Annotated in this window: 207 protein-coding genes, 1 tRNA gene and 3 pseudogenes (2 of these 211 cut by a window edge); 107 read left to right on the top strand and 104 right to left on the bottom strand. The window is 66.9% G+C overall.

Annotation, left to right across the window (positions count from 1 at the left end):
• A protein-coding gene (locus tag AC5P7R_RS01560; RefSeq protein ID WP_227853947.1) for a glycoside hydrolase family 97 protein crosses the window boundary here: on the bottom strand, nt 1-734 show its start. The gene continues 1321 nt to the left of window position 1, outside the view; the window shows 734 of its 2055 coding nt (coding positions 1-734); it begins with the start codon at nt 732-734; its stop codon lies off the left edge, out of view.
• Nucleotides 735-971: 237 nt separating this feature from the next.
• On the opposite strand from AC5P7R_RS01560, the gene AC5P7R_RS01555 reads away from it, so the two are divergent.
• The 6 genes from AC5P7R_RS01555 (at nt 972) to AC5P7R_RS01530 (ending at nt 7771) form a co-directional block, all read left to right on the top strand.
• The gene (locus tag AC5P7R_RS01555; protein WP_227853946.1) at nt 972-3164 is read left to right on the top strand and encodes an MGH1-like glycoside hydrolase domain-containing protein; all 2193 of its coding nucleotides are present in this window, start codon (nt 972-974) and stop codon (nt 3162-3164) included.
• Complete coding sequence (locus AC5P7R_RS01550; protein WP_171952356.1) at nt 3161-4648, top strand: MFS transporter; 1488 nt, start codon at nt 3161-3163, stop codon at nt 4646-4648. The genes AC5P7R_RS01555 and AC5P7R_RS01550 overlap by 4 nt, the downstream gene beginning before the upstream one ends.
• On the top strand, nt 4648-6363 hold the full coding sequence (locus AC5P7R_RS01545; RefSeq protein ID WP_227853945.1) for an alpha-amylase family glycosyl hydrolase: 1716 nt from the start codon (nt 4648-4650) through the stop codon (nt 6361-6363). The genes AC5P7R_RS01550 and AC5P7R_RS01545 overlap by 1 nt, the downstream gene beginning before the upstream one ends.
• A 126-nt stretch (nt 6364-6489) precedes the next feature.
• Entirely contained in the window at nt 6490-6876 is a 387-nt protein-coding gene (locus AC5P7R_RS01540) for an SseB family protein (protein WP_021203054.1), read from the top strand.
• A 140-nt stretch (nt 6877-7016) separates the two neighbouring features.
• On the top strand, nt 7017-7481 hold the full coding sequence (locus AC5P7R_RS01535) for a GNAT family N-acetyltransferase (RefSeq protein WP_021203055.1): 465 nt from the start codon (nt 7017-7019) through the stop codon (nt 7479-7481).
• Nucleotides 7478-7771 (top strand): hypothetical protein, encoded by a 294-nt coding sequence (locus tag AC5P7R_RS01530; RefSeq protein ID WP_227853944.1) that lies wholly within the window; start codon nt 7478-7480, stop codon nt 7769-7771. Before AC5P7R_RS01535 ends, AC5P7R_RS01530 begins: the two co-directional genes overlap by 4 nt.
• Before the next feature lie 133 nt (nt 7772-7904).
• Here the strand turns inward: AC5P7R_RS01530 and AC5P7R_RS01525 are convergent, their stop codons facing one another.
• From AC5P7R_RS01525 to AC5P7R_RS01515, 3 genes are all read right to left on the bottom strand, one after another.
• Complete coding sequence (locus tag AC5P7R_RS01525) at nt 7905-11489, bottom strand: ABC transporter permease/M1 family aminopeptidase (protein WP_495213709.1); 3585 nt, start codon at nt 11487-11489, stop codon at nt 7905-7907.
• A 12-nt stretch (nt 11490-11501) separates the two neighbouring features.
• A complete protein-coding gene (locus AC5P7R_RS01520; RefSeq protein ID WP_171952350.1) occupies nt 11502-12404 on the bottom strand; it encodes an ABC transporter ATP-binding protein in 903 nt (300 codons plus the stop codon).
• A gap of 131 nt (nt 12405-12535) precedes the next feature.
• Nucleotides 12536-13567 (bottom strand): LacI family DNA-binding transcriptional regulator, encoded by a 1032-nt coding sequence (locus AC5P7R_RS01515; RefSeq protein ID WP_019659374.1) that lies wholly within the window; start codon nt 13565-13567, stop codon nt 12536-12538.
• Nucleotides 13568-13706: 139 nt separating this feature from the next.
• On the opposite strand from AC5P7R_RS01515, the gene AC5P7R_RS01510 reads away from it, so the two are divergent.
• From AC5P7R_RS01510 to AC5P7R_RS01485, 6 genes are all read left to right on the top strand, one after another.
• Nucleotides 13707-14096 carry a hypothetical protein gene (locus AC5P7R_RS01510; RefSeq protein ID WP_021203059.1) on the top strand — a complete coding sequence of 130 codons (390 nt, stop codon included), beginning with the start codon at nt 13707-13709 and terminating at the stop codon, nt 14094-14096.
• A 171-nt stretch (nt 14097-14267) separates the two neighbouring features.
• Nucleotides 14268-14810: a single-stranded DNA-binding protein gene (locus AC5P7R_RS01505; RefSeq protein ID WP_495213707.1), complete on the top strand. Its 543-nt coding sequence runs from the start codon at nt 14268-14270 to the stop codon at nt 14808-14810.
• A 202-nt stretch (nt 14811-15012) separates the two neighbouring features.
• Entirely contained in the window at nt 15013-15909 is an 897-nt protein-coding gene (locus AC5P7R_RS01500; protein WP_021203061.1) for a hydroxypyruvate isomerase family protein, read from the top strand.
• A 27-nt stretch (nt 15910-15936) separates the two neighbouring features.
• Nucleotides 15937-17622 (top strand): GMC oxidoreductase, encoded by a 1686-nt coding sequence (locus tag AC5P7R_RS01495; RefSeq protein WP_134735498.1) that lies wholly within the window; start codon nt 15937-15939, stop codon nt 17620-17622.
• Complete coding sequence (locus AC5P7R_RS01490) at nt 17622-18197, top strand: gluconate 2-dehydrogenase subunit 3 family protein (protein ID WP_019659369.1); 576 nt, start codon at nt 17622-17624, stop codon at nt 18195-18197. The genes AC5P7R_RS01495 and AC5P7R_RS01490 overlap by 1 nt, the downstream gene beginning before the upstream one ends.
• Complete coding sequence (locus tag AC5P7R_RS01485) at nt 18182-18955, top strand: 3-keto-disaccharide hydrolase (protein WP_021203064.1); 774 nt, start codon at nt 18182-18184, stop codon at nt 18953-18955. The genes AC5P7R_RS01490 and AC5P7R_RS01485 overlap by 16 nt, the downstream gene beginning before the upstream one ends.
• A 30-nt stretch (nt 18956-18985) precedes the next feature.
• Here AC5P7R_RS01485 and AC5P7R_RS01480 read toward each other — a convergent pair whose 3' ends face one another.
• The 5 genes from AC5P7R_RS01480 to AC5P7R_RS01460 are packed head-to-tail and all read right to left on the bottom strand — an operon-like array spanning nt 18986 to nt 23618.
• The gene (locus AC5P7R_RS01480) at nt 18986-19282 is read right to left on the bottom strand and encodes a c-type cytochrome (protein WP_019659367.1); all 297 of its coding nucleotides are present in this window, start codon (nt 19280-19282) and stop codon (nt 18986-18988) included.
• An 18-nt stretch (nt 19283-19300) separates the two neighbouring features.
• Nucleotides 19301-20164, bottom strand: coding sequence for a sugar phosphate isomerase/epimerase family protein (locus tag AC5P7R_RS01475; protein WP_227853941.1), 864 nt, complete (start codon nt 20162-20164; stop codon nt 19301-19303).
• A gap of 19 nt (nt 20165-20183) precedes the next feature.
• Nucleotides 20184-21308, bottom strand: a complete 1125-nt coding sequence (locus tag AC5P7R_RS01470; RefSeq protein ID WP_227853940.1) for a Gfo/Idh/MocA family protein — start codon at nt 21306-21308, stop codon at nt 20184-20186.
• 12 nt (nt 21309-21320) lie between these two features.
• Nucleotides 21321-22538 carry a nucleoside permease gene (locus AC5P7R_RS01465; protein ID WP_019659364.1) on the bottom strand — a complete coding sequence of 406 codons (1218 nt, stop codon included), beginning with the start codon at nt 22536-22538 and terminating at the stop codon, nt 21321-21323.
• Nucleotides 22539-22565: 27 nt separating this feature from the next.
• Nucleotides 22566-23618, bottom strand: a complete 1053-nt coding sequence (locus tag AC5P7R_RS01460; protein ID WP_021203068.1) for a sugar phosphate isomerase/epimerase family protein — start codon at nt 23616-23618, stop codon at nt 22566-22568.
• Nucleotides 23619-23713: 95 nt separating this feature from the next.
• Between AC5P7R_RS01460 and AC5P7R_RS01455 the strand changes: the two genes are divergently transcribed.
• The 3 genes from AC5P7R_RS01455 (at nt 23714) to AC5P7R_RS01445 (ending at nt 27030) form a co-directional block, all read left to right on the top strand.
• Complete coding sequence (locus AC5P7R_RS01455; RefSeq protein WP_197575778.1) at nt 23714-24721, top strand: LacI family DNA-binding transcriptional regulator; 1008 nt, start codon at nt 23714-23716, stop codon at nt 24719-24721.
• A 114-nt stretch (nt 24722-24835) separates the two neighbouring features.
• Complete coding sequence (locus AC5P7R_RS01450) at nt 24836-25888, top strand: sensor domain-containing diguanylate cyclase (RefSeq protein WP_019659361.1); 1053 nt, start codon at nt 24836-24838, stop codon at nt 25886-25888.
• A 116-nt stretch (nt 25889-26004) separates the two neighbouring features.
• Nucleotides 26005-27030 carry an AI-2E family transporter gene (locus tag AC5P7R_RS01445; protein ID WP_227853938.1) on the top strand — a complete coding sequence of 342 codons (1026 nt, stop codon included), beginning with the start codon at nt 26005-26007 and terminating at the stop codon, nt 27028-27030.
• Between the two features lie 74 nt (nt 27031-27104).
• Here the strand turns inward: AC5P7R_RS01445 and AC5P7R_RS01440 are convergent, their stop codons facing one another.
• A complete protein-coding gene (locus AC5P7R_RS01440) occupies nt 27105-27284 on the bottom strand; it encodes a hypothetical protein (RefSeq protein WP_227844117.1) in 180 nt (59 codons plus the stop codon).
• Here AC5P7R_RS01440 and AC5P7R_RS01435 point away from each other — a divergent pair.
• The 7 genes from AC5P7R_RS01435 to AC5P7R_RS01405 all read left to right on the top strand — a co-directional run bounded on the left by AC5P7R_RS01435 (nt 27277) and on the right by AC5P7R_RS01405 (nt 33995).
• Nucleotides 27277-28935, top strand: coding sequence for a GGDEF domain-containing protein (locus AC5P7R_RS01435; protein ID WP_227853937.1), 1659 nt, complete (start codon nt 27277-27279; stop codon nt 28933-28935). The two genes, AC5P7R_RS01440 and AC5P7R_RS01435, sit on opposite strands and share 8 nt — an antisense overlap.
• Before the next feature lie 229 nt (nt 28936-29164).
• Nucleotides 29165-29596 carry a pyridoxamine 5'-phosphate oxidase family protein gene (locus AC5P7R_RS01430; RefSeq protein ID WP_026346954.1) on the top strand — a complete coding sequence of 144 codons (432 nt, stop codon included), beginning with the start codon at nt 29165-29167 and terminating at the stop codon, nt 29594-29596.
• A 94-nt stretch (nt 29597-29690) separates the two neighbouring features.
• Complete coding sequence (locus AC5P7R_RS01425; protein WP_021203074.1) at nt 29691-30275, top strand: NMCC_0638 family (lipo)protein; 585 nt, start codon at nt 29691-29693, stop codon at nt 30273-30275.
• Between the two features lie 184 nt (nt 30276-30459).
• The gene (locus AC5P7R_RS01420) at nt 30460-30927 is read left to right on the top strand and encodes a DUF2975 domain-containing protein (RefSeq protein ID WP_031270018.1); all 468 of its coding nucleotides are present in this window, start codon (nt 30460-30462) and stop codon (nt 30925-30927) included.
• Nucleotides 30927-31151 carry a helix-turn-helix domain-containing protein gene (locus AC5P7R_RS01415; RefSeq protein WP_005408494.1) on the top strand — a complete coding sequence of 75 codons (225 nt, stop codon included), beginning with the start codon at nt 30927-30929 and terminating at the stop codon, nt 31149-31151. The genes AC5P7R_RS01420 and AC5P7R_RS01415 overlap by 1 nt, the downstream gene beginning before the upstream one ends.
• Nucleotides 31152-31194: 43 nt before the next feature.
• Nucleotides 31195-32736 carry a TerC family protein gene (locus AC5P7R_RS01410; RefSeq protein ID WP_227851993.1) on the top strand — a complete coding sequence of 514 codons (1542 nt, stop codon included), beginning with the start codon at nt 31195-31197 and terminating at the stop codon, nt 32734-32736.
• 122 nt (nt 32737-32858) lie between these two features.
• The gene (locus AC5P7R_RS01405; RefSeq protein ID WP_495213705.1) at nt 32859-33995 is read left to right on the top strand and encodes a metallophosphoesterase; all 1137 of its coding nucleotides are present in this window, start codon (nt 32859-32861) and stop codon (nt 33993-33995) included.
• 135 nt (nt 33996-34130) lie between these two features.
• Here the strand turns inward: AC5P7R_RS01405 and AC5P7R_RS01400 are convergent, their stop codons facing one another.
• The 5 genes from AC5P7R_RS01400 to AC5P7R_RS01380 all read right to left on the bottom strand — a co-directional run bounded on the left by AC5P7R_RS01400 (nt 34131) and on the right by AC5P7R_RS01380 (nt 37663).
• Nucleotides 34131-34769, bottom strand: a complete 639-nt coding sequence (locus tag AC5P7R_RS01400; RefSeq protein ID WP_478436248.1) for a ferric reductase-like transmembrane domain-containing protein — start codon at nt 34767-34769, stop codon at nt 34131-34133.
• 14 nt (nt 34770-34783) lie between these two features.
• Nucleotides 34784-35554: an HvfC family RiPP maturation protein gene (locus AC5P7R_RS01395; RefSeq protein ID WP_227853935.1), complete on the bottom strand. Its 771-nt coding sequence runs from the start codon at nt 35552-35554 to the stop codon at nt 34784-34786.
• On the bottom strand, nt 35547-36392 hold the full coding sequence (locus AC5P7R_RS01390) for an HvfB family MNIO-type RiPP peptide maturase (RefSeq protein ID WP_111101835.1): 846 nt from the start codon (nt 36390-36392) through the stop codon (nt 35547-35549). The genes AC5P7R_RS01395 and AC5P7R_RS01390 overlap by 8 nt, the downstream gene beginning before the upstream one ends.
• Before the next feature lie 54 nt (nt 36393-36446).
• The gene (locus AC5P7R_RS01385; RefSeq protein ID WP_014646322.1) at nt 36447-36923 is read right to left on the bottom strand and encodes an HvfA family oxazolone/thioamide-modified RiPP metallophore; all 477 of its coding nucleotides are present in this window, start codon (nt 36921-36923) and stop codon (nt 36447-36449) included.
• 95 nt (nt 36924-37018) lie between these two features.
• A complete protein-coding gene (locus AC5P7R_RS01380; protein WP_019659348.1) occupies nt 37019-37663 on the bottom strand; it encodes an HvfX family Cu-binding RiPP maturation protein in 645 nt (214 codons plus the stop codon).
• Between the two features lie 341 nt (nt 37664-38004).
• Between AC5P7R_RS01380 and AC5P7R_RS01375 the strand changes: the two genes are divergently transcribed.
• The 5 genes from AC5P7R_RS01375 to AC5P7R_RS01355 all read left to right on the top strand — a co-directional run bounded on the left by AC5P7R_RS01375 (nt 38005) and on the right by AC5P7R_RS01355 (nt 42894).
• Nucleotides 38005-38793: an alpha/beta fold hydrolase gene (locus AC5P7R_RS01375; protein ID WP_021203081.1), complete on the top strand. Its 789-nt coding sequence runs from the start codon at nt 38005-38007 to the stop codon at nt 38791-38793.
• Nucleotides 38794-38796: 3 nt separating this feature from the next.
• Nucleotides 38797-39342: a redoxin family protein gene (locus tag AC5P7R_RS01370; RefSeq protein ID WP_227853934.1), complete on the top strand. Its 546-nt coding sequence runs from the start codon at nt 38797-38799 to the stop codon at nt 39340-39342.
• 57 nt (nt 39343-39399) lie between these two features.
• Nucleotides 39400-40140 carry a response regulator gene (locus tag AC5P7R_RS01365; protein WP_019659345.1) on the top strand — a complete coding sequence of 247 codons (741 nt, stop codon included), beginning with the start codon at nt 39400-39402 and terminating at the stop codon, nt 40138-40140.
• Complete coding sequence (locus AC5P7R_RS01360) at nt 40137-41450, top strand: sensor histidine kinase (protein ID WP_478436250.1); 1314 nt, start codon at nt 40137-40139, stop codon at nt 41448-41450. The genes AC5P7R_RS01365 and AC5P7R_RS01360 overlap by 4 nt, the downstream gene beginning before the upstream one ends.
• A gap of 184 nt (nt 41451-41634) precedes the next feature.
• Nucleotides 41635-42894 carry an MFS transporter gene (locus AC5P7R_RS01355; protein WP_227853932.1) on the top strand — a complete coding sequence of 420 codons (1260 nt, stop codon included), beginning with the start codon at nt 41635-41637 and terminating at the stop codon, nt 42892-42894.
• A gap of 4 nt (nt 42895-42898) precedes the next feature.
• On the opposite strand, the gene AC5P7R_RS01350 is transcribed toward AC5P7R_RS01355, so the two are convergent.
• Nucleotides 42899-43846, bottom strand: coding sequence for a nucleoside hydrolase (locus AC5P7R_RS01350; protein ID WP_134730395.1), 948 nt, complete (start codon nt 43844-43846; stop codon nt 42899-42901).
• 152 nt (nt 43847-43998) lie between these two features.
• Here AC5P7R_RS01350 and AC5P7R_RS01345 point away from each other — a divergent pair, with 152 nt between their 5' ends.
• Entirely contained in the window at nt 43999-44331 is a 333-nt protein-coding gene (locus tag AC5P7R_RS01345) for a hypothetical protein (RefSeq protein ID WP_134730393.1), read from the top strand.
• A 70-nt stretch (nt 44332-44401) separates the two neighbouring features.
• Here AC5P7R_RS01345 and AC5P7R_RS01340 read toward each other — a convergent pair whose 3' ends face one another.
• The 15 genes from AC5P7R_RS01340 to AC5P7R_RS01270 all read right to left on the bottom strand — a co-directional run bounded on the left by AC5P7R_RS01340 (nt 44402) and on the right by AC5P7R_RS01270 (nt 60306).
• Complete coding sequence (locus tag AC5P7R_RS01340; RefSeq protein ID WP_021203087.1) at nt 44402-45121, bottom strand: GntR family transcriptional regulator; 720 nt, start codon at nt 45119-45121, stop codon at nt 44402-44404.
• A gap of 224 nt (nt 45122-45345) precedes the next feature.
• Nucleotides 45346-46713, bottom strand: coding sequence for an SLC13 family permease (locus AC5P7R_RS01335; protein WP_495213703.1), 1368 nt, complete (start codon nt 46711-46713; stop codon nt 45346-45348).
• A 105-nt stretch (nt 46714-46818) separates the two neighbouring features.
• Nucleotides 46819-47739, bottom strand: coding sequence for a malonate decarboxylase subunit epsilon (mdcH, locus tag AC5P7R_RS01330; RefSeq protein ID WP_171952337.1), 921 nt, complete (start codon nt 47737-47739; stop codon nt 46819-46821).
• Nucleotides 47736-48593 (bottom strand): triphosphoribosyl-dephospho-CoA synthase MdcB, encoded by an 858-nt coding sequence (gene mdcB / locus AC5P7R_RS01325; protein ID WP_164143884.1) that lies wholly within the window; start codon nt 48591-48593, stop codon nt 47736-47738. Before mdcB ends, mdcH begins: the two co-directional genes overlap by 4 nt.
• Nucleotides 48590-49231, bottom strand: coding sequence for a malonate decarboxylase holo-[acyl-carrier-protein] synthase (mdcG, locus tag AC5P7R_RS01320; RefSeq protein WP_111098258.1), 642 nt, complete (start codon nt 49229-49231; stop codon nt 48590-48592). The genes mdcB and mdcG overlap by 4 nt, the downstream gene beginning before the upstream one ends.
• Nucleotides 49224-49934, bottom strand: a complete 711-nt coding sequence (mdcE, locus tag AC5P7R_RS01315) for a biotin-independent malonate decarboxylase subunit gamma (RefSeq protein ID WP_021203092.1) — start codon at nt 49932-49934, stop codon at nt 49224-49226. Before mdcE ends, mdcG begins: the two co-directional genes overlap by 8 nt.
• Complete coding sequence (locus AC5P7R_RS01310; RefSeq protein ID WP_019659334.1) at nt 49931-50839, bottom strand: biotin-independent malonate decarboxylase subunit beta; 909 nt, start codon at nt 50837-50839, stop codon at nt 49931-49933. Before AC5P7R_RS01310 ends, mdcE begins: the two co-directional genes overlap by 4 nt.
• A complete protein-coding gene (gene mdcC / locus AC5P7R_RS01305) occupies nt 50836-51156 on the bottom strand; it encodes a malonate decarboxylase acyl carrier protein (protein ID WP_021203094.1) in 321 nt (106 codons plus the stop codon). The genes AC5P7R_RS01310 and mdcC overlap by 4 nt, the downstream gene beginning before the upstream one ends.
• Nucleotides 51157-51165: 9 nt before the next feature.
• Entirely contained in the window at nt 51166-52809 is a 1644-nt protein-coding gene (mdcA, locus tag AC5P7R_RS01300) for a malonate decarboxylase subunit alpha (RefSeq protein WP_021203095.1), read from the bottom strand.
• Nucleotides 52810-52998: 189 nt separating this feature from the next.
• A complete protein-coding gene (locus AC5P7R_RS01295; protein ID WP_227853930.1) occupies nt 52999-55191 on the bottom strand; it encodes a TonB-dependent siderophore receptor in 2193 nt (730 codons plus the stop codon).
• Between the two features lie 322 nt (nt 55192-55513).
• Nucleotides 55514-57202 carry a malate dehydrogenase (quinone) gene (gene mqo / locus AC5P7R_RS01290; protein ID WP_111098261.1) on the bottom strand — a complete coding sequence of 563 codons (1689 nt, stop codon included), beginning with the start codon at nt 57200-57202 and terminating at the stop codon, nt 55514-55516.
• A gap of 191 nt (nt 57203-57393) precedes the next feature.
• Complete coding sequence (locus AC5P7R_RS01285) at nt 57394-57840, bottom strand: GNAT family N-acetyltransferase (protein ID WP_495213702.1); 447 nt, start codon at nt 57838-57840, stop codon at nt 57394-57396.
• Between the two features lie 184 nt (nt 57841-58024).
• The gene (locus tag AC5P7R_RS01280) at nt 58025-58609 is read right to left on the bottom strand and encodes a hypothetical protein (RefSeq protein WP_021203099.1); all 585 of its coding nucleotides are present in this window, start codon (nt 58607-58609) and stop codon (nt 58025-58027) included.
• 198 nt (nt 58610-58807) lie between these two features.
• On the bottom strand, nt 58808-59242 hold the full coding sequence (locus tag AC5P7R_RS01275) for a tetratricopeptide repeat protein (RefSeq protein ID WP_111098263.1): 435 nt from the start codon (nt 59240-59242) through the stop codon (nt 58808-58810).
• Between the two features lie 158 nt (nt 59243-59400).
• A complete protein-coding gene (locus tag AC5P7R_RS01270; protein WP_019659327.1) occupies nt 59401-60306 on the bottom strand; it encodes a LysR family transcriptional regulator ArgP in 906 nt (301 codons plus the stop codon).
• A 138-nt stretch (nt 60307-60444) separates the two neighbouring features.
• Between AC5P7R_RS01270 and AC5P7R_RS01265 the strand changes: the two genes are divergently transcribed.
• Nucleotides 60445-61080, top strand: a complete 636-nt coding sequence (locus AC5P7R_RS01265) for a LysE/ArgO family amino acid transporter (RefSeq protein WP_019659326.1) — start codon at nt 60445-60447, stop codon at nt 61078-61080.
• Nucleotides 61081-61247: 167 nt separating this feature from the next.
• Nucleotides 61248-63230 carry an alpha/beta hydrolase family protein gene (locus AC5P7R_RS01260; protein ID WP_111101826.1) on the top strand — a complete coding sequence of 661 codons (1983 nt, stop codon included), beginning with the start codon at nt 61248-61250 and terminating at the stop codon, nt 63228-63230.
• A gap of 57 nt (nt 63231-63287) precedes the next feature.
• Here the strand turns inward: AC5P7R_RS01260 and AC5P7R_RS01255 are convergent, their stop codons facing one another.
• The 3 genes from AC5P7R_RS01255 to AC5P7R_RS01245 all read right to left on the bottom strand — a co-directional run bounded on the left by AC5P7R_RS01255 (nt 63288) and on the right by AC5P7R_RS01245 (nt 66842).
• The gene (locus tag AC5P7R_RS01255) at nt 63288-65042 is read right to left on the bottom strand and encodes a peptide MFS transporter (RefSeq protein WP_478436252.1); all 1755 of its coding nucleotides are present in this window, start codon (nt 65040-65042) and stop codon (nt 63288-63290) included.
• 79 nt (nt 65043-65121) lie between these two features.
• Nucleotides 65122-66270 (bottom strand): acetyltransferase domain-containing protein, encoded by a 1149-nt coding sequence (locus AC5P7R_RS01250; RefSeq protein ID WP_227853928.1) that lies wholly within the window; start codon nt 66268-66270, stop codon nt 65122-65124.
• Nucleotides 66271-66326: 56 nt separating this feature from the next.
• Nucleotides 66327-66842 carry a hypothetical protein gene (locus tag AC5P7R_RS01245; RefSeq protein ID WP_021203104.1) on the bottom strand — a complete coding sequence of 172 codons (516 nt, stop codon included), beginning with the start codon at nt 66840-66842 and terminating at the stop codon, nt 66327-66329.
• A gap of 328 nt (nt 66843-67170) precedes the next feature.
• Between AC5P7R_RS01245 and AC5P7R_RS01240 the strand changes: the two genes are divergently transcribed.
• The 3 genes from AC5P7R_RS01240 (at nt 67171) to AC5P7R_RS01230 (ending at nt 72802) form a co-directional block, all read left to right on the top strand.
• A complete protein-coding gene (locus tag AC5P7R_RS01240) occupies nt 67171-69135 on the top strand; it encodes an OPT family oligopeptide transporter (protein ID WP_021203105.1) in 1965 nt (654 codons plus the stop codon).
• Nucleotides 69136-69342: 207 nt separating this feature from the next.
• A complete protein-coding gene (locus AC5P7R_RS01235; RefSeq protein ID WP_134735530.1) occupies nt 69343-71421 on the top strand; it encodes a S9 family peptidase in 2079 nt (692 codons plus the stop codon).
• A 136-nt stretch (nt 71422-71557) separates the two neighbouring features.
• Nucleotides 71558-72802 carry a DUF819 family protein gene (locus tag AC5P7R_RS01230; protein ID WP_021203107.1) on the top strand — a complete coding sequence of 415 codons (1245 nt, stop codon included), beginning with the start codon at nt 71558-71560 and terminating at the stop codon, nt 72800-72802.
• An 86-nt stretch (nt 72803-72888) separates the two neighbouring features.
• Here AC5P7R_RS01230 and AC5P7R_RS01225 read toward each other — a convergent pair whose 3' ends face one another.
• The 5 genes from AC5P7R_RS01225 to AC5P7R_RS01205 are packed head-to-tail and all read right to left on the bottom strand — an operon-like array spanning nt 72889 to nt 75906.
• Nucleotides 72889-73368, bottom strand: a complete 480-nt coding sequence (locus AC5P7R_RS01225) for a hypothetical protein (protein ID WP_019659319.1) — start codon at nt 73366-73368, stop codon at nt 72889-72891.
• A gap of 46 nt (nt 73369-73414) precedes the next feature.
• Nucleotides 73415-73675 (bottom strand): cell division topological specificity factor MinE, encoded by a 261-nt coding sequence (minE, locus tag AC5P7R_RS01220; protein ID WP_005408532.1) that lies wholly within the window; start codon nt 73673-73675, stop codon nt 73415-73417.
• 2 nt (nt 73676-73677) lie between these two features.
• Entirely contained in the window at nt 73678-74487 is an 810-nt protein-coding gene (gene minD / locus AC5P7R_RS01215) for a septum site-determining protein MinD (protein WP_019659318.1), read from the bottom strand.
• Nucleotides 74488-74524: 37 nt separating this feature from the next.
• The gene (minC, locus tag AC5P7R_RS01210) at nt 74525-75364 is read right to left on the bottom strand and encodes a septum site-determining protein MinC (RefSeq protein ID WP_111098266.1); all 840 of its coding nucleotides are present in this window, start codon (nt 75362-75364) and stop codon (nt 74525-74527) included.
• Nucleotides 75310-75906: a GNAT family N-acetyltransferase gene (locus tag AC5P7R_RS01205; protein ID WP_019659316.1), complete on the bottom strand. Its 597-nt coding sequence runs from the start codon at nt 75904-75906 to the stop codon at nt 75310-75312. The genes minC and AC5P7R_RS01205 overlap by 55 nt, the downstream gene beginning before the upstream one ends.
• A gap of 151 nt (nt 75907-76057) precedes the next feature.
• Between AC5P7R_RS01205 and AC5P7R_RS01200 the strand changes: the two genes are divergently transcribed.
• The 4 genes from AC5P7R_RS01200 (at nt 76058) to AC5P7R_RS01185 (ending at nt 79685) form a co-directional block, all read left to right on the top strand.
• Nucleotides 76058-77260, top strand: coding sequence for a sensor histidine kinase (locus AC5P7R_RS01200; protein WP_019659315.1), 1203 nt, complete (start codon nt 76058-76060; stop codon nt 77258-77260).
• On the top strand, nt 77260-77901 hold the full coding sequence (locus tag AC5P7R_RS01195; protein ID WP_021203109.1) for a response regulator: 642 nt from the start codon (nt 77260-77262) through the stop codon (nt 77899-77901). Before AC5P7R_RS01200 ends, AC5P7R_RS01195 begins: the two co-directional genes overlap by 1 nt.
• Nucleotides 77902-78135: 234 nt before the next feature.
• A complete protein-coding gene (locus AC5P7R_RS01190; RefSeq protein ID WP_021203110.1) occupies nt 78136-79209 on the top strand; it encodes a polyketide cyclase in 1074 nt (357 codons plus the stop codon).
• A gap of 104 nt (nt 79210-79313) precedes the next feature.
• A complete protein-coding gene (locus AC5P7R_RS01185) occupies nt 79314-79685 on the top strand; it encodes a DUF423 domain-containing protein (protein WP_019659313.1) in 372 nt (123 codons plus the stop codon).
• A gap of 160 nt (nt 79686-79845) precedes the next feature.
• On the opposite strand, the gene AC5P7R_RS01180 is transcribed toward AC5P7R_RS01185, so the two are convergent.
• Genes AC5P7R_RS01180 through AC5P7R_RS01160 form a run of 5 tightly spaced genes read right to left on the bottom strand, consistent with a single transcriptional unit; the run spans nt 79846 to nt 82544 of the window.
• A complete protein-coding gene (locus AC5P7R_RS01180) occupies nt 79846-80655 on the bottom strand; it encodes a M15 family metallopeptidase (RefSeq protein WP_227853925.1) in 810 nt (269 codons plus the stop codon).
• A gap of 9 nt (nt 80656-80664) precedes the next feature.
• Nucleotides 80665-81258 carry a PH domain-containing protein gene (locus AC5P7R_RS01175; RefSeq protein ID WP_019659311.1) on the bottom strand — a complete coding sequence of 198 codons (594 nt, stop codon included), beginning with the start codon at nt 81256-81258 and terminating at the stop codon, nt 80665-80667.
• 3 nt (nt 81259-81261) lie between these two features.
• The gene (locus AC5P7R_RS01170; protein ID WP_019659310.1) at nt 81262-81441 is read right to left on the bottom strand and encodes a DUF4177 domain-containing protein; all 180 of its coding nucleotides are present in this window, start codon (nt 81439-81441) and stop codon (nt 81262-81264) included.
• Entirely contained in the window at nt 81438-81617 is a 180-nt protein-coding gene (locus tag AC5P7R_RS01165; protein ID WP_019659309.1) for a type II toxin-antitoxin system antitoxin, read from the bottom strand. The genes AC5P7R_RS01170 and AC5P7R_RS01165 overlap by 4 nt, the downstream gene beginning before the upstream one ends.
• A gap of 45 nt (nt 81618-81662) precedes the next feature.
• The gene (locus AC5P7R_RS01160) at nt 81663-82544 is read right to left on the bottom strand and encodes an SPFH domain-containing protein (RefSeq protein ID WP_495213700.1); all 882 of its coding nucleotides are present in this window, start codon (nt 82542-82544) and stop codon (nt 81663-81665) included.
• A gap of 137 nt (nt 82545-82681) precedes the next feature.
• Between AC5P7R_RS01160 and purT the strand changes: the two genes are divergently transcribed.
• Nucleotides 82682-83869 (top strand): formate-dependent phosphoribosylglycinamide formyltransferase, encoded by a 1188-nt coding sequence (gene purT, locus AC5P7R_RS01155; protein ID WP_155029135.1) that lies wholly within the window; start codon nt 82682-82684, stop codon nt 83867-83869.
• 120 nt (nt 83870-83989) lie between these two features.
• On the opposite strand, the gene AC5P7R_RS01150 is transcribed toward purT, so the two are convergent.
• Nucleotides 83990-85204 carry an endonuclease/exonuclease/phosphatase family protein gene (locus AC5P7R_RS01150; RefSeq protein ID WP_478436253.1) on the bottom strand — a complete coding sequence of 405 codons (1215 nt, stop codon included), beginning with the start codon at nt 85202-85204 and terminating at the stop codon, nt 83990-83992.
• 38 nt (nt 85205-85242) lie between these two features.
• Nucleotides 85243-85998, bottom strand: a complete 756-nt coding sequence (locus AC5P7R_RS01145; protein WP_021203116.1) for an arginyltransferase — start codon at nt 85996-85998, stop codon at nt 85243-85245.
• Nucleotides 85999-86154: 156 nt separating this feature from the next.
• On the opposite strand from AC5P7R_RS01145, the gene AC5P7R_RS01140 reads away from it, so the two are divergent.
• A complete protein-coding gene (locus AC5P7R_RS01140; protein ID WP_021203117.1) occupies nt 86155-86715 on the top strand; it encodes an EF-hand domain-containing protein in 561 nt (186 codons plus the stop codon).
• Between the two features lie 51 nt (nt 86716-86766).
• Here the strand turns inward: AC5P7R_RS01140 and AC5P7R_RS01135 are convergent, their stop codons facing one another.
• The 4 genes from AC5P7R_RS01135 to AC5P7R_RS01120 all read right to left on the bottom strand — a co-directional run bounded on the left by AC5P7R_RS01135 (nt 86767) and on the right by AC5P7R_RS01120 (nt 90551).
• On the bottom strand, nt 86767-87984 hold the full coding sequence (locus AC5P7R_RS01135) for an RNA polymerase sigma factor (RefSeq protein ID WP_019659303.1): 1218 nt from the start codon (nt 87982-87984) through the stop codon (nt 86767-86769).
• A gap of 225 nt (nt 87985-88209) precedes the next feature.
• Nucleotides 88210-88719, bottom strand: a complete 510-nt coding sequence (locus AC5P7R_RS01130) for a pathogenicity-like protein (protein ID WP_019659302.1) — start codon at nt 88717-88719, stop codon at nt 88210-88212.
• Nucleotides 88720-88723: 4 nt separating this feature from the next.
• On the bottom strand, nt 88724-89623 hold the full coding sequence (gene tesB / locus AC5P7R_RS01125) for an acyl-CoA thioesterase II (protein ID WP_032953622.1): 900 nt from the start codon (nt 89621-89623) through the stop codon (nt 88724-88726).
• A gap of 151 nt (nt 89624-89774) precedes the next feature.
• Nucleotides 89775-90551, bottom strand: coding sequence for an enoyl-CoA hydratase/isomerase family protein (locus tag AC5P7R_RS01120; protein WP_019659300.1), 777 nt, complete (start codon nt 90549-90551; stop codon nt 89775-89777).
• A gap of 34 nt (nt 90552-90585) precedes the next feature.
• On the opposite strand from AC5P7R_RS01120, the gene AC5P7R_RS01115 reads away from it, so the two are divergent.
• Nucleotides 90586-91032, top strand: coding sequence for a copper chaperone PCu(A)C (locus AC5P7R_RS01115; RefSeq protein WP_227853923.1), 447 nt, complete (start codon nt 90586-90588; stop codon nt 91030-91032).
• A gap of 72 nt (nt 91033-91104) precedes the next feature.
• Here the strand turns inward: AC5P7R_RS01115 and AC5P7R_RS01110 are convergent, their stop codons facing one another.
• The 3 genes from AC5P7R_RS01110 to uvrA all read right to left on the bottom strand — a co-directional run bounded on the left by AC5P7R_RS01110 (nt 91105) and on the right by uvrA (nt 95318).
• A complete protein-coding gene (locus AC5P7R_RS01110; RefSeq protein WP_227851981.1) occupies nt 91105-91830 on the bottom strand; it encodes an enolase in 726 nt (241 codons plus the stop codon).
• A gap of 90 nt (nt 91831-91920) precedes the next feature.
• The gene (locus AC5P7R_RS01105; RefSeq protein ID WP_019659297.1) at nt 91921-92328 is read right to left on the bottom strand and encodes an acyl-CoA thioesterase; all 408 of its coding nucleotides are present in this window, start codon (nt 92326-92328) and stop codon (nt 91921-91923) included.
• The gene (uvrA, locus tag AC5P7R_RS01100; RefSeq protein WP_478436254.1) at nt 92328-95318 is read right to left on the bottom strand and encodes an excinuclease ABC subunit UvrA; all 2991 of its coding nucleotides are present in this window, start codon (nt 95316-95318) and stop codon (nt 92328-92330) included. Before uvrA ends, AC5P7R_RS01105 begins: the two co-directional genes overlap by 1 nt.
• Before the next feature lie 338 nt (nt 95319-95656).
• Between uvrA and rplU the strand changes: the two genes are divergently transcribed.
• The 3 genes from rplU to cgtA all read left to right on the top strand — a co-directional run bounded on the left by rplU (nt 95657) and on the right by cgtA (nt 97477).
• Nucleotides 95657-95965, top strand: coding sequence for a 50S ribosomal protein L21 (gene rplU / locus AC5P7R_RS01095; RefSeq protein WP_005408557.1), 309 nt, complete (start codon nt 95657-95659; stop codon nt 95963-95965).
• Nucleotides 95966-95983: 18 nt separating this feature from the next.
• Nucleotides 95984-96247: a 50S ribosomal protein L27 gene (gene rpmA, locus AC5P7R_RS01090; protein WP_005408558.1), complete on the top strand. Its 264-nt coding sequence runs from the start codon at nt 95984-95986 to the stop codon at nt 96245-96247.
• A 177-nt stretch (nt 96248-96424) separates the two neighbouring features.
• Nucleotides 96425-97477 carry an Obg family GTPase CgtA gene (gene cgtA, locus AC5P7R_RS01085; protein ID WP_021202450.1) on the top strand — a complete coding sequence of 351 codons (1053 nt, stop codon included), beginning with the start codon at nt 96425-96427 and terminating at the stop codon, nt 97475-97477.
• 167 nt (nt 97478-97644) lie between these two features.
• On the opposite strand, the gene rpsT is transcribed toward cgtA, so the two are convergent.
• Entirely contained in the window at nt 97645-97914 is a 270-nt protein-coding gene (rpsT, locus tag AC5P7R_RS01080; RefSeq protein WP_005408560.1) for a 30S ribosomal protein S20, read from the bottom strand.
• A gap of 116 nt (nt 97915-98030) precedes the next feature.
• Between rpsT and murJ the strand changes: the two genes are divergently transcribed.
• From murJ to AC5P7R_RS01040, 8 genes are all read left to right on the top strand, one after another.
• On the top strand, nt 98031-99635 hold the full coding sequence (murJ, locus tag AC5P7R_RS01075; protein ID WP_032955127.1) for a murein biosynthesis integral membrane protein MurJ: 1605 nt from the start codon (nt 98031-98033) through the stop codon (nt 99633-99635).
• A gap of 75 nt (nt 99636-99710) precedes the next feature.
• Nucleotides 99711-100658, top strand: coding sequence for a bifunctional riboflavin kinase/FAD synthetase (locus AC5P7R_RS01070; protein ID WP_019659293.1), 948 nt, complete (start codon nt 99711-99713; stop codon nt 100656-100658).
• The gene (ileS, locus tag AC5P7R_RS01065) at nt 100655-103486 is read left to right on the top strand and encodes an isoleucine--tRNA ligase (RefSeq protein ID WP_021202452.1); all 2832 of its coding nucleotides are present in this window, start codon (nt 100655-100657) and stop codon (nt 103484-103486) included. Before AC5P7R_RS01070 ends, ileS begins: the two co-directional genes overlap by 4 nt.
• Nucleotides 103486-104010 carry a signal peptidase II gene (lspA, locus tag AC5P7R_RS01060; protein ID WP_014646377.1) on the top strand — a complete coding sequence of 175 codons (525 nt, stop codon included), beginning with the start codon at nt 103486-103488 and terminating at the stop codon, nt 104008-104010. Before ileS ends, lspA begins: the two co-directional genes overlap by 1 nt.
• Before the next feature lie 27 nt (nt 104011-104037).
• Nucleotides 104038-104988, top strand: a complete 951-nt coding sequence (gene ispH / locus AC5P7R_RS01055) for a 4-hydroxy-3-methylbut-2-enyl diphosphate reductase (protein WP_019659291.1) — start codon at nt 104038-104040, stop codon at nt 104986-104988.
• A 116-nt stretch (nt 104989-105104) separates the two neighbouring features.
• Nucleotides 105105-106988, top strand: coding sequence for a M61 family metallopeptidase (locus AC5P7R_RS01050; RefSeq protein ID WP_478436255.1), 1884 nt, complete (start codon nt 105105-105107; stop codon nt 106986-106988).
• Nucleotides 106985-107662, top strand: a complete 678-nt coding sequence (locus AC5P7R_RS01045) for a lysoplasmalogenase (protein WP_021202454.1) — start codon at nt 106985-106987, stop codon at nt 107660-107662. Before AC5P7R_RS01050 ends, AC5P7R_RS01045 begins: the two co-directional genes overlap by 4 nt.
• Nucleotides 107663-107685: 23 nt before the next feature.
• Nucleotides 107686-108192, top strand: coding sequence for a hypothetical protein (locus tag AC5P7R_RS01040; protein WP_019337508.1), 507 nt, complete (start codon nt 107686-107688; stop codon nt 108190-108192).
• 116 nt (nt 108193-108308) lie between these two features.
• Here AC5P7R_RS01040 and AC5P7R_RS01035 read toward each other — a convergent pair whose 3' ends face one another.
• The 5 genes from AC5P7R_RS01035 to AC5P7R_RS01015 are packed head-to-tail and all read right to left on the bottom strand — an operon-like array spanning nt 108309 to nt 114343.
• Nucleotides 108309-109016, bottom strand: coding sequence for a hypothetical protein (locus AC5P7R_RS01035; protein ID WP_021202455.1), 708 nt, complete (start codon nt 109014-109016; stop codon nt 108309-108311).
• Entirely contained in the window at nt 109013-109969 is a 957-nt protein-coding gene (locus AC5P7R_RS01030; RefSeq protein ID WP_021202456.1) for a hypothetical protein, read from the bottom strand. The genes AC5P7R_RS01035 and AC5P7R_RS01030 overlap by 4 nt, the downstream gene beginning before the upstream one ends.
• 47 nt (nt 109970-110016) lie before the next feature.
• On the bottom strand, nt 110017-112812 hold the full coding sequence (locus AC5P7R_RS01025) for a TonB-dependent receptor plug domain-containing protein (protein WP_021202457.1): 2796 nt from the start codon (nt 112810-112812) through the stop codon (nt 110017-110019).
• Nucleotides 112813-112823: 11 nt separating this feature from the next.
• The gene (locus AC5P7R_RS01020) at nt 112824-113792 is read right to left on the bottom strand and encodes a FecR family protein (protein ID WP_021202458.1); all 969 of its coding nucleotides are present in this window, start codon (nt 113790-113792) and stop codon (nt 112824-112826) included.
• Nucleotides 113789-114343 carry an RNA polymerase sigma factor gene (locus tag AC5P7R_RS01015; RefSeq protein ID WP_167692761.1) on the bottom strand — a complete coding sequence of 185 codons (555 nt, stop codon included), beginning with the start codon at nt 114341-114343 and terminating at the stop codon, nt 113789-113791. The genes AC5P7R_RS01020 and AC5P7R_RS01015 overlap by 4 nt, the downstream gene beginning before the upstream one ends.
• Nucleotides 114344-114552: 209 nt before the next feature.
• Here AC5P7R_RS01015 and AC5P7R_RS01010 point away from each other — a divergent pair.
• From AC5P7R_RS01010 to AC5P7R_RS00985, 6 genes and pseudogenes are all read left to right on the top strand, one after another.
• A pseudogene (locus AC5P7R_RS01010) lies at nt 114553-116188 on the top strand (autotransporter domain-containing protein).
• 97 nt (nt 116189-116285) lie between these two features.
• Complete coding sequence (locus tag AC5P7R_RS01005) at nt 116286-117281, top strand: 2-hydroxyacid dehydrogenase (RefSeq protein WP_021202459.1); 996 nt, start codon at nt 116286-116288, stop codon at nt 117279-117281.
• A 58-nt stretch (nt 117282-117339) separates the two neighbouring features.
• Nucleotides 117340-117415 (top strand) — tRNA-Thr (locus AC5P7R_RS01000).
• A 351-nt stretch (nt 117416-117766) separates the two neighbouring features.
• The gene (locus AC5P7R_RS00995; RefSeq protein ID WP_276577080.1) at nt 117767-118618 is read left to right on the top strand and encodes an RHS repeat-associated core domain-containing protein; all 852 of its coding nucleotides are present in this window, start codon (nt 117767-117769) and stop codon (nt 118616-118618) included.
• An 18-nt stretch (nt 118619-118636) separates the two neighbouring features.
• Nucleotides 118637-118999 carry a hypothetical protein gene (locus AC5P7R_RS00990; protein WP_021202461.1) on the top strand — a complete coding sequence of 121 codons (363 nt, stop codon included), beginning with the start codon at nt 118637-118639 and terminating at the stop codon, nt 118997-118999.
• The gene (locus tag AC5P7R_RS00985; protein WP_329859032.1) at nt 118996-119166 is read left to right on the top strand and encodes a hypothetical protein; all 171 of its coding nucleotides are present in this window, start codon (nt 118996-118998) and stop codon (nt 119164-119166) included. Before AC5P7R_RS00990 ends, AC5P7R_RS00985 begins: the two co-directional genes overlap by 4 nt.
• A 680-nt stretch (nt 119167-119846) precedes the next feature.
• On the opposite strand, the gene AC5P7R_RS00980 is transcribed toward AC5P7R_RS00985, so the two are convergent.
• Both AC5P7R_RS00980 and AC5P7R_RS00975 read right to left on the bottom strand, forming a co-directional pair.
• Complete coding sequence (locus AC5P7R_RS00980) at nt 119847-120179, bottom strand: hypothetical protein (protein WP_058979897.1); 333 nt, start codon at nt 120177-120179, stop codon at nt 119847-119849.
• Nucleotides 120180-120192: 13 nt separating this feature from the next.
• Nucleotides 120193-120828 carry a GyrI-like domain-containing protein gene (locus tag AC5P7R_RS00975; RefSeq protein WP_021202464.1) on the bottom strand — a complete coding sequence of 212 codons (636 nt, stop codon included), beginning with the start codon at nt 120826-120828 and terminating at the stop codon, nt 120193-120195.
• A gap of 316 nt (nt 120829-121144) precedes the next feature.
• Here AC5P7R_RS00975 and cyoA point away from each other — a divergent pair, with 316 nt between their 5' ends.
• From cyoA to cyoD, 4 genes are read left to right on the top strand one after another with little or no spacing between them, the layout of a single operon-like run.
• Nucleotides 121145-122185, top strand: coding sequence for a ubiquinol oxidase subunit II (gene cyoA, locus AC5P7R_RS00970; protein ID WP_014646391.1), 1041 nt, complete (start codon nt 121145-121147; stop codon nt 122183-122185).
• 2 nt (nt 122186-122187) lie between these two features.
• Nucleotides 122188-124185 (top strand): cytochrome o ubiquinol oxidase subunit I, encoded by a 1998-nt coding sequence (gene cyoB / locus AC5P7R_RS00965; protein WP_019659275.1) that lies wholly within the window; start codon nt 122188-122190, stop codon nt 124183-124185.
• Complete coding sequence (gene cyoC, locus AC5P7R_RS00960; RefSeq protein WP_019659274.1) at nt 124182-124820, top strand: cytochrome o ubiquinol oxidase subunit III; 639 nt, start codon at nt 124182-124184, stop codon at nt 124818-124820. Before cyoB ends, cyoC begins: the two co-directional genes overlap by 4 nt.
• On the top strand, nt 124820-125161 hold the full coding sequence (gene cyoD, locus AC5P7R_RS00955) for a cytochrome o ubiquinol oxidase subunit IV (RefSeq protein WP_005415725.1): 342 nt from the start codon (nt 124820-124822) through the stop codon (nt 125159-125161). The genes cyoC and cyoD overlap by 1 nt, the downstream gene beginning before the upstream one ends.
• Before the next feature lie 117 nt (nt 125162-125278).
• Here the strand turns inward: cyoD and AC5P7R_RS00950 are convergent, their stop codons facing one another.
• Nucleotides 125279-127339: a putative bifunctional diguanylate cyclase/phosphodiesterase gene (locus tag AC5P7R_RS00950; RefSeq protein ID WP_478436256.1), complete on the bottom strand. Its 2061-nt coding sequence runs from the start codon at nt 127337-127339 to the stop codon at nt 125279-125281.
• A 149-nt stretch (nt 127340-127488) separates the two neighbouring features.
• Here AC5P7R_RS00950 and radA point away from each other — a divergent pair, with 149 nt between their 5' ends.
• The 4 genes and pseudogenes from radA to AC5P7R_RS00930 all read left to right on the top strand — a co-directional run bounded on the left by radA (nt 127489) and on the right by AC5P7R_RS00930 (nt 133828).
• Nucleotides 127489-128865 (top strand): DNA repair protein RadA, encoded by a 1377-nt coding sequence (gene radA / locus AC5P7R_RS00945; protein WP_019659272.1) that lies wholly within the window; start codon nt 127489-127491, stop codon nt 128863-128865.
• Nucleotides 128866-129067: 202 nt separating this feature from the next.
• A complete protein-coding gene (locus AC5P7R_RS00940; protein ID WP_111101811.1) occupies nt 129068-130924 on the top strand; it encodes an ATP-binding protein in 1857 nt (618 codons plus the stop codon).
• 49 nt (nt 130925-130973) lie between these two features.
• Complete coding sequence (locus AC5P7R_RS00935; protein ID WP_227853918.1) at nt 130974-133280, top strand: tetratricopeptide repeat protein; 2307 nt, start codon at nt 130974-130976, stop codon at nt 133278-133280.
• A gap of 94 nt (nt 133281-133374) precedes the next feature.
• Nucleotides 133375-133828, top strand: a pseudogene (locus tag AC5P7R_RS00930) (YqhG/Tai3 family protein).
• A gap of 155 nt (nt 133829-133983) precedes the next feature.
• Here the strand turns inward: AC5P7R_RS00930 and AC5P7R_RS00925 are convergent.
• A complete protein-coding gene (locus AC5P7R_RS00925; protein WP_019659268.1) occupies nt 133984-134778 on the bottom strand; it encodes a cytochrome C assembly family protein in 795 nt (264 codons plus the stop codon).
• A gap of 122 nt (nt 134779-134900) precedes the next feature.
• Between AC5P7R_RS00925 and ffh the strand changes: the two genes are divergently transcribed.
• The 11 genes from ffh to AC5P7R_RS00870 all read left to right on the top strand — a co-directional run bounded on the left by ffh (nt 134901) and on the right by AC5P7R_RS00870 (nt 142766).
• A complete protein-coding gene (gene ffh, locus AC5P7R_RS00920; RefSeq protein WP_010483267.1) occupies nt 134901-136277 on the top strand; it encodes a signal recognition particle protein in 1377 nt (458 codons plus the stop codon).
• A 148-nt stretch (nt 136278-136425) separates the two neighbouring features.
• Nucleotides 136426-137502, top strand: coding sequence for an NAD(P)H-dependent flavin oxidoreductase (locus AC5P7R_RS00915; protein WP_188250108.1), 1077 nt, complete (start codon nt 136426-136428; stop codon nt 137500-137502).
• Nucleotides 137499-138281 carry an aminotransferase class IV family protein gene (locus AC5P7R_RS00910; RefSeq protein ID WP_227854120.1) on the top strand — a complete coding sequence of 261 codons (783 nt, stop codon included), beginning with the start codon at nt 137499-137501 and terminating at the stop codon, nt 138279-138281. Before AC5P7R_RS00915 ends, AC5P7R_RS00910 begins: the two co-directional genes overlap by 4 nt.
• Nucleotides 138282-138409: 128 nt before the next feature.
• Nucleotides 138410-139012, top strand: coding sequence for a suppressor of fused domain protein (locus AC5P7R_RS00905; protein WP_021202470.1), 603 nt, complete (start codon nt 138410-138412; stop codon nt 139010-139012).
• Nucleotides 139013-139200: 188 nt separating this feature from the next.
• Nucleotides 139201-139461, top strand: coding sequence for a 30S ribosomal protein S16 (gene rpsP / locus AC5P7R_RS00900; RefSeq protein WP_005415733.1), 261 nt, complete (start codon nt 139201-139203; stop codon nt 139459-139461).
• Between the two features lie 44 nt (nt 139462-139505).
• Complete coding sequence (gene rimM / locus AC5P7R_RS00895; RefSeq protein ID WP_019659264.1) at nt 139506-140018, top strand: ribosome maturation factor RimM; 513 nt, start codon at nt 139506-139508, stop codon at nt 140016-140018.
• A gap of 8 nt (nt 140019-140026) precedes the next feature.
• Nucleotides 140027-140785, top strand: a complete 759-nt coding sequence (trmD, locus tag AC5P7R_RS00890) for a tRNA (guanosine(37)-N1)-methyltransferase TrmD (RefSeq protein WP_021202471.1) — start codon at nt 140027-140029, stop codon at nt 140783-140785.
• Between the two features lie 154 nt (nt 140786-140939).
• A complete protein-coding gene (rplS, locus tag AC5P7R_RS00885) occupies nt 140940-141341 on the top strand; it encodes a 50S ribosomal protein L19 (RefSeq protein ID WP_005408597.1) in 402 nt (133 codons plus the stop codon).
• 82 nt (nt 141342-141423) lie between these two features.
• A complete protein-coding gene (locus AC5P7R_RS00880) occupies nt 141424-141804 on the top strand; it encodes a DUF6404 family protein (RefSeq protein WP_111102355.1) in 381 nt (126 codons plus the stop codon).
• Between the two features lie 78 nt (nt 141805-141882).
• Nucleotides 141883-142317, top strand: a complete 435-nt coding sequence (locus tag AC5P7R_RS00875) for a DUF1801 domain-containing protein (RefSeq protein ID WP_478436257.1) — start codon at nt 141883-141885, stop codon at nt 142315-142317.
• A 38-nt stretch (nt 142318-142355) separates the two neighbouring features.
• A complete protein-coding gene (locus tag AC5P7R_RS00870) occupies nt 142356-142766 on the top strand; it encodes a DUF1801 domain-containing protein (protein WP_019659260.1) in 411 nt (136 codons plus the stop codon).
• 91 nt (nt 142767-142857) lie between these two features.
• Here the strand turns inward: AC5P7R_RS00870 and AC5P7R_RS00865 are convergent.
• Nucleotides 142858-144306 (bottom strand): annotated as a pseudogene (locus AC5P7R_RS00865) (MATE family efflux transporter); the annotation flags it as partial.
• Nucleotides 144307-144368: 62 nt separating this feature from the next.
• Between AC5P7R_RS00865 and AC5P7R_RS00860 the strand changes: the two are divergent.
• Together AC5P7R_RS00860 and AC5P7R_RS00855 are read left to right on the top strand one after the other, a co-directional pair.
• Complete coding sequence (locus AC5P7R_RS00860; protein ID WP_111099003.1) at nt 144369-144608, top strand: hypothetical protein; 240 nt, start codon at nt 144369-144371, stop codon at nt 144606-144608.
• A 9-nt stretch (nt 144609-144617) separates the two neighbouring features.
• The gene (locus AC5P7R_RS00855) at nt 144618-145025 is read left to right on the top strand and encodes an RNA-binding S4 domain-containing protein (RefSeq protein ID WP_021202477.1); all 408 of its coding nucleotides are present in this window, start codon (nt 144618-144620) and stop codon (nt 145023-145025) included.
• A gap of 35 nt (nt 145026-145060) precedes the next feature.
• On the opposite strand, the gene AC5P7R_RS00850 is transcribed toward AC5P7R_RS00855, so the two are convergent.
• The 4 genes from AC5P7R_RS00850 to AC5P7R_RS00835 form a co-directional block, all read right to left on the bottom strand.
• Nucleotides 145061-145663 carry a DUF937 domain-containing protein gene (locus tag AC5P7R_RS00850; protein WP_058983293.1) on the bottom strand — a complete coding sequence of 201 codons (603 nt, stop codon included), beginning with the start codon at nt 145661-145663 and terminating at the stop codon, nt 145061-145063.
• A 108-nt stretch (nt 145664-145771) separates the two neighbouring features.
• Complete coding sequence (locus AC5P7R_RS00845; protein WP_021202479.1) at nt 145772-147415, bottom strand: catalase; 1644 nt, start codon at nt 147413-147415, stop codon at nt 145772-145774.
• Nucleotides 147416-147606: 191 nt separating this feature from the next.
• Nucleotides 147607-150198, bottom strand: a complete 2592-nt coding sequence (gene mutS, locus AC5P7R_RS00840) for a DNA mismatch repair protein MutS (RefSeq protein ID WP_021202480.1) — start codon at nt 150196-150198, stop codon at nt 147607-147609.
• A gap of 134 nt (nt 150199-150332) precedes the next feature.
• A complete protein-coding gene (locus AC5P7R_RS00835; protein WP_111099002.1) occupies nt 150333-150725 on the bottom strand; it encodes a barstar family protein in 393 nt (130 codons plus the stop codon).
• Nucleotides 150726-151352: 627 nt separating this feature from the next.
• On the opposite strand from AC5P7R_RS00835, the gene AC5P7R_RS00830 reads away from it, so the two are divergent.
• The 3 genes from AC5P7R_RS00830 (at nt 151353) to AC5P7R_RS00820 (ending at nt 155628) form a co-directional block, all read left to right on the top strand.
• Nucleotides 151353-153575 carry a methyl-accepting chemotaxis protein gene (locus AC5P7R_RS00830; protein ID WP_478436548.1) on the top strand — a complete coding sequence of 741 codons (2223 nt, stop codon included), beginning with the start codon at nt 151353-151355 and terminating at the stop codon, nt 153573-153575.
• A 166-nt stretch (nt 153576-153741) separates the two neighbouring features.
• Nucleotides 153742-154110 carry a glycine zipper 2TM domain-containing protein gene (locus tag AC5P7R_RS00825; RefSeq protein ID WP_014646414.1) on the top strand — a complete coding sequence of 123 codons (369 nt, stop codon included), beginning with the start codon at nt 153742-153744 and terminating at the stop codon, nt 154108-154110.
• Between the two features lie 141 nt (nt 154111-154251).
• On the top strand, nt 154252-155628 hold the full coding sequence (locus AC5P7R_RS00820) for a hypothetical protein (RefSeq protein WP_204323388.1): 1377 nt from the start codon (nt 154252-154254) through the stop codon (nt 155626-155628).
• 51 nt (nt 155629-155679) lie between these two features.
• Here the strand turns inward: AC5P7R_RS00820 and AC5P7R_RS00815 are convergent, their stop codons facing one another.
• The 5 genes from AC5P7R_RS00815 to AC5P7R_RS00795 all read right to left on the bottom strand — a co-directional run bounded on the left by AC5P7R_RS00815 (nt 155680) and on the right by AC5P7R_RS00795 (nt 161354).
• Nucleotides 155680-156801 (bottom strand): ABC transporter permease, encoded by a 1122-nt coding sequence (locus AC5P7R_RS00815; protein ID WP_031269555.1) that lies wholly within the window; start codon nt 156799-156801, stop codon nt 155680-155682.
• Nucleotides 156798-157985 (bottom strand): ABC transporter permease, encoded by a 1188-nt coding sequence (locus tag AC5P7R_RS00810; protein ID WP_021202483.1) that lies wholly within the window; start codon nt 157983-157985, stop codon nt 156798-156800. The genes AC5P7R_RS00815 and AC5P7R_RS00810 overlap by 4 nt, the downstream gene beginning before the upstream one ends.
• Nucleotides 157970-158983 carry an HlyD family secretion protein gene (locus AC5P7R_RS00805; protein WP_019659205.1) on the bottom strand — a complete coding sequence of 338 codons (1014 nt, stop codon included), beginning with the start codon at nt 158981-158983 and terminating at the stop codon, nt 157970-157972. Before AC5P7R_RS00805 ends, AC5P7R_RS00810 begins: the two co-directional genes overlap by 16 nt.
• The gene (locus AC5P7R_RS00800; protein WP_457894540.1) at nt 158976-160382 is read right to left on the bottom strand and encodes a TolC family protein; all 1407 of its coding nucleotides are present in this window, start codon (nt 160380-160382) and stop codon (nt 158976-158978) included. The genes AC5P7R_RS00805 and AC5P7R_RS00800 overlap by 8 nt, the downstream gene beginning before the upstream one ends.
• A 78-nt stretch (nt 160383-160460) precedes the next feature.
• Nucleotides 160461-161354 (bottom strand): LysR family transcriptional regulator ArgP, encoded by an 894-nt coding sequence (locus tag AC5P7R_RS00795; protein WP_021202486.1) that lies wholly within the window; start codon nt 161352-161354, stop codon nt 160461-160463.
• A 106-nt stretch (nt 161355-161460) separates the two neighbouring features.
• Between AC5P7R_RS00795 and AC5P7R_RS00790 the strand changes: the two genes are divergently transcribed.
• A complete protein-coding gene (locus tag AC5P7R_RS00790) occupies nt 161461-162075 on the top strand; it encodes a LysE/ArgO family amino acid transporter (protein ID WP_111098998.1) in 615 nt (204 codons plus the stop codon).
• Here AC5P7R_RS00790 and map read toward each other — a convergent pair.
• The 15 genes from map to AC5P7R_RS00715 form a co-directional block, all read right to left on the bottom strand.
• A complete protein-coding gene (gene map, locus AC5P7R_RS00785; protein ID WP_031269556.1) occupies nt 162072-162854 on the bottom strand; it encodes a type I methionyl aminopeptidase in 783 nt (260 codons plus the stop codon). The two genes, AC5P7R_RS00790 and map, sit on opposite strands and share 4 nt — an antisense overlap.
• Before the next feature lie 10 nt (nt 162855-162864).
• Nucleotides 162865-163077: a ParD-like family protein gene (locus AC5P7R_RS00780; RefSeq protein WP_019659200.1), complete on the bottom strand. Its 213-nt coding sequence runs from the start codon at nt 163075-163077 to the stop codon at nt 162865-162867.
• A gap of 68 nt (nt 163078-163145) precedes the next feature.
• Entirely contained in the window at nt 163146-163505 is a 360-nt protein-coding gene (locus AC5P7R_RS00775) for a bleomycin resistance protein (protein WP_021202489.1), read from the bottom strand.
• Nucleotides 163506-163646: 141 nt separating this feature from the next.
• Nucleotides 163647-164531, bottom strand: coding sequence for an arginase family protein (locus tag AC5P7R_RS00770; protein WP_021202490.1), 885 nt, complete (start codon nt 164529-164531; stop codon nt 163647-163649).
• Between the two features lie 3 nt (nt 164532-164534).
• Nucleotides 164535-165599, bottom strand: coding sequence for a GNAT family N-acetyltransferase (locus AC5P7R_RS00765; protein WP_111102347.1), 1065 nt, complete (start codon nt 165597-165599; stop codon nt 164535-164537).
• A gap of 29 nt (nt 165600-165628) precedes the next feature.
• Nucleotides 165629-167029 (bottom strand): aspartate aminotransferase family protein, encoded by a 1401-nt coding sequence (locus AC5P7R_RS00760; RefSeq protein WP_021202492.1) that lies wholly within the window; start codon nt 167027-167029, stop codon nt 165629-165631.
• Between the two features lie 48 nt (nt 167030-167077).
• The gene (locus AC5P7R_RS00755; RefSeq protein ID WP_021202493.1) at nt 167078-167794 is read right to left on the bottom strand and encodes an MtnX-like HAD-IB family phosphatase; all 717 of its coding nucleotides are present in this window, start codon (nt 167792-167794) and stop codon (nt 167078-167080) included.
• 174 nt (nt 167795-167968) lie between these two features.
• Nucleotides 167969-169171, bottom strand: coding sequence for a DegT/DnrJ/EryC1/StrS family aminotransferase (locus AC5P7R_RS00750; RefSeq protein ID WP_111098993.1), 1203 nt, complete (start codon nt 169169-169171; stop codon nt 167969-167971).
• Between the two features lie 10 nt (nt 169172-169181).
• Complete coding sequence (locus AC5P7R_RS00745; RefSeq protein WP_019659193.1) at nt 169182-169580, bottom strand: DMT family transporter; 399 nt, start codon at nt 169578-169580, stop codon at nt 169182-169184.
• On the bottom strand, nt 169577-169936 hold the full coding sequence (locus AC5P7R_RS00740; protein WP_033834507.1) for an EamA family transporter: 360 nt from the start codon (nt 169934-169936) through the stop codon (nt 169577-169579). The genes AC5P7R_RS00745 and AC5P7R_RS00740 overlap by 4 nt, the downstream gene beginning before the upstream one ends.
• Nucleotide 169937: 1 nt before the next feature.
• A complete protein-coding gene (locus tag AC5P7R_RS00735; protein WP_478436288.1) occupies nt 169938-170774 on the bottom strand; it encodes an alpha/beta hydrolase in 837 nt (278 codons plus the stop codon).
• Nucleotides 170775-170853: 79 nt separating this feature from the next.
• The gene (locus AC5P7R_RS00730; RefSeq protein WP_227851941.1) at nt 170854-172233 is read right to left on the bottom strand and encodes a sensor histidine kinase; all 1380 of its coding nucleotides are present in this window, start codon (nt 172231-172233) and stop codon (nt 170854-170856) included.
• Nucleotides 172230-172913, bottom strand: a complete 684-nt coding sequence (locus tag AC5P7R_RS00725) for a response regulator (protein ID WP_019659189.1) — start codon at nt 172911-172913, stop codon at nt 172230-172232. Before AC5P7R_RS00725 ends, AC5P7R_RS00730 begins: the two co-directional genes overlap by 4 nt.
• 132 nt (nt 172914-173045) lie before the next feature.
• Nucleotides 173046-174173 carry a metallophosphoesterase gene (locus tag AC5P7R_RS00720; RefSeq protein WP_021202498.1) on the bottom strand — a complete coding sequence of 376 codons (1128 nt, stop codon included), beginning with the start codon at nt 174171-174173 and terminating at the stop codon, nt 173046-173048.
• Between the two features lie 73 nt (nt 174174-174246).
• The gene (locus tag AC5P7R_RS00715) at nt 174247-174696 is read right to left on the bottom strand and encodes a winged helix-turn-helix transcriptional regulator (protein ID WP_019659187.1); all 450 of its coding nucleotides are present in this window, start codon (nt 174694-174696) and stop codon (nt 174247-174249) included.
• Nucleotides 174697-174785: 89 nt separating this feature from the next.
• Here AC5P7R_RS00715 and AC5P7R_RS00710 point away from each other — a divergent pair, with 89 nt between their 5' ends.
• Complete coding sequence (locus AC5P7R_RS00710) at nt 174786-175988, top strand: MFS transporter (protein WP_495213695.1); 1203 nt, start codon at nt 174786-174788, stop codon at nt 175986-175988.
• Between the two features lie 95 nt (nt 175989-176083).
• On the opposite strand, the gene AC5P7R_RS00705 is transcribed toward AC5P7R_RS00710, so the two are convergent.
• Nucleotides 176084-177499, bottom strand: coding sequence for a GGDEF domain-containing protein (locus AC5P7R_RS00705; protein WP_021202500.1), 1416 nt, complete (start codon nt 177497-177499; stop codon nt 176084-176086).
• A gap of 286 nt (nt 177500-177785) precedes the next feature.
• Between AC5P7R_RS00705 and AC5P7R_RS00700 the strand changes: the two genes are divergently transcribed.
• Together AC5P7R_RS00700 and AC5P7R_RS00695 are read left to right on the top strand one after the other, a co-directional pair.
• A complete protein-coding gene (locus AC5P7R_RS00700) occupies nt 177786-180035 on the top strand; it encodes a TonB-dependent siderophore receptor (RefSeq protein ID WP_031269560.1) in 2250 nt (749 codons plus the stop codon).
• A gap of 140 nt (nt 180036-180175) precedes the next feature.
• The gene (locus tag AC5P7R_RS00695) at nt 180176-181156 is read left to right on the top strand and encodes a cation diffusion facilitator family transporter (protein WP_021202502.1); all 981 of its coding nucleotides are present in this window, start codon (nt 180176-180178) and stop codon (nt 181154-181156) included.
• Nucleotides 181157-181194: 38 nt separating this feature from the next.
• On the opposite strand, the gene nfi is transcribed toward AC5P7R_RS00695, so the two are convergent.
• A complete protein-coding gene (gene nfi / locus AC5P7R_RS00690; protein WP_495213694.1) occupies nt 181195-181869 on the bottom strand; it encodes a deoxyribonuclease V in 675 nt (224 codons plus the stop codon).
• Nucleotides 181870-181962: 93 nt separating this feature from the next.
• Here nfi and gpmA point away from each other — a divergent pair, with 93 nt between their 5' ends.
• The gene (gene gpmA / locus AC5P7R_RS00685) at nt 181963-182712 is read left to right on the top strand and encodes a 2,3-diphosphoglycerate-dependent phosphoglycerate mutase (RefSeq protein WP_019659181.1); all 750 of its coding nucleotides are present in this window, start codon (nt 181963-181965) and stop codon (nt 182710-182712) included.
• A gap of 209 nt (nt 182713-182921) precedes the next feature.
• Complete coding sequence (locus tag AC5P7R_RS00680; protein ID WP_227854125.1) at nt 182922-185015, top strand: M13 family metallopeptidase; 2094 nt, start codon at nt 182922-182924, stop codon at nt 185013-185015.
• 199 nt (nt 185016-185214) lie between these two features.
• Here the strand turns inward: AC5P7R_RS00680 and AC5P7R_RS00675 are convergent, their stop codons facing one another.
• The 4 genes from AC5P7R_RS00675 to AC5P7R_RS00660 all read right to left on the bottom strand — a co-directional run bounded on the left by AC5P7R_RS00675 (nt 185215) and on the right by AC5P7R_RS00660 (nt 190969).
• The gene (locus AC5P7R_RS00675; RefSeq protein WP_058983344.1) at nt 185215-185832 is read right to left on the bottom strand and encodes an HD-GYP domain-containing protein; all 618 of its coding nucleotides are present in this window, start codon (nt 185830-185832) and stop codon (nt 185215-185217) included.
• 46 nt (nt 185833-185878) lie between these two features.
• Nucleotides 185879-189343, bottom strand: a complete 3465-nt coding sequence (mfd, locus tag AC5P7R_RS00670; RefSeq protein ID WP_021202506.1) for a transcription-repair coupling factor — start codon at nt 189341-189343, stop codon at nt 185879-185881.
• A 127-nt stretch (nt 189344-189470) separates the two neighbouring features.
• Nucleotides 189471-190016: a GNAT family N-acetyltransferase gene (locus AC5P7R_RS00665; protein WP_019659177.1), complete on the bottom strand. Its 546-nt coding sequence runs from the start codon at nt 190014-190016 to the stop codon at nt 189471-189473.
• A 95-nt stretch (nt 190017-190111) separates the two neighbouring features.
• Nucleotides 190112-190969, bottom strand: a complete 858-nt coding sequence (locus AC5P7R_RS00660) for a 23S rRNA (adenine(2030)-N(6))-methyltransferase RlmJ (protein WP_021202507.1) — start codon at nt 190967-190969, stop codon at nt 190112-190114.
• Nucleotides 190970-191004: 35 nt separating this feature from the next.
• Here AC5P7R_RS00660 and creB point away from each other — a divergent pair, with 35 nt between their 5' ends.
• From creB to AC5P7R_RS00625, 7 genes are all read left to right on the top strand, one after another.
• Entirely contained in the window at nt 191005-191730 is a 726-nt protein-coding gene (gene creB, locus AC5P7R_RS00655; RefSeq protein WP_019659175.1) for a two-component system response regulator CreB, read from the top strand.
• A gap of 3 nt (nt 191731-191733) precedes the next feature.
• Entirely contained in the window at nt 191734-193194 is a 1461-nt protein-coding gene (creC, locus tag AC5P7R_RS00650) for a two-component system sensor histidine kinase CreC (protein ID WP_021202508.1), read from the top strand.
• Between the two features lie 81 nt (nt 193195-193275).
• The gene (gene creD / locus AC5P7R_RS00645; RefSeq protein ID WP_021202509.1) at nt 193276-194595 is read left to right on the top strand and encodes a cell envelope integrity protein CreD; all 1320 of its coding nucleotides are present in this window, start codon (nt 193276-193278) and stop codon (nt 194593-194595) included.
• Nucleotides 194596-194605: 10 nt separating this feature from the next.
• A complete protein-coding gene (locus tag AC5P7R_RS00640) occupies nt 194606-195016 on the top strand; it encodes a hypothetical protein (RefSeq protein ID WP_021202510.1) in 411 nt (136 codons plus the stop codon).
• A gap of 124 nt (nt 195017-195140) precedes the next feature.
• Nucleotides 195141-196733, top strand: a complete 1593-nt coding sequence (locus tag AC5P7R_RS00635; protein ID WP_021202511.1) for a M20/M25/M40 family metallo-hydrolase — start codon at nt 195141-195143, stop codon at nt 196731-196733.
• Nucleotides 196734-196887: 154 nt separating this feature from the next.
• Nucleotides 196888-198291, top strand: a complete 1404-nt coding sequence (gltX, locus tag AC5P7R_RS00630) for a glutamate--tRNA ligase (RefSeq protein ID WP_111098983.1) — start codon at nt 196888-196890, stop codon at nt 198289-198291.
• Nucleotides 198292-198325: 34 nt separating this feature from the next.
• Nucleotides 198326-198817, top strand: a complete 492-nt coding sequence (locus AC5P7R_RS00625; protein WP_021202513.1) for a Fur family transcriptional regulator — start codon at nt 198326-198328, stop codon at nt 198815-198817.
• 155 nt (nt 198818-198972) lie between these two features.
• On the opposite strand, the gene AC5P7R_RS00620 is transcribed toward AC5P7R_RS00625, so the two are convergent.
• The 4 genes from AC5P7R_RS00620 to AC5P7R_RS00605 all read right to left on the bottom strand — a co-directional run bounded on the left by AC5P7R_RS00620 (nt 198973) and on the right by AC5P7R_RS00605 (nt 204837).
• Nucleotides 198973-200127, bottom strand: a complete 1155-nt coding sequence (locus tag AC5P7R_RS00620; protein WP_111101990.1) for an HlyD family secretion protein — start codon at nt 200125-200127, stop codon at nt 198973-198975.
• 8 nt (nt 200128-200135) lie between these two features.
• Nucleotides 200136-201809, bottom strand: coding sequence for an MFS transporter (locus tag AC5P7R_RS00615; RefSeq protein WP_227854126.1), 1674 nt, complete (start codon nt 201807-201809; stop codon nt 200136-200138).
• The gene (locus AC5P7R_RS00610) at nt 201809-202375 is read right to left on the bottom strand and encodes a TetR/AcrR family transcriptional regulator (protein ID WP_019659167.1); all 567 of its coding nucleotides are present in this window, start codon (nt 202373-202375) and stop codon (nt 201809-201811) included. The genes AC5P7R_RS00615 and AC5P7R_RS00610 overlap by 1 nt, the downstream gene beginning before the upstream one ends.
• 254 nt (nt 202376-202629) lie before the next feature.
• Nucleotides 202630-204837, bottom strand: a complete 2208-nt coding sequence (locus tag AC5P7R_RS00605) for a TonB-dependent receptor (protein WP_021202516.1) — start codon at nt 204835-204837, stop codon at nt 202630-202632.
• Between the two features lie 136 nt (nt 204838-204973).
• Between AC5P7R_RS00605 and AC5P7R_RS00600 the strand changes: the two genes are divergently transcribed.
• Both AC5P7R_RS00600 and AC5P7R_RS00595 read left to right on the top strand, forming a co-directional pair.
• A complete protein-coding gene (locus AC5P7R_RS00600; RefSeq protein ID WP_008264835.1) occupies nt 204974-205387 on the top strand; it encodes a MerC domain-containing protein in 414 nt (137 codons plus the stop codon).
• Nucleotides 205388-205497: 110 nt separating this feature from the next.
• Nucleotides 205498-205677, top strand: coding sequence for a 30S ribosomal protein THX (locus tag AC5P7R_RS00595; protein ID WP_004150462.1), 180 nt, complete (start codon nt 205498-205500; stop codon nt 205675-205677).
• Between the two features lie 129 nt (nt 205678-205806).
• On the opposite strand, the gene AC5P7R_RS00590 is transcribed toward AC5P7R_RS00595, so the two are convergent.
• The 3 genes from AC5P7R_RS00590 to AC5P7R_RS00580 form a co-directional block, all read right to left on the bottom strand.
• Nucleotides 205807-207057: an alkaline phosphatase family protein gene (locus tag AC5P7R_RS00590; protein ID WP_227854127.1), complete on the bottom strand. Its 1251-nt coding sequence runs from the start codon at nt 207055-207057 to the stop codon at nt 205807-205809.
• A gap of 489 nt (nt 207058-207546) precedes the next feature.
• Nucleotides 207547-208038 carry a methylated-DNA--[protein]-cysteine S-methyltransferase gene (locus tag AC5P7R_RS00585; protein WP_021202265.1) on the bottom strand — a complete coding sequence of 164 codons (492 nt, stop codon included), beginning with the start codon at nt 208036-208038 and terminating at the stop codon, nt 207547-207549.
• Nucleotides 208035-209513: a DNA-3-methyladenine glycosylase 2 gene (locus AC5P7R_RS00580; RefSeq protein ID WP_227854128.1), complete on the bottom strand. Its 1479-nt coding sequence runs from the start codon at nt 209511-209513 to the stop codon at nt 208035-208037. Before AC5P7R_RS00580 ends, AC5P7R_RS00585 begins: the two co-directional genes overlap by 4 nt.
• Nucleotides 209514-209957: 444 nt before the next feature.
• Here AC5P7R_RS00580 and AC5P7R_RS00575 point away from each other — a divergent pair, with 444 nt between their 5' ends.
• The 4 genes from AC5P7R_RS00575 (at nt 209958) to ubiM (ending at nt 213383) form a co-directional block, all read left to right on the top strand.
• Entirely contained in the window at nt 209958-211118 is a 1161-nt protein-coding gene (locus AC5P7R_RS00575; RefSeq protein WP_111098978.1) for a COG3904 family protein, read from the top strand.
• Between the two features lie 59 nt (nt 211119-211177).
• On the top strand, nt 211178-211723 hold the full coding sequence (locus AC5P7R_RS00570) for a DUF4019 domain-containing protein (protein ID WP_019659159.1): 546 nt from the start codon (nt 211178-211180) through the stop codon (nt 211721-211723).
• A gap of 11 nt (nt 211724-211734) precedes the next feature.
• Nucleotides 211735-212124, top strand: coding sequence for an MAPEG family protein (locus AC5P7R_RS00565; protein WP_021203642.1), 390 nt, complete (start codon nt 211735-211737; stop codon nt 212122-212124).
• A gap of 80 nt (nt 212125-212204) precedes the next feature.
• A complete protein-coding gene (gene ubiM, locus AC5P7R_RS00560; protein ID WP_180832693.1) occupies nt 212205-213383 on the top strand; it encodes a 5-demethoxyubiquinol-8 5-hydroxylase UbiM in 1179 nt (392 codons plus the stop codon).
• 11 nt (nt 213384-213394) lie between these two features.
• Here ubiM and AC5P7R_RS00555 read toward each other — a convergent pair whose 3' ends face one another.
• The gene (locus AC5P7R_RS00555; RefSeq protein WP_019659156.1) at nt 213395-213616 is read right to left on the bottom strand and encodes an RNA-binding S4 domain-containing protein; all 222 of its coding nucleotides are present in this window, start codon (nt 213614-213616) and stop codon (nt 213395-213397) included.
• 264 nt (nt 213617-213880) lie between these two features.
• Between AC5P7R_RS00555 and AC5P7R_RS00550 the strand changes: the two genes are divergently transcribed.
• From AC5P7R_RS00550 to AC5P7R_RS00525, 6 genes are all read left to right on the top strand, one after another.
• The gene (locus AC5P7R_RS00550) at nt 213881-215827 is read left to right on the top strand and encodes a DEAD/DEAH box helicase (RefSeq protein ID WP_049413970.1); all 1947 of its coding nucleotides are present in this window, start codon (nt 213881-213883) and stop codon (nt 215825-215827) included.
• 218 nt (nt 215828-216045) lie between these two features.
• Entirely contained in the window at nt 216046-218469 is a 2424-nt protein-coding gene (locus AC5P7R_RS00545) for a putative bifunctional diguanylate cyclase/phosphodiesterase (RefSeq protein WP_111101996.1), read from the top strand.
• Between the two features lie 109 nt (nt 218470-218578).
• Nucleotides 218579-220243, top strand: coding sequence for a sensor domain-containing diguanylate cyclase (locus AC5P7R_RS00540; protein WP_021203646.1), 1665 nt, complete (start codon nt 218579-218581; stop codon nt 220241-220243).
• 34 nt (nt 220244-220277) lie between these two features.
• Entirely contained in the window at nt 220278-221000 is a 723-nt protein-coding gene (locus tag AC5P7R_RS00535) for a pseudouridine synthase (protein WP_019659152.1), read from the top strand.
• Nucleotides 221001-221143: 143 nt separating this feature from the next.
• The gene (locus tag AC5P7R_RS00530) at nt 221144-222214 is read left to right on the top strand and encodes a sensor domain-containing diguanylate cyclase (RefSeq protein WP_021203647.1); all 1071 of its coding nucleotides are present in this window, start codon (nt 221144-221146) and stop codon (nt 222212-222214) included.
• A gap of 162 nt (nt 222215-222376) precedes the next feature.
• Complete coding sequence (locus tag AC5P7R_RS00525; protein WP_111101998.1) at nt 222377-223537, top strand: AAA family ATPase; 1161 nt, start codon at nt 222377-222379, stop codon at nt 223535-223537.
• 30 nt (nt 223538-223567) lie between these two features.
• On the opposite strand, the gene AC5P7R_RS00520 is transcribed toward AC5P7R_RS00525, so the two are convergent.
• Nucleotides 223568-224515: a DMT family transporter gene (locus tag AC5P7R_RS00520; RefSeq protein ID WP_010486385.1), complete on the bottom strand. Its 948-nt coding sequence runs from the start codon at nt 224513-224515 to the stop codon at nt 223568-223570.
• Nucleotides 224516-224593: 78 nt separating this feature from the next.
• Between AC5P7R_RS00520 and AC5P7R_RS00515 the strand changes: the two genes are divergently transcribed.
• On the top strand, nt 224594-225208 hold the full coding sequence (locus AC5P7R_RS00515; RefSeq protein WP_180832690.1) for a Pr6Pr family membrane protein: 615 nt from the start codon (nt 224594-224596) through the stop codon (nt 225206-225208).
• On the opposite strand, the gene AC5P7R_RS00510 is transcribed toward AC5P7R_RS00515, so the two are convergent.
• Nucleotides 225129-225742, bottom strand: the 3' portion of a protein-coding gene (locus AC5P7R_RS00510; RefSeq protein ID WP_021203650.1) for a DUF72 domain-containing protein. Its footprint extends 262 nt past the window's final position; 614 of the gene's 876 nt are visible here — the last part of the coding sequence; its start codon lies beyond the right edge, outside the window — the gene reads right to left on this strand; the stop codon is at nt 225129-225131. The genes AC5P7R_RS00515 and AC5P7R_RS00510 overlap by 80 nt on opposite strands.

Below are 225742 nucleotides of genomic sequence, written 5' to 3'. Positions count from 1 at the left end.
CCTTCGGCCGAGGGCGAGAGCTGCGCGCGCAGGCGCTGCCCCTCGGTGCGCCGCAGCCACATGCCGGCATAGTCCACCAGCGCCGCCTCGTGGATCGCCAGATGCAGGCCATCGCGGCTGCGCAGGGTCATCGGCGTATGCACCAGCGGTACTTCGCGTAGCGGCGTGCGCTGGTAGAGGTATTCGTAGTGGATCGGTTCGCCGGCGGGGATCCACCAAGCGGTGGATTCAGGCGCGATGGCAAACTCGGTCAGTTCGTCATCGATGATCGCCTCGCGCAGGTTCGGTTGCTCAGGGAACACATAGCGGAAGCCGAGACCATCGTCGTAGACGCGGAACACCACATCCAGCCGTCGCTTGCTGCCGGTGGTTTCGGCCAGCTGCACGGTCAGCTCGTTGAAGTGGTTGCGGGTGAGCCGGCGCTCGCCCCACGGCTGCTCCCAGCTGTCGTCGACGCTGCGCTGCTGCTGGCCAAGCAGGGCGAAATCGCGGTCCAGGCGGCCGTCGCGCAGGGCAAAGCCAAGCTTCGAATCCTCCACCACGGGTTCGCCGAAACGCTCGACGCGGTAGCGCGCGGTGCCGCCGTCCAGCACCAGGCTGACCTTCAGCACCTTGCCCGGCGATTCGACGCTGGCCACCTGGGGCGTGGCGTGTACCAGCGTGGCCCATCCCATCAGGGCCAGGCCGAGCATGTGCGCGAATAGCGCGCGTACAGCAGTGGATGACATCGGCAATTCCCCTCCCAAGGCGCCGTTGGCAGACCCGGACCATAAGCCAGCGCGGCGGGCGCGCTACCGCGTGACGCCATGAATACGTATGCAACTGGACGCAGTCGACAGCCCCGCGTCTACCATGGGGCCCAGGCACCTTGAGGGAGGGGCCGCGCCCGCCCGCCTGCAACGACGGTGCGGACCTACAACGCGTGCAGAGAGGGAGGGAGGCCGACGGGCGCAAGCCGGTCCGCCGCTTCGATGCTGAAGATCATTTGCCTGACCGCTGCCCTGGGGGCAGCGCTGGGGACGACCGCGCAGGCGGTCGACCTGCAATTCGACGGCCGCCATGCGCGCGCCGAAGCCGCTGCCAATGGCAGCTTCGTGCTGCATGCGCCGAAGGGCGCAGTGCAGATCGCAGCCGCACCGATGCGCAGCCAGACCGGCAGCGTGATGTTCGATGCACTGTTCGCGCTGGCCCAGCAGGAGATGGACCAGGACCGCGTGGATGCGATCCGCGATCCGGCCTTCGACGAGGGCCGGCCGGTGCCGTGCGAGTGCTTCCAGACCGGCGCGCGCTGGCCCTATGTGTGGACCCGCGATGTCAGCTTCGCCGCCGATCTGGCGCTGGCGCGGCTGGACCCGCAACGCACCCGGCAGTCGCTGCAGTTCAAGCTGTCGGCGGCGCGCGACGGGCACACGCCCGGCCTGTTCGTGGCGCAGGACACCGGTTCCGGCGGCAGCTGGCCGATCAGCAGCGACCGCGTGGTGTGGTTCCTGGCGGCACGCCACCTGCTGGAGGACCGAGCGTTTGCCGATCAGGTCTGGCAGGCGCTGCAGGGCACGCTGGCGCAGGACCGCGCGATGGTGTTCGACGCGCAGATGGGCCTGTACCGCGGCGAGACCTCGTTCCTGGACTGGCGCGAGCAGACCTATCCGGACTGGACCCGCGAGGACGTGCGCTTCATCGGTGATTCCTACGCACTGTCCACCAACGTGCTGCACTACCAGGCACTGCGCCTGGCCGAACGCCTGGCCGGGCAGCACGGCGATGCCCGCGCGGCCGAGTACAAGGCGTGGGCCGATGCGTTGGCGCAGCAGATCGATACGCGCTTCTGGCGCGAAGACATCGGCCAGTACATGAGTTACATCGGTGAAGCCGCGCACCCGGTGCCGTACGCCAAGGTGGATCTGCTCGGCCTTTCGCTGGGCATCCTGGCCGGGGTGCTGCCGCCGGAGCGCGCGCGGCGTGCGCTGGCGGCGTATCCGATGGGCCCGGCCGGCAGCCCGGTGGTGTGGCCGCAGGAGGCGCAGCAGCCGATCTACCACAATCGCGCGATCTGGCCGTTCGTCAGTGCGTACTCGCTGCGCGCGGCGCGGCAGCTGGATGATGCGCCGCGCATCGCCGCCGAAATCCGCTCGTTGATGCAGGGCGCCGCGCTGGCCGGCTCCAACATGGAAAACTACGAGCTGGTCAGCCAGGCCGTGCATGTCGAGGAAGGCGCACTGAGCGGCCCGGTGGTCAATTCCGAACGCCAGCTGTGGTCGGTGGCCGGCTATCTGTCGATGGTGGTCGAAGGCGTATTCGGCGTGCAGGACGATGGCCGCGTGCAGCCCAAGCTGCCGGCCGTGCTGGTGCCCGAACTGTTCGGCACGCAACGCCGCATCTCCCTGGAGGCCAACGGTAAGCGTTATGTGCTGGAGCGGCCGAAGCAGCTGGCCGATGGATTGCTGGTAGCGGGCAAGGTGAAGATGCGTGGTGCCACCACCACCGTGCAGCTGGTCCCCGCAGCAGCGGCGCCGCGCAGCGTAGCAATGACGGCCGACGCCAATGCGCGCGCACCGGCCACGCCGGCCGCACCGCAGGCGCGGCGCAAGGGCAGGGGCTGGAACGTCGAGGTCGCTGCCGGCCAGGTGCTGTGGCAGGACGGTCGCGCGCTCACCGCCAGCAACGGCCAGGCGCACATCAGTGACGATGGCCTGCAGCATTGCCTCAGCCTGACCCGGCGCGACAACGCATTGGAATCGCTGCACAGCCCGACGGTCTGCGTCGGTCCGCAGCAGGTGCTGAAGGGCGAGGATCGCTGGCAGTTCACCTCGGCCAAGGCCGGGCAGGTGCGTCTTCGCCTGCAGTACCGCAACCCGAACGGGCCGATCAACACCGGCGTCACCGCTGCGGTGAAGCAGCTGGTGCTGCAGTGCCCGGGCCAGCCGTTGCAGCGGCACACGGTTACGCTGCCGCACAGCGTGGCGGTGCAGGACTCGACTTCGGCAACGTTCGTTGTGGCCAAGGGGCAGTGCACCGTCGCGCTCGAAGAAGGCTTCAACATGAGCGCGCTTGAACATTTCGCGCACTACACCGGGGGCAAGGGTGGCCGCGAAGGCGTGCTCAACCAGGCCCAGGTGCAGGCGCTGACGGTGGCGCCGGTGGCGATGGAAGAGGGTGCACGATGAATCGCACGGCAAAACCGCAGCTATCGTTCTGGCAGATCTGGAACATGTGTTTCGGCTTCCTCGGCATCCAGTTCGGATTCGCCCTGCAGAACGCCAATGCCAGCCGCATCTTCGAGACGCTGGGCGCGGATATCGACGCGGTACCAGGGCTGTGGATTGCCGCGCCGCTGACCGGCCTGCTGGTGCAGCCGGTAATCGGCTACCTGTCCGACCGCACCTGGACGCGCTGGGGGCGCCGTCGTCCGTACTTCATGATCGGTGCGGTGTTGACCACGCTGGCGCTGCTGGTGATGCCGAACTCGCCGACGCTGTGGATCGCGGCCGGCACGCTGTGGGTACTGGATGCCTCGATCAACGTATCGATGGAGCCGTTCCGTGCCTTCGTCGGTGACCAGCTGGCGCCACGCCAGCGTCCGGCCGGCTATGCCATGCAGAGCTTCTTCATCGGCGTGGGTGCCATCGTCGCCAGCTTTCTGCCGTTCATCCTGGCCCACTTCGGCGTTGCCAACACCGCGTCCGCCGGGGAAGTGCCCGACACTGTGCGCTATGCGTTCTACTTCGGCGCGGTGGTGCTGCTGGCGGCGATCACCTGGACGGTGGTCAGCACCCGCGAATATTCACCGGCGGAGCTGGCCGGGTTCGATGATGCCGAGCCACCGGAACATCACGCGGCGGCCGCGATCAACGGCCCGGCTTCATGGACGCGGGTGACCCTGTGGCTTGGGCTGGGTGTGCTGTTGGCGCTGCTGATCGCCTGGCGGCAAGGCGACCGGATGCTGTACGTGCTGGCCGGCCTGTGCGCCGGCTACGGCCTGCTGCTGGCGGCCGCGCGCGCGCTGCCGGCCACGCATATGCTGGCCGCCATCGTCGGCGACCTGCGCGCGATGCCGGTCACCATGCGCCGCCTGGCGTGGGTGCAGTTCTTCTCGTGGTTCGCGCTGTTCGCCATGTGGATCTACACCACCGCTGCGGTGGCCGGTACCCACTTCGGTTCGACCGATCCACAGTCGGCCGCCTACAACGAAGGTGCCAACTGGGTGGGCGTGCTGTTTGGCGCCTACAACGGCTTCGCTGCGCTGGCGGCGGTGCTGATTCCGCCGATGGTGCGTGCGATCGGCCTGCGCTGGAGCCACCTGGTCAACCTGTGGCTGGGCGGCGCCGGCTTGGTCTCGCTGATGTTCATCCGCGACCCGCACTGGCTGCTGCTGTCGATGGTCGGCGTCGGCTTTGCCTGGGCCTCGATCCTGTCGTTGCCGTATGCACTGCTGTCCGACAGCGTGCCGGCGTCGAAGATGGGCGTGTACATGGGCATCTTCAATTTCTTCATCGTGATCCCGCAGCTGGTGGCGGCCAGTGCGCTCGGCTTTGCCCTGCGCGCATGGCTGGGTGGCCAGCCGATGCATGTGCTGGTGCTGGGCGGCTGCAGCCTGTTCCTGGCCGGCCTGTGCGTGCTGCGGGTTCCGTCCCGTCCGGAGGTGGTGTGATGCGTGGTGTCCTGGCTGTTGCTGTTTCCCTTGCCCTGTTCGCCGGCCAGGCCGTGGCCACGCCGCGCCCGGACTACGTCGGCACCACCGAGCCGTTCGCCAGCGATGCGGTGTACTTCGTGGTCACCGACCGCTTCGTCAACGGTGACCCGGCCAATGACCATCGTGACCAGGGTGGCGCGCACCGCACCTTCGACATCCCAGTGCCGTGCCCGGACAAGGTGGACGGCAACATCGGCTACCTCGGTGGTGATTTCCGCGGTGTGCTCGACAACGCGCAGTACATCCGCAACCTCGGTTTCGGCGCGGTATGGATCACGCCCATCGTCGACAACCCGGACGAGGCGTTCACCGGCAGCAAGCCGATCAGCTGCACCAGCACGCTGACTGATCGCGGCAAGACCGGCTACCACGGGTACTGGGGCATCAACTTCTACAAGCTCGATGAGCACCTGCCCAGCAAGAACCTGGATTTCGCCGGGTTGACCAAGGGCCTGCACGGTGCTGGCTTGAAGGTGGTGCTGGATATCGTGGGCAACCACGGCTCGCCGGCCTGGACCATGCCGACGCGACAGCCGCAGTTCGGCCAGATCTTCGACAAGGACGGAAAACTGATCGCCGACCACCAGAACCTGCCGCCGCAGAAACTGGATCCGAAGCACAACCCGCTGCACGCGTTCTACAACAACATTGGACCGGTCGACAACAAGGATGGCTCGATCTTCGATGGCAACCTGGCTGAGCTGTCCGACTTCAACCAGGACAATCCGGCGGTGATGGACTACCTGGTCGGTGCCTACCTGCAATGGACCGCGCAGGGCGTGGACGCATTGCGCATCGACACCATCGGCTGGCTGCCGCACCCGTGGTGGCATGCCTTCGTCAAGCGCATCCGTGCCGAGCACCCGGGCATGTTCATGTTTGGCGAAGCCTTCGACTACAACGCGGCGACCATTGCCGAGCACACCTGGCCATCCAATGCCAACGTGAGCGTGCTCGATTTCCCGTTGCGCGGGGCACTGGAGCAGACCTTCGGCACCGCCAACAAGGGCTTCGAGACCCTGGCTGAGCCACTGCACCTGAGCGGTGGCCCGTATGCCAATCCGTACGAGCTGATGAGCTTCTACGACAACCACGACATGCCGCGCCTTCAGGCCAGCGACACCGGCTTCATCGACGCGCACAACTGGCTGTTCACCGCGCGCGGCATTCCGGTGGTCTATTACGGTTCGGAGACCGGCTTCATGCGCGGCCGCGCCGAGCACGCCGGCAACCGTGCCTACTTCGGCCAGCCGCGCGTGGACGCTGCACCGCAGAGCCCGATCTTCGCGCCGCTGCAGCGCATTGCCAAGCTGCGCGAGGCCACCCCGGCCCTGCAGCGCGGCCTGCAGGTGAACGAACGCCTGCAGGGCGATGAGGCGGTGTTCTTCCGCGTGCTGCAGCACGGTGACGTGGCGCAGACCGCGCTGGTGCTGCTGAACAAGGGCGACCAGGCCAGGACGCTCACCGTGGCGCGTTACGTCCAGTCCGGCCGCTGGCGCGATGCACTGGACGGCGGTTCGTTGCAGGTGGATGCCTCCCTGGAGGCCGAAGTGCCCGCACACGGCGTGAAGGTGTATGTGCTGGATGCCGCCGTGCAGCAGCCAGCGCTGCAGGCCGAGCTGGACAAGGCGATGACCGACCAGAAGGCTCGGGACCAGCGTCTGGGACGGTGAGGGCGCCGCCGGGCATGGCCCGGCGCTACCGCTCTGGTGGGTGCCAACCTCGGTTGGCACGCTCTTCGAGCAGTCGAGCAGGCTCGACCCTACAATAGGCCCCCCCTCACGCCCCGCCGTACCGCCATGACCGACCTCGCCCCGCAGACCCCGATCGAAACCCTGCTGAAGGCGGCGATGGACGGGGCGGTGCCGATCCGCGCCTTCATGGAGGCCTTCGTCGCTTCCGAGGTGGTACTGCTGACCGGCAGCCTGGTGACCCCCGATGGCAGCGGCTTCGACCCGCTGCTGTTCGACAAGCAGGGCACCCTGCACGTGGCCGTGTTCACCGATCCGTCGCGGGTGGGCATCTACAGCCAGCAGGCCGAACACCAGATCCGCTGGCGGATGCTGGACGTGCTGCGCCGCGTGCCGGGTGGCTACGGCGTGGTGATCAACCCGGGCACTTCGCTGGGCTTCGAGATCTCGCCCAGCGGCGTCGGCGAGATCCTGAAGGACTTCGCCCAGGGTTGATTGTCATGTAGAGCCGAGCCCATGCTCGGCTGCCGTTCGCGCAATGCCGGATCAGTCGAGCACGGCGCGACTCTACAGAAGGCTTCCCTTCGAGCGCCGTCCGTGATCCTCTTGGGCAATATCGGGATCAAGGCATTGCCATGGAATTCAGGGTATTACCCGCTGGCGCACCGGAACGGCAGCAACTGGCCGAGTGGTACCACGCACAATGGGGCCAGGACGCGGGCCTGTCGCTGGAACAGGAACTGCAGCGGCTCAATCCGCCGCAGGACGCCGGAGGTTTCCCGCACCTGATCGCCGCCTTCGATGGAGACCAGTTGGTTGGTGCCGTGCAGCTCAAGCGCAGGGAGATGCAGGCATTCCCGCAGTATGAACACTGGCTGGGCAGCGTGTTCGTGGCCGACAGCCATCGGGGCCGCAGGCTGGCCAGTGGGCTGGTCCAGCAGGCAGCGGCGCAGGCGGTTCGGATGGGCGTTTCCGAGTTGTATCTACAGACCGAAGCGCTGGATGGCGGCCTGTACGCTCGGCTGGGCTGGAAGCCGCTGCAGGAAGCCGACAACCGCAGCTATCGCGTGCTGGTGATGGTGCGCAGGTTGGCCGCATGAGCGCATCCACATCACGCCATTCCCGCTCTGCGCTGATCTTCCTGATCGCGGCGATCGTTGCCGCGCTGGTGTCCATGCCCTTGCTGCGCGCGGTGGGCATGGTGCTGTGGCCGGTGTTCGTGGTTGCCTGGCTGATCAACCTGGGCGCGGCCTGGCATCTGGCCCAGTGGGCACGCCAGCAGGGCCGTTCGGCGTGGGCGTTCGGGTTACCGGCGGTGCTCGGCACCGTCGCCTCGGTCGTGGTCTTCGTGCTGCTGGCGTTGCTGGGGCCGAAGGCCGCGGTGCACTGAATTTTCGCGGCTGCCGTAGACAATGTGCCGAGCATGGCTCGGCACTACAGGAGGGCCAAGCCAAACAGCAAAGCCGAGCCAAGCCCGCACGTGCTGCGTGGAACGCTGGCGCACAGGCCGGCGCCCCGTTGCCTCACATCGTCACCTTGCGCCGATTGTCATCGCTCACCCGGTCGATCAGCTTGTTGTAGGGATCGAAGCCTGCTTCGTCCGGCTTTTCATCCACCGTCACCGTGATCTTCGGCGCGGCGCTGGTGATGTGGTGGCGCTGCAGGTACAGCACCTTCTGGTCGCGCTCCTTGCCCGACGGCCCATTGGCGAACACGCCGATCTCCACCCAGTCATCCATCTTGCCGGCGGTCTCCTTGCCCTTGCCATCGGCATACTGCTTGCTGGCATGCAGGTCCAGGGTCACGTCGTAACGACCGTCATCGCGCTTTCGGGCGCTGGCGGCCATCACGCGGTTGTCGTAGAAGCTGATCTTCTCGAACAGGTCAGTGACCAGCTGCTGGCGGTCGGCCGGGGTCTCGGCACGGATGTAGCTCAGCAGTTCGCGTGAGGTGGTGTACGGCGGCTGCTGGTAGCCCTTGTCCTGCAGGAAGCGCTTCAACGCGCGGTTCAGGGCCACTTCGCCGATCTCTTCACGCAGCCGGTAGAACACCAGCGAACCCTTCTGGTAGTGGATGTACTGCTGGTTCTCCACGCGCTCCAGCGGCTGTTCCTCGATGGCCTCGCCGCCGCGGCCGGACAGGTAACCGTCCAGTTCGCGCTTGAGGAACTGACGCATGTGCTGGCGGCCGTACTCCTGCTCCATCACCATCAGTGCCGAATACTGCGACAACGATTCGGACAGCACCGTGGCGCCCTGCACGTTGGCACCGATCACCTGGTGCGCCCACCACTGGTGTGCGATTTCGTGCGCGGTCACGTAGAACACGTAGTCCACCTTGTCCGGGTCACGCAGGTCGGCGATGAAACCGATGGCTTCGGAGTAGGGGATGGTGTTGGCGAACGACTGCGCGAAGCGGGCATAACCCGGGAACTCGATGATGCGCACCTGGCGATGCTGGTACGGGGTGAAGTTCGCCTCGTAGTAGGCCAGCGATTTCTGCACCGCTTCGATCATCCGCTCCACGTTGTAGCCGTGCGCCGGGTCGAAGTAGACCTCGATCGGTATGTCCTTGTACTTTGCCTTGCGCACCTCCCAGCGCGCCGACAGATAGGCGTAGAAGTTCAGCATCGGTCGATCCATGGCATAGCTGAAGCAGCGCCAGCCATTGACCGTGCTCTCATGCTGCAGATAGCCCGGGGCCAGCGCCACCTGGTCCGGTGCCGTGCAGATCGTGGTGCGGAAGTCGAGCCAGTCGGCATCGTTGGCTATGTACGTGTTGGCACGCGCGGCTTCGTCTTCCAGCTTGGGCATGCGCCGCGGCTCACCCAGGTCGCGCTTGCGCCGCTCGTTGCGGTCGGTGATCTCCGCGCCCTCGTTGTAGCCGAACGACGGCAACACGCGGCTGTTGAAGAACGTGCCGTTGTCCACGATGTTGCTCGGCGCCTGGCCGGCGGTGATGCCATTGGGCTTCTGCACCACCCGGAAATGGACACGGCGGCTTTCGCCCGGTTGCAGAGGCTTGTCCAGCCGATAGATGCGATACCCCAGGTCCTTGGCATGGAAGGCCATCGTCTGTCCGCCAAGATCGGCGGCTACCAGCTGTTTGTCATCGCCCATCGAGACATGCAGTTCCGGGATCGGCTGCGCGTGGAGATTGCGGATCGTCCAGTTCGCATCGATCACCATCGACTGCGATTCGGGGGACAGGTCCACGCGGTTGTCCACCGCCACGATGCGGGGCTGCGGCAGGTTGCGGTACTTCGACAGCTCGCGCTCGTAGCGGGCCTGCAGATCCAGCTGCTGGTCCGGAGAAAGGAACTCGTTGCGGATGTTGGTGCTCCAGTACAGCCAGCCCCCCACGCCGACGAACGCCACTGCTGCCAGCGCTGCAAAGGCGCCGGTCGGGCCGCGCAGGCGGCGGCCGGCCAGAGCCAGGCGCTGGCGCAGGCCCTGGCTGACACCCCGTACCCAGAAGGCCGACGCCAAGCACATCAGCGTCAGCAGGAACAACGCCCAGTAGCCCTGGAACGCCAGTTGCCCGGTCAGGAAGTGGCCGTAGCCGTTCATGTCCGAATAGGGCGCGTTGGGCCAGCTGCCGAAGTTGTACAGGTTCTGCGTGTAGTCGAGCAGGCCGAGCACGCCCTGGCCGATCATCACCACGATCAGCAATGCGTATCCGACGAACTTGTTGTTGGTGAGCACCTGCAGCACCAGCGCCAGGCCCCCCATCAGGATGTAGACCACCGAATCCAGCGCGAGGCTGCGCAGGTACAGCAGCGGCTCCAGATGCGTGTAGCCCTTGGCCAGCTGCACGCCCATCGCGGCCAGCGCGCCGGCGGCCTGGAAGCAGATGATCACGGCCAGCAGTGCGGTGAACTTGGCCAGCAGAGGCACCCAGTTCGGCACCGGCATGGCATCGGTCACTTCATTGATGCGCGCACTGCGTTCCTTCCAGACCAGCTCACCGGCGAAGAACAGCACGATGATCACCAGCAGCCAGCTGAAGGCCCCCTGCAGGCCCATGATCATCTGCGAGGTGACCGGCCAGATCGAGGTGCCGTACAGGGTCTGCCGGAACAGCGCGCTGGGCAGGAAGTTGGCCAGGCCCAGTACCAGCAGCACGATGAACGGCACGCTGCGCAGGACACCGCGTGTATCGAAGCGGACTTGGCGCAGGAACTGCTGCCACGCCGTGCTGGCAGTGAACGCCGGTATCACGCGCGGCAGTGTCGCGCGGGTGGGACGGACCACGCTGGCTTCGGAAGCCGGTTGCGCCTGCCTGCGGCCCCAGCGCCGACGGCCACTGCCGCTGCGTTCGGTGCGGAACAGCGCGAAGGTGGCGGCAAACAGCGCGGCAGCCACGCCCAACCACAGGGCGCGATTGGCCAGCAGGTAGCCGGCCAGCTCGGGAACCCCGCTGTTGCGTTCGGCGGTGGACCAGTAGCGGATGGTACGGCCGAGTGCGCGCATGCCCAGCGGTTCGCTCAGCACCGCGATCCACGTATTGTCGATGTCGCGCAGCAGGGCCGCGCTGGCGCCGTACAAGACCAGGTAGGCCACCAGGCCGATGTAGACCCAGAGGATCGAGCGGGTCAGCGCTGCCAGCAGCGACAGCAGCGCGGTGGTGAACAACAGGTTCGGAATGACGACGACCGCGAACGTCCAGGCATAGCCCTGCCAGCTGATCGGGCCCATGCGCTCGGGATCGACCCACGGCATGAACGGCGCCAGCCACAGGCCGAATGCGATCAGGATGTAGACCAGCAGCCCGGCCGCCAGGGCGGCAGCGATGCGCCCGGCCAGGTAATCGCGGCGCTTCACCGGGCTGGCGAAGATCAGTTCGGCAGTGCCGAGTTCGAAGTCACGCAACAGCGCGTTGCTGACGAACAGGGCGGTGACCAGCATGCCGAGCAGGGTGAAGATGCCCAGCATCTGTGCGATCACGGTGGGCGCGTTGCTGTGCACGTTGCCGGTGCCGCCACCGATCTGCACGGCGTCGCTGGACGCGGCGGCAAAGGCAAGCAGGGCGAACAGCCCGGCCAGCAGCCACAGCAGCGGGGATCGCAGCTGCTCGCGCAGCTCGAAGCGGAAGAAGTTGAGGATCATGGCGTGCTCCGCTCAGGCTGCGACGCGGCTACGGGCCTGAAGGCGCAGGCGCTGGAAGTACACGTCCTCGAGGTCGGGAGCCACGGCCGCGAAGCCGTCGCCAGGGTCGTTGGCGCTGTGCACGTGGATCACCGGGCGGCCACCGACCAGGCGGGTGGACAGCACCACGTAGCGTGCCTCGTGGTCGGCCAGTTCCGAAGGATCAACCTGCTTGCGCCAGACCTGCTGCTGCAGGGCGTCGATGGCATCGGCCGGGCGCCCGGTCAGCAGCACCTGGCCTTTGTTCATGATCGCCATCGTCGGGCACAGATCGGTCACGTCCTCGACGATGTGGGTGGAGAGGATCACCGCCACGTTCTCGCCGATCGCCGCCAACAGGTTGAGGAAGCGGTTGCGCTCTTCCGGGTCGAGGCCGGCGGTGGGTTCATCGACGATCACCAACCGCGGGTCACCCAGCAGCGCCTGGGCAATGCCGAAGCGCTGGCGCATGCCGCCGGAGTAGGTGCCCAGCTTGCGCTTGCGCGCGTCCCACAGGTTCACCTGCTGCAGCAGCCCATCGACCACCTCGCGGCGCTGCGCGCGCTGCGTCAGGCCCTTGAGCACCGCGAAATGCTCCAGCAGGTCCAGCGCGCTGACTTTCGGGTACACGCCGAAATCCTGCGGCAGGTAGCCCAGCCGGCGGCGCACCGCGTCCTTGTCGCGCAGTACGTCGATCGGCGCCTCGCCTGGAATGGTGAGGGTGGCCGTGCCGCTGTCGGCTTCCTGCAGGGTGGACAGCGTGCGCATCAGCGACGACTTGCCGGCGCCGTTCGGACCGAGCAGGCCGAACATGCCGCGCGGGATGTCCAGGGTGACGTTGTTGAGGGCATGCACGCCGTTGGCGTACGTCTTGGACAGCGAATCGATCTTCAGCATGCGACGTACACCTTTCCATGGGCGATGTCTGCGCGTTATCCGCGCATCGGCTTCCGTGCGCATCCGCCGTTGGTCATGGGGGGAGAATTCCGCCGTCGCACGTTGGGGCGTGGCGGGAGGTCTGGCGGCGCTTACCGGCGCAGCGACGATTCCCGCACCACCAGCTTCACCGGGATGCTCTGGCTCTGCACCGGCTGTCGGCCGATCAACGCCAGCAGGCGCTCCACCAGCAGCTGGCCGGCCTGCTTGGTGTCCTGCTGGACCGTGGTCAGCGCCGGGGACACCGAGGCCGCCAGCGGGATGTCGTCGAAGCCGGTCACCGCCACGTCCTGCGGCACCCGGAGCCCGGCCTCGCGCAGGGCGCGCATCGCACCGATGGCGATCAGGTCGCTGGCGGCGCAGATCGCATCGATCGGCTCGCCACGCGCCAGCAGCGCCTGGCAGGCCTCCTGGCCGGAAGCCTCGGTGGTGATCGCATCGTGCTGCAGCGCCGGTTCGGCGGCCAGGCCGTGGTCCTGCAGGGCCGCGACGTGGCCGCGGTAGCGTTCCTGGAATTCGGGGTAATGGCTGGAGGCATGGCCGAGGAAGGCGATGCGGCGGCAGCCCTGCTGCAGCAGGTGGGTGGTGATGTCATGCCCGCCCTGGAAGTTGTCGCTGCCGATCGACACGCCCGGCTGGCCGGGCAGGGCGGCGCCCCAGCGCACGAAGTGCGTGCCCTGTTCGACCAGCCGCTGCAGGCGGTCGCGCGATTCGTGGTAGTCGCCGTAGCCGAGCAGGATGATGCCGTCGGCCTTGTTGCTGTCCTCGTAATCGGCCTGCCAGTCGGTGGACAGCTGCTGGAACGAGACCAGCAGGTCCTGCCCGTGCAGCGCGCAGGCGCGGGTGATCGAGCCCAGCATCGAATGGAAGAACGGATTGATCAGCGAATCGTCGTTGGTCGGGTCTTCGAAGAACAGCAGGGCCAGCGTGCCGGCGTTGCGCAGGCGCAGGCTGGAGGCGTTCTTGTCGACCTTGTAGTTCAGCTCGCGGGCGATGCGCAGGATGCGCTCGCGGGTCTCGGCGTTGACCATCGGGCTGCCGCGCAGGGCCCGCGACACGGTTGGCTGGGAGACCCCGGCCAGATGGGCGATGTCCAGGGAGGTGGCTTTGCCTTTGATCGTCATGGGAACGCGGGAGGGGGCAGGGGGAAGGGTGCCCGGGCATGATGCCATGGGGTGGCTGCCGGCCGTCCTGGCCGTCACTGCTTGTGGCCACGGTCGCGGTCGTGCGACGGTCAACACCATAGCCTGATGGAGCCAAGCGGTGACCTTTCGCCTGTACCCGGGTGTCCCCGACGATTTCGAGGCGCGGATCCGCATCCTTGCGCCAGAGGAGGGTGGGCGTCGCAGCCCGGCCCGGAACGGTATCCGCTGGGACTTCGCCTACGCCGATGACGCCGGGGCGCCAGAGCTGTTCATGATCTGGCCCGACTTCCGTCACGCCGAGGGCGACAGCTGTGCGACCGAGCTGCCGGTGGGCGAGCCCCTGTTGGCCGGCCTGACCGTGGTCAATGAGGTGCTCAGGGCGGGGCTGCACCGGGAGCGTATCCGGCCCGGCGTGCGCTTCCACTGCCATGAAGGGCCCAGGGTGGTGGCGGTGGGGGAGCTCACACGGGTCACCGGCTTGCTGCTGGATCGCACCCTGCTTCGTTGAGGTCGGTTCCGACCCGGATCGGCCGGATTCCCGACGGGCCGGGGGCGAAGGGAATGGTAAGATGCCTCGTTCCGATATCCCCCCATTCGCAACCGCGGGAGGTCCAGCGTATCGGCACCCCGTCGGGTGTGCTATCACTGGTCCAGCCCCGGACAACGGAAGAATCCATCTATGGCGCGCGGCATCAACAAAGTCATCCTGGTCGGCAATCTCGGCAACGACCCGGACGTGAAGTACACCCAGAGCGGCATGGCGATCACCCGCATCAGCCTGGCCACCACCAGCGTCCGCAAGGACAAGGATGGCAACCAGCAGGAGCGCACCGAATGGCACCGCGTGGTGTTCTTCGGCAAGCTCGGCGAGATCGCCGGCGAGTACCTGCGCAAGGGCAGCTCGGTCTACGTCGAAGGCAGCCTGCGCTACGACAAGTACACCGGCCAGGACGGCGTGGAGAAGTACTCCACGGACATCATCGCCGATGAAATGCAGATGCTGGGCGGCCGCGGTGAAGGTGGCGGTGGTGGCAACTACGGCGGCGATCGTCCGCAGCGCCAGCAGGCGCCGCGCCAGGAGTACGGCGGCGGCGGTGGCCAGCGTGGCGGCCAGGGCGGCAACCAGGGCGGCGGTTACGGCAACCAGGGCGGCAACCAGCGCCCGCAGCCGCAGCAGGCGCCGCCGATGGACGACTTCGCTGACGACGATATCCCGTTCTGATCGGACGCTCGCCTGCAGCAGAAAAGAAAGCCCCGCTCATGCGGGGCTTTTCTTTGTCCGCGATTGCTACGGAGTTGTGCCCCGCAGCATTGAATTTTCGTGCACCGCAACTTGCAAGCATCCAATTTCCTCCCCTATGGTGCAATCGATTGCATTGCTGTGAATCGTTGCGTTTGATACCGGTTGGGAGGCCGGAAGGTGGATGTCCATCCATTCGATCAGACCGGCTCCTTCGAGGGGGCTCACGCGGCGCGATGCGCTGCGCATGGCGGTTGCTGGAGGCGTAGCTCTGGGTACTGCGGGAGCGTTGCCTGCATTCGCCACCACTGCACCGCTGAAGGGCAACCTGAAGCAGGCCGTGGCCCGCTGGACCTTCCCGCAGCTGTCAGTTGCCCAGCTCTGCGCGACGGTGAAGGACATCGGCTTTGCCGCGATCGACCTGGTCGGCCCCGAAGACTGGCCCACGCTGAAGGCCCATGGCGTCTACAGCTCGATGTGCAACGGCGCGGAGCTGGGCCTTACCAAGGGCTTTGCCGGCCGTGAGTTCCACGACCAGCTGGTAGAGCGCTACACGCGGCACATCGATCTGGTGGCCGATGCCGGTTACCGGAATCTCATCTGCTTCTCCGGCAACCGCAACGGTATGGACCCGCATGACGGCATGGCCAATGCCGAGGCTGGCCTCAAGCGCATCCTCGGGCATGCCGAGAAGCGCGGTGTGGTGCTGGTGATGGAGCTGCTCAACTCCAAGGTCGATCACCGCGACTACCTGTGCGACCACTCGGCCTGGGGCGTGGAGCTGTGCCAGCGGCTCGGCTCGGACAACTTCGGCCTGCTGTACGACATCTACCACATGCAGATCATGGAGGGCGACATCATCGCCACCATCGGCAAGCATCACGCCTGCTTCAAGCACTACCACACCGCAGGCGTGCCTGGCCGGCATGAGATCGGAGACCAGCAGGAGCTGAACTATGCAGCGATCTGCCGCGCGATCCGCGACACCGGTTTCAAGGGGTATCTGGCGCAGGAGTTCACGCCTGCCGCGCCCGATCCCGTTGCCTCATTGCGCGAGGCGATCCGCCTCTGCGACGTCTGAAACGATATCCACCCAGGTGAGAGACCCATGGCAGATAATCACTACGACGCCATTGTTGTTGGCTCGGGAATCAGTGGCGGCTGGGCAGCGAAGGAGCTGACCGAGAAGGGCCTGAAGGTCCTGATGCTGGAACGCGGGCGCAACATCGAGCACGTCAAGGACTACGTCAACGCGATGAAGGAGGCGTGGGATTTCCCGCACCGCAACCGGCCAACGCAGGCAATGAAGGCCGCGTTCCCGGTGCTGATGCGCGACTACGGGCTGGCTGAGAACCTGGAAGGGATGTGGGCCAACGAGCAGGACTCGCCCTACATCGAGACCAAGCGCTTCGACTGGTTCCGTGGCTACCACGTCGGTGGTCGTTCCTTGATGTGGGGGCGGCAGAGCTATCGCTTCTCCGATCTGGATTTCGAGGCCAACCTCAAGGACGGCATCGCCACCGATTGGCCAATCCGCTATGCCGACATCGCGCCGTGGTACGACCATGTAGAGAGGTTCGCCGGCATTGCGGGCACGCGCGAAGGACTGGACGTGTTGCCGGACGGCGAATTCCTGCCGCCGATTCCCTTGAACATCGTCGAGAAGGATGTGGCCGCGCGGATCAAGAAGGCCTTCGGCGGCACGCGGCACATGATCCACTCGCGCACTGCCAACATTACCCAGCCGATGCCCGAGCAGGGCCGCGTGAACTGCCAGTACCGCAACAAGTGCATCCTGGGCTGTCCCTTCGGTGCCTATTTCTCGACCCAGTCGGCGACGCTGCCGGCGGCGATGAAGACCGGCAACCTGACGCTGCGGCCGTTCTCGATCGTCAAGGAAGTGCTCTACGACAAGGACCGCAAGCGTGCGCGTGGCGTGGAGGTGATCGACGCCGAAACCGGGCAGACCTACCAGTACACCGCCAAGGTCATCTTCCTCAACGCGTCGTCGTTCAACTCCACCTGGCTGCTGATGAATTCGGCGACCGACGTCTGGGACGGGGGACTGGGTTCTTCGTCGGGTGAGCTGGGGCACAACGTGATGGACCATCATTTCGGTGCGGGCGCCTCGGGCCGGGTCGAGGGCTACGAAGACAAGTACTACTTCGGCCGCCGGCCCTGCGGCTTCTACATTCCGCGTTTCCGCAATGTCGCGTCCGACAAGCGCGGCTACCTGCGCGGGTTCGGTTACCAGGGCGGTGCCAGCCGCACCGGCTGGTCGCGCGAGATCGCCGAGCTGAACATCGGTGCCGACCTGAAGGAGGCGCTGACCGTGCCGGGCGACTGGCGCATCGGCATGACCGGGTTCGGTGAAATGCTGCCGCACCACGACAATGCGATCCGCCTGGACCGCAACCGCAAGGACAAGTGGGGGCTGCCGGTGCTGGCGATGGATGTGTCCATGCGTGCCAACGAACTGGCGATGCGCAAGGACATGGCCGCCGATGCCGCCGAGATGCTGGAGGCGGCCGGGGTCAAGGACGTGAAGATGCACGACAACGACTATGCCCCGGGCAAGGGCATCCATGAGATGGGGACCGCGCGCATGGGACGTGATCGGAAGAGCTCGGTGTTGAATGCACACAACCAGGTCTGGGATGCGCCCAATGTCTATGTGACCGACGGTGCCTGCATGACTTCCAGCGCCTGCGTGAATCCCTCGCTGACGTACATGGCGTTGACGGCCCGTGCGGCCGACCATGCGGTGCGCGAACTGAAAGCGGGGAACTTCTGATGGATCGCCGCGAACTGCTGAAGATGATCGTCGCCGCCACCGGTGCGGCCATGGTTGGCCTGCCGGCGCTGGTGCAAGGGCAGGCGCCGGCCGCGGGGGCGATGCCCGCGTTCACCGATGCCGATATCGGCACGCTGGACGAGATCGCCGAGACCATCCTGCCGCGGACCCGGACACCCGGGGCGAAGGACGCGGGCGCCGGTGCCTTTATGGCGACGTTCGTCAGCGACTGCTACACCGCTCGCCAGCAGGCGGTGTTCCGTGCCGGCCTGGCCGACATCGACAAGCGTGCCGGTGGCCGCTTCCTGTCGCTCACGCCGGAGGCACGCACCGCGTTGCTGCGTACCCTGGATGCCGAAGCCAAGGCGCGCAATGCCGATGTGACCGAGACCGGTACGCCAGAAGAAGGCGAGGCGATGCCGCATTACTTCACGATGATCAAGCAACTGGCCATCTTCGGCTTCTTCACCTCCAAGGTCGGTGCGACCGGGGTGCTGCAATACGTCGCTGTGCCGGGACGTTACGACGGCGACCTTGCCTACGTTCCCGGTACGCCTGCATGGGGGACCAGCTGATGGACGACACCTGGATGATCCGCGCTCTGCTGGGCACCGCCGGCCTGCTTGCCGCTGCGACGGCATTCGCACAGGACGGTGCCGATGCTGCGCGTGACCCGAAAAAGACCGAGGTGTGGACGCCGGTGCCTGCGGTGGTGGCCACGCCACCGGGCAAGGCACCGTCGGACGCCATCGTGCTGTTCGATGGCAAGGATGTCTCGGCCTGGGAGGCGGAGCAGGGAGGGCGTGTACCCTGGAAGGTTGCCGATGGCGCCATGACCGTCGTTCCGGGCAGCAAGGGCATCCGCACCAGGCAACGCTTCTGCGATATCCAGCTGCATGTCGAATGGCGTACCCCCACCGAGACGAAAGGCTTCGACGGCCAGAACCGGGGCAACAGCGGCATCTTCCTGCAGGAACTGTATGAGTTGCAGGTGCTCGACAGCTACCACAACCCGACGTATGCCAACGGCCAGGCGGGGTCGATCTACAAGCAGGCGATGCCGTTGGTGAACGCCTCGCGCGCACCGGGGCAGTGGCAGGCCTACGACATCATCTGGAAGGGACCGCGCTTCTCTCCGGGCGGTGGGCTGCTCTCGCCGGCGCGCATCACGGTGCTGCACAACGGTGTTCTGGTGCAGGACGATACGGCTGTGGCGGGCAGGACCGAGTACATCGGTCCTCCCTCCTACTCACCGCACGGATGTGCGCCGCTCTATCTGCAGGAGCATGACTCCAGGGTCAGCTACCGCAACATCTGGGTGCGCGAACTGTAGCGGCACGCGGCCGGCGTGGTCGCCGGCCGCCTACTTCGCCAGATAGCTGGCGAGGTCGTCGATCTCCTGCTGCGACAGCTGGGCAAAGGGCGGCATCAATCCTCCGCCCTTCCTGATCTTGTCCTTGACCTGGGCGGGCTGAAGCCGCTTGCCGACGTCGGTAAGCGCCGGGAAGGTCGGCGGTACGCCGGCGCGTTCAGCACCGTGGCAGGCAGTGCAGTGCTGGGCGTAGAGCTTCGCGCCGGCGGCCGGGTCGTCCTTGGCCCACGTTGCCGTCGCAACGCTCATGCCGCCCAGGGCGACGGCCACTGCCAGGATCATTTTCATGTGGGGCTCCTTCACGCGTCAGTGCTGTGCACGGGCGGGCACGTTGGCCGGCAGGTGTTCACGCAGGTAGTCCGCGCCGGCCTGGATGACCTTGGCCGGATCGCGTGGCTGGTCGTGTTCGACGATGTACCACTGCACGCCAGCGGTGGCGGCGGCCGGCAGGATCGCGTTCCAGTCCAGCACGCCCTGGCCGACCGCAGCGAAACCACCTTCGTCTTCGGCCTGGCCCTTGGGTGCATTGTCCTTGGCGTGTACCGCAAAAACGTGACCGCGGAACTTGCCAAGCATCACCGCCGGGTCCAGTCCCGCTCGCGCGACCCAGGCCAGGTCCAGTTCGGTCTTCAGATCGGGTCCGGCCGCTGCGAAAAGCAGCTCCAGCCCGGTCTGACCGTCGAAGTCGGCCAGCTCGAAATCGTGGTTGTGATAGGCCAGCTGCATGCCCTTGACGCGCACCTGTCTGGCGATCCGGCCCAGCTCCTGGCCCAATGCGGTCCAGCCGGCGGCATCGCGCGGACGGTCCTTCTGGTCCAGGTAGGGCACCACCAGTGTGGTGTTGCCGATCGAGCGGTTGAAGGCCACCACGCCATCGAGGTTGTCGCGCAGCTCGGCCAGCTGCACGTGCGACGAAACCGCCCTGATCGAGTACCCGTCCAGCAGTCGCTTCAGTTCCGGAGCGCTGACGTTCTGCGTTCCGACGGTCTCCACCGCACGCACGCCCGCGTCGTGGACGATTTTCAGCTGCTGGTCGAGCGAGCCTGCATTGCGCAGGGTGTACATCTGCACCGCGATCGGCTTCTGCGTGGTGGCCGCTTCGTCTGCGAAGGCGGGCAGGGCAGCGAGCAGCAGGATGAGACCTGTACTTCTACGGAAAAGAGCTTTCATCAACAGTTCCTCCCGGGATTCAACCGATGGCGGTCCAGGCGCGTGACCTGGCCGATGCAATGACGCGATCGACGATCCGCGCCGAGCGCAGGCCGTCTTCGAAGGTGGGCAGGCCTTCGAAGCGCTCGCCGTCAACGGCACGATAGGTGTCGGCGACGAACGCTTCGAAGCAGTGGCCGTAGCCCTGGGCATGCCCCGCTGGCAGCGGCGACAACCGGCGCTGTTCGGCACTGCCGGCACCCGGGCCGCGCACGAAGATTTCCTCGCGCTGCTCGGGCCGGCCGATCCACAGCCGCTCGGCATCCTCCTGGTTGAACGCCACGCTCGCATTGGCGCCATCGATCTCGAACCAGAGCCGGTTGTGGCGTCCGGCCGAGACCTGGCTGACCGTCAATGACGCCAGCGTGCCGGCGCCGGTCCTGAACATCGCTGCGGCCACGTCCTCGCTCTCGACCGCCTGCCTTGCGCCGCCTGTCGCCGGCGTGCTGAAGCTCTGGCCAGTGGTGGCGCTGCGCTCGGCGATGACCGTGGCGAACGCCGCGCTCGCTTCGGTGAAGCGTTCGCCACTGACCCATTCCACCAGGTCACACCAGTGCGAGCCGATGTCGGCGAACACGCGCGACGCGCCGCCCAGCGCCGGGTCAACCCGCCAGTTGTTGCTGGCCGGGTCCAGCAGCCAGTCCTGCAGGTAGCTGCCATGGATCAGGTGCAACGGCCCAAGTTCACCCTGCGCGATGCGTGCACGCGCCTCGCGGACCACCGGGTGGTAGCGGTAGACGAAGGGGACGGTGGCAACCAATCCGGTCGAGGCAGCCAGCGCCGCGAGCGCCCGTGCATCGTCCACCGTCGTCGCCAACGGTTTCTCGCAGATCACGTGCTTGCCGGCTTCCAGCGCGGCCTGCGCCATCACGCGGTGCAGGTGGTTGGGCGTGCAGATGTGCACGACCTGCACCTGGGGGTCAGCGACGACGTCATCGATATCGCGATAGGCGTGCGGGACATTCCACGCGTGTGCCACCTCGCTCGCGCGCTGCGGCGACGAGGCCAGTACGCCGCGTACCGCGGCGCCCGCCAGCAGTGCCGCGCGGCGATGCACCGCGCCGATCATGCCGGTACCAACGATGGCGATTCCAAGGTGGGGCATCGTCCGGTCTCCTCAGGGTGTGTACGGCGCTGCAGCAGCTGCCGGGCGGTCGCGGAACAGCAGCAGGAAGGCGATCAGCACCACCAGTGCAACACCGGCCGGGAACAACCAGATCTGTTGCCAGTCCGGGCCTGCTGCGGTGGTGAAGTGCTCCACTACGGCACCGGACAGGAAGGTGCCGATCAGCATGCCCACGCCGTAGGTGGCCAGGGTGATGAAGCCCTGTGCGCTGCTGCGCGCGGCGGGGCCGGCATGGGCGTCGGTGTAGATCTGGCCGGTGACGAAGAAGAAGTCGTAGCAGATGCCGTGCAGCACGATGCCGATCACCAGCAGCGGGAAGCCGCTGCCCGCATCGCCGAAGGCGAACAGGGCGTAGCGCACCACCCAGGCGGCCATGCCGACCGCCAGCATGGTCTTCACCCCCAGCCGCACGAACAGGAAGGGCATGGCCAGCATCAGCAGCACTTCGGACACCTGGCCCAGCGACTGCAGGCCGGCGGCGCCCTGCACACCCAGATCGTTGAGATACGGATTGGTGAAGTTGTAGTAGAACGACAGCGGAATGCAGATGGCGATGGAGGCCAGGAAGAACACCAGATAGGCACGCGATTTCAGCAGCCGCAACGAATCCAGCCCCAGGATCTGTCCCAGCCCGGCCTCGCGCTGCTGCGCCAGTGGTGGCGTGTGCGGCAGGGTGAACGCATACAGGCCCAGCACCAGCGATGCCGCAGCCGCCATCCGGAACGTCAGTTCAAGCCGATGCGCCTGTTCCCAGCCCAGCCAGCCGATCAGCACGCCTGCGACGATCCAGCCGACGCTGCCGGCCACGCGTACCAGCGGGAACTGCTTCTCCGGCGATTGCATGTGCCGCATCGCCACGCTGTTGGCCAGGGCCAGCGTCGGCATGAACAGCAGCATGTAGCCCATGACGCACGCGGAAAACACGCTGAAACTGGTGGCGGTGGAAGCCAGCCACATCAGCACCGCGCCAGCCAGGTGCAGTACTGCCAGGATGCGCTGCGCCGCGAAATAGCGGTCCGCGATCAGGCCGACCAGGAAGGGTGCCACGATGGCGCCGATGGACTGGCTGAGGAACGCGGTTGCCACTTGGCTCGCGCTGGCCTGCAAGGGGCCCTGCACAAGGTACGTCCCCAGGGTGACGAACCACGCCCCCCAGATGAAGAACTGCAGAAACATCATCGCGCCCAGGCGCGACATCGCGTGCGTCATGGCTTGCCCTCCCGGGGCGGAAATGGTTCAGATTCCCAGCATGCGGTGAAGTGATTCCAGATCCGTGCCGCTCCCGGCAAAATCGTCGAAGGCGCGTTCGGTTACATGGATGATGTGATCGCGGATGAAGGCGGCGCCCTCGCGTGCACCGTCTTCCGGGTGCTTCAGGCAGCACTCCCATTCCAGTACCGCCCAGCCCGGGAAGTCGTACTGCGCGAATCTGGAGAAGATCGCCTTGAAGTCGATCTGGCCATCACCGAGTGAACGGAACCGGCCCGGGCGATCGATCCAGTCCTGGTAGCCGCCATACACGCCGCTGCGCGCGCTGGGCCGGTACTCCGCGTCCTTCACGTGGAAGACGCCGATGCGCGCGTGGTAGCGATCGATGAAACCGAGGTAGTCCATCTGCTGCAGCAGCAGGTGGCTGGGGTCGTACAGGATCTTCGCGCGCGGGTGGTGATCGACCACGTCAAGGAAGCGCTCGAAGGTTGCGCCATCGTGCAGGTCCTCGCCCGGGTGGAGCTCGAAGCACAGGTCCACGCCACAGGTGTCGAAGACATCCAGGATCGGTCGCCAGCGGCGGCCGAGTTCGGCGAAGGCTTCTTCCACCAGGCCCGGCGGGCGCTGCGGCCACGGATAGAAATAGGGCCAGGCCAGTGCGCCGGAGAAGGTGGCATGCGCGGCCAGCCCCAGGCGCTGGCTGGCCTGAGCCGCCAGCCGCAGCTGCTCCACCGCCCACGCCTGGCGCGCCGGCGGGTTGCCGCGCACGTTCGCCGGGGCGAATCCGTCGAACAGGCTGTCGTAGGCAGGATGGACCGCGACCAGCTGCCCCTGCAGATGGGTAGACAATTCGGTGATCTGAAGGCCGTAACCGGCCAGCATGCCGGCAATATCGTCGCAGTACGCCTGGCTGCGTGCCGCCTCGGCCAGATCGAACAGGCGGGGCGCGGAGGTGGGAACTTGTACGCCAGAATAGCCCAGACCCGCGGCCCATCCGGCCAGCGTGTCCAGCCGATCAAAAGGAGCTGTGTCGCCGATGAACTGCGCCAGGAACAGCGCTGGACCCTTGAGCGTCTTCAACGTGATTCGCCCTCGATGCAATCGATTGCATTATCCTAGCAGGGGCGCACGCAGGACCTGTTGTGCACTGCACAGCGGACGGGAGAACTAACGCCATGGCCACCATCTACGACATCGCAAAGCACGTCGGCGTCTCCGCCGGCACGGTGTCGCGGGCACTGTCCCGGCCGGACAAGGTCCTGCCGGCCACCCGTGCGCGCATCGAGCAGGCGGCCGCCGCGCTGGGCTATGTGCCCAACACGGTGGCGCGCACGCTCAAGACCCACCGCAGCGGCAAGATCCTGGTCACCGTCCCGGACATTGCCAATCCGTTCTTCGCCCAGATCCTGCAGGGCGCGGAGGACGCAGCGCAGGCGGTCGGCTACGCGGTCCTGCTGGGGGATACCCAGCATCAACCGGACCGCGAGGAGCGCTACGCGCAGATGCTCCGGCGCAACGAGGCCGACGGCATGATCGTGCTGGGGCATCGCCTGCCACCTACGGCGCGTGACATCGTTGAGCAAAGCGGTTCCGCCGCGCCGGTGGTCAACGGCTGTGAATTCGATCCCGCACTGGGGATTCCCAGCGTCCACATCGACAATGCCGCCGCCGCGCGCACGGTGATGGAACACCTGTATGGACTGGGACACGAACGGATCGCGGTGGTGGGAGGACCCCCCGACAATCCGCTGCACCAGCAACGGATGGAAGGGGTCCGGGCGGCGGGCAAGGCGCGTGGGCGCCTGCGCCAGCTGAACATCATGCCGGGTGACTTTTCGGTGGAGTCCGGCCATGCAGCTGCGATGTCGATGTTGGCCGTCGCGCCGGTGCCGACTGCGGTCTTCTGTTTCAGCGACCAGATGGCGTTGGGCACTCTCGCTGCCTGCCGGGAGCTGGGCATCCGCGTGCCGGAGGACCTGTCCATCGTCGGCTTTGACGACCTGGCCTCCTCGCGCTACCTCACGCCGCCGCTGACGACGATCAGGCAGCCGATGCGGCAGATTGGCGAGCGCGCGGTCAACCTGCTGCTCGCCATCATCGAACAGGTCGATGTGCCGCTGCAGCAGACGCTGGAGTTCAGCTTCATGCTGCGCGGTTCCACGGCGGCCCCCAGGGGCGGGTGAACACGGCGCCACGGGGCGCCGCCTTGATCCCGAATTGACGCGAACCTGTCAGACTCACCGGCAGCCAGCCCGGCAAGGGCCGTAGCAGCAGGTGCGATCGCGCAGGAGGGGGCAATGCCATTCTTCACCGATTCGGCGGAAGGCGCGGTCGAAGGCATTGGCGCGGCACGTCGCATCGGCTGGATGCGTTTTGTCGGCAATGGACTGGGGGCGATCCCCATCGCGTCGATCATCCTCGAACGGCAGAATGGCGGATGGGCGTGGGTCCTGCTGCTGCTCAACGCGCTGGCGTGGCCCGCGCTGGCGCTGCTGCTGACCCGGCGCTCCCGCCAGCCGGCGCGCGTCCAGTTCCGCTGCATGGTGGCCGATTCCCTGTTCGGCGGCGGCTGGATCGCATTCATGGCGCTCAGTGCCGTGCCCAGCGCGCTGTTTGCCGCGCTGCTGGTGGCCGACAAGATCGCAGCCGGTGGCGTGCGCCTGGCGACGCGCGCCACGTTGGCGCTGCTGCTGGGCTTCGCACTCACCTGGTGGGCGCTCGGCTTCCCATTCCAGCCGGTGACCTCGCAACGCACGATCATGCTGAGCATCCCGTTCCTGTTCGTGTATGGCATCGGGCTGAGCATTCTCAGCTGGCAGCTGGCCCGTCGGGTGAAATCGCAGAACCGCCAGTTGAAGCGGCTGAGCCGGATGGACCCGCTGGTGGAGCTGGCCAACCGCGGCTTCCTGATCGTCCGCGCTCAGCAGGCACTGGACAAGGCGCAGGGTCAGGGTGGTTTCGCCTGCCTGCTGATGCTTGATGTGGATGACTTCAAGCGCATCAATGACTCGCATGGTCATCGTGCCGGGGACGAAGTGCTGCGCCATATCGCGTCCACCTTGCGCGCCTTCGCCCGGCCCGGTGATACCCCTGCGCGGCTGGGAGGCGACGAGTTCGTGGTGCTGCTGCACGACTGTGCGCCCATCGATGCGATGCAGGTGGCCGAGCGGGTCCGCCTGCACCTGCTGGAAGCAGCACGGCAGGCAACACCGGGCATCGAGTTCAGCGTCAGCATCGGCATCGCGGCAACGCCGCGCGGTGGCAGCGTCGAGGACTGGCTGGCACTGGCCGACCGTGCGCTCTACCACGCCAAGCGCCAGGGCAAGAACAACGCCAGCTATGGCGAATAGTGGGCCGGGGGCGGTGGGCATACCGCAGAACGAGGGCGTAGCGCTCGTCCATGCTGTACCCGGAATCATCGCCACCAATCCTCTACCATGGGCCACCCCGCCCGGACGCACCGCCCATGCAAGACGCCCTCGTTGCACAGCCCAAGCCCCCCGTTGCGCGGATCGCGGCGTGGTTGATGATGTTGCTGGGCATGTGGCTGGCGTTGAAGCTGGGCCTGGTGGTGACCCTGCTGTCGGGGCTGCTGGTGTTCCAGCTGACCCACGTGCTGGCCTCCACCGTGGAAGGCAAGCTGCCGCCGGGACGAGCGCGGGCGATCGCGGTGATCGTATTGTCGGCCATCATCATCAGCGCGCTGGTGCTGGCCGGGATCGGCGTGGCCTCGTTCTTCCGCAATGAGACCGGCGGCCCGGACGCGCTGCTGGCGCGCCTGATGGAGATCCTCAATACCTCGCGGCACCAGGTGCCGGCGCTGCTGCAACCCTACATTCCCGAAGACATGCCGGCGCTGCGCGCGGCGCTGAACGACTGGGCCGCCGAGCACCAGCGCCAGCTGGGCGTGGCCGGTACCTCGGTGGTGCAGGTGGGCGTGCGCGTACTGATCGGCATGGTGCTGGGGGCGATGATCGCGCTGTACGACGAACTTCCCGTGCCCAAGATGGGGCCGTTGGCGCAGGAGCTGATCGGGCGCACCAGCCGCCTGGCCACCTCATTCCGCCAGGTGGTGTTCGCACAGGTGAAGATCTCGCTGCTCAACACCGTGTTCACCGCGATCTTCCTGCTGGGCGTGCTGCCGCTGTTCGGTGTGCACCTGCCGCTGTCCAAGACCCTGGTGTTGATCACCTTCGTCGCCGGCCTGCTGCCGGTGGTGGGCAACATCATTTCCAACACGATCATCACCATCGTTGCGCTGTCTGTCTCGTTCTACGTGGCAGTGGCGGCGCTGCTGTACCTGATCGTGATCCACAAGCTGGAGTACTTCCTCAATGCGCGCATCGTCGGCGGTGAAATCCAGGCCCGCGCCTGGGAGCTGCTGCTGGCCATGCTGGTGATGGAGGCGGCGTTCGGCCTGCCCGGCCTGGTGGCGGCGCCGGTGTTCTATGCCTACGTGAAGCGCGAACTGGTCGACCAGCGCTGGATCTGACCCGGCGTAACCTGTCGCATCTGATCGGCTGGCGTCGGGGCGCCGGCATTGTCGGCGCGTTCGCGCGCGCTGCGCTATATCGCCCCTCGCGGATCGGGCGGCACTGGCTTGGCGCCGCCGGAGCCGGTCGCTACAGTGAGCCGCACTTCAGGGGAATTCTGCATGGCCGGCAAGGTATCGCCCATCAGGTTGCGGACCTGGGTCTGGATCCTGGCTGGGCTGTTTGTCGTGTGCACATTGCCGTTGATGGCCATCGCCCTGGTCCAAGGAACACTGCGCTACACCGACGCCGAAGGCAACCTGGCCAGCCTGCGGCAGCTGCGGCAGACCTTCGATCTTGCCAACCTGGCTTCGGCCGAGCGAGGCCCGGCCAACAGCCTGCTGGGGGCTGACCCGGCCGATGCCGCCGAACAGGCACGGCTGGCTGCGCAGCTGGCCGTCGCACGCCAGCGGGTCGACACTGCCCTGCTGCAGCTGGAGACCGTGTTCAAGGATGACCCGGGCGTGTACGACGAGCATCGGCTGCTGGCCAGCGCGCAGCGTCGCCTGAAGTCGGCGCGGGCTGCGGTCGATCATGTCGCGGCGCAACCGCATGACGCACGCCGTGTGGAGGAGGTGGAGCGTGCGATCAGCGGCATGTTCGCGGTGGTTGATCGCCTGCATCTGCTGACCTCGGCGCAGATCAACGCGCTGGTCAGTGCCGACCGTGAGGCGGCGATTCCGGCAATGCAGGGCCAGCTGTTGTTCGATCTTCGCGAGCATGGTGGCCGCCTGGCCTCGAACGTGATGGCGCCGGTGGCGGTACCGGGGGCGTGGCGCGAGGAACAGGTGCGCGCTGCGCTGCAGACCGAGGGCCGCCTGCTGGAGCTGTGGCGGTTGGCGAGCAGCCACGAGTCGGTGTTCCGCAGCGACCCGGAATTGTCCTGGCACTGGGACATGGCGCGGCGGCAGCTCTTCGGTGAGTCACTGCCGATGATCGAGCAGCTGATCGAGGATGGCCGCCGTGGCGTGCCGCCGTCGTGGACCGCCGCCGCGTTCACCAATCGCTACGTGCCGACCCTGCAGTCGCTGGAGGCGCTGCGCGATGGCTACCTGAGCGTGTCCATCGCCCGCTTCGAACGCAGTCGCAACCGTGAGGCCATGCGTCTGGCCGTGCTGGTGGCGACCGCGCTGGGCACGCTGGTGGTGCTGGGCATGGCCCTGCGCATTGCCCACCTGCAGATCCTGCAGCCACTGCTGCAGGCGCAGCAGCAGGTGATCCAGCTTGCCTCGGATACCCCCGGTCCGGAGGAGAATGTCACCCACCCGCTGGCCGAGATGCAGCGCCTGTTCGATGCCATCGAAGTGCTGCGCGAGAAATCGCGCGAGCGTTCGGCGTTGACCAGCGAGCTGCGCCAGCTGGCCGGTACCGACCAACTGACCGGGCTGTTGAATCGGCGCGCGCTGGATGAGGTGGTGCAGCGGAGACATGCGGGGGGCGAGGCAAGCGCCGTGGTGATCCTGCTGGACGTGGATCGCTTCAAGGCCATCAACGATGGCCATGGCCATGAAGCCGGCGACGAAGTGCTGGTGCAGGTGGCGCAGTTGCTGCGGCACCACCTGCGGCGCAGCGACAACATCGCCCGCTATGGTGGCGAGGAGTTCCTGGTGCTGCTGGCCGACGGTGATCTGGCCGGCGGGCGCCAGCTGGCTGAAACATTGCGATTGGCGCTTCGGCAGATGGACATCGCGCTGGCCGGGGGCATCGTGCTGCGCGTGACCGCCAGTTTCGGGGTGGCCAAGGGCGGCACCGATGCGCTGGGCTGGCGCAGCCTGCTGCGTGCCGCCGATGCGGCCATGTACCAGGCCAAGGCACAGGGGCGTGACCGGGTACGGGTGGCGGGGGACGGTCGCATCACGCGCTGATGGCACGCGTCAGCCAATGCGTGCATGCACCCGTCGCAGCGTCTGCAGGATCGCCCGACGCGCGATGGGGCGTGCAGCTGCTGCAAGCGCAGGTGGTGTGGTGAGCATCGCGTCACGCACGCGCCACGCGCCCTATCTCGTTTTCTGTGAAGAAGTCGCCATGGACCTTCCACGCTTCGGTCACCGCTCTGGGCAGACGCTGGGATTCCACTTGATGAAGGACGACACCATGACCCAGCTCACCCTGCCCGAACTGGCCAGGAAGATGGCCGACATCGATTTCACCATGCTGCAGACCCGCGCCGGCGGAGAAATTGCCGGTCGTCCGATGAGCAACAACGGTGACGTGGACTACGACGGTGACAGCTGGTTCTTCACCACGGAAGACACCGACATGGTGCACGAGATTGAGGCTGACCCCGCCGTTGCGCTGGGTTTTTCCGGCAGCAAGTCGCTGCTGGGCAAGCCGCCGTTGTTCGTGCACGTGCAGGGAAGGGCGGCGCTGGTGCGCGATCGCGCTGTGATGCGCGAGCACTGGGTGAAGGATCTTGAGCGCTGGTTCGAGCAGGGCGTGGATACACCGGGGCTGGTGCTGATTCACGTGCGCGCCAGCCGCATCCACTATTGGGATGGCGAGGACCAGGGCGAAATGGCCGTCTGACCCGGCAGCGGGAGGCTGGCGGCCATCGCGGCCATTGCGCGGCGCGCCAGGCCTTTGCCATCCTCCCCGCTGTTTTCCGTAGCGTGGAATCCCGATGCGTCCTGCGTTCTTCTGGCTGGCTTTGGCCCTGCTGCCCACACTGGTGGTGGCGCAACCCGCGCGTGCGCCCAAGGCCAAGGCCCCGGCGCAGGATCCCTTCAGCGAGCTGTTCGATACCGCCTGCATGCAGCACATCGGGGCCCCGGCGCGGTTGCAGTCGCTGATGGAATCCAATGGGCTGTCGCCGCTGCAGCCGGCCGAAGCCGCCACGCTGTTGCAGGGGCAATCGGGCGTGGCGTGGATGGTGCCGCTGGCCAGTGGCCGCTATGCGGTGAGCTGGGCTGACGATGGAACGTGTACGGTCTACGCCGAGAAGGCCGACGCGGCGGTGGTGCAGAAGGGGTTTGCCCGGTTGGTGCAGGCCGCACCGAAGCCGTTGCAGGTACGGTCGCTGCCAGGGCGTGGGCCACTGTCGGCCGATCAGGTGGCCATCCAGTACGGCTGGGCTGCGCCGGGGCAGGGCAAACTGCAGGTGCGCTTCCGCCTGGTCACGCGGCAGGCGGCCGAAGCCGGGGTGCAGGCCATGGCCTCGGCCGCCCCTGGCGAAGCGATGCAGGCACAGGGCGCACCTGGGCCCTGACAGGGGCGACGCTCGCGATTCAGCCTTTCACGCGGCATGTGATATATCGTTTATCGATAAATCCACCCCGGGGCGGCGAGGCCACCCCAATGCCGGAGGCCGCTTGACCGCTCGTCCCGCCCGCGCCAGACCCGCGCGAGGCTTGTTCACCCTGGCCCTGGCGGCCGTACAGGCCGTCAGGGCGATGTGCTGGCTGGGCATCCTGGCCGCGCTGCTGGCCGTGCCGCTGGTCGCCCACGACCGCCGTTGGCTGCTCGACAGCGTGCATGACGCTGCGGCTGTCGCCGCGCATGGCAATGACCTGTTCCTGCATTTCTGCCTGGGCCTGGGCGCGATCGTCGCGCTGCTGGTGCTGTGCCTGATGTTCCTGCGCCACCTGCTGCGGCTGCTGAAGTCGGCGGCGCGCGAGCGGCCGTTCACCCACGCCAACGCACAGCGCCTGCAGCGCATGGCCTGGCTGATGCTGGCGATGGAGCTGCTGTCGATCCTGATCGGCGCCTACGCGGCCTGGATGGGCCCGGATTTCGCCTGGATGGAGGTCGGCGGTGGCATGTCGATCACTGGCTTGGTGGCCGTGCTGATGCTGTTCGTGCTGGCGCGCGTCTTCGCCGTGGGCGCAGCGATGCGCGATGACCTCGACGGTGTCATCTGATGGCAATCGTCATCACCCTGGACCGCATGCTGCAGGAAAGGGGCATGACCCTGTCCGAGCTGGCCGGGCGCATCGACATCACCCTGGCCAACCTGTCGATCCTGAAGACCGGCAAGGCGCGCGCCATCCGCTTTTCCACCCTTGATGCGATCTGCCGCGAGCTGCAGTGCACGCCCGGTGACCTGCTCGGGCACGACCCGGCGCAGGCACAGGACGCTGACTGAGCGGTCGCTCTTTTCCCTTGCCTACTGACGAAACGGACCTGAAATGGAATGGTTGGCTGACCCCTCGATCTGGATGGGCCTTGCAACCCTGGTCGTGCTGGAGATCGTTCTCGGCATCGACAACCTGGTGTTCATCGCGATCCTTGCCGACAAGCTACCGCCGCACCAGCGTGACCGCGCGCGGGTGATCGGCCTGGCGCTGGCCTTGCTGATGCGGCTGGTGCTGTTGGCCGCACTGGCCTGGATCATGAAACTGACCGCGCCGCTGCTGACGCTGTTCGACCACAGCTTTTCCGGGCGTGACCTGATCCTGCTTGGCGGTGGCCTGTTCCTGCTGTTCAAGGGCACCATGGAACTGCACGAACGGCTGGAAGGCCGCGAACACCACGAGGACGGCAAGAAGGTCTACGCCAGCTTCGCAATGGTGGTGGCGCAGATCGTGGTGCTCGACGCGGTGTTCTCGCTGGACTCGGTGATCACCGCGGTCGGCATGGTCGACAACCTCGGCGTGATGTATGCGGCCGTGACGATCGCCATGGCGCTGATGCTGCTGGCCAGCAAGCCGCTGACCCGCTTCGTCAACAAACATCCTACCGTGGTGGTGCTGTGCCTGGGCTTCCTGCTGATGATCGGCTTCAGCCTGGTGGCCGAAGGACTGGGCTACAAGATCCCCAAGGGCTACCTGTACGCGGCGATCGCCTTCTCGATCCTGGTCGAGGCGTTCAACCAGTGGGTGCGTTTCAACCGCGAGCGCAACGAGCGCCGCCTGCCGTTCCGCCAGCGCACCGCCGATGCCGTGCTGCGCATGCTGGGCGCGCGCCCGGCCAATGGTCACGACGATGAAGGGGGGGACGGGCAGGTGGACGCTGCAGAGCGCTTGCAGCCGGCCGAACACGAGATGATCCGCAGCGTGCTGGGCCTGGCCGATCGCCCGGTGTCGAGCGTGATGACGGTGCGTGCCGACGTGCAGTGGATCGACCTGGCGCGTGGGCAGGAGGATGTGGTGGCACGCTTGGTGGCGTCGCCGCACACCCGCCTGCTGGTGGGTGAGGGTGACCTGGACAGCCTGCGTGGCGTGGTGCAGAGCCGCGACCTGCTGGCCGACCTGCTGCAGGGCAGGCCGCTGCAGTTGGAGGGCAACCTGCGCGAGCCGCAGTACGTGCTGTCCAGTGCCAGCGCGCTGCAGGCGCTGGAACTGATCCGCCAGCACCCGGTGCCGTTGGCGGTGGCGGTGGACGAGTACGGCAGCGTGGAAGGCCTGGTGACCGCCAACGACCTGCTGGCGGCCATTGCCGGTGACCTGGTCGATACCCAGGACGAGCGCTATGGCGTGGTCGCGCAGGGCGAGGACCAATGGGAGGCCGACGGTGCGCTGACTCTGGACGACCTGCAGCGGCTGGCCGGCGTATCGCTGCCGCGCAGTGCCGACTACATGACCATCTCCGGGCTGGTGCTGGAGCAGTTGGGTCGGCTGCCGGACATCGGCGATGTGGTGGAGGTGGCGGGTGTGCGCATCACCGTGCTGGCGATGGAGAAGCGCCGCATCGCCCGCCTGCGGTTGGAGCGCCTCGACGGAATGGCCTGACCCACCTGTTGATGTAGAGCCGAGCCCATGCTCGGCTGCATGTTGAGCAGCCGAGCATGGGCTCGGCGCTACACAACGCCGCCCGCAGCCGTCACCATGGCGGCCCCCACTTTCCCTCCCGGATGGTTGCAGTGCTGAGTACGATCGGTTTGTTGATGGGCCTGTATGTGGCCTGGCGCCTGTTCTGGCCACTGCGCATGCCCCCCTGGCAGAAGGTCGTGCTGTCGCTGCTGCTGGTGGGCGTAGCCGTGCAGCTGCGTATCGTCGCCACGTTCTGGGGCACGATGGCCTCGCCCGAGATTCCGAAACTGGCCATCGCCACGCTGGCTACCGGCTCCACGGCGGTGTTGCTGTTGGCGTTGCTGATGCTGGCGATGGATGCGGGCCTGCTCGCGTCCCGCCTGCTGCGCTGGCCACGTGCGGTAGCCGCATTGCGCACGCGGCGCTTGCGGCCGGCGGCCGGCGTGCTGGCGCTGCTGGTCAGTGGTTATGGTGTCAGCCAGGGCATGGCGGTGCCTCATGCCCGGCAGATCGAGGTGAGCATTGCCGGGCTGCCAGCGGCGTTCGACGGCTATCGCGTGCTGCAGCTGACCGACATCCATGCCAGCCGTCTGCTGACCGGCGACTGGGTGCGTAGAGTGGTGGCCGAGAGCAACGCGCTGAAGCCGGACCTGATCGTGATCACCGGCGATCTGATCGATGGCAGCGTCGAGGCCCGTCGCGACGACGCGCGTCCGTTGGCCGATCTGCAGGCGCCGGACGGCGTCATCGCCATCACCGGCAACCACGAGTACTACGCGCAGTACCAGGCATGGATGCAGGCGTTCCGCGCGCTGCACATGCAGGTGCTGGAGAACAGCCACCTGCAGGTGCGACGCGGTGATGCGGCGCTGACCATCGCTGGTGTCACCGACCCGGTGGCGGCGCGTTATGGCCTGCCGCTGCCGGATCTGGACGCCGCCTTGGCCGGCGCCGATCCCACCGCGCCCGTGATCCTGCTCGATCACCGCCCGCGTAATGCACGCGCGGCAGCAGCGCGCGGCGTCAAACTGCAGCTGTCCGGGCATACCCACGGCGGGCAGATCATCGGCATGGACCAATTGGTGAAGCGGGCCAATGGTGGCTTCGTCTCCGGCCGCTACGACGTGGATGGGATGACCCTGTACGTGAGCAATGGCGCTGGCCTGTGGGCCGGATTCCCCGCGTGCATCGGGGTGTCCTCGGAAATCACCCTGATCACGCTGCGCCGCGCCCCGTGACCTGAAGTGGGGCATATCCCTTTCCGCAGGGAATTCGCTGCCTATCGTGCTGGGATCCCTCTGTAGAGCCGAGCCCATGCTCGGCTGAGCCAGGGGCAGCCGAGCATGGGCTCGGCTCTACAGGTAACCGCCTCCTCAAGAACTCCGCAGCGGTGGCCGCGCATGCGCATTGCGCCGCAGCGACTGCGCCCGCTTGGCGATCGCACGCACCACGACAGCGGTGAAGAGCAACGCGGAGGGCACCGCGTACCAGAAGTTGCCGGGCACGCGCTTGAAGTACGAATAGGTGAACACTGCGGCGATGATCCACATGCCGGTCACGTGCAGGCGACGCCACACGGTGGGGCCCATGCGGCGGGCGATGCCACGATGCGAGGTGATGGCCAGGGCGAGGATGGCTACATAGCCGATCGTGCCCGGCAGGTTGGCCAGGGCCGAGCGTGCCGGCCAGAACGCGGGGTTGAGGATGCCGAAGGCGGTGATCGCCACCGCATGCAGCAGGTGCGAGAACGCGAATGACAGGCCGATGATGCGCCGCTCGCGTAACATGTGCTGGGTGAACGGGCCGGGCAGCAGGCTGGCGAACGACGATGCGGTGAACGCGGCCAGGAACAGCAGGAACGACGTGCGTGCAGTGACCCGGATCGCCGCGCGGCTGCCCTCGACCACGTCGGGCTGCAGGGTGAACGCCGCCAGTGCGACGGCGATCGGGACCACAGCCATGGTCACGAAAAGGCGCCAGCCGTGCAGGAAGGAAGTGTTGGAAGCAGCCATGATCAAACCTCGAATCAGACAGGGGTAGTGCCGGCCGCTGGCCGGCAGTCGCAGAACCCGGCCAGCGTGACCAGCACGCCGGCCGCGCATAGTTCGCCCAGCAAGGGCATGGCCACCACGCGCAGTTCGTCGGCGGCCACGCCATGCGCATCGGCCAGTGCGTTCAGCGCGTCATCCACGTGGGTACCGTCATCAGCGAAGGCCGACAGCAGCGCATACGCCAGTGGTGCCAGTTCCTCGACCTGCAGCTGGTAGTCCGCCAGGCGGCGCAGCAGCAGAAGCGTCGGCTCGCTGGCGGCGGCATCGTCCAGCGCGGCGTCCTCATGCACCGGCCACCGGTAGCCCAATACCCGCACCAGCGGCGACAGCGCCAGCACATCGCTGCCCGCCGGCATGGACTGCAATGAATGCCCGGCATCACGTGCCTCGATGTGCAGCGTCTGCTGCATGCTTTCGTAGTGCGCCAGTTCCGCCGCCCAGCCGGGCAGCGCGAACGCATACTGCACAGCCAGCCACGCAGCGAACTCGCTGGCGATCTGCGGGAACAACGGGGTATGGCAGACGTGATGTGCGTAGTAGTGCTCGACCAGACCGCGCCAGCGCGCTTCGCCCAGCTGTTCCAGCAGTTGCGGCAGGCTGCCTGCCAAAAGGGTGTCCAGGCTGTCGATGCACAGGCGGCGGTAGACCGCCATCCGCCGTGCCTCGACGCCATCGGGCGCAGGCATCGACGGGTCCCGTACATGATCGGCCCAGCGCCGTTGCACGATGGCCAGCGACTCAGCCATGGGCCACCTCCTGCCAACGTGCCTCAACCTGCGCCTGGCGGATGTGCGCAACCTCGGCCAGCAACTCCGCCAGCGGCGGAAAGTTGAAGTCGCGTTCGAGCAGCGTGGGGCGCACGCCCAACCGCGCATAGGCCTCGCGCAGGAGCGCCCAGACCACGCCTTTCACCGGCGCCCCGTGGGTATCGATCTTGAAGCCGTCGTCTTCATCGAAGTGGCCCGCTACGTGCAGCGAGGCGACACGGTGGGACGGCACGCGAGCCAGGAATTCGAAGGCGTCGTAACCGTTGTTGCAGGCATTGACGAAGACGTTGTTGACGTCCAGCAGGAGGTCGCAGTCGGCTTCGGCGAGCACGGCGTTGATGAAGTCGATCTCGCTCATGTCCGCGCCGGCAACGGCGTAGCAGGAAATGTTCTCCACGGCGATGCGTCGGCCCAGCATGTCCTGCACCTGGGCGATACGGCCGGCGACATGGTGAACGGCCTCGGCGGTGAACGGCAGTGGCAGCAGGTCGTAGACATGGCCACCGGCGGCGCAGTAGCTCAGGTGTTCGCTGTACAGCTGCACCTGGTGCAGGTCGAGGAAGGTACGGGTCTGTGCCAGCAGGGTGCGATCCAGTGGATCAGGACCGCCCAGCGACAGCGACAGGCCGTGGCAGGTCAAAGGGTGGCGCTCGCTGAGTTGGCGCAGCGCGGCGCCGTGTGCACCGCCGACGCCGATCCAGTTGTCGGGGGAAACTTCGAGGAAGTCGATGGCACTGGCCGGCATGGCCAGCAGTTCATCGATCAGGCCACGACGCAGGCCAAGACCGGCGGCATGGGTGGGCAGGGGCAGGGACATGGCGGATGCTCCACAGAGAGCGCCGCCTTGAAGGCGGCGCCGGTTGAACGTCGATCAATCGGCAACGCGGGAGAACAGGCCCTTCGGCATCGGCTTGCCGTTGGCGGTGTAGACGCTGCGCAGGTAGTCGTGCGCTTCCTGCTCGCTGATGTAACCGTCGTGGTCGGTGTCGATGCGGTCGAACTCGGCGGCACGCTTGGCGGCCACAGCGTTGAATTCGGCACGCGAGACCTTGCCGTCGTGGTCGCGATCAGTGCGGGCAAACGAGGCGTCGCCGCACTTGCCTTCGCCACACTGGCCCTCGGCCACCTTGGCCTTGCCGGCGGGCTTGCCGGTGGTGGCCTTGTTGGCCCCGCACTTGCCTTCACCGCACTTGCCTTCGGCGGCGGCGCTCATGGCCACCGCGCTGATCGCCAGCGGCTGGATCGCCGCGGCCTGGCCGGCCAGCAGCAGGCCACCGGCCAGGGCGATGCCGATGGCACCGATGCGCGGCAGGCGAGAGGAAGAGGTGTTCTTGGTCGAGATGGACATGGTGGTGACTCCTTGGGAAAGCACGCGGGGCGTGCGGGATGGACGCCGCCGAAGAGGCGACGGAAAGCGAAACGCGCGGGAACAGGGGAGTCGGCTCAGGCGGCGCGGCGACAGCGCAGCAGATGGCCCAGCAGCAGCACACCGCCGAGCAGGGCACCGCCGAAGCCGATGCCGGGCAGCAGCGCGGCAACCGGCAGCAGCAGGGCGATCAGGCTGACGCCCCAACCCAGGCCGTCATTGCCTGCCGTGGCGCGGCCGGGGCCGGCCAGCAGCCGGTCCACGCTGAGTGCGCCACCGCCGTTGAGGATCAACGGCAGCAGCATGGCCAGGAACAGCAGCGGCAGCTTGAAGTTGCCATAGCCCTGGTCGGTGATCGCATAGCCCTGCCAGAGTTCACCCAGGCCGTTCCATTGGTCGGGCCAGTGCACGGCGGCGATGGCAACGATGGTGAGTACCCAGAACACGTAGGCCACCGAGCGCGTGGCCAGGCCGAGCAGCAGCATCACTGCACCCACCAGTTCCAGCCACGTGGCCAACTGCCAGTTCAGCGACGCGGGCAGGGTGGAGAACGGGAACGGGAAGCGGCCTTCCAGGTCGGCGAACCAGTTCTGGCCGCCCAGCTTCTCGCGGCCGGATTCAAAGAACTCCCAGGCCAGCAGGGTGCGCAGCGCCAACGGCGAGAGCCAGCGGCCGACGGCGTCCAGGCGGGGCGTATACACGGAAGAAGCGGTGCTGATCATGGTGGAGTCCTGCGCGCCAGTGGTCGATGGAGGCCATTTCAGGCGGCGCAGGTATCGGCAACATGTGCCGTTGCCCGGGGTTTTGTCAGCGACTGTGGCCGCGCCCTGGTTTCGTACAGTCAGATACAAAGACGATGCGCTGATGCGCATCGGGACGTTGCGCGCCCGCGTGCGGGCAGCGATATCCACCCGAAAGCGCCCGGCCAGGACCGGCGCGCGAATGTATCCCACTGTAGAAACCCGCCTGCGCCCTACAGTCCGGTACAACTCCGCGCTGCGGAGAAACAGCGCCGATACACCGGCAGGCGGAAATGGCCACTCCCAACTCCGGAGTGCCCCCCATGATCCGTACCTGCTTGCTGGCCGCCGCTCTCGCCCTCGCCGCCGCCCCTGCCTTCGCTGCCCAGGCCGATACCGCTGCACCGCCCACCGTCATCCTGGTGCACGGCGCGTTCGCTGATGGCTCCAGCTGGAGCAAGGTCATCAGCACCCTGCATGACTGGAAGCTGCCGGCGGTGGCCGTGCAGAATCCGCTCACCTCGTTGGCCGACGACGTCGCCGCCACCCGTCGTGCGATTGCCGCTGCGCCTGGCAAGGTGGTGCTGGTCGGCCACAGCTGGGGTGGCACGGTCATCACCGAAGCGGGCAATGACCCGAAAGTGCAGGCGCTGGTGTACGTGGCCGCTTTCGCGCCGGACGCAGGGCAGTCTTCGGCGCAACAGGGCGAGGGTTTCCCGGTTGGCCCGGGCCTGGCCCGACTGCAGGAAAGGGATGGCTACCTGACGCTGCCGGCTGATGCCGTCGCCCAGGACTTCGCGCCGGACGTGATGAAGAAGTCGGCCGCACTGCTGTACAGCACGCAGGTCCCGTTGAAGGCCAGCGCGCTGGGCGAAGTAGTGAACGTTGCGGCGTGGCGCAGCAAGCCGAGCTGGTACGTGCTCAGCCGCGATGACCGCATGCTGTCGCCGCAGCTGCAGGCCGCCACCGCCAAGCGCATCGGTGCACAGCTGCAATCGATCGGCAGCAGCCATGTGTCGCTGCTTTCGCATCCGGCGCAGGTGGCCGACAGCATCCTGGAAGCGGCGGGAGTGAAGCCGGCCGAATTGCCGCTGGCCGAGCAGGGGGGCTGAACGATGGCCGCCCTGCGTGTGTATGCGCTGCCGTTGCTGCTGAGCCTGCTGGGTGGGGCTGCGCTGTTGATGGCCTGGCCCAGCCCGGAGGCCGACGCGCAGCCGGCACAGGCCGTTCCCGCCGCCGGGCTCGACGGTGGCGGGCCCTGGCACAACAGCCCACCGCTCACACTGAAGCAGTTGCGGGGGCAGGTGGTGCTGGTCGAGTTCTGGACCTACACCTGCAGCAACTGCCTCAACGTGGCGCCGTATGTTCACCGGTGGCATGCACGCTACGCGCCGCAGGGTCTGAGGGTGATCGGCGTGCATACGCCGGAGTTTGCCCATGAAGGGCTGCCCGGCAACGTGCGCAAGGCCATCGCACGGTTGGACATCACCTGGCCGGTGGTGCAGGACAACCAATACCGGATCTGGAACGCCTGGCGCAACCGCTTCTGGCCCGCACTGTACCTGCTCGACCGGCAGGGGCAGGTGGTCTACCGCCATTACGGCGAGGGCGACTACGCACGTACCGAAAGCGAGATCCAGCGCCTGCTGGCCAGCCCCTGAGCCGCGCTACCATGGCCGCGCAGCGCGGCCCTGACCTCCGTCTTCATCGAGAACGCAATGAACCATGTACCGCACATCCTGGTCGTCGACGATGACAGCGAGATCCGCCAGATGCTGGCCGACTACCTCCAGCGCAACGGCCTGCGCGTGAGCCAGGCCGACGGTGGCCGGGCCATGCGGGCGCTGATGGATACCCATGCCGTGGATCTGGTGGTGCTGGACGTGATGATGCCGGGCGAGGACGGACTGAGCCTGTGCCGCAACCTGCGCGCCGGCAAGCATCGGGCGGTACCGGTGGTGCTGCTGACCGCGCGCGACGACGAGACCGACCGCATCATCGGCCTTGAAATGGGCGCCGACGACTACGTGACCAAGCCCTTTTCTTCGCGCGAGCTGCTGGCACGCATCAATGCGGTGATCCGTCGCACGCAGATGCTGCCGCCGAACCTGCAGGTAAGCGAAGCCGGCCGCCAGTTGGCCTTCGGCGAGTGGCGCCTGGATACCACCGCCCGCCACCTGCTGGATGCACAGGGCACCGCGTATCCGCTCAGCGGCGCCGAGTTCCGCCTGTTGCGCGTGTTCCTCGATCACGCCAATCGGGTGCTCAGCCGCGACCAGCTGCTCAGCCTCACCCAGGGCCGTGATGCCGAACTGTTTGATCGCTCGATCGACCTGCTGGTCAGCCGCGTGCGCCAGCGCCTGGGTGATGACGCGCGCGAGCCGACCTACATCAAGACCGTGCGCAGCGAAGGGTATGTGTTCAGCCTGCCGGTGCAATTGCTGGGGCCGGACGAATGAACACCGCCGCACGTCGTCCACGCTGGCCACGCACGCTGTCGGCGCGTCTGCTGCTGGTGCTGCTGGGCGGACTGTCCCTGGCCCACGCACTGTCCTTCGGCCTGCTGTTCTTCGAACGCTACCAGTCCACCCGCAGCATGATGCTGCGCAACCTCGACGAGGATGTGGCAGTGAGCGTCGCGCTGCTGGAACATTTGCCTGCGGAGCAGCGTGAGGCCTGGGTGCCGCGGCTGGAGCGGCGCACCTACCGCTATCTGCTGCGCCCGGCCGCGGCCGGACCAGGGCTGCAGACCGATCGTGCACGCCAGGTCACGGCGATCATCGACGACAGCCTGCAGCACCGCTATCCGTTGCAGGCGCGCCAGGTGGCTCGCCTGCCGGAGCGGTTCGAGGTGGAACTGCGCCTGCACGACGGCACACCCTTGACCATTGAAGTCACCCCGTCGGGCCTGCCGCTGGCACGTTGGCTGCCCGCCGTGCTGCTGCTGCAGCTGGCGCTGCTGCTGGTGTGCGCGTGGCTGGCGGTGCGTCTGGCCATGCGCCCGCTGCAGCAGTTGTCGCATGCGGTGGAGCATCTGCAGCCGGGCAAGGACGGGCCTGCACTGCCTGAAGATGGCCCTGCGGAAGTAGGCGGCGCAGCAGCCGCACTCAATGCCCTGCAGGCACGCATTCGTGGCCATGTCAGTGAACGCCTGCAGATCCTGGCCGCGATCTCGCATGACCTGCAGACCCCCATCACGCGCATGAAGCTTCGGGTGGAGACCCTGCCTGAAGACAGCACCCAGCAGCGCCTGCTGGCCGACCTCGATCACCTTGGGCAGCTGGTGCGTGAGGGCGTGGCCTATGCGCGCAGCAGCCACGTTGCCGCTGGCGCGCCGGTGTCGATGGACCTGGGCGCGTTCCTCGCCAGTGTGGTCGGCGACTACGAGGACATGGGCAAGCCGGTCACTGGCGGTGCGCCCGCTGGACTGGTCGTGCAGACCTGGCCGCAGCCGCTGCGCCGCGTGGTCGGCAATCTGGTCGACAACGCATTGCGCTACGCCGGCGCCGCCGAGATCGAGGCGGTCCGCGATACGGCCGGAAGGGTGTGGATCAGCATTTCCGACCGTGGCCCCGGCATTCCCGAGGACCAGCTGCAGGCAGTGCTGGCACCGTTCCACCGGCTGGAGAGCTCGCGCAACCGCGATACCGGAGGGACCGGTCTGGGACTGGCCATCGCGGGGCAGCTGGCGCAGTCGCTGGGTGGTTCGCTGAGGTTGCACAACCGCGAGGGTGGAGGGCTGCGGGCGGAACTGCAGCTGCCGGGCTGAGTTGCCCGGCCTTGTGTTCCAGCAAGGATGCTTCTGCTTCGGCCCTGGCGGTGAGCGCTTCACCGGTCATGAAACCCAGTGCATGCACGCAGTCGACAGCCGATGACCGGCATTTCACCCCGTCCATGCCACGCTGCGCGGAACCTGCCCAACCGGGACCGAGGCTGTTGAAGGCGAACACGCAATGACTGCGGCGCGGCAGCGCTCGATGTGGGTGGCGGGCCTGTCCACGGTGGTGGAGTGGTACGACTTCACCCTGTACCTGTACTTCGCCACGGTGCTGTCGCGGGTGTTCTTCGGCGGTGGCGAGCAGGCGTTGCTGGTGACCTTGGCTGGCTTCGCGGTGTCCTACCTGATGCGTCCGCTGGGCGCGCTGTGCTTCGGCCACCTGGGCGACCGCCTGGGCCGGCGCTGGATGCTGCTGGCTTCGATGGCGTTGATGGCAGCGGCGATGCTGGCCACTGCACTGCTGCCGACAGCGGCCACGGCCGGTACGATGGCTGGCGTGCTGCTGCTGATCCTGCGCTGCGTGATGGCGTTTTCGGTGGGCGGTGAGTACACCGGGGTGGTGGCGTACCTGCTGGAAAGCGCACCGGCGCGACGACGTGGCCTGGTGACCTCGCTGGCCTCGGCCGCCAGCGAAGTGGGCGCCCTGCTGGCGGTAGCGATCTCTGCACTTACCGTCGCGCTGCTGCCCACACCGCAGCTGGACAGCTGGGGCTGGCGGATTCCGTTCTTCGTTGGGGCTGCGCTCGCGCTGGTGATCCTGGTTGCGCGTTCGGGCATGCACGAGTCGCCGGAGTTCGAGCGCCAGCGGCGCGAGGGCAGCATCCCGGCCACGCCACTTCGGCACGTGCTGCGCCACCACCCGCTGGCGGTGGCGCGCACCTTTGCGATCTCCGCCTTGGGCTCGATCACCTACTACGTGGGCATCACCTATGTACCGGCGTTCCTGCACGCACGGGGGCATGATGAAGGCGATGCGCTGTGGTTGTCGACGATCGCGGCGGTGGCGGTCATTGCGATCACGCCGCTGTGCGGCGCGTTGTCCGACCGCTTCGGACGGCGGCCGATGCTGTTGGGTTTGACCGTGCTGGCAGCGCTGCTGCCGCTGTCCCTGTTCGCGTGGATGGCGCAGGCGACGGCGCTGGGCATCGCGCTGGCGGCGGTAGTGCTGGCCTGCGTGGCCGGTGGCATCAGCGCGGTGGCGGCGCCGGCCACGGCCGAGCAGTTCCCCGGCGAAGGCAGGGTCAGCGGGCTGGCACTGGGGGTAACCATGGCCACTGCATTCTTCGGTGGCGCAACGCCGTGGCTGGCGCAATGGTGGGTGGAGCGCAGCGGCTGGGCGGCGGCGCCGGGCGCGATGATCGCGCTGGTGGCGGTGCTGGTGCTGCCGGTGCTGTGGACCCTGCCCGAGACGGTCCCGGGCAGGGCCAGACGCTAGCCGGTCAGACCTTCAGGGTCTGCTCGATGTCGGCCAGTACCGCGGCCGCATCCACACCGATGGCGATCGACTGCACCACGTGGCCGTCCCACACGCTGGGGCCGAATGCCAGGCCTTCCGGCTTGGGAATGGTCATGCCGCGGGCGACGCCGTCGGTGGCCACGCGCACGCTGGCGCGCTCGAACTGGAACAGTTCCGGGCGGGTCAGCGCGATGCACGCGCAGCAGTCATGCACGACCATGCCCTTGTGGCCGGCCTGCAGGTAGAAGTCCACGTAATCCTGCGACAGCGCACGGACCAGCTCGGCGTCGGCACCGCCGATGGTGGCCAGCTTATCCAGGCCGTCACGGTCCATTTCCACGCGGGTGGTCACGTCCAGGCCGATCGCGGTGACTGGCCAGCTGGCGGTGAACACCACGTCGGCGGCTTCGGCATCGCCCCAGATATTGGCCTCGGCGGCCGGGGTGATGTTGCCGTTGACGTGGAAGGCGCCGCCCATGATCACCACGCCGCGTACCAGGCCGGCGATGTCCGGGGCCTGCTGCAGGGCCAGGGCCAGGTTGGTCATGCGGCCGACCGCGACCAGGGTCACTTCGCCCGGATGGGCGCGGACCAGATCGATGATCAGCTGATGGGCCGGGCGGGCATCGGCGGCCACGTCCAGGCTGGCCGGCACCGGGTGGTTGCCCAGGCCGTTGTGGCCGTGGATGTGCACCGGCCACGCTTCCGGGGTGGCTTCCGGCTGCAGCGGGCCACCGGCGCCGCGCGCGACCGGGGCGGCAAAGCCCCAGGCCTGCTTCAGGTACAGCGCATTGTGCGTGGTCGACTCCACCGAGGCATTGCCGAAGGTGGTGGTGACACCGATCAGGTCGATCTGGGCGTGCTTGTGCAGGTACAGCAGGGCCAGGGCGTCGTCGACGCCCGGGTCGGTATCGAAAATGACTTTCAGCATGTTGTTGTTCTTCTTCTTCCGTGTGGTGCGAGGGGCGCCGGCGGCCACGGGGCAGGCCGGCGCGCCCCCACATTGTCCCATCTTCATGACAGCCAGGGCCATTGCCGGGGTGGCAGGCCATAATGCCTCCAGTCCAGGCATGGAGTCGCCGAATGCTGATCGTTGCCCTTCTGCTGATCCTGCTGGTGCTGGGCCCGAACGTGGTGGCCACCGTGGTGATCGTCAGGCGTGATGGCCTGTCGGCGGGCGGCCGGACGGTGCAGCTGCTGATGGTCTGGCTGCTTCCCCTGGTCGGGGCCATCGTGTGCCTGGCGGTGGCCACGGCCGACGGCTCCGGGATCCGGGGCGACAACAGTCCCGGCAGTGGCTACGATCATCCGGGCGGCCATTCCGGCGACAGCTACAGCCATCACAGCCACAGCAGCTTCGACTGCAGCAGCGACGGTGGCAGCGGTGACGGTGGCAGCTGCGGTGGTGGCGATTGACGAGATGTTCCGGGACGCCGGCCAAGGTCACGTCCTGGTAGTGCCGGCCGCTGGCCGGCAACTCATCCGCTCAACCGCCGCCTTCGGTCGGCAAGGGCGCCGGCACGTTCAACAGCCCGCCCGCTGCCACATAGGCGGCCAATGCCTGGCCCTGGCTGAGCAGATGGCGCTCCATGGTGCGTTCGGCAGCCTGCGCATCGCGGCGGCGGAAGCACTCCATCAGCTCGCGGTGTTCGGCCAGCGATTGCGCGGTGCGCCCCGGGGTCAGCAGCTGGCGGCCGCGATGCATCTTCAGGATGCGGTGCAGGTCGTGGGTGATGCGGATCAGCCACGGGTTGCCGGCGTAATGCTGCACGGTTTCGTGGATCAGGTAGTTGTTGCGGTAGTACTCGGCGATGTTGCCCTCGGCCGCCGCCGCTTCCATCGCTGCATGCAGGGCCTCCAGTTGTTGCACGCCGGCATCGTCGATGTGCCTGACCGCCTCGTGTGCGCAACGGCCTTCCAGCATGGCCATCACCGGGAACAGCTGGTTGAGGTCTTCCAGCGTCAGCCGGGTGACCCGGCTGCCACGACCGGCATCGATCTGCACCAGGCCTTCGGCGGCCAGCAGCTTCAGCGCCTCGCGCAGGGGCGTACGGCTGATGCCCAGTTCTTCGCACAGCGCGGGCTCGTCGATCCACCCGCCCGGCGGCAACCGGTAGTCATAGATGCGCTCGCGCACGTGTTCGGCCACCTCTTCGTACAGAGGCGCGCGCTTCTTCGGGGACCGTGGAGCAGGGGCGATGGCCATGGTGGAAAGTGTACTGCCTCCATGCGTGGGACCTGCAATGCGGGTGGAAGACGAGGGGGAATGGCTCGGTGGAGCAGCTGGGTGGAGTCGACTGTTAGTCGACTTTCGCGCGCAGCGCGGGGTTTTTCGCCGTCGGAACGGAGAGCAGTCGACTGACAGTCGACACTACCTCGTCGGCCATGTCCCGCGGGAAGGGCGCCGAAATCCCCGGCGCCCCTGCGCAGTCACATCCAGCCTGGCACCACGAACACCAACCACGCCAGCAGCGGCCCCAGCGCCACCACCAGACCGCTGTAGACCAGGAAGCGGCGGAACAGGGTCTCCCGTTCTTCCTTGGCGGCCGAGGCGACGACCAGCGCGCCATTGGTCGAGAACGGGCTGACATCGACGATGGTGGACGACACCGCCAGCGCGCAGATCACGCCGGCCGCGCCGAGATGGCCCTGCATCAGGAACGGCACCGCCAGCGGAATGGTCGCGCCCAGCACTGCGGCCGACGAGGCGAACGCGGAGACGATGCCACCCACGTAGCAGACCAGCAGCGCACCGAGCAGCGGGATGCCGATGTTGGACACGCCGTTGCCGATGAAATCCACCGCGCCGGCATGTTCCAGCACGCCGATGTAGGTCACCACGCCACAGATCAGCAGCACGGTGGACCAGCTGATGCCATCAACCGCGCCCTTCTGGCTCTGCGGCGACAGCAGCGCCAGCGCCACCGCCACGGTGATCGAGACCAGGCCGACGTTGAGGTTGTAGATCAGCGCAGCAACACCCAGGCCCAGCAGGCCGATCAGAGTGAACAGCCGCTCGCGGGTCAGGTTCACCGCATCCAGAGCGGCGGGATCATTGGACAGGGTGCCCCCGCCAGCGGCTACCAGCGCGCCGTGGCCTTCGATGGCGAACTGGCGTGAGGATGCCTGCGGGCCACCGGCCATTGCCAGTTCAGCATTGCCGATCATTCCGGCCGCGGTGCCCGAACCACGCCGCAGCAGGGCGATGCCGCCGAAGGCGAAGAAGCAGATCGTGGCCATCATGAAGTTGAAGCCGAGACTGGTCAGGAACACCGCCATTTCAGTCACGTCCAGCCCGGCTTTCTGCACCACGCCGTTGGTGATGCTGCCGTACACGCTGATGGGCGAGAAGCCGCCGGCCTGCGCGCCATGGATGACCAGCAGGCCCATCATCAGCGGGTTGATGTTGTACTGCTTGGCAAAGCGCAGCGCGACCGGGCCGATGATCGCGACCGCCGCCGGGCCCAGCGCACCGAACGCGGTGAGCACCGCGGTGATCACGAACATCACCCACGGAATGGCCACGATATGGCCGCGCACGGCTTTCACAGCCCAGTGCACCAGCAGGTCGATGGTGCCGTTCTTCTGCGCGATGGCGAACAGGTAGGTGATGCCGACCAGGGTCAGGAACAGATCGCCGGGAAAGCCGGCCAGGACCTCCTTGCCGCCCATGTCGACCCACAGCCCACCGATGATGAAGGCCAACGCGAAGGCGACCGCGCCCATGTTGATCGGCATCGCCGTGGCGACGATGAACATGATCACCAGACCGATGATCGTTGCGATTTGTGGACTCATGCGCCCTCCCAGACACGTGACTCACGTACAGCGCGGATGGAGACCCGCCATCCCCGGGGTAAGGCGACGTACTGCGTGATGCGTGATACGTACTGCTCGAACCCGTTACTGCAGCCGCTCCAGCGCACTGCGGACCCACGCTGCGGCGCCTTCCAGGCTCTGGAACTCTTCCACCGCGCGCACTTCGCAGCACGGATAGGCCGGTGCGACCATGCGCGCCAGCGCGTTGCCCGGGCCCAGCTGCAGGAAAACCCGCGCGCCGCGCTCGAAGGCCTGGCGCATCACCTGCGCCCACTCGATGGTCTGCGCCAGTTGCAACGACAGCGTGTGGACCGCCGTTGCGCGATCCCGCACCGGACGCGCATCGATGCCGGCCAGCAGCGGCAGGCGTGGGCCCTGCAGCGCCGAGGCATCGAGTGCGGCGGCGAACGGTGCGACAGCAGAGCGGAGCAGCGGCGTATGCGCGGGCACATGCACCGGCAGCGGGCGGATCTCCGCACCCTGCGCGCGAGCGTCATCGGCCAGCGCCTGCAGAGCGGTCTGCGTGCCGCCGACGATGAAGTGATCGCGGCCGTTGGCGATGGCCACATGTGCGCCGTGTGCATCACACAGCGGCTGCAGGGTATGGCGCTCCAGCCCCAGCACGGCCTGCATGCCTGCATCGGCAGGGCTGGCGGCATCCATCAGCCGCGCGCGCTGCGCGGCCAGGCTCAGGCAGGTGCTCGCATCAACGCTGCCAGCAACCACATGCGCCGCCAGTTCACCGATGCTGTAGCCGGCCACCAGCACCGGTGCTGGCACTGCTTCGCGAAGTCCCTGCCAGTGCGCGAGGCTGGCTGCACACAGCAGGGGCTGCGCGAGTGCATTGCCGAAGCGCGATTCGTCAGCGGCCGCCGCGAACACATCGCGTCCAAGCACTGCGCTGGCGGTCTCCAGTACGTGGCGCGCGGCCTGCAGATCGCGCACGCGGTCGAACATCGCCGCATGCTGCGCACCTTGCCCGGGGCAGAGCAGGGCAAGGCTCATGCGCCCTCCTGCAGCAGCAGGAACCAGCTGCAGGCCAGCAGGTCGGCGCTGCCACCCGGGCTCAGGCGGCGCGCGACGAAGCCCTCGCCGATGTCGTGCAGGTGTGCCTGCCAGCCAGGCGCGAAGGCACCGCCCGCCTCGATGAAGCGGCGCGCCTGCTGCTGCGCCCAGGCCAGGCCGTCGGCGCCACCACGGTGCAGCAGGTTGAGATCGTCCACGTGCGCGACCAACTGCATCAGGGTCTGGCACATCGCTGCATCACGCGGTAATCCACTGTGCAGGGCATGGCGCAGGGTCGGTACGGCCAAGTCGCGCAACACGGGGTAACCGGCGGCGGCCTGTTCGCGCACGCCCGGTACGCCGTGGCGCACGCGCGCGCGCTGGCCGGGGCTGGAGGCATCCAGCGGTGCCGTGGCGAACGCATCAGCCCAGTGCTGCACGGCCAGACAGACCTGCGCGGCCGGCGCGGCGTGGCCCTGCTGGCGACGGCAGCGTGCGGCAGCGGCCACCAGCAGGCCCAGGCTGAAGATGGCACCGCGATGGGTATTGATGCCGGCAGTGGCACGCAGCATCGCGTGCTCGGCAGCAATGCCTTGCGCGCGCAGGATGGCGAACGGCGCGTCAGCGGCACCGGCGTCGGCAATCGCGGTGAAGAAGTGGCGCAGCGCGAACAGGCTGCGCAGGAACGTACCGGCGTCCATGTCGTCATGGCTGCCGGTATCGAAGGGGGTGACCAGCCCTGGCTTGGGCGCGCAGGCCAGTTCGGCATGCAGGCTGGTGATGGCCAAGCGGCCCAGACGCGCGCTGTCGATCGCGTTTGCATCCTGCAGCCGGGACTGGAAGACCGCGCTCACGCCGCCGCTCCGGCAGTCTCGAACAGGCGCTCGCGGACGTCCAGTGCAGCACCCTCCAGGCGCTTCACCAGCACCTGGCGGCTGTCACCGGCAAACTCGCGCCAGTTCACCGCGCCGCCATCAGGCAGGCACAGTTCACCATCGACCCGACGGGCATGCGCGTGCTCCCAGGCGTTCAGGCGTGCGGCAAGCGCATCGGCCTGCGTACGGCTCTCAACCTGCCACAGCAGGTCGATGTCCGAGCATGCGTGCACATAGGGCAGGCCGCTGAGGTGCTGCCAGGCGAAGGCGCCGAACACGCGTGCCGGTGCAACGCTCGCCAGTGCGTGCAGGGCCCGCTGCCAGTCGGTTGGCACGCCCCGGGTGAGTACCGCGTCCAGTGCGGGCGGCAATTGCAGGCGCTGCACATCCTGCTGCGGCACGCGCAGCGCAAGGCGCAGCTTGCCTTCGCCCGGTGGCAGCGGCACGCCCAAGCGCAGGCGCGGGTCGGGGTCATCCGCGGCGCGGCGCGCCACCATGGCCGGCAGACCCTGCGCGAACCACGCTGCCAGGCGCGGTTCCTGCGCAGCCACGTCGGCCCGCCAGTCGGCGTGGGCCGACAGCCAGACCAGCATGTGGCGTGCGGGCTGATCAGGCATCGCTGCGGGCCACCGCATCTGCAACATCCGCCGCCAGTGCACGACCGCCGCGCTGTGCAGCCAGCGCCGCGCGTGCATCGCCGTCGCTGGGTGTGCGCAGGGCCCGCAGCAGGTGCTGGGCAAGATCGCCATCCCACAGCGATTCCACCGCACCCATCGCCACGTAGTTGGCCACGCCCGGCGCGAACACCGGCGAGCTCTGGCTGAGTGCCTGCAGCTTCTCCAGCGGTTGCTTGGTTACCCGGGCCATCGCGCGCAGGTCCATCACCCGTACCTGTGCATCGGGCAGGGCATGGATGTGGTCGGCCATCAGGCCGAAGGACAGGAATCCGCCGCTCACCGATTCGCCGTAGACCAGGGTGACCAGACGCGCGCCACGGCGGCGGGCCAGATCGAGAGCCTGCGCGAGATGCGCGAAGTAGCCGTTGATGCCCAGCAGCTCATCGCGCCGCGCTAGGCGCTGGCCGGCAGTGTCCGCCAGCATCACGATCGACCGCTGCGGGTGTGCGGCGGTGCTGGCAAGCACGGTCCCGGCCAGCGCCAATGCATGGTCGACGCCAACCTCGATGCGATCGGTGGTGCCGATCACGGTCACCTCGCCATCGTCGGTGGTGGCGGTACCGGTCAGCACCGAATCCTGGATGTCGATACGATGGCCACGCGGGAACAAGGCATCGAGCAGAGACTGCAGCGGTGCGCTCATGGCAGCCTCCGGGCGGCGGTGGCGGCAAGGAAGGCGTCGGTGTCCAGCAACGGCAGTCGTTCGGGTTCGGCGATGCCTTGGCGGGCCCAGATTTCCAGCCCATCGCGGCAGTCGCCCCAGGCCTGCATTCGGGCTTTCAACGCCGCATGGCGTTCCTGCAGCGCGGCCAGCGCAGCATCGGTATCCGTGCTGGTGGCATCGGGTTGCAGCGCATTGCTTGCGGCCTGCGCGAAGGCTTCGATGGCGTCGGGTACCAGCACCTGTGCCTGGTCGATCAGATAGCGGTGCTTGCCGCCGGTCACGCGCCAGACCAGTGCACGGTCGCGCGAGTCGAACTCTTCGACGCCGCGTACCGTCTCGATCACTTCCGGTCCGGACAACGACAGCCGGCCTTCCTCGGACATGATCACCGTGGTGCAGCAGCGGGCGACGATGCCCATGCCGCCGAACGCACCGTTGCCGCTGCCGATCAGCGCGATGACCGGCACGCCCGCTGCACGCGCGTCCAGGGTGGCGCGCATGATTTCGGAGATCGCAATCAGGCCCGCATTGGCTTCGTGAAGCCGCACGCCGCCGGTATCGAGCAGCAGCAGCACGCCGTCAGGGCGGGTGTGCGCCGCACGGCGCAGCAGTCCGGTCAGCTTGGCGCCATGCACTTCGCCCACGCCACCGCCCATGAACTGCCCCTGCTGCGCGGCCAGCAGTACGTGCTTGCCGCGCAGCGTGGCCTCGCCGACGACGATGCCATCGTCGAACGCGGCCGGCTGGTCCAGCTGGGCCAGGTGCGGGCTCATCATCCGCCGCGCCGGGCCAAGGAACTCGCGGAACGAGCCGGCGTCAACCAGCCCGGCGATGCGTTCGCGCGCATCGGCTTCGTAGTAGCTGTGGCGCTGTACGTGGCTCATGGCGTGCCTCCGGCCAGCAGGGTTTCGACGGCCTGGTCGAGGCGCAGGCTGACCACGGCCGGGGTCGCACCGGCGTCGTTGATCGAGACGCGCACATCGCGCAGCGGATGACGCTTTGCGAAGTCGTTGATCACCGCCTGCCAGATGCTGCCGAAGCCCTGCGCGGCGGTGATGACGCGCACCGTCATCGCGCCCTGCTGCGCCACCGGTTCCAGCAGGATTTCCAGGTTGCCCGACGCCAGCACGCCCACCAGCACCGCATCGCGCGGGAACTGCACGGCGGTGCGGCCGTCGAATCGATAGTCGAGGGTTTCCATGCTCTGTCCTTACCAGTTGCGGAAGCGCTTGGGCGGGTCGTAGAGGCCACCGGACCAGCGCACCAGGTCCTTCACCGAGCGTGCGGCCAGCAGATCGCGGCTGGCGTCGCGGGGCGAAATACCCAGGTCGTCCGGGCGACGGATCACGCCGCGGTCGCGCAGGTTCTCCACCATCGCGCGGTCGCGGCCAAGACCGACGGCGGTGTAGCCGGATACGCCGCGGATCGCCTGTTCGCGTTCCTCCGGCGTGCGGCACAGCAGCAGGTTGGCGATGCCTTCCTCGGTCAGCACATGGCTGACGTCATCGCCGTAGATCATCACCGGCGGCAAAGGCATCTGTGCGCGCTCGGCCAGGTCCCAGGCATCGAGGCGCTCGACGAAGGCCGGGGCCATGTGCTCGCGGAAGGTTTCCACCATCTGCACCACCAGCTTGCGCCCGCGTGGCATCTCGCCCGGACGTGCGGCCTGCTGGCCGGCCTTGATCCAGGCCTCGCTGGCGTGGCGGCGGCCACGTGCGTCCGAGCCCATGTTCGGTGCGCCACCGAAGCCGGCGATACGGTCGCGGGTGGCAGTGGAACTGTTGCCCTGCAGGTCGATCTGCAGGGTGGAACCGATGAACATGTCGCAGGCATACAGGCCTGCGGTCTGCGAGAACGCGCGGTTGGAACGCATCGAGCCGTCGGCTCCGGTGAAAAACACATCGCCGCGCGCGGCAATGTATTTCTCCATGCCCAGTTCCGAACCGAACGAATGCACCGACTTTACGAAGCCCGATTCGATCGCCGGAATCAGTGCCGGGTGCGGGTTCAGTGCCCAGTGCTGGCAGATCTTTCCCTTCAGCCCGAGCGATTCGGCATAGGTGGGGAGCAGCAGTTCGATGGCGGCGGTATCGAAGCCGATGCCGTGATTCAAACGATTCACGCCGTACGCGGCGTAGATGCCCTTGATGGCCATCATTGCCATCAGCACCTGGATCTCGGAAATCTGCGCCGGGTCGCGGGTGAAGAGCGGCTCGATATGGTTCGGCTTCGGCGCCTGCACCACGAAGTTGACCCAGTCCGCAGGAATATCGACGCGGGGGAGGCTGTCGACGATCTCGTTGACCTGGGCGATGACGATCCCGCCCCGGAACGCAGTGGCTTCGACGATCACCGGCGTGTCTTCGGTGTTCGGGCCAGTGTAGAGGTTGCCGTGGCGGTCGGCGGCCTGCGCGGTGACCAGCGCCACCCGTGGGGTCAGGTCGATGAAGTAGCGGCCGAACAGTTCCAGGTAGGTGTGGATGGCACCGATCTGGATGCGGCCCTCGGCGACCAGGTTGGCCAGCCGCACCGACTGGGGGCCGGAGAAGGAGAAGTCGAGCCGGGAAGCGATGCCGCGCTCGAACACATCCAGATGCGAGGGCAGTGACAGCACCGATTGCACCATGTGCAGGTCGTGCACTCGTGCCGGATCGAGGCCGGCCAGCACCTGTGCCAGGAAGTCGGCCTGCTTCTGGTTGTTGCCTTCCAGGCAGACCTTGTCGCCGGGCTCCAGCAGCGCGTGCAGCAGTTCACCCACGTCCCCGGCGGCGACCTGGTGGCCGCGCGCCCACGGCGCGGCCCGCTCCAGGCGCGCCTGGCGGCTGCGCTCCAACGTATCCCAACTCGGGTTCATCGACGGGCTTCCGACTGGCGTTGAAATAATTACGACATAATTACGGAGCGGAGTGCAACCCGCAATGCAGCAAAAAAGGCCCGCGCGGAGGCGGGCCCATTCAGGTAGGCCACGACGGTGGGTCGTGGCGGAGAGGGCGTGCCGACCAACGGTCGGCACCCACCAGGCACCCACCGGTTCGCGGGTTGCTCAGAACTTCCAGCGCAGGCTGGCCGACACGAAGCGCGGCTCGCCGTAGTTGTTGTAGTCCAGGTTCGCCCAGTAGCTCTTGTCCAGCGCGTTGCGCACGCTCAGCGTCGCCGTCCAGTTGTCGCTGATGCGGTAGTTGGCGTTGAACTTCACCAGCATGTAGGCCGGCTGGTTCACCGTGACCGTGCCGCCCAGCGGGTAGGCAATGTTGTAGCCCTGCACCTTGCTCTGCCACTGCAGGCCGCCGCCAACGCTCAGGCGTTCCAGCGCGCCGCGCAGCTGCAGTTGGGTGTTGAGCTGCAACAGATCCTTCGGCGGGTTGGCGTACAGCAGGTCAGTGGCCGCGCGGGTGACCTTGACGTGGGTGTAGCCGGCATTGACCGTCCAGCCCGGCAGGATCTCGCCGTTGACGTCCATCTCCCAGCCGCGCGCCTTGGTGCCGTTGACGCCGATGTAGGCCGAGGTGCCATCGCTGAGCGAACCCTCCGGCACGCCCATGTCGCGCACCGCATAGTTGTCCTGCTTGGCCTCGAACACCGCCGCATTGGCGGTCAGGCGGCCATCGAACCACTGCGTCTTGATGCCCGCTTCCAGGTTGGAGCCCTGTACCGGCGCCAGCAGGTTCTCGTTGCGGTCCTTGTAGTTCTGTGGATTGAAGATCTCGGTGTAGCTGGCATAGGCCGACACGTTCGGGGTGATCTCGTAGACCAGGCCCACGTACGGAGTGACTTCATCGCTCACCTTGTACGCACCGCTGGTGCCGGTATAGGCGCCGGCAGCGTTGTACGAGCGGCTGAGCGTTTCCCACCGGCTCAGGCGTGCACCGGCGATCAGCGACAGCGGATCGGCCAGGTGCACGCGGGTAGCCAGATAGACGCCGCTCTGCGTGGTCTTCGCTACACGGCGTGCGCCGGTGCGGGTGTAGGTCACCTCGGAAATGTCGCCGTTCCAGGAGTACACATTGGGGATGTAGTAGCAGCGCTCACGCCCGCAGGTGGCCCAGTCGCCCGGGAAGTTCAGCGCGACGGTGTTCGTGGTCCCTTCCAGATCCGACCACTGGGCGCCGACCGTGAGGTCGTGGTCGCGGCCGAACAGCGGGAAGCTGCCGGTCAGGTAAGCATCGACATTGCGTCGGGTGTCTTTCGAATCACCGGCGGCGGCACGCAGGTAGATGCCCGATCCGGTCACCGGGTCCGGGTTGCCGGTGCCGTACAGGCGCACGTTCTGCACGTTGCCGCGGGTGTAGGCCGTGTTGATCTTCAACAGCCAGTTGTCGCCGAAACGCTGTTCCAGGTTGGCGAAGGCGGTGTTGCTCTCGCGCTTCCAGTAGCTCCATTTCGGCGACAGGTTGGTCGAGCGCGGCAGGTGCGCGAAATTGCCCTGGCTGTCGAAGAACGGCACGGTGCCCCAGGTCGAACCGGTCGGGTTGTTGTCCTGGGTCTGGTAGCCGAGGGTGAGCGTGGTGCTGTCGCTGACATCGCCTTCAAGCACCGCCATGCCGGCCATCTTGTTCTCGTCGTAGCGGTCGTAGTACAGGCCACGATCGGTATAGGCGGCGACCACGCGGCTGCGGAAGCGGCCGTCATCGGTCAGCGGCGCGGTCACGTCCGCTTCCATGCGGCGATAGTCCCAGCTGCCCGTGCTGACCGCGAACGAGGCATCGAATTCCCTGCCCGGACGCTTGCGCAGCAGATTGACCGTGGCCGACGGCACACCCGCACCACTGAGCAGGCCGTTGGCACCGCGGATCACTTCGATGCGGTCGTAGAAGGCGGTGTCGTATTCCTGGTTGGTGGACCCGCTGTAAGTGGGGATGCCGTCGACCTGGAAGTCGGTGATGGCGAAGCCGCGCGCGTAGTACAGCGGGCGCTGCGTGTCATAGAAGGACACGCTGACGCCGGTCACGTTGCGCATCACGTCATTGATGCTGAACAGCGATTCGTCCTGCAGGCGCTGCAGGCTGATCGCAGTGGCCGACTGCGGGGTTTCCTGCAGGGTGATCGGCAGGCGCGTGGTGCTGGCCGGCGGAGCGGACTGCTCGGCTCGCACGCTGACCCGGTCCAGGGTCTTGGCATCGGCTGAGCCGTCGGCGGCAGCAAACGCGCTGGGCGCCGCCAGCAGGGTCAACGACGAAAGCAGGGCAGCCGGCAGCAGCGCGCGGCGGGGCAGGCGGTTACGCAGGGTCAAGGACATGGTGGGCTCGAGGCTTGGAAGCGGGAAGGGTGGCGACAGTCGTCCAGTACCCGGGGCGGCGGCTTCGGGCACATCAGGTCCATCTGGGAGGGCGCGGTCACTGTGCAGGGCGCAAATGTAAATAATTCTTAACAACATTACAATTCGTGTCATCGTGCATCGGCTTTCCGGCACCAGGCATCGCCTTCTGTAGAGCCGAGCCCATGCTCGGCTGCTTTTTGCTGGAGCCGAGCTTGGGCTCGGCTCCACAGCAGGGAGCCGCCCAAAAGCGAACGGCCACCCGAAGGTGGCCGTCCGTCTGCATCGAAAGGAACGTGCGGGCTTACAGCGCCTGCAGTTCCTCATTGGCGTTGCGCTTTTCCTTGGCCTGCGCAGGCACCGTGGCCGCAGCGGGCGATGCCGCGTTCGCATTCACCGGCACCTCCAGATACGGCAGGTGCAGGGTCTGGCTGGTCAGCGTACGGATCTCGTTGACCAGCGCCGGGCTGTCGTTGAGCTTGCGCCCATACGACGGCACGATCTCGCGCAGGCGGGTTTCCCAGCCGGCCTTCATCTGCTCCGGGAAGGCCTTGGCCATCAGGTCCAGCATGATCGGCGGCGAGGTCGATGCACCCGGCGAGGCGCCGAGCAGGGCCGCAATGGTGTGGTCCTTGTCGGTCACGATCTCGGTACCGAACTGCAGCACCGCGCCCTTCAGCGGATCGCGCTTGATGATCTGCACGCGCTGGCCGGCGGTGATCAGCTTCCAGTCACCCGGCTTGGCACTGGGGAAGTACTTGACCAGCTCGGCCTGGCGGTCGGCATCGTTCAGGCGTGCCTGGCCCATCAGGTACTGCACCAGGTCCAGGTTGTCCTTGCCCACTTCCAGCATCGGGCCGACGTTGTTGTGGGTGACCGAGGAATACAGGTCCCACCACGAGCCGTGCTTGAGGAACTTGGTGCTGTACAGCGCGAACGGCCCGAACAGGACCACCGGCTTGCCGTCCAGCTTGCGTGCATCCAGGTGCGGCACCGACATCGGCGGCGAACCGGTCTCGGCCATGCCGTAGGCCTTCACCCCATGGCGCGAGGTCACGTCCTGGCCCTGGAAGGCGAGGAACTGGCCACCGACCGGGAAGCCGGCATAGTCCTTCGATTCCGGAATGCCGGACATCTGCAGCAGCTTGAGCGCGGCGCCACCGGCGCCGATAAACACGAACCGGGCGTGGGTGGTGGTCTCGGTGCCGGCCTTGAGATCCTTCACCGTCACGTTCCAGCTCTTGTCGGCGTTCTGCCGCAGCGCGGTCACTTCATGGTTCAGGTGCAGGCTGAAGTTCGGGCTGCGCTGCAGGCCGGCGGTCAGCTGGCGGGTGATCACGCCGAAATTGACGTCGGTGCCCAGCGGCATCCAGGTCGCGGCAACCTTCTGCTTCGGGTCACGGCCTTCCATCAGCAGCGGGGCCCACTGTTTGATCTGCGCCGGATCCTCGGAGTACTGCATGCCGTAGAACAGCGGATTCTTGACCAGGGCCTGCTGGCGCTTGTGCAGGTAGGCGATGTTGTCATCGCCCCAGACGAAGCTCATGTGCGGCGTCGGGTTGATGAAGTCGCTGGGCTGGTTCAGCCGGCCTTCCTTCACCTGGTGCGACCAGAACTGGCGCGAGACTTCGAACGACTCGGCGATGCCGACCGCGCGCTTGGTCTCGATGCTGCCATCGGGCAGCTCCGGGGTGTAGTTCAGTTCGGCGAAGGCCGAATGGCCGGTGCCGGCGTTGTTCCAGCCATCGGAGCTTTCACTGGCGACGCCATCGAGGCGTTCGTAGACCTGGATGTTCCAGTCCGGCTGCAGTTCCTGCAGGTAGGTGGCCAGGGTGATGCTCATGATGCCGGCGCCGACCAGCACAACATCGACGGGCTTGTCGTTGCTGGCGGCGGGCACCGAGCGCTGGGTCAGCGGCCAGTACAGGAACAGCGCGGCGGCCAGCAACAGCAGCACGAGCAGGGCGAGAAGAGCCTTGCCAAATTTCTTCATGGGGGCGGGATCGTTGGCGGAGGGGAAGGGGTCAGGATGCGCGTGGGGCAGGGAAAGGGCGTGAAGAAACAACGCCTTGCAGCATCCATCCGCGATTCTAACCGGATCCGGTCCTTTTTTGATGCAACGCAGCATCCGACGTTTCGCGGCGCTGTCACATGGACGGCAGGCGACGCCCGGCAACGGTGGGATCAGACCAGCTCAAGGATCTCGTCGCCGGCCTCATCGACCCCGCCGGTCGGGCGCCAGCCCAGGCGGCGGTAGAAGCCATGCGAGCGCGAACGCGGGTCGGCGGAGCAGGCCAGGAACAGCCGCTGGTGGCCGGCATCGCGGGTCAGGCTGACCACGTTCTGCAGCAGCTGGCGGCCAATGCCGCGGCCCTCGTAGTCCGGCAGCAGGGCCAGCACCAGCACCTCGCCGCTGTCACGGTCGGCGAAGCAGTAGCCGGCCATGCGCTCGCCGTCCCAGGCGATGCGGCCGATCGAATCGCCCTGGGCGATGCCGGCCGCCCAGCTGTCCACCGTGATGCCCCGTTCCGCAAGCTGGGCCGCGCTGAAGGCGTTCTCGCGGGTGCGCCCGCGCAGGTCGATGCAGGCGGCGGCATCTTCGGGGCGGGCGTCGCGGAAGAATACAGGCATGCAGGGCATCCTTGCGGTGATCGGCCGCTCAGTATCTGCATGGCGCATGGAATCGATGTGTAGGGTTGATGGAGATTGGATGGAGGCCCCGCAGCAGCAGGGGATAGGGGGATCGGTGCCGCTGATGCAGATGTCGCCCGGCGGCGTGGCAGTGAAAGGCTTTCAGCAGGTGCTTGCACCCCGGTCAGTCACTGCCGACGGTGAAGTACTCCACGGCGAAGTAGCCGATCTGGTAAGCCAGCGTTGCCAGCACCAGGCGCAGCTGTGTGCGTTGGCTGCGCAGTCGCCAGCCGAGCACCGCCACCGCCAGCATCAACACGGCATGCAACGGGTACGCGGCTCCCAGCAGCTTCCAGCGGCTGCTGCCCTTGATGGCGGTATCGACCAGGTCGAGCAGGGTCAGTGCAGCCACCACGCTGAAGATCCAGCGCCGACGCTGCATGAGATAGTTCCCGTAGCTGCCGTATTCACGCAGGTCGTCGGGAAACAGCAGCGCGCACAGCAGGAACCAGGTCGCGCAGTACACAATCACGAACAGGTAGGTTTCAAACGTCCAGCGGTGCACCTCGATGAGGCGGAACTCCCACCACCAGAAGGTCACCAGCGATATCAGCGTCCACGCCACCCAGCCCAGGTGCAGGGCCGAGCAGCCGCGGCGCTGCGGATGCTCGATGATCTGCGCCAGGCCCTTGAGCACGGTGGTGATCGACAGGCCGAGGATGATGCCCATCACCACCCGGATGTGCAGGAACAGCGGATCGGTCTGCATCGCGGCGCTCCGTGTCGGGTGCTGCGATGCTGGCACAACCGGGCGCCCCTGAACGGACCCCGGTCACGCACAGAAGAGCGGAGAAAAAAGGGACGGAGGGGATTAAGTCGCTCTCGCCCTGATTCGTCCATGGCTGAGGACTGGCCACGTCCTGGCGACCAGGCGCGGTATTCTCAGCGCTTGGCCGGCTTGGTGGTATCAGGGCGAAGTAAGGCCCTGCTGTCGCAGCAGGGCAATATACTTCCCGCCTTCATCGTCAGCGTCGAATATGTCCTCGCCGTCCAGTGCATACGCCCTGAGCAGGTATTCAAGGGCCCGATCCCGCTGCCCCAGAAGTTCGTTGCATTGGCCAGCGCGATACAGAATGAAGGGATTGGCACGCCCGTCCGGACCATTCAATGCATCCATGAAGTACTTCAGGGCGGCCACTACGTCACCGGAAAGAAAGCTCGCGTCTCCAAGTGAAGCACAGAGCCAAGTGTAGGCCTCCCAATCCTTGGCAGGAGCTGGCAACGCTTCTAAAGCCTGCAGCCAGCACCGAGTCGCACCAGCATGGTCATCGGCATCCATGAGGACGTTTCCCTGCTCTGAGAGGTCAGTGACCTGCTCATAGATTTCGTCAGGAAGTTCCATTCGGTTTGACTCACAGATGACAAGCCTTCCAGCCTACGTAAAAAAAGTGCACCTGTCGGCTGGCAAGTGCGCTATCTGGTGTCGCGATCGTCTCGCATTTTGACCCCGTGAGCCGAAAGCGCCTGTCAACCAAGATCTACACCCCCTGAGAAGCCAACTCAGCGCTTGCGCCGGATCAGCGCCGAGGAGGCATCCAGTACCGCGCGGGTGAGCAGGGCCATGGTCTGCACGTCGCCCTTCCAGTGCTGCCAGTACAGCGGCACGTCTTCCCACGCGCGCTGGCGCACGTAGACCAGGCGGCCGGCGTCCAGGTGCCGCTTGACCAGTGGCAGCGGGTTCATGGTCCAGCCCAGTCCGCCGAGGTTGGCCTGCACGAAGGCGCGCGTGGACGGAATCCACCAGGTCGGTGCAGTGCTGGGCAGGTCGTCGCCGGCCATGCGCCGGGCGAAGCGCGACTGCATGTCGTCCTTGCGGTTGAATACCAGCACCGGTGCCTGTGCCAGCGCCTGCGCGGTCACGCCCTTGGCGAAGTGGCGTTCGCGAAATTCGGGGGTGCACGTCGCTGCGTAGCGGATGCTGCCCAGCGCATGGATCTGGCAGCCCTGCACCGGCTCGTCCAGCGTGGTCACTGCGCCCAGCACCGTGCCCTGGCGCAGCAGCTCCACGGTGTGGTCCTGGTCTTCCACACGCAGGTCCAGGGTGGTGCCGGTGGTCTGCGCGAACTGGTAGGCGGCCTGCGGAAACCAGGTTTCCAGGCTGTCGTGGTTCACCGCCACCGGGATGCTGGCCTGGGGCAGATCCTCATCGGCCAGGCCCATCCGGTGCAGCGCATCGTGTTCGAGCAGGGCGGTCTGCTCGGCCAGCTGAACGAGCAGCTGCCCCTCGGCGGTGGCGGTGGCAGGCGTGCCGCGCTTGACCAGCAGGCGGCCGATCCGGTCCTCCAGTGCCTTGACCCGCTGCGAGATGGCCGAGGGCGTGACATTCAGCGACTGTGCGGCGCGGTCGAAGCTGCCTTCGCGGATCACCGCGGCCAAGGCGCGCAGCTGGGCATGATCGATACGCATCGAATTAAGCTCCGCTAATGTTGGTTTAGGAAGTTTAGCTCGTCTTTTTCATGTTGCGGCGCGACAATGGCGCCCGTTCCGGTGCTGTCCGCCTTCGCGAGGCACCGTCCCCCCAAGCAAGTTAAGGCAGTGAATCCCATGTTCTCGGTCATCTCCGCCAGCACCGGCCTCGGTGCCTGGTTCTCTGGTGCAGCTACCGGCATCGGCCTGTTCGCCGTGGTCGGCGCCCAGAGCGCCTTCATTCTGCGCCAAGGCATCCTGCGCAAGCACATCGTGCCGGTGGTTGCCACCTGTGCGGCCATCGATGCGATCTTCATTTTCGCCAGCGTTGCCGGCCTGCGCACGCTCACCTCGGCGCTGCCGTGGCTGACCAGCGCCGTGCTGTGGACCGGCGTGGCATTCCTGGCCTGGTACGCGATGAAGTCGGCACGCCGTGCGATCGCCGGTGGCGGCGGCATGGGTGAGGCTGACAGCGATGACGGCAGCCGCCGCGCGGTGCTGATGGCCGCAGTCGGCTTTTCGCTGATCAACCCGCACTTCTGGCTGGACATGATGGTGATCGGCTCGATCGCCGAGAACTTCGGCAACGCCCGCATGGCCTTCGCCGCCGGCGTGGTGACCGCCAGCTGCCTTTGGCTGACCGCGCAGGGACTGGGCGCACGCCTGCTGGCGCCGCTGTTCACCAAGCCCAGCACCTGGCGTGTGCTTGACGGCACCATCGCCGTGATCCTCAGCATCCTGGCCCTAACGTTGGCGGTGCGCGGGGTCCACTGACCCGGCGCATGCCCCCCGAACCCACGTCCTGACTCTCTCTCCAAGGTAGTGGTAACGACGGCACCGGCAACGGTGCCGTCGTTTTTTCTGCCGATGTGGCGCGGCAAACGGTCACGTGCCTAGAATCGTGCATCCGGACAGGGTGTCCGGTTTTCCATGGGGGAAGGATGCGCAGGATTGTGCTTGCTGTACTGCTGGGAGCGGTTGTGGGCGGAGCATCGGCGGCGACGCTGGACCTGGATCGCTATCTGCGGCAGGAGTCGTTTACCGACATCAAGATTTCACCGGGGGGCGAGTACATCGCCGCGACGGTTCCGCTGGAGGCCGGGACCGCATTGGCGATCTACCGCATTGCCGACATGAAGATGGTGGGCAGCTTCCGCCCGCCCCGCAACGATCACGCCCACACCTTCGACTGGGTCAGCAACGAGCGGCTTCTGGTCGGCATGGCACAGAAGTTCGGGGTGCTGGAGCGGCCGACGCCGACTGGCGAATTGTTCGGCATCAATGCCAATGGCAAGGGCGGCGAGCTGCTGGTGGGTTACCGGGTTGCCGACCAGAGCCTGGGTACCAACATCAAGGTCAAGCCGGCGGGCCTGGTGGCCGCGTACCTCAGTGATGAACTCAAGGACGACGACCGCAACGCACTGGTGACGGTAATCCCGCTGGTCGGCAGTTCGCATGCACAGGTCGAGCGCATGGACGTGATCACCGGTCGCCGCAATGCGGTGGCACGGGCTCCCATTCCCGATGCGGACTTCACGACCGATGAGCAGGGCGAGGTGCGGTTCGCGCGCGCTGTCGTTACCGACGGCACGCAGAAGCTCTATTACCGCACGGGCAGCAACAGCGACTGGATCCTGCTCAACGATGAATCCCTGAGCAAGCGCATCGAGCTGCCGCTCGGCTTTTCGGCCGATGGTCGCCTGGCGTACCTGCAGGTCGAGCAGGCAGACGGGCCTGACGCCATTGTGAGCTGGGATCCGCACAGCAATGAGCGACGCACCGTGCTGCGCGATGGGACGGCCGACCCTGCGCGCATCATCCGGCGCCCCGGCAGCCGCGTACCGGTCGGGGCGCTGTTCCTTGGCAGTGCACCGCGAACGGCATTCTTCGATGATGCCTCGGACGAAGCCCGCCTTTACCGCAGCCTCGAAGCGGGCCTGGGCGGAGCGGTCTACATCACCTCCAGCACGCGCGATGGCAGGACGGTGCTGGTGGAAACCTGGTCAGGCAGCAACCCAGGCGATTTCTATCTCTATGACACGGTGGCCAAGAGTGCTCGGCACCTGATCAGCCGCAGCGACTGGATCGACCCTGCGCTGGCCGCGCAGGTGCGTCCAATCAGCCTGAAGGCGCGTGACGGGCGTCCGCTGCATGGTTTCCTTACCGTCCCGCATGGCCACGAGGCCGGTGCGCTGCCGATGGTAGTGGTGCCGCACGGAGGCCCGATCGGCGTTGCCGACGACGGCACCTACGACACCGAGGCACAGATGCTGGCGGCGGCAGGCTATGCGGTGTTGCAGGTGAATTTCCGCGGATCTTCCGGCTATGGCCGGGCCCACATGCAGGCTGCGCGCAAGCAATGGGGGCTGTCGATGCAGGATGACGTCACCGATGCCACGCGGTGGGCGATCGACCAGGGCGTGGCCGACAAGAACCGCATCTGCATCTACGGGGCCAGTTACGGTGCCTATGCGGCGATGATGGGGGCGGTGCGCGAACCAGGCCTCTACCAGTGCGTGGCCGGCTACGTCGGCATCTACGATCTGCCGTTGATGTACGCCCGCGGAGATATCCAGAGTGATGAGTCAGGCCTGGCCTACCTGCGCAACTGGCTGGGATCGCCCAAGGATCTGGCAGAGCGTTCCCCGGTGAATCTGGCTGCGCAGGTACGGGTGCCGGTATTCCTGGCCGCAGGTGGCCAGGACCAGCGTGCGCCGATCGTGCACAGCGAACGCATGGAAGCGGCATTGAAGAAGGCGGGTTCGCCGGTGGAAACCCTGTACGTCAGGAACGAAGGGCATGGCTTCTATTCGCCTGCCAACCAACGCACGTACTACAGCAGGTTGCTGGCCTTCCTCTCGCGCAGCCTGGGGGGACAGGTGGCCGCGCAGGCCGCGCCTGCGGAAAAGAGCAGCGCACCCTGAGCACGCCGGGAGCGGCGGATGATCGATCCGCCGCCCCGGATTTCGCCTGCACCGGGCTTACTTGACCCCGTGCATCATCTTCTTCAGCAGCGGCGCGGCAATGAAGGCGGCCAGCGCACAGCCCAAGCCGATCCACATCAGCAGCCAGAACAGGTGCGCATAGGCACCGGCAGCGGCCACCATGTCCAGCGCTTCGCCTTCGGGCACCTCGATCGCCGCCAGCTTGCCGAACAGCGCGGCCAGCGTTTCCGAAAACGCGGTGGCCAGGAACCAGGTGCCCATCATCAGGCTCATCACCCGCGGTACGGCCAGCTGGGTCACCGCCGACAGGCCGACCGGCGACAGGCACATTTCGCCGCTGGCCAGCAGGAAGTAGGCCAGCACCAGCCACCACACGCTGGCCATCTCACCGGTGGCGCCCACCTGCTGCGCGGCCAGCGCCAGCGGTACGAACGACAGCGCGCCGATTACCAGGCCCCAGGCCGATTTCACCGGCTTGCCCGGCTCCCAGCCGCGGCGGTCCATCCAGGTCCATAGCGCGGCGAAGGCCGGCGCCAGCAGCACCAGGAACAGGCCACCCAGGTAGGTCAGCGAGCCTGCGGTCTGCGGGATCACCAGGCAGTCGCGCACCAGCAGCACCAGCATCAGCACGACGATGGCGGCGAAGAACGTGCGCGGCGCAGCCGAGCCCGGGCGCCGTTCCGACAGGCGCGCGCTGACCACGAAGCCGAGCGGTGCCAGCAGCAGCGAGAGAATCGACCACGGCAGCGGCGTGCCGCCGGTGATCACCAGCGAGGGCACGATGTCCTTGGTCAGCAGGCGGTCGGTGAAGGTCACCCACGAGCCGTAGGACTGCTCGTACATCGTGAAGAACACCAGCGCCATGAAGATCAGCACCATCAGCGCGATCATCTGCTGACGCTGCACCGGCGTGCATTTCGTACCGGTGAACCAGGCGAACCAGACCAGCACGCCGCCCAGCACCACCAGCATCAGCATCAGCGCCAGGCTGATTTCACCGCCCAGCGCGAACGCGCCATTGCCGGCGGCCCACATCAGCCAGGCGACCGGCAGCACACCGAGCATCGCGCACAGGTAGATCAGCCATTCGCGCGGCAGGCCCAGCACCTTCTGTTTCAGCGCTGCCGGCTGCGGCGGTTCGGCGTGGCCCTGCAGGTATTTCTGGCCCCACAGGAACATTGCCAGGCCGGCCAGCATGCCGACGCCGGCCGCACCGAATCCATACTTCCAGCCGTAGGCCTCACCAAGGAAGCCGCACACCAGCGATGAGAACAGCGCACCGAGGTTGATGCCGGCGTAGAACAGCGAGAAGCCCGAATCGCGGCGCGGATCGTCCTTGGCGTACAGCTTGCCGACGATGGTGGAGATGTTCGGCTTGAGGAAGCCGACGCCCATGATGATCAGCGCCAGCGACAGGTAGGTCACCGCCAGTGCCGAGGTGTCGCGCACCACTTCGCCGTTCACCCGGTAGGCTGCATGGCCCTCGAAGGCCATGCCGAGGTGGCCGAGCACCAGCAGGATGCCGCCGAACAGCACCGCCCGGCGCATGCCCAGCCAGCGGTCGGCCAGCATGCCGCCGAACACCGGGATGCAGTACACCAGGCCGCCGTAGGCGCCGAGCAGGTCCAGGCCGGCCTTGTCGCCGAACAGGTGGTATTTGGTCAGGTACAGCAGCAGCAGCGCCTTCATGCCGTAGAAGGAGAAGCGCTCCCACATTTCAGTGAAGAAGCAGACGTAGACGCCCTTGGGGTGGCCCAGGAAATCGTCGGAAGCGATAGCGGTGGAATTCATCGCGGAATTATAGGCCTGTGGCCCGATCCGCTTTCAGTGGATCCACGCCATGCGTGGATTGCCGGACTGGTCTGGGCGATCACAGGTATCGCAACCACGGCAGATCGCGCCTTCGCGCTTTGAACCGCGCGAAGGCCCGCGTCGGCGGGTACAGCACCACCGCCAGCGCACAGGCCACCAGCAGCAGGCCGGTCACCGAATCCAGTGCGTACAGGTCACCGTGCGTCGGTCCCCAGATCGCCAGCGCGGCCAGGTACAGCCCCTTCAGCACATACAGGTGCAGCAGGTAGAAGAACATCGGCGCGGCGCCGATATCGGCCAGCGGGCGCAGCGCAAGCGCCAGGGGCGGCCATTCGTATAGGCGCAGCAACAGCAGGCCCACGCCCAGGGTCAGCAGCAGGAACTGCAATGACGGCGGGTACTTGGTGATGTTGAGGATGCTCAGCCAGGTGCGCAGCGTGGTGGTCTGGTACTGCCACGGTGCATCCCCGTACTGGTTGGCGAACCGCAGCAGTGCGAACAGGGCCAGCGCGCCGATGCCTGCCCACAGCAGCCAGCGCTGGCGCTGCTCTGGCGCGCGCTCGCGACCGAACCACGGCCCCATCAGGTAGCCCAGTGCGATCACCCCGATCCACGGCAGCAGCGGATAGGACGTGCGCAGGCGCAGCGCACCGGCCTCGATCCAGTCGCGCTGGTGCAGCACTTTCCACAGCACCGCCAGCAGGCCATTGCCTTGCACCCGTAAGCCGTCGAACAGGTTGTGCCCGGCCACCACCGCGATTGCCAGCACCAGCAGGGCCGGGAGTGGCAGCCAAAGCAGCCCGGCCAGCGCGATCATGCTCAGCCCGATGGCCCAGATCACCTGCAGGTACAGCGTGTCCGGCGGCAGCTGGAAGGTCCAGGCGAAGTTCACCAGGGTCAGTTCCAGCACGACCAGGAACAGCCCGCGCTTGAGCAGGAAGGCTGCGGTGGCCCGGCGCGGATCCGCCTGGCGCTGGCCGTACAGCCAGGCCGACAGGCCGGTCAACAGGACGAACACGGGCGCACACAGGTGCGCCAGCAGACGGCAGGTGAACAGCGCAGGGGAGACCGTCCCCGCGTCCATCGGGTCGCTTACCTGGTGCTGCAGGAAGAAGGTCTCGCGCACGTGGTCGAGCAACATCAACAGCATCACGGTGCCGCGCAGCTGGTCGATGGAGGCAAGGCGGAGGGAGGGGGAAGAGGCCACGTGGGATGTTCGACCGGCGTGACAGGATATAACATAACGTTCTGCTGCGTAGCCCGTCAGGGTTGGCAGACAGCTGCGCTCCAACCCGTCCGCTTGTCGTACCTGATGGGGATCACCCGAGTCGATCCGTCAGGCGCAGCTTTCAGGCAGAACTTCGCCGTGTAGCCCCTGATTGGGCCATTGGTGGGAGCGTTGAGGTAGACCTCGTACAAGGTTGCAGGAATCAATGGCTGTGGAGAAGTGCGCAGCGTGGCCGAGGCTGGCAGATCGCCGTAGACGATGCACTGGCCCGGTGCCAAAGGCTCTACGGGAGTCAGGTCGTACATGAACGACCATGCCTTCACCGTGTCGTGGTGATACACGATCACCGCTTGCAGGATACGGGGCGATCGGACCCATTCCAGTGCCCGCGGCGGCAGGCCGAAACAAGGTATTCCTTCCCGATCCTCGATCACCGCGGTGCCGAACCCGCTGTAGGCGTTGACGTTGCCTATACCCAGCAGCAGGCACAGCATCGCGCCCGCTGCAACGAGGAGGGCACGCATCATCGTGATCAATGGTGCGTCTGCCATGCGGTCTCCTTGCCGACGTTGTGTTGGTGGCAGTGCACGGTGTTGGATTCCGGGAATCGACTCAAGCAGGTGCTGAATCGCAAACCCCCCCGCCTGGCGCGCATCGCCCGATGGGCCGGGGGCGTCGGGGGATTGGGGTCAAGGGCCCCCCCGCTCCGACGCACCGGTGCCCTGTGCACAACTTGGTCAAACACGACACATCTGAAGGGGCCAGGGGCCTGCTAGGGCGCAGCGCTGGGCGAGGGCTTGCCAGCCGGTACCAACCGCACTGGACTTGCCGCCCCCTGAACGCTAGCGTGGCAGGGATTTTTTGCCAGCAGGGGCTTCCATGAACCACGACGCTGCGCCCAAGCAGCTCACCTTCCGCGCAGTGGCCCTGGCCATCGTGCTGGCGGTGGTGCTGTCGGCCGCAAACGCCTACCTCGGCCTGTTCGCAGGCCTGACCATCGCCACCGCCATTCCCGCCGCGGTGATTTCCATGGGCGTGCTGCGCCTGCTGGGCGGTGGCTCCATCCTTGAAAACAACATCGTGCAGACCGGCGCTTCGGCCGGTTCGTCGATCGCCGCCGGCGTGATCTTCACCATCCCCGCGCTGGTGATCATGGGCTACTGGCCGGACTTCAAGTACTGGTGGGTGCTGGGCATCGCCGGCCTCGGCGGCCTGCTGGGCGTGCTGTTCTCGGTGCCGCTGCGCCGTTCGATGATCGTCGAAGATCCGCTGCCGTTCCCGGAAGGCAAGGCGGCGGCCGAAGTGCTCAAGGCCGGCGAGAACCCGGGCCCGGGCCTGAAGATCCTCGGCCTGTCGGCGGTGATCGGCGCCTTCGTCAAGCTGGCCGCGGAAAGCGGGATGCGCCTGATTCCAGATGCCTGGGCCACCTCGGCCTATGTCGGCAGCTCCAAGGTCACCGCCTTCATCGGTACCAACCTGTCACCGGCGTTGCTGGGCGTGGGCTACATCGTCGGCCTCAACGTCGGCATCGTGGTGGTGTCCGGTTCGATCCTGACCTGGCACATCGCCATCCCGATCTACCAGGCGTTCTTCATGAACACCGATCCGGCGCTGGCCGCGTCGGTTGCCGCGGCTTCGTCCACCGAGGCGGCGTTCGCCATCTGGGGCGCGAAGATGCGCTACCTGGGTGTCGGCGCGATGCTGATCGGTGGCATCTGGACCCTGATCTCGCTGCGCAAGTCGCTGCTCAACGGCGTCAAGAGCGGCTTTGCCGCCGCCCGCAAGAGCGGTGGCCCGGTGCTGGCGCATACCGAGCGCGACCTGCCGATGAAGTGGATGCTGGTTGCCCTGGTGGCGTTCGTGCTGCCGCTGCTGGCCCTGTACCAGGCCATCGTCGGCCAGTGGCACGTGTCGATCCCGATGACCCTCATCATGATCGTCGCCGGCTTCCTGTTCGTGTCGGTCTCGGCCTACCTGGCCGGCCTGATCGGTTCGTCCAACAACCCGGTCTCGGGCATCACCATCTCCACCATCCTGTTCGCCTCGGCCGTGCTGGTCGTGCTGCTGGGCGCTGACGGCCTCAAGCCGGTCGGTGCCGGCGGGGCGCCGCTGGGCGCGGTGGCCGCGATCATGATCGGTGCGGTGGTGTGCTGTGCCGCTGCGGTCGGTGGTGACAACCTGCAGGACCTCAAGGCCGGTTACATCGTCGGTGCCACCCCGTGGAAGCAGCAGCTGATGCTGGGCATCGGTGCGTTCTCGTGCGCGCTGATCATGGCCCCGGTACTGAACCTGCTGGCCACTGCCTACGGCATCGGCGTGAAGTCCGAGCTGCACCCGAACGCGCTGGCTGCGCCGCAGGCCAACCTGATGGCCTCGGTGGCCAAGGGCCTGTTCGGTGGTGAACTGCCGTGGACCTTCATCGGCATCGGTGCTGTGGTCGGCGCTGCCATCATCGCCTTCGACAGCTGGCTGAAGTCCCGCAACGCGCGCTTCCGCGTGCCGGTGCTGGCCGCCGCCATCGGCATCTACCTGCCGCTGGAACTGATGGTGCCGATCTTCCTCGGCGGCCTGATCGCCCATCTGGTCGAGCGCTTCCACAGGGTGCGCGCCGATGACGAAGAAGGCCGCGACCGCGTGCACAAGCCGGGCGTGCTGTTTGCCGCCGGCCTGATCACCGGTGAGGCACTGATGGGCATCGCCATCGCGATTCCGATCGTGGTCAGCAGCCGCGCCGATGTGCTGGCAGTGCCGTTCCACCTGCCGGGCGCACAGTGGATCGGCCTGGCCGTGCTGTTCCTGGTCGGCTGGCTGATCTACCGCACCGGCAAGTACGCCAAGGCGTAAGGGACGGGTAGTGCCGACCGCTGGCCGGCAATCCCGGAATCCCGTGATACCCCTGGTTGCCGGCCAGCGGCCGGCAGTACCGCAAACCCCGCTTCGGCGGGGTTTGCTGTTTATGGCGATTGCCCGCCTGCAGCCATGACCGATGGCCTTGGCAGCCCCGGCCATGCGGGCCTACCATCGGTTTTTTGCCGTCCTGCGGAGACCCCGATGAAACTGCGTCATGCCCTGCTGCCACTGAGCCTGCTGGCCGCCCTGCCCAGTGTTGCCGCTGCCCGTGGCCTGGAAGTCCGCGACATGGTGGCGATGGACCGCGTTTCCGCGCCGGTGCTGACCGCAGACGGTGGCACCGTGGTGTTCGCCAAGCGCAGCGTGGACGCCAACCTGAAGGCCTCCACCGCGCTGTTCGCGCGCAACCTGCGCACCCGCGACGCAGCGCCGCCGAAGCAGATCACCCCGGCCGGCTGGAACGTCAATTCCGCCTCGCTGTCGGCCGATGGCCAGACGGTGTATTTCCTGAGCGCCAAAAACGGCAGCCAGCAGCTGTACGCGCAGCCTATCAACGGCGGTACTCCGCGCCAGCTGACCGACTTCCCGGTCGACGTGGACAGCTACCACGTGTCGCCGCAGGACGACCGCGTGTTGTTCAGCGCCGGCGTGTTCCAGGCCTGCGCCTCGGACCTGGCCTGCACCGAGAAGAAGCTGAAGGAAAAGAAGGACGCCAAGGCCAGCGGCCAGGTATGGGATTCGCTGTTCGTGCGCCACTGGGACACCTGGAACGACGGCCGCCGCAACACCCTGTTCGTCGCTCCGCTGCCTGCGGCCAAAGCCGGTGCAGTCAAGGGCGCCTCGGCACTGAGCGCGACCATCGATGGTGATGCGCCGTCCAAGCCGTTCGGCGGCAATGATGACTTCGCGTGGTCGCCGGATGGCGCCAACGTAGTGGCCAGCATCCGTGTGGCCGGCAAGCAGGAACCGTGGTCGACCAACTTCGATCTGTACCGCTTCGACGCCGCGGGCAAGCAGGCGCCGGTCAACCTGACCGCCTCCAACCCGGCCTGGGATGCCGGCCCGGTGTTCAGCGCCGACGGCAAGACGCTGTTCTATCGTGCGATGAAGCGCCCGGGCTTCGAGGCCGACCGCTTCGGCCTGATGGCGATGGACCTGGCCAGCGGCAAGACCCGCGAGATCGCGCCGCAGTGGGACCGTTCGGCGGGCGGCATCACCCTGTCCGCCGACGGCGCCAGCATCTACACCACCGCCGACGACCTCGGCGAGCATCCGCTGTTCCAGATCGACGTGGCCAGCGGCAAGGCCACCAAGCTGGTTGGCGACGGCAGCGTGACCTCGGTCGATGTGGCCGGCAACAGCGTGGCGATCACCCGCAACAGCCTGAAGAGCAACGACCAGGTGCTGGTCGGACTGCTGCCGGCCGCAGGCCAGCCGATCGGCGAACTGCGCGCGCTGACCCCGGCTGCTGGCGACGTACTCAAGGACGTGTCCTTCGGCGACTACGAACAGTTCGAGTTCAAGGGCTGGAACAACGACACCGTGCATGGCTACGTGGTCAAGCCGCACAACTATCAGGAAGGCAAGTCCTACCCGGTGGCGTTCCTGATCCATGGCGGCCCGCAGGGCAGCTTCGGCAATGGCTGGAGCTACCGCTGGAATCCGCAGACCTATGCGGGCCAGGGCTACGCGGTGGTGATGATCGACTTCCACGGCTCCACCGGCTACGGCCAGGCGTTCACCGATGCGATCAGCCAGCACTGGGGCGACCGCCCGCTGGAAGACCTGCAGAAGGGCTGGGATGCGGCGCTGAAGAAGTATTCCTTCCTCAACGGTGACAAGGCCTGTGCGCTGGGCGCCAGCTACGGCGGCTTCATGGTCAACTGGATCGCCGGCAACTGGAACAGCCCGTTCAAGTGCCTGGTCAACCACGACGGCGTGTTCGACCAGCGCATGATGGGCTACGCCACCGAAGAACTGTGGTTCACCGAGTGGGAGCAGGGCGGCACGCCGTACCAGAAGGCCGCGAACTACGAGAAGTTCAACCCGGTCAACCACGTGGCGGACTGGAAGAAGCCGATCCTGGTCATCCACGGCCAGCAGGACTTCCGCATCCCGGTCGAGCAGGGCCTGGCCGCGTTCACCGCCGCCCAGCGCCAGGGCATCGAATCGAAATTCCTGTACTTCCCGGATGAAAACCACTGGGTGCTCAAGCCGAACAACAGCATCCTGTGGCATGACACCGTCAATGCCTGGCTGAAGCAGCACATCGGCAACTGATGGTTGCGGCGCCGCTCTCCGGGGCGGCGCTTCTGTTTCACCATCTGCTTTACCGGTGGGTGCCGACCGTTGGTCGGCACACCTTATCTGCCGCCAACAGCAGCCGGCCAGCGGCCGGCTCTACCAGAGCGCCTGCATGCCTTCGACTGCCCTGATCCAGAACGACATCGTCGTCTTCGGTTTGATCGCCGCCACGCTCGGCGCCGTTTTCTGGACCGCCTCGCGCGAGCAGGGCCTGTGGAAACGCTTCTACACCTTCGTGCCGGCGCTGCTGCTGTGCTACCTGATTCCCGGCATCTACAACACCGTCGGCCTGATCGACGGGCAGAGCACCCGGCTCTACAACCCGATCGCACGCGACATCCTGCTGCCGGCGGCGCTGATCCTGCTGACCCTGGCGGTGGACATCAAGGGCATCCTGCGGCTGGGCCCGAAGCTGGTGCTGATGTACCTGGGGGCATCGGCCAGCATCATGCTCGGGGCGGTCGTGGCCTTCCTGCTGATGCGCGCCGTGCATCCGGAAACCGTGGCCGGTGACACCTGGGCCGGCATGGCTGCGTTGGCCGGCAGCTGGATCGGTGGTGGCGCCAACATGCTGGCGATGCGCGAAGTGTTCGACGTCAACGCGACCACCTTCGGCCAGTTCGCCGTGGTCGACGTGGGTGTCGGTTATGTGTGGATGGCGGCGCTGATCTTCCTCGCCGGTCGTGCGGCGAAGATCGATGCACGCAGTGGCGCCGATACCTCGGCCATCGATGAACTGAAGGAGCGCATCGCGCGCTTCCAGGCCGAGCATGAGCGCATTCCCAGCCTCACCGATCTGATGCTGATCGTGGCCGTGGCCTTCGGTGGCGTCGGACTGGCACACGCGATCGGTGCGCCCTTGGCGGCGTGGTTCAAGGCAAATGTCAGCTGGGCCGCGCAGTTCAGCCTGGACGCACCGTTCGTGTGGGTGGTGGTGCTGTCGACCACGCTGGGCCTGAGCCTGAGTTTCACCCGCGCACGCAACCTGGAAGGCGCGGGTGCCTCGCGTCTGGGTTCGTTGCTGCTGTACTTCCTGATCGCCTGCATCGGCATGCAGATGGATCTGCTGGCGTTGCTGGACCGCCCGTGGCTGTTCCTGCTCGGCCTGATCTGGATCGCCGTGCACATCGTGCTGCTGTGGTGCCTGGGCAAGCTGCTGAAGGTGCCGTTCTTCTATTTCGCCATCGGTTCGCAGTCGAACATCGGTGGCCCGGCCTCGGCGCCGGTGGTGGCCGCCGCGTTCCATCCGGCGCTGGCGCCGGTGGGCGTGCTGCTGGGCACGATGGGCTATGCCACCGGCACCTACCTGGCCTACATCGTCGGTATTACCCTGCGCGCGCTGGCCGGGCAGGGCTGATGGGGTGGTGCCGGCCGCTGGCCGGCAACCTCATGAACCCGTGAAGCATCACCTGGTTGCCGGCCAGCGGCCGGCACTACCGAGCGTTACGCCACCGGCAACCCGCGTTCGATCAACCACGCCTTCGCGTCTTCGGCGTCCTGTTCGAACCATGCCTGTGTAGACCCCAGCCGATACGTGTACCCCCAAGCGTCCATGTCGGCCATCAACCGCGCGCTGCCAACACCCGGCAGCTGCCCGGCCAGCACGATCTGCAGGTAGCAGGTGGCATCTTCCTCGGCCACCGAGTCGGTGGCGTCGGTATGCACCTGCGCACGCCGCTCCGGCGGCAGCACGATCAGGTGGCAGGCTTCGTGCAGCATCGAATGCACGGGCGTGTCGTCGCGCACGTACACGTTGCTGGCGATGATGCCGGCCTCTGGCTCGCCCCAGTAACTGCCGGGAATCGGTTCGCCGGGCGCCACGTGGTGCAGCCGCAGGCCATGCGCGGCGAGCAGGCGCTGCGCGTCGGCGAAGGCGATGTCGCCCACGCAGGTGATGCCCACGGTGGTTGTCGTATCGGTCATGCAGGTCACGCAGCCCCGCCCATGCAGGCACGGGCGGGGCGGGGGATCAGGGTTTGTCCGGGCCTTCAGGCAGCGCCACGGAGATGTCCAGCACGTCGTGCTGGCCATCCTTCACCAGGTCGACCTTCACCGCATCGACGTCGATGTTCACGTACTTCTTGATCACTTCCAGCAACTCGCGCTGCAGCAGGGGCAGGTAGTCCGGGCCACCGCGGTGGCTGCGTTCCTGCGCGATGATGATCTGCAGGCGGTTCTTTGCGGTTTCGGCGGTGGTCTTCTTCGCTTTGAGGAAATCGAACAGGCCCATGCTTACCCTCCGAACAGCTTGCTGAAGAAGCCCTTCTTCTCCACGGTGGTGAAGCGCATCGGCCGCTCCTCGCCAAGGATGCGCGCGACAGCGTCCTCATAGGCCTGGCCGGCTGCGGATTCGACATCCAGGATGACCGGCTCGCCCTTGTTGGAGGCATTGAGCACGTCACCCGACTCGGGGATCACGCCGATCGCCTTCAGCCCCAGCACTTCCTCGACGTCGGCAATGCTGAGCATCTCGCCGGTTTCCACGCGCAGCGGGGTATAGCGGGTCAGCAGCAGGAACGCGGGCACGTTCTGCCCGGATTCGGCCTTGTGGGTCTTCGAATCCAGCAGCCCGATGATGCGGTCGGAGTCGCGCACGGAGGACACTTCCGGGTTCACCACCACCACGGCGCGGTCGGCGAAGTACATCGCCAGGAAGGCACCCTTTTCGATACCCGCCGGCGAGTCGCAGATGATGTAGTCGAAGCCGTCGGCGGCCAGGTCCTTCAGAACCTTGCCCACGCCTTCCTGGGTCAGTGCGTCCTTGTCGCGGGTCTGCGAGGCGGCCAGCACGTACAGGTTGTCGAAGCGCTTGTCCTTGATCAGGGCCTGTTTGAGGGTGGCTTCGCCGTGCACGACGTTGACGAAGTCGTACACCACGCGGCGTTCGCAGCCCATGATCAGGTCGAGGTTGCGCAGGCCGACGTCGAAGTCGATCACCGCCACCTTCTTGCCGCGCCTCGCCAGGCCACAGGCCAGGCTCGCGCTGGAAGTGGTCTTGCCCACGCCGCCCTTGCCGGAGGTGACTACGATGATTTCAGCCAAAGGACTTCTCCTGGTTCTGCATTAGTTTGGAGCTGCGTCAGTCCAGCGCAGCGATCTTGACCTGGTCCTGTTCCAGCCATACCTGCACGGCCTTGCCGCGCAGGTTGTCCGGGACATCGTCCAGTACCTTGTAGTGGCCTGCAATGGCCACCAGTTCCGCATGGAAATCACGGCAGAAGATGCGTGCCGCGGTGTTGCCCTGGGCCCCTGCCAGCGCGCGGCCGCGCAGGGTGCCGTAGATATGGATGCTGCCGTCGGCGATGACTTCGGCGCCGGCGCCGACGGTAGCCATCACGGTGAGGTCGCAGTTTTCAGCGTACAGCTGCTGGCCCGAGCGTACGTTGCCCAGCTGCATGCGGCCCGGCTGCGGTGCCGCAGCGCCGGCAACCCTGGCTGTCGGCGCGGCCGGCGCCGGCTTCGGTTCGGCGCGCGCTGCGCGGCGCGGTTCCGGAGCGGGCGGGGGCGGCTCGGCCTCGGCTCGCTCGTACTGGGCGCGGAACTTGGCCAGCAGCGGCAGTCCGAGCTGCTGCGAGAGCAGGTCGACCGCGCTGGTGCCATAGGCCAGCGCCACCGGCAGCACGCCGGCGCTGCGCAGGCCATCGACCAGCGCTTGCGCCGTGGCCACGTCCGGTACCTGGCTCAGGCCGCCGAAGTCGAGGATCACCGCGGCGCGGCCGAACAGCTTCGGCGCCCGGGTAACGCGTTCGCGCATTTCCTGCACGAGGCGTTCGACGTCAAGCGTACGGATGCGCAGGTTGGCGATGCCCACCTGGCCGATCTTCAGTTCACCGGCCTGTTCGTAATCGAAATTCACCGCCACGCTCAGGTCCCCGTCGGCCGCTGTGCCTGCGCCGGCAGCTGCCGGGCACGTGTCCATGCAACATCCGGCAGCTTGCCGCCGTAGGTCTCCTTCACCCACGGGTAGCTGCACAGTTCCTTGGCCAGCATGCTGGCGCGCACATCGACCTGCGGCATGGTGTTCTGGCCCAGCTCGCGGAAGCCGAAGCTGCCGTGGAAGAGCAGGGCGGCATCGGCGCCATGGTCGAGGAAGACCTCGCAGGTCATCTGCGGGTAGCGCAGCTCGGCGAAGCTCTGCGCATCGGCATAGAACGCGCGACCGACGCCACCACCACGGCGGCGGCTGGCAACCACGATGCGGTCGATATAGAAGAACGGGGCGTCCAGCTGCTGCTTGAACCAGGCAAAGTTGCTGCTGTCGTGCTGGCTGTCGCTGCCGAAGCCGATCAGGAAGCCGGCAAGGTTGCCGTCGCGCTCGGCGACGCGGAAATACTCAGCGGTTTCATAGAACAGGCGCAGGCGGGCCGCATCCAGGGGAAGGATGGCCAGGCCAGCGTTGTTGTTCAAAGCCAGGACGGAATCGAGCTCGTGCTCGCGCACGTCGCGGATGACAATCGACATTGTGACTCCGTGGGGTAACGCGGTTGGTCCGTCAGGGGACCCTGCGCACGATTATTGCATGCCCGGGGTGGGCTGCGGCATGAACAGGGGGGCGCGGATGCATGACTTCCGTGGGAGTGCGCGACGCAGGCCGGGCCCGTAGAGTGCTGGCATGTTGGGAGTCCTCAGCCATACCCGCGTTCTCCGTCTGGCCGGCCTGTTCACCTGGGTCATGGTCGGCCTGCCATTGGCGTATTCGCAGTTCGAGAACCTGCACAGCCGCAGCGATATGGGCGGCTGGGCGATCCTGCTGTTTGTCGCCTACCTGTCCTTCGGCGCGGCGTACTATTGGCTGACCCGCCTGCTGCGCAGCGACAGCGGCAGCCACACCAGCTGGCTGGACCGCGGCCTGCTGCTGCTGCTGACGGTCTCGGCGCTGGGCGTCAGTTTCCTCAGCGGCTCGGGCCTTGGCAGCATCCTGATGATGGTGGCTGCCGGCGTCATTCCGTGGATGCTTTCGGTACGCCTGTGCGTGCTGTGGCTGCTGGTCAGCCAGCTGGCGGTGGCGCCGGTCTATTACCTGCTGCTGCGCTTCCCGCTGTTCGAAGCGGTGATGCAGTCGTTGCTGTATGGCGGCTTTTCCATGTTCATCTTCGTGACCAGCCTTGTTGCGAGACAGCAGACCGAGGCCCGCGACGAACAGCGCAGGCTCAATTCAGAGCTGCGCGCCACCCGTGCCCTCCTGGCCGAGAGCGCCCGCGTCAACGAGCGCACCCGTATTTCGCGGGAGCTGCATGACCTTCTGGGGCATCAGCTGACCGCGCTGACCCTGAACCTGGAAGTGGCAGGCCACCTGGCCGAAGGCCAGGCGCTGGACCACGTGAAGCGCTCGCATGCCCTGGCCAAGCTGCTGCTGGGCAACGTGCGCGAGGTGGTCAGCCAGCTGCGCGAGACCGGTGCCATCGATCTGGCCGCGGCGCTGCGCCCGCTGACCGAGAACGTGCCCTCGCTGGACATCCAGCTGGACATCGAGGATCCACTGAACGTGGAGGACCCGCAGCGGGCCCACGTGCTGCTGCGGTGTACCCAGGAGATCATCACCAACGCGGTGCGCCATGCCGGTGCCCGCCACCTGTGGATCAAGGTGTACCGTGAAGCCCCCGACCAGGTGGTGGTGGAGGCCCGCGACGACGGCGTCGGCGCGGATACGGTCAATGTGGGCAATGGCTTGCGCGGCATGCGCGAGCGACTGCAACAATGTGGCGGCCAGCTGCAGGTCGAGACCCGGCCCGGTGAAGGCTTCCGGCTGCGGGCGACGGTACCGGCAACGGTGCTGGTGGCCGCCCTTACCAAGGTTCCTGAAGGAGTGCGTTGATGATTCGCGTCTGCCTGGTCGACGACCAAACCCTGGTGCGGCAGGGAATCCGCTCCCTGCTGGCGCTCGACGACGGCATCGAGGTGGTGGCCGAGGCCGGCGACGGCCGCCAGGCGGTGGAGCTGATACCGCAGGTGCGACCGGACGTGGTGCTGATGGACATGCGCATGCCGGTGATGTCCGGGCTGGAGGCGCTGCAGGTCCTGTCGCGTCAGGACCTGCTGCCGCCGACCATCATCCTCACCACTTTCGACGATGACCAGCTGGTGCTGGCCGGGCTTAAGGCCGGCGCCAAGGGTTACCTGCTCAAGGACGTGACCCTGGCACAGCTGGTCGGTGCCATCCGCACCGTGGCCGACGGCGGTTCGCTGGTGCAGCCGGCCGTGACCCAGCGGCTGCTGTCCGGCCTGGAGCACATGCGCAACGAGTTTGTCAGCCTGGACCGTCCGGACCCGTTGACCGACCGCGAGACCGAGATCCTGCGCCTCATGGCCAGCGGCTTCTCCAACAAGGAGATTGCCAATTCGCTGGGGGTGGCCGAAGGCACCATCAAGAACCACGTGTCCAACATCCTTTCCAAGCTGGGCGTGCGCGACCGTACCCGCGCCGTATTGAAGGCGTTCGAGCTGCAGCTGGTGTGAAGAAATTCTTTTCAGGACAATGACTTGAGGTCCATTCATGGCCCTCCGGCGGGGTTGCCCCCTACTTCAGGGGCGTCGGTATGCGGTACCCTTCGATTTCTTTGTCCATACAAATACGCAGCCGGCACGGAAACCGGTGCGCCAATCCCGATAAACAATGCCCGCGAAGCCTGCTAGGATTGGCGCTTCGCTTCAATCAACCCGGCCGTGGGATCGGCCCCGGAGACTCTCTGAATGACCCGTATTATCGAGTTCCTGATCGCCTTGGGGATCGTGGCTGGCCTGTTCGTCATCATTGGCGTATGTCTGCCGGGCGAGCGTCACATCACCGAAAGCATCGAGACCAACCGCAAGATGACGATCGTGTACGACACGGTCAGCAGCCTGCGCCGCTTCAAGGACTGGAACCCGCTGGTACTGCGCGATCCCGCCGTTGAACTGAAGCTGTCCGGCCCGGCCTCCGGCGTCGGTGCCACCCTCGACTTCACCTCCAAGGACCTGGGCACCGGTTCCTGGAAGATCACCGAAGCCGAAGAGAACAAGCGTGTTGCGATCGCCATCGATGACGCCACCAAGGGTCACGACAAGATCACCACCTTCACCCTGGAGCCGACCGGCAAGGGTGGCCGTAACGTCAAGATCACCCAGGACTACTCGGTGAAGTACGGCTTCGACCTGTTCGGCCGTTATGCCGGCCTGTATGTCAGCCGCCAGATCGGCGACGACATCAAGATGGGCCTGTCGCGCATGGCCAACATGCTGGCCACCGTCCCGAACGTCGACTACCGCACGCCGGAAGCCCCGCTGACCGATCTGGGCATCGTCGATGTGCCGGCTGAGGACCTGCTGGTCGTCAACGCCGGTAACGTGGACCGCGGTCAGGACACGATCACCAAGTCCATCAAGGACAACCAGGAGTGGATCAAGCGCGTGATGGAGGCCAATGGCCTTGAAGCCGCCGGTCCGTTCCGCATCATCACCACCGACTTCGGCCAGGAGAAGTACGCCTTCGACATCGCCCAGCCGGTGAAGAAGAAGGGTGCTGAAGGTGCCACCGCTGAAGAGCTGACCGTCAAGATCGACGGCGGCGCGCCGGTCAAGTACGTGCATGTGGCTCCGCACCGTTCGGCGCATGCGGCCTACACCGGCCACATGGCGGGTCTTGACGTGGCCCGCAACGGCCTGCGTGCCTGGGCGGTGACCTCCGGCAACGAAGTGATCGACCGTCCGTACGAAACCTGGAAGGACGGCATCGACAAGTCGTTCACCCCGGAAGGTACCTACGACATCTACTGGGCCGTCAAGTAAGCTTCGGCTGACCCATGTAGTGCTGGACACGAAAACGCGCCGCTCATTGCGGCGCGTTTTTTTTTCATCTGGCGCCCGGCAAGGGCGCTGCGCAAGGAGCCCACATGTTCAATCTCGAACGTCGCGCACGTAAGCCTTCGCTGCTGGCCTGCCTGGGGGCACTGCTGGCCGCCGCCTCGATCGGCCTGTCCGCCTATGCATCGCATGGCGTGGCTGATCCGCTGGCGCAGCAGCATCTGAACATGGCGGCGCTGTATGCGTTCGCGCACGGTGCGGTGCTGGTGGCGCTGGGGCCGCGCGCGCAGGGAGCGATCGCGCACCTTGCGCTGTACGTGCTGCTGCTGGGTGTGCTGTTGTTTTCCGGCAGCCTGGTGGGTGGTGCGCTGTGGCAGTGGCCGACGCGGATGGCACCGATCGGTGGCACCAGCATGATGGCCGGATGGGTGTTGCTGGCGATCAATGCGTTGAGGCGGTGACGGCAGCGGAGATCGGCCAAGCACGACACCGCTGCGCCGTCAGCTTCTGTAGAGCCGAGCCATGCTCGGCTTCGAGCGAAGCGACCCGCTTTTGTCTTTGCTCTCTTGTTCCATCCTGCGGCCATGCACTGATTGCCCACAGGCTTTCGCCACGAGGGGCTCAGTCGTTGGCCGGTCTCCAGCACCAGTGCCAGGGTTCGTAGACGATGCCGTGCGGGTTGTCGCGTGGGTAACTCAGATGGAAGCCATGCCCGCCGGCATGCACCTGCAGCCAGGCGAACGCGTCGGTGGCTTCGAACGATTCTTCGGCCGGCGCATCGCCAGGTGTGCCGATGTCCAGCGCGTAGCCGCTGTGGTGTTCGCTGAAACCCGGGGCGGCATTGACCTTCAGGATCTCTGCCACGCTCAAGCCGCGCGCCAGCTTCCGCTCGAAGATGCCCAACTGGTAGGCATGGCTGCGGAAGCCGGAGATGGCGTCCAGCGCAATTCCATCCTGTGCCGCGTGCAGTCGCATCCGCCGCCAGCCCTGCGCGGCGGCACAGTGCAGCCACAACGGGCGGGCGAAGCGGTCGCGGCCGGCGAAGTGCAGCAGGCAGGGTTCGGGTTCGAGCGGCAGCCCGCTGTCGCCGGCATAGCGCTGTGCATCCAGGCCAAGCTGCTGCAGGCGCTGCTGCAGGCCTGCCAGTGGCAACCACTGATCCTCCAGCACGGCGCCGAACGGACGCGCCGCTGCTGCATCCAGCAGCGCCAATGCGTCCTCCACCCCTGGCTCGCGTGCCAGGCGCGGCACCATGGCATGAACCCCGCGCGCCAGTACCGCCGCGAGGTAGCGGCCATCGCGCTTGCGCCGCAGCACCCAGTGTGCCTGCGACAGCAGGCGTGCATCCAGGTTGCTGCGTGCACGCAGCAGGTGCGCGGGCCACAGCTCGATGGCCTCGGTGTTGATCAGCAGGGGGGCGCGTCGTTGCATCTCAGCAGCTTACTGCCGTGGCGCCGACGCGGCCACTTTGTGCAGCGCATCGAGCAGCGCCTGCGGCCGGTCCACGCTGAGCAGCAGCGTGCTGCCGTCACTGACCGGCAGGGCGAGGACACGCGCACGATCGGTGACCAGAGCGAAGCCCTTGCCGCCCCCGTGCAGGCGGAAGTGGCCGGAATAGAAGCCTGGCACTGAATAGCCATTGGTTTTGACACGGATGCCATAGCGGCGGTCACGCTGCAGGTCGACCACCTCGGCCTGGTCCAGCCGCAGCTGCGCCACCGGGACGCGGCGGCGGTACATCGTCGAGCGCACATCCAGCACGTTGTCGTCCAGTTCCACCCGGCGACGGAAGAATGCTGCGCCCAACCCGATGCCGAGTACCGCGATCACCAGCAGACTCCAGGCGGCACTGCCACCCATCCGGAACCAGGGCGGCGACAGCGCTACTTCGATCCAAGGGGCACTGGCCGGCGCCTTGTACAGCTGTGCGTACACGCACGCCACGAAGGCAGCCAGCAGCGGAAGCACGATCCAGAGCACGCGCAACGGCGAGCTCTCGGCCACTTCAAACGTCTTCGGGTCGCTGCCGCCCATGCGTCAGGCCTCCTTCTTGAACACCAGCATCGCCGGGCGCATCGGCGCCGGGATGATGATGTTGACCAGTTCCCAGCCCAGTTGGCCCTGGCGGCTGAGTTCGGCCTGGATGTCCTCGGCCTTGAGCAGGCCCATCATGGACGTCTTGACCTCGATGGTCTGGTAGCTCCAACGCTTGCTCATTCCTTGTCCTCCGACGATGGCGCGGGTTTCGGCAGGCGTCCCGCCTTGCGCAGGGCGTCGCGCAGCACGTATTCGATCTGCGCGTTGAGGCTGCGCAGTTCGTCATCAGCCCAGCGCTGCGCAGCAGCCAGGACGTCGGCATTGATGCGCAGCGGGTAGGCTTTCTTCTCACTCATGGGGGCTCCTGGCGGGGCGGTGGGGCACCCCGTTGCGAGTGTGGCTCAATACAGCGAGCCGGCATTGACGATCGGCTGGGTGCCGCGGTCCGAGCACAGCACGGTGAGCAGGTTGCTGACCATGTGCGCCTTGCGTTCCTCGTCCAGCTGCACCACGCCGTTCTTCTGCAGTTCGGCCAAGGCCATCTCGACCATGCCCACCGCACCAGCAACAATACGCGTGCGCGCGGCGATCACCGCGTTGGCCTGCTGGCGTTGCAGCATCGCCTGGGCGATTTCGGCGGCGTAGGCCAGGTGGCTGATGCGCGCGTCGATCACCTGTACACCGGCATCGGCCAGGCGCTCGGCCAGCTCGTTCTTCAGGTGCTGGGAGATCTCGCTGGCGTGGCTGCGCAGGGCCAGCTGTCCATCCTCGTGCTGGTCGTAGGGATAGCTGGTGGCCATCGCCCGCAGTGCCGATTCGGACTGGATGTGCACGAAGCTCTCGTAGTCGTCCACGTTGTAGACGGCCTCGGAGGCATCGACCACCTGCCAGACAATCACCGCGGCGATCTCGATCGGGCTGCCGTCCAGCTCGTTGACCTTCAGCTTGCCGCTCTCGAAGTTGCGCACGCGCTGGCTGACCCGGCGCTTGGCATAGAAAGGGTTGTTCCAGCGCAGGCCGTTGTCCTTCACCGTGCCCACGTACTTGCCGAACAGGCTCAGCACCGCCGCCTGGTTGGGCTGGATGGTGTACAGGCCGGCCAGCGTGAACACGCCCAGGACTTCCAGCAACGCCCCCAGCAGCATCAGCAGCAGGTTGGGCGAGCCGACGCTGGCCTTGGCGGCCACACCCAGTACGAACAGGGCGGCGCCAGCGAGGGCGACGAGCAGGGCGACGGCCAGCGTGCCGAGGCCGTTGAGCGAAGACAGCGACTTCTCTTTCATGGCGGTACGTCCTTGAGGGTTCGAACGGAAGATATCAAAGTGATATCATTTTCAGGCTACCGTTCGTCGGATGGCATGGCCAGAGGGCGCGGCCAGCTAGAATGCCCATCCGCCTTCACATTGCTGCTGGAACCGCCATGGCCAAGCTTGGAACTCCGTTGTCCCCCTCCGCCACCCGCGTGCTGCTGCTGGGCTCGGGCGAACTCGGCAAGGAGGTGGCCATCGAGCTGCAGCGGCTGGGCGTGGAGGTGATCGCCGCCGATCGCTACGCCGATGCGCCGGCCATGCAGGTCGCGCACCGCTCGCACGTGATCGACATGCTCGATGCGATGGCGCTGCGCGCTCTGATCGCCGAGGAGCAGCCGCACCTGGTGGTGCCGGAGATCGAGGCCATCCACACCGAGACCCTGGTCCAGCTGGAACAGGAGCAGGGCCTGCGGGTGATCCCGACCGCGCGTGCTGCACGCCTGACCATGGACCGCGAAGGCATTCGCCGCCTCGCCGCCGAAACCCTGGGCCTGCCGACCTCGCCGTACCGCTTCGTCGATACCGAGGCCGAGTACCGTGCTGCGGTGGCCGCCATTGGCCTGCCGTGCGTGGTCAAACCGGTGATGTCGTCCTCGGGCAAGGGCCAGAGCACCCTGCGCAGCGAGGCGGACATCGCTCCGGCCTGGGAGTACGCACAGACCGGTGGCCGTGCCGGTGCCGGCCGCTGCATCGTCGAAGGCTTCATCGATTTCGACTACGAGATCACCCTGTTGACCGTGCGCCATGCCGGCGGCACCTCATTCTGTGCGCCGATCGGCCACCTGCAGAAGGATGGCGATTACCGCGAAAGCTGGCAGCCGCAGCCGATGTCGAGCGCGGCACTGGCGCGTGCCGAAGAGATTTCGCGTGCGATCACCGACGACCTTGGCGGCTGGGGCCTGTTCGGCGTCGAGCTGTTCGTGAAGGGCGACGAAGTATGGTTCAGCGAAGTGTCGCCGCGCCCGCACGACACCGGCCTGGTGACGCTGGTATCGCAGGAACTGAGTGAGTTCGCGCTGCATGCGCGCGCCATCCTCGGCCTGCCGATCCCGCTGATCCGCCAGAGCGGCCCGTCGGCATCGTGCGCGCTGTTGGCCCACGGCGAGGGCGTGCCGTACTTCAACAACGTCGCCGCCGCACTGCAGGTGCCTGACACCGCCGTGCGCCTGTTCGGCAAGCCGAGCGTGCACGGCCACCGCCGCGTGGGCGTGACCCTGGCGCGCGCGGAAACCATCGACGAAGCACGCGCCATCGCGCGTGATGCCGCCGACGCCATCGGCGTCGAACTGCGTCCGTAAAGCAAAAAGGGGACGAAGCAAAAAGGGGACGGAGGGGATTAAGTCGTTTGTGGCACAAACGGCTTAATCCCCTCCGTCCCCTTTTTGAAAGGCCGCCGGGCATGGCCCGGCGCTACCGGGTTATTTCACGTCCACCCACACCAGGTGGTGGTCGCTGCCGTCGGCGATCTTCGCTTCCGGGCTTTCATTGGCCGGCCAGAAGATGCCGCTGCCCACGTATTCGAAACCGGTCGAGGGCAGCACGTAGTCCAGGCGCATCGTGCCGGACTTCGGACCGAAGTCGCCGGTGGCGTGGAACGGTGCGCCCTTGCGCTCGATGCCCTTGGCCGCATAGGCCAGGCTGGTCTGCTCGCCGCCGACGCTGCGCGGGGTGGGGTAGCGCAGCACGCGGGCGTTCTCGATCAGCTCGACGATTGCTTCATGGCGGCCATCGCCATCGGCCGGGTCATTGTTGAGGTCGCCAAGGATCACGAAGCGCGCGTCCTGGGCCAGGCCGCCGCACTGGCCCTTGTCGTCGCACAGCCACGACTTGTCGCCCTTGGACAGGTATTCCTGCCACAGGCGCAGTTCGTCGTGGTTGCGCGCGGCGTTGCGCTTTTCCGGGCCGTCGAACACCGGCGGGGTCGGGTGCGAGACCAGCGCGTGCACCACGCCGCCCGGGGTCTTCACCGGCACGTCCCAATGCGACTTCGAGGACAGGCGCAGCTGCGACCACACGTGGTCGTTGTAGAAGCTCTTGCCGGTGCGCGGATCGACCGGACGGATCGCGCCGGGCATCGCGCTCCACTTCAGCAGCTGGAAGCTGCGCACCTTGGCTTCGTCGATCGGGTAGCGCGACAGCACCAGCATGCCGTACTGGCCGGGGTGCAGGCCGTAGCCCCACGCGTCATTGCCACGGCTGCGGCCTTCGCCGCCGACCACGCCGTTGTTGTCCAGGTCCAGGCCGCTGGGCACGCCGGTGTTGACCGGGGCCAGGTAGCGATAGGCGAAATGCAGCGGGTTGCCGCCACCGGGCTGGGCGACTTCCAGATAGCGCTTCTGGAACAGGTCGGCGGCGCGATGGGCGTCGTCGAAATCGAATTCGTTCAGCAGCACCAGATCCGGGCGCACCTGCTGCAGCACCGCGGCGATCTTGCGTGCGTGCTCGCTGTCGCCTTCCAGTTCCTTGATGAGGCCACCGGCGTCATCGGAGTACAGCGACGTGTTGTAGGTCGCCAGGCGCAGCGCAGCGGACGGCTTTTCGGTCATCGCGGGGGACGTGGCGAAGGCGGGGGCGGTGGCGCCGCAGAGCAGGGCCAGGGCGAGGATCAGGGGATGGCGGCGGGTCATGTTCATGGGCCGTATTGTGCACCCGGCCCGGTGTCAGCGGTTTGTCAGCGCCCGTCCAGATCATTGTCGAAATCGTGCCAGCGGCGGCCATCGTAGGCTTCCAACGGATGGAAGCGGCGCTTGTAATCCATCTTCTGGTGCCCGCGGATCCAGTAGCCCAGGTACACGTGGGGCAGCCCCTCGCGGCGCGCCCACTCGATCTGCTGCAGGATCGCGAAGGTACCCAGCCCGCGTGCGGCGTGGTCCGGGTCGAAGAAGGTGTAGACCGCCGACAGGCCATGCTCGGTGACGTCGGTCACTGCCACCCCCAGCAGCTGGCTGGGCTGGCCGTCGTGGCCGGGCAGGCGCATCTCCATGAAGCGGGTGTGCGACCAGTTGCCGATCAGGAACTGCTCGAATTCGTGCGGGCCGTGGTCGTCCATGCCGCCATTGGCGTGGCGGTGGGTGAGGTAGCGGTGATACAGCGCGAACAGGTCGTCGCGGGCGGTGGCGGCGGTGATCCGCACCTCCAGGTCGGCATTGCGGGCGGCGCAGCGGCGCTGGCTGCGGTCCGGAGCGAAGCGCGCCACCGGGATGCGCACCGCCACGCAGGCCTGGCAGTGCGCGCAATGCGGCCGGTAGACCAGGTCGCCGCTGCGGCGGAAGCCCCAGCTCAGTGCCAGCGGATAGAGCGCACCGAGGCGGCGGTCGTTCGGGTCCAGCACCAGGTCGCGTGCCACCCGGTCCGACCAGTACCCGCAGGGGTGCTCGCCGGTCTGGAAAAGTCGCAGTTCGTCGTCTCTGTCGCCATGTATCGCCATGGGCACAGCATAGCCCCAGGTTGTCGCAGTGGCGGCGACTGTCCGCCGGATGAATGGAATCGGCAGTAGCGTCAACCGACGTCGCGCCCGGGCGTTGTTGTCCCCCGAGGGTGAAGTGATCACCCCGACGCTGTTCCCATCCCCAGGAGTGACCTCATGATCCGTACCCCCCTGCTGCTGGCCCTGCTGCTGGGCACCTCTGCTTCCGGAATCGCGCTGGCCGCCGACACCCCGGCCACGCCGGCACCGCGCCCGGCCAAGCTGGACACCAACGGTGACGGCGTGATCGACCGCAGCGAGGCGGCCGCCAACCCGCACCTGGCTGCGAAATTCGACGAGCTGGACAAGAACAAGGACGGCAAGCTCTCGCGCGACGAACTGCCGCGCTGGCAGCATGGCCGCCGCGGCCATGGCGGTGAGCGCTGGGCCACGCTGGACGTCAACAAGGACGGCCGCCTCAGCCGCGAGGAAGCCAAGGCCGATCCGCGCCTGGCCGCGCGTTTTGACCAGCTTGATCTGAACAAGGATGGCTACCTGGACAAGGCCGACCGCGAGCTGCGCATGAAGCAGCATCGTGATGCCTGGTTTGCCGCCGCCGACACCAACAAGGACGGCCAGCTGAGCAAGGCCGAGTTCGACGCGGCCAAGGGTCCGATGCACGGCGGCCCGCGCCACGGTGGCCCGCGTGATGGCAGCGCGCCGAAGCCGCAGCGCTGAGTTTCAATGCAGTGATTGACGACAACGCCGGCGCATCGCCGGCGTTGTCCGTTACAGCCGGCCGCTCCGCACCAGCGAATACAGCACAAGCGCGATGACCATCAGGTTCATGGCGATGATGCCGGTGCGGCCGTACATGGCCTCGTACTTCCAGTTGGTTCCGGTGAGCCCGCGCTGCAGCGAGTCACGCGCGATCATCGGCGCCATCAGCCGCTGCAGCGGTACCAGGCACTGGTAGTTGACTACGGCCAGGCCCGCGACCTGCACCAGCAGGACGGCCCAGAGCGGCGCCTGCAGCAGCACTGCCATCAGGATCGTCAGGCACCAGAGCATGCAGGTGCCGATGTTGAGATAGAGGAAACGGCGGACGTCGGCGCGCTCGGCCTCGCTGCGGGTGTACGACATCAGGAAGCGTCCACCGAAGTAGCTGCCGACCGTGCCGCCGACCACGCCACCGATGACCGCTCCCCAGCTTTCAGCCGGCATCATGTGCAGTTGCCCCAGTGCGGCGGTCAGCGAGCCCATCGCGGTACCGCCGGCGGCACTGGCGCCACCGAGGCTGAGCTTGCTGCCACCGATGCCGACACCGGTGCCGAGCAGGATTGCGGCACTGGCGGTGCCGGGCGCGGCCACCAGGACCATCGACACCACCGCGGTGGCGAAGGCGGCGCTCGGCGCGCTGCTACGCGCGAACTCACCGAAGCGCTGCAGCAGGCCGTCGCGCACCAGCGCGCGGGCGCGCGACAGGCGCTTGCGCACCGCAGCGTCGCTGAGCCCGAGCAGGTCGGCCACCTGTTGCGAGCGCTGGCCCTCGCGGTAGTACAGCAGCAGCACTTCGCGGCTGTCTGCGGGCAGGGCAGAGATGATCTCCTCGGCGGCGATCTCCTCTTCCACCCGCTGCAGGCGGTCGGCAGCACCCGGGGCGGGGTCGGCGGCCATGCCCATCGCCACCTCGGCCGCCTCGCCAGTCAGCGGGCGCCCGCGCTGGGCGCGCAGCCAGTCGCGGGCCAGGTTGCGGGTGATCTGCCGCAGCCACGGCAGGAAGCTGGTCGAACTGCGCAGCTGGTGCAGCTGCTGCCAGCCCTTGACGAAGGCCTCCTGGGCGATGTCCTCGCTGGCCTGGCGGTCGCGGGTGATGGCCAGCGCGATGGCGGTGACCGTGTTCTGGCAGGCCAGCACGATGCGCCCGTAGGCGTGCTGGCAACCGCTTGCGGCGGCGGGCAGTTCGCGTTCCAGGGTCTGGTCGATCGATGCGGCGAACGTCGTCATGGCGGCAGCTCTCCTGCTGGGATTGTGTCCCATGACGGAGCCGCGCGCGAAGTGTGACCGCAGATGCTGATGCATCTTCGGTCCGCGCATTCCACCTCATCCCCGCGCCGTTGGCGCGCCCCCTTGAACAACAAGGGGGGGGCCAATCCTGACGGGTTACGGTGAAGTCGCGGCCCTGCTGACAGGCCGCTGCGCTCGCCGGGCATGGCCCGGCGCTACCGCCTCTTACTTGGAGGGCTGGATGCGGACCCGCACTTCTTCCTCTGCCGGCGCGGCCTGCGGTGCCGGCTGTGCCTGCTGCGGCTGGGCCTGCGGGGCAGGGGCCGGCGCGACCGGTGCCGGGGCACCACGATGGCGCAGGCCGATGACCAACGCCACGCCAGCAATCACCACCAGCAGGGCGATGCGGATGCGCCAGGCCCAGCTGCGGCCGCCGCTGCCCGGTTCCGCCGTGTCGCGGAAGGCGAATTCGGCGGTGGGGTGGTCGCGGCGGGTAGTGTCGAGCAGGCGCGCCTCGCGCAGGATTTCGCGCGCGCGCGGCTGGTCGTCGGCACGCACGATCCATACCGCCGGATAGGCGTTGGCGTTGCCCAGGTCGGTATAGCTGAACTGGCCGCGGCGACGGGTCTTGTAGGAGCGCCCGTTGGTCACCTTGACCTCGATGCCATGCCCGCGCAGGAGCTCGGCCACGCCTTCGACGGTTTCCACGCGCTGGCTGCTGAAGATCTGGCGCATCGGTTTACTCCTTGGCCGGCACGGCGGCGGCCGCGGCCTGGTCCGGAACGACGCGGATCAGGCCTTCCTGCGCGGTGCTGGCCACCAGTACGCCGTTGCGGGTAAAGAACTGGCCACGGGCCAGCCCGCGTGAATCCTGCGCGCTGGGGCTGTCCAGCGAGTACAGCAGCCAGTCGTCGGCGCGGAATGGGCGGTGGAACCAGATCGCATGGTCGAGCGAGGCCATCTGCACGTGCGGGTGGTAGTAGCTGATGCCGTGCGGGAAGGTCGCCGTGCCCAGCAGGTGGAAGTCGGACGCGTACGCCAGCAGTGCCTGGTGCAGCTCCGGGGCATCGCCGACCGGCTCGCTCAGGCGCAGCCAGACCTGGTGGTAGGGCGGACGCTTGGGCGGGTTCAGTTCGTCGCGCGGATAGACGTGGCGGAACTCGAACGGGCCACCGCGCGACAGCCAGCGCTGCACCTTGATCGGCAGGCGTTCGAGCACTTCCGCCGGCAGCGGCCGGTTCGGTTCGATGTCTTCCGGCTGCGGCACCTCGGGCATCTTGTGCTGGTGCTCGGCGCCGGTCTCGGCCTGCTGGAAAGAGGCCGCGCAGAAGAAGATCACCTTGCCGTGCTGGATCGCGGTAACCCGTCGCACCGAGAAGCTGCCGCCATCGCGGGTGCGGTCCACGTCGTAGACGATCGGGTGGTCGATGTTGCCGGCGCGCAGGAAATAGGCGTGCAGCGAGTGCACGTGGCGGCCATTGTCGACCGTGGCCTGCGCTGCGGCCAGCGCCTGGCCCAGCACCTGCCCGCCGAACACGTACTTGGTGCCGATGTCGCGGCTCTGCCCGCGGAACAGGTTGTCCTCCAGCCGCTCCAGCGTGAGCAGGTCGATCAGCTCGGAGACGACGGGTTCGGGCATGTCGTTCAAGGGGGCGGCCACAGCAGTGAAGAGGCCCCGATTATACCGGTGCAGGCCGGCTGCCCGATCTTCGGTAGTGCCGGCCGCTGGCCGGCAACCTCATGATCCTCTTGGACTGCCTGTGGCTGCCGGCCAGCGGCCGGCACTACCGTTATTTGCCGAGGCGGGCCACCAGCGCCTGCAGCGCGTTCTGTGCATCCGGGGCGAACCAGGCCTCGACGAAGCGGTCGAGCTGGATCAGGTCCGGGTGCAGCGCCTCGTGCAGGTCGGCGCGGGCGATGGCGCGGGTCAGCAACATCGGCTGGCGCGGCTGCTTGAGCAGGTTCTGCAGCCAGGCCACGGCACGTGCCACCACCAGGTCACCCTCGGCCAGCTCATCGACCAGCCCGATCTGCAGTGCCTGTTCGGCCGGCACCAGCGAACCGGTGGTGAGCAGCACGCCGGCACGGTGCACACCCACCGCACGCCGCAGCAGCCGCTGGATGCCCTCCGGCGCGATCAGGCCGACCTGCACTTCGTTCAGGCCGATGGCATACGGGCGCGACGGATCGGCGCTGCGCGCCATCACCCGGTAGTCGCAGCACAGCGCCAGCACGCAGCCACCGGCCGGCGCGTGGCCGGTGATCGCGGCCACCACCGGGATACGGCTCTCGGCCAGCGTGCGCACCGCGCCGAAGAAGGCGTTCCAGGTGTCCAGCAGCCTGTGCTTGTCATCGCCGTGCGAGAGCAGGTGCGGCACGTCCATGCCTCCGGTGAAGATGCGCTCGCTGCCCGACAGCACGATGCCGTGCGCGTCTTCGGCCATGGCCAGCTCGATGGCGTGGATCAACTGCCGGCACAGGTCGGTGTCCAGTGCATTGACCGGCGGCCGGGCCAGGCGCAGCTCGCGGATGGGGCCGTGGTTGATCACCTCGATGAGCGTCGTCATGCTGCGGTCTCGTTGCGAAGAAGGAACCTGGGCGATGATAACCAAACCATTCGTTGGCGTACTGTGGGTTCTGTGTGCGGCCGCAGCATCGGCTTCAGCGGCCGAACCGGCCTGCGTCACGGTGGAGCAGGGCTGGGCGCGGTTGCCACCGAATCCGGCGATGCCGATGACCGCTGGTTACGGCGTGATCCACAACGGCTGCAGCAAGGCGGTGGCAATCACTGGCGCAGCCAGCAGCAGCTTCGATGATGTGTCACTGCACGAGACCACGATTGTCGATGGCGTCAGCCGGATGCGCGCGATCGAACGCCTGCCGCTGGCGCCGGGCGCGCGTGCCGAGCTCAAGCCCGGCGGCCTGCACCTGATGCTGATGCAGGGCAAGGGCGCGTTGAAGGAAGGCCAGGCGTTGCCGTTGCGGCTGCAGCTGGAAGGCGGCGGCGAAGCGAGTGCGACGTTGACCGTGCACAAGGCTGCGAAATGAGGCTCGGGTAGTGCCGGCCGCTGGCCGGCAGGACAGGAAATGCCGGCCAGCGGCCGGCACTACCGCAGGGTCTTACGACCAATCGTACGAGAACAGCACCGTGCGGCTCACCGGCTCATACAGCATCACTATCGCGTCGGCGCCGGTGGCGCACCAGTTGTAGCCAGCGACTTCGGCCACTGCGAAGAACTTGTGGCCACCGTGGCGGATGATCGCCAGTTCGGCATCATCTGGAGCATGCCGGTCGTTGGCGGCGTCGGTGAATTCCAGGGTGAAGGCGGCCGGAATATCGGCTGTTTCGATCCAGTTGCCACAAGAAATCCGTCCACCCAGCGTATCCAGGTAATCGCGCTCGCTGGGCTCGTCCTTGCCATAGCGCGAGTAGCAGGCCAGGCGGCCGTGCGTGGCATGGTAGTCACGCGCCTTGGCATAGCTCTCGCGCATCTGCGCGATGTGTTTCCGCGCGTGCTTGTCATCCACCCGATCGCCGATGAAATAGCCCTCGTTGCCGAGGAAGCGCATCTGGTTGCCGGCGGTCAGCTCGAAGGCGATCCAGTTGGTGCTGGTGAAGTCGTTGTGGTGTTCTTCGGTGGTCTCGCCGATGCAGCCGTCGTACGGCTCGATCGGGCACAGCATCGTTGCCACCTGGCCGGCCAGTTCAGGGCGCAGCACACCGAGGTCGATCTTCAGCAGCGGCAGCAGATGCTGGGCGAGCCACGCCTGGTCAGCGGGGAAGACATCGGTAGGGAAGGGGACCATGCCGGGCAGCAGGTCGCGCAGTTCAGTCTGGTGGATCATCTCAGTCCTTTGAATGGGATCGGTAGTGCCGGCCGCTGGCCGGCATGCGCGAAGCATCTGGAGGTTGCCGGCCAGCGGCCGGCACTACCTTCAGGTGGAAGCGCTGCGGATCGCCTCCGGCAGCGGTGCGCTCCTGCCGGTCTGCGTATCCATCCAGACCACCACCACGTTGCCATCCGAGTACAGCTTCGAGTCGTCCTGCTGGTCGACGATGCGGTGGCCGATGGTCACGCTGCTGTTGCCCAGGCGCTCGACGAACAGCTCGACCAGGATGTCGTTGGGCCACACGATCGGCAGGCGGTAGTTGACGTTGGTCGCGGCCACCACCGGTGCGATGCGGTCGGTCATCGACACGCCTTCCACGCCCAGCATCCAGCGCACGCGCGCTTCCTCCAGGTAGGAAATGTACTTGGCATTGTTGACGTGGCCCATGCTGTCCATGTCACGCCAGCGCACGCTGATCGGGATGCGGGCCAGGATCTTGTGTTCGCTGCTCATCAGGCGTCCTCCTTCTTGCGGGTCGTCGCGGTCTTGCTGGTCTTGCCGGTGCTCCTGGCAGCCACCGCCTTCTTCGCCGGCTTCTCAGGCTTCAGCTTGCGTGGCGGACGGGCGTCGGGCTTGTTGGCCACCGCAGCCGGTTGCTCCGGGCGCGCGCTGGTGGAGGGCAGCATGCGGGCCAGGAACTGGCCGGTGTACGACTGCGGGCAGGCCGCCACATCCTCCGGCGTGCCGGTGACCAGGATGGTGCCACCGCGATGGCCGCCTTCCGGGCCCAGATCCACGATCCAGTCGGCGGTCTTGATCACGTCCAGGTTGTGCTCGATCACCACCACCGTGTTGCCTTCGTCGCGCAGCTTGTGCAGCACGCCCAGCAGCGCTTCGATGTCGTGGAAGTGCAGGCCGGTGGTCGGCTCGTCGAGGATGTACAGGGTGCGGCCGGTATCGCGGCGCGACAGTTCCTTGGACAGCTTCACGCGCTGGGCTTCACCACCGGACAGCGTGGTCGCGCTCTGGCCCAGCTTGATGTAGCTCAGGCCCACGTCCACCAGCGTTTCCAGCTTGCGCGCGATCGACGGCACCGGCTCGAACAGCTTCAGCGCATCCTCGACGGTCATTTCCAGCACGTCGTTGATGTTGAAGCCCTTGTAAAGGATCTCCAGCGTTTCGCGGTTGTAGCGCTTGCCGTGGCAGACATCGCAGGGCACGTACACGTCCGGCAGGAAGTGCATCTCCACCTTGATCAGGCCGTCGCCCTGGCAGGCCTCGCAGCGGCCGCCGCGCACGTTGAAGCTGAAACGGCCCGGCGAATAGCCGCGCGCACGCGCCTCCGGCACCTGTGCGAACAACTCGCGCAGCGGCGTGAACAGGCCGGTGTAGGTGGCCGGGTTCGATCGCGGGGTGCGGCCGATCGGCGACTGGTCGATGTCCACCACCTTGTCGAACAGATCCAGGCCATCAATCTCCCTGTACGGCGCAACCGGGTGCGAGGCACCGTTGATCTCGTTGGCAGCCAGCGAGAACAGGGTATCGTTGATCAGGGTCGACTTGCCCGAGCCGGACACGCCCGTCACGCAGGTCAGCAGGCCCGCCGGAATCGCCAGGTCCACGCCCTTGAGGTTGTTGCCGCTGGCACCGCGCAGGTGCAGCGTCATCTTCGGGTTCGGCGTGTGCCGGCGAGCAGGAATCTCGATTGCGCGCTTGCCGGACAGGTACTGGCCGGTCAGCGAGCGCGGGGCCTCCAGAATGTCCTGCAGGGTGCCCTGGCCGACGATCTCGCCGCCATGCACACCCGCGCCCGGGCCGATGTCCAGCACGTAGTCGGCCAGGCGGATCGCGTCCTCGTCATGCTCGACCACGATCACCGTGTTGCCCAGGTCGCGCAGGCGGGTGAGGGTGCCCAACAGGCGTTCATTGTCGCGCTGGTGCAGACCGATCGACGGTTCGTCGAGCACGTACATCACGCCCACCAGGCCGGCGCCGATCTGGCTGGCCAGGCGGATGCGCTGCGCCTCGCCACCGGACAGGGTGTCGGCCTTGCGTTCCAGGGTCAGGTAATCCAGGCCCACATCGACCAGGAAGCCGAGGCGCTCACCGATTTCCTTGACGATCTTCGCGGCGATCTCGCCACGCCAGCCCGGCAGGCTCAGCTCGCTGAAGAACTTCAGCGCCTCGTCGATCGGCAACACCACCAGCTCCGGCAGTGGGCGGTCGGCCACGAACACGTTGCGTGCCGCCTTGTTCAGGCGCGCGCCGTTGCACTCCGGGCACGGGCGTTCGCTGATGTACTTGGACAGCTCCTCGCGTACCGCCGGCGATTCGGTCTCCTTGTAGCGGCGTTCGAGGTTGGGAATGATGCCTTCGAAGCGGTGCTTGCGCTGGGTGCGGCCGCCGGCTTCGGTGAAGTAGGTGAAGGTGATCGTTTCATCGCCGCTGCCGTACAGCACGGCCTGCTGCACCTTGGCTGACAGGGAGTTCCACGCAGCGTCCACGTCGAACCTGTAGTGCTTGGCCAGCGAGGCGATCAGCTGGAAGTAGTAGGCGTTGCGACGGTCCCAGCCTCGCACCGCACCGGCGGCCAGCGACAGCTCCGGATGCACCACCACCCGCGACGGATCGAAGAACTCGGCCATGCCCAGGCCATCGCAGCCGGGGCACGCACCCATCGGTGCATTGAACGAGAACAGGCGCGGTTCCAGCTCCGGCAGCGAGTAGTCGCAGACCGGGCAGGAGTACTTGGAGGAGAACAGCGTGGGCGAAGCATCGGCGCTGTCCAGGCTCTGCACCGAGGCCATGCCATCGCCCAGCTTGAGCGCCGTTTCAAAGCTCTCGGCCAGGCGCTGCTTGATGTCCTCGCGCGGGCGGAAGCGGTCGATCACCGCCTCGATGGTGTGTTTCTGGCGCAGCGCCAGCGGCGGCACCGCATCGATTTCGTGCAGCTCGCCGTCCACGCGCACACGCACGAAGCCCTGCGCGCGCAGCTGGTCGAAGACCTGTGCGTGTTCGCCCTTGCGGTCACGGATGACCGGGGCCAGCAGCATGTAGCGCTGCTCCGGGTCCAGGGTCAGCACCTGGTCGACCATCTGGCTGACCGTCTGCGCCTCCAGTGGGTAGCCGTGGTCCGGGCAGCGCGGGGTGCCCACGCGTGCGTACAGCAGGCGCAGGTAGTCGTAGATCTCGGTGATGGTGCCGACCGTCGAACGCGGGTTGTGCGAGGTCGACTTCTGCTCGATCGAGATGGCAGGGGACAGGCCTTCGATGTGGTCCAGGTCCGGCTTTTCCATCACGCTCAGGAACTGGCGCGCATAGGCCGACAGCGACTCGACGTAGCGGCGCTGGCCTTCTGCATAGATGGTGTCGAACGCCAGCGAGGACTTGCCCGAACCGGACAGGCCGGTGATCACGATCAGCTTGTCGCGGGGCAGGTCGAGGTCGAGGTTCTTCAGGTTGTGCGTCCGCGCGCCGCGGATGCGGATGAAATCCATCGCCATGGGGGATCCGGTTGTGGGGGCGTTGGCTGGGTGCCGGGCCAGCAGGGAACGGCAATCGGTCAGCCTACCGAGGTGACCAGATGGGGGCAATGGGCGACAATGCCACCCCGGCGTCTCACGTTGTGAGACCGGCCGACAGCTTTGTGTAGGGTCGGGCCATGTGCAGCGGCCTGGACCGCGAACCGTTCAGCCGTGCATGGCTCGGCCTGCAGGTCCGGGCCCGTGGGTCGTTCAGGGGTTGACTTGACCCGCGCCCGCTGATCTGCGTACAATCCCGCTCCTGTTCGCCCTCGATGGCGGCAGTTCAGACCACAATAACTACAGAGGAAGGCCTGGTCATGTACGCAGTACTGGTCACCGGCGGTAAGCAATACCGCGTGGCGCAGGGCGAAAAGCTCCGCATTGAAAAGCTCGAAGTCGAAGTCGGCAGCGAGATCAAGTTCGACAACATCCTGATGCTGGGTGACAGCGATGGCGTGAAGCTGGGCGATGCGCTGAAGGGCGCTGCCGTCACCGCCAAGGTCCTGTCCCAGGGTCGTGCTGACAAGGTGCGGATCATCAAGTTCCGTCGCCGCAAGCACCACATGAAGCGTCAGGGTCACCGTCAGTACTACACCGAAATCGAGATCACCGGCATCGCCGGCTAAGTATCAGGAGAAGCAGTCATGGCACATAAAAAGGGCGTAGGCTCCTCGCGCAACGGTCGCGACTCCAACCCGAAGTACCTGGGCGTCAAGATCTTCGGCGGCCAGGCCATCGAAGCCGGCAACATCATCGTGCGTCAGCGCGGCACCCAGTTCCATCCGGGCACCGGCGTTGGCCTGGGCCGTGACCACACCCTGTTCGCCCTCGTGGACGGCAAGGTGGAGTTCTCGGTCAAGGGCGCCAAGAAGCGCCGCACCGTCAGCATCGTCTCGGCCGACGCCTGATCCAGGCATCGCCGGCACCCGTGCCCCGGCATGGGAGTGCTGCATGAAGAGCCCCGCTTCGGCGGGGCTTTTCGTTAGAGTTGAAGCAAGACCGGCTGGGCCGGGTTACCGGCCCGCGGCCGGCATGACATTCAAGGTGGCGGCCAGCAGGCCGCGCCCATCGCAGGCATCGAAACAATGAAACTGGTAGACGAAGCAGAAATCGAAGTGTTCGCCGGCAACGGCGGCAACGGCTGCATTGGCTTCCGTCGCGAGAAGTTCATTCCGCTCGGCGGCCCGGACGGCGGCGACGGCGGTGCGGGCGGCAGCGTTTACATCCGCGCCGACGAAAACCTGAACACCCTGGTCGACTTCCGCCATGAGCGCATCTTCAAGGCGCAGCGTGGCGAGAACGGCATGGGCCGCCAGGCCTACGGCAAGGGCGGCGAAGACCTGACCATCACCGTGCCGGTCGGCACCGTGGTCATCAACGTTGCCACCGATGAAGTCATCGGCGACCTGACCCGGCACGGCGACCGCCTGCTGGTGGCCAAGGGCGGCCGCGGTGGCCTGGGCAACATGCACTTCAAGAGCTCGACCAATCGCTCGCCGCGCCAGGCGCTGCCGGGCGAGCCGGGTGAGGAGCGCACGCTGAAGCTGGAGCTGAAGCTGCTGGCCGACGTCGGCCTGCTGGGCTTCCCCAATGCCGGCAAGAGCACCCTGATCCGTGCCGTTTCGGCTGCAACGCCGAAGGTGGCCGATTACCCGTTCACCACGCTGTACCCGAACCTGGGTGTGGTGAAGGTGGAAAACCACCGCAGCTTCGTGATCGCTGATATTCCGGGCCTGATCGAAGGCGCGGCGGATGGTGCCGGCCTGGGTGCGCAGTTCCTGCGCCACCTGCAGCGCACCCGCCTGCTGCTGCACCTGGTGGACATCTCGCCGATGGAAGGCGGCGTGGAGGGGATTTCGCCGGTGGAGCAGGTGCGTGCGATCGAACGCGAGCTGGAGAAGCACGATCCGGAGCTGCTGAACAAGCCGCGCTGGCTGGTGCTGAACAAGGCTGACCTGATGTTCGAAGACGAGGCGCAGGCCGCGGCCGAGCAGATCGTCGCCGAACTGGGCTGGAAGGAGCCGTGGTTCCTGGTCTCCGCGCTGGGCCGCGAAGGTACTTTCCCGATCATGAGCCGGATCATGGCCTTCTTCGATCGCCAGAAGGAAGAAGAGCAGGAAGCCCGCAACGCGCAGTAATGCCGTTGTGGTTCCATGCGAAAAACCCGGCTTCGGCCGGGTTTTTCATTTGGTAGTGCCGGCCGCGCGGCTCCGCGGATCGCCCGGACCGCAGGCAACAAAAAACCCGGCCGGGGCCGGGCTTTTGCCTGCAGCCCAACCCCGAAGGGCAGGGCGGCAACGCCGGATCAGGCGGCCTTGAGGGCCTTGATGCGGTCGTTCAGGCGGCTCTTGTGGCGAGCAGCCTTGTTCTTGTGGATCAGGCCACGCGCGCTGAAGCGATCCAGGATCGGCTGGGCAACGGCGAAGGCGGCTTCGGCGCCGGCGGCATCGTTGGCGTCCAGCGCCTTGATCACTTTCTTGACAGCGGTGCGCAGCATCGAGCGCTGAGCCACGTTGCGCGCGTTGCGCACGACGGTCTGCTTGGCGCGCTTCTTGGCGGACTTGATATTGGCCACGGTGGTGGTTTCCTGAAAAATCGGTGTTATGGGAACAGCAAGCTAGCTAGTATGATGGCGTAAGAAATGCACGTCAAGTCGATTGTCAAGAGGGACGCTGAGTGAGTTCACCCAAGTTGTTGCGGGGCCTGCTGTCGTTCAGCAGCATGACCATGGTCTCGCGCGTTCTCGGACTTGTCCGGGACTTCGTGGTGACCACCACGTTCGGCACCAACGCCATCACTGATGCTTTCTGGGTCGCCTTCAGGGTACCCAATTTCCTGCGGCGTTTGTTCGCCGAGGGCTCGTTTGCCACCGCTTTCGTGCCCGTGTTCACGGAAGTGAAGGAAACCCGCAGCCACGCCGAACTGCGCGAACTGATGGCGCGCACCGCCGGCACCCTGGGCGGGGTGCTGATGCTGGTCACCGCACTGGCGCTGATCTTCGCGCCGCAGCTGGCCTCGGTCTTCTCCAGTGGCGTTGATACCGACCCGGTCAAGCAGGGCCTGCTGGTCGACCTGTTCCGCCTGACCTTCCCGTTCCTGCTGTTCGTCTCGCTGACCGCACTGGCCGGCGGTGCGCTGAACAGCTTCCAGCGCTTCGCGATGCCGGCGCTGACCCCGGTCATTCTCAACCTGTGCATGATCGCCGGTGCGCTGTGGCTGGCGCCGCGGCTGGGCGGCACGCCAGAAAAGCAGATCCTGGCGCTGGGCTGGGCGGTGCTGGCGGCCGGCATCCTGCAGTTGCTGTTCCAGCTGCCCTCGCTGAAGGGCATCAACCTGCTGACCCTGCCGCGCTGGGGCTGGAGCCATCCGGGCGTGCGCAAGGTGATGACGCTGATGGTGCCGACCCTGTTCGGTTCCTCTGTGGCGCAGATCAACCTGCTGCTGGACACGGTGATCGCGGCCAAGCTGACCGATGGCTCGCAGTCCTGGCTGTCGCTGGCCGACCGCTTCCTGGAGCTGCCGCTGGGCGTGTTCGGCGTGGCGCTGGGCACGGTGATCCTGCCGGCGCTGGCCCGCCATCACGTCAGTACCGACCGCGAGGGCTTCTCGCGCTCGTTGGACTGGGGCCTGCGCATGACCCTGCTGATCTCGGTGCCGGCCATGCTGGGCCTGCTGCTGCTGGCCGAGCCGCTGATCGCGACCATCTTCCAGCACGGCCAGTTCAGTGCCTTCGATACCCGCATGACCGCGTTGTCGGTGTACGGCCTGAGCTTCGGCCTGCCGGCATTCGCCCTGCTGAAGGTGGTACTGCCGGCTTTCTACGCCCGCCAGGACACCAAGACGCCGGTGCGCGCGGGTGTGGCCGCGCTGGTGGCCAACATGGTGTTCAACTTCGCCCTTCTGGCGGTGTTGTACCAGGTGATGGTGCCGGACGAGCTGAAGGCGCAGGGCGTGATGGCGGCCATCGGCAAGCAGCCGGGCCTGCACCTGGCGCTGGGCATTGCCAGTGCGCTGTCCAGTTACCTGAACCTGGGCCTGCTCTGGTACTGGCTGGGCAAGACCGATGTCTACCGCCGCCGGCCGGGCTGGGCTGGCTATCTGCTGCGGCTGCTGCTGGCCTGCGCGGCCATGGTCGGGGTGCTGCTGGCCCTGCTGCACTGGCTGCCAGGCTTCTCGGCGATGACTGTGTGGGAGCGGATCGGCGCCCTGGCGCTGCTGGTCGGTGGCGGTGGCGCGACCTACGCGGTTGCCATGGTGGCGATGGGCTTCCGCCCGCGCGACCTGCGTGGGCATTGATCGTGCGCCGTGACGGCTATACTTCAGGGTTACACCATTGAAGCGGCGGCCCCGGTCGGGCCGGAACGAGAGTTGATGAGCAGGCTGTTCAGAAGCGTGGAGGGCGGGGCGCTGTTCCCCAACGGAAGCGTGGTCTGTATCGGTGCATTTGACGGCCTCCACCTAGGCCATCGTGCGCTGGTGCGCCACGCGGTTGCCCGCGCGCGCGCCTTGGGCGTGGCCGCAGTGGCCGTGGCATTCGAGCCGCTGCCGCGTGAATTCTTTTCCCAGGGCACGCCGCCACCGCGGCTGACCCTGGCGCGCAGCAAGGTCGAGATCCTGCGCGAGCTCGGTGTGGATGCGATCGGACTGTTGCGTTTCGACGCGGCGATGGCAGCGATGCCGGCCGAGGATTTCGTCCACCGGCTGCTGGCCCACCGCCTGGGCGCACGCGAAGTGTGGATCGGCCCGGAGTTCTGCTTCGGCAACCGCCGCCGTGGCGACCTGGCCCTGCTGCAGAAGATGGGCGCTGCACTGGGCTTCACCGCGGGCGAGATCGAAGCGGTGGATCTGCATGGCGAGCGCATTTCCAGCACCCGCATCCGCCAGCTGCTGCAGCAGGGCGACTTCGCCCGTGCCAACGACCTGCTGGGCCGTCCCTACGCGATCAGCGGCCGGGTGGTGCGCGGTCGACAGCTTGGCCGTACGCTGGGTTTCCCCACTGCCAACCTGCGTTTCCCGAAGACGCCGGCGCTGTCGGGTATCTACGCGACCTGGGTGCATGGTGTGTTCGACCAACCGTGGCCATCGGTGTCCAGCTTCGGCACGCGGCCGACGGTGGAGGGCGTGGAGCCGCTGCTGGAAGCCCACCTGTTCGATTTCCAGGGTGACCTGTACGGTCGCCACATCGACGTGGAATTCGTCGCCAAGCTGCGCGACGAAGAGAAGTTCAATGATCTGGCGGCGCTGACCGACCAGATGCACCGCGACGCCGAACAGGCGCGCGCCATCCTTTCCGAACATAGATTGCGAGCCACTGCGTGAGCCAGGACTACAAGACCACCCTGAACCTGCCAGCCACCGAATTCCCGATGCGCGGCGACCTGCCCAAGCGCGAGCCGGGCATTCTGGCGCGGTGGGAAGCGCAGGGGCTCTACCAGCAGCTGCGCGACAACGCCGCCGGCCGCCCGCTGTTCGTGCTGCACGACGGCCCCCCGTACGCCAACGGCCGCATCCACCTGGGCCACGCGGTCAACAAGATCCTGAAGGACATCATCGTCAAGTCGCGCTACCTGGCCGGCTTCGATGCGCCCTATGTGCCGGGCTGGGACTGCCATGGCCTGCCGATCGAGATTGCGGTGGAAAAGAAGTGGGGCAAGGTCGGCACCAAGCTCGACGCCGTCGAATTCCGCCAGAAGTGCCGCGAGTTCGCCGAAGAGCAGATCAACATCCAGCGCGTGGACTTCAAGCGCCTGGGCGTGACCGGTGACTGGGACAACCCGTACAAGACCCTGAGCTTCGACTTCGAAGCCAACGAGATCCGCGCGCTGTCCAAGGTCGTGGCCAACGGTCACCTGGTGCGCGGCGCCAAGCCGGTGTACTGGTGCTTCGACTGTGGCTCGGCGCTGGCCGAGGCCGAGATCGAGTACCAGGAAAAGGAATCGCCGGCGATCGACGTGGCCTACGCCGCGCGCGATGCCCAGGCCATCGGCCAGGCGTTCGGCGTGAGCGTGCCGGCCGACGTGGAAGTGGCCGTACCGATCTGGACCACCACCCCGTGGACGCTGCCGGCCTCGCTGGCGGTGTCGCTGGGCGCGGAGATCCGCTACGTGCTGGCCGAAGGCCCGGCGCACAACGGCAAGCGCCGTTGGCTGGTGCTGGCTGCGGCGCTGGCCGAGCGCGCGCTGCAGCGCTATGGCGTCGAAAACGTGGTGCTGCACGGTGAAACCACCGGTGCGGCGCTGGAGAACCAGCTGCTGGCGCACCCGTTCTACCCGGAGCGCGAGATCCTGGTGCTCAACGGCGACCACGTCTCCGACGAGGACGGTACCGGTGCGGTGCACACCGCCCCCGGCCACGGCCAGGAAGACTTCGTGGTCAGCCAGAAGTACGGCCTGCTGGACAAGTACAACGCTGGCCAGGTGACCCCGATCGACGGTCGTGGCGTGTACCTGGAATCGACCCCGCCGGCCGGTGACGTGGTGCTGGCCGGCCAGCACCTGTGGAAGGCGCAGGAGGCCATCGTCGGCGTGCTGCGCGAGAACGGTTCGCTGCTGGCGTTCCATCCGATCCGCCACAGCTACCCGCACTGCTGGCGCCACAAGACGCCGGTGGTGTTCCGCGCCACCCCGCAGTGGTTCATCTCGATGGACAAGGCCAACCTGCGCAACGATGCGCTGGCCGCCATCGACACCGTCGGCTGGTTCCCGACCTGGGGGAAGGCGCGCATCCAGAGCATGGTCGACGGCCGCCCGGACTGGACCATCTCGCGCCAGCGCACCTGGGGCGTGCCGATCGCACTGTTCACCCACCGGCAGACCGGCGAGATCCATCCGCGTTCGGTGGAGCTGATGCAGCAGGTCGCCGACCGCGTCGAAGCCGAGGGCATCGACGTGTGGTACTCGCTGGATGCCGCCGAACTGCTGGGCGCTGAAGCCGCCGACTACGAGAAGGTCACCGACATCCTCGACGTCTGGTTCGATTCGGGTGTGACCCATGAAGGCGTGCTCGCCGCGCGTGGCTTCGGCAAGCCGGCCGACCTGTACCTGGAAGGTTCCGACCAGCACCGCGGCTGGTTCCAGTCCTCGCTGCTTACCGGCGTGGCGATCGACAAGCGCGCCCCGTACAAGCAGTGCCTGACCCACGGCTTCACCGTGGATGAGCACGGCCGCAAGATGTCCAAGTCGCTGGGCAACGGCATCGAGCCGCAGGACATCATGAACAAGCTGGGCGCGGACATCCTGCGCCTGTGGATCGCCTCGGCCGACTACAGCAACGAGATGTCGCTGTCGCAGGAGATCCTGAAGCGCAATGCCGATGCCTACCGCCGCCTGCGCAACACCGCACGCTTCCTGCTCGGCAACCTGGACGGCTTCGACCCGGCGCTGCACCTGCAGCCGCTCGAGCAGATGGTCGCGCTGGACCGCTGGATCGTGCATCGCGCGTGGGAGCTGCAGGAGAAGATCAAGGCGGCCTACGACGGCTATAACATGGCCGAGATCGTGCAGCTGCTGCTGAACTTCTGCAGCGTGGACCTGGGCTCGCTGTACCTGGACGTGACCAAGGATCGCCTGTACACGATGCCGACCGATTCGCACGGTCGCCGTTCGGCACAGAGCGCGATGTACCACATCGCCGAAGCGTTCACCCGCTGGGTCGCGCCGATCCTGACCTTCACCGCCGACGAGCTGTGGGGCTACCTGCCGGGCGAGCATGCTGGCCATGTGCTGTTCACCACCTGGTACGACGGCCTGGCGCCGCTGCCGGCCGATGCCCAGCTCAACGCCGCCGACTTCGACCAGCTGCTGGCCGTGCGCGAACAGGTGGCCAAGGTGCTCGAGCCGATGCGGGCAAACGGCGCGATCGGTGCCGCACTGGAAGCGGAGATCACCATTGCCGCCAGCGAGGAGCAGGCCGCGCGCTGGCAGCCGCTGGCCGATGAACTGCGTTTCCTGTTCATCAGTGGCGACGTGCAGGTGCGCCCGGCGAGCACCGACGAGGTGTTTGTCAGTGCCCAGCCGACCAGCAAGGCCAAGTGCGTGCGCTGCTGGCACCACCGCGCCGACGTCGGCAGCAACGCCGACCATCCGGAACTGTGCGGCCGCTGCGTGAATAACGTGACCGGCGCCGGCGAAGTGCGGAGCTGGTTCTGATGGCCGCGCCCCGTCCGCATCCGAACGCGCTGGTCTGGCTGCTGCTGTCGGTGGCCATCATCGGCCTGGACCAGTGGTCCAAGGCCTGGGTGCTGTCCAGCCTCCCGGAGTTCCAGCCGGTGGTGGTCATCGACGGCTTCTGGAACTGGTACCGCACCTATAACACCGGCGCGGCATTCAGTTTCCTGAGCGACGCCGGTGGCTGGCAGAAGTACTTCTTCACTGCACTGGCTATCGCCATCAGCGGCCTGATGGCCTGGTGGCTGCGCGGCACCGCCCGTGGCAACTGGAAGGCCGCGGTGCCGTATGCACTGATCATCGGCGGCGCCATCGGCAACGTGATCGACCGCCAGGTGCACGGTCACGTGGTCGACTTCATCCAGTGGTACGTGGGCAGCTACACCTGGCCCTCGTTCAACATCGCCGACTCGGCCATCGTGGTGGGTGCCATCGGCATCGCCCTGTTTGGCCTGTTCGACGGCAAGTCCGCCAAAAAGGCGGATAATGCCAACCCGAAACCGTAAGCCGGCCGCTGCCGGGAGATTGAACTGATGGATGTGCTGCTCGCCAACCCGCGTGGTTTCTGTGCCGGTGTCGATCGTGCGATCGAGATCGTCAAGCGCGCGATCGAAACGCTGGGCGCGCCCATCTATGTCCGCCATGAAGTGGTGCACAACCGCTTCGTGGTCGACGATCTGAAGCAGCGCGGCGCGATCTTCGTCGAGGAGCTCGATGAAGTGCCGGACAACAATACGGTGATCTTCAGTGCCCATGGCGTGTCCCAGGCGGTGCGCCAGGAAGCCGAGCGTCGTGGCCTGAAGGTGTTCGACGCCACCTGCCCGCTGGTGACCAAGGTCCACTTCGAAGTCGCCCGCCACTGCCGTGCCGGCCGTGACGTGGTGTTGATCGGCCACGCCGGTCACCCGGAGGTGGAAGGCACCATGGGCCAGTGGAACCGCGAAGCCGGCACCGGCCAGATCTACCTGGTGGAAGACGTGGAGCAGGTTGCCACGCTGCAGATCAACCAGCCGGACAACTTCGCCTACACCACCCAGACCACGCTGTCGGTGGATGACACGCGCGGCATCATCGATGCGCTGCGCGAGCGGTTCCCGGCGATGCAGGGCCCGAAGAACGACGACATCTGCTACGCCACGCAGAACCGCCAGGATGCCGTGCGCGATCTGGCCAAGCGCTGCGACCTGGTGCTGGTGGTCGGTTCGCCGAACAGCTCCAACTCCAACCGCCTGAGCGAGCTGGCCCGCCGTGAAGGCGTGGAGTCGTACCTGATCGATGGCGCGCACGAGATCGACCCGGCGTGGGTGGCGGGCAAGCAGCACATCGGCGTGACCGCTGGCGCCTCGGCGCCGCAGGTGCTGGTCGACGGCGTGCTGGCACGCCTGGCCGAGCTGGGTGCCAGTGGCGTGTCCGAGCTGGACGGCGAGCCGGAATCGATGGTGTTCGCGCTGCCGAAGGAACTGCGCCTGCGCCTGGTCGACTGACCGGGAAAGGCCTCATCCACGCATGGCGTGGATAAGCACATCCATGACCTTTGGCCATGGGGCCGGCCATCGCACAGGCCTAGCATCGGAGGATTCTCCGATGCTGGAAGTTGCCGATGAAGACCCGTGCCCTGGCGATGTCGTTGCTGTTCGCGCTGGCCGCCACGCCCGCGCTGGCGCAGGCCTCGCCATCGGGTGATGCCGCAGCCCCAGGCCTGCTGCGCATCGATGTGGATGCACGTGACCTTGCCCGTCGCATCTTCAAGGTGACCGCCACCGTGCCGGTCAAGCCCGGTCCGGTCACCCTGCTGTACCCGCAGTGGATTCCCGGCAACCATTCGCCCACCGGCCCGATCGACAAGCTGGCCGGCCTGCGCGTGACCGCCAACGGCAAGCCGCTGGCCTGGCAGCGCGACCAGTACAACGTCTATGCGTTCAAGGTGGACGTGCCCGAGGGCGTCAGCGAGATCGTCGCCCACTTCGATTTCCTGTCCTCGCAGGGCGGCAGCCAGGGGCGGGTGGTGATGACCCCGGAAATGCTCAACCTGCAGTGGAACGCCAATTCGCTGTATCCGGCCGGCGTAGATGCGCGCAACCTGCAGGCGCAGGCCAGCGTGACCCTGCCCAAGGGCTGGTCGTTTGCCACGGCGCTGGAAACCGCGCACCGCGACGGCGATAACGTGGTGTTCAAGCCGATCTCGTATGACCATCTGGTCGATTCGCCGTTGTTTGCCGGCGAGCACTACCAGCGCATCGATCTCGATCCGGGCGCGAAGGTGCCGGTGCACCTCAATGTGTTTGCCGACGAAGCCAAGTCGCTGAAGCCGAGCGAGGCACAGATCACCCTGCACCGCGCGCTGGTGCAGCAGGCCGACAAGCTCTTCGGTGCGCGTCACTACAACCGCTATGAATTCCTGCTGGCCTTGACCGACCGTCTTGGTGGCATCGGCCTGGAGCACCACCGTTCCAGCGAGAACAGCGCCGACCCGGGTTACTTCACCGAGTGGGACAGCAACGCCTGGATGCGCGATCTGCTGCCGCATGAGTACACCCATTCCTGGAACGGCAAGTACCGTCGCGGCGCGGATCTTGCCACCGCCAACTTCAACACGCCGATGGGCGACAGCCTGCTGTGGGTGTACGAAGGGCAGACCCAGTTCTGGGGGCAGGTGCTGGCGGCACGCTCGGGGTTGTGGTCGGCTGCGCAGGCGCGCGACATGCTGGCCAATGTGGCCGCGACCTATGACCGTGGCCGCCCGGGCCTGGCCTGGCGTCCGCTGCAGGACACCACCAACGACCCGACCATCGCCCAGCGCCGCACGTTGCCGTACCGCAACTACCAGATGAGCGAAGACTATTACTCCGGCGGCCAGATGCTGTGGCTGGAAGTGGAAGGCAAGCTGCGCGAACTGAGTGGCAACCGCCGCAGCCTGGATGACTTCGCGCGCGCCTTCTTCGGCGTCGGCAATGGCGACTGGGACGTCAACCCGTACACCTTCGACGACGTGGTCGCGACCTTGAACGACATCGCGCCGTACGACTGGGCGACGTTCCTGCGCGGGCGCCTGGACGGCCACGGCGCGTTGACCGGTGGCCTGGAGCTGGCGGGCTGGAAGCTGGTCTACCGCGATACGCCGAACGATGCCTACAAGGCGCAGGAGAAGCGCGCCAAGGCCGCATTGCTGGCGTACTCGCTGGGTGCGACGGTGCTCGACAACGGTACGGTCGGCGACGTGATCTGGGACAGCTCGGCCTTCAACGCTGGCCTGGCGCCTGGCATGAAGGTGATTGCCGTTGGCGGCCGCGAGTACAGCAGCCAGCGCTTGAAGGACGCGGTGGCTGCGGCGGCGAAGGACAAGGCGCCGATCGTGCTGCTGGTGAAGCAGTTCGATCGGATCGACACGATGAACATCGACTACCACGGTGGCCTGCAGTACCCGGTGCTGGAGCGCATTGCCGGAAAGCCTGACCGCCTTGCGGAGCTGTGGAAGCCACGATGAAGCCGCGCGCCGGCGATGGCGTGATCCTGCTGATGGCGATCCTCGCCATCATCGGTGCGTTCCTGGACGGTGACGGGCGCTGGCTGCATTGGCTGGCGAAGCCGGCGACCACGCTGCTGATCGCGGCCATCGCCTGGCGGGTGCGTGATCCTGCGCAGCCGACCTACCGGCGCGCGGTGCTGGCCGGCATGCTGCTGTCGTGCGTGGGTGACATCGCGCTGATGCTGCCGATGGACGCGTTCGTACCGGGGCTGGTGGCGTTCCTGCTGGCGCACCTCTGCTACATCGTGGCCTTTCGCGATGGCCTGCGTGCCGGACGCGGCCTGCTCGCCGCCAGCGTCCTGCTGGCGGCCTTTGCCGTACTCAATGTGCTTGGCCTGTGGCCGCACCTGCCGGTGCCGATGCGTGTGCCGGTGCTGGCATACGTGGTGGTGCTGGCATCGATGGCAGCGCTGGCCCTGGCACGGCAGTGGCGCAGCCCGCAGCCCGCTGCCGTGGAAGCCCGAAGCGCCCGCTGGGCCGCGGCAGGTGCGTTGCTGTTCGTCGCCAGCGATTCCCTGCTGGCCTGGGACCGCTTCACCGGCGGCCTGCCGCTGGCCAGCGTGCTGGTGTTGTCCACGTACTATGGCGCGCAGTACGCCATAGCCCGTTCAGTTTTGCCTGGTCATCGCTAGCCTGGCCTCGTTATGATTTTCTGATGGCTAGGGGAATCAACGCGCTGTTTGCAGTTATCGATGCCATCCGGGCGGAGTGGTCAAAGCCTCGGGTCGCCATGCATCAGCATGGGGCGTGTCCTTTCCTGCTTCGATCCTTCTTCGTAGAACGTGGTGCTGCAATATCAGAAGACCGGCGATTACAGGGCTGCCCGGCGCAGTTGCTCGCATTCTGGAAGGTGTACGCTTCGGCGGAATTGTTCAAGGACGAGCAATTCGGTCAATGGGGCATGGAGATGCTCAGCGTCGAGGATGCACACGTTCAGACGACCTTCCTCGCTGGTTCGCGTCCGTTGGATTTCCGGAGCGGCGATGTCGTATTTGGCCGCTTCTACGGCGACTCAGATCTACTGGTGATGAACGCCTTTGGTACGGTGCTGGTCTGCCTGCCTTTGGACGAGCGAAAAGATTGGCCTGAAGCATCGGACTCGCTTGCAGGCTTCCTATCCCGGCTGCATGAAACCCAAGGTTCCAAGTACTGGGAGTTGTGATCCATCGAGGGTATCCGCATTGGCTGCCGGCTGGTTCAAGTCTTCTCGTCAGCGAACAAATGGCCTTGCTCTACCTGCTGGAGTAACGGCTGCCAGAGCTGGATGGGTCGCGTTGCCTACTGACGGCTTACGCCGCGGGCGTTGCCCTGTGCGTCGAACTGCAGGCGTACGGATTCGCGGTCACCGGCCACTTCGTCCGGCAGCCACACCAGCTTGCCGCCCTTGCGCACGATCACATACACGTGGCCGACTTCGGATGCGGGGTTCTGCAGGGCATTGCGTTGTTCCTGCAATGCCTGCGCCACGCGCGGCACGGCCTCGAAATCGATGCTGGCCAGGGATGTGCTGCTGCGCTGCAGGCTGATGGTCGGCGCGAACTGCTGCGGGTTCACTGGATTGCCCTTGCGCCATTGGCCACGCTCGAAGTGGTAGCTGTCGACGTGGGTCGGCTGCTGCGGGTCGACCAGGTCCAGGTTGATGCGGCCATCGTCGTAGAAGTGGATGCTGTGGAACACCGTCAACCGGTGCCCGGACAGTGCAGGCATCTGTTCCAGTGCCTGGCGGGCGGCCAGCAGGTAGTCCGCATCGAACAACCGGTTGCTGCGTTCGGGAACCGGCATTGATCGCGGTTCGGGAATCGGGGCGAGCGAAGCGGGCCTCTCGCGCGATGGCGGCATGGTGATCGGCGCGGTCGCGCGGTCAGCCTGCACCGAATGCCCCAGTGTTTCGCCTATCGTCTGCAGCGCACCACCGGCAACGGCGGCGCCGGCCAGCACCAGCAGCACGGCGGAAAATACCACGGGTGTGGAAGGCGGCCGCTTCATACAGCCTCCAGGCGCACATTGCTGCGGTCATCCGGGTCGTACAGCAGCGTGACCTGCTCGCGTGGAACGTTGGCCAGCTCGATCAACGGGATGAAGCGGCGCACGCTCACCTGCTGTATGCCACCTTCGCGGTCGGTGTATTCCAGCTGGAACTCCACCTGCGGCTGTTCGTTGAGGTAGGTGCCGGTCTGGCGCACCTTCAATACCCGGGCCTCCACACCGATGCCGCGGTACTTCAGCGCGTCTCCGCGGGCATCGGCGTGCAGCAGGCGGCCGAGCAGGCGCAGGACCAGGGCGTAGCCGCACAACACCAGCGGGCACACCAGCAGAGGGTGGCCGAAGGTCAGGAAGGTCCAGCCCAGGCCCTCGCTCTGCAGCCGGTAGGCCAACACATAGGCAGCGGCAACGGTTCCGATGCCGAGTGCTGCACCGATGCCACGCCGCCACAGGCTGGCGACATTCAGTTCGGGCTGGGCGCCGTCCAGTACCACGTTCGGGAACGCGCCCGGCACCCGGCTCAGGCGTGCATCGACGTGCCTGCCGACGCCGAAGCGCTGCAGTTGCGGCTTGCTGTCGACTACCAGCAGCAGTTCGCGGATCGGCGTGCCGGACAGGTTCTTGAAGGACAGCTGCAGTTTCCATTGCGCGAAGCCACGCACCTGCACGCCGGTCTGTTCAGCGTTTTCGATCAGCGCATCGCGTGGTTCGCCATCGGCGAGGATCGAGCGAACGCGATGCAGGGCGCGTGGTGGGCCGAGCAGCAGGAAATGCAGGAACGCGAACAGCAGAGCGAGCCATGCAGCGAGCGACAGTGCCAGCAGCAACAGTGCCAGCCACGGTGCACTGCGATCAGCCAGCGCCACCGGCCACGAGGTGCCGAAATAGAGAATGCAGGGGAAGGGCAACGCGAAGAACAGCAGGAACGCGCCCCAGAACCAGAGATAGGCCTTCATGGGGGGAGGTGGCAGACCGGTGGAACAGGCCGCGTAGGTTACTACGCTCAGCGGAACTGCAGGGTAAGCAGGTAGTAGCGGCCGAGCGGATCATCCAGCCCCGGCATCTGCCCGCCATTGCCGACCAGGTAGTTCACCGGTTGCGTGTCGAGCACGTTGTGCACGTCCAGCGCCGCGACGACGCGCGGGCCGAGGCGGCGTGCCAGGTGCAGGTTCCAGCGCAACTGGCGCGGATTCATGCAGTGGTTCTGTTCGGCCTGATCCTGCGGGCATTCGGCCCCCGGCAGCCAGGCACGGGTGCGACCGACCTGGTTGCCGCGCAGGGCGACGTCCCAGTTGCTGTTCTGCCATTGCGCGTTCAACACCGCAGCCAGTTCGGGTGTCACATGGCCGCGCAGGTCCACGGCGGCCCCGTGGTCACGGCGCCGACGCAGTTCCTGCTGCTTCAGCGCATCGAGTGAGAACAACCATTGGCCGTTGCTGCCGCTGTCGATGCGGTATTCGCCACGCAGGACCCAGTTGCGGGAGGTGGTGCGGCCGATGTTGTCGAACGACAGGCGCAGGCTGCTCAGGTAGCCGTCGTCATCCAGCTCCCAGGTACTGCGATTCCACACCGCATCGCTTGGCTGCAGGGCGAGGATCTCGTTGCGCAGTTCCACGATGTTGTGGGTCAGCGACAGCGAAAACGTGTCGTTGGGTGTCCATGTGGCGGCCAGCGAATGGCTGCGCGATCGCTCGGCCTTCAGTGCATCGTTCTCAACCACGTTGGCCGTGACGCTGCAGCCGCCACTGGCCGTGGCCATTGCACATTCAGGAAGGGCACTGGACACCGGAAGCGTGATCGACCCGAAGTAGCCCGGGGGGCGCCGTTGCTCGAACAGGCTCGGCGCACGGTAGCCGCGTCCGCTGGCCAGCAGGAACGACCAGTGAGGCGTCGGGGTCCAGCGCAGTCCGGCACGTGGCGAGAACGCCATGAAGCCGTCGTCGCGGTCCCAGCGTGCGGCCAGGTCCGCGCGCAGCGTGGGTGCCAGTGGCAGGCCCAGCTCGGTATAGACACCGCTGCTTTGCCGCGACAGGCGGCGTTGCTGCTGCGGCAAACCCAATGCAAGGTCGCCCTGGCTCAGCAGCGCATCCGGATGCGAGGTCCAGCGCTCATGGCGCAGGTCGATGCCGGTCGCCAGTTGCGCATTGCCCCCAGCCATCGCCATCAGCTCACGCTGCACGCCCCACCAGCCCTGCCACTGTGCAGTGCTGCCGCGGTTGCGGATGGATGGGAACAGCGCGTCCATATCGGCTGCCGGCGGTGCGTCGAAGCCGGGAATGAACCTGCGTGCCTGCGTTGCTTCAAGCAGCAGCGCCGTGCGCACCGTGCCTGCCGTGGACAAGGTGACTTCGCTGCGCTGCGCACTGATGCCGGCTTCCCAGCTGCGCCGGCCCTGGTCACGTCCGATGCCGAAGGTGACGTCCGTATCGGTGGCGCGGACCTTGGGACGCACGTTGCCGGCCTCACGCAGCACACTGTTGAAGGTGATGCCCCGCGACACCACCGCAACGGCGGTCGGGCCCAGGTCGAAGCGCTGGCGGTTGTGACTGGCCCGCACCTCGGCATAGGCATAGCGTCCCTCACCCCGTTCGTGCCGGTAGCGCAGGTAGGCCGACGCGGTATCCGAGGCCGGTTGCAGCGAACGCGGCCGGGCGCTGTCGAACCAGCAGCCGTCCTCGCGCCGCTCCAGGGGCGGCTCGCAGCGCCGCGCGGGCACGTACCAGTTGCCGAGGATCGCGCCGATCGGATACAGCGAGGTTTCCGCATGCCAGTCACGTTGGTCACCGGCGACATGCTCGACACGGTGCAGATCGAGACCGGCAAACCAGCGGTCTCCGTTGCCACGTGCGCCGCCCGTGGCGGCCTGCAGGCGGTACTGGCCCGCGTCGCCACGGCTGCTGAGTCCGGTCTGCAGCATGGCTTCGGGCCCATCGGCCTGGTCGCGCAGGATGATGTTGACCACGCCGGACATGGCATCGGCGCCATAGATGGCCGAGGCACCGCCGCGTACCAGTTCGATGCGGTCGACGAAGCTCAGCGGAATGCCGCCGAGGTCGGTCAGCCCACCCTGTTCCAGCGACACCATCGGATAGCGCGGCAGGCGCCGGCCATTGACCAGGAACAGCGTCGCCCGCGGTCCCATGCCATCGAGGCTGGTGGTGGCCGCTGCACCCACCGGCAGGTACTGCGAATCGCCGCCGCGCGAGGTGCTCATGGCAGGATGGCCGTTCATGCCGGGCAGGTGCCGCAGCAGGTCGAACAGGTTGCCGTAGCCACTGCGCAGGATATCGTCACGATCAATGGTGGTGACCGGCAGCGTGGTCTGCACCGAAGAGCGCGGCAGCCGGCTGCCGGTGACGTGGATGGGAGCCAGTTCCACCTCGTGCGGCGTGTCGGCGGACCTGGGAGGCAGGCGCGGCAGACGCGGGGCGGTGAACGCTGCCGGCGGCTTGGCAGGCTCGGCATGGACCCGCCGCACGACAAAAGCACCCGAGGACGTGCGCAGGATGTTCACCGGCAGGCCGGCAACCAGTTGCTTCAGCGAAGCCCCGGTATCGCGCTGGCCACGGGTGCCATCGGTGCGCAGACCCTCCAGTTCACGTGCGTCGAACAGCAGGGCGGTGCCACTCTGCCGGGCCCATTGCTGCAGTGCCGGTACCAGTGGGCCGGCGCCCACGTCGATCGCCAGCGTGCCTGCGGGCGTGCCGGCATCGGCCATCGGTACTGCGGCAACGCCCAGGGCAAGGCATAGCAGGGCCCGGAGCAGCCCCCACTGCAGCGCACCCGGACCTGCCTTCACTGCCGGTCTCCTCAGTATGTGCGGCGCAGTTCCAGCGCGCCATCCGGACGCGTCTGGCCAGCCACGGACCACCCCAGTTCCAGCGCCGACAGCAGTTCCTGCGCATCGCCGGCACGGAAGGTACCGCTCACGGCCAGGCTGGCGATCTCAGGATCGGCGATCACCAGCGGCGTGCGGCCGTAACGGTTCATGCGTTCGACCACGATCGACAGGGGGGTGGCATCGAACACCAGTTGCCCCTGCAGCCAGCCTTCAGCGGCGGCAGTGGAGGAGAGGGCAGGGCCTGGCTGGATACGGCCGGAAGGCAGAACCTGCAGCTGCTGGCCGGGCGCCAGCGTGTGCTGCGCTGCGCCGCTGCTGACTTCGACGGCACCTTCCAGCAGCGCGACCTCGACCAGGCCGTCGCGCAGGCGTTCCACCTGGAAGGTCGTGCCGATGTCGCGGATCGTACTGTCGCCGGCGCGCAGTTGCAGCGCCTTGTTCGACGGTGCGACCTGCAGTTGCAGCCGGCCCTGCTCCAGCACCAGCTCACGATGGCGCCAGCCGAAGCGGGCGCGGAGAGTGGTGCCGGCATCCAGCATGGCGACGCTGCCATCGGCCAGTGTCTGCTGCTGTGGCTGGTGCGAATCATTGGCGTAGACCTGTGGCGTCGGGTTGCCGTCGACGGCAGCCATCCAGCCGATGCCGATCGCCATGCAGACACCGGCAGCAGCGGCCACGCCCGGCAACCAGCGCCGGCGCGGCGGACGCGCCGCGCGTGCCGCAGCGGTCCGCAGCCAAGGGTCAGCCGCAAGCCCAGCGCCCTGCTGGAACAGGGTTTCGGCCTGCACCCAGGCTTTGACGTGGGCCGGATCTTCGGCCAGCCAGTCCTCGAACGCTTCGCGTTCGGCCGACGTGCAGTCCGGGGCTTCCAGGCGGGCTACCCAGGCGCTGGCGCGTTCAAACAGCTGTGCATCATCCCTGTGCGGGGTGCCACTCATTGGCCGTCCCTGTCGTTGTGCAGCGGATCCGATCCCAACTCCTGACGCAGGCCCTGCAGGGCGCGGGCGATATGTTTTTCCACGGTCTTGGCAGTAATTCCACAATGCCGCGCGATCTGCGTGTAGCTCATGCCGGTGATGCGGTTGAGCAGATAGACCTCGCGTGCGCGTTCGGGCAGCTTGAACAGGGCCTGCCGCAGCAGGGACAGCATCTGCCCTGACTCGGCCTGGCGCAATGGATCGGGCGAGGAACTGGACGGTTCGTCGCTGCCATCGTGTTCGGCCAGCGGCAGATGCGGCCGCGACAGCGGTGAGCGGCCGCGGTCTGCCAGGCGGTTGCGGGCGATACGATACAGCAGCAGGCGCAGTTCGTCCGGGCCCTGTGCGCGGTAGCGGATCAGCCGCTCCATGCAGTCCTGCGCGATATCCTCCGCATCCTCAGGCCCAACCCCCCGCGTGCGCAGGAACGCGCACAGCGGTGCGCGCTCTTCGCGCACGAACGCGATGAAGGCATCCGCAGGTGCGGGTAGCTCTGGCGCGCGATGGAGCAGGGGAGACGGGGTGGACAGGGCTGGCCTCGACGGTGGGTGGCGAATGCGTCGTCGAGTTTTACGCGACGATGAGCGGATGGGGAAGAGTGTGCATCGATCGAATTCCCATTGTGAATGTATTCATTTTCCAGGATCCGTTCCACTGGGGGAGATCATCCCGCTGCGGCGTTGATCGCTCCATCCGCGTGTTGCGGGTGGAGAGAGAACACATGAAGTACTCGACGTTGAGCCTGGCCCTGGCCGGGCTGATGGGCGTTGCCGCCATAGCCGTGGTGGATGACGTCATGGCAACGAATTAATCACGTGCAGGGCGATCGCATCTTCCTGAGTGGAGATGTGACCTACGCCGACGCGGTGTCCCTGCCGGCATTGCTGGCCAAGGCACAGGCCGAAGGCCGGCCGGTCCGTGAGGTGGTGCTGCGTACGTCCAATGGTGGCGCGTTGATCGCCGGGGAGTGGCTGCAGGGCATCATCCGCACCTCCGGGCTGAACACCATCGTGTCCGGCAATTGCATCTCATCCTGCTCGATCATGCAGTCCGGCGGCGTCGAGCGCTATCTGGCCGGCGATCTGCCGCTCATCGACTCGGTGCAGATCCACGCAGCCAGCAGCGGCGGCAAGGTGATCTACACGCCGTCGCCGCGCATGACCCAGATCTATAGCGGCAACTACGGTGGTGGCATGGATGCCGGGCTGCTGCACAAGGCCATGTATGAAGTGGTGAAGCCGAACGGCCTGCTGGTGTTGCGCGTTCCGGCACGCGGCACCGGTCCCTCGGTCACCTTCGACCCCGATGGCAGTGGCAGCAAGCTGGAGTCGTTCCCCGGCCAGGACATCTACAGCAACAGGATCATCACCGCATACGGGTACCGCGATCCGGGCGACACCCTGAACGTCACCGCCAACGTGACCGGTGACATCAATCCCGGCTACCTGCGCACCGGACGCCAGCTGCAGGCGTTCGTCGATGATGATTTCGCGCGCTGGAATACCGACTGGCGATCCACCTACATCAATGTCGCACAGAGCATCTACACCGCATCCAGCCGCGGCCCGCAGGGCATCGGTGCGCTCTCGGTGCAGGGTTACCTCAGTGACCCGGACATCCAGGACCTGTTGCTGTCCAAGCTGCGGCTGGCTGATCTGGATGTCTCCACGCTGGACAACGCCAAGGCCAGCGATGGCTCTGGTTTCACCGGAGATGTGCGCGCGCTGGACGTGGGCGGCTACCTCGATGCGACGTACGCGCGCGGCTATCTGTCGGCGGCCGTGCGCTACACCGATCTGCGGCATGACACCCGTCGCAGTATCGGCGGTATCGATGGCCTGCAGCAGCCCCTGCGCGCGAAGTACAGCAACGATGCGATCTCCGCACGTGTTGAACATGCGTTCTCGTTCACCACCGGCAAGGGCCTGGTGATCCAGCCGTTGCTGCCGGTGGTGGACTACGCGCGCACTTCGGCCACCCGCTTCAACGAAGGGCAGGGCGCCGGTGCGCTGGTTGGCCGCAGTGGCAGCCTGGAGAGCATCCGCGTGGGTGCGGGCCTGCAGCTGTTCAAGACCTTCGAAGGCAACAACGGTGAGCGCATCACCCCGCGCGCCCGGGTGGTCTGGCAGAAGGAGCTGGGCGATTCGCAGGCCCGCTACAGCACCGGCTTCGCCGCAGCTCCGGATCTGGTGTTCGGCGCCAGCAGCCAGGCGGTGGGCGAGCAGGTGCTGGCCTGGAACCTGGGTGTGACCCGCCGTGCCAGCGAGCGGCTGTCGATCATGGCCGATTACGTGGGCGAGCGCCGCGACGGGCAGATCCAGAACGGCGTGATGCTGGGCCTGGGCTACAGGTTCTAAGTGGCACCCGGCACCGGCGATGACGGCATCGCCGGTGCCATCCCAACGCGGGCGCTGCTGCGGTATGGTCGGTATGGCATTCCACCCAGGCCCATCCATGCAGATCGCCGTCTTCAGTGCCCGTCCCTACGACCGCCGTTTCCTTGATGAGGCGAACCAGCGCGATGCGGCTGGGGACGGCTTTGCGTTCGTGTACTTCGATGTGGCGCTGGACGTGCACACGGCGGCGCTGGCGCAGGATTGCGCAGCCGTATGCGTGTTCGTCAACGACCGCCTGGATGCGCCGGTACTGCACGCCCTGCATGCGGTGGGGGTGCGGGCCGTGCTGCTGCGATGCGCAGGTTTCAACAACGTGGATCTGGCGGTTGCAAAAGCGCTGGATCTGTTCGTCGCACGCGTACCGGCCTATTCGCCTGAAGCCGTGGCCGAGCATGCGCTGGCGCTGGTGATGACCCTCAACCGGCAGACCCATCGCGCCTACAACCGGGTGCGCGAAGGCAACTTCATGCTCGATGGCCTGCTCGGGCGCACCCTGCATGGCCGCACCGTGGGCATCGTCGGTACCGGCAAGATCGGCCTGGCCACTGCGCGCATCTTCAAGGGCATGGGCTGCATCGTGCTGGGACACGACCCGTATCCGTCGCCGGCCTTTGCCGCGGTGGGCGACATGGTGGGGGTGGACGAACTGCTGGCGCGCGCCGACATCGTGTCGCTGCATTGCCCGCTGACGCCTGAGACCCAGCACCTGATCAACGACGCGTCGCTGGCGCGGATGAAGCCAGGCGCGATGCTGGTCAACACCTCGCGTGGGGCACTGGTCGATACCCATGCGGTGATCCGCGCGCTGAAGTCGCGGCGGCTCGGCCACCTGGCCATCGACGTCTACGAGCAGGAAAGCGCGCTGTTCTTCCAGGACCTTTCCGGCGAGATCATCGACGACGAGGCCTTCCAGCGCCTGATGACCTTCCCCAACGTGCTGGTGACCGGCCACCAGGGCTTCTTCACCGTGGAGGCGCTGCAGGAGATCTCGGCGATCACGCTGGGGAACCTGAGGGACTTTGCCGAGGGGCGGGTGTGTGCGAACCGGGTGTAGCGGGCTGAGCCGGGTGGATTGACCGCCGGGGCGCCCAGCCCGTAAAATCGCGGGCTCCGCCGGAATAGCTCAGTTGGTAGAGCGGCGCATTCGTAATGCGTAGGTCGCAGGTTCGACTCCTGTTTCCGGCACCAGTTGCAATGAAAAAGCCCCGGCCTTTGGCCGGGGCTTTTTGTGCTCCGGTAGTGCCGGCCGCTGGCCGGCAAGCAGTAGTGCCAGCCCATGGCTGGCAGCCCAGGATTTCCGAGTCTTGCGGTCTACTAGCCCGTCCGGCTTCCCTGGCGCTTAGCTCCTTGCACAGTTCCTGACCTGGCACCGCAGCCGGTCATTCCTGTGCTATGAATACCCGGCCTTGCTCCAAGGTTCTTTCAGGGATTGGAGGGATGCGCAGATTCGGGGGAACCGCAGGCGGCGTGTCGACCCGCTTGAGGGCATTTGAGGGACGATTTCGGAAGCTGGGGGCATTGGGCTCTTGGCTGTGCTGCGTGCTGCTGATCGGCTTTGGCTTGTCGCCAGCCGCAATCGCCCAGGAGACGGTCACCTACATTCACACGGACGCCTTGGGCTCGGTCGTAGCCGAGAGCGATGCCAACGGCAACGTGATCAAGCGCTATGACTACGAGCCTTACGGTGCTGTGGTGGGCGGCCAGGTCACGGACGGACCGGGGTACACCGGGCATGTGAGCGACTCGGCTACCGGGCTGAGTTACATGCAGCAGCGGTACATGGATCCGCAGTTGGGAGTGTTCCTGTCGGTGGATCCGGTGACAGCGTATGAGCAGCCGGTTGGGCAGTTCAATCGGTATCGGTATGCGAACGGGAATCCCTACAAGTTCACGGATCCGGATGGGCGGAATGCCTTACTCGCTGCGCCGCTGGTGGTTGTTCCGATCGTTGTTGGCGTGACCTACTATGCAACCACGACAGCCGAGCAGCGAACGAATATCGGCAACAAGCTGGACGGGGCAGTAAAAGGCCTGCTTCAGAAGTCTGAGGAATCACCGAGACTGCCTGCACTGCAAAGTGACGGGTCAATTGCCAGAGATAAGCAGTCTCCGAAAAGCGAATCGAGCGCGGGAGAGAAGAAGGCAACTGGCACGATCTATGTCGATTCCAAGGGGAATGCGATTCCGACACCGCCGGGTGGCAAAATTGAAGGATCACCCGATGGCCGATTTGTTCAGGCAAAAGGGCCTGACGGTCAACCCACTGGGGTTCGAATAGATGGCGGGCACAAGCCATCAACTCATCCTGATCCCCGCGCCCAGCAACCGCATGGTCACGTTCCCGGTGTAAGCAATGCCGACGGAACCCCATGGCTTCCGATAAAACAATGAGTTGGAGTGACGTAAATCATGGAAACTGAAGCTGCGATCATTGAGATGACGAAGCTTGTAGGAGCGTTTGCGTTGGGCTCCGTTGATGCCCAGACTTTCATTGAGAAGTACTCGAATTTCTACTATTACGAATCGCTGGACGGACATGAAGCTTCAAGTGCGCTGCGCCCCGAGAGCATGACGAAGCTCGGACCCGCTATCGAGCTCCATCGCCGCGTTCAAGAAGATGTGGTGAACAAGATCTCGTTCGATGCGGGGTTTTCAACTGAAGCGATGAGGATGGCTGGGCGGCTCTCCCCGGCGGAGGCTCGGGAGCAAGCGTTGAGAATATGTGCAGATGTTGGGATTGAAGTCGTTCTGTCGGCGATCAATGCCGCATGAAGCCGTCCGGCGATCGGATCAACAAGGTTGACGTCGAAGAGCTGACCATTGGGATATTTGACTACGACAACCCGAGCTTCCTCAAGGAAATTTCACTGAACGAGGGTTCGCACGTTCGACTCGGAGGAATGGTCTTTGCTGCTGCCTTTCTAGGCCAAAGTTCGTGACTGGGAATTACTGTATCGGATCACTCTACAAGAGAAGTGATTCCTCCAGGGTCACGTCAGAGCGTAGGCGCGTGCACTTCTCGGATGAGTTTGATGCCGGGGGTATTCACTCGCGCGGAGTGTTGAGGGGGTAGTGCCCTAAGAAGACTGCTCTTGTGCTACCTGAGCGAGTATTCGATCCCAAGGCTCCCACCAAATCGTTGATGCTATCGAAGGCCGATATTGCTGCGATGGTCAATGCTAGCGCAGCACCGCTTAGCGACATGGAACTCTCAGGTTTTCTGCCTACGCTGGTGCACCTGAGAAAAATGATTGATGAGGCAGTGTACCTTTCCGGAAATTTCTAGGGATGCTCTGAACAAATATCAAGCTGGTAGAGGCTTAGATGGCACTTGCGGCCTTTCGGGTCGCTTCCGGTCACTTTCGGGAACTGCTTTTTGGACAGTTGGAACTCAGATCCCGCGCAGTGTGCCATTGGCGACGGTCCTTGCCGGTCCGCTCCGCGCGAGTAGTGCTTATCCTGTCGGTTGCTAGCCGCTTTGTTTGCTCGCGTGACTTATCGGCCGAGTTCGTAATGCGTAGGTCGCAGGTTCGACTCCTGTTTCCGGCACCAGTTGCAATGAAAAAGCCCCGGCCTTTGGCCGGGGCTTTTTGTTTGACCGATTAGCGGCGCGACGCCATCAACGTCGCGCCATCCCCGCATCCTTCGCCAGCCACCACGCCAGCTGCCGGAGATAACCACCCGCTGCTCCCGCCAATGCGCCGATCAGCAGGCGTGCGAGCACTCTGGTCCCGCGGCTGGCCCGCTCGCGTACCCATGGCAGCACCGCGACCACCTGCGCACCCAGCAACAGCATCAGTACGTCCAGTCCCGACGCATCCACCAGCGGCAACAACGGCAGCAGATCCGGATTGCAGGCCAGCACGATCACCAGCGTAGCCCCAAGCACGGCCATCAGCCGGCGCCCGGCGGGCAGGGTGGTCCAGCGCAGCAGTCGTTCGATCATGCGCATGACGTTCCTCGGGTCATGCGCGAGAACCCTCGTCAGGCCCAACCGTCCGCACCGGTTGCCGCAGCACGGTCTTCAATCTCGCCGCGTCGGTCTTTCGCGGATCACTCAGGTAGATCTCATGGTGGGGGCCGGCGAAGGTGTAGCCCAGCGAAGGCATCAGCTCGTCGTGCAGATGAGCCAGGATCGGGCCTTCGTCATCGTAGGCGCCCACATGCAGGGTCTGCAGGCAGAGGCCTTCCTCAAGCACCCTATGACGAAGGCCAGCCGGTGTCTCGCCCAGCTTCTTCGTCGCCTTGGCGATGGCGGTCTCCAGTTGCCCTGGGCTGATCCCATCCGGCGTACGGATCATCACCGTCCACGACCACTCGTCCTTGCGGCGTGCCACAAAGCTCGCCGGGTCGTCGGCGGTCCAAAGCGCTTCCAGCGGCGGCACTACGTAGTCCCGGCCCTCGGCCTTCAGCGCGAACTTCAGTGCATAGCTCACTGCATACAGCCACTGCACCGACTGCAGGTAAGCCGGGGCGGTATTCGGGTCGCCGCGGCCGTCGATCATCAGGTAGGGCAACGGTGGCACCTCCACTTGGACGAACCGGCCTGCCGGGGGCTGGTACAGCGCCCGGTCGCGCTTCTTGAAGTCGATCTTGTCCATGGCGTCCCTCCTGCCTGGAGCATCCCATGTTCCTGTCTGTCCGCGCACCTGAATCTGTTCAGGCGACTTTGCCGAGCGCGGCGGATCACCGGCCGATGCCATCGTGCGTGCGCGGTGCGACAACGTGTCGCAGCCAGAATCGGGCCTTTCCTGCGCTCGATCAATGTCAATGCCTTTCTTAAATGATGGGTGACGGCCTAAAATTGAAAGGCTGACTCGACCCCACCTGCCTGCCTGTCTTCCGGACCGGTGGGACCGGCTTTGGCCGGAACAGGCAGGGACGGGGAACGGCATTCCCTCGCAATTGGATCGACCGATGATTCCGTTGAAAACCCTTGGGCGCTGGTTGCGCCCGGGCCTGCTGCTGTCGTTGCTGGTGATGCTCACCGGCTGCGATGCCGTGGCCATCCTCAGTCCGAAGGGCCAGATCGGCCAGGATGAGAAGACCCTGCTGATCACGGCCACCGTGCTCATGCTGCTGGTCGTCATCCCGGTCATCATCATGACCCTGACGTTCGCGTGGAAGTATCGCGCCTCCAACACCAAGGCCCGCTACGAGCCGAAGTGGTCCCACTCGACGGCGATCGAGGTGGTGGTGTGGTCGATCCCGTGCATGATCGTGCTGGTCCTGGCGGTCCTGACCTGGCGCTCGTCGCACGCACTGGATCCGTACCGTCCGCTGGATTCGGACGTCAAGCCGGTCACCATCGAGGCGATCTCGCTGGACTGGAAGTGGCTGTTCATCTATCCGGAAGAGAAGGTGGCGGTCGTCAACGAAATCAAGTTCCCGGTCAACACGCCGCTGAACTTCAAGATCACGTCCGATTCGGTGATGAATGCGTTCTTCATCCCGCACCTGGGCAGCATGATCTACTCGATGGCTGCGATGGAGACCAAGCTCCACCTGATCGCCAACGAGACCGGTGAATTCCCGGGCATGTCTTCGCACTACAGCGGCGCGGGCTTCGCCAAGATGCACTTCACCGCCTACTCGGTCACCGATGCCGAATACCGCCAGTGGCTGGACCAGGTCCGCGCCGGCGAGCAGACCCTGGACAAGGCCTCGTTCAAGGCCCTGGGCGAAGCACGCAACGCCGAGTGGTATCCGGTCACCTACTTCGGCAAGACCGAAGAAGGCCTGTTCGACTGGGTCATCGCCAAGCACATGGGCGACAACAAGCATTACGGCATGAAGCACTCGCATGCCGGTGCCGCCGCTGCCGACGCCGCCACCCATGAAGCGCACGAGGGCCACGCCCCCAGTGATGCGCATGATTCCAAGGAATCGGGTGAAAACCTGGATGCCAACGAACACGAACACGCAGGCCATGCCGGCCACGCGGGTTCGGGAGAATGAACATGTTGGGAAAACTCTCTCTTGAGTCGATCCCCCACGATCCGATCGTGCTGACCACCCTGGTCGGCGCGGTGCTGGGTGGCCTGGGCGTCGTCGCCCTGATCACCAAGTTCAAGCTGTGGGGCTATCTGTGGAAGGAGTGGTTCACCTCGGTGGACCACAAGAAGATCGGCGTGATGTACCTCATCGTCGCCTTCGTCATGCTGCTGCGCGGCTTCTCCGACGCCATCATGATGCGCACCCAGCAGGCGCTCGCCGTCGGCGGGTCCGAGGGCTACCTGCCGCCGCACCACTACGACCAGATCTTCACCGCCCACGGCGTGATCATGATCTTCTTCGTGGCGATGCCGCTGATCACCGGCCTGATGAACCTGGCCGTGCCGCTGCAGATCGGTGCGCGTGACGTTGCGTTCCCGTTCGTCAACTCGCTCAGCTTCTGGCTGTTCGTGGCGGGCGCGGTGCTGATCATGCTGTCGCTGTGGATCGGTGAGTTCGCCGCCACCGGCTGGCTGGCGTTCCCGCCGTTGTCGGGTATCGAATACAGTCCAAGCGTCGGCATGGACTACTACATCTGGGGCCTGCAGGTGGCGGGTTTGGGTACCACGCTGAGTGGTATCAACTTCTTCATCACCATCCTGAAGATGCGTACCCCCAGCATGAAGCTGATGCAGATGCCGGTGTTCACCTGGACTGCCCTGGTGACCAACGTGCTGATCGTCGCTGCCTTCCCGGTGCTGACCATCACCCTGGTGCTGCTGACCCTGGATCGTTACCTGGGTACGCACTTCTTCACCAATGATGGTGGCGGCAACGCCATGCTGTACATCAACCTGATCTGGATCTGGGGTCACCCGGAGGTGTACATCCTGGTCCTGCCGGCGTTCGGTGTGTTCTCCGAAGTCATCGCCACGTTCTCGCGCAAGGCGCTGTTCGGCTACAAGGGCATGGTCTACGCCACCGCCTGCATCGGCGTGCTGTCGTTCATCGTGTGGCTGCACCACTTCTTCACCATGGGCTCGGGTGCCAACGTCAATGCCTTCTTCGGCATCACGACGATGATCATCTCGATCCCGACCGGCGTGAAGATCTTCAACTGGCTGTTCACCATGTTCCGCGGTCGCGTGCACTTCACCACCCCGGTGCTGTGGACCATCGGCTTCATGGTCACCTTCGTCATCGGCGGCATGACCGGCGTGATGCTGGCGATCCCGGCCATCGACTTCGTGCTGCACAACAGCCTGTTCCTGATCGCCCACTTCCACAACGTCATCATCGGCGGCGTGGTGTTCGGCATGTTCGCCGGCATCACTTACTGGTGGCCGAAGATGTTCGGCTTCCGCCTCAATGAGTTCTGGGGCAAGTGCGCGTTCTGGTGCTGGTTCATCGGCTTCTACGTGACCTTCATGCCGATGTACGTGCTGGGCTTCATGGGCATGACCCGTCGCCTGCAGAGCACCGTCAACCCGGCCTACGAGCCGCTGCTGCTGGTTGCTGCCTGCGGTGCGTTCATCGTCGGCGCCGGCATCCTGTGCCAGATCATCCAGGTGGCCGTGTCGATCCGCGACCGCAAGAAGACCGTGGACCTGACCGGTGACCCGTGGGATGCCCGTACGCTGGAGTGGGAAACCTCCTCGCCGCCGGCCTTCTACAACTTCGCGACCCTGCCGGACGTCACCGAACTGGACGATTTCTGGGAACGCAAGCAGCGTGGTGAAGCCTGGCCGAAGCCGGCTAAGTACACCGACATCCACATGCCGCGCAACACCGGCACGGGCGTTGTCATCGGTGCCTTCAGCCTGGTGTTCGGCTTCGCGATGATCTGGCACATCTGGTGGCTGGCCATCGTCGGCTTCGTCGGCATGATCGCCACGTTCATCTACCGCACCTTCGACCAGGACGTGGACTACTGGGTCCCGGCCGCCGAGGTGGAACGCATCGAGAACGCACACCGCAAGCACCTGGAAGCCCAGGGCCTGGTGAAGTCGGAGCTGAAGGCATGAGCACCAATACCTCGACCCTGAGCCACGGGCACGCCGCACACGCGGCGGCCCATGGCCATGACGACCACGAGCACCACGACACCGGCGGCAACACCGTCTTCGGTTTCTGGGTGTACCTGATGAGCGACTGCCTCATCTTCGCCTCGCTGTTCGCCACCTACGTGGTGCTGGCAGGCGGTACCGATGGTGGCCCCACCGCGAAGGACTTGTTTGAGCTGCCGTTCGTGGCGTGGGAAACCGCGCTGCTGCTGACCTCGTCGCTGACCTTCGGCCTGGGCATGATTGCCATGCACCGCAAGCAGATGGGCCAGATGTACCTGTGGCTGGGCATCACCTGGCTGCTGGGCTTCGGCTTCATGTGCATGGAAGTGTGGGAGTTCCAGCATCTGATCCATCAGGGCTACGGTCCGGACCGCAGTGCCTTCCTGTCGGCGTTCTTCGCCCTGGTCGGTACCCACGGCCTGCACGTCAGCGCGGGCCTGCTGTGGCTGCTGGTGATGTTCGTGCAGCTGAAAAAGTACGGCCTGACCGCGACCAACAAGACCCGCATGGCGTGCCTGAGCCTGTTCTGGCACTTCCTGGACCTGATCTGGATCGGCGTGTTCTCCGTCGTCTACCTCAATGGAGCGCTGTAATGGCACATGACAACCATGCACACGACCACGGCACCGGCGGCGAAAGCCACGGCAGCGTGAAGTCGTACCTGATCGGCTTCGTGCTGGCGGTGGTGCTGACCGTCATACCGTTCTGGATGGTGATGTCGGGCGATTTCTCGCGCACCGTCAACGGTGTGGTGATCGCGGTCACCGCGGTGCTGCAGATGCTGGTCCACCTGGTGTTCTTCCTGCACCTGGACCGCTCTTCGGAAAGCCGCTGGAACGTCAACGCGGCGGCCTTCACCGTCGTGGTGATCGGCATCATCGTGATCGGCACCCTGTGGGTCATGCACAACATGAACGTGCACATGATGCACTGACGTCCTCGCGACGTTGCCACGCAGAAAGGCCGCCCTCGGGCGGCCTTTCTGGTTTTCCGTTGTCCGGTAGTGCCTGCCGCTGGCCGGCAATCGCGGGAAGCCGGCCAGCGGCCGGCTTTACCCCGCCACCCGGCGCAGGAACTCCTCTGCCTCCATCGGCCGGCCCAGGTGGTAGCCCTGCAGCTGGTCGCAGCCCAGCTCGCTCAGGTACTCGCGCTGCGCCTGCGTTTCCACGCCTTCGGCCACCACCTGCAACTGCAGGGTGCGGCCCAGCGCAATGATCGACGACACGATGGCGGCATCTTCGTCGTTGCATTCCAGATCACGAACGAACGCGCGGTCGATCTTCAGTTCGGTGGCCGGCATGCGCTTGAGGTACAGCAGGCTGGAATAGCCGGTGCCGAAGTCGTCGATGGCGATGTGCACGCCCATCGTGGTCAGGTCGTTGAGGATGGCCAGGCTGGCATCGACGTCCTTCATCGCGGTGGTCTCGGTGATCTCCAGGGTCAGCCGGGCCGGTTCGATCCGATGCCGCTGCAGTACTTCGCGCACGCTGTCCAGAAGCGCCGGCGAGGCGAACTGCAGCGGCGACAGGTTCACCGCCATTGTCCATTCCGCATGCCCGGCATCGTGCCATGCCCGCAGCTGCGCGCAGGCCTGGTCCAGTACCCAGTCACCGATCGGCAGGATCAGGCCGCTGCGTTCGGCGATCGGAATGAACACATCCGGCGCCAGCAGCCCCAGCTCCGGGTGCTGCCAGCGCAGCAGCGCTTCGGCGCCGGTGGCCGGTGCGCCCGCGGCCGGGAATTTGGGCTGGTAATGCAGGATCAGTTCGTTGCGGGCGATGGCCTTGCGCAGGTCCTGCAGCAGGCGCAGCTGGCGATTGGCACTGAGCTGCATCGAGGGAGTGAAGAAGGTATAGCCGTTCCGCCCGGTTTCCTTGGTGTGGTACATCGCCGCATCGGCGTGCGCCATCAGTTCGCGCTCATTGCTGGCGTCGTCCGGGTACAGGGCGATGCCCAGGCTGGCGCTGACCTGCAGTTCGGCCGCATCCAGCGTGAACGGCTCACCGGCGGCGGCAATGATGCGCTCGGCCACCACCGCCGCATCGTCGGGAATATCGATGGCCAGCACGATCACGAACTCGTCGCCGCCGAGGCGGGCGAACGTGTCCTGCGGGCGCAGCAGGCCGCCGATGCGCTGCGCCACCGCCACCAGCAGGCGGTCGCCAAGCTGGTGGCCAAAGGCATCATTGACCGCCTTGAAGCCATCCAGGTCGCAGAACATCACCGCCACCGCATGATTGCGTCGCCGCGCCTTCTCGATGGCCTGCTCGATGCGGTCCTGCAGCAGCATGCGGTTGGGCAGCTGGGTCAACGGGTCGTGCAGTGCCGCCTGGATCAGCTTGTCGTTGGCGTGCGCCAGCGAATCGGCCAGCAGCCCGGTGCGCACGCGCATCTGCCGGTCGAACAGCGAGGCCACCAGGGCGATGCCCAGCGTGGCCACGGTGGTGACGATCACCAGCACCGCCAGCCAGCGCGTGTCGATGCCGCCGCTGCCGACGGCGCCACAGATGCTGCCTTCGGGGAAGCGCGCCGCCGCCATGCCGGTGTAATGCATGCCGACGATGGCCAGGCCCATCACCAGCGATGCGAGCGCGCGCAGCAGCAGGGTGTTGCGCTGCTCGGCGCGCAGCCGGAAGGCGATCCACAACGCCGCACCTGCGGCACCGATGGCCACCGCAATGGAGGCGGCGAACCAGCCGGGGTGATAGTCGATGCCCGGCTGCATGCGCATCGCGGCCATGCCCAGGTAGTGCATGGTGGCAATGCCCAGGCCCATCAGTACCGCACCGGCCAGCAGCTGCCGCCACGGCAGGCTGGGGCGCGACACCAGCCACAGCGCATAGGCCGAAGCGCCGATCGAGACGGCCAGCGAGTACAGGGTGATGCCCAGGTCGTAGCCGACCGGAATCGGCAGGTCGAAGGCAAGCATGCCGATGAAATGCATCGACCAGATCCCCAGGCCCATGGCCGCCGCGCCACCCGCCAGCCACCAGCGTGCCACGCGCCCCTCGGCCGTGGCCAGGCGGCCGGCCATGTCCAGCGCCGTGTACGAAGCAAGAATGGCCACCAGCAGCGAGATGGCGACCAGGCTCTGACTGTAACTGCCAGTCATGTTGAATCCAGAGGGAGAGGGAGGGGCGCCCGCAAGGCGCACGCCCGCGACAGCTATCGGCGCGGGTGGACGGGACTTGAGCGGTCGCAGCACCTGCGACCCGGCTCGGCTATCCTGCCACGCCTGTTCCCATTGCTGGAAATCATCCGATGGCAAAAGCCCGCACCGCCTACGTCTGCAATGAATGCGGCGCCGAATTCAGCAAGTGGCAGGGGCAGTGCACCGAGTGCAACGCCTGGAACTCGTTGTCGGAGATCGTGCTGGAGAGCGCGGCGGCGGCCAAGGCGCCGGCCTCGCGGCGGGCCGGCTGGGCCGGGAAGATCGACCCGCCGAAGATCACCGCGCTGAAAGACGTGGAGCAGACCGAGCATCGCCGGGTCTCCACCGGCATCGGCGAGTTCGACCGCGTGCTGGGCGGCGGCCTGGTCGAAGGCGCGGTGGTGCTGGTGGGCGGCGACCCGGGCATCGGCAAGTCGACGCTACTGCTGCAGGCGGTGGCGAAGATGGCCGCTGAACTGCCAGTGCTGTACGTCACCGGCGAGGAGTCGCTGGCCCAGGTGGCTGGCCGTGCGCATCGCCTGGAGCTGCCGCTGGACGGCGTCAATGCGCTGGCCGAGACCGGCGTCGAGTCGATCCTGCAGCACGCGGCCAAGGCCGGCCCGCGGCTGATCGTGGCCGACTCGGTGCAGACCCTGTGGACCGAAACGCTGACCGCGGCGCCCGGCTCCGTAAGCCAGGTGCGCGAGAGCGCGGCACGGCTGGTGCGCTTTGCCAAGGAAACCGGCACTGCGGTGTTCCTGGTCGGCCACGTCACCAAGGAGGGCGGCATCGCCGGCCCGCGCGTGCTGGAGCACATGGTTGATGCGGTGCTGTACTTCGAAGGCGAGAGCGGCAGCCGCTTCCGCCTGTTGCGCGCCTTCAAGAACCGGTTTGGTGCGGTGAACGAACTGGGCGTGTTCGCGATGGGGGACAAGGGCCTGAAGGAAGTCTCCAATCCATCGGCCATCTTCCTGTCCGGCGGCAGCACCCATCAGCCGGGCAGCTGCGTGATGGTCACCCGCGAGGGCACGAGGCCCCTGCTGGTGGAGGTGCAGGCGCTGGTCGATGCATCGCCGCTGTCGAACCCGCGCCGTGTCGCGGTCGGCCTGGAGCAGAACCGCCTGGCGATGCTGCTGGCGGTGCTGCATCGGCACGGCGGCGTGCTGGTCGGCGACCAGGACGTGTTCGTCAACGTGGTCGGCGGCATCCGCGTGCAGGAGACCGCCGCCGACCTGCCGGTGCTGCTGGCGGTGCTGTCGTCGCTGCAGGATCGGCCGCTGGCGGAAAAGACGATTGCCTTTGGCGAGGTTGGCCTGTCCGGCGAGATCCGCCCGGTGCCCAATGGCGAGGACCGCCTGCGCGAGGCAGCCACCCATGGTTTCAAGCGCGCCATCGTGCCCAAGGCCAACGCGCCCAAGGGCGGCTCGGTGAAAGGCATGGAAGTGATCGCGGTAGAACGCCTGTCCGAGGCCATCGACGCGGCGTGATGCCAGCCCTGTAGAGCCGAGCCCACGCTCGGCTGCTTTCTGTGGAGTCGAGCCATGCTCGACTGGTGGTCGAACAGCAGCCGAGCATGGGCTCGGCTCTACAAGTGTCCAATGCAGTAACGGTCAGCTTCACTGTGCTAGTTTTTCCCGCTCGACGAAGACGCCCTCTGGCGTCTTTCCGTGCCCAGGAGTAAACGATTACATGCAGGACACCGCGCTCACCGCCCCCAACGCCGAGATCCGTCGCGCCGGGGTCGATCTCAATGGACTGATGACGGTGCTGGGCAAGCACCTGTATTCCACCCCGGTGGTGGCGCTGCGCGAACTGGTGCAGAACGCGCACGACTCGATCATCCGCCGCCGCATCGAACAGCCCGGCGTCGCAGTGCCGTCGCGCATCTCGGTGCAGGTCGATGCCGGTGCCGGCGTGCTGCGCATCTCCGATACCGGTGCCGGCCTGACCCGCCAGGAGATCCACGATTACCTGGCCACCGTCGGCGTCGGCTATACCCGTGGCCTGCGCCAGGGCGGCGAGGACGATGAGGGCCTGATCGGCATGTTCGGCCTCGGGTTCCTGTCGGCCTTCGTGCTGGCGCGCCGGGTCAGCGTGCGCACCACCTCGTACCAGACCCCGGACCTGGGCCATCTATACGTGTCCAGCAATGCCGAGCAGTACACGGTAAGCGAAGTGCCGGCACGTGCGGTCGGCACCGAGGTGGAACTGGAGCTGCATCCGGATTTCCTGCCGCTGGCCAACGAGGCGCGCCTGCACGAGGTGCTGGGCCGCTACTGCGCGCTGCTGTCCGAGCCGATCTTCATTGGCGCTGCGACCGAGGCGATCAATCCCGAGCCGCCACCGTGGCGCGGTCAGGGGAATGTTGCCGTGCATCCGGTGCAGGCCCGCCGCCAGGCGCTGCAGTTCGCCGCGCGGTTCGAGCATGATTTCGAGCCGATCGTCACCGTGCCGTTGCGTGCCGATGGCAACAGCGATGCCACCGGCCTGCTGTGGGTGCAGGACGGCGCCACCTATGGCACCAGCGACAACCGCAACCTGTCGGTGTTCGTGCGCGGCATGCTGCTGGATGACGACGCGCGCGACCTGCTGCCGCCGTGGGCCGGTTTCATCGGCGGGGTGATCGAATCCTCGCGGTTGACGCCCACCGCCAGCCGCGAAGACCTGCAGCGCGATGACCAGTACCGCGCGGTGCAGCATGCACTGCTGGAGGCGCTGATCGACGGCCTGGCCGACGTCGCGAAACAGCAGCCGGAAGCCTGGCGGCGCGTGCTGACCCGCCACAACGAGGCGCTGCTGGGTGCGGCACTGTGCGATGAGCGCCTGTTCGAACTGCTGATGGAGCATGTGCGGGTGCCGACCTCGCAGGGCGATCTGCCGGCCAGCGCGTTGCCGGCGCGCGGTGCCGTGCATGTCATCCTCGACAACGGCGGTGGCTTTGAAGAGATGCTGTTCCGCGCGATGGGCGTACCGGTCGCGCATGGCCATCGCTACGCGGTGGTGCCGTTCCTGCGACGCTGGGCACAGGCCAAGGGCCTGCGCCTGCTCGAGCTGGGTACCGAGCAGGGCAACCGTGCGCTGTTCCGCAGTGATGACAGCCTCGACGAGGCGCAGCTGGCCTGGCTGCGCGAACAACTGGGTGACGGCGAACAGTTGCTGCCGGCACGCTTCAGCCCGGAGGCGCTGCCGGTGGTGGTGGTGCCCGACCGCGAGGCCGAGCTGAAGCAGCGCCTGGAAGACGACGAGAACGACAAGCGCGTATCGATGGCGGCGCTGCGCCTGGCGCGCCAGTTCACCGCGCGCATCGAATCACGCGCACCATCGCGGCTGTACCTCAACCTCGACAACCCGGCGGTGCAGGCGCTGTTGCGCGCCCAGCGCGAGGGCCATCCGCAGGCCGAGGCCGCAGCCCGCCTGCTGCGCTCGCTGAAAGTCATCGTCGCCGCGCAGGGCCGCCCGCTGGCACGCGCGAACGCTACGCCCGGCCCGGATCTCAACGGCGCCTTTACCGATATCGCCGGTGCCCTGCAGCAGATGCTGCGCTGAGCACCGCACCTTCTCATCCAGCCTTCGCTAGACAGGAGCAATTACCCCCATGGACATCTGGAACTGGGTCGAAAAGCTGCAGGGTGACCTGCGCCAGGCCGGCCAGGCGCAGAACGCGCACCTGCTGAACCGTCTCGCTGACGAGGTCAGTGAACTGCAGATCGACCGCGTCGATGCGCTGCTGCCCGAAGCGCGCGCATTGGGCAAGGCCTTGGACAACCCGTGGGTTGACGTCTATGTCGGCCACTGGGCGCTGCGCAACCGCGTCGGCAACCGCGTGGAAGGCGAAAGCGCACTCGGCGAAGCCGTAGCGCTGTTTGAACGCGCGCACCGCGAGGACACGCTGGAATGCCCGCAGTCGATCTGCGTGACCCAGGACCTGGCCGCCTGCTACGGCAACATCGATGGCCCGGGCTGGGTGCCCGAGCGCATCGAGGTCTGCGATGAAACACTGGGTCGCATCGACCCGAGCTGGGCCTGTTTCCAGTGCCTGAGCTGCGAGAAGGCCGATGCGCTGCTTGATGATGGCCGTGGCCAGGCGGCACTGGATTACCTGCAGGTGCAGGCCGATGCCGTGGAGGCCTGTGGCAAGGAAGTGTTCGACAGCTTCCCGGAGATGCAGATCAAGATCCTGCTGGGCATGGGCCGTGCCGATGAGGCACTGGCGCTGATCGAAAAGCGGGAGGCCGAAGTTGCTGCGTCCGGAGAGTACGAGCCGGCCAACTGCACGGTGCCGCGCCGCCTGTCCAAGGCCTGGGCGCTGGCCCAGCTGGGCCGCGACGAAGAGGCGCTGCAGCAGCTGGTGCCGTGGAGCGAACTGACCCCGAACTACTGGCGGCTGTGGGCAAACACCGCGGCAGCGCTCTGTCAGCGGGATCCGGCGCGCAATACGTGGGACCTGGGCACGCGCTTCAACACGATCATCGAGCACTTCGCCCGGGTTGGTTCGCATCGCCTGCTGATCGAAGTGGCTGCGCTGAGCCTGGAGCTGGCGCTGCAGCGTGGCGCGCGCTGGGTCGCACTGCGGCAGCTGGAACTGGCCCGCACCCATCTGGCGCAGCTGCGCCAGGACCGTGGTGCCGCGGCCCTGGTGGCCGGCCTGGCCGCGCGCATCGAGGCATTGCCGGACGTCGCGCCGCTGCCGGTGCCGGCCGGCGAGCTGCTGGCATGGCTGGACGCGCAGGGCGAACAGAACCAGTCGCGCGATCCCGAGCGCGAAGCGCAGTGGTTGCTGCAGGCGCATGCCGAGCTGCCCGATGACGAGGCGCTGGCCGACATGGCCGCCTCGGCACTGAATGCCTGCGGCGCGCAGGCCGAGGCGCGGTCGCTGCTGTGGCGGTTCGTGCGCGGCCATGCGCAGCACGATGGCCCCGCGGCCTACACGCTGATGCGCTGGCTGGCCGAACAGGGCGACGACGACGGACTGCGCCAGCTGGCCGATCTCTATCGCGGCAGCGTGCCGGTGTTCGCGCACTGGTGCGAGGTGCAGCGTGCACGCCGCGTGTCCGACTGGCCGGCGCTGGAGCAGGCGGCCCGATCGCTTCTGGAGCTGTCTCCGGGCTCGCACGGCGCGCGCGGCACGCTGGCGCGTATGTACATGGAAACCGGCCGTTTCAGCGACGCCCAGGCCTGTTATGCACAGCTGGTGGAGCTGCTGGAGGAGCCCAATGCCGCGCATTGGGACCACATGAGCGCAGCCAGCGCGGCGCGCGACTGGGACGCCGTGCGCCGCTCGGCGGCGGCGCTTGGCATGGAATTGTCCAGCCAGGAAGGTGTGGTCGAGGAGCCATGGGGCTGGGTGATCATCCGCAGCGAAGAGAACGGCGAGCCGATGGAGTACTACGCCCGTCGCAGCGGTCCGGTGACCGCGCGCATCGTCGAGAACGCGCCGTCCAACCGCGCCCAGCAGGTGGGCGACTGGGTGGTGTTCGATGCCGCGCTGGTGCATCCGGCACCCGAGGAGGAGGAAGCGCGCGAGCATTTCATCCCGACCTACTCGCAGGTGCATGTGCTGGAGCGCGGCGGCTTCGCCCGCAGCTGGATGATCGATGGCGCGCACCCGGGCGAAGAGGCGTGGAATGCCTTCGTCGAGGCGGCCGAAGCACAGGGTTGGAAGGTGTGGTCGCACAGTCGACCGGACTACACCGTCACCGACCCCGATGTGGAGGAGGGGACGCTGCCGGGCCTGCTGTTCACGGTGGCCCAGCCGCAGGACCATGCACCGCTGGCACTGCACCGCTTCCTCCAGCAGCAGACCGCGACGTGGCCGCATCCGCATTGCTGGCTGCGGCTTGCCGAGGCCTGTGACCAGGACCGCCAGCCGCATCTGGACGTGATCGAGCGTTACGGGCTGTAAGTAGAGCCGAGCCTGCGCTCGGCTTATGCTGGAAAGCAGCCGAGCATGGGCTCGGCTCTACAAGAGATCGCCATCACGACCAAAGGGATTGGACATGCGAAAGACAGGGATGTTGATGATTGCCGGCCTGCTGCTGGCGCCAGCAGCACAGGCTGCACCCGCCTGCCAGGAGCCTGCGGCTGTCGCCCGCGCTTTCTACGAGGCGACGACCGGCAACGGTGATCTGCTGGAGCCGCCGGCGGCGCTGGTCAGCGTGGCCTTCGGCAAGGCGCTGCGTGATGAGCGCGCCTGCCAACAGCGCGAGGAGGGCATCTGCACGATCGATTCCGATCCGTGGCTGGATGCGCAGGACGGCGACATCGAAACGCCGGTGCGCTACAGCTGGGAAGAGGCGTCGGCCACCGCCGGCCAGGTTGAGATGCGCTACTCGGTGTGGAAGAAGGCTTACCTGACCCGCCTGCCGATGGTGCGCCAGGGGCAGGGGTGCTGGCAGGTTGATGACATCCTCACCTTCGGTCCGGAAAATCCTGGCGCAGCCGATTCCCTGACCGGCGGCAGCGTCCGCGCATTGCGTGGCTGCCGGCCAGCGGCCGGCACTATCAGGGTGGGTGGGGGCGGCCGGTGGCCTGCAGTACCGGGGTGGGTGGGAACGGCCGGTGGCCTGCAGTACCGGGGGGGTGCCGACCGTTGGTCGGCACACGGCCTATCGCGTATGCCCGAACACCAGCTCGATCACGAACTGGCTGCCGAAGAACGCCAGCAGCAGCAACAGCATCGCCGCCAGCGTCCAGTGCACCGCCTTCATGCCGCGCCAGCCGTAGCGGCGGCGGCCGATCAGCAGCACGCCGAACACGATCCACGACAGCACGCTCAGCACGGTCTTGTGCACCAGCTTCTGCGCCAGCAGGTCATCGACGAACAGTACGCCGGTGACCAGGGTCAGGGTCAGCAGCGCGAAGCCGACGGTGATCACCCGGAACAGCAGCGACTCCAGGTCAGCCAGCGGTGGCAGCGCGCGCAGCCATGGCCGGAACTCGCGGCGGCGCAGCGCGCGCTCCTGCAGCCACAGCATGATCGCCAGCAGGGCGGCGATGCTCAGCGTGGCATAGGCCAGCAGGGCCAGCCAGGCGTGGCTGGCCAGGCGCCAGCCCAGCACCTTGCTCGGCTCGTGGCCGTAGCCGTGGTAGGCCAGCAGCAGCACGGCAGCCAGTGGGAACACCACCACGCCCAGCGCCGACATCCGCCCGCGCGCGCCGACCAGCGAGGTCAGCCAGGCCATGCCCAGGCCGACCAGCGACAGCGCGGCGAAGAAGTGCATGTCCGGCCCGCCGGTGGTACGCATCGCCACCATCACGTGGTAACCGCCATGCAGCAGCATCGCCGGCAGGGCGGGCCACAGCCAGGTGGGCGAGCCGGTGGTTTCATCGCGGCCGAGCGCGCGCACCAGCAGGGCACTGGCAGCCAGGTAGAGCAGGACGGCGATGAGAACGATTGTCATCGTTGCAGTTTCGCATACCCCTGTGATGCTGGCGACGGCCCTGTGGTCGCAGTCCGGGGCGACGGCCGGACCCGTTATACTGTCTGCCTTATTGTCCCCCGCTTTCAGACAGGTTGCGCCGCATGTTCGAGTCCCTGACCCAGCGCCTTTCCGGCACCATCGAGCGCCTGCGTGGCCGTGGCCGCCTGACCGAGGAGAACATCCGCGAGGCGACCCGTGAAGTGCGCATCGCACTGCTCGAAGCCGACGTCGCGCTGCCGGTGGTGCAGGCGCTGATCGAGCGCATCAAGGTACGCGCAGTCGGCCAGGAAGTGCTGAAGTCGCTGACCCCGGGCCAGGCCCTGATCAAGGTCGTGCGCGACGAGCTGACCGCCGTGATGGGCGCCGAAGCCAGCGACCTGAACCTCAACGTTCCCGCTCCGGCCATCATCCTGATGGCAGGCCTGCAGGGTGCCGGCAAGACCACCACGGTCGGCAAGCTGGCCAAGCACCTGAAGGAAAAGCGCAAGAAGAAGGTGATGGTGGTGTCGGCCGACGTCTACCGCCCGGCCGCGATCGAGCAGCTCAAGACCCTGGCCGAGCAGGTGGGCGTGCTGTTCTTCCCGTCCAGCGCCGACCAGAAGCCGGAAGCCATCGTGCGCGCGGCCATCGACGATGCGCGCAAGTCGTTCGTGGACGTGCTGCTGGTCGATACCGCCGGCCGCCTGGCCATCGACGAAGCGATGATGGCCGAGATCAAGGCCCTGCACGCGGCGGTGAATCCGGCTGAAACGCTGTTCGTGGTCGACGCCATGACCGGCCAGGACGCGGCCAACACCGCCAAGGCCTTCGGCGATGCGCTGCCGCTGACCGGCGTGGTGCTGACCAAGACTGACGGTGATGCCCGCGGCGGCGCCGCGCTGAGCGTGCGCTACATCACCGGCAAGCCGATCAAGTTCGTCGGTGTTAGCGAGAAGCCGGAAGGCCTGGACGTGTTCCATCCCGACCGTATCGCCAGCCGCATCCTCGACATGGGCGACGTGCTGTCGCTGGTCGAGCAGGTCGAGCAGCAGGTCGACAAGGACAAGGCGGCCAAGCTGGCCGAGAAGGTCGCCAAGGGCAAGAAGTTCGACCTGAACGACATGCGCGACCAGCTGGAGCAGATGCAGAACATGGGTGGCATCGGTGGCCTGATGGACAAGCTGCCGGGCCTGGGCAACATCCCCGATCATCTGAAGCAGCAGGTCAGCCAGGGCAAGGAAGTGCCGCGCATGATCGCCATCATCAACTCGATGACCAAGAAGGAACGGCGCAACCCGAACCTGCTCAACGGCTCGCGTCGCGCGCGCATTGCCAAGGGCTCGGGCGTGACACCGGCCGACGTCAACAAGCTGATGAAGCAGTACATGCAGATGGAAAAGATGATGAGCAAGATGGCCGGCGGCGGCATGAAGGGCATGTTGCGCAGCATGAAGGGCATGATGGGCGCCATGGGTGGCCGCGGCATGCCGTTCCGTTGATGACGGCCCCGGTCGCAGTCTGATGTAGCGCCCGAGCCCACGCTCGGGCGGCGGCGCACAGTCGCCGCAGCAGGCCGTCAGGCAGCAGGCTCGACTCTTCCCCTGTCCTGCGCGCACCATGAGGGCCTGTCCAAAATGATGGGCCGTCATGCAGAGTTCCGCTGTAGCTTCCCGCGCCGAGGCGTTCTGCCGGCGCTTTGGCGTTTCCGTTCCAATCCTGCTGGCACCGATGGCCGGCGCCTGCCCGGTGCCGTTGTCGGCCGCGCTGGCCAACGCCGGCAGCATGGGCGCGATGGGCGCGGTGTTGTCCTCTTCGGCCGATATCGGTCGCTGGATGGACGAATTCCGCACCGCTTCGACCGGCCCGGCTCAGGTGAACCTGTGGGTGCCCGATCCCGCACCGACCCGTGATGTTGCCGCCGAAGCCGCCAGCCGCGCCTTCCTCGCGCAGTGGGGCCCGGACGTGCCCGCCAGTGCCGCCGACGCCACGCCCGCCGACTTCGAAGAACAGTTCGCCGCACTGCTGGCCGCGCGCCCGGCGGTCGCCTCGACCATCATGGGCGTGCTGTTGCCGCATCACGTGCAGCAGCTGAAGGACGCCGGCATCGCCTGGATCGCCTGTGCCACCACCTTGTCCGAAGCGCGCGCGGCACAGGACGCCGGTGCCGATGCGGTGGTGGCGCAGGGCGCGGAGGCCGGCGGCCATCGTGGCGCGTTCGATCCGGCGATGGCCGAGCGCCAGCTGGTCGGGTTGTTCGCACTGCTGCCGCGCCTGGCCGATCACCTGCAGATTCCGGTGATTGCCGCAGGCGGCATCGCCGACGGCCGTGGCATCGCTGCCGCACTCACGCTGGGGGCCAGCGCCGTGCAGATCGGCACCGCCTTCCTGCGCACGCCCGAAGCGGCGATCGCTTCGGCGTGGGCCGATGGGCTGGCCGCCAGCGAACCGGAAGACACTTGGCCGACCCGTGCCTTCAGCGGTCGCCTGGGTCGTGGCCTGGCGACACCCTATGTGCGCGCCGCTGCCGCAGAAGGAGCCCCCGCGCCGCGTCCATACCCGGTGCAGCGTGGGCTGACCGCGCCGATGCGCAAGCAGGCCGCGCAGGAAAACCGCCTGGCGGCGATGCAGGCCTGGGCCGGGCAGTCGGCGTGGATGGCGCCGGCGCAGCCGGCCGCCGACGTGCTGGGCGGCATGTGGGAGCAGGCGCAGGCACTGTTGCCATGATGGTGAGCTGCAACGGCCGGGCGGCGCAGGTGGAGGATCTGCTGCCGGCGCTGGTGAACTACGGCCACTTCACTTCGCTGCAAGTGCGCGACAGCGCAGCGCAGGGCTTGGACCTGCATCTGGCGCGGCTGTCGCAGGCCACGCGCGAACTGTTCGGCAGCAAACTGGATACGGCGCAGGTGCGGGGCTGGATGGCGCAGGCGCTGCGGCAGGCCGGCCTGGCCGATGCCTCGCTGCGGGTGACGGTGTACTCGCGCCGCTTCGATTTCCGCAATCCACTGGCGGCGGTGCCGGTGGACGTGCTGGTGGCGGTTTCAGCGCCGGTGACGCTGACCGCCTCCCAGCGTGTGCGCAGCTTGGCCTGGCAGCGCGAGCTGCCGCAGCTCAAGCATGTGGGCACCTTCGGCCTGTTCGCCGAGCGCCGCGCGGCGATGGCCGAAGGATTCGACGACGTGCTGTTCGTGACCGTCGATGGCGAAATGAGTGAAGGCAGCACCTGGAACCTGGCCGTGCACGATGGTGAACGGCTGCTCTGGCCGCAGGCGCCGGCCCTGCGCGGTACGGCTGAGGCGCTGCTGAAGCGGCACTGGCCCGATGCGCAGTTGACGCGGCCGTTGGCGCTGGCTGAACTAGGCAGTGTGAAGGCCGCTTTTGCCTGCAACGCCAGCGGCCTGTGGGCACTGGAGGCCATCGACGGACATGTCCTGCCCGGCTCGCAGGCGCTGGCTGAACAGGGCAGGGCGGTGCTGGCGGCGGTGGCCTGGCAGCCGCTCTCCTGAACGAGGCGCGCGGGCTGCCGGTCGCCAAGCATGGCCGCACGCTACCTTGAAGCGTTGCAGCTGGTAGCGCCGGGCCATGCCCGGCGGATGCCGCCGCAGCGAACAACGCACCGGGGTTCCAATCCGATATGAGTACGGTCACCGAGCAGCATCGCGCGGTAGCGATGCACGCAATCAAGATCATGGGCGGTGAGGGGCGGCCCAAGGTCCAGGCCTTTCACGATGATCATCGCCTGCGTTCGGTCGATATCCTCACGACGTTCAGCTCTCCGGAAGCAGGGCTGAAGTCGATCTCGTCCATCGGTCTGTCGGATTTTGTTTTATGTCATGCGGAGGGACACGAACTGAAAACGCGCGTCGAGCTGTGCGCGTGTGCAGAACAGGACGCACTGCATTGGGACAACATCGTCGCCTCGACGGCTTTCGCAATCATGCGTGATCGTGCGGCGGTGCAGCCTGGTAGCGTGATTCCCGACATCCTGCGGGACTACTTCCCATCGACACGGATGCCACACGTCTATCTGGTGCCGCCCTTTTTCTGGAATGACGCCAGGTTCCCGGGACTGCAGTTCCCGCCCGTGGCGATCAATTGGCTGCAGTGCATCGCCATCCACGAATCCGAGCGGCAACTTGTCGAGCGGATTGGCGGCGATGCATTTGACGACCTGCTGCAGCGGCACGAGGTAGATGTGCTGGACATGCATCGGGCGCCTGTCGCTGGAGCACGTTGACGTTATCGCCATGGGGACGTCGGCGGGGTAAGTCAGAAGTTGATCACATTGCTGAACAAAAGCCGACGGGCATGGCCCGGCGCTACCGTGAGGGCGCGGCGTCATATGGGGTTGGCTAGGCCGGGGTCTGCCGCTATAATCGCCCGCTTACCTCGCCATCCTGGCGACTGGGCAATAGGAAAAACACCATGGTCAAGATCCGACTGACCCGCGGCGGCGCCAAGAAGCGTCCGTTCTACCACATCATCGTCACCGACGTGCGCAGCGCGCGCGACGGCCGCAACATCGAGCGCGTTGGCTTCTACAACCCGGTCGCCCAGGGCGCCGAGAAGCGCATCGAACTGGACCTGGCCCGTGTTGACCATTGGGTCAAGAACGGCGCCCAGCCGACCGACAAGGTCCGCAACCTGATCAAGGAAGCGACCAAGTCCCAGGCCGCTGCGGCCTGATCCTGACGGGCCACGCTTCGGCGTGGCCCTCTTGGTTGAAGCAGATGAAAGATATCGAGCGCCGCATCCTGCTGGGCAGGGTTGTCGGCGCTTTTGGTGTGCGCGGCGAGATCAAGCTCGAGTCCTGGACCGAGCCACGTTCCGCCATTTTCCGTTACCAGCCGTGGATCGTGCGCAGCCCGTCCGGCGTGGAAACCACGATAGAAGGTGTGCGTGGCCGTGACAGCGGCAAGCACCTGGTCGCCCGTTTCCCGGGCGTCGAGGACCGCGACGTGGTCGAAGCGATGCGCGGCACCGAAATCTACGTGGCCCGCAGTGCATTGCCGCCACCGAAGCCCGATGAGTACTACTGGGTGGACCTGGAAGGCCTGGACGTGACGACCACCGAGGGCGTCGCCCTGGGCCAGGTCTCGCACCTGTTCAGCACCGGCGCCAATGATGTGGTGGTGGTCCGTGGTGACCGCGAGCGGATGATCCCGTTCGTGCTGCCGGACTTCGTCAAATCGGTCGATTTCGAGGCCAATCTGGTCGTGGTCGACTGGGATCCCGAGTTCTGAGCAGACGCATGCGTTTCGACGTCATCACCCTGTTCCCCGAGTTCCTCGCCCAGTCCGCTGGATTGGGCGTGGTCGGGCGCGCGCGGGAGAAGGGGCTGTTCAGCCTGCATGGCTGGAACCCCCGTGATTACGCCGAAGGCAACTATCGCCGGGTGGACGACCGTCCGTTCGGCGGTGGCCCGGGCATGGTGATGCTGATCGAGCCGCTGCAGGCCTGCCTGCAGGCGATCCGCGATGCCGATCCAACCCCGGCGCGGGTGATCTACCTCAGCCCGCAGGGCGCGCGGTTGACCCAGGCCAAGGTGCGGGAGCTGGCGGCGCTGCCGCGCATGGTCCTGCTCTGTGGCCGCTACGAGGGCATTGACGAGCGTTTCCTGGAGGCCAATGTCGACGAGGAAATCTCCCTCGGCGACTACGTGCTGTCCGGGGGCGAGCTGGGCGCGGCGGTGATCATCGACGCCGTGGCCCGCCTGCAGGAGGGGGCCCTCAACGATGCGGAGTCGGCGGCGCAGGACAGCTTCGAGGGCGACCTCGGCCTGCTCGACTGCCCGCATTACAGCCAGCCGGCCCAGCACCCGCTGGGAGACGTGCCGGAGGTGCTGCGCTCGGGCAACCACGCAGCCATCGCCGCCTGGCGCCGCCAGCAGTCGCTGCTCCGGACTGCCCAGCGACGCCCGGACCTGCTGGATGAACAGGCGCTGGGCAAGGCCGACCGCAAACTGCTGGACCAGGCCCGCCAGGCCCGGAAACCCAAGGCCAGCCCCTAGCGCAGGGCTGGCTTTATCGGCTATCATGGCCAATTCCCGCCAGCCCCGGTTGGCGCGCGCAGTACCCAAAACAAACGTGCAGCACAGTCCGGTGACTGCATGAGCCCACGTTGTCGATACGACACGCCCACCCGAACAAGAATCGGTGTAACCCATGAGCAAGCTGAACAAGTCCATCGTCGCGGAATTCGAATCCGCCCAGATCACCCGTGAACTGCCGAAGTTCAGCCAGGGCGACACCGTTGTCGTCAACGTGAAGGTGAAGGAAGGCAGCCGCGAGCGCGTGCAGGCCTACGAAGGCGTCGTCATCGCCACCAAGAACGCCGGCCTGAACTCCTCGTTCACCGTGCGCAAGATCTCGCACGGCTACGGCGTCGAGCGCGTTTTCCAGACCCACAGCGCCATCATCGACTCGGTCGAAGTGAAGCGTCGTGGTAAGGTCCGCGCCGGCAAGCTGTACTACCTGCGTGGCCTGGAAGGCAAGGCTGCCCGCATCAAGGAAGACCTGGCTGCCGCTGCTGCCGCCAAGGCTGCCCGTCTGGCCGAGAAGGCCTGATAAACAACTTCGGTTGTTGCCGCGACGGCCACCTTCGGGTGGCCGTTTGCGTTTCCGGCATTGCATCGGCCACGATCGGGTGATGAATGACGTCAATCCGCACTATCCCGTCGTGATCCAATCGGCGCTGCGCTTTCTTGATGACAAGGGGCTGGCACGCGCGCAGTCGGCGCCGCTGTTGCATCGGCTGCTGTGGCGCGCAGGCATCGCACTGCCGCCCCCGATCCTGGCTGGTTTCGGTACCAATGCGCTGGTGCAGGGCCTGCTGTTCGGGCTGTTCTGGACCGCGCTGATGTGGCTGATGCTCTGGCAGGGCAGCGAGCGCCCGCTGGTGCTGTTGCTGGTGGCAGGCCTGTCGGCCGGAGCGCTGTTCGGCCTTGTGATGGCGGTGCTGATGCGCTCGCTGCGCCGCCGCCGCCAGCTGCCGGAGTGGCGCCGGTTCCGCGCGCGGCAGGCGGACTGAGCCGATGGCGCACTGCGCCGTGACGCCCGGCACAGGCCGCGCTAGGCTGCAGCGTCATTCCGATGGTCGTACCGTGCGATGCCTGCCAAGCGAACCGCACCCACCGCTGTGCCCGCGCTGCTCACCGGTGGCAACCCGCAGATCGCCAAGGGCGAGGGCGATGCTCCGGTGCAGGCGTACATCGCCGCAATGCCGGATTGGAAACGTCCGATCGGCGCACGGCTGGATGCCCTGATCGAACGGGCCGTACCCGGGGTGCGCAAGGCGGTGAAGTGGAACTCGCCGATGTATGCGGTGGCTGCGGGCGCAGGCTGGTTTCTCAGCTTCCATTGCTTCACGCGCTACATCAAGGTGGCCTTTTTCCGCGGCGCGGCCTTGACGCCGGTGCCACCGGAGCCCTCCAGGAGCGCCGACACGCGCTACCTGCACATCCACGAATCCGGCCTGTTGGATGAAGCGCAGTTCCTGGACTGGGTGCGCCAGGCCGCTGCGCTGCCCGGCGAGCGCATGTAAGCCCGGCATTCCGTTTCCCTTCCCGACGAGAGTCCCTGATGGCCACGCATGCTCCCAACCCTGACGATGCCGGAACACCGGCGGCCGAACTGATCGATGCACGCATCGCCGCGCTGGGGGACTGGCGCGGCGAAACGCTGGCACGCGTGCGTGCATTGATCCATGAAGCGCTGCCGGACGTGCAGGAAGCCTGGAAGTGGCGCGGTACACCGGTGTGGGAGCACAACGGCATCCTGTGCACCGGCGAAACCTACAAGCAGGCAGTGAAACTGACCTTCGCCAACGGTGCCGCGCTGGCGGACCCGAAGGGCCTGTTCAACGCCAGCCTGGAGGGCAACACGCGGCGTGCGATCGACATCCATGAAGGTGCGATGCCCGATTCCGCGGCGTTGAAGGCACTGCTGCGCGCGGCGGCGGCGTTCAATGCGGCGAAGAAGAAGAAGCGCTGACCGTCTTCTGTAGCGCCGAGCCCATGCTCGGCTGACAGGCCTGTGCGGACCAACGGTCCGCACCCACCTCACCGTGGCGGGCTGACTCCAGCGCGGCATCCGGGTCGGCCACCGGCGACGGCGGACAGGCCGGAATCTCCGACGGCGTGGCCAGTTCCTCAGCGTGCGAAGGCTTGCCGATCATCTTCGCCTTGCGCCAGCCGCCCCAGCGGTAATACGCCAGCGACAGCAGCATGGACACGAACGAGCTGACCGGGAAGCTCCACCAGATCGCGTCGGCGCCCCAGTACGGTTGCAGCAGTTCGGCAAACGGCACGCGCACGCCCCACAGCGAGCCGGCCAGGATCAGCAGCGGCGGAATCACCGCGCCGGTGGAGCGCACTACGCCGGAGATCACGAAGCTGACGCCGAAGAACAGGAACGAGCCGATCACTACGTGGTTGAGGTGGCGCGCGATGTCCAGTGCCTGGCTGGCCGGTGGCAGGAACAGCGCCAGCAGCTGGCGATCGAACACCACCAGCGGCAGGATCAGCGCGCCGGTCAGCAGGAAATTGAACAGCACGCCCTGGCGTGCGGTGCCGCGTACGCGGTCCCAGCGCTGCGCACCGACGTTCTGCGCCGCCATCGAAGAGCACGCCGCGCCGATCGCCATCGCCGGCATCTGCAGGTAGTTCCACAGCTGCAGGGACGCGCCGTAGCCCGCGGCGGTGTCGGTGCCGTACTGGTTGACCATGGTCATCAGCAGGATCACCGACAGCGAGATCAGCACCATCTGCAGGCCCATCGGTACGCCCTTGATCACCAGCGCCTTGAGGATGGTCAGGTCGAGCCTGAACAGGCGCATGTCGGCGCGGCCCAGCCACAGGGTGTGGCGCTTGTGCCGCATGTACAACAGCAGGCCGGCCAGCGACAGCGTCTGCGCGATCAGCGTGGCCCACGCCGAGCCGGCGATGCCGAGCGCGGGGAGCGGCCCCATGCCGAAGATCAGCACCGGGTTCAGCACGATGTCCAAGGCCACCGACACCAACAGGAAACGGAACGGCGTACGCGAATCACCGGCGCCGCGCAGCGCCGCGGTAAGGAAGGCGAACGCGTACAGCGTCGGCATCGCCAGGAAGATGATCTGCAGGTAGGCCTCGGCCAACGGCAGCGAGGCGGCCGGCGTGCCCATCGCCGCCAGCAGCGGGTGGGCCATGAACCAGCCGGCGATGGCGATGATCACCGACAGGCCGATGAAGAAGGTGGCACTGGTGCCGACCACGCGCCGCGCCTGCATGATGTCGCGCGCGCCGATCGCCTGTCCGATCAGGATGGTCGAGGCCATGCCGAAGCCGAACACCGAGCCGATCAGGAAAAACATGATGTTGTTGGCGTTCGCGGTGGCGGTCAACGCCGCCTCGCCGAGGAATCGCCCGACCCAGACCGCGTTCACCGACCCGTTCAGCGACTGCGCGATGTTGCCGGCCAGGATCGGCAGCGAAAACAACAGGAGATTGCGCCCGATCGGGCCGGAGGTCAGGTCAAGGGGCGCTTTGGCCATGGAGTGGTGATCGAATCCCGGGAGGCGCACACTAGCACCAAGCCGGTTTGCGGGATGTGGCAATGCATCAACGACTGCAGGTGAAGCGGAGCGTGGCGCTGGCCTTGATCGGCGCCGCCCTGGCCGCATGTTCGACGGGTGACCGGCTGGGCGATACCCAGGTGCGGCCGACCGACCGCCCCGAGTGCCTGGTCGGCAGCCAGCGCCAGGATCTGTCTGCTGGCGTACCCACGTTGATCGGCGGCAGCGGCTGCCGCTCCGACCCCGACAACCCGCGTCCCCTGAACAAGCGAACGGAGTAGTCCCTGCCGATGACCGAGCTTTCCCCGCTGTCGCCCAGTGTCCGCCTGGACATCTGGCTGTGGGCGGCCCGTTTCTTCAAGACCCGCAGCCTGGCCAAGCAGGCGATCGAAACCGGCAAGGTCAGCGTGGCCGGGCAGCGCCCGAAATCCTCACGCGCGGTGCGCGTCGGCGAGCACTTGCAGGTCAACCGTGGTGAGGAGCATTTCGAGATCCAGGTGCTGGGCCTGAGCGACCAGCGCGGGCCGGCGCCGGCGGCGCAGCAGCTGTATGCCGAGAGCGAGGCCTCCAAGGCGCGCCGTGCCGAACAGCGTGCGCTGCGCATCGCCGCACGCGATGGTTTCCAGCCGCCGGAGCACAAGCCGGACAAGCGCGCACGCCGGTTGATCCGCGCGCTGGGTGATATCGACGCGTTGTAGGCGTGCGCCGGGTCATTGCCCGGCGCACACAAGCCTCAGCGTTTGCCGCCCAGCAGGCTGCCGCCGATCTTCAGCAGGTCGCCGACACCGAGCTGGCCGTCACCGTCCTGGTCCAGCACGCTGCCGAGCAGGCCGCCGGCGATGCCACCCTGCTGCTGCACCTGCTGTTTTTCCTGGCCGAGGGCCTGGCTGAGCGCGCCTGCATCGGCTTGTCCGCCGCCGAGGCGCTGGGCGAGGAAGGCCATCACGATCGGTGCCAGGATCTGCAGCAGCTGGCTGGTGCGGCCGCTGTCGAGCTGGGTGGCCTGGGCCAGGCCGGTTTCCACCTTCTGCTGGCTGCCGCCGAAGATGTGGCCGAGGATGCCGGCGCCGTCGCTGGCGGCACCACCGCCACCTCCGCCCAGCACTGAACCGAGCACACTGCCCAGGTCCAGCCCACTGTGGTTGTTCTGCAGTGCGCCGAGCAGCGCCTGCGCGCCCTGCGGCTGCGAGGCGTTGTTGCCCAGGGCGCCCATCAGCACCGGCAGTGCGGCACTGATCGCACCGGAGGCCTGGGTGTCGCTGATGCCGAGCTGCTGCGACACCTGCTGCAGCGGGGCGCCCTGCAGTTTGGCGAGAAGTTCATCGGTCAGGCTCATCTGCGGAATCCTTGATTGGGGTTGGGCGTGCAGAAGGTACGACGCGGACCGTTAAAACGGCGACGCCGCCCCACACGGAGGCGGCGTGCCGTACACGGGGCAGGGCGATCAGAGCTCGATGTCTTCGGCGCCCGGGGTGGCAGTGGGGAAGTCCGCTTCCGGCTGCGCCGGCTTGAACGGATCCGACGGCTGGCTGGCCAGCGCCTTCAGCGCCGCAGCGACGCCGGCACCGTAGGCCGGGTCGGCCTTGCTGCAGTTGTCGATGTGGCGCTGCTTGATGAAGTCCGGCGCATCGCCCAGGGCGCGGGCGGTGTTGGCGAACAGGCGGTCCTTCTGTGCCTGGTTGTAGCTGCGGAACAGCGCACCGGGCTGGCTGAAGTAGTCGGCGTCGTCCTCACGGAAGTTCCAGAAGTCGGCGTCGCCCCGGATCTTCATCGGCGGTTCGCGATACTGCGGCTGCTCCTGCCACTGGCCGTAGCTGTTGGGCTCGTAGTGCGGCAGGCCGCCGTAGTTGCCGTCCACGCGCATCGCACCGTCGCGGTGGTTGCTGTGCACCGGACAGCGCGCGGCGTTGACCGGAATCTGGTGATGGTTCACGCCCAGCCGGTAGCGCTGCGCATCGGAGTAGGCGAACAGGCGCGCCTGCAGCATCTTGTCCGGCGACGGGCCGATGCCCGGCACCAGGTTGCTCGGCGCAAACGCCGACTGCTCCACGTCCTGGTACCAGTTGACCGGGTTGCGGTTCAGTTCGAACTGGCCCACTTCGATCAGCGGGTAATCGCTCTTCGGCCACACCTTGGTCAGGTCGAACGGATGGATGCGGTAGGTTTCCGCTTCCAGCTCCGGCATGACCTGGATGAACAGCTTCCACTTCGGGAAGTCGCCCTTCTCGATCGCGGCGAACAGGTCGCGGCCGTGGCTTTCGCGGTCATGGCCGACCAGGATCTGCGCCTGTGCGTCGGTCAGCGATTCGATGCCCTGCTGGCTGACGAAGTGGAACTTGACCCAGAAGCGTTCGCTGTCGGCGTTGGTGAAGCTGTAGGTATGCGAGCCGAAACCGTGCATGTGGCGGAAGCTGCGCGGGATGCCGCGGTCGCTCATCACCACGGTCACCTGCAGCAGGGCCTCGGGCAGCAGCGTCCAGAAATCCCAGTTGTTGCGCGCGCTGCGCAGGTTGGTATGCGGGTCGCGCTTCACGGCCTTGTTGAGGTCGGCGAACTTGCGCGGGTCGCGCAGGAAGAACACCGGCGTGTTGTTGCCGACCAGGTCCCAGTTGCCTTCTTCGGTGTAGAACTTCAGTGCGAAGCCGCGGATGTCACGCTCGGCGTCGGCGGCACCACGCTCGCCGGCCACCGTGGTGAAGCGCGCGAACATCTCGGTCTGCTTGCCCACCTTCTCGAACAGCTTGGCGCGCGTGTACCGGGTGATGTCGTGGGTGACGGTGAAGGTACCGAACGCGCCCGAGCCCTTGGCGTGCATGCGGCGCTCGGGAATGATCTCGCGGTTGAGGTTGGCCAGCTTTTCCAGCAGCCACACGTCTTCCATCAGCAGCGGGCCGCGCGGGCCAGCGGTCCTGCTGTTCTGGTTGTCCACCACCGGTGCGCCGAAGGCCGTGGTCATCGGCGTGACCGGATCGTCGCCGTGCTTCTGCTTCGGCGTGGTGCTCAGTTCACGCTGCTGCTGGGCGCCTTCTGCCGGCGACGGAGCGGTGTGATACGGGCACTTGGGACTGGTGTTATCGGACTGGCTCATGGCTGGCTCCTGCGGGTGAAGACGGGGGTGGAACATCTTCACTCGACTTTAGCTAGGGCCAGATGAAATGAATAATCGAATGATCCGTTCAGGCCGATAGTTTCTGTCAATTAAAACGTGAAGTAGGATTTGCAGAGCCTTTCGGACGGCCGCCCGCGCCGTGGCGGGAGCCGGAGCCGGGCGCGGCAGTCCTAGAGCAGCGCCTTCAGGCGGTACAACGCCTCCAGTGCCTGCTTCGGGGTCAGCTCATCGGGGTCGATGGCCGCCAGCGCTTCCTGTGCCTTGTTCGATGGCGCGGCGAACAGCCCGAACTGCTGCGGGGCATCCAGCGCCTGCGGCGCCAGTTCGGCGGCATGGCTCTCCCCGCCGCGCTGCTCCAGTTCGGCCAGGCGACGCCGTGCCTGGGCCACGGTGGCGCGCGGCAGGCCGGCCAGTGCCGCCACCTGCAGGCCGAAACTGCGGTTGGCCGGGCCATCCTTGACCGCGTGCATGAACACCAGCGCCTCGCCGTGCTCGACCGCATCCAGGTGCACGTTGGCGATGCCGCTGCGGCCGCCTTCGTACTGTTCGTCGGCCAGCGCGGTCAGCTCGAAATAGTGGGTGGCGAACAGCGTGTAGCAGCGGTTCTGATAGGCCAGGTGACGGGCCACCGCATCGGCCAGCGCCAGGCCGTCGTAGGTGGACGTGCCGCGGCCGATCTCGTCCATCAGCACCAGCGAATGGGCGGTGGCGTGATGCAGGATGTAGCTGGTCTCGGCCATCTCGACCATGAAGGTCGACTGTCCGCGGGCGAGGTCGTCACCGGCGCCGATGCGGGTCAGGATGCGGTCGATCGGGCCGATCACCGCACGGCTGGCCGGCACGAAGCTGCCGATGTGGGCCAGCAGCACGATCAGCGCGTTCTGCCGCATGTAGGTCGATTTACCGCCCATGTTCGGGCCGGTGATGACCAGCATGCGACGGTCCGGATGCAGGTCCAGGTCGTTCGGTTCGAACGGCTGCTCGCGCACCGCTTCGACCACCGGGTGGCGGCCACGCTCGATCTTCAGGCACGGTGCCGTTTCCAGTTCCGGCCGCGACCAGTCCAGTGCCTGCGCGCGCTCGGCGAAGGCGGCCAGCACGTCCAGTTCGCTCAGCGCAGCGGCACACTGCTTCAACGGTTCCAGCTGTTCGCCGAGGGTATCCAGCAGCTGCTCGTACAGGTACTTCTCGCGAGACAGCGAACGGTCGCGCGCGGACAGCACCTTGTCTTCGAACGCCTTCAGCTCTTCGGTGATGTAGCGCTCGGCATTGGTCAGTGTCTGGCGGCGGGTGTAGTGCACCGGCGCGCGGTCGGACTGGCCCTTGCTGATCTCGATGTAGTAGCCGTGCACGCGGTTGTAGCCCACCTTCAGGGTGGGAATGCCGCTGCTTTCGCGTTCGCGCTGTTCCAGGTCCACCAGGAACTGGTCGGCGTGGGTGGACAGGCGGCGCAGCTCGTCCAGCTCCTCATCGAAGCCGTCAGCCAGCACGCCGCCGTCGCTCAGTTTCAGCGGCGGCATTTCGGCGATGGCACTGGCCAGCAGCTGCGCGCACGCATCGTGTTCACCAAGTGCGGCATGCAGGGCCTGCAGGCGCGGTGAGTCCAGCGGTGCCAGCACCTCGCGCACGGCCGGCAGCAGCCCCAGGCCGTCGCGCAGCGTGGAGAAGTCGCGCGGGCGCGCCGAGCGCAGCGCAACGCGGGTGAGGATGCGTTCCAGGTCGCCCAGGCGGCGGAACTGCTCGCGGATGTCGGCGTCCGCGCCGCGATCGATCAGGGTTTCCACCGCATGGTGGCGCTGCACCAGCACCTCGCGCAGGCGCAGCGGACGATGCAGCCAGCGGCGCAGCAGGCGCCCGCCCATCGGCGTGACCGTACTGTCGAGCACGCCCAGCAGGGTGCTGCGGGTATCCCCGTCCACGCGCGTATCCAGCTCCAGGTGGCGGCGGGTGGCGGCGTTCATCGCGATCGCCTCGCCGGCGGTTTCCATCGCGATCGAGGTCAGGTGCGGCAGGCGCTGCTTCTGGGTCTCCTCGACATAGCCGAGCAGGGCGCCCGCGGCTGCGGTCGCGCGCGGCTTGTCATCGATGCCGAAGCCGCTCAGGTCATGCAGCTTGAAAAACGCCAGCAGCTGGCGGCGGCCGCTGTCGGCGTCGAACAGCCACGGTGCGCGGCGGCGCACCCCGGTGCGCTGGCGCAGGAACTCCGGCCAGTTCTCCTCGTCCGGCACCAGCAGCTCGGCCGGTTCCAGACGGGCCAGTTCGGCTTCCAGAGCGTCGTCGGTTTCCACTTCGTTGACCAGGAAGCGGCCGCCGGCCAGGTCGGCCCAGGCCAGGCCATAGCCCTGCTTGCTGCGCGACAGGGCCATCAGCAGGGTGTCGCGGCGCTCATCCAGCAGCGCCTCGTCGGTGACCGTGCCGGGGGTGACGATACGCACCACCTTGCGCTCGACCAAGCCCTTGGCCAGCGCGGGATCGCCGATCTGCTCGCAGATCGCCACCGACTCGCCCAGCGCCACCAGCCGTGCCAGGTAGCCTTCGTACGCGTGCACCGGCACGCCGGCCATCGGGATCGGTGCGCCACCGGAACTGCCACGCTGGGTCAGGGTGATGTCGAGCAGGCGCGCGGCCTTGCGCGCGTCGTCGTAGAACAGCTCGTAGAAATCGCCCATGCGGAAGAACAGCAGCAGGTCCGGATACTCGGACTTGGCTGCGAAGAACTGCTTCATCAACGGGGTATGTTCGGCGGACTTGTCTTTGGACATGGGACTCGTGAATCGGGGCGTCCGGCCGCGCCGGAGGGCGGCGGCAGCGGAGCCGGTACAGGGCCGTCCATGGTAACTGCTGGGGCGCAGGGCTGCCGCCACTGGTGGCGGGCCGGTGCGGCACGAAAAAGGGTTCAGGCCGGGACCAGGGTGATCTGCCGATGGCTGTCGAAGATCTGCATGACGATCTCGAAGTAGGTCGGGCCCTCGCCCTGTCGCACCGCCTGCAGCCGGCGGGCGATCGCCCGCGCGTTGAAGCTGCCTGGTGCGTCCAGCTTGGCCTGCAGCCACTGGCAGGTCGCCTCCACGCCCAGCGCCGCACGGCTGTGGGCGATATCGCGCCAGATCAGCGTGGCCTGCGCGTGGCCAGCCAGTGCGCCATAGCCGCCATGCAGCAGGTCGTCCAGTGCGTCCAGGCTCGGCCCGAGCTGCCATGCCTCGCCGGCCATGAACACGCGGTTGATCTCCGTGTAAAGGCTGGCGATGTCATCGATGGCGGCGCCTTCAATCTGCAGGACGAGGGTCATGCGCCGACTGTAGCGTGGTCCGCGCTGTTGTTGATGGCCCAGCACGAGAGAGCTTTGCGCGGTCGCTCCGGGCTGAATGCCATATGGCATCGCGGTGCGCCTTTGCCACAGGTCACGACGGGCGTCGAAGGATGCGTAGAGGGCCAGCGACGATGCGAATCATTGCACTGGCAACGTGGTGGCTTGCTCTGCAGTGGGCGGACGCCACGCCGCCATGCATCTTCTGCATCGGTCATGGATGCCAGGGACTACTCCGGAGAAACACCGATACTGAGCGCGAGTTCATGAGGCTCTCCCGAGAAAGTATCGAACGTTCTTTCCCAGGCCAGAGGCGGAAGGAAGCGTGGCACATGCCTCTGGTGGCTTCTTCGCAGCCCAAGTTAATGCTGGCTACTCGTTCTCCATGCGCCGTCACCGGCTCGCAAAATGAATAACCCGCATTCAGGTCGAATATTGGGTGGTCCGATGCACGTTTGCAATGCGCGGCTGCAGGAATTTGCCGGTGCGCGGTTTTCACAACAGCCCGCACATTTCAGGATATCTGGATCGATACAATAATATCGGCCCATAAAGTTTCCCCTGCCTGCGCCGCCATCGACCGTACGGCCATTGATCAAGGGAATTGAGATGCTCGCCTTACGCAACCTCCGAGTGGGATCCCGGCTGGGCGCCGGGTTTGGTTTGCTGCTGCTGTTCATCGTCGCCATCGTCGGCCTGGCGTTGTACGGAAATCACCTGAAGTCCACCCAGTTCGAGAAAGTGGTGGACGTCAACATGGTGAAAATGCGGTTGTTGAACGAGATGCTGGATACCAACAATGCGGTGCTGATGCAGCGCCGGCTGATGGTGATCAAGCGCGGTGAGGATTTCGACAGGGATTATCGGAAGGCGCAGGAGCTGTCGCAGGCTTACGACGCCATATGGGCCAAGTACATCAAGATTCCGCGTGATGCCACCGGCGATACGCTGGTCGCGCGGATCGACGCGGCACGCAAGGCCACCGACGCGTCCACCCGGCAACTGCATGAGCGCATGAAGGCCGGCGATTTCGACGGTGCAGCCAAGGAGCTGCTTGCCGAGCAGGGCCTGGCGACGGCCTGGAACGAGGCGATCTCCACCCTGCTGCGGCACCAGGAGGTGCTGACGGCGCGCAGCCGCGAGGACTACCGCGCGACCGAGGCGTGGACCGGCACCTTGTCGATCGTGTTCGGCGTGCTGAGCCTGATACTCGGCTCGCTGGCCGCATGGGCCATCACCCGCAGCCTGACCCGGCCGCTGGAGGGAGCCGTGAAGCTCGCCGATGGCATCGCCAACGGGCGGCTGGACAGCAGCATCGACGCCTCCGGCAACGATGAGGTGACGCAGCTGCTCAGGTCGATGCAGCGCATGCAGGCGCAATTGCAGTCTGTGATGGCGGCGCAGGGGGAACTGGCTCGCCAGCACGATGCGGGCAGCCTCAGCTATCGCATGGATGAGAGCGCCTTCCCCGGTGACTACGGGCGCATGGTGCACGAGACCAATGCGCTCGTCGGCTCGCATGTGCAGGTGCAGAACCGGTTGATCGAAGTAATGAAGCACTACGCCAGGGGCGATCTGTCGGTAGACATGGATCCTCTGCCGGGCGAGAAGGCCGCGATCACCCAGGCGATGGACGAGACCAAGGCCAGCCTGTCAGCGATCAACGGTGAGATCCGCAGGCTGGCGACGGCAGCAGCGGCGGGGGACTTCAGCCTGCGCGGTGACGAGCAGCGCTTCGCTCACGATTTCCACGACATGGTGGCCGGGCTCAACCGGCTGATGCAGACCACCGACGGGAACCTGGTGCAGGTATCGCGCCTGTTGCAGTCCATCTCGCGCGGTGACCTGACCGTGCGCATGCAGGGGGACTTCCACGGGGTGTTCGCCCGGATGCGCGATGACTGCAACGCCACCGTCGACCAGCTCACGCAGATCGTCGGCCGCATCCAGGCCAGCGCGTCCAGCATCAACCTGGCGGCAGGCGAGATCGCCGCGGGCAACACCGACCTGTCGCGGCGCACCGAGCAGCAGGCGGCGAACCTGGAAGAGACTGCGGCGTCGATGGAGGAACTGACCTCCACCGTGAAGCAGAATGCCGAGCACGCACGCCAGGCCAATCAACTCGCGATCGGCGCGCACGGTGTCGCTTCGCAGGGCGGCGAGGTGGTCGGCCAGGTAGTCACCACGATGTCGGCGATCGAGGCCTCGTCGAAGAAGATCGCCGAGATCATCTCGGTCATCGATGGCATTGCTTTCCAGACCAACATCCTGGCGTTGAACGCGGCGGTGGAAGCCGCGCGAGCCGGTGAACAGGGCAGGGGCTTTGCGGTGGTGGCCAGTGAGGTGCGCACACTGGCACAGCGCTCGGCGGGTGCGGCCAAGGAAATCAAGGGCCTGATCGAGGATTCGGTTGGCAAGGTCGCCGACGGCTCGGCGCTGGTCCGCCAGGCTGGCACCACCATGGGCGAGGTGGTGGCCTCGGTGCAGCGGGTGACCGACATCATGGCCGAGATATCTGCCGCATCGCAGGAGCAGAGCTCGGGCATTGAACAGGTCAACCAGGCGGTGGTGCAGATGGACGAGACCACGCAGCAGAACGCGGCGCTGGTGGAAGAGGCCAGCGCCGCGGCTCGTTCCATGGAGGAGCAGGCCAATCTGCTGGCCGAAGCGGTTTCGGTGTTCCGCATCAGTGCGGCAACCACGGCCGCAGCCGTGCGCCCGGTCCTGGCCGCGGTCGCGGCGAAAGTGACTCCGGTACGCCGGCCGGGGGTACTGGTACCACGCATCGAGCCGACGCTGGCTGCGAACGCGGGCGGCTGGGAAGAGTTCTAGCAACAGCGCATGCCGGCAGGGAGACGGCGCCCATCACGATCGTTGACCGTGATGGGCGCGGATTTTTTCCCTGAACGCGCGATGGCCGGCGAGAATGGGGACACGCCCATTTCACTTCCGGTTGCCAACCGCTGGGGGACACTGGCCCCGTACCGGAACTCAGGAGATGGCCATGAAGACCTCGACCCGATTGCTTGTGCTGGGTACCCTGCTGGCGGCCTCGTCGGTGGCCGGCGCGCAGACTTACGGCCCGCGTGATGAGGGGCGCAGGTTCAACGACGGTAGCCGCGTGGTCTGCAAGAACGTGGAAGTGCAGCGCAACTCGCGCGATCCGAACCGCATTGCCGGTACGGCAACCGGCGCGGTAATCGGCGGCCTGCTGGGCAACCAGGTGGGCGGCGGCAACGGCAAGAAGCTCGCTACCGTGGCGGGCGCCGTGGCCGGTGGTGCGGCTGGTCGCCAGATCCAGGGCAACAGCCAGCAGAAGAACGGCGACCGCGTCGTCGAGCGCCGCTGCGAACGCGTCTATCGTTGATCGGTCGCTGCCACACCTGTTCGGCCCTTCCACATCGCAGTATTCGAACGCCGGCCCCGCGCCGGCGTTCGTCGTTCCGGACCCGTATCGCTGAATCTGGCGTCATGCCTATACTGCGCCGACTCAACGGATGAACGCCCAGTGAACGAATCGGCTCCAGCTCCCCAACCGGCACCGCTCGCCGGGCATGACCCGATAGCGGAAGCGACCGCCCATCCCCAACGGGTGCGTGATCGCACCGATGAACTCGAGCTGTTCATTTCGGGCCTGCTGGCGTTCGCGCTGCTGGCCGTGCCGGGCTATCTGTTCGACGCCTGGGCGCGCAGCAGCCTGCACACCGAAGGCATGTACTTCCAGATGCTCTGGTTCGGTTTCAGCATCAGTGTCGGCATGTGCTATGTGCTGGCAGTCGCCTTGATCATCCACCTCACGGTGCGCGGCTACTGGATCGGGCTGATCGGCCTCCGGTCGCATTTCCCCGATGGCATTGACTGGGCGCGCCTGCCAAGAATGGGGGCGGTCACGCGCGCTTTCCTGCAGGCCCGGGACGGAGGCCTCGATGGCAGCATCGAACGGGCCGACCGGCTGGCGACGATGCTGTTCTCGACCACCCTGCTTGCCGTACAGACATTGGCGGGCACGCTGGTGTTGGCCGTCCTGACGCTCGGTGTGTCGATGGTGATCGGCGCGCTGTCAGGTGGCGCCGATCATGTCGCCATGCTCGCCCTGTGCAGCGTGCTGGCCGCACTGTTGACGCTGGCTGTTACCCCCGGGATCCTGGAAAAGATCGTGGCGCGGCGGCAGGCGCGCGGGCAGCCCCATGAGCGACCGCAGCGACTCCTGCAGGGCATGCTGGCGGCCCTGCAACGGGTTCCGCTGTTGCGCCTGATGCAGACCATGCAGCTGACCATGCAGAGCAACCTGCGCTCGCGCTCGTTCATGGCGGCCTACCTGTTCGCGGTGCTGGTAGCGATGCTGCTGGCCGCCGTGCAGGTGATGGCGTCGTTGAAGTTCTCGCTGTTCAACCGGTACCAGATCGTCACGGAAGCGGCGGTTGAGCACGGCATGCTGAGTGCGCATTACGAATCGATGCGTTCGGCGCATGACCAGCTGCTGCCGTACCCGATGATCCCGTCGGACACGATCAGCGGTGGGCAGCTTCGCGTGTTCATTCCGCATCGCCCGCAACGCGACAATCCGCTGGCGCGCCAGCATTGCACCGCACTTCCGGACGCGCACAATGAAGCCTCCGGGCAACAGGCCGCCAACGCCGCAGTGGAGTGCCTTTCCCGGCTCTGGCAGGTCAAGCTGGACGGCACCCCGGTCGACCTGCATGGCTTCGTGCCCATGGAGCGGCGCGACCTGGATATGCGCGGCCTGGTGGGGTACCTGCCTACCCGCGGCCTCGCGCCCGGACGCCATGACCTGGAACTGGTGTGGAATGCCACAGGCGGCGAGCGCGGGGGCGGACGGCGTCGCGCGTTCCGCATCCCGTTCTGGTACGCCCCGGATCCCTGAGCGTCGGCTCGAAGCGGCCATGCCGCGGCCCTTGAACAGGTTGCCTGCGACTTAATCCCCTCCGTCCCCGTTTCGGGCCAGGAGGCGCCAGGCGGCGAGGCTGCCGTAAAGCAGCAGCAGAAGGGTGAGGGTGATCAGTTCGTGGCTGACGTCGGTCAGGCGGGCGTCCATCTGGTTCAGGCGCACCATCAGGTTGATGCCCGAGGTGGTGGGCAGCAGCTGTGCCAGCCAGACCAGCGGTTGCGGCGTCATCACCGCCGGCCACGACAGGTTGGCCAGGAAAAACAGCGGGATCGAGGTGGCGACGATGTACTGGAAGGCGCGCTCGCGGGTGCGGAAGAAGCTGCCGACCAACAGGCCGAAGGCCACGGTGACGGCGACGAACAAGGTGCCGCCCAGCAGCTGGCCTATCGGGTTGCCGCCGCGCGGGTAGTCCTGCGCCCAGGCAGTGAAACCGGCGTACCAGAACAGGCCGAACAGTCCGATCAGGCCGAAGCCCAACGCCATGCCGGCCAGCGTCGGCAGGTCGAAGCGCAGGCGCCGGCCCAGTGCGAGGCGGCGGCCGCCGAGCAGAACGCCGATGCCCATCAACAGCGTCTGGTGCACGATCAGCTCGGCCACCCCGGGCACGATCGCGCTGCCATAGCCTTCCTGGGTGTTGTACAGCGGACGCTGCACAAGCGTGACCGGCGGGGCCTGCGGTGCACCCATGAAGGCGGCCTGGCCGACCACGGCATCACGCCCGAACGCACCCAGCGCGTCAGCTACGCTGCCCAGCACCCAGCTGGCGCGGCCCAGGTAGGCGCCGTTGCCAAGCAGTACCAGCTTGGCTGGATGGCCGCGCAGGATGTCGCGCTCCAGGTTGGCCGGGATCACGACGATGCCTTCGGCGTGGCCGGCTTCGAGCTGCTGGCGTGCGCTGTCGACGTCCGCCGGTTGCCCGACCACGCGCGCAACGCGCAGTGCGTCGAGCTTGCGCAGCAGCTCGCGGCTGGTCGCGCTGTGGTCTTCGTCCACCACCAGCACCGGCAGGTTGCCGGCCACCTGGTGCCGGTAGGCGGCTGGATAGAAGAACGAATACAGGATCACCGCACCGACCATCACCACGATCGCGTAGCGGTCGCACAGGACCGCCATCAGGGTCTGCCGGAGGCTGCGCCAGAGTACGCTCATGCGTCGCCCCCCGCCGGCTGTGCGGCTTCTGGGGTACGCGCAAAGGCGATCAGGCGCAGCCCGCCGATGCCCCCGGCCACCACCGTCATCAATAGCAGCGTAGCCAGCGGCCATGCCGAAACCTGCAGCGGCGAGCCGATGAACTGCTGTTGGGTCTGCAGCTTGATGTAGGCGCTCAATGGCAGCAGCTGATGCCAGATGCGGGTGAACAACGGCCCGTCCAGCACCGGGAACGTGGCGCTGGAGAACGCCAGTGCGGTGCCGATGCTGAGGCCCACCGCGGACAGTGCGGTGCCCATGTCGCGGGTGACGCCGACGAAGAACAGCGCGTAGGCGGCGGTGGCCAGGTAGAACAACGGCTGGGCGAGCAGCAGCAGGAGCACGCTGCCGGCCACACCATCGCCGCGCAGCCAGGCCAGGTAGCTGATGCCGAGCGCGCCATACAGCGAGAACAGCAGGAGGTACGGCGCGACCTTGCCGGCGATCGCCGACCACGGCGTGCGAGCCAGCCAGGCGGGCAGGGTGCCATCGCGGATCTCGCGGCCGAGGCTGCCGGCCACCGCAAGTGCCAGTACCAGTGACAGCACCGCCGGGAAGATCAGTGGCAGCAGGAACAATTCGTAGCTGCGCGCCGGGTTGTAGAGGATGTCCGACTGCACCGCGATGGGCGCCGCGCGCAGCTTGCCCGGGCCGACCTGCAGGCCGATGCGCTCGCGCAGCAGGCGTGCGTTCCATGCGGAAACCGCCTCGCCGATGTCGCGCGACGCCGATTGGCCGGTGGTCATGTAGGTGGCGTTGTAATAGGCGAACACCGTGCCCTGGCGCCCACGCAGCGCCTGCCGGGTGACATCGCGCGGCACCAGCACGATGGCGAACACGTCCAGGCGGCGCAGCTGCGAACGTGCCTCCTCCAGGTCCGCTGGCTGGCTGGCGACGCGTACGCCGGGACTTGCGTCGAGCATGCGCAGCAGCAGGCGGCTGTCACTGCTGTGGTCAAGGTCGACCACAGCAATCGGGATATCGCGCATCACCGACGGCGTGAACATCCATGCCATCACTACCAGCATCAGTAGTGGCAGCAAGGTGACCAGCAGCAGGTCGGCACGGTTGCTGCGCAGCGACTGCAGCTCGCGCCGCCACGAAGCGGCGAAGCCGTTGCGGTCCGGGCTCAGTGCTGGGGCCATGCGAACAGCACGCTCATGCCGGGGCGGAAGCCCTCGATGCGGCGTACCGGGCGCACCCGCACCTCGAAGCTGCGGACGTCATAGCCGGACGACTGGCGGGTGGTACGCCAGGTTGCATAGTCACCGGCCGGATTGATGAAGTAGACCTCGAATTCGCCGTCCAGGCCGAGCGCCGGCACGCTGCCCTGCAGCTTGCTGCCGACCTTCAGGCCCTGCATCTGCGATTCGCGCAGGTTCATGGCGACCCACATGCGGTCGATGTCGACCAGGGTGAACACCGGATAGCCGGCCGGCACCAGCTCGCCCGGGTCGGCCATGCGCTTGTTGATCTCGCCCGCCACCGGCGCGCGTCCCTCCACTTCGGCACGCGCCGCGTTGACTTCGGCCACCGCGCCCTGCGCCTGCTGCACCTGGCCCTGCGCGGCGCGCTTGTCCTGCTCTCGGGCGCCGGCCAGGGCCATGTCGTACTGCGCGCGGGCGGCGCGGGCCAGTTCGCGCGAACTGGTGGCCTGGGCATGCGCTTCATCGCGCTTCTGCCGGGTCATCACCCCTTCGTTGAACAGGTTCTGCACGCGCCGGTAGGTGGCTTCGGCCAGTGCCGCGCCGGCTTCGGCGCGCTTCCAGTTCGCTTCGGCGGCGCGGATGTCTTCGCTGCGCGCGCCTTCGTCGGCCTTGTCGGCCACCGCCTGCGCAGCCGCCAATGCGCCGTGCGCCTGCTGTTCCTTGGCGGCCACTTCGGGGCTGTCGAGCAGGAACAGCACCTGCCCGGGCTGCACGCGATCGCCCTCGCGCACCTTCAGCTCGGCCACGCGCGCGGTGATCTTGGCGGCCACGTTGATCGTATCCGCATCGGCCATGCCCTGGATCTGGTCGGCCGGGCTGCGCCAGGCCAGCCACAGGCCCAGCACCACCGCGACCAGCAGGACCACCAGCAGGATCGGTCCCAGCCGTCGCTTGCCGGGGGGCGTCGTCGCATCGTCGTGCAGCACATCACTCATGGTCGATCACCTCGTCCGCACGCCGCCGGAATTCTTCGAAACGGTCCATCTGTCCACTGATCTCCAGCAACTGTGCCAGCGCAATGTCGTATTGGTAGGCGGCCTGTGCGCGCTCGACACGGGCGCCGCCCAGGCCGAGCCGCGCATCGATCACATCCAGCGAGGTGGCCTGGCCTTCGCGGAATGCCAGCTCCTGCAGGCGCAGGTTTTCCTGTGCCTGGGCGATGCTGCTGTCGAGCAGCACGAACTGCTGGCGCGCGGTCTCAAGTTCGTTCCAGGCCTTGCGCACACCCAGTGCGACCTGGTTCTCGGCCTCGCGCAGGCCGGCTTCGGCCTGGTCCTGTTGTGCACGCGCGGCGCTGATCTGCGCCGGCCGCGAGTTCGGTGACAGGAAGGTGTACTTCAGCCCGATGCCGAACGCCCAGTCCGGGTCGGTCAGCATCTCGTCGCGGCGACGGAAGTCGTATTGGCCGAAGGCGAAGATCTGCGGCTTCAGCTTGGCCTGCTGCACGCGCACGCCCTGTTCGGCCTGCGCCACCATCGCCCGCAAGCGCGCGATCTGCGGCTGGCGCGCCTGCGCCGTGCGCTCGAAACTGGCCACCGGTTCCATCGGCACGCGCTGCACGAACAGCGGCGACACCGGCTGCACCTCGCCACCACTGCGCAGCAGCGTGGCCAGCGCGGCCTTCAGCGTAGCCAGATCGTTCACCGTCTTCTGGTATTCGCGCTCGGCCTTGTCGCGGGCCACGGTGGCCTGCAGGCGCTGGGCGCGGGTGGCGAAGCCCTCGCGCTCCAGCTTTTCTGCATCGGACAGGTGGCGGTTGAGGCCGTCGCGTACGTCGCGGCGCACTTCCACCGCCTGCTCGGCCAGGCGCTGGCCGAAGTAGGCCTGGGCCAGCTGCACGGTCAATGATTGGCGCTGTGCCTCGCGCTCGGCGTTGGCCTGCTCATGGGCGGCGCTGGCCGCACGTTGCGCGGCCGGGATCACGCCGCCGGTGTACAGCGGCAGCACCGCGGTCACTACCGGGCGTGTACGCCAGTCGCGCTCGGTGAACGACAGTGGCGAATCGATACCGAAGGCTTCAGCCACCGGCGCCAGCGAACCCAGTGGCAGGGTCAGGGTCTTCTGGAACTGCAGCCGGCGCACTTCGCCGGTGATCTCCGGCAGGCGCAGCAGGCGCGTGGCGTCCTGCAGGTCCTGCTTGTTGCGTACCGCTGCATCAGCGGCCGCCAGCGCATCGGAGACCTGCTCCAGGCGTTGCCGTGCCTGTTCCCAGTCCAATGCGGGGGCGTCGCTGGTGGGCTGCGCGGGGGCAGCGGTTGGCAGGCAGGTCGCCAGCACCAGCGCCAGTGCGGCCTTCGCGCGGTGCATCCTTGTACGTCGGCCGATCACGCCCATGCCGTCCCAGTGGTAAAGAAGTGCGCAAACGGTAGTGCGCGCGGCGTGAAGCCCGGGTCTGCGATCATCGTTTCGTCCTCAACGAAGGGTGCCGCTGGCCGCAGTGCGCAGCGCCTGGGTGATGTGCTGCAGCGTGCTTGAGCGCACGGCGGCATGCTGCCAGTACAGCGGCACATCGAGCCAGCGGCGGGGTTCCAGGACCACCACGCGGCCAGCGCACACGGCGGGCGCGACCAGGGTTTCCGGGGCCATGCCCCAGCCGAGTCCGCACGCGGCGGCTTCGACGAAACCGGTGGAGGAGGGCAGGTAGTGTAGCGGCGGCTGCAGGCGCGCGCGGGTCAGGCGCCGCACGAAGCGCCATTGCAGTTCATCTTTGCGGTTGAACACCAGCATCGGTGCGCGCGCCAGTGCCGCAGCCTGCATGCCGTCGCTGAAGTACTGGCGGGCGAAGCTGGGCGAAGCAATCGCTTGGTACCGCATGGCGCCGAGCGGGTATACGTTGCAGCCCTTCACCGGCTGGCTTTCGGCGGTGACCGCGCCGAGCACGCTGCCATCGCGCAGCAGTTGCAGGGTGTGGTCCTGGTCGTCCATGCGCAGGTCGAACAGGTAGCCATGGCGCTGGTGCAGGTCGGCGATGGCCGGCACGAACCAGGTGTCAAGCGAGTCGTCGTTGACCGCCAGGGGGATGGGCGTACGCGCAGCGTCGTTGCCACGCTCGGGCAGCAGCTCGGCCAGCGCCTCGGCTTCCAGTGCCTGCATCGGCCGTACCCGGCGCAGCAGTGCTTCCCCCGCGGCGGTCGGTCGGCAGGGTGCCTGGCGCACCACCAGTACCTGGCCGAGGCGGTCTTCCAGCGCCTTGACCCGCTGCGACAGTGCCGACGGGCTGATCGACAGGCGGCGTGCCGCGGCCTCGAAGCTGCCTTCTTCCAGCACCGCAGCGAATGCGGCCAGCTGCGGATGTACCAGGTCCATGCCGTCGCCTCTTCAGTTTTCCTGCACAGGATAAAGAAAAATCAGATTGTCTAAACAGGGCAATTGGCCGCACCCTGCGCGTCCCCTCGCTGCCTGGGCCTTCCTGATGTGGATCGCCGCCATTGCCGCCGGCCTGTTCGCGGGTGCCGGCCTGATCATCGCCATCGGCGCACAGAATGCCTTCGTGCTGCGACAAGGATTGCAGCGTCGGCATGTCGGAACGGTGGTGGCTGCCTGTGCCGGCGCGGACATCGCGCTGATACTGGCCGGCGTCGGCGGCATGGGCGCGCTGGTGCTGCAGTGGCCGCTGCTGCTGCAGGTGCTGCGCTTCGGTGGCGCCGCGTTCCTGCTGTGGTATGGCCTGCGGGCAGGGCTGCGCGCGTGGCGCGGAGGCAGTGCACTGGCCGCGGCCGAGGCGCAGGGCGGCAGCGCGCGCCAGGTGCTGCTGACCTGCCTGGCCTTCACCCTGCTCAATCCGCACGTCTACCTGGATACCGTGGTGCTGCTGGGCAGTCTGTCCACGCGCTACCCGGGTGACCTGCGCTGGGCCTTCGCCGCCGGGGCGTGCCTGGCCAGCGTGGCCTGGTTCTGTTCTCTGGGCTATGGCGCGCGCCTGTTGCAGCCGGTGTTCCGCAGGCCAGGTGCCTGGCGGGTGCTGGATGCCGCCGTGGCGGTCTTCATGTTCTGCCTGGCGACACTGTTGCTGTTGCGTCCGCTCTAGGCCGCGTCCACCGCGCACAGTGGCGCTTCGCCGGGGCGCAGGGTCAGTACGCACACACCGGTGCGGGTTACCGCCACCGTGTGCTCGAACTGCGCCGACAGTTTGCCGTCGCGGGTGTAGACCGGCCATTCGTCCGGCTGTTGGCGGATGGCCGGCTTGCCCTGGTTGAGCATCGGCTCGATGGTGAACACCATGCCTTCTTCCAGCACCCTGCCGGTGTTGGGATGGCCGTAGTGCAGGATCTGCGGTTCCTCGTGCATTTCCTGGCCGATGCCGTGGCCGCAGTATTCCTTCACCACGCTGTAGCCGTGGCTGCGCGCGTGGCGGGCGATGGCGTGGCCGATATCGCCCAGGTGCGCGCCGGGGCGCACCGCAGCGATGCCTTTCCACATCGCCTGGTAGGCGGTCTGCACCAGCCGGCGCGCGGCGTAGTCGACCTCACCGACCAGGTAGGTGGTGCTGGAGTCGGCGATGTAGCCGTTCTTCTCCAGGGTGATGTCGAGGTTGACGATCTGGCCGCTGCGCAGCACGTCGGTGGTGCTGGGCACGCCGTGGCAGATGACGTTGTCGATCGAGGTATTGAGCACGTACGGGAAGCCGTACTGGCCCTTGCTGGCCGGCCGCGCCTGCAGCTCGTCGACGATCATGCGTTCTACGAAATCGTTGATCTCCATCGTGCTGCGGCCCTGCAGCGGCAGCTGGTCGAGTGCGGCGAACACCTGGGCCAGCAGGCGACCCGATTCGGCCATCAGCGCGATCTCGTCGGGGCGCTTGATGATGCCCATGGACTCAGGCCTGACCTGGCGCCAGCAGCGGCGGCTGCACCCCGGCCGCGCGCAGTTCACTGGCGACGATGTCCTGGAAACTCAGCGTCGGGTTCATTTCGCACAGCATGCCGACCCGGATCCAGAAGTTGGCCTGGGCGTTGATCGAGCGGCTGGAAACGGTGCAGGCACGGCGCAGCTGGTCGTGCAGGGTGTCATCGATGTTGACGATGCCCATGGGCGGTCCTGGAGGGGTGAATATACGAATCGTATGTGTTTCGTATATCCAGCTCAAGGCCGCATCGTTCAGTCCACGTCGGTGGCAAAGCGCAGGCGGTTGCCGTCGGGGTCACGCAGCCGCATCTCGCGGCTGCCCCATTCGGTGTCATGCGGCGGCTGTTCGATGGGGACACCCGCGGCGCTGAAGGCGCGGTGCAGCGCGTCTACGTCCTCGACGATGAAGTACACCGCGCCGCCGGCCTCACAGTCGCCGCTGTGCTCGGTGAGGAAGATCGTCTGGCCGTCGCGGGTGAGCTGGGCGAACAGTGGGAAGCCTGGTTCGAAGCGGTGTTCCCAGTCGACTACGAAACCCAGTCCCTGCACGTAGAACGGCAGGGTGGTATCGGCGTGGTGCATGCGCAGTTGCGGGATGACGGTCTGGGGCATCGCGGCGGCTCCGGGGCGGAAGTCCAGTGTAGTGCCGGCCGCTGGCCGGCATCCGCATGCGCCCGGGAACAACGAGGTTGCCGGCCAGCGGCCGGCACTACCGGAGCTACGCCGGCCAGCGGCCGGCACGACCGGACGCGGTCAGCAGGCGGTTGGCACCGAAGCCATAGCCGCCAGCAGCTCGCGGTTCACCTGCTGGTGCCGCGCCTGCCACGAGGGCAGGTCATCGACACGGATGTCGGGCTGGCCATCCAGCGAGGACAGCCAGCGCTTGAAGCGGCTGCGGTAGTGGGCCAGCGACACTTCGCCGGTGATGTCACTGCCGACCAGGCCACCGGCGCGCAGTGCTTCGATCACCACCAGCGCGTGTTCCAGCTGGAAGCGGCCCTGGTCCCAGTTGCTGCGGGCAACGTCCTCGGCGAACACATCCTTGTCGATCGACAGATAGGTCGGCTGCGGTGACGTGGCCTGCTCGGCGGCGAACGCGGCGACCAGGGCCTCGGGATGCTCGAAACGGCGGAAGGCGTGGCCCATGCCGAGGCGATGGCCCCAGCCCACGTCCACATCCATGCACCAGTAGGTCAGGCGACCGCACATCAGCGGTCGCCAGTGGTTCTCCCAGGCATGACCGAGGCCGATGTCCCTGGAGGTGACGCCGAGCACATGGATGTGCGAGATCTGCGGCAGCTTGCTGGCGGCGTTTACCCACGAGCCGCAGTGCATGCCGAACGGGAAACGCATGTTGTCCGGATGGTTGTCCAGCACGACCAGCTGGAATGGCGCCTGCCCATGCATGCGGCGCAGCAGCGGCAGGCTGAGATGGTGGAAGTCACCACTGCCGAGCATGACCGTGCCGAGCTGCGCGGGCAGCGGTGCCAGCACTTCGGCGGCGAAACGGTCCAGGGTGGCATTGCTGCAGGCAAAGCGCAGCGGGTCGTGCCACTGCGGCAGGGCCAGGATCTGCGCCCGGGGCAGCGGCAGCACGCCACCGTCCAGGTCCAGGATCAGCGGCGAACGCACCGGCATCGTTCAACCGCCTCCATCAGGTTCGCCCTGCAGGTACGGGGCCAGCCTGCGAAGGGCGGCACGCAGCAGCGGGGAACGGGCATGGATCGCATGCCGGGTGGAGGTGAAGCGCGCACCCAGTTCGGCCTTGATGCGCGAGTCGGTCCAGCCGGCCACGTAGTGGCTCAGGCCGTGCTGCAGGGCGTACTCGATGTTGTGCATCCAGCTGACCGCGTACAGGTTGTGCTCGCGTGATTGCGGGTAGGCCAGGCCAATATACTTGTCCACCAGCTTTCCGGCGTGGATGTAGCACAGGTTCCAGCCGATCAGCAGACCCTGGTGGCGGTACAGGAACATGCGGCCCTGGCCCTGGCTGTCGGCCAGCAGGTATTGGAAGTAGGGCAGGTCGAGCTGGTCGAAATGCACCGCGCTCTGCGCATACACGCCCAGGTACAGCGCGTACAGTTCGCCCTGCAGTTGCGGGTCGGCCAGGGCCGGATCACCGGTGGCGATGCAGTCGATCTGCAGCTCACCGCGCGAGCGCAGCTTGCGCCGGATGTTCTTGCGGCGCGAGGACGACAGGCGGCCGAGATAGCCATCGATCGAATCGAAATCGATCGCCACCCAGGCCAGTGGCATGCCTTCCAGTTCAACGAAGCCGCGTGCCAGCAAGGCCTGCAGGAAGGCGCCGCTGTGCGCGTTGGCGGCATCATCCAGCAGCGGTGAATCCATGGCCAGGTCCTTGACCACCAGCAGCCGGGTATCGCCGATCGCGTGACGCGTCACGTCCTCGGCCAGCGCCTCCGGCGCCACGTGCGCCGGCAGCGGGGTGTACTCGGTGCTGGTGGCACCGACGAAACGGGTCTTCCAGGTGATCCATGGCCGCCACAGGCGCGACAGCGGCAGGCCGAGCAGCCTGCCGCGCAGTTCGTCGTCCATCGTGGTGGTCAGGTCCAGCGGCGCACGGAAGGTCGGCAGGCCACTGGGAAGGCGGCCCGCCTCGAACCCGAGCGGCGGGTGGGCCAGGAAACCCTCCAGCAGCGCGGCCGGTTCCAGCGCGGTGCTGGATGCGCGTGACGTCATCTCCATCGGCACGGGAACCGGCAGCGCAGCCAGCCTCAGCCCTTGGCCTTGGTCAGCGCCTGGTCGAGCAGGGTGATCGCCAGGTCGATCTCTTCGTAGCTGATATCCAGCGACGGCGCGAAGGTGATCACGTTCTTGTACCAGCCACCCACGTCGAGCACGAGGCCCATGCGCTTGCCGTCGTGCAGCAGGTCACCGGCCAGGCCGATGTCGACCATGCGGTCCAGCAGCTCCTTGTTCGGGGTGTAGCCGTCGGCCTGGCAGATTTCCGCACGCAGCGCCAGGCCCAGGCCGTCGACGTCGCCGATCTCCGGGTGACGCTTCTGCAGGCCACGCAGGCCGTCGAGGAAGTACGCGCCCTTCTCCGGCACAGTGCGCTCGTAGTCCATTTCCTTGCCCAGCTTCAGCACTTCCAGGCCCAGGCGGGTGCCCAGCGGGTTGGAGTTGAAGGTGGAATGGGTGGAGCCCGGCGGGAACACGGTCGGGTTGATCAGCTCTTCGCGAGCCCACAGGCCCGACAGCGGGTTCAGGCCGTTGGTCAGCGCCTTGCCGAACACCAGCACGTCCGGGGTGACACCGAAGTGCTCGATCGACCACAGCTTGCCGGTGCGCCAGAAGCCCATCTGGATTTCATCGACGACCATCAGGATGCCGTACTTGTCCAGCACGCGCTTGAGGCCGGTGAAGAAGTTGCGCGGCGGAATGACGTAGCCGCCGGTGCCCTGGATCGGCTCAACGTAGAACGCGGCGTACTCGGCCTGGCCGACCTTGGGATCCCACACGCCGTTGTACTCGCTTTCGAACAGCCGCTCGAACTGCCACACGCAGTGGTCGGAATACTCGTCCGGGGTCATGCCCTTCGGGCGACGGAAGGGGTACGGGAACGGGATGAACATCGCACGCTCGCCGAAGTGGCCGTAGCGGCGGCGGTAGCGGTAGCTGGAGGTGATCGACGACGCACCCAGGGTGCGGCCGTGGTAGCCGCCTTCGAAGGCGAACATCAGGCTCTTGCCGCCGCGCGCGTTGCGCACGATCTTCAGCGAGTCTTCAATGGCCTGCGCGCCGCCGACGTTGAAGTGCACGCGGCCGTCGAGGCCGAACTTCTCGTGCATGTCCACGGCAATGGTCTTGGCCAGCTGCACGCGGGTCGGGTGCAGGTACTGGCTGGCGACCTGCGGCAGGGTGTCGATCTGGTCCTTCAGCGCGTCGTTCAGGCGCTTGTTGCTGTAGCCGAAGTTGCAGGCCGAGTACCACATCTGCAGGTCGAGGTAGGGCACGCCCGCACCGTCGAACATGTAGCTGCCTTCGCCGCGCTGGAAGATCTTCGGCGGGTCGACGTAGTGGACGGTATCGCCGAAGGAGCTGTAGCGGGCTTCGTCGGCCAGCAGCCGCGCATCGGAGGCAGCCGCGTCGGCGTTCTTGTCAAAAATGTTCATGCAGTTCGGTTCCGTGAAGGACGTTCGAAAGAGGTGGCGGGGGCGTGCTCAGGCGGTGGCCAGCAGCAGGGGCAGTGCGGTGGGCTGCGGGCTGGCGTCGATGCGGCGTGGCTGCAGCAGGCTGCCATCGAGCAGGCGCGGCAACAGCGCGATTGCATCGTGGAAGGTAGCGATGGCGGCATGCCCGATGCCGGCATTGGCGCAATGGGTGATCAGGCGGCGCTTGGCGAACACGAAGTCGGCATCTTCGGATACGCAGAAATCCGAGCTGCCGTCACCGATCATCAGCACGCGCGGTGCTTCGTTGGCGCGCGCCTGCGCGGCGCAGGTGCATTTGCAGGTGCCACTGCGGCAGCCTTCGGCCTGGTAGGGCGATTCCAGTTCCCAGTGGTCCCCGCACCAGCGCAGGTGGTTGGCCACCACCGGCAGTCGCGACAGGCCATGGTTGGCGAGGATGCGGTGGATCGCATAATCCAGGCCGTCGCTGACGATGCGCAGTGGCACGCCCAGCTGCTCGGCGCGGGCGACGAAGGCGACGAAGCCCGGATCGATCTGCACCTGGTCCAGGTGCGCATCGAGCGTGGCCGGGTCCAGCTTCAGCAGCCGCACCTGGCCCTGCATGCATTCGCGCGAGCCGATCTTTCCAGCCTTCCATTGGTCTTCCAGTTCCTGCCAGCCCGGCTGGCCGTACTTTTCCAGCAGCGCGTCGATGACATCTTCGAGGCTGATGGTGCCATCGAAGTCACACAGGATGCTCCAGTGCATGGGCAGGTCCGTCGATGAAAGAAACGCCCGGCCCGATGCCGGGGCAAGCTCAATGTAGGCAGGCCGCCTTTCTCGTTCCTTTCCTGTTGAAAGGCTTCATTGACGGGCTGGGAAAGCGTTCAGGAAGGTGCATGGATGAATGCGTGAGGTGCGGTCTATTCGTGCGTCTTGAAGTCACGCGCGGGCCAGCACCTGCAGTATTTCGGCCGTCTCTTCACGGGTCTGCCAGGCGCTGTTGCCAAGCGTCAGCATGCGTGCGGCGAAGTCGCGTGCGTTGGGCATGTCGTCCTGCGGCACGATGCCGCGCAGGTACGCGTAGTCGGGCAGGGCATGGATGAACATGCGGCTGGCGCCGAGCCCGCGTGGCCACAGGTCTTTCAGTACAGCATCGCGGGCGCGCTGGCTGGGCAGCAGCAGCATCAGCATCGGCCAGGTGCCGCCGGTGCCGGCCAGGCCATCGACGACCTCCACCGCCGGCAGCTGTGCCAGCTGCACACGCAGCTGCAGTGCGCGCAGGCGCCCGGCCTGCAGGAACGCAGGCAGCCGCCGTGCGGCGTGGGCGCCCACGTTCTGCCGCCACTGGCTGACCCGGTGCTGCGGGATGTCCAGCGGGAAAATGTCTCCGACCGCGTCTTCCAGATCGCCGCGTTGCAGGGCGCTGCGCAGAGGATTGCCGTACACCAGCGACAGCAGCGAGGGGCGGTAACAGGCGGCAAGGCCCAGCAGCTGCACGCTGCGAAGCAGCTCCCAGCGCAGGCTGAAACGTACCTGTTCGGCGGCATGTTCGGCCAGCCCAGCACGCAGTTCGTCGTCACGGCTGACCAGCAGGCCGCCTTCATGCAGGCTCAGGCCCTTGCCGGCAGCCAGGCTGAAGAATCCGATATCGCCACGCAGGCCGACACTGCTGTTGCCGACCCGTGCGCCGAGTGCCTGTGCGGCGTCCTCGATCACCCAGGCGCCGGCGTTGCGGGCGACTTCGCAGGCCAGTTCGACATCGGCGATGCGCCCGCCCAGGTGGGTCGGCAGGATCGCCAGCGTGCGCGCATCGGCCAGACGCCTGAGCTGGCCGGGATCAAAGTCGAAATGGCCGTGGCGGGTATCGCACAGCTGCACGCGCAGGCCCAGGCTGTGCACCGCGATCGGCACCAGCGGGCAGGTATAGGCCGGCAGGATCACGGTGTCGCGCTTGGGCGCACGCTTGCGCAGCGTACGCAGCGCGATCAGCAGCGCGTGCGTGCCGGAACAGGTCAGCTGCAGTGGCGGTGTGCCGAGCTGGCTGGCCAGGATCGCGCGCAGGTCGCCTCCACCGGGAAGGAAGTCGCTGGCCTGCATCGGCAGGCCAGCCGTCGGCGGCAGTTCGCGCGCGAACAGGCTCATCGCCGCGCGCTCATGGCGTGCTTGCGGCGGGGCTGTGTGGATCGTCTGCTTCGGCGCGACCGAGGCAGGCGATGCCGGCCACGATCAGGACCGCACCGACCAGGTGGTGCAGGGTCAGTGGTTCGTTCAACAGCCACGCCGACAGCAGCAGCACGCTGATCACTTCCAGGTGCGAAGCCGCGAACGCCGGACCGATCGGCGCATGCCGCAGCAGGCTCATCCAGGTGAAGAACGCCCCCACGTAGCCGAGGATGGCGCCGTACACCCACGGCTGCGACAGCACGCGCAGCAGCCACGCCGTGTTGGCCTCGACCGGCAGCGCGGCGTCGCCGGCGTATTTGAAGCACAGCTGGGCCAGTGTGTCGAAGGCCATCAGCAGCGGGAAGCCGATGACATACAGGCGCCTCATGAGCCGGCCCCCACCACCGCCACGCCCGCCGTGACCAGCAACATGCCGGTCACCCGCAGCGGCGTGAGTTTCTCGCGGAACAGGAAACGGCCGGCGATCATCAGCGCGACGATGTTGATCGAGCCCAACAGCACGCCCTTGGACAACGGTACCAACGACAGGAACGCGATCCAGGCGACGAACTCAAGCACGTAGCAGGCGATGCCGATCCACAGCCAGGGGCGGCTGAGCATGTGTTTCCAGCGTTGCAGTCCTTCGCCTTCCTGCGGATCGCTGGCGGCGGCCTTGAAGGCGAGCTGGCCACCGGTATCGAGTACCACATTGGCCAGCCACAGCAGCGTGGCAAGTACCCCCATTTCAGGCCACCGCCTTGAGCACGCCGCTGCGTTCACCGATCTCGGTGAAAAAACGCGCGCTGCGGCGGATCACCTCGCGGCGTTCGCGGTCGATGGTGATCATGTGGTAACTGTCCTCCAGCACCACCAGTTCCTTTGGGCCGCTGACCCGCGACATCACCAGTTCGGCATTTCCCATGCTGGCCACGTCGTCCTCGCGGGCGTGCATCACCAGGCATGGTGCGGTGACCTGGTGCAGGTGGCGGCGGGTCCAGTTGCTCAGCGCACGCATCTCGGCCAGCGCGTGCCAGGGATTGCCCGGCAGGCCGGCGGCGGCGCTGTCGCCGGACAGCATGGCGGCGCTGACCTGCGCACGGAGGCGCTCGTCGCGAAGGCCGTACGGCGGTTCTTCCATGAACATGCGGTCGCGGCCGATGTTGAAGCGTTTGAACCACGGCAGCAGGAACGAGAGGCGGGCGACAGCGGGTATGTTCCAGCCGTCGTAGCGGAACGTGGCGCCATACACGCCGACGCCGGACACCCAGTCCGGTCGTCGAGCAGCAAGTGCCAGCGACAGCACCGCGCCCATCGACAGGCCACCGACGAACAGCTGGTCGACCTTGCCGCGCAGGGTGGCCGCCGCATCCTCCACGCCCTGGTACCACTGTTCCCAGGTGGTCGCCAGCAGGTCATCCACGCTCCCGCAATGGCCGGGCAGCTGCACGCCGTGTACGGTGAAGCCGGCGTTGTTCAGGCCCTTGCCCAGCATGCGCATTTCCGCCGGGGTACCGGTCAGGCCATGGACCAGCAGCACGCCCTGGCGGCCACCGGGGAGGAAGAAGTCGTGCGATTCGGTCACCTGGCGGCTCCGGGACGGCAGTGGGGAGGGTCAGGATCGCAAGCGCGATTTTCGCCAGCCTTTCAGCGTCCCGGCCGGGTCAGGATGCCTTCAGCAGCGGCAGCGAGATGGCGACCTTCAGTCCACCACCGGGCCGGTTCAGGAAACTCAGGCGGCCGCCGAAGTGTTCCACCGCTTCGTGGGCGATGGCCAGGCCCAGGCCGGTCCCGCTGGCAGTGGTGCCGGGGGCCCGGAAAAAGCGCTCGCCCAGCCGTGGCATCACGTCGTCCGGCACGCCGGGACCGTTGTCTTCCACATACAGTTCGACATCATTGTCGTCCAGCGCATGCACGCCGACGGTGACGGTCGCACCGCGGCCGGCATAGCGCAGCGCATTGTCGATCAGGTTGTCCAGTGCCTCCTGCAGCTGGGCACCGTTGCCGAGCACGCGCAGAGGGTGGGGACTGCCGAGGTAGCCCAGGTCGATGCCGTCGCGGATCGCTTCGGGCACGCGCATGCCGACCCACTGTGGCACCCGTTCGCACAGGTCCAGTGCCTCCACGGTATCGGGCACGGTCTGCGCCCGGCTCAGCGCCAGCAGCTGGGTGCTGACCCGCGCGGTGCGCTGGTTGAGCCGGCGGATGTGCTGCAGTGCCTCGCGCACCGTGTCCGGGTCGCCATGCGCCAGTGCCTGGTCCACGTGCAGGGCCATGCCGGCCAACGGCGAGCGCAGCTGGTGCGCGGCGTCGGCGATGAAACGGTTCTGCAGGGTGATCATTTCCGCCTGGCGGGCAAACAGATCGTCGATGGTGCTGATCAGCGGCTGGATCTCCTCCGGCACGTCGGCGTCGGAGATCGGCGCCAGTTCGCCGCGGCGCTGTGCCAGGCGGGTCCTCAGCGGGGTCAGGATGCGCAGGCCATGGGTCACCCCGAACCAGACCAGCGCGGCGGTGCCCAGCGCCAGCATGGTCATCAGCGGGATGATGATCATCAGGATCTCTCGCGCGCGCTGGCGTCGTTCGGCCATGCTTTCGGCCACCGTCACCGCCAGCTGGTCCTGCGGATCGTTCATCGCACGCGTGCAGACGGTGGCCATGCGCACCGGCTGGCCGTTGAGAATGCCGTCGTACAGGGTGGGGTCCACGCCGGTGCATTCCTGCGAAGGCGCGTAGGCACTGAAATCCGCATTGCCGCTGAGTGTCCCCTGGCGGCTGCTGTCGACGTTGAAATAGCGATGGCCGTCGGGCTCGTACTCGATCAGGAAGCGCGCCTGAGGTGACAGCTCGCTGGTCACCGGCATGCCGCTCAGCATCTGCGCGAAGGAGTGCGTGTCGTCGATGAGGTTGCGGTCGTGGATGCGGTTGGAGTAGTCCAGCGCAACGTAGTAGGCCAGGATCGTATTGAAAGTGAGCAGGGCCAGCATCGGCAGCGCCAGGAAGGCAAGCAGGCGCCGGCGCAGGCTGGGCGGTCCACTGATCACGGGGCGCTGTCGTCCTGCGCGTCTTCCAGCATGTAGCCCAGCCCGCGCACGGTGCGGATGCCCATGCCGCCGGGCTGCAGCTTGCGGCGCAGGCGGTGCAGGGCGATGTCCAGGCCGTTGTCGGTCAGGTCCTGGCCCCAGTCGCACAGCGCTTCCACCAGCTGCGCGCGCGATACGATGCGCTCGGCGCGAACGGCCAGCGCCGACAGCAGGCCGAACTCGCGTGCGGTCAGTTCAAGTGATTGGTCGTCGATCCAGACGCGGTGCCCGGCCAAGTCCAGGCGCAAGCGGCCGACGCGCAGGTCCGGATTACCATTGCTGGTGACCCGCCGCAGCTGTGCTCGCACGCGGGCTTCGAATTCGTCCAGTGCGAACGGCTTGACCAGGTAGTCATCGGCGCCGAGGTCGAGCACGCGTACCCGCTCGGCCAGGCCGTCACGTGCGGTCACCACCAGCACCGCCAGGCCATCGCCGCGCTGGCGCAGGCGTTGCAGCACGTCGCGGCCATCCAGTTGCGGCAGGCCCAGGTCCAGCACCAGCAGCGCGTACTGCGTCGAGCCCAGTGCAGCATCGGCGTGCGCACCGTTGTCGACGTGGTCGACCACGTGCCCCTGCCGGCGCAGCGAGGCGCACAGGCCGGAGGCGATATCCGGGTCGTCTTCAGCAATCAGAACGCGCATGCGCGGGGCTCCTGTAACGGTCAGGCCCACCGGATGGACGGGTTGGGCCTCTCGGCTGCCGAAGGGTAGCCGCAAACCGGGTGAAGGTGGAGCGCGCCGGCACCTCCCGGCACCGTCGCGCTGTCCCTCCATTCAGTCCTGCAGGCCCGGCTCACCCAGCGCCAGCGGCACCCGCGAACCATCCAGCAGGCCACGGCTGAGCTTGCCATCCTCGATGAACAGCAGTTCGCCGTTCTCGCCGTTCTTGATGCTGCTGTCGATCGCGATTACGCGGTCGCCATGGAAGCTGCTGACGTGCGGCATCGAAGTGTGGCCGACCACGATGCGGGTGAGCTGCAGGCGGTCGAGCACGGCCTGCACACCCGCGGTGTCGAGGCGGCCATCGAAATAGCCGCGGTACCAGATCGGGCTGGTCTTGCCGTCATACAGCGGTGCCGTGGCCGGGTCGGCCTTCACTTCGGCTTTGGGCAGGCCCAGCGAGGCCTGATAGGCCGCGTTGGTGCGTGCCGGGTCCAGCGCCAGCTGCACCGCCTCGGGCGAGATGCCGCCGTGCAGGAACAGGGTATCGCCGATCTTCAGCAGCACCGGACGGGTGCGCAGCCACTGCCCGATCACCGAATCGGCACCATACAGCTGCGGGTAGCTGCGGCCCAGCAGCTGGGCGCTGCGCAGGTACTTCGGGTTGACGTAGCGCAGGTCGTCGTACAGCACCATGGTTTCGTGGTTGCCGAGCACGAAGTGCACGGCGCCACCGGCGGCGGCGGCCTGCTGCTGCAGGCCGTAGAGCAGCCAGAACGCCTCGGTCACCTGCGGGCCGCGGTCGAACACGTCGCCGGCGATGACCAGTGTGTCCTTGCCCAGCGCCCAGCGATCCTCCGCGTCGATCACGTGGTGGGCGCGCAGCAGGCGCACCAGCAGCCCGTACTGGCCATGGATGTCCGACAGCGCGACGATGCGCGGTGCAGCCGGCAGCACGGAAATCGAAGGTGCGTTCGGCGCGGCCACATGTACGGTGTGCTCGTAGCCACAGCGCGGCGCGATATCGGTGCCCGTCGTGTTGATGGCCAGCGTGCGCGACTCGACCTTGTCGTCGCAGATCCACTTGGCCTGCAGCTGGTCGCCCTGGCGGAACACATAGGGGCCATCGGCCTGCACGTGGTCGGCGGGCGCGGCAACCTCGCGGGCCTGCGTGGTTGCTGTGGCGCAGGCCAGCAGCGGCAACAGCAGGGCGGTCAGCAGGGAAGGGCGACAGCGCGACATCGGCGGCATCCAGCGGCGGAAAGATCCGATGCTAACCGGCGCGGGCGTCCGTCGGTGTGCGCGAGTGGGCGGATCAGGCGCCGCGCCGGTCGTCCTTGAGCTTGCGCACGCGGGTGGCGGCGGCCTGCAGCGGCTGACCGTCGCGCCCGTGTGGCTGCATGTAGGGCAGTGGTCGCCGCGTGCTGGATTCGATCAACTGCGAATGGGTTTCACCGGCGCTGAAGCGATGGCGTTCTCCCCACTGGCGCAGCGCGACCAGCAGCGGGAACAGTTCCTGGCCGGCGTGGGTGAGCACGTATTCCTGGTAGGCCGAGCCATCGGAGGCCGGTTGCAGTTGCAGGATGCCGGCCTCGACCAGCCTGCGCAGGCGATCGCTGAGGATGTTGCGCGCCGCGCCGAGGCTGCGCTGGAAGTCGCCGAAGCGGCTGACGCCGTCGAAGGCATCGCGGATCACCAGCAGTGCCCAGCGATCACCGAGCAGGTCGGCGCTGCGGGCAACGGGGCAGGGACTGTTGGCGTGCATGCTGGGGCCTCCGAATGTGGTTGCAGTTTAAAACCAATGGCGATAGCCTGCATCAAGTTTCAAATTGCAACTACATCATGAGCGCATCGATGTCCCGCCCATTGCTGACCCTGCTCGCGGTCGCGGCCGGCGCCAGCGTGGCCAACGTCTATTACGCGCAACCGCTGCTGGATCGGCTGGCACAGGCCTTCGCACTGGACCGTGCCGTGGCGGGCGCAGTGTTGGCGGCAACCCAGGCCGGCAGCGTGCTTGCATTGCTCGGCCTGCTGCCGCTGGCCGATCGCGGTGACCGGCGGCGCCTGCTGCGGCTGCAGCTGGCGGCACTGGTGGCGGCCCTGCTGTGGCTGGCAGCGGCACGCACGACCGGTTGGCTGCTGTCGGCCATGCTGCTGGCCGGACTGCTGGGCACCGCGCTCACCCAGGGCTTGATCGCCTATACGGCAGCGATGGCTCTGGCCGCCCAGCGCGGGCGCGTGGTGGGGGTGGTGCAGGGTGGGGTGTTCATCGGGCTGCTGCTGGCGCGTGTGCTGTCCGGCACGGTGGCGGCCATTGCCGGCTGGCAAGCGGTCTATCTGCTTTCGGCAGCGCTGATGGCGGCCTTGGCCGTACTGCTGTGGCGGCGCCTGCCGGCCGTGCCGATACCCGCAGTGCCGCCGCGCTGGCGCGACCTGATCGGCTCGATGCTGGGCATGCTGCGCCGCGATCGAACGCTGCGCGAGCGCGGGCCGCTGGCATTGCTGCTGTTTGCCGGCCTCAATGTGTTCTGGGCGGCGGCACCCTTGCCGCTGTCGGCACCGCCGCTGCACTGGTCAACCGCAGCCATCGGCGCGCTCGGCCTGGCCGGCGTGGTCGGTGCGCTGATGGCGGCGCGGGTCGGACACTGGATGGACCGTGGTTTCGCGCATCGGGTCAGCCTCGGCGCGCTGTTGTTGATGCTGGTCGCGTGGTGGCCGCTGCTGGGCCTGCCGCGTTCGCTGTCCTTGCTTTTGCTGGGTGTGGTCGTGCTCGACCTCGGCGGCCAGGCACTCCATGTCTCGAACCAGGGATTGTTGCTGCGTGCACCGGCAGAACAGCATGGGCGCCTGGTGGCGTTGTACATGTTGTTCTATGCAGTTGGCAGTGGGGCGGGTGCGGCTGCGGGGCCTTGGGTGCAGGCCCGGCATGGCTGGCCAGCAGTGTGCCTGTTGGGCGCCGGCATCGCGCTGCTGGCGCTGCTGTGGTGGGCAGCATGGCGGATGGTGGCGTTCAACGCATCGGCTGGCGCGCGAACCGGTAGAGTCGACTGTCGGTAGAGTCGACTGTCAGTCGACTGCTCTTCGCCCCGCGTGCGAAAAATCCCGCGCTGCGCGCGATAGTCGACCAGCGGTCGACTCTACCTGTCCTGTCGTCATCGCTGCAGTGCACGCCGCCCCGGGGCTTCCTGCAGGTCCGCGCTGGCCACCACCACGCGGTTGCGGCCGCTGCGCTTGGCCTCGTACATCGCCGCGTCTGCGCGTGCCATCAACCGCTCGTAGTCCGGATGACCATCGTGACCGGCCACGCCGATGCTGGCGGTCAGCTCCAGCACCTGGCCATTGGCTAGTGCTACCGGTGATTGTGCGATCTGCCGGCGCAGGCTCTCGGCGATCACGGTCGCCTGCGACTCGCTGGCCGCCACCAGCACCACCACGAATTCTTCGCCGCCATAGCGGAACAGGTAGTCGCTGCCCCGCGTGAGTTGGCCGAGCAGGCCGGCCACGTGCTGCAACGCGCGGTCGCCGGCATCGTGGCCGTGGCCGTCGTTGATCGCCTTGAAGTGATCCAGGTCGAGCAGCAGCAGCGAGAACGGCGTGCCGTTGCGCGTGGCCAGCTCGATTTCCCGCCGCAGCACGGTTGGCAGGAAGCGGCGGTTGAGCAGGTTGGTCAGCGCATCGCTGCCGGCATCCAGTTCGCCGATGCGCTCGAACAGCAGGGTCATCAGGGTGCGGATGGCGGCCAGATCCTCGCGGATGGCCGGCAGCACCGCCAGCCGCTGCGCCGGGGCATCGTTGCTTGCCTGTTGCAGGTTCCCGTCGATGCGGGCCATCAGCTGGCCGACCTGCTGGGTTTCGCTGCTCTCGCCGAAGCTGGGGATGCCCTTGTGGGTGAACCACAGGCCGAATTCCGAGGTCGCCAGGCTGGCGCTTTCGCCGGCCTGCACGTGGCCGGCCAGTGCGTACAGCAGTGCGTTTTCCCAGTCCAGCAGCAGGGCGCGCTGGCGCTCGCGCTCGGTGCTGACGTTCTGCACCAGCGAGAACAACCGGTAGGCCGCATCGGCACGGGTGGATCGTTCGCGCGCATGGGTGTAGGCCAGGGTCATGCCTTCCATGGCGATGTCCATGATTGCGCTGAGGCAGTCGATGGCGGCGAACGCGGTGGCACTGTCGGGTGCGTCGTCGCGCAGGCGCACGAACAGCTCGTGCTTGAGCACGCGCGCGCCGCGGGTGACCAGGTCGACCGGAATGCCGACCCGGGCATGCACATCGCCGATCACCCGTTGCGAGGCCACGGCACTGGCGATCCTGTCGCGATCAGTGGTCAGCAGTTGCACCAGCCAGCGCTGCATGGCCGGCTGCAGGCGCTGCTTGACCTGGTCGTGGGACAGGAAGCGGCGTGCACGCCCGTCCTGCAGCAGCACTTCGTAAAAGCGCTGTGCCAGCACGGCTGGGGCATCGGTGGCTGCGGCCTTGAGCAGCGCGGTGGCGGCAGGGCCAGCCTGTTGCAGGCAGTGCTGCCAGGCTTCGGCCAGCGGCTGGCTGGCATCGTCCAGTTGCGGTGTTTCCACGTCGATCTCTGACTGCGTACGACAAACCACGGGTATCGGCCGTGGCGGCGTGCGGTTGATGGCGGGTTAGCCGGCCAGTTTACGCGCGGTGCAGCGTTGCACGGTGCGCAAAGCACATCCGTGCCCCTGCGGCAATGAGTGAACGCATTTGAGAATCACTCGCATTGATGGGAGAATGTACGCACGGATCGGGCCGCAGGCGACTGCAGCGACGCTCCGCCTCCCCCTTGTCGTTGCCTCAAGCCCTTTGCCAGAGGCCCCGTTGCCCTGCCAGAAGGTCCAGATCATGTCTCCTGCCGTTGTCCTCTCGCCGCGCCCGCTGGCGCTTGCCGTTGCCGCCCTGCTGGCGGGCAGCGCCCTGATCGCCAAGGCTGAAACCGACGCCACCGATATCGACACGGTGCATGTCACCGCCTCGCAGATTGCCCGCCAGGCGTTGGGCACTTCGACCATCACCGCTGAGGACATCGCCAGGCGCCCGCCGGCCAACGACATCGCCGAACTGCTGCGCACCATGCCGGGCGTCAACCTGACCGGCAACAGCGCCTCGGGCCAGTACGGCAACAACCGCCAGATCGACCTGCGTGGCATGGGCCCGGAAAACACCCTTATCCTGGTCGACGGCAAGCGCGTCGGTGCCCGTGATGCCGTGCGCATGGGGCGCAGCGGCGAGCGCAATACCCGCGGCGATACCAACTGGGTGCCGGCGGAAATGATCGAGCGCATCGAAGTGCTGCGCGGCCCGGCGGCGGCACGCTACGGCTCCGGTGCTTCCGGCGGCGTGGTCAACATCATCACCAAGCACCCGACCGGCGATCTGACCGGTGCGGTCGACCTGTTTGGGTTGGTGCCCGAGCACAGCGCCGAAGGGGGCAGCGAGCGCGTCGGCCTGCAGCTCAGCGGGCCGATGACCGATACCCTGTCGTTCCGCCTGTACGGCAATCTCAACAGGACCGACGCCGATTCGCTGGACCTCAATCGCCGGTACGCGACGAATCCGAACGCGGTGCCGCCAGCCGGCCGCGAGGGTGTCAAGAACCGCGACGTCAACGCGCTGCTGCGCTGGGACGTGACCGCCAACCAGGTGGTGGAGTTCGAAGCCGGCACCAGCCGCCAGGGCAACATCTACGCCGGCGACCGCGCCGTCAGCACCACCGGTACCTCGACCGGCGTCGATCTGGCGGCACTGGCCGAGGGCGAAGCGGAGACCAACCGCATGTACCGCAACACCGGTGCGGTCACCCACCGCGGCCGTTGGGGTGATGTCACTTCGCGGGTGACGGCCGCAGTCGAGGCGGTCAACAACTCGCGCATCAATGAAGGCCTGGCCGGTGGCCCGGAAGGCAGCTTCAACGGCACCGACTGGTCTACCTCGCGCCTGCGCAACTACCAACTGGATGGCGAAGTGAGCTTCCCGACCGCGCTGGGCGGCGCAGAGAACATCTGGACGCTCGGCTTTGAATACCTGGACAGCCGCCTGACCGATCCGTATTCGATGAGCCAGTCCAGCAGCAGCGGCGGCGGTATTCCAGGGTTGTCGGCCGACCGTGCGCGGGGCAAGGCCGACGCGCAGACCACGGCGGCGTTCGTGGAAGACAACATCTACCTGGGTGAGCGCTGGATCGTTACCCCGGGCCTGCGCTTCGACCACCACAGCCAGTTCGGCAACAACACCAGCCCCAGCCTCAATGCGCAGTTCCGCATCAACAGCGACTGGGTGGTGAAGGGCGGCATTGCCCGCGCGTTCAAGGCGCCGAACCTGTACCAGTCGAATCCGGACTATCTCTACTACACCCGCGGCAACGGCTGCCCCAATGCGCTGCCGAGCCTGGGCGCCGGTTGCTACATGCGCGGCAACGCGGACCTGAAGGCGGAAACCAGCCTGAACAAGGAACTGGGCATCGAGTGGGCACCGCAGAGCGGCTGGCAGGCGTCGTTGACCTACTTCCACAACGATTACAAGGACAAGATCCAGGCCGGATACACCCAGATCGGGCTGACCGCCGACACCAAGGGCCGCATCTTCCGCTGGGAGAACGCGCCGAAGGCGATCGTGCAGGGGCTGGAAGGCAACCTGGTCATTCCGCTGCTGGGCGAGCAGGGCAACCGCCTGAAGTGGAGCAACAACTTCACCTACATGGTGGAAAACGAGAACAAGACCACGCATCAGCCGCTGTCGGTGATTCCGAAGTACACGATCAACACCATGCTGGACTGGCAGGCCACCGACAGGCTGTCCGTGTTGCTGACCGGCACCTTCTACGGCAGGCAGGAACCGGCCACGACCAACATCAACAACGACCCGCGCTGCACTGGCAGCTGCGATGCATCGATCGCGCTGCAGGATCGTGGCGCGTACAACATCTGGGGCGTGAGCGCGCGCTACAAGGTGACCGAGACGGTCAGCTTCGGTTTCGGAGTGAACAATCTGGCCGACAAGCGCTTGTTCCGCGAGGCCAACAGCAGCGATGCCGGGGCGGCGACCTACAACGAGCCGGGCCGCGCATACTGGGCCAGCCTGCGCTTCGGCTTCTGACCGCAGGCGGTCGTCGGTCTGCAGCCCTCGCCGGGCCATGCCCGGCGAGGGCTCGTGTGGCCTGCAATGTTATAAACATCGTAATAGTCTCCCCCGCCGGCACCGCGTAGCCTGCACCGCATCGCAAAGGAGCTGTTGCCATGGGCCACGACCACGACCACCTGCCATCCCAGATCCGCCACGAGAAACCCCTGTGGTGGGCACTCGGCCTGACCACCACCTTCCTCGTCGTCGAAGTGGTGGGCGCGTTCTGGACCAACAGCCTGGCGCTGCTGTCCGACGCCGCACACATGGCCACCGATGCGCTGGCGCTGATGATCGCGCTGGTCGCGGTGCGGCTGAGCCGGCGCCCGCCGGATGCGCGCCGCACCTACGGCTATGCACGGCTGGAAGCGTTGGGCGCGATGATCAACGGTGCCATGCTGTTCGTGGTCGCCGCCTACATCCTGTGGGAGGCGGTCGGCCGTTTCCGCCAGCCGCAGGAGATCGCCTCCTCCGGCATGCTGGTGATTGCTGCGGCGGGCCTGGTCATCAACCTGATCTCGATGCGCCTGCTGCAGGCGGGCAGTGGCGAGAGCCTCAACGTGAAGGGCGCCTACCTGGAAGTATGGGCCGACATGCTCGGCTCGGTGGCAGTGATTGCGGGCGCATTGTTGATCAAGTGGACCGGATGGAAACCGATCGACCCGATCCTGGCGGTGCTGATCGGCCTGTGGGTGCTGCCGCGTACCTACGTGCTGATGCGTGAGGCGATCAACGTGCTGCTGGAAGGCGTGCCCAAGGGCATGGATGTGGCCAGGGTGCGCGACAGCCTGGCCGGCCACGCCGCAGTCCTGGACGTGCATGACCTGCACGTGTGGGCGCTGGCTTCAAGCACGCCGGCGCTGACCGCGCACATCGTGATGCGCGACGGCACCGACGCCGATGCATTGCGCCGCGAGCTGGGCGGTCGCCTGCATGATGACTTCGGTATCGAGCACGTGACACTGCAGATTGAAGCGGACCATTGTGGCGAAGCCTGTGGCGGGCCGGCGCCGGCCAAGGGCGGCGGACACGAGGGCCACAAGGCCCACGACCATGGCGAGGACGCGCAGGGCCATCGCGGTCACGTGCATCGCTGATCGAAGATGACGCGCGTGCCGGGAGATGCCTGGCGCAGCTATTCGTCCCGTCGCGAGGCGAGCCGATCCGCCAGTCGGGTCGGCTCCGGCAGCCGGTAACCGCGCAGGGTGCGCTGCACCCAGGCCAGCGCGGTATCGGCACTGACCCGATGGCCGCCGGCCACGAACAGCGGCTTGCAGCGCACCTTGCTGCGCAGCACCCAGCCCAGTTGCTCGTCGCCCTCCAGCAGCGGTGTATGCGCACCAGCTTCGGCGCCCGGTTCGACGAACCTTCCCACCAGTTTCGATTTCGCCACGCCGATGCTCGGCAGATCGGTGACCACGCCAAGATGCGCGGTGACGCCAAGCCGGCGCGGATGGCTGATGCCGTGGCCATCGACGAACACCAGATCCGGCGCCTGCGGCAGCAGCGCCAGTGCCGCCAGCAGCGCCGGCAGCTCGCGGAAGCTGAGCAGGCCCGGGATATAGGGCATCAGTGTGGGAACCCGCGCGATCTCCTGCGCCACGGGCTGCAGCGTCTTCGCATCCAGCAGCACCGCCGCGGCGCGGGTGATGGCGCCGTTGTCTTCAAAGCCGACATCCAGCCCGGCCAGCCAGCGCGTGTCGCGGGGCAAGCGGTCCTGGCGCTCCACGCGGCTGGCAAGCTGGATCTGCTGCGCGCGGGCAGCGGCGACGCTGCCTTCCCAGCGTCCGGGGTCGATCACCGTACTCATTGGCCACAGCATCGCATGCGCGGCGCCACGGCCCGGTGAGCGGCGGCCGGGCTACAATGGCGGCCTGCCTATCCTCGCGTTGGAGACCCTGCAGTGACCCGTAGACTCGTACTGTTGCGCCATGGCCAGAGCCAGTGGAACCTGGACAACCGCTTCACCGGTTGGGTCGATGTTGACCTGACCGAGCAGGGGCGTCGCGAAGCGGCCGCCGCCGGTCGCCTGATGCGCGAGGAAGGCCTGCAGTTCGACGTCGCCCATACCTCCGTACTGAAGCGCGCCATCCACACCCTGCAGGGTGCGCTGGCCGAGCTGGAGCAGGACTGGCTGCCGGTGAACAAGTCCTGGCGCCTCAATGAGCGCCACTACGGCGGCCTGCAGGGCCTGGACAAGGCCGAGACCGCGGCCAAGCACGGCGAGGAGCAGGTCAAGGTGTGGCGTCGTTCGTACGACATCCCGCCGCCGCCGATGGAACTGGAAGATCCGGGCCACCCGATCCATGACCGCCGTTACGCCGGTCTGGACCGCAACGCGCTGCCGGGCACCGAGTCGCTGGCCACCACCCTGGATCGCGTGCTGCCGTACTGGCACGACGCCATCGCCCCGCAGCTGAAGGACGGCAAGACCGTGCTGGTCACCGCCCACGGCAACTCGCTGCGCGCGCTGTACAAGTACCTCAACAATGTCTCGCGCGAGGAAATCCTCGAGCTGAACATCCCGACCGGCATCCCGCTGCTGTTCGAACTGAACGATGACCTGACCGTGCAGTCGTTCCGCTACTTGGGCGACCCGGAAGCGGCGCGCAAGGCCGCCGAAGCCGTGGCCAACCAGGGCAAGGCGAAATAAGAAGCAGAAGGCCGGCGCAAGCCGACCTTCGCTTTTGTAGAGCCGAGCCCACGCTCGGCTGCTTTGGGATTTTGCCGCACGAAGCATGAACCCGGAACGGAGAGCAGTCGAGCATGGCTCGACTCTACAGAAGGACGCTCTGTGACCTTTGGCCGGTCCCCAACCTCACGCCCCCGGCTACCCTGTGAAATTACCCGCAGGAGAGCCTCATGAACGTCCGCAACCTGGTCCCGCTGGGCCTGACCATCGCCATCGCTGCTTCGCTGGCGGCCTGTGGCAAGAATGACGCCGCACCGGCGGCCAGCGCCGACGCCAAGCCAGCCTTCGACCTGTCGCAGATCAAGACGCCGCTGATTTCGCTCAACAGCGCTGATCTCGATCCGTCCATCTCCGCCTGTACCGACCTCAATGGCTTCGTCAACAGCAAGTGGCTGAAGGCCAACCCGGTGCCGGGCGACCAGACCACCTGGGGCAGCTTCGAGATCCTGCGCGAGCGCTCGCTGGAAGTGCAGCACGCGCTGGTGCAGCAGGCCGCCGCCAGCCAGGCCAAGGCCGACTCGGTGGAAGCCAAGATCGGTGACATCTGGAAGACCGGCAACGACGAAGCGAAGATCGAAGCTGCCGGCCTGGCGCCGCTGCAGCCGCAGCTGGACAAGATCACCGCGCTTAACGACACCGCCGCCATCACCCGGTACCTGCGCGACAGCCAGGCCGAAGGCAAGGGCGTGCTGTTCTCGCTGTTCGCCAATGCCGACTACAAGGATTCGGCCAACGTCATCGCCTACGTCGGCCAGGGTGGCCTGGGCCTGCCGGAGAAGGGCTACTACTTCGACGATGCGCAGGCCAAGATCCGCGACGCCTACGTGGCCTATATCGCACAGGTGCTGACCCTGTCCGGCGTGGACGCGGCGCAGGCCGCCGAGCAGGCCAAGGCCGTGATGGCCTTCGAAACCCGCCTGGCCAAGGCCTCGATGTCGCGCATCGAAATGCGTGATCCGGCCAAGCGCTACAACCCGCTCAGCGCGGCTGAGGCCGACAGGCTGACCCCGAACTTCAGCTGGACCGCGCTGTTCGACACGCTGAAGGTGCCGGCCGCGCAGAAGTTCTCACTGGCCCAGCCGGGCTTCTTCGGTGAAATGGACAAGATGCTGGCCGACGTGCCGGCCAGCACCTGGCAGGCCTACCTGCGCTTCCACACCATCGACGATGCCGCGCCGTACCTGAGCAGCCAGTTCGAGAAGGCCAACTTCGAGTTCTACGGCACCACCCTGCGTGGCCAGAAGGAAATGCAGCCGCGCTGGAAGCGCGTGCTGGAGTCGGTCAACGGTGGCATGGGCGAAGCCCTGGGCCAGCTGTACGTCGACGCCGTGTTCCCGGCCGAGTCGAAGGTGGCCATGCAGCACCTGGTGGAGAACCTGTCGCAGGCATTGAAGGCGCGGCTGGAGCAGCTGCCGTGGATGGGCGAGGAAACGAAGAAGAAGGCACTGGAAAAGTGGGCCAGCTTCACCCCGAAGATCGGCTACCCGGACAAGTGGCGTGACTGGTCGGGCCTGCAGACCAACGGCGACAGCTACCTGGGCAACATGCAGGCGGCGCGTGCGTTCAACTACCGCTACATGCTGGACAAGATCGGCAAGCCGGTGGACAAGACCGAATGGGGCATGACCCCGCAGACCGTCAACGCGTACTACAACGCCACCAAGAACGAGATCGTGTTCCCGGCCGCGATCCTGCAGGCGCCGTTCTTCGACGCCAAGGCCGATCCGGCGCTGAACTACGGCGGCATCGGTGCAGTCATCGGCCATGAGATGATGCACGGCTACGACGACTCGGGCAGCCAGTTCGCCGCCAACGGCAACTTCGACAACTGGTGGACGGACGCCGACCGCAAGGCCTTCACCGAGCGTACCGATCAGCTGGTCGCCCAGTTCGACGGCTACGAGTCGGTGCCGGGCGTGTTCGTGAAGGGCAAGCTGACCCTGGGCGAGAACATCGGCGACCTGGGCGGCCTGACCGTGGCCTATGACGCGCTGCAGATGGCGCTGAAGGAAGACCCGAAGGCGAATGTCGAGGTTGACGGCCACAGCCAGGACCAGCGCTTCTTCATGAACTGGGCCACGGTGTGGCGCCGCAACTTCACCGATGGCGAGCTGCGCGTGCGCCTGAACACCGATCCGCACGCGCCGGCCAATTTCCGTGCCAACGGTGCGCCGTCGAACATGCCCTCGTTCGCTGCTGCATTCCAGTGCAAGGCGGGTGATGCGATGGTGCGCGCCGACGACAAGCGCGTGGTGATCTGGTAATCGATCACCCGTGATGCGTGGAGCGAAAGGCCCGGCGAACGCCGGGCCTTTTGTCTTCCAGGCCGGCAGCGCAGCGCCGGCTGGTAGAGTCGACTGTTAGTCGACTATCGCGCGCAGCGCGGGATTTTCGCGATCTGGACGAAGAGCAGTCGACTAACAGTCGACTCTACCGGCGGGTCGTTTCACCGTCGGGAAGATCTCAGGCCAGCGCAGGTTCCCGCGCCAGCATGCGATGGAAGCGCTGCAGCACGTAGGGGTCCACCAGCCCGCCGGACTGCGCTTCGATGATCCGCAAGGCGGTTTCGTGCTCCATTGCGTCGCGATACGGGCGTACGCTGGTCATCGCATCGTAGGCATCGACGATGGTGACGATGCGCGCGCCCAGGGGAATGGTTTCACCGCGTAGCCCGTCGGGATAGCCGCTCCCATCGAACGCCTCGTGATGGGCACGGATCAGCTGCGCGACCGGCGCGGCGTCACTGCGACCGGTCGCCAGGAAGATGTGTTCGCCGCGCACCGGATGCTCACGCATGATCGCGCGTTCCTCGTCGGTATGGCGGCGCGGGGCCAGCAGCACCTCGTCGGGAATGCCGATTTTGCCGATGTCATGGAAGCGCGCGGCCAGGCCGACCTGTGCACAGGCCTCCTGACCCAGGTCGCAGTGCGCGGCCAGGCACTGCGCGAGCAGGCCGACGCGGTCGCAGTGGTGGCGGGTGTAGGCGTCGCGCATCTGCAGCGACATCGAGAGCGCATCGATCAGGCAGGACTGCGCGTGCAGCAGGTCGGGGGCGGGTACGGCGTCAGGGAGCATGGTCATCCGCCCGCACCGGGTGGGGACCGGTGCGGGGTGTTCGGGGGGGCGATCAACCCGGGGCGAGGGTGGTCAGAAGGGCGCGGGCCGCATTGAAGCGGTCTTCCGGCAACGGCAGCGGGTGCTTGATGCGCAGCTTGTCGGGCCCTTCCATGGCGTAGAGGTTCGGTTGTTTCTGGATCAGCTGGATCACCGCCATCGGGTCGATGTTCGGCTTGGACTCGAACACGATGCGGCCACCGTTCTCGCCCAGGTCCAGCTTGCGGATGCCCAGCGTGTTGGCCTTGAGCTTCAGCTCGGCGATGGCGAACAGGTGCTTGGCCGCATCCGGCAGCAGGCCGAAGCGGTCGATCATCTCCACCTGCAGCTCGCGCAGCGCATCGGTGTCGCGCGCGCTGGAAATACGCTTGTACAGGGTCAGGCGCGTGTGCACGTCCGGCAGGTAGTCTTCCGGGATCAGCGCCGGCACATGCAGCTCGACCTCGGCACCGCGCACTTCCTCACCGGCATCCAGGTCGGGCAATTTGCCCTGCTTGATGCTGCGTACCGCGCGTTCCAGCAGCTCGGTATACAGGCTGAAGCCGACCTCGGCCATCTGCCCGCTCTGGTCCTCGCCAAGCAGTTCACCGGCGCCGCGGATCTCCAGATCGTGGGTGGCCAGGGTGAAGCCGGCGCCCAGCTCGTCCATCGAGGCGATCGCTTCCAGGCGCTTCTCGGCGTCGGGTGTGATCGCGCGACGGTCGGGGGTGATCAGGTAGGCGTAGGCACGGTGGTGCGAACGACCGACGCGGCCGCGCAGCTGGTGCAGCTGGGCCAGGCCGAAACGGTCGGCACGGTTGATGATGATGGTGTTGGCGTTGGGGATGTCGATGCCCGATTCGATGATCGTGGTCGACAGCAGCACGTTGAAACGCTGCTTCTGGAAATCCAGCATCACCTTTTCCAGTTCGCGCTCGGGCATCTGCCCGTGGGCGATGCCGATGCGTGCCTCCGGCACCAGCTCGGACAGCTCGCGCTGCATGCGGCCGATGCTCTCCACGTCGTTGTGCAGGAAGTACAGCTGGCCACCGCGCGCGAGCTCGCGCTGGAAGGCTTCGCGCAGCAGCGCGTTGTCCCACTGGGTGATGAAGGTCTGCACCGCCAGCCGGTTCGGCGGCGGCGTGGCGATGATCGACAGGTCGCGCAGGCCGGCCATGGCCATGTTGAGCGTGCGCGGGATCGGCGTGGCGGTCAGCGTCAGCAGGTGCACGTTGGCGCGCAGCGCCTTCAGCGCCTCCTTCTGGCGCACGCCGAATCGCTGCTCCTCGTCGACGATGACCATGCCCAGGTCCTTGAACTTCACGTCCGGCTGCAGCAGGCGATGGGTGCCGACGATGACGTCGATGGTGCCGGCAGCGACCTTTTCCAGTTCGGCCTTGATTTCCTTGCTGGTCTTGAAGCGCGACAGCACCTCGACCTTCAGCGGGTAATCGGCGAAGCGGTCGCGGAAGTTGCGGTAGTGCTGTTCGGCCAGCAGCGTGGTCGGCACCAGCACGGCCACCTGCTTGCCGGCACTGGCGGCGGCGAACGCGGCGCGCACCGCCACCTCGGTCTTGCCGAAGCCGACGTCGCCGCAGACCACGCGGTCCATCGGCTGGCTGCTGGCCAGGTCGCGCAGGGTCGCATCGATCGCGGCCAGCTGGTCCGGGGTCTCCTCGAACGGGAAACCGGCCGCGAACGGCTCGTACATCGCGCGGTCGACCTGCAGTGCCAAGCCGGCACGCGCCTGGCGGCGGGCCTGGATCTCCAGCAGCTCGGCAGCAACGTCGCGTACTTTCTCGGCGGCCTTGCGCTTGGCCTTGCTCCACTGCTCGCCACCGAGCGAATGCAGCGGCGCGGTTTCCGCCGACGCACCGGAATAGCGGCTGATCAGGTGCAGCTGGGCGACCGGCACATACAGGCGGTCGCCCTTGGCATATTCGATTTCGAGGAACTCGCCGGGCATGCCGCCGACGTCCATCGCGATCAGGCCACGATAGCGGCCGACGCCATGATCCTCGTGCACGATCGGCGCGCCCTCGGTCAGTTCACCGAGGTCGCGGATGATCGCTTCCGGCTCGCGGCCGGCGCGGCGCGTGCGCCGGGTGCTGCCGGCGCGCTCGGGGAACAGCTGGCGCTCGGTCAGCACCGCGATGCGCGGATCGTCCAGCGCGAAGCCATCCTCCAGCGGTGCCACCGCGATCGCGAAGCGCGCGTCGTCGGCGAGGAAGCTGGGCAGGTCGGCCACCACCGGCGGCTTCAGCTCGGCGGCCTGCAGCACCTCCAGCAGCGCCTCGCGGCGGCCGGGTGAATCGGCGGCGATAAGTACCCGGCCCGGATAATGGCCGAGGAAGGATTTCAGCGCATCGCCGGCGGGGGCTTCGCGCGCGGCCACCGGCAGCGGTGGCAGCGGCTGGTCGCCCAGCGCGTGCGCGTCGGCGATGCGCGCATGGTCAGCCGCCCACACCTCGATGCGCGGGGCATCGTTCAGGCGCTCGCGCAGCAGCTCCGGCGACAGGTACAACGCCGAAGGCGGCAGCAGCGGGCGCTCCACATCATGGCGGCGCTGCTCATAGCGGTCCGCGGTCTGCGCCCAGAACGCGACGGACGCCTCATACGCACCGGCGCAGACCACCGGCAGGCTGCCGTCGGGCAGGTAGTCGAACAGGGTCGCGGTGCGTTCGAAAAACAGCGGCAGGTAGTACTCGACGCCGGCCGGGGCCAGCCCGGACTTCAGATCCTGGTAGAGCGAACTGCGCCGGGTATCCACATCGAAACGCTCGCGCAGCGTGGCCAGCACGCGTGCGATGCTGGCCTCGTCCATCGGCACTTCGCGGCCGGGCAGCATGTGCACCGCCTCGACCTTGTCCAGCGAACGCTGGCTTTCCGGGTCGAAGGCACGGATCGAGTCGATGTCCTCGTCCAGTAGTTCTACCCGCAGCGGCTCGTCGGCGCCCATCGGGAACACGTCCAGCAGGCCGCCGCGCACGGCGAAGTCGCCCGGGTCCATCACCTGCGGCACGTTGCGGTAGCCGGCGCTTTCCAGGCGGCGCTTCTCGGCCTCCAGGTCCAGGCGCTGGCCGACCTTCAGGTCGAAGCTGCCACCGATCACATAGCTGCGCGGGGCCAGCTGCTGCAGCAGGGTCTGCACCGGCACGATCACCAGGCCACGCTTCAGCGTGGGCAGGCGGTGCAGGGCAGCCAAGCGCTGCGAGATGATGTCCGGATGCGGGCTGAAGCGGTCGTAGGGCAGGGTTTCCCAGTCAGGGAAGGCGACCACCGGCAGGGCCGGGTCGCCGCCAAGCAGGGTCTGCAGGTCGGCTTCAAGCTGGTTGGCACCGTGGTTGTCACGGGCGATCACCAGCAGCGGGGCGTCGTGCGCGCGCGCGGCCTGGGCCAGGTACCAGGCCAGGGCGGTCGGCGAGGCGGGGGCGCGCCACCAGGCGCGGAGCTGGCCGGCACGCGGCAGCGGCGGGGCGGGGTATGAGGTACGCGACATGGACTCCGGATTTTAGCAGAAGCCCCTGCCGGGCCCATGATCGTGACGTGAGCGGGTGTAGCGCCGGGCCAAGCCCGGCGAGCGCGGCGGTTGAATCAACGTCGCCGGGCAGGGCCCGACGCATCCGTCAGTTGTCCAGCTCCAGCACCATCCGCACCAGGCCTTCGGCCCCGTTCGGATGCGGCACCGGCTTGAAGCCCAGCGAGGCGGCCAGCTGCTTCATTGGCTCGTTCTCGGCGGCAACGTCGCCGTACAGGCGGTCCAGGTACTTGCCGCGGCCCCACTTCACCAGCTTGCGCATCAGCTGCCGGCCCAGGCCCTGGCCGATCAGGAAGCGGCTGATCAGGATCGCGTACTCGGCTTCACGGGTGCCGGGGATGATCGAGGCCCGGGCAACCGCGCCGACCACCGCTTCGCCAGCGGGCAGGGACTCGGCTGCGACCAGGGTGATCTCGGTCTTGGGGTTCGGGTGGGTCAGGCGCTGGGTAGTCTCCGGCGACAGTTCGGTCACCGCCTGCAGGAAACGATCACGGATTTCTTCCGGCCCGAACAGGCTGAATGCCGCTTGCAGCGGTGCGCCATCTTCCGGGCGGATGGGGCGGATCAGCAGCTCGTGGCCGCTGGGAGCCTTGAAGATCTCATGCCAGGGCGGCATGCGGTTGCGAGTGGCCATACCGGGTGATTCCTTGGTGGTCCATCGATTGTGGCATCACCGGGGCTGCATTCCGTGAACGGAAGGCTCACGGCGGTACAGCCTCGTGAAGGCCGTTATTCGGGGGCTTTGAGCCAATCCAGGCGGGTGCTGGCACCGGGTTCGCCCAGGTGCTGGCGCAGCGCCGGCAGGGCCGGGCCGACCACCCGGTCGAACTGCCAGGGCGGGTTGAGCAGCAGCATGCCGCTGCCGTTGAGCCGCAGCGGCGAGTCGTCAGGGCGCACCAGGAACTCGATCGTCATCGCCGACTTGACCGGCAGGGCAGTGGCCTTGCGCAGGAAGTGCAGGATGGTGCGCCGCTGCTTGATCGGGAACCAGACCGCACAGGTGGCCTGCGGCCAGCGTGCCAGGGTCTCGGCCAGGGCGGCCAGGACGTTCTGGTATTCCGCGTCCTGGGCCTCGTACGGCGGGTCGATCAGGACCAGGCCACGGCCGATCTTGCTGCCGTTGAACTTCGGCGGCAGCAGCGAGCGCAGCAGGGCATAGCCATCGCCGGCGCGCACGTCGACGCGGCTGTCATGGGCGAACAGGGCCTTCAGCGTGGCCGTTTCGGCCTCCTGAAGTTCACAGACCGCCATGCGGTCCTGCGCGCGCATGGCCTGTGCGCTCAACAGCGGCGAGCCCGGGTAGTTGGTCAGCGCGCCCACCGGATTGTCGGCCTGCACCGCCTTCAGGTAGCGCTCGACCACCTCGGGCAGCTTGGGCTGGGCCATCAGCCGCATGATTCCGGACTCGGCCTCCAGCGTCTTGCGGCTCTCTTCGCTGGCCAGCAGGTAGCGGCCGGCACCGCCGTGGGTATCGAGCACGAAGAACGGGCTGTCCTTGCGCTTGAAGCTGTCGATCAGGGCCAGCTGCACGATGTGCTTGAGCACATCGGCGTGGTTGCCGGCATGGAAGGCGTGGCGGTAGTTCATGGGCGGCAGTGTACGGGGCGGCGGCCGCAGCGGCTATGCTGCGCGCCATGACAGCTCCCGTTGCCCATGTCCTGGTGGTCGAGGACGAAGCCGCCATCGCCGAAACCGTGCTCTATGCGCTGCGCAGCGAAGGCTATGCCGCCAGCCACTGCCTGCTCGGCGGCGAGGCCCTGCAACGGCTGCAGGCCGGCGATATCGACGTGGTGGTGCTGGACGTGGGCCTGCCCGACCTGGGCGGTTTCGAGGTGTGCCGGCGGCTGCGCGCGCAGCCCGGGCCGGCGGCCCAGCTGCCGGTGATCTTCCTGACCGCCCGCAACGATGAAGTGGACCGCGTGCTGGGCCTGGAACTGGGCGCCGACGATTACATGACCAAGCCGTTCTCGCCGCGAGAACTGGTGGCGCGGGTGCGTGCGCGCCTGCGCCGCGCGGCACCGGTCAACGCAGGACCCAGCGCCGATGCGGGCTGGCAGGAACATGGCGCCTTTGCCATCGACCGCGAAGGTCGGCGTATCCGCTTCCGCGGCCAGGCACTGGACCTGACCCGCTACGAGTACGCGCTGCTGGAAGCGCTGCTGCAGCGCCCGGGCGCCATCCTCAGCCGTGCCCAGCTGATGGACCGTGGCTGGGACAGCAGTGCCGACAGCGCCGACCGCACCGTTGATACGCATGTAAAGACGCTGCGCGCCAAGCTGCGCGCGGCCGGTGCCAGCGAAGACCCCATCCGCACCCACCGTGGCCTTGGCTACGCGCTGGAGGTCTAGCCGATGCGCCTGGTATTGAAGCTGTTCCTCGGCTTCTTCCTGATAACCGGCATCGCCGCGTTCTTCGTGATGCGCGTGTTCGTCAACGAAGTGAAGCCCGGCGTGCGCCAGGCGATGGAATCGACCCTGGTCGATGCGGCCAACGTGCTGGCCGAGATGGCCGCCGCCGACGTCAAGGCCGGCACCATCGGCAGCGGCAGCTTCACCCGCAACCTCGCCAAGGCGCGGCAGCGTGACCTGAAAGCGATGGTCTGGCGCTTTCCCAAGCGCTCACTGGACTACCGGGTGACCATCACCGATGCCAAGGGCATCGTCATCTACGACTCGCTGGGCCGCGACCTGGGGCGCGACAACTCGCGCTGGAATGATGTCTATCGCACCCTGCGTGGCGAGTACGGTGCCCGCTCCAGCCCGGAAACGCCGGGCGAGGAAGGCAATACGGTGATGCATGTGGCGGCGCCGGTATACGACCCGGACGATGGGCGCACGCTGATCGGCGTGCTCAGCCTGGCCCAGCCCAACCGCAGCATCGATCCGTTCATCGCTGCAAGCCAACGCGCCATCATCGAGCGCGGCGCCTGGCTGATCGGATTGTCGGCGCTGGTCGGCGTGCTGGTGACGATGTGGCTCACCACGGGCCTTGGCCAGCTCAGCCGCTACGCGCGTGCGGTCAGCGCCGGCGAACCGGTGCCACCCCCGCGGCGGCGCCGCGACGAGATCGGCGACCTGGGCCAGGCACTGGAAACGATGCGCCGCAAGCTGGAGGGCAAGGCCTACGTCGAGCAGTACGTGCAGTCGCTGACGCATGAAATGAAGAGTCCGCTGGCGGCGATCCGCGGTGCCGCCGAGCTGCTGCAGGAGCCGCTGCCGGAGGCCGACCGCGTGCATTTTGCACGCAGCATCGTCGATCAGCAGGAGCGGCTGACCGAGACGATCGACAAGCTGCTGGCGCTGGCCGAAGTGGAACAGCACGGCTGGCTGCAGACCCGCGATCCGATCGCGCTGCCAACCTTGCTGGCCGATGCGGCGGCGGCCGCGCAGGTGCGTGCGCAGGCGGCCGGCGTGCAGGTGCGCATCGGCAGCGTACCCGACATGCGCGTGCAGGGTGATGCCTATCTGCTGCGGCAGGCGTTGCACAACCTGATCGACAACGCGATCGCCTTCTCACCGCCCGGCGCGGACATCGCGCTGCTGGCCGAGGTGGACGGGCAGGGCGTACGCCTGCAGGTAGCGGATCGCGGTGCCGGCATTCCCGACTATGCGCGCGAACGCGTGTTCGAGCGCTTCTATTCGCTGGCGCGACCGGGCAGCGGCCGGCGCAGTTCCGGCCTGGGCCTGCCGTTCGTGCAGGAGGTCGCGCGCCTGCATGATGGGCGCGCCAGTGTCGATGCCCGCGACGGCGGCGGTATCGTGGCCAGCCTGTGGTTGCCGCTGGGTACACCAGGCCAGCGCCCCCGCCGCTGACTTCACATTCGCTTCAAATTCGCCACAAACCCCGCTCACCGTGGCGGTCCATCCTGCAGTCCTCTCCAACGAGGATGGACCATGAAATCCCTGAAGATGCTGCTGCGCTTCGCCATTGTCGGCGGCCTGATCCTGCTGCTGCTGGTTCCGCTGACGATGATCCGCAGTGTCATCAACGAACGCAGTGCGTACCGCGACGAGGCTTTCTCGCGGGTGGCCGACAGCCGCGCCGGCGCACAGCAGCTGGTGGGCCCGGTGCGGGTGGTGCCATGGGTGGAACGCAAGCAGGTTGAACTGGTCGACCCCCTGGGCGTCAAGAAGACCGAAGTGCAGGTCACCGAGGGGCACTGGCTGCAGATGCCGGCATCGCTGGAGGTGGGCGGCGAAATGCTGCCGAGCCAGCGCGAGGTGGGGCTGTTCAAGGTGCCGGTGTACAGCTGGAACGGCCAGATGAAGGCGACCTTCGCCGCAGACGACTACCCGGTGAAGGCCGGTCGCAGCTACGGCAAGCCGTATGTGGCGGTGGGCATTTCCGATGTGCGCGGCCTGGTCGGTACGCCGAACCTGCGCGTGGATGGCAAGCAGTTGCGGTTGCTGCCGGGCGTTGGCGCGGCCAGCGAAGTCGGACGCGGTCTGCATGCACCGGTGACCGGGTTTGCCGAAGACCACGGCGGCACGCTGGCCGCCAGCACCGTTGAACTGGAGCTGCGCCTGGATGGCAGTCGCATGCTGTCGGTGGTGCCGGTGGGCGATGACACCCACATCGCGCTGCGTTCGAGCTGGCCGCATCCGTCGTTCAGCGGAGCTTTCCTGCCCAACGAGCGCCGCGTTGATGCGCAGGGATTCGATGCGCGCTGGGCGGTGTCCTCGCTGGCCTCCGACGCACAGCGGCAGCTGCGCAATGACGGTTCGGTCGACTCGCAGGCGGTGACGGTGTCGCTGGTCGATCCGGTCGATAGCTACACCCAGGCCGACCGTGCCTCGAAGTACGGCGTGCTGTTCGTGCTGCTGACCTTCCTCGGCTTCATCCTGTTCGAGCTGATCAAGTCGCTGCGCATCCACCCGCTGCAGTACCTGATGGTGGGCCTGGCGCTGGCGATCTTCTTCCTGCTGCTGATCAGCCTGTCCGAGCACATCGCGTTCTGGAAGGCCTACCTGGTTTCGGCGGTGGCCTGCATCGGCCTGCAGGCGGTGTACCTGGCCAATGTGCTGGGCCACTGGAAGCGCGGCTTCGGCTTCGCGGCGCTGCTGACCGTGCTGTACGGCGCGCTGTATGGCCTGCTGGTGTCGGAGAACAATGCGCTGCTGATGGGTTCGCTGCTGCTGTTCGTGATCCTGGCGCTGGCGATGTGGGTGACCCGCCGGGTGGACTGGTACGCGCTCGGCGCGGACCTGAAGTAAGGAGCAGGCCATGAGTTGGCGCCAGGGATTGCGGCAACGGGCACGGCAGGGCATTCCGGCCCTGCTGGAAGTGGATGCGCTGCTGCAGGCACATGGCGTGCTGGCGGCCCTGCCGGGGGCACGGATCGCCCCCGGCCTGGTCCGCTTCCAGCTGGCGGCGGTGACCTGCGAGGGATTGCGGGGGCAGGGATTGCGCTGGTTGCAGGGTGCGCGGCAGGGACGTGGCGCAGTGGCCGGACGGGTCCCGCGCTACCGGCCCTGGAAGGCCGGGGCGGAAGCGCTGGCCGAAATCGGCATCGACGGCCTGCCCGATGACTGGCCGGCACACGCGGCGGTGTACGGCTGCAGCAGTATCGACCGGCGGCACTGGTTGTTGTTGCTGCCGGAGCGGGCGCAGTTGTGGTTGGGGTGGAGGGGGTGATCGGGTTGTTCATCCACGCATGGCGTGGATCTACTGCTGTCCATGACCGATGGGACGGTATCGGCGCGCCCCTGCTGGCTAGACTCGATGGGTTGATGATCGAGCCGAAGGGCAGGGGTGCGATGTGTTGAAGTGGGGCGTGCTGGCCGTAGCGCTGGCGATGGGTGGCAATGCAGCGGCACAGCAGCGCGAGACGGTGGACCTGGACATGGTCAGCCGCATCCGTCAGGAGGCGTTCCACCGTTCGCAGGTGATGGACACCTTCAGCTATCTCACCGAACGCATCGGCGCGCGCCTGACCAATTCGCCGGCGATGGGCCGCGCCAACGCGTGGACCCGCGGCAAGTTCAGCGAATGGAAGCTGGACAACGTCCACGACGAGGCCTTCGATGATTTCGGCCGTGGCTGGGAATTCACCTCGGCGAGCGTGGAAATGCTGGGTGACCGCGTGCAGCCGCTGCATGCGCTGCCCAAGGCCTGGACCCCCGGTACGAAGGGCCCGGTCGAAGGCGAGCTGGTGCAGGTCGACATCAAGAAGCCCGAAGACATCGAGAAGTACCGCGGCAAGCTGCGTGGCAAGATCCTCCTGCTGGGCGAGGCACGCGAATACAAGCGGGGCACCGAGCCCGATTCGCACCGCCACGACGCCACCTCGCTGGAGGGCCTGCAGGAGTTCACCCTGCCCAAGGACAAGGACGCCACCGCCGAGCGCGCCAAGCGGGTCAAGGAATACCAGGAACGCCAGCAGCTGGCGGCCAAGGTCAATGCCTTCTTCGTGGAAGAGGGCGCGCTGGCCTCGATCGGCATCAGCAGCTGGGACAACGGCATCATCCGCGTTGCCGGTGGTGGTTCGCGCAAGGCCGGTGAGTCGGTGGGCATTCCCGAGCTGGCGATGATCAGCGAGCACTTCAATCCGCTGGTACGCGCGCTGGAGGCCAAGCAGACCGTGCGCCTGCGCGTGGATGTGGCCGCACGCTTCACCGACGAGGCCGACCAGCCCGGCTACAACACGCTGGCCGAGATCCGTGGCAGCAGCAAGCCCGATGAAGTGGTGATGATCGGCGCGCACCTGGATTCCTGGCACAGCGGCACCGGTGCGGCCGACAACGCCGCCGGCGTGGCGGTGATGATGGAGGCGATGCGCATCCTCAAGGCCACCGGCGCCAAGCCCAGGCGCACCATCCGCGTGGCGCTGTGGAGCGGCGAGGAGCAGGGCCTGATCGGCTCGCAGGCCTATGTGGCCAAGCACTTCGGCAAGTTCCCGGAGCCGACCGACCCGGCGCAGAAGGCGCTGCCGGCGTCGCTGCGCGAGCCGACCGGCGCACTGCAGAAGACCCGCGACTACGGCAAGTTCCAGGTCTACTTCAACATGGACAACGGCTCGGGCCGCTTCCGTGGCATCTACGCTCAGGAAAACCTGGCGGCCATGCCCATCTTCGAAGCCTGGCTGGCGCCGTTCCATGACGTGGGCGCCACCACCGTGGCCACCCGCAACACTGGCAGCACCGACCACATCAGCTTCGACCGCATCGGCCTGCCGGGCTTCCAGTTCATCCAGGACCGGCTGGACTACTTCACCAACGTGCACCACAGCCACCTGGACACCTGGGACCACGCCGAGCCGGAAGACCTGAAGCAGGCCGCCGCCATCGTCGCCTCGTTCGCCTACAACGCCGCGATGCGCGAGCAGCCGTTCCCGCGCAAGGTGGAACCGTAAAAGGGGACGGAGGGGATTAAGTCGCATCTCCCCTCCGTTTCCCGGTTGCAGTGCCCACGGGCTGGGCAATCGCGACTTAATCCCCTCCGTCCCCTTTTTCCGTCGGGGGCGGCGGGCTGGTAAAATCGGGGGAGTCCCGTTCCTCGAGCCGTCCATGACCTGCCGCACCCGCTTCGCCCCCAGTCCCACCGGCTACCTGCACATCGGTGGTGCCCGCACCGCGCTGTACTGCTGGCTGGAGGCCCGCCATCGTGGCGGCGAGTTCGTGCTGCGCATCGAGGACACCGACCGTGAACGCAGCACCCAGGGTGCGATCGACGCCATCCTGGAGGCGATGGAGTGGCTGGGCCTGGACTATGACGAAGGCCCGATCTACCAGACCGACCGCGTTGCCCGTTACCAGGAAGTGGCCGAGCAGCTGATCGCCGAGGGCAAGGCGTACTACGCCTACGAGACCCGCGAAGAGCTGGACGCGATGCGCGAGGCTGCCATGGCCAGGCAGGAGAAGCCGCGCTACAACGGCGCTGCGCGCGATCTGGGCCTGCCCTACAGGGACGACCCGAACCGCGTCATCCGCTTCAAGAATCCGCTGGAAGGCACGGTGGTGTTCGACGACCTGATCAAGGGCCGCATCGAGATCGCCAACAGCGAGCTGGATGACATGGTGATCTTCCGCCCGGACGGCTACCCCACCTACAACTTCGCGGTGGTGGTGGACGACTGGGACATGGGCATCACCGAGGTCATCCGCGGCGACGACCACATCAACAACACCCCGCGCCAGATCAACCTGTACGAAGGCATTGGTGCGCCGGTGCCGAAGTTCGGCCACATGCCGATGATCCTGGACGAGCAGGGCGCCAAGTTGTCCAAGCGCACCGGCGCGGCCGACGTGATGCAGTACAAGGACGCCGGCTACCTGCCCGATGCGCTGCTGAGCTACCTGGCCCGCCTCGGCTGGTCGCACGGTGACCAGGAGCTGTTCAGCCGTCAGGAGCTGATCGAGCTGTTCGACGTGAAGGACTGCAACTCCAAGGCCTCGCGACTGGACATGGCCAAGCTGGGCTGGGTCAACCAGCACTTCCTGAAGACCGAGGATGTGGCCGCGATCGTGCCGCACCTGGTCTACCAGCTGCAGAAGCTGGGGCTGGACGTGGCTGCCGGACCGGCACCGGAGGACGTGGTGATCGCCCTGCGTGAACGCGTGCAGACCCTGAAGGAGATGGCCGAGAAAGCCGTGGTCTGGTACCAGCCGCTGACCGAGTACGATGACGCGGCGGTGGCCAAGCACTTCAAGGCCGGTGCCGAGGTGGCGCTGGGCAAGGCCCGCGAGCTGCTGGCAGCCCTGCCGGAATGGACCGCCGAGTCGGTGGGCGTGGCCCTGCACGACGTCGCCGCCGCGCTGGAGATCGGCATGGGCAAGGTCGCCCAGCCGTTGCGCGTGGCCATCACCGGTACCCAGGTCAGTCCTGACATTTCGCATACCGTGTACCTGGCTGGCCGCGAGCAGGCCTTGAAACGCATCGATGTGGCCATCACCAAGGTAGCAACGGCCTGAGGCATCCTTGCCAGGCCCGAACCGGAGAACGCGCATGTCCGCCAAGACCGCCACTGCTTGTACCGCCCCGCACCACCACGTCCACGACGCATCGGATTTCGTGGCGGTGGTCGAGCGTGTCTCGCGCGAACGCGGGCTGCGCCTTACCCCGATCCGCGCCAATGTACTGAAGCTGATCGCCGAGGCCGGCAAGCCGGTCAAGGCCTATGAGTTGCTGGAATGGGTGCGCAACGGCAAGGGTGTGGGTGCTGATGCCCCGCCCACCGTGTACCGCGCCCTCGACTTCCTGATGGCCAATGGTTTCGTGCACAAGCTGGAATCGGTGAATGCCTTCGTGGCCTGCCACCACCCCAGCAGCGCCGCGCATTCGGTGCCGTTCCTGATCTGCAACAGCTGCCACAGCGCGGTGGAACTGGAAGACCGGGAAATCGTCAGCCAGCTGGAAAAGCGCGCCAAGGAACTGGGCTTCCAGCCGCAGGCACAGACCCTTGAAGTGCACGGTCTCTGCGCGCGCTGCGCGGGTTGATCGTGTCGGCGGTAGAGTCGGTCGGCGGTAGAGTCGACTGTTAGTCGACTGCTCTTCCGTGAAGCCCAAGAGCAACCCGCCCTGCGCGCGATAGTCGACTAACAGTCGACTCTACCCAGCCGTCTCTACCCAGCCGAGTCCTGCAGGGGCGCGCCCTAGTCCATGGGTTTGCCTGCCGTATCCACCCGCACGATCACCGACATGCCGGGCCGCAGCCGCGCCGCCAGTGCCTGACCCGGATCGATCGAGATCCGCACCGGCAGCCGCTGCACCACCTTGGTGAAGTTGCCGCTGGCATTGTCCGGGCGCAACACGCTGAACTCCGACCCGGTGGCGGGCGCGATCTCTTCGACACGGCCCTTCAGCACCTGCCCCTGGAACGCGTCCACCGAGAACGTGGCCGGCTGGCCGATCGCCATCCCCCAGGTCTGGCCTTCCTTGTAGTTGGCCACCACCCACAGCGTGTCAGGTACCAGGAACAGCAGCTGCGAGCCGGCCGCGACGTACTGGCCCACGCGTACGCTGGCTTCACTGATCTGGCCGTCGCGCGGTGCGTGGATCACCGTATTGGCCAGATCGATGCGGGCCAGCTCCAGCTGCGCCTGCGCGCTTTCCACCTGGGCCTCCAGGCTTTTGCGCGCGACCTGGGTCGACACCAGCGTTTCCTCGGCGATGCGGATCTGCGCCTGCGACTGCTGCACGCTGGCCTGCGCCGAGGCCTGGCTGGTGCGGAACTTGTCGCGGTCATTGATCGACACGAGTTGCTGTGCGGCCAGTTCCTCGTAGCGCTTCAGCTCGTTGCGCGAGCGCTGCAGTTCGGCCTGGCCGGCCGAGAGCGTGGCGCGCGCCGAGGCGATCTGCGCACGGTTCTGCGCCTGCGACTGGTCGGAGTTGGCCAGCGCCGCACGCGCGCTGTCCAGCGTTGCCTGCGCCTGGGCGACACGCTGCGCATAGATGCGGTCATCGATGCGCAGCAGCGGCTCGCCTTCCTTCACGTGCTGGAAGTCCTTCACCAGCACCTCGGTCACATAGCCGTTCACCTGCGGCGCCATCACCGTGATCTGGCCGCGCACATAGGCGTTGTCGGTCACCATCACGCTGCTGGTGAACGGCCACAGGTGCCAGGCACGCAGGATCAGCGCAATGCCCAGCAGGGCGACAATCACCATCACCGCCACGCTGCGCGCGCTGGGCTTGAGGTACTTCGGCGCGACCGCGGGTTCTACCGGCGTGGACGCGGGCGCCGCGTCGGTGGGCGGCGGCGGGGTGACGTTGTCGGCGTCGTCGGGTCGGGGCGGCACGGGAGGCATGGGGGGACTCAACGGGATGCGGCCGGCGTGGCCGCGGTGGACTCGGGCGGGTGGCGCTTGCGCCATTGCTTCAGTACGGCGGTACGCAGCGACAGCAGCAGCAACCAGCACAGGAAACCGATCGCCAGCCCGCCGCTCAGGGTGAACACATCGTTGAAGCCACGCACGTTGGCTTCTCGGCGCGTGGTCTGTGCCAGCTGCGCGCTGCCCTGTGCGCTGCGCAGGACCGGGTCGGTGATCTGGGCGCTGTACAGCTGCTGCTGGAGACGCAGGCGTTGCGCTACCACCGGATCGGCCGGATCGAGCTGGCTGGTCAGCGCGCTGGAATACAGTTGCTCGCGATGCAGCTGGAAGGTGCCCAGCACCGCCGAGCCGGCCAGGCCGCCCAGCGTCTGCGTGATCGACAGCGTCACCAGGAAGGTGATCATGTGGTCCACGCCCTGTTTCAGCGCAGCAGAGATGCCAAGCATGATCAGGGGCCCCATGAACATGCCCGCACCGACCGAGGCCAGGAACTGGCTGGCGTAGAAGTCGTGCGGCCGATCCATGCTGGTGCGGTGCTGGTCGAAGAACGCGGCGGCGCCCAGCAGCAGGATCGCCATCAGCAGCTGGGCGATCAGCCGCTTCGGGCCGAAGGTAAGCGAGGCACCGGCGATTCCGGTGATCACCCCGGCCAGGATCACCACGAACAGCGGCCGCATCTGGTCCGGTCCCATGCCCAGCGTGCGCATCAGGTTGACCACGCCGTAGGACTGCTCGGTGGTCAGGAAGCGGATCAGGAAGGCGCCGACGATGAAATGCAGCACCGGCAGCGTCGACAGCCAGCGGATCTGCAGCAGTGGGTTACGCCGGTAGTGCTCGATGATCAAGGCGGTGGTGGACAGCACGATCGAAGCGATCAGCGCCCAGCCCAGCCACGCTGTATTGAGCCACCAGCGCGTGTAGCCCTGCGCCAGCACGATCACCAGCAGGGCGACGGCCGGGGCGAGCAGCGCGAACGTGAGGAAGTCCAGTGGCTCGAACGCCTTCACCTGGATGCCCGGCGGCAGCTTCAGCACTACCACTGCGGCGAAGGCGCACAGGGCCAGGCCGGCCTCGAACGAGTACAGTTGGTGCCACTGGCCGGTATCGACCAGGCCCGGGGAGACGATCCAGGCGATCGGCACCGCCAGCTGGGAAAGGCCGACGCCGACCACCAGCAGATTGCCGGTGAAGCGCCGCGGCAGCGCCTGCAGCATGTACAGCGTGCCCAAGGTCGAACAGGCCGCGCCGGCGAAGCCGCTGGCGGCTCGGGTCAGCATCGTGGTCTCGAAGCTGCCGACGAACAGGTGCAGGACCGCCAACGCCGCGTACAGGCCCAGCCCGATTTCGGCGAACAGGCGGATGCCGTATTGCTGGCGGAACTTGAAGGCCAACAGGTTGGCGGTGACATTCACCATCGCATAGGCCGCTACCAGCCAGCTGCCCTGGGTCGGGGTCAGCGCCAGCTGGCCCTGCAGGAACGGCAGGTTGGCGGTAACCAGCGCATTGCCGAGGCCGCCGGTGATCGCCACCAGCAACGATACCAGCGCATAGGCCGCGCGCCGGTACGGCGGGTGCCAGGGCATCGACGCCGAGCCGGGCATGGTCGGCTTCTCATGCTCCTCCCAATCCGGAACCGGCTTCAGATACGGCTGGACCATCAACGGGCCTCGCTGGCAGCTCCTTGGAGACCCCCACGCAGCAGCTGCAGGGCGCGCCCGGCCAACTGGGCGCGCTCGTCGCGGGTCTTGCCGCGCAGGGCCGCACCCAGCATGCCTGAGATCAGTGAAATATCCGTCTTTTCCAGGTCGGCACGGCACAGCCCGGCCGCCTTGGCGCGCGCGATCGGTTCCTCCAGCAGGTCGCGCACTGTCTCGCGCGCGGCGCGCATGGACGGCACGTCCGAATCGACCGCACGCCAGTAATCGGCCAGTGCCGGCGAATCGATGATGCGCTGGGCCATGCCCTCGAACACCTCGAACAGGGCGTCATCGCGGTCGCCGAGCTGTTCGACCTGGCGCCGGATGCGGTCGACCGTGCGCTGCAGCAGCGCCTGGATAAGCGCGGTGCGGTCGGGGAAGTTGCGGTACAGGGTGGCGCGGCCCACCTGGGCGCGTTCGACCACCAGGTCCAGTGGGGCGGTGACGCCATGTTGGCCGAAGACATGATCGGCGGCGTCGAGGATGAGGGCACGGCGGGCAGCGGCATCGGCACGTTGGGCAGTCATGGAATTATTTTCGGACAAAAGTGTCCGATTGGCGAGACATTGGGTGACGGGATTGTCCGCTTGTTGTGGTACGCACATCTTTGTGACGGGTGTGTGAGCGAGGGCGCCGCGACCTCGCTCACGCATAAAGAAACGGGGGCCAGACGGCCCCCCGGGAGAGAGAATGGTATTCGTGGTGCGGTCCCGCCATGCGTTGAAGGGCGAGTGGGGGCAGAGCCCTTTCCCGCGGAAAGGGCTCCGCCCCCCTACATCGATCAGAAGAACGCGCGGATGCCGAATGCGACACCACGGCCCGGCAGCGGCGAGTAGTCGCGCAGCAGCGAGGTGTGCGGACGGACTTCGCGGTTGGTCAGGTTGCTGCCATCCAGGAACACCTCGTAGCTGTTGCTGGCGTTGCGGTCCCAGCGGTAGGCCAGGTGGGCGTCGACCAGGGTGTAGCCATCGCTCGGCTCCTCGTTCTGCGCCACGTCCTTCTGGCGGCTGTAGCGCACCGCACCGACCGAGGCGCGCCAGCCGTCCTTCGACCAGCGCAGGTCGGCGCCGACGCGGGCCGGGGCAATACGCGGCAGGTAGCCGGTGTTGGCCAGTTCCACATTGTAATTGTGGTTGTGGTCGCCGTGCGGCACGGCGATGTCGAGGTTGCGGCTGCCGCTGCCATCCAGCTTGGCCTTCACGTAGTCACCGAACAGGCGCAGATCCCAGTCACCGGCGCCACCTTCGAACAGGTGCACCAGCGCTTCGGCCTCGGCACCGCGGAACACCGCGTCCTGCTGGGTCCAGGCGCGGACCGGCAGGCCTTCGGTAACACCGGTGTCGGCCAGGTAGATGAAGTCCTTGAACCTGGTCTGGTAGACCGACGCGGAGAAGTCCAGGCGCTCACTGTGAGTGTGGATACCCAGTTCCACGCGCTGGCCGCGCTCGGTCTTCAGGTTGGCGTCGCCGATCTCCAGCGAACGGGTGGCGATGTGGGCGCCGGCGGCATACAGCTCCTCGTTGGTGGGTGCACGCTCGGAGCTGTCCACGCCGATACGCAGGTCAACGGCGTCGTTGAGCTTCCAGATGCCGGCGGCAGACAGGTTGGTGGCGCCGAACGTGCGGCGCCGGTAATCACCGGTCGGGTCCAGCTTGACCTGGTCGTGGCGGCCGCCCAGTTCCAGCTTGAACGGTCCGAACTGCTTTTCCTGCAGCACGAACAGGCCGATGTTCTTCGTGCCTGTATCCGGAACGAACGCCTCTTCGCCCTTGGCACCGAAATCACTGTTGCCGAACTGCAGGCCGAAGGCACCGTCCCAGCCACCGATCTGCTGCTGCACCGCTTCCAGGCGCGCTTCGATGCCACGGTTGGTGAAGCGGGTCGACGGCGTGCCGGCCTCCAGCTCCACGTGCTCGTAGTCGGTATAGGCCACGCGTGCGTTGATGTTCTTCAGGAACGAGACCGGGTCATAGATGCCGGCCTTGGTCTCGAAGCGGTTCTGCACCATGTCGATGCGCACGTCATGCTCGTCGCCGCCTTCCTCTTCGTCGCCATGGTCGTGGCCGTGGTCATGGCCGTGATCGTCGCCATCGGCGTGCACGTGTGCGCCGTTGGGAATGCCGTAGTTGGTGCGGTAGGTGCTGGCCGACACGCCGAAGTAGCCGCCTTCGCCCAGCCAGGTCGCACCGACGCCACCGGCACGGGTGCGGATCGAGCTGTTGTCGAGGCGGCCGCGACGCGGCTCTTCGCCTTCCTCGCCCGCGTGGTCATGGTCGTGGTCGTCATGGTGGTCTTCCAGGCTGTCGATCACCGCGTAGCCAGGGATACGGTAGTCGTCGCCATTGCGCACCAGGCCGTCCACATGAAGCACGACATTGCCGCTGACGCCATCGAGGCGGAACATGCCGCTGCGCTCATTGTTCACCGAATTGCCGCGCAGTTCGGCGCGGCCGCTGAGCGGCCGCTCCGGCAGCTCCCGTGCGATGCGGCCATCGACCACGTTGACCGCACCACCGATGGCACCGCTGCCGAACAACAGCGTGGCGGGGCCCTTCAGCACTTCGATCTGGTCGGCCAGGAACGGTTCGATGCTGGTGGCATGGTCGGCACTGACGGTGGATGCATCCATGTTGCCCATGCCGTTGGACAGCACGGCCACGCGCGGGCCTTCCTGGCCACGGATGATCGGGCGGCCGACGCCGGGGCCGAAGAAGGTGCTCTGCACGCCGGGCAGCTTGGCCACGGTATCGCCGAGGGTGCCGGCCTTCTGCTCGTCCAGGCGCTCACCGGCCAGAACCTCCACCGGGCGGGCCAGCGATTCGGCATCGCCCTGCAGTGGCGACGCGGTGACCTGCACCGACGACAGTTCAGTCAGGTGGCGGTCACGATGGGAATCGTCTTCGCTGGCGGCGAAGGCAACGGTCGGAAGCAGGGCGGCGAGGGCCAGGGCCAGGGAATGCGGCTTGAGCCGTGGGGTGTGGGCAGGCATGGATCGGTCCTTTGTTACACTGTATCAATCGCAGGGCGCACGAATCCCGCCGATGGGAGAGGGGGAGTGGAAACCGTGCGGTTCGGGAAGGGATGTTATATTATTCCATAACGATTCGCCGACCCTGCTGGAAGTCATGTCCCTGTCCTCACGCCTGCGCCATCTGCTCGACCGTTTCGGCGCTACCGGTTCGATGCTGTGCGCGGTGCACTGCGCGGTGATTCCCGTACTGCTGGCGGCGGCGCCTTCGCTGGGCCTGTCGTTCTGGCTGAGCGATGGCGTGGAGCAGGCGCTGGTGGTGTTCGTGACCCTGCTCGGGCTGTTCAGCCTGGTATGGGGCTACCGCCGCCACGGCGCGCTGCGCGCGCTGGGCTTCCTGATTCCCGGCCTGGTCGCGTTGTGGGCCGGTGTGCTGTACGACCCGCTGCACCACAACGCCGTGCCGCATGCGGTGGTGATGACCATCGGCGGCCTGCTGGTGGGGGTGGCCCACCTGGTCAATCTTCGCCTCAACCACGGCCACGTGCACGACGCCAGCTGCGCGCACTAGGCGCTCCGTGATAGGATTTTCGATCGTGCGCGGGGGCGCCCAGCAAGGCGGCCCCGCCGAACCCGTGTCAGTACGGGGTAACCAGATTTCACACTTGAGGAGTTGAAGACATGGGTAAGGGTGACCGCAAGACCGCCAAGGGCAAGCGCTACAACGCCAGCTACGGCAACGCCCGTTCGCACACCGCGAGCAAGGTCGCCGTAGGCGCCGCCGCCCCGGTTGCCAAGAAGACCGTGGCCAAGGCTCCGGCGAAGAAGGCTGTGGCGAAGAAGGCCGTCGCCAAGGCCTGATCCGGCCGACCGACCGGTCCAAAGAAAAACGCGGCGCCTGGCGCCGCGTTTTTTTTATGCACGTTCTTGTAGAGCCGAGCCCATGCTCGGCGCAATGCAGCCGAGCGTGGGCTCGGCTCTACAATCGGATCAGCGCAGGGTCTTCTTCAGCGTTTCCGGATTTCCGTCGTTCGGCGCGGCCGGCACCTGCAGCAGGTGCGCCAGCAGCGGGTAGACGTCGACATTGTCGAAGCCATCGATCACCAAACCCTGTCGGAATGACGGGCCGCTGGCCACGAACACGGCACGCATGGAGGGCAGGGCATTGTCGTAGCCATGCGAGCCGCGATCCTGATGGTCGCGTTTGGCGATTTTCTCCTGATGCAGGGCATCCCAGCCTTCATCCATGGCACAGACGATGGCCGGAACCCGCGGATGCGTGCCGTAGTGCCAGCGTGCCGGCAGGTTCTCCTTCTTCCAGCACTGATAGTGCCCGTGGCGTCCGAGCAGGGCGCGTTCGGCTTCCGCTTCGCGGCCGGCGACCGGCGCAAAACCCACCGACTGGCCCTGGCTGACATTGCGCGCGATGGCCGGGTCGGCCATCGACTCGGTGGAGATCACCTGGCCGACCGGCACGCTGGCCATGCCATGGTCAGAGACCACGATCACGTTGGTGGTCGCGGCGAGGCCGCGCTGCTGCAGCCCATCGAGCACCTGGCCGACGATCTGGTCGGCGCGCACGATGGCGTCGGCATACTGCTTCGACTCGGGGCCGTAGTTGTGGCCGGCCTTGTCCACGTGTTCCATGTACAGCGTGGTGAGGCGCGGTGCATCAGCATCGGTCTGCGCCAGCCAGTCGAGCACGATGCCGGCCCGCTGTTCCAGCGGTTGCTTGCCGTCGTACACGCGCCACTTGCTGGGGCGCACGCCGCGGATTTCAGACTCACTGCCCGGCCACGCCGTGGTGGCCGAACGTACGCCAGCGTTCTCGGCACTGACCCAGATCGGTTCGCCACCCCACCAGCCGCTGGTGGTGACCGCGTCGCGGTTGCTCAGTTCGAAACGGCCCAGGGTTGCATCGTCCATGCTGTTGTTGACGATGCCGTGGTGGTCCGGACGCAGGCCGGTGACGATGGTGTAGTGGTTGGGGAAGGTCAGCGACGGATAGGACGGCGTCATCCAGCGTGCACGCACGCCGCCGTCGATCAGTCGCTGCAGGTTCGGGGTCAGGCCGCGGTCGAGCGCGTCGGCACGCAGGCCATCGATGGAGATCAGCAGCAGCTTGGGCGGCGCAGCCGCAGCGACGGGTGTGGGAACGGAGGCGGAAGGGGCGGGCGCGGTGGTGCAGGCGGCCAATGGCAGCAGCAGCGCCAGCGCGCAGGTCAGGCGTACGGAAGTCATCCGCGCATGATAGTGCGAGGTAATGACGCGCCCAAGACACGGCGCACTATTGCGCGCCGTGTCCGCGCATTTTTCCTTATCCCCGCGCCTGTCGGCGCGCCCCCTTCAACAAAAAGGGGGCTTTTCTCCAGACAGTTTACAGACGCTTCCATCCACGCATGGCGTGGATCTACCGCGTCGACCAAGGTCGACACCTACCCACCGCCGCGGGAATCTGTCGAAGGTGGGGCGGTGTGGGTGGGCAGGACCGTTGGCGCCATGGATGGCGCCAACGAGCCCCCATGGGTGAGGGCGCTTTGCTTGCGAAGCACTGCTTCGCAAGCGCCCGAACGCCCAGCCGCCAGCGGCTGGACCGGACCGCGGAGCGGGGTTTACGGCGTGTCCTGCCCACCCATACCGCCCCACCCAACGCGTAGAAAATCGGAGCTGTATTGGCTCTTGACCTTGCCGTTGCCTCTGCGGGTGCCGGGCGCAGCCCGGCCAGCCCTCTCAGGCGAACAGCGGGGCCTGGCGTTGTTCCAGCCGCAGCAGCGCCGCCTTGGTTTCCAGGCCGCCGCCGAAACCGGTCAGTGCGCCGTTGCTGCCGATCACGCGGTGGCAGGGCAGGATGATCGGCAGCGGGTTGCGCCCGTTGGCTGCACCGACCGCACGGGTCGCGCTGGGTTGGCCCAGGTGCTGCGCCAGCTGCAGGTAGCTCCAGGTCTGGCCGAACGGAATCAACGCCAGCGCCTGCCACACACGCAGCTGGAACGGCGTGCCGCGTGGTGCCAGCACAAGGTCGAAGCTGCTGCGTTCGCCGTGCAGGAACTGCAGCAGTTGCTCGCGCGCTTCCGGCAGCGCATCCGGTGCGTAGTGCCAGTCATCGCGCCCGCGTGCCGGATGGCGGTTCTCGGGGAAAAGCACATGTGACAGGCCACGTTCGTCACCGGCGATGGTCAACACGCCGATCGGGCTGTCGAAACGGTCGAACAACAGGGTCATGTCGGTTCTCCAACGAACGTGCCGGACAGGTGCCACAGGTGCAGCACCGCGTAGGCGCGCCACGGCCGCCACGGTTGCGAGCGCGCTTCGGTTGCACGTTCGCTCAGGCGCTGGCCCTGCGCGTGGCCGAGCACCTGCTGCAGTACAAGATCGCCGGCCGGGAACGCATCGGGCTGGCCGAGCCCGCGCAGGGCGATGTACTGCGCCGTCCACGGGCCGATGCCGGGCAGCGCGACGCAGCGCGCAACGAATTCCTCCAATGCCTGCCCGGGCGCGAAGTCGAGCTGGCCGCTGGCGCAGGCGGCCGCCAGCGCACGCACGGTGGCGGCGCGGCTGCGCGGCAGGCCGATCGATTCCAGGGGCGCTTCGGCCAGCACCTCGGGCGCCGGGAACTGGCGATCGAATTCCGATGGCATGCCCGGCAGGTGCGCGCCATAGGCGTCGACCAGGCGCCGCGCGAAGGTGGTGGCTGCGGCCACACTGACCTGCTGTCCGAGCACGGCGCGTACGCCCACCTCGAAGCCATCCCAGCCGCCGGGTACGCGCAGCCCGGGGCGTTCGGCGATACCGCGCGCCAGCAAGGGTTCTTCGCTCAGCGCGGCGTGCACCTGCTGCAGGTCCGCGTCCAGATCGAATACGCGGCGCACGCGGCGCACGATGTCCGGAATCAGACGCGGATCGACCGCGCCCAGCTGCAGGCGCAACTCCGGGCGCTTCGGGTCGGCGGTGACCCGCAGCAGGGTGGGGCGTTCGGGCGTGCCCAGCACACGCTGGTAGCTGTCTTCGCCGATCAGTTCGATGCCAGGCAGGCTGCGTTTGCGCAGGAAGGCCAGCATGCGCGGGAAGTCCAGCGGCGGGCGATACACCAGGCGCAGCACCAGGCCGCCGTCATCGGCGGCCAGCGGCTGGTGCTGGCGACGCAGCGCCGTCGGTGCCATGCCGCAACCCTGCAGGAAAGCGGTGTTGAAGCGGCGCAGGCTGTTGTAGCCGGCGGCCAGCGCAACGTCGGTCACCGGCAGCGTGGTCTCGGTCAGCAGTTGCTTGGCCAGCAGCAGGCGATGGGTGGCGTGGATCTGCGCCGGCGTCGCGCCCAGGTGTTCAACGAACAGGCGCTGCAGCTGGCGCGCGCTCAGGCCGATCTTCTGCGCGAGGTCCGCGACGGGCTGCTCCTGAAGGAAGCCGCCATGGATCAGGGCGAGTGCGCGCTGCACGGTCTGCCCGGCCAATGCCTGCTGGGCCTGCGGTGCCAGTTCAGGACGGCAGCGCAGGCACGGGCGGTAGCCGGCAGCTGCGGCCGCAGCGGCGGTGGGGTAGTAGGTGATGTTGCGCGGCTTCGGTGGCGGTGCCGGGCACACCGGGCGGCAGTAGATGCCGGTACTGCGCACGGCGGTGAAGAACACGCCGTCGAAGCGCGCGTCGCGGGCCAGGCGGGCACGGTCGCAGGCGGCGGTGTCGAGGGCGAAGGCGGTATCCATGGCGCCAGTCTAGGCGTGTGCGGCTGGAGATACTCGCCACATTCGGACATGGATGCTGAAGAGGGTCGGACAGGGCTGCGCCCTGCACCCGCAGAGGCAACAGCAACAGCAGGCTTCCTGCGGGAGGGCGGGGTGGGGCCGGTGGCAGGGGGCGCTGCAAGTACGTCCCTGTAGCTCGGTCGCGCCATCCATGGCGCTCACGCCCCTGCCACCGGACCCACCCCGCCTTCGACAGTTTCCCGCGGCCTGCCGGAACGGCATCCCGCTCTGGGTGTCGACTTTGGTCGACACGGTAGATCCACGCCATGCGTGGATGGAGTGGTGCAAGACGTTGTAATGAAAAGGTTGGAGCCAGAGGGTCAGAAGGGGTTCAGTGCCACGCGCTGAACGGGTGCCCCGGACGGGTAGACTGTGGCTCCTGCTCACGTGAAGACTGGTTGCCCGATGTCCGCCAAACGCCGCTGGTTGCCCCTGTTGTGCCTGGCCCTGGCGGGCTGCAGCCAGCTGGAAAATCCGGGCAATGTGACTGCTGCCGACAAGGCGGCGCGGGCACCGGCCAGCGATGGCGAGAACATGGTGTCGATCAATGCGGCCGATGCACCGCCACCGCCAGCGCCGCCGCGCAGCCAGGCGGATCGGCCGTGGCCGCAGGCGCAGCTTGAGAATGGCCGTGCCTGGGTCAGCTGCAGCACGGAATATGCTGGCGATGCCGGCGACGGTGTCGAGCTGGAAGGCCTGCAGCGCGAGCAGATCACTCAGGCGCTGGCGCCGTGCGCCGAGCGCGGCCTGATGCGCGTGCGTTACGCCGGCAAGATCAATCCGGGCTTCGCCGAGATGATGTGGCGGTTGGCGGTGGTCGCCGACCAGCAGAAGATCCACAAGCGCATCCTCGATCTGGATTCCAGCGGCGGCCAGGTGGAATCGGCGATCGTTGCCGGTGACAGCATCGGTGAATCCGGCTGGACCATTTGGGTGCGCGAAGGCTCGATCTGCCACAGCGCCTGCGTGTTCGTGCTGGCCGCCGGTGACAACCGCCTGCTGTCGGGCAAGGTCGGCATCCACCGCATGATGCGGATCAGCTCCAAGGCCACCTCGCGCGCGGAACTCAACCGCGAGCTGCACGAGGTCTACGACAACGTGAAGGACTATCTGCAGCGCAATGGCGTGGCGGTGGGCGTGGCCGATCTGATGATGACCGTGCCCAACCGCAGCCTGCGCCTGCTGACTCCGGACGAGCTGCGCCAGTACGGCCTGGATGGGACCAATGCGGTGCAGGATGATCTGGAACGGATCAAGCAGATGCGTGCCTGCGGCGATGATTTCGTGCAGCGCAAGGACGCGTTCCTGGTCGCCTTCGACCAGCAATGCAAGCGCGAAGGCGCCGACATGGAGTCGATCAACAGCTGCGGCCAGGCGTTGAAACAGCGCTTCGGCTTTCCCGACGCGGTGTGCCCGGACGAAAGCCCGCTGTCGGAGATCGATGTGGCGACGCTGCCCCCGGCACCGCCGGAACCGCCGATGGCCGAGCAGGCAGCCGACGATGCAGGCAAGTCTGCGGCGCAGGCCGATGCGGCGGCGGTGGAAGGCAACGCCCACGCGCGCTGACGAACCGCTCACCGCGCTGGCGTAGACTGCGGTCCTTTCCTCGAGAACCGGCGGTGTCCATGAAGCGCGCGCTCCTGCTGCTGTCCCTGCTGCCCCTGACTGCGTTGGCGCAGGCACCTGCGCCGGCCACGCCGGCACCGGCACCCGCGCGCCCGGCCCCGGCATCGCCGGCGGCTGCGAAACCGGCCACCGCCGGCGCTCCGGCATTGACCGCCGCGCAGCAGGCCCAGGTGCAGAAGCAGGACGCCGAAATGGGCGCGGCTGCGTTGAAGGCGGCGCAGCTGGTCGATGCCAACCGCGCCGGCGAACTGTGGGATGGCGCTTCGGCCGTCGCCCGTCGTGCGGTGCCGAAGGCCGCCTTCGTCAGCCAGCTGACCACCGAGCGTGCGCGCCTGGGTGCGTTGGCCGGGCGTGGCCAGCCCACCATCACCCGGGTCAAGTACAGCGCCGGTGCTGCGGTGCCGGAAGGGCTGTACATCAACGTCAGCTTCCCGACCCGTTTCGCCAACAGCGCGCAGCCGGTGCGCGAGCTGGTCTCGTTCCGTTTCGACGAAGACCAGGTGTGGCGCCTGGCCGGTTACAGCCTGCGTGCGTCGGCACCCTGAGGAGATGAGCGATGGCAACTGAACTGGCAATGCTGGCCTGGTCGATCGTGCTCGGCTTCGTGTACATCTTCGCCACCTCCACCGTGGTCACCCGCGAGCGCGGGATGAAGTGGAATGCCTCGGCACGCGATGGCGATGCAAAGCCGCTCAGCCCGCTGGCCGGCCGCCTGCAGCGGGCCCAGGCCAACTTCCTGGAAACCTTCCCGTTCTTCGCCGCCGCCGCCATTGCAGTAGTCGTGTCCGGTCGCGGCAACGGCACCACGGCGCTGGCTGCGCAGGCCTACTTCTGGGCGCGTGTGGTCTATCTGCCCCTGTACGCGGCCGGCGTGCCCTACCTGCGCAGCCTGGTGTGGCTGGTGTCGCTGCTGTCGATCCTGGCGCTGGTGTTCGCGTTGTTGTGACCCGCGCCTGATCCAGATCAAGGCCGGTCAGGCGCGCGGCGCTATGCTGGCCCGGACTGAATCAACGGCAGGAGGCGCGCATGCGCAGGATGGACGTGGTGGTGGTCGGCGCCGGACCGGCGGGCCTGTGCTTCGCTCGGGCGCTGGCCGGCAGTGGCCTGCAGGTCGGGCTGGTCGAAGTTCAACCGCGCCAGGCGCTGGCCGAGGCCGCCTTCGATGGCCGCGAGATCGCGTTGACCCATGCCTCGCGGCAGAGCATGGAGCAGCTGGGGCTGTGGCAGCGCCTGCCGCCGGCCGAGGTCGCTGAACTGCGCGATGCCAAGGTGATGAACGGCGGTTCGCCGTTCGCGCTGACCTTCGCCAGCAGCCAGGTCGACGGCCAGCCGCTGGGCTGGCTGGTGCCCAACCATCTGATCCGCCGCGCTGCATGGGATGCCGTGCAGGACCAGGATGGTCTGGACCTGTTCGACGGGCGCAAGGTGCAGCGCGTCCAGGCCGATGCGCAGGGCCACGTGGTCAGACTCGATGACGGCAGCCAACTGCACGCCCGCCTGCTGGTCGCGGCTGACAGCCGCTTCTCCGCCACCCGCCGCATGCTTGGCATCGGTGCGCAGATGCGCGACTTCGGCAAGTCGATGCTGGTGTGCCGCATGCAGGTCGAGCGCGACCATCACCACACGGCCTGGGAATGGTTCGGTTACGGCCGCACCATGGCGCTGCTGCCGCTCAACGAGGGCCAGGCATCGGCGGTGATCACGCTGCAGCCGCGGCAGATCGAAGAACTGCTGGCGATGGATGAGGTGGCCTTCGGCGATGCCATCAGTGCGTGCTTTGAACATCGCCTGGGCCGCATGCAGCCGGTGGCGACGCCGCAGGCGTACCCGCTGGTAGGTGTGTACGCGCACCGTTTCGTCGGCGAGCGTTCTGCGCTGATCGGCGATGCCGCAGTCGGCATGCATCCGGTCACCGCGCATGGCTTCAACCTGGGCCTGGCCAGCGCACAGCGGCTGGCGCAGGGCATCGTCGCGCAGCAGCGTCGCGGTGCCGACATTGCTGCCGCCGGCATGCTGACCAGCTACCAGCGGGGCCATCGGCTGGCGTCGCGGCCGCTGTACGAGGCCACCAATGCGATCGCCCGCCTGTACACCGACGACCGTCGCCCGGCGCGCCTGCTGCGTGCGGCTGGCCTGCGCCTGGCGCAGGGCGTGGCACCGTTCAGGCAGCTGATCGCCTCGCACCTGACCCAGCGCGTGGCCTGAACGGCTTCAGATCAGCCGGCAGCCAGCACCCGGATCTGGCTGCCGGAAAATTCGACCACCTGGCCCGCGCGGATCTTGCAGGCCTTGCGCAGCTCGATTTCGCCATCGACCCGCACCTGGCCTTCACTGATGACCATCTTGGCCTCGCCGCCGCTGGTGACCAGGTCGGCCAGCTTGAGCAGCTGCTTGAGTTCGACGTAGTCACCGTCGAGGTCGAATTCGAGAATCTGCATGGAGCGGGTTCCTGGGAAGAGGGCGCAGGCCAGCGGCCGGGCCGGGAAGCGGGCGCGTATTGTGCGCCAGCACGGGCTCGACGGCACGCGCACGGAAAGCTGTACGCCTCGTTCAGGATCAATGCGGTATCATCCCGCTCTGAGCGAGTGAAATCTCCTCCGACCGAGCAGCGCCAGGGCACGCGATAAGAAGGGCGCCCAAAGCGCGGACCATCCCTTTTTTATCGCACTGCCAGGAAGACGGCAGTGCCTTCGGAGTTCCCCATGTCCCAAGATTCCCAAGCGCCGCTGCAGTTCGCGCAGCTCGGCCTGTCCGAGCCCGTGATGCAGGCGGTCACCGCCATCGGCTACGAAACCCCGTCGCCGATCCAGGCCGCCACCATCCCGGCGATGCTGGAAGGCCGCGACGTGCTGGGCCAGGCCCAGACCGGTACCGGCAAGACCGCTGCGTTCGCACTGCCGGTACTGTCCAACATCGACCTGCAGCAGATCAAGCCGCAGGCCCTGATCCTGGCGCCGACCCGCGAACTGGCCATCCAGGTCGCCGAGGCGTTCCAGTCCTACTCGTCGAAGATCCCGGGCTTCCGCGTGCTGCCGGTGTACGGCGGCCAGCCTTACGGGCAGCAGCTGTCGGCGCTGCGCCGTGGCGTGCATATCGTGGTCGGTACCCCCGGTCGCGTGATCGACCACCTGGACCGCAGCACCCTGGACCTGTCCGAGCTGAAGACCCTGGTGCTGGACGAAGCCGATGAAATGCTGCGCATGGGCTTCATCGACGACGTCGAAGCGGTGCTGAAGAAGCTGCCGGAGCAGCGCCAGGTGGCCCTGTTCTCGGCCACCATGCCGCCGCAGATCCGCCGCATCGCGCAGACCTACCTGCAGGATCCGGTGGAAGTGACCATTGCGGCCAAGACCACCACCTCGGCCAACATCCGCCAGCGTTACTGGTGGGTGAGCGGCATGCACAAGCTGGATGCGCTGACCCGCATCCTGGAGGTCGAGCCGTTCGACGCGATGATCATCTTCGCGCGCACCAAGGCCGGCACCGAAGAACTGGCCAGCAAGCTGCAGGCCCGTGGCCTGGCCGCTGCCGCCATCAACGGCGACATGCAGCAGGCCCAGCGTGAGCGCACCATCGCCATGCTGAAGGAAGGCAAGCTGGACATCCTGGTTGCCACCGACGTGGCCGCGCGCGGCCTGGACGTGGAGCGCATCAGCCACGTGCTGAACTACGACATCCCGTACGACACCGAAAGCTACGTGCACCGCATCGGCCGTACCGGTCGTGCTGGCCGCAGCGGCGAGGCGATCCTGTTCGCGACCCCGCGCGAGAAGGGCATGCTGCGCCAGATCGAGCGCGCCACCCGCCAGCCGATCGAAGAGATGCAGCTGCCGAGCGTGGAAGCGGTCAACGACACCCGCATCAACAAGTTCACCTCGCGCATCAGCGAAACCCTGGGTGCCGGTGGCCTGGACTTCTACCGCCAGCTGCTGGAGCGCTTCGAGAACGAGCAGAACGTGCCGGCCATCGAGATCGCCGCCGCGCTGGCCAGGATGCTGCAGGGTGACACCCCGTTCCTGCTGCAGCCGCCGGTGCGTGCCCCGCGTGAAGAGCGCGCCCCGCGCGAGCGTTTCGACCGTGGCGACCGTCCGGAGCGTGGCGATCGCTTCGACCGCAACGAGCGCGGTCCGCGCTTCGAGCGTGGCCCGCGTCGCGACGACGCCGAAGGTGGTTTCGAGCAGCGTCCGCGCCGTGAGGTTCCGCCGCGTGGTGCACCGGAGCAGGGCATGGAGACCTACCGCATTTCGGTGGGGCATCAGCATGGCGTGAAGCCGGCCAACATCGTCGGCGCCATTGCCAACGAAGCGGGCCTGGAAAGCCGCTTCATCGGCCGCATCGACATCCACGACGACTTCTCGCTGCTGGACCTGCCGGCACAGATGCCGCCGGACGTGCTGTCGCACCTGCAGAAGGTGTGGGTGTCCGGCCAGCAGCTGCAGATGCGTGCGCTGGCTCCGGGTGAAGACACCAACCCGGCCCCGCGTCCGTTCAAGCCGCGCTTCGACAAGCGTGGCCCGGGCGGCCCGGGTGGCCCGCGTCGTGGTGGCCCGGGTGGTCCGGGTGGCCATGGTGGCGACCGCGGCGGTGACCGCGACAGCCGCCCGCCGCGTCGTGACGGCTTCAAGCCGCGCGGCCCGCGCAGCTTCTAAGCCGCACCCGCAGCCGTCCATAACAACGCCAGCCCCCGGGCTGGCGTACAGGAAAAGGGGACGGAGGGGATTAAGTCGTAAATGGCAGGCCATGCGCTTATGCCGAAAACGACTTAATCCCCTCCGTCCCCTTTTTCGCATGGCCCACACATTGCCGGTCATAGGCTGGGCCGGTTCCAAGGCAGGTTGTCACCGCAGCACATTCGGGGGGATCCGGGATGGGTAGAAGTGGCACGGACCAGCAGAGCCGGCGGGTGCCGATGACCCGTGGGCTGGGATTGCGCTTTGCGTTGTTGACGGGCATGGCGATCGGGCTGGTCGCATTGTCCGCGTTGATCCAGGAACTGCAGGCGGCTTCGACCGCCTGGATCGCCGGGCAGGGTTACTGGTCACGCGGGCAGCAGGATGCCACTGCTGCGCTGAGCCGCTACCTGGCGCGCGGCCATGCCCAGGACCTGGAGGACGCGCGCCAGGCCCTGCGGATTCCGTTGGGAGATCTGCAGGCCCGGTTGGCGCTGGAACAGGCGGTACCGGACGAGGAGAAGGCCCGGCAGGGCTTCCTGCAGGGTGGCAACGCGCATGCCGATATCCCGCGTCTGGTGTTCTCGTTCCGCTATGCACGCGACATCGGCGCCTTCCGCGAAGCAACCGCGTTGTGGCGGCAGACCGACGATGACCTGTTGGCGGTGCAGCGGCTGGTCGCCGAGCTGCAGTCGGCGCACGCCGAAGGCACGCTGCCAGTGGCCGACCGCGACCGTTACCTGCAACAGCTGCGCGATCTGGACCGGCGGCTGCAGGTGCAGGCGCAGTCGTTTTCCCGAGCGTTGCTGCGCATGGCCACGATGGTGCGGATCGCCACGCTCGTGGTTGGTGGGCTGTCGGTGCTTGCGATCAGCCTGATGGCGGTGGCCCTCGCGCGCCGCGTCGGCAAGGACCTGACCGAACATGAAAGCCGCTTCCGCGCCGCCTTCTATCAGGCCAATGTCGGCATGCTCAAGCTCGACACCGAAGGCAAGGTGATCGAAGCCAACCAGGCGATGGCCGATATCCTCGACTACCGGCGCGACGTGCTGCTGCAGATGTCGTTGGGCGATCTGCTGATGGACGGCGAGCTTGTCATCGATGGGGTGGGCCGTATCGACTGGGACCGGCAGCTGCGGCCGAGCGAACTGCGCTTCCGCCGTCGCGATGGCAGCCTGGTCTGGGGCCGCTGGAGCGGCACCGGCGTGCGCAGCGCCGCCGGTGGCCTGTCGGTGTTCGCGATCATCGAGGACGTCAGCCAGAACCATGCACTGGCGCGCGAGATCGAGCACCACGCCAGCCATGACCCGCTGACCGGCCTGATCAACCGCCGCGAGATCGAACGGCTGCTGGAACGCGCGCTGTTGCAGGTGCGCAGCGAAGGCGGCACGCACGCGCTGTGCTATATCAACCTGGACCATTTCAAGCTGGTCAACGACAGCTTCGGCCACGCCGCTGGTGACCAGATGCTGCGCGCCTTCGCCGAGTACCTGGTGGCGGCGGTGCGTGATGGTGACTGGGTCGGCCGGCTGGGTGCGGACGAGTTCGCGGTGTTCCTCGCCCATGCCGGGCAGGACGAGGCCAAGCGCGTGCTGCAGCGGGTGATCCGCAACCTGGGCCAGGCCACGTTTCCGATCAGCGAGGGCAGCCCGCAGCTGAGCTGCAGCATCGGCGTGGTCGAGGTCAGTGCAGACGCGCCGGACGTGAACTGGTTGATGAGTGCCGCCGACAGCGCCTGCTATGCCGCCAAGCAGGCCGGGCGCAACCGCGTGCACTGCTTCAATGAGAACCGCATGGCGCTGGAGGAGCGGCGGCAGGAGGCCGAGCGCCTGCAGGGCGTCAGCCTGGCGATGGCCGAGAATCGCATGCTGCTGTATGCACAGCGCATCGCCCGCGTGGGGGATCCGTCCTACCTGCACTACGAGGTGCTGGTGCGCATGCGTGGCACCGATGGCAGCCTGCATCTGCCCGGCCAGTTCATGCCGGCGGTGGAGCGCTATGGCATGGCGGTGGCGCTGGACCGGCACGTGCTCGGGCTGCTGTTCCGCCACCTGCAGGTGTGCCCGGCGCACGTGCGCCAGCTGGGCCTGTGCAACGTCAACGTGTCCGCGCAGTCGATCGCCGAGCCGGGATTCCTCGCCTTCGTCTGCGACCTGCTCGAGCGCAACCGCGCGCTGGCCTCCAAGCTGTGCTTCGAGATCACCGAGACTGCGGCGATCAGCAACCTCAGCCAGGCCCGCGCCTTCATCGATGCGGTGAAGGCACGGGGGTGCCGGATGGCGCTGGATGACTTCGGCTCCGGCCTGTCTTCCTTCGGCTACCTGCGCCAGTTGCCGGCGGACATCCTGAAGATCGACGGCGCCTTCGTGCGCGACATGGATACCGACCCTGTCAGCCACGCCACGGTGCGCGCGATCAGCGAGCTCGGGCGCGAGCTGCAGATGGAAGTGGTGGCCGAGTGGGTGGAGACCGCCGAGGTTGCCGGTGCGCTGACCCGGCTTGGCGTACAGGGGCTGCAGGGCTATGCCATCGAACGGCCGCAGCCGCTGGAGCGGCTGACCCTGGTCGATCTGCGCCCGGTACGGCTGGTCGCGGTGAAGGGGCCGCCGGCGGCTGGCTGAACCGCGGGCGCCGACTTTGGTGTACACATGCGTGGCGTGCCCGGCTGCGATAATGCGCGTCAGGGGCGGCGCGCAGTGGGCGCGGACGTAAGCAGGAACAGGACGTGGCGTGGGCGGCAGGCAGTGGCGGTATGGAACAGGAGCGGTGCTGGCCGTCCTGATGGTGTGGTTGGCGTTGCCGTGGCCGCTTCAGGCTGCAGAGGCCGTGTCGGGCCATGATTATCTCCTGGTCGGCGGCGCTACCGACGAGCCGACGCCGCACCGCGCATGCACGCCGCAGATGCTGTCCGGCGCCCGCCAGCAGGTGCTGGTACCGGCTCCGCCGCAGGGCTGGTCAGGCCAACCGCAGGCGCTGGACGTGTTCAACGTCTTTGCCGGTGAAGTGCGCGTCCAGCATGGTGACCGCGAGATCTGCGGCAACATGCACGACGCGCGCACCCGCGATTCACGTTTCCGGGCTGGCATCGGCCTGGTGGCGGTACCGCCGGCCGGCAGCCATGAGCCGTTCCTGGTCTCCTGGCAGACACCGCTGAAGACACGTTGGGTACCGACCCTGCGGCTGGGCGCGCCCAGCCCGGTGCAGCAGAACGACACCGCCCGCCTGCTGGTGCGCGCGGCCTGCATCGCGGTGGCGATCGCGCTGGCGCTGTCGGCGTTGATGGCCTTCCTGACCACCCGGGACCGCAGTTTCCTGGTCTACATCGCCGGCACCACCGTGATGGTGCTGTGGCAGGCAATCCTCGGCGGGCTCAGCGGCTATCCGGAACCCTGGCTGCCGGTGGGCGAGCACGGCGCATGGTGGCTGCTGGCGCTGACCGCTGCGACCCAGGCACTGGTGCTGCCGGCGCTGTGGCGGCTGAACGGAGGCGATCGCGTGCTGCCTCGATCGCGCCCGGCCCAACTGGCGGTGTTGTGGGCCCTGATGGCGCTGGCCGTGCTGGTGCCGTGGCTGCGCTGGGAGCATCTGGCCTGGGTCGCGAAGGGCTTGCAGGTGTCCTATCTGTCCGGATGTGGCCTGGCACTGATGGTCGGCGTCTGGGCACGCTGGCGCGGCGACCGTTGGGCGCAGGCGGGTCTGGCCGCGCTGGCACCGATGCTGGTACTGATCATCGCCGATGCCTGTGGTGCGGCGTGGCTGCTGGAATACCGGGTGGAGGCGCTGCAGCTGGCGGTGACCTGGCTGTTGATGATGGCCGCGTATGCGTTGAACCAGCGGCTGGGCCGGCTGCGCCAGCAGCGTGATGAACTTCGCCAGCTGGCCGAGACCGACGGCCTGACCGGGCTTCCCAACCGTCGCGCCGGACTGCAGCAGCTGGCCCGCCACCTTGAGCGGGTCGACCGCGAGCGTGGCCCGCTGGTGATCGGCTTCCTCGACATCGACCTGTTCAAGGACATCAACGACCGCCATGGTCACGCCGTGGGCGACCTGGTGCTGGTGGCGGTGGCGCGTGCCCTGCGCATGGCAGTGCGCAGCCAGGACGAAGTGGTACGGATGGGCGGCGAAGAGTTCCTGCTGCTGATGCCGGGCATGCCGCGCGAGGCCGCTTCGGCGCGACTGGACCGGTTGCGCCAGCGAATCACCGAGGCTGGCCAGGCCCTGCAGGTGCCGGGGCTGGAGGTGACCGCCAGCATCGGCCTGGCGCAGTGGCGACCGGGCGAGGACGATCTGGCCGGGCTGCTGCGGCGGGCCGACCATGCCATGTACGTGGCCAAGCGGGCGGGCCGCAACCGGGTCTTCGACGGCGAGGAGCTCGATCCGCCCGCCCTGGCATGAAGCGCAGCGGGCGGCGATGCCGGATAATGGGCCGATGACCACCCGACTCAACAAACATATCGCCGACACCGGCTTCTGCTCCCGCCGCGAGGCCGATCGCCTGATCGCCGCGCGCCGCGTTACCGTCAACGGCCATCCGGCCGGTACCGGCGCGGTGGTAGGCGAGGAAGACCAGGTGCTGGTCGACGGCCAGCCGCTGCGCGCCCGCGTGGCACGCAAGCCCGGCGCCCGCCGCCACGTCTACATCGCACTGAACAAGCCGGTAGGCGTCACCTGCACGACCGAAACTTCGGTCAAGGGCAACATCGTCGACTTCGTCGGCCACGAACAGCGCATCTTCCCGATCGGCCGCCTGGACAAGGACTCCGAAGGCCTGATCCTGATGACCAGCAATGGCGATATCGTCAACCAGATCCTGCGTGCCGAGAACGGCCACCAGAAGGAATACCTGGTGGCGGTGAACAAGCCGGTCACCGATGAGTTCCTGCGCGGCATGGCGCGCGGCGTGCGCATCCACGACCAGATGACGCTGCCGTGCAAGACCTCGCGCATCGCCAAGTTCGGTTTCCGCATCACCCTGCAGCAGGGCCTGAACCGGCAGATCCGCCTGATGGCTGCCGAGTTCGGCTATCGCGTGACCCAGCTGCGCCGCGTGCGCATCGACAACATCAAGATCGGCGCGCTGAAGCCGGGCCAGTGGCGCAACCTGACCGAGCAGGAGCTGCAGGGCCTGCTGCCGAAGCAGCTGGACTGGTAACGCGCGGTAGTGCCGGCCGCTGGCCGGCTACTCCAGGCATCGAATGCGCGCGGGATGCCGGCCAGCGGCCGGCACTACCCGTTGTGCGGATTACGTGCCGGCATCAGCTAGACTTTGCAGTGACCTGCCGGAAGTGACGCTGCATGATCAAGCCCGACAAGCCTGCCAACGAGGCCCTCCGGCTCGAGGCGCTGTACCGCTACCGGATCCTTGATTCGCAGCGCGAGAAGTCATTCGACGACCTGGTGGCGATCGCCAAGGCGGTCTGCGGTACCTCGATGGCGGCGGTGACCCTGATTGACGTCGAAAGGCAATGGTTCAAGTCGATCCAGGGCATCGATGCGGCGGAAAACCTGCGCAGCGAATCGATGTGTGGCCACGCCATCCTGCAGCCGCACGAAATCATGGTGGTCGAGGATGCGTTGCAGGACATCCGCTTCCACGACAACCCGGTGGTGACCGGCGACCCGCACATCCGCTTCTACGCCGGTGCGCCGCTGATCAGTTCCGATGGCCTGCCGCTGGGTACGCTGTGCGTGTTCGATGCACAGCCGCAGCACCTGCCAAGCGACAAGGCCGAGGCGCTGGCCGCGCTGTCGCGGCAGGTGATGCTGGTGATGGAGCTGCGCCGTTTCGCGCTCGACATCCGGAACCACATGCTGGAACGCGATGATTACGAGCGCCTGCTGTCGGAGTACCACGACGTGCTGCTGGCGCAGAACGCCGACCTGGCCGAGCAGAGCCGCACCGATGCGCTGACCGGCCTGCCGAACCGCCGCGCGATGGCGGCGGCGCTGGACGAGGCAGTGGCGGTGACCGGGGATCAGCCCGATGTGGCCTGCGTCGCGCTGCTGGACATCGACCACTTCAAGCACATCAACGATTTCCAGGGCCACGCCACCGGCGACCGGGTGCTGGCCGAGCTGGGCACGCTGCTGCGCTCGCACTTCGCCGGCCGTGGCATGGCCGCGCGCTATGGCGGCGAGGAGTTCGTGGCGGTGATGCCGGCGACCGACCTGCAAACCGCCGAACTTCAGTGCGAGTTCCTGCGCCTGGCCGTTGCTGATCTGCCGCTGGGGTTCCCGGTCACGATCAGTATTGGAGTGGCCCAGCACCAGCCCGGTGAAAGCGTGGATGAGACGCTGGCACGTGCCGACAAGGCGCTGTACCGGGCCAAGGGAAAAGGCCGCAACCGGGTGGAACGGGCGGACTGAAACACGGCGGTTCGCGCGTTGAACGCATGCGACGCGTGGATGATTCGATGCCGCTCCAGTAGATCCACGCCATGCGTGGATGCTCTTCCCGTTTCACTTGGCGTCGCAGCTCCTGCGATCAGAACCGGCCAGCATGACGCCCTGTTTCCCCGGACGCCGCCCATGCTGCAGACCCTGGCCATCGCCCACTATCGTTCGCTGCACGGGCTCGTACTGCCGCTGCAGCAGTTGAATGTGGTGACCGGTGACAACGGCAGTGGCAAGTCCAGCCTGTACCGTGCCCTGCGCCTGCTGGCCGAGACCGCGCAGGGCGGCGTCGCGGCGGTGCTGGCCCGCGAAGGCGGGCTGGGCTCGGCGCTGTGGGCGGGTCCGGAAAAAATGGACCGTCGGGTTGCTGCCGGCGAAATCCCCCTGCAGGGCGGCCCACGCCAGGAATCGGTGGGATTGAAGTTGGGCTTCGCCACTGACGAATTCGGCTACGCCATCGATCTGGGCTACCCGCCGCCCAGTCGATCGGCCTTCGCACTGGACCCGCAGATCAAGGCCGAGGCGATCTGGGCCGGCCCGTTCCTGCGCAGCGCCAACCTGCTGGTTGATCGCCGTGGGGCAATGGTTCGGCAACGTCATGCGCGCGGTTGGGATCTGGTGGATGACCGGTTGTCGCTGTTCGACAGCCTGTTCACCCAGGTCGGCGATCCGCAGCGCCTGCCGGAAACCATCGCCCTGCGCGAGTACATCCGTCGCTGGCGCTTCTACGACCATTTCCGCAGCGACGCCGATGCACCGGCGCGGCAGCCGGCGATGGCCACGCGCACGCCGGTGCTGCATCACGACGGCCGGGATCTGGCGGCAGCCTGGGTGACCATTATCGAGATCGGAGACCCGGTCGCGTTGGCACGCAGCGTCGGCGATGCGTTCCCCGGTGCCACGGTCGGCTTCGAGGAGCTGGACGGTCGACTGGCCCTGCGCTTCCACCAGCCGGGGTTGCTGCGGCCGTTGTCGATGGCCGAACTGTCCGACGGTACGCTGCGCTTCCTGCTGCTGGCTGCTGCGCTGCACACGCCGCGTCCACCGCCGCTGCTCGTGCTCAACGAGCCGGAGACCAGCCTGCATCCGGACCTGCTGCCGGCGCTGGCGCGGCTGATCATCGCAGCCAGTTCGCGCAGCCAGGTATGGGTGGTGTCACACGCCAGCCGCCTGATCGCGGCGCTGGAACAGGCGCCAGGGTGCCATTCGCTGCATCTGTACAAGGAACAGGGCCGCACGCTGTTGAGCGGGCAGGGCCTGCTGGATGCGCCGGCCTGGCATTGGCCGCAGCGTTGATACGGGCGTCCACGCCATGCGTGGACGCATTCAATCGGCTATGTTGCGCGCCTCGGCCGTGCCAAGAATCTCCGGATGCTGCACCGGCTTGCGGCGGTTCAGCAGCGGATGCAGGAACACCGCGCCGACGATGATCGCCACGCCCAGGTAGAACCACGGGGTGACCTCGTGCTGCTCGCGCAGCAGCACCACCGCCAGCACCACCGCATAGACCGGCTCCAGGTTGGTCACCAGCTGCACCGTGTAGGCGCTCAGGTGGCGCAGTGCGACCAGGGCCAGGGCAAACGGCAGCAGCGTGCAGAACCCGGCCAGCACCAGCAGCAGGATGCCGTCGTGCAGGTCCGGGACCACCCACAACGGGCTGGCCAGCGCAGGCAGCAGGTAGGGCATCAGCGGCGCCAGCAGGGTCAGGGTGAGGGTGCCCGCACCCAGCTCCAGCGCGGTGACCGTGAGCGGATCGGCGTGGCTGACCATGCGCTTGTTGAGCGAGCCGAACACCGCCACCAGCAGCGCTGAGATCGCGCCGATCAACACACCCAGGCGCATGCCATCGGGCACGCCACCGACCACCAGCGCAACACCCGGCAGCACCGCCAGGCCGAACGCCAGCTCACGCAGCTGGAACGGCCGCTTGGCCACCCACGGTTCGATGATCGAGGTGAACACCGGCGCCAGTGCGATGCAGGTGGCAGCCACCGAGGCATTGGCCAGCTTCACCGCGCCATAGAAGGTCAGCCAATGCAGGGCGACCAGCGCGCCAATGCCGGCGTAGCCGGCGACCAGCCGCAGGGGCAGGGTGCGCAACCCGCGCCAGACCCGTGGCAGCAGGGCCAGCATCGCCGTCACCAGCAGCATGCGCCACCACACCAGCGGCAGTGCGGGCAGGGTGATCAGCTTGCCGAGGATGGCGGTGATGCCCCACAGCAGGACACAGAAGTGGATCTGCCACAGCGCTTTGCGGGTGTCGGGTGTGCTCATCGGCCTATTGTGAGGCAATCGCGCGGCCGTCGGCGATGACTGTGGCATGCTCGCGGCATCGACCCAGAGAACCGAGCCATGGCAGCCGATTGCTCCCTTCTGCGCGGATGGGCCGCACTGACTGCCCTGATGGCGGCAGCCTCGCTGCTGTTGCAGTACCTGTTGCTGGTGCAGGGGCCGGGGGCGGCGGCCGGGATCGGCGTGGCGACGCTGCGTTTCTTCGGCTATTTCACCATTCTCAGCAACCTGGCTGTCTGCGTCGGATGTGGGTGGCTGGTCCTTGGCAGAGTGCTCAAGCCGGCGGTGGCGGCGAGCCTGGCGCTGTGCATCGGTGTGACCGCGTGCGTCTACGTGCTTGCATTGCAGGGGCTGTGGCAACCGACCGGGCTGCAATGGTGGGTCGATGCGGGCCTGCACTATGTCGTGCCTGCCCTGTTCCTGCTGGGGTGGCTGCTGCTGTTGCCGCACGGTGAGCTGCGCTGGCGCGCGCTGGGCGGCGTGCTGCTGGTACCGCTGGCCTACCTTGGCTGGGCGATGCTGGTCGCTGCAATGACCGGACAGGCGCCGTATCCATTCCTCGAACTGCAACGCCTGGGCCTGGCGGCCTTCCTGCTCAACGTGCTGCGCGTTGCGGGCGTGTTCGTGGTGGGCTGGACCCTGCTGTGGGGGCTGGACCGCTGGCGCCGTCGATGAGGCGCTGCAGGGCCATCGCTGCCGCCGGGTTGCGGGCCTTGCCGGCACCGATGCACAGCAGGTAGACCTCGCGCGGGGTTTCCGGGGCGTGCCCGGCCAGACAGGGCAGGTCGTCCACCGGCTCGCCGCGTGACCAGCGTCGCGCGCGTTCAGCCCAGCGCTGCTGCACGGGCGCAGGCAGGCCCTCTTTCAAGCGGGCCTGGCTGCGCTTGATCCGCGCGTAGACGAAGCCCGAACTGACGTCGCCGTGCAGCGGCGCCTCGTCGCTGTCCTCGATCACCAGTGCCACGCCGTGGCGGCGCGCGGCGGCGACCAGTGCGGGGCCATGTGCTGCGGCATTGCGGACCTCCAGCGCATGCTGCAGCGGCACCCCTTCCAGCTGCTTCGGCAGCTGCGCCATCAGCGCGTCCAGTGCATCGGCGTCGGCCGGGTGGCGTGGATCGAACTGCCACAACAACGGGCCAAGCCGGTCACCGAGCGCGATCGCTGCCTGCAGGAAGGGCGCGGCTGCCTCCACCGTGCTGGACAGGTCGC

It is taken from the genome of Stenotrophomonas sp. YJH_SMC_27, from assembly GCF_059369815.1.
The sequence above is the reverse complement of the archived record's forward strand: the minus strand, read 5'-3'. Positions and strand labels throughout refer to the sequence as shown.

Excerpts from the sequence above, each read along its gene's own strand:
- cgtA (WP_021202450.1), top strand. The coding sequence starts at position 96,425 with ATGAAACTGGTAGACGAAGCAGAAATCGAAGTGTTCGCCGGCAACGGC.
- AC5P7R_RS00835 (WP_111099002.1), bottom strand. The coding sequence starts at position 150,725 with ATGACCCTCGTCCTGCAGATTGAAGGCGCCGCCATCGATGACATCGCC.
- uvrA (WP_478436254.1), bottom strand. The coding sequence starts at position 95,318 with ATGGCGATGGATTTCATCCGCATCCGCGGCGCGCGGACGCACAACCTG.
- AC5P7R_RS01105 (WP_019659297.1), bottom strand. The coding sequence starts at position 92,328 with ATGAGCAGCGAACACAAGATCCTGGCCCGCATCCCGATCAGCGTGCGC.
- creB (WP_019659175.1), top strand. The coding sequence starts at position 191,005 with ATGCTGCGCGCCATGACAGCTCCCGTTGCCCATGTCCTGGTGGTCGAG.
- AC5P7R_RS00590 (WP_227854127.1), bottom strand. The coding sequence starts at position 207,057 with ATGACTTCCGTACGCCTGACCTGCGCGCTGGCGCTGCTGCTGCCATTG.
- AC5P7R_RS00615 (WP_227854126.1), bottom strand. The coding sequence starts at position 201,809 with ATGGTCCAGCCGTATCTGAAGCCGGTTCCGGATTGGGAGGAGCATGAG.
- AC5P7R_RS01035 (WP_021202455.1), bottom strand. The coding sequence starts at position 109,016 with ATGAAGCGGCCGCCTTCCACACCCGTGGTATTTTCCGCCGTGCTGCTG.
- AC5P7R_RS01525 (WP_495213709.1), bottom strand. The coding sequence starts at position 11,489 with ATGATCCTCAACTTCTTCCGCTTCGAGCTGCGCGAGCAGCTGCGATCC.
- AC5P7R_RS00795 (WP_021202486.1), bottom strand. The coding sequence starts at position 161,354 with ATGGACCTGGTACATCCGCAGCTGGCCGCATTCGCTGCGGTGCTGGAA.
- AC5P7R_RS01180 (WP_227853925.1), bottom strand. The coding sequence starts at position 80,655 with ATGCAACGACGCGCCCCCCTGCTGATCAACACCGAGGCCATCGAGCTG.
- AC5P7R_RS01440 (WP_227844117.1), bottom strand. The coding sequence starts at position 27,284 with ATGGCCATCAACGGCAATGTGCACACGACAAACAGCCCAGCCAGGATC.
- minE (WP_005408532.1), bottom strand. The coding sequence starts at position 73,675 with ATGGGCCTGTTCGATTTCCTCAAAGCGAAGAAGACCACCGCCGAAACC.
- AC5P7R_RS01335 (WP_495213703.1), bottom strand. The coding sequence starts at position 46,713 with ATGAGTCCACAAATCGCAACGATCATCGGTCTGGTGATCATGTTCATC.
- AC5P7R_RS01230 (WP_021203107.1), top strand. The coding sequence starts at position 71,558 with ATGCCTTCGACTGCCCTGATCCAGAACGACATCGTCGTCTTCGGTTTG.
- AC5P7R_RS01530 (WP_227853944.1), top strand. The coding sequence starts at position 7,478 with ATGAGCGCATCCACATCACGCCATTCCCGCTCTGCGCTGATCTTCCTG.
- AC5P7R_RS01435 (WP_227853937.1), top strand. The coding sequence starts at position 27,277 with ATGGCCATCGCCCTGGTCCAAGGAACACTGCGCTACACCGACGCCGAA.
- AC5P7R_RS00565 (WP_021203642.1), top strand. The coding sequence starts at position 211,735 with ATGGCAACTGAACTGGCAATGCTGGCCTGGTCGATCGTGCTCGGCTTC.
- AC5P7R_RS01165 (WP_019659309.1), bottom strand. The coding sequence starts at position 81,617 with ATGAGTGAGAAGAAAGCCTACCCGCTGCGCATCAATGCCGACGTCCTG.
- AC5P7R_RS01500 (WP_021203061.1), top strand. The coding sequence starts at position 15,013 with ATGTCCATCCATTCGATCAGACCGGCTCCTTCGAGGGGGCTCACGCGG.
- AC5P7R_RS00710 (WP_495213695.1), top strand. The coding sequence starts at position 174,786 with ATGTCCCGCCCATTGCTGACCCTGCTCGCGGTCGCGGCCGGCGCCAGC.
- AC5P7R_RS00800 (WP_457894540.1), bottom strand. The coding sequence starts at position 160,382 with ATGGGCGTGATCGGCCGACGTACAAGGATGCACCGCGCGAAGGCCGCA.
- AC5P7R_RS01275 (WP_111098263.1), bottom strand. The coding sequence starts at position 59,242 with ATGGAACTTCCTGACGAAATCTATGAGCAGGTCACTGACCTCTCAGAG.
- AC5P7R_RS00860 (WP_111099003.1), top strand. The coding sequence starts at position 144,369 with ATGCATCAACGACTGCAGGTGAAGCGGAGCGTGGCGCTGGCCTTGATC.
- AC5P7R_RS01390 (WP_111101835.1), bottom strand. The coding sequence starts at position 36,392 with ATGTCCCTGCCCCTGCCCACCCATGCCGCCGGTCTTGGCCTGCGTCGT.
- AC5P7R_RS00850 (WP_058983293.1), bottom strand. The coding sequence starts at position 145,663 with ATGAGCCTGACCGATGAACTTCTCGCCAAACTGCAGGGCGCCCCGCTG.
- AC5P7R_RS00975 (WP_021202464.1), bottom strand. The coding sequence starts at position 120,828 with ATGGACAAGATCGACTTCAAGAAGCGCGACCGGGCGCTGTACCAGCCC.
- AC5P7R_RS01360 (WP_478436250.1), top strand. The coding sequence starts at position 40,137 with ATGAACACCGCCGCACGTCGTCCACGCTGGCCACGCACGCTGTCGGCG.
- trmD (WP_021202471.1), top strand. The coding sequence starts at position 140,027 with ATGCGTTTCGACGTCATCACCCTGTTCCCCGAGTTCCTCGCCCAGTCC.
- AC5P7R_RS00545 (WP_111101996.1), top strand. The coding sequence starts at position 216,046 with ATGGGTAGAAGTGGCACGGACCAGCAGAGCCGGCGGGTGCCGATGACC.
- AC5P7R_RS01480 (WP_019659367.1), bottom strand. The coding sequence starts at position 19,282 with ATGAAAATGATCCTGGCAGTGGCCGTCGCCCTGGGCGGCATGAGCGTT.
- AC5P7R_RS01425 (WP_021203074.1), top strand. The coding sequence starts at position 29,691 with ATGCGTCCTGCGTTCTTCTGGCTGGCTTTGGCCCTGCTGCCCACACTG.
- AC5P7R_RS01400 (WP_478436248.1), bottom strand. The coding sequence starts at position 34,769 with ATGGCTGCTTCCAACACTTCCTTCCTGCACGGCTGGCGCCTTTTCGTG.
- AC5P7R_RS01520 (WP_171952350.1), bottom strand. The coding sequence starts at position 12,404 with ATGCTGAAGATCGATTCGCTGTCCAAGACGTACGCCAACGGCGTGCAT.
- AC5P7R_RS01310 (WP_019659334.1), bottom strand. The coding sequence starts at position 50,839 with ATGAGCCACGTACAGCGCCACAGCTACTACGAAGCCGATGCGCGCGAA.
- AC5P7R_RS00980 (WP_058979897.1), bottom strand. The coding sequence starts at position 120,179 with ATGCGCATGATCGAACGACTGCTGCGCTGGACCACCCTGCCCGCCGGG.
- AC5P7R_RS01205 (WP_019659316.1), bottom strand. The coding sequence starts at position 75,906 with ATGTCGATTGTCATCCGCGACGTGCGCGAGCACGAGCTCGATTCCGTC.
- gltX (WP_111098983.1), top strand. The coding sequence starts at position 196,888 with ATGACCTGCCGCACCCGCTTCGCCCCCAGTCCCACCGGCTACCTGCAC.
- AC5P7R_RS00780 (WP_019659200.1), bottom strand. The coding sequence starts at position 163,077 with ATGGGCATCGTCAACATCGATGACACCCTGCACGACCAGCTGCGCCGT.
- AC5P7R_RS01045 (WP_021202454.1), top strand. The coding sequence starts at position 106,985 with ATGAAGCCGCGCGCCGGCGATGGCGTGATCCTGCTGATGGCGATCCTC.
- AC5P7R_RS00605 (WP_021202516.1), bottom strand. The coding sequence starts at position 204,837 with ATGCCTGCCCACACCCCACGGCTCAAGCCGCATTCCCTGGCCCTGGCC.
- AC5P7R_RS00985 (WP_329859032.1), top strand. The coding sequence starts at position 118,996 with ATGAAGCCGTCCGGCGATCGGATCAACAAGGTTGACGTCGAAGAGCTG.
- purT (WP_155029135.1), top strand. The coding sequence starts at position 82,682 with ATGGCCAAGCTTGGAACTCCGTTGTCCCCCTCCGCCACCCGCGTGCTG.
- AC5P7R_RS01240 (WP_021203105.1), top strand. The coding sequence starts at position 67,171 with ATGAACCACGACGCTGCGCCCAAGCAGCTCACCTTCCGCGCAGTGGCC.
- AC5P7R_RS00760 (WP_021202492.1), bottom strand. The coding sequence starts at position 167,029 with ATGAACATTTTTGACAAGAACGCCGACGCGGCTGCCTCCGATGCGCGG.
- rpsP (WP_005415733.1), top strand. The coding sequence starts at position 139,201 with ATGGTCAAGATCCGACTGACCCGCGGCGGCGCCAAGAAGCGTCCGTTC.
- rimM (WP_019659264.1), top strand. The coding sequence starts at position 139,506 with ATGAAAGATATCGAGCGCCGCATCCTGCTGGGCAGGGTTGTCGGCGCT.
- rplS (WP_005408597.1), top strand. The coding sequence starts at position 140,940 with ATGAGCAAGCTGAACAAGTCCATCGTCGCGGAATTCGAATCCGCCCAG.
- cyoB (WP_019659275.1), top strand. The coding sequence starts at position 122,188 with ATGTTGGGAAAACTCTCTCTTGAGTCGATCCCCCACGATCCGATCGTG.
- rpmA (WP_005408558.1), top strand. The coding sequence starts at position 95,984 with ATGGCACATAAAAAGGGCGTAGGCTCCTCGCGCAACGGTCGCGACTCC.
- AC5P7R_RS01550 (WP_171952356.1), top strand. The coding sequence starts at position 3,161 with ATGAATCGCACGGCAAAACCGCAGCTATCGTTCTGGCAGATCTGGAAC.
- mdcA (WP_021203095.1), bottom strand. The coding sequence starts at position 52,809 with ATGAACCCGAGTTGGGATACGTTGGAGCGCAGCCGCCAGGCGCGCCTG.
- AC5P7R_RS01345 (WP_134730393.1), top strand. The coding sequence starts at position 43,999 with ATGCTGATCGTTGCCCTTCTGCTGATCCTGCTGGTGCTGGGCCCGAAC.
- AC5P7R_RS00765 (WP_111102347.1), bottom strand. The coding sequence starts at position 165,599 with ATGGAGATGACGTCACGCGCATCCAGCACCGCGCTGGAACCGGCCGCG.
- AC5P7R_RS00815 (WP_031269555.1), bottom strand. The coding sequence starts at position 156,801 with ATGAGCGTACTCTGGCGCAGCCTCCGGCAGACCCTGATGGCGGTCCTG.
- AC5P7R_RS00825 (WP_014646414.1), top strand. The coding sequence starts at position 153,742 with ATGGCCATGAAGACCTCGACCCGATTGCTTGTGCTGGGTACCCTGCTG.
- AC5P7R_RS01190 (WP_021203110.1), top strand. The coding sequence starts at position 78,136 with ATGACCCGTATTATCGAGTTCCTGATCGCCTTGGGGATCGTGGCTGGC.
- AC5P7R_RS00880 (WP_111102355.1), top strand. The coding sequence starts at position 141,424 with ATGAATGACGTCAATCCGCACTATCCCGTCGTGATCCAATCGGCGCTG.
- AC5P7R_RS01350 (WP_134730395.1), bottom strand. The coding sequence starts at position 43,846 with ATGCTGAAAGTCATTTTCGATACCGACCCGGGCGTCGACGACGCCCTG.
- AC5P7R_RS00530 (WP_021203647.1), top strand. The coding sequence starts at position 221,144 with ATGATCAAGCCCGACAAGCCTGCCAACGAGGCCCTCCGGCTCGAGGCG.
- AC5P7R_RS01430 (WP_026346954.1), top strand. The coding sequence starts at position 29,165 with ATGACCCAGCTCACCCTGCCCGAACTGGCCAGGAAGATGGCCGACATC.
- AC5P7R_RS00935 (WP_227853918.1), top strand. The coding sequence starts at position 130,974 with ATGGACATCTGGAACTGGGTCGAAAAGCTGCAGGGTGACCTGCGCCAG.
- AC5P7R_RS00700 (WP_031269560.1), top strand. The coding sequence starts at position 177,786 with ATGTCTCCTGCCGTTGTCCTCTCGCCGCGCCCGCTGGCGCTTGCCGTT.
- AC5P7R_RS00695 (WP_021202502.1), top strand. The coding sequence starts at position 180,176 with ATGGGCCACGACCACGACCACCTGCCATCCCAGATCCGCCACGAGAAA.
- AC5P7R_RS01535 (WP_021203055.1), top strand. The coding sequence starts at position 7,017 with ATGGAATTCAGGGTATTACCCGCTGGCGCACCGGAACGGCAGCAACTG.
- AC5P7R_RS00575 (WP_111098978.1), top strand. The coding sequence starts at position 209,958 with ATGTCCGCCAAACGCCGCTGGTTGCCCCTGTTGTGCCTGGCCCTGGCG.
- lspA (WP_014646377.1), top strand. The coding sequence starts at position 103,486 with ATGGCCGCGCCCCGTCCGCATCCGAACGCGCTGGTCTGGCTGCTGCTG.
- AC5P7R_RS01450 (WP_019659361.1), top strand. The coding sequence starts at position 24,836 with ATGCCATTCTTCACCGATTCGGCGGAAGGCGCGGTCGAAGGCATTGGC.
- mqo (WP_111098261.1), bottom strand. The coding sequence starts at position 57,202 with ATGAAGAAATTTGGCAAGGCTCTTCTCGCCCTGCTCGTGCTGCTGTTG.
- AC5P7R_RS00905 (WP_021202470.1), top strand. The coding sequence starts at position 138,410 with ATGAGTACGGTCACCGAGCAGCATCGCGCGGTAGCGATGCACGCAATC.
- mdcG (WP_111098258.1), bottom strand. The coding sequence starts at position 49,231 with ATGCCTGATCAGCCCGCACGCCACATGCTGGTCTGGCTGTCGGCCCAC.
- AC5P7R_RS00940 (WP_111101811.1), top strand. The coding sequence starts at position 129,068 with ATGCAGGACACCGCGCTCACCGCCCCCAACGCCGAGATCCGTCGCGCC.
- mfd (WP_021202506.1), bottom strand. The coding sequence starts at position 189,343 with ATGTCGCGTACCTCATACCCCGCCCCGCCGCTGCCGCGTGCCGGCCAG.
- AC5P7R_RS01030 (WP_021202456.1), bottom strand. The coding sequence starts at position 109,969 with ATGAAGGCCTATCTCTGGTTCTGGGGCGCGTTCCTGCTGTTCTTCGCG.
- AC5P7R_RS01515 (WP_019659374.1), bottom strand. The coding sequence starts at position 13,567 with ATGACGATCAAAGGCAAAGCCACCTCCCTGGACATCGCCCATCTGGCC.
- AC5P7R_RS01280 (WP_021203099.1), bottom strand. The coding sequence starts at position 58,609 with ATGCAGACCGATCCGCTGTTCCTGCACATCCGGGTGGTGATGGGCATC.
- AC5P7R_RS00525 (WP_111101998.1), top strand. The coding sequence starts at position 222,377 with ATGCTGCAGACCCTGGCCATCGCCCACTATCGTTCGCTGCACGGGCTC.
- AC5P7R_RS00740 (WP_033834507.1), bottom strand. The coding sequence starts at position 169,936 with ATGGGGGTACTTGCCACGCTGCTGTGGCTGGCCAATGTGGTACTCGAT.
- AC5P7R_RS00515 (WP_180832690.1), top strand. The coding sequence starts at position 224,594 with ATGGCAGCCGATTGCTCCCTTCTGCGCGGATGGGCCGCACTGACTGCC.
- AC5P7R_RS01175 (WP_019659311.1), bottom strand. The coding sequence starts at position 81,258 with ATGGGCGGCAGCGACCCGAAGACGTTTGAAGTGGCCGAGAGCTCGCCG.
- AC5P7R_RS01160 (WP_495213700.1), bottom strand. The coding sequence starts at position 82,544 with ATGAAAGAGAAGTCGCTGTCTTCGCTCAACGGCCTCGGCACGCTGGCC.
- AC5P7R_RS00535 (WP_019659152.1), top strand. The coding sequence starts at position 220,278 with ATGACCACCCGACTCAACAAACATATCGCCGACACCGGCTTCTGCTCC.
- AC5P7R_RS01260 (WP_111101826.1), top strand. The coding sequence starts at position 61,248 with ATGCGCAGGATTGTGCTTGCTGTACTGCTGGGAGCGGTTGTGGGCGGA.
- AC5P7R_RS00600 (WP_008264835.1), top strand. The coding sequence starts at position 204,974 with ATGTCCCTGTCCTCACGCCTGCGCCATCTGCTCGACCGTTTCGGCGCT.
- AC5P7R_RS00620 (WP_111101990.1), bottom strand. The coding sequence starts at position 200,127 with ATGCCTCCCGTGCCGCCCCGACCCGACGACGCCGACAACGTCACCCCG.
- AC5P7R_RS00950 (WP_478436256.1), bottom strand. The coding sequence starts at position 127,339 with ATGACTGGCAGTTACAGTCAGAGCCTGGTCGCCATCTCGCTGCTGGTG.
- AC5P7R_RS00585 (WP_021202265.1), bottom strand. The coding sequence starts at position 208,038 with ATGACCCTGTTGTTCGACCGTTTCGACAGCCCGATCGGCGTGTTGACC.
- AC5P7R_RS01285 (WP_495213702.1), bottom strand. The coding sequence starts at position 57,840 with ATGCCTGTATTCTTCCGCGACGCCCGCCCCGAAGATGCCGCCGCCTGC.
- AC5P7R_RS01040 (WP_019337508.1), top strand. The coding sequence starts at position 107,686 with ATGGCTAGGGGAATCAACGCGCTGTTTGCAGTTATCGATGCCATCCGG.
- AC5P7R_RS01445 (WP_227853938.1), top strand. The coding sequence starts at position 26,005 with ATGCAAGACGCCCTCGTTGCACAGCCCAAGCCCCCCGTTGCGCGGATC.
- AC5P7R_RS01365 (WP_019659345.1), top strand. The coding sequence starts at position 39,400 with ATGAACCATGTACCGCACATCCTGGTCGTCGACGATGACAGCGAGATC.
- AC5P7R_RS01355 (WP_227853932.1), top strand. The coding sequence starts at position 41,635 with ATGACTGCGGCGCGGCAGCGCTCGATGTGGGTGGCGGGCCTGTCCACG.
- AC5P7R_RS00555 (WP_019659156.1), bottom strand. The coding sequence starts at position 213,616 with ATGCAGATTCTCGAATTCGACCTCGACGGTGACTACGTCGAACTCAAG.
- AC5P7R_RS00925 (WP_019659268.1), bottom strand. The coding sequence starts at position 134,778 with ATGACAATCGTTCTCATCGCCGTCCTGCTCTACCTGGCTGCCAGTGCC.
- AC5P7R_RS00830 (WP_478436548.1), top strand. The coding sequence starts at position 151,353 with ATGCTCGCCTTACGCAACCTCCGAGTGGGATCCCGGCTGGGCGCCGGG.
- AC5P7R_RS00755 (WP_021202493.1), bottom strand. The coding sequence starts at position 167,794 with ATGCACTGGAGCATCCTGTGTGACTTCGATGGCACCATCAGCCTCGAA.
- AC5P7R_RS00675 (WP_058983344.1), bottom strand. The coding sequence starts at position 185,832 with ATGACCATGCTCCCTGACGCCGTACCCGCCCCCGACCTGCTGCACGCG.
- AC5P7R_RS00750 (WP_111098993.1), bottom strand. The coding sequence starts at position 169,171 with ATGAGCCTGTTCGCGCGCGAACTGCCGCCGACGGCTGGCCTGCCGATG.
- AC5P7R_RS00910 (WP_227854120.1), top strand. The coding sequence starts at position 137,499 with ATGATGGTGAGCTGCAACGGCCGGGCGGCGCAGGTGGAGGATCTGCTG.
- AC5P7R_RS00570 (WP_019659159.1), top strand. The coding sequence starts at position 211,178 with ATGAAGCGCGCGCTCCTGCTGCTGTCCCTGCTGCCCCTGACTGCGTTG.
- mdcC (WP_021203094.1), bottom strand. The coding sequence starts at position 51,156 with ATGGAAACCCTCGACTATCGATTCGACGGCCGCACCGCCGTGCAGTTC.
- AC5P7R_RS00665 (WP_019659177.1), bottom strand. The coding sequence starts at position 190,016 with ATGGCCACTCGCAACCGCATGCCGCCCTGGCATGAGATCTTCAAGGCT.
- AC5P7R_RS01545 (WP_227853945.1), top strand. The coding sequence starts at position 4,648 with ATGCGTGGTGTCCTGGCTGTTGCTGTTTCCCTTGCCCTGTTCGCCGGC.
- mutS (WP_021202480.1), bottom strand. The coding sequence starts at position 150,198 with ATGTCCAAAGACAAGTCCGCCGAACATACCCCGTTGATGAAGCAGTTC.
- AC5P7R_RS00810 (WP_021202483.1), bottom strand. The coding sequence starts at position 157,985 with ATGGCCCCAGCACTGAGCCCGGACCGCAACGGCTTCGCCGCTTCGTGG.
- AC5P7R_RS00805 (WP_019659205.1), bottom strand. The coding sequence starts at position 158,983 with ATGAGTGATGTGCTGCACGACGATGCGACGACGCCCCCCGGCAAGCGA.
- AC5P7R_RS01405 (WP_495213705.1), top strand. The coding sequence starts at position 32,859 with ATGGTTGCAGTGCTGAGTACGATCGGTTTGTTGATGGGCCTGTATGTG.
- AC5P7R_RS01170 (WP_019659310.1), bottom strand. The coding sequence starts at position 81,441 with ATGAGCAAGCGTTGGAGCTACCAGACCATCGAGGTCAAGACGTCCATG.
- AC5P7R_RS01270 (WP_019659327.1), bottom strand. The coding sequence starts at position 60,306 with ATGCGTATCGATCATGCCCAGCTGCGCGCCTTGGCCGCGGTGATCCGC.
- AC5P7R_RS01490 (WP_019659369.1), top strand. The coding sequence starts at position 17,622 with ATGGATCGCCGCGAACTGCTGAAGATGATCGTCGCCGCCACCGGTGCG.
- AC5P7R_RS00720 (WP_021202498.1), bottom strand. The coding sequence starts at position 174,173 with ATGTCGCGCTGTCGCCCTTCCCTGCTGACCGCCCTGCTGTTGCCGCTG.
- ubiM (WP_180832693.1), top strand. The coding sequence starts at position 212,205 with ATGCGCAGGATGGACGTGGTGGTGGTCGGCGCCGGACCGGCGGGCCTG.
- AC5P7R_RS00875 (WP_478436257.1), top strand. The coding sequence starts at position 141,883 with ATGCCTGCCAAGCGAACCGCACCCACCGCTGTGCCCGCGCTGCTCACC.
- AC5P7R_RS00580 (WP_227854128.1), bottom strand. The coding sequence starts at position 209,513 with ATGGATACCGCCTTCGCCCTCGACACCGCCGCCTGCGACCGTGCCCGC.
- AC5P7R_RS01110 (WP_227851981.1), bottom strand. The coding sequence starts at position 91,830 with ATGATCCACCAGACTGAACTGCGCGACCTGCTGCCCGGCATGGTCCCC.
- cyoA (WP_014646391.1), top strand. The coding sequence starts at position 121,145 with ATGATTCCGTTGAAAACCCTTGGGCGCTGGTTGCGCCCGGGCCTGCTG.
- AC5P7R_RS01555 (WP_227853946.1), top strand. The coding sequence starts at position 972 with ATGCTGAAGATCATTTGCCTGACCGCTGCCCTGGGGGCAGCGCTGGGG.
- AC5P7R_RS00725 (WP_019659189.1), bottom strand. The coding sequence starts at position 172,913 with ATGCGCGTTCTGATTGCTGAAGACGACCCGGATATCGCCTCCGGCCTG.
- AC5P7R_RS00680 (WP_227854125.1), top strand. The coding sequence starts at position 182,922 with ATGAACGTCCGCAACCTGGTCCCGCTGGGCCTGACCATCGCCATCGCT.
- AC5P7R_RS00715 (WP_019659187.1), bottom strand. The coding sequence starts at position 174,696 with ATGCACGCCAACAGTCCCTGCCCCGTTGCCCGCAGCGCCGACCTGCTC.
- nfi (WP_495213694.1), bottom strand. The coding sequence starts at position 181,869 with ATGAGTACGGTGATCGACCCCGGACGCTGGGAAGGCAGCGTCGCCGCT.
- AC5P7R_RS01185 (WP_019659313.1), top strand. The coding sequence starts at position 79,314 with ATGTTCAATCTCGAACGTCGCGCACGTAAGCCTTCGCTGCTGGCCTGC.
- AC5P7R_RS01420 (WP_031270018.1), top strand. The coding sequence starts at position 30,460 with ATGTGCTGGCTGGGCATCCTGGCCGCGCTGCTGGCCGTGCCGCTGGTC.
- AC5P7R_RS01245 (WP_021203104.1), bottom strand. The coding sequence starts at position 66,842 with ATGGCAGACGCACCATTGATCACGATGATGCGTGCCCTCCTCGTTGCA.
- ispH (WP_019659291.1), top strand. The coding sequence starts at position 104,038 with ATGGATGTGCTGCTCGCCAACCCGCGTGGTTTCTGTGCCGGTGTCGAT.
- AC5P7R_RS01265 (WP_019659326.1), top strand. The coding sequence starts at position 60,445 with ATGTTCTCGGTCATCTCCGCCAGCACCGGCCTCGGTGCCTGGTTCTCT.
- AC5P7R_RS01130 (WP_019659302.1), bottom strand. The coding sequence starts at position 88,719 with ATGCGCCAGATCTTCAGCAGCCAGCGCGTGGAAACCGTCGAAGGCGTG.
- creC (WP_021202508.1), top strand. The coding sequence starts at position 191,734 with ATGCGCCTGGTATTGAAGCTGTTCCTCGGCTTCTTCCTGATAACCGGC.
- mdcH (WP_171952337.1), bottom strand. The coding sequence starts at position 47,739 with ATGAGCCTTGCCCTGCTCTGCCCCGGGCAAGGTGCGCAGCATGCGGCG.
- AC5P7R_RS01295 (WP_227853930.1), bottom strand. The coding sequence starts at position 55,191 with ATGTCCTTGACCCTGCGTAACCGCCTGCCCCGCCGCGCGCTGCTGCCG.
- AC5P7R_RS00610 (WP_019659167.1), bottom strand. The coding sequence starts at position 202,375 with ATGACTGCCCAACGTGCCGATGCCGCTGCCCGCCGTGCCCTCATCCTC.
- AC5P7R_RS00745 (WP_019659193.1), bottom strand. The coding sequence starts at position 169,580 with ATGAGGCGCCTGTATGTCATCGGCTTCCCGCTGCTGATGGCCTTCGAC.
- AC5P7R_RS00790 (WP_111098998.1), top strand. The coding sequence starts at position 161,461 with ATGTGGATCGCCGCCATTGCCGCCGGCCTGTTCGCGGGTGCCGGCCTG.
- AC5P7R_RS01005 (WP_021202459.1), top strand. The coding sequence starts at position 116,286 with ATGCAGATCGCCGTCTTCAGTGCCCGTCCCTACGACCGCCGTTTCCTT.
- AC5P7R_RS01020 (WP_021202458.1), bottom strand. The coding sequence starts at position 113,792 with ATGAGTGGCACCCCGCACAGGGATGATGCACAGCTGTTTGAACGCGCC.
- AC5P7R_RS00775 (WP_021202489.1), bottom strand. The coding sequence starts at position 163,505 with ATGCCCCAGACCGTCATCCCGCAACTGCGCATGCACCACGCCGATACC.
- rplU (WP_005408557.1), top strand. The coding sequence starts at position 95,657 with ATGTACGCAGTACTGGTCACCGGCGGTAAGCAATACCGCGTGGCGCAG.
- cyoD (WP_005415725.1), top strand. The coding sequence starts at position 124,820 with ATGGCACATGACAACCATGCACACGACCACGGCACCGGCGGCGAAAGC.
- AC5P7R_RS01225 (WP_019659319.1), bottom strand. The coding sequence starts at position 73,368 with ATGACCGATACGACAACCACCGTGGGCATCACCTGCGTGGGCGACATC.
- AC5P7R_RS01375 (WP_021203081.1), top strand. The coding sequence starts at position 38,005 with ATGATCCGTACCTGCTTGCTGGCCGCCGCTCTCGCCCTCGCCGCCGCC.
- AC5P7R_RS00915 (WP_188250108.1), top strand. The coding sequence starts at position 136,426 with ATGCAGAGTTCCGCTGTAGCTTCCCGCGCCGAGGCGTTCTGCCGGCGC.
- radA (WP_019659272.1), top strand. The coding sequence starts at position 127,489 with ATGGCAAAAGCCCGCACCGCCTACGTCTGCAATGAATGCGGCGCCGAA.
- AC5P7R_RS00770 (WP_021202490.1), bottom strand. The coding sequence starts at position 164,531 with ATGCCGGTGCGTTCGCCGCTGATCCTGGACCTGGACGGTGGCGTGCTG.
- AC5P7R_RS01235 (WP_134735530.1), top strand. The coding sequence starts at position 69,343 with ATGAAACTGCGTCATGCCCTGCTGCCACTGAGCCTGCTGGCCGCCCTG.
- AC5P7R_RS01195 (WP_021203109.1), top strand. The coding sequence starts at position 77,260 with ATGATTCGCGTCTGCCTGGTCGACGACCAAACCCTGGTGCGGCAGGGA.
- AC5P7R_RS00595 (WP_004150462.1), top strand. The coding sequence starts at position 205,498 with ATGGGTAAGGGTGACCGCAAGACCGCCAAGGGCAAGCGCTACAACGCC.
- AC5P7R_RS00660 (WP_021202507.1), bottom strand. The coding sequence starts at position 190,969 with ATGAACTACCGCCACGCCTTCCATGCCGGCAACCACGCCGATGTGCTC.
- AC5P7R_RS00855 (WP_021202477.1), top strand. The coding sequence starts at position 144,618 with ATGACCGAGCTTTCCCCGCTGTCGCCCAGTGTCCGCCTGGACATCTGG.
- AC5P7R_RS01540 (WP_021203054.1), top strand. The coding sequence starts at position 6,490 with ATGACCGACCTCGCCCCGCAGACCCCGATCGAAACCCTGCTGAAGGCG.
- creD (WP_021202509.1), top strand. The coding sequence starts at position 193,276 with ATGAAATCCCTGAAGATGCTGCTGCGCTTCGCCATTGTCGGCGGCCTG.
- AC5P7R_RS00625 (WP_021202513.1), top strand. The coding sequence starts at position 198,326 with ATGTCCGCCAAGACCGCCACTGCTTGTACCGCCCCGCACCACCACGTC.
- AC5P7R_RS00870 (WP_019659260.1), top strand. The coding sequence starts at position 142,356 with ATGGCCACGCATGCTCCCAACCCTGACGATGCCGGAACACCGGCGGCC.
- AC5P7R_RS01050 (WP_478436255.1), top strand. The coding sequence starts at position 105,105 with ATGAAGACCCGTGCCCTGGCGATGTCGTTGCTGTTCGCGCTGGCCGCC.
- tesB (WP_032953622.1), bottom strand. The coding sequence starts at position 89,623 with ATGCCCGAACCCGTCGTCTCCGAGCTGATCGACCTGCTCACGCTGGAG.
- AC5P7R_RS01115 (WP_227853923.1), top strand. The coding sequence starts at position 90,586 with ATGATAACCAAACCATTCGTTGGCGTACTGTGGGTTCTGTGTGCGGCC.
- AC5P7R_RS01070 (WP_019659293.1), top strand. The coding sequence starts at position 99,711 with ATGAGCAGGCTGTTCAGAAGCGTGGAGGGCGGGGCGCTGTTCCCCAAC.
- AC5P7R_RS01385 (WP_014646322.1), bottom strand. The coding sequence starts at position 36,923 with ATGTCCATCTCGACCAAGAACACCTCTTCCTCTCGCCTGCCGCGCATC.
- AC5P7R_RS01140 (WP_021203117.1), top strand. The coding sequence starts at position 86,155 with ATGATCCGTACCCCCCTGCTGCTGGCCCTGCTGCTGGGCACCTCTGCT.
- AC5P7R_RS01485 (WP_021203064.1), top strand. The coding sequence starts at position 18,182 with ATGGGGGACCAGCTGATGGACGACACCTGGATGATCCGCGCTCTGCTG.
- AC5P7R_RS01120 (WP_019659300.1), bottom strand. The coding sequence starts at position 90,551 with ATGACGACGCTCATCGAGGTGATCAACCACGGCCCCATCCGCGAGCTG.
- ffh (WP_010483267.1), top strand. The coding sequence starts at position 134,901 with ATGTTCGAGTCCCTGACCCAGCGCCTTTCCGGCACCATCGAGCGCCTG.
- AC5P7R_RS01380 (WP_019659348.1), bottom strand. The coding sequence starts at position 37,663 with ATGATCAGCACCGCTTCTTCCGTGTATACGCCCCGCCTGGACGCCGTC.
- AC5P7R_RS01455 (WP_197575778.1), top strand. The coding sequence starts at position 23,714 with ATGGCCACCATCTACGACATCGCAAAGCACGTCGGCGTCTCCGCCGGC.
- AC5P7R_RS00550 (WP_049413970.1), top strand. The coding sequence starts at position 213,881 with ATGTCCCAAGATTCCCAAGCGCCGCTGCAGTTCGCGCAGCTCGGCCTG.
- AC5P7R_RS01505 (WP_495213707.1), top strand. The coding sequence starts at position 14,268 with ATGGCGCGCGGCATCAACAAAGTCATCCTGGTCGGCAATCTCGGCAAC.
- mdcE (WP_021203092.1), bottom strand. The coding sequence starts at position 49,934 with ATGAGCGCACCGCTGCAGTCTCTGCTCGATGCCTTGTTCCCGCGTGGC.
- minC (WP_111098266.1), bottom strand. The coding sequence starts at position 75,364 with ATGGACACGTGCCCGGCAGCTGCCGGCGCAGGCACAGCGGCCGACGGG.
- AC5P7R_RS01370 (WP_227853934.1), top strand. The coding sequence starts at position 38,797 with ATGGCCGCCCTGCGTGTGTATGCGCTGCCGTTGCTGCTGAGCCTGCTG.
- AC5P7R_RS00520 (WP_010486385.1), bottom strand. The coding sequence starts at position 224,515 with ATGAGCACACCCGACACCCGCAAAGCGCTGTGGCAGATCCACTTCTGT.
- AC5P7R_RS01255 (WP_478436252.1), bottom strand. The coding sequence starts at position 65,042 with ATGAATTCCACCGCTATCGCTTCCGACGATTTCCTGGGCCACCCCAAG.
- AC5P7R_RS01145 (WP_021203116.1), bottom strand. The coding sequence starts at position 85,998 with ATGGCGATACATGGCGACAGAGACGACGAACTGCGACTTTTCCAGACC.
- AC5P7R_RS01200 (WP_019659315.1), top strand. The coding sequence starts at position 76,058 with ATGTTGGGAGTCCTCAGCCATACCCGCGTTCTCCGTCTGGCCGGCCTG.
- AC5P7R_RS01475 (WP_227853941.1), bottom strand. The coding sequence starts at position 20,164 with ATGAAAGCTCTTTTCCGTAGAAGTACAGGTCTCATCCTGCTGCTCGCT.
- AC5P7R_RS01495 (WP_134735498.1), top strand. The coding sequence starts at position 15,937 with ATGGCAGATAATCACTACGACGCCATTGTTGTTGGCTCGGGAATCAGT.
- AC5P7R_RS01135 (WP_019659303.1), bottom strand. The coding sequence starts at position 87,984 with ATGACGACGTTCGCCGCATCGATCGACCAGACCCTGGAACGCGAACTG.
- AC5P7R_RS01415 (WP_005408494.1), top strand. The coding sequence starts at position 30,927 with ATGGCAATCGTCATCACCCTGGACCGCATGCTGCAGGAAAGGGGCATG.
- AC5P7R_RS01150 (WP_478436253.1), bottom strand. The coding sequence starts at position 85,204 with ATGAACATGACCCGCCGCCATCCCCTGATCCTCGCCCTGGCCCTGCTC.
- AC5P7R_RS01465 (WP_019659364.1), bottom strand. The coding sequence starts at position 22,538 with ATGACGCACGCGATGTCGCGCCTGGGCGCGATGATGTTTCTGCAGTTC.
- cyoC (WP_019659274.1), top strand. The coding sequence starts at position 124,182 with ATGAGCACCAATACCTCGACCCTGAGCCACGGGCACGCCGCACACGCG.
- AC5P7R_RS01410 (WP_227851993.1), top strand. The coding sequence starts at position 31,195 with ATGGAATGGTTGGCTGACCCCTCGATCTGGATGGGCCTTGCAACCCTG.
- AC5P7R_RS00990 (WP_021202461.1), top strand. The coding sequence starts at position 118,637 with ATGGAAACTGAAGCTGCGATCATTGAGATGACGAAGCTTGTAGGAGCG.
- AC5P7R_RS01395 (WP_227853935.1), bottom strand. The coding sequence starts at position 35,554 with ATGGCTGAGTCGCTGGCCATCGTGCAACGGCGCTGGGCCGATCATGTA.
- AC5P7R_RS01470 (WP_227853940.1), bottom strand. The coding sequence starts at position 21,308 with ATGCCCCACCTTGGAATCGCCATCGTTGGTACCGGCATGATCGGCGCG.
- AC5P7R_RS00640 (WP_021202510.1), top strand. The coding sequence starts at position 194,606 with ATGAGTTGGCGCCAGGGATTGCGGCAACGGGCACGGCAGGGCATTCCG.
- AC5P7R_RS00845 (WP_021202479.1), bottom strand. The coding sequence starts at position 147,415 with ATGAGCCAGTCCGATAACACCAGTCCCAAGTGCCCGTATCACACCGCT.
- AC5P7R_RS01340 (WP_021203087.1), bottom strand. The coding sequence starts at position 45,121 with ATGGCCATCGCCCCTGCTCCACGGTCCCCGAAGAAGCGCGCGCCTCTG.